Source organism: Salmonella enterica subsp. arizonae, assembly GCF_008692845.1.
GTDB lineage: Bacteria > Pseudomonadota > Gammaproteobacteria > Enterobacterales > Enterobacteriaceae > Salmonella > Salmonella arizonae.
Window position 1 is genome coordinate 345,805 of sequence record NZ_VXJW01000002.1, and the last position, 188,426, is coordinate 534,230.

General features: G+C 51.5%; 177 protein-coding genes, 1 other RNA gene, 9 pseudogenes and 1 other annotated feature (1 of these 188 running past the window's edge). Of the genes and pseudogenes, 73 read left to right on the forward strand and 114 right to left on the reverse strand.

Annotation, left to right across the window (positions count from 1 at the left end):
• From sfmF to fimA, 6 genes are all read right to left on the reverse strand, one after another.
• Positions 1-32 carry the start of a fimbria assembly protein gene (sfmF, locus tag F4V61_RS06275; protein ID WP_058819196.1) on the reverse strand. The gene continues 487 nt to the left of window position 1, outside the view, so only the first 32 of its 519 coding nucleotides appear in the window; it begins with the start codon at positions 30-32; its stop codon lies beyond the left edge, outside the window.
• A 9-nt stretch (positions 33-41) separates the two neighbouring features.
• Complete coding sequence (fimH, locus tag F4V61_RS06280) at positions 42-1,049, reverse strand: type 1 fimbria D-mannose specific adhesin FimH (RefSeq protein ID WP_079828103.1); 1,008 nt, start codon at positions 1,047-1,049, stop codon at positions 42-44.
• A 13-nt stretch (positions 1,050-1,062) separates the two neighbouring features.
• Positions 1,063-3,675 carry a fimbrial biogenesis usher protein gene (locus tag F4V61_RS06285; RefSeq protein WP_080152933.1) on the reverse strand — a complete coding sequence of 871 codons (2,613 nt, stop codon included), beginning with the start codon at positions 3,673-3,675 and terminating at the stop codon, positions 1,063-1,065.
• A gap of 30 nt (positions 3,676-3,705) precedes the next feature.
• The gene (gene fimC / locus F4V61_RS06290; protein ID WP_080161099.1) at positions 3,706-4,398 is read right to left on the reverse strand and encodes a type 1 fimbria chaperone FimC; all 693 of its coding nucleotides are present in this window, start codon (positions 4,396-4,398) and stop codon (positions 3,706-3,708) included.
• 43 nt (positions 4,399-4,441) lie between these two features.
• Complete coding sequence (fimI, locus tag F4V61_RS06295; RefSeq protein WP_079904211.1) at positions 4,442-4,975, reverse strand: type 1 fimbrial protein subunit FimI; 534 nt, start codon at positions 4,973-4,975, stop codon at positions 4,442-4,444.
• A gap of 74 nt (positions 4,976-5,049) precedes the next feature.
• Positions 5,050-5,613 carry a type 1 fimbrial major subunit FimA gene (gene fimA, locus F4V61_RS06300; protein ID WP_079904210.1) on the reverse strand — a complete coding sequence of 188 codons (564 nt, stop codon included), beginning with the start codon at positions 5,611-5,613 and terminating at the stop codon, positions 5,050-5,052.
• A 544-nt stretch (positions 5,614-6,157) separates the two neighbouring features.
• On the opposite strand from fimA, the gene folD reads away from it, so the two are divergent.
• Together folD and ybcJ are read left to right on the forward strand one after the other, a co-directional pair.
• On the forward strand, positions 6,158-7,024 hold the full coding sequence (folD, locus tag F4V61_RS06310; RefSeq protein ID WP_000729169.1) for a bifunctional methylenetetrahydrofolate dehydrogenase/methenyltetrahydrofolate cyclohydrolase FolD: 867 nt from the start codon (positions 6,158-6,160) through the stop codon (positions 7,022-7,024).
• Position 7,025: 1 nt separating this feature from the next.
• Entirely contained in the window at positions 7,026-7,238 is a 213-nt protein-coding gene (gene ybcJ, locus F4V61_RS06315; RefSeq protein ID WP_000190276.1) for a ribosome-associated protein YbcJ, read from the forward strand.
• Between the two features lie 110 nt (positions 7,239-7,348).
• On the opposite strand, the gene cysS is transcribed toward ybcJ, so the two are convergent.
• Entirely contained in the window at positions 7,349-8,734 is a 1,386-nt protein-coding gene (gene cysS / locus F4V61_RS06320; protein ID WP_000912370.1) for a cysteine--tRNA ligase, read from the reverse strand.
• A gap of 172 nt (positions 8,735-8,906) precedes the next feature.
• On the opposite strand from cysS, the gene ppiB reads away from it, so the two are divergent.
• The 5 genes from ppiB to mnmH all read left to right on the forward strand — a co-directional run bounded on the left by ppiB (position 8,907) and on the right by mnmH (position 12,998).
• Complete coding sequence (gene ppiB, locus F4V61_RS06325; RefSeq protein WP_058819190.1) at positions 8,907-9,401, forward strand: peptidylprolyl isomerase B; 495 nt, start codon at positions 8,907-8,909, stop codon at positions 9,399-9,401.
• A gap of 2 nt (positions 9,402-9,403) precedes the next feature.
• Positions 9,404-10,126: a UDP-2,3-diacylglucosamine diphosphatase gene (lpxH, locus tag F4V61_RS06330; RefSeq protein ID WP_079828099.1), complete on the forward strand. Its 723-nt coding sequence runs from the start codon at positions 9,404-9,406 to the stop codon at positions 10,124-10,126.
• 117 nt (positions 10,127-10,243) lie between these two features.
• Entirely contained in the window at positions 10,244-10,753 is a 510-nt protein-coding gene (purE, locus tag F4V61_RS06335; RefSeq protein WP_058819188.1) for a 5-(carboxyamino)imidazole ribonucleotide mutase, read from the forward strand.
• Complete coding sequence (gene purK / locus F4V61_RS06340) at positions 10,750-11,817, forward strand: 5-(carboxyamino)imidazole ribonucleotide synthase (protein WP_079828097.1); 1,068 nt, start codon at positions 10,750-10,752, stop codon at positions 11,815-11,817. Before purE ends, purK begins: the two co-directional genes overlap by 4 nt.
• A 95-nt stretch (positions 11,818-11,912) precedes the next feature.
• A complete protein-coding gene (mnmH, locus tag F4V61_RS06345; RefSeq protein WP_079828095.1) occupies positions 11,913-12,998 on the forward strand; it encodes a tRNA 2-selenouridine(34) synthase MnmH in 1,086 nt (361 codons plus the stop codon).
• Between the two features lie 38 nt (positions 12,999-13,036).
• Here the strand turns inward: mnmH and F4V61_RS06350 are convergent, their stop codons facing one another.
• The 6 genes and pseudogenes from F4V61_RS06350 to ybbA form a co-directional block, all read right to left on the reverse strand.
• Entirely contained in the window at positions 13,037-13,696 is a 660-nt protein-coding gene (locus F4V61_RS06350) for a methionine ABC transporter permease (protein ID WP_058819186.1), read from the reverse strand.
• Positions 13,689-14,705 carry a virulence-associated ABC transporter ATP-binding protein SfbB gene (gene sfbB, locus F4V61_RS06355; protein WP_080161098.1) on the reverse strand — a complete coding sequence of 339 codons (1,017 nt, stop codon included), beginning with the start codon at positions 14,703-14,705 and terminating at the stop codon, positions 13,689-13,691. Before sfbB ends, F4V61_RS06350 begins: the two co-directional genes overlap by 8 nt.
• 36 nt (positions 14,706-14,741) lie before the next feature.
• Complete coding sequence (locus F4V61_RS06360) at positions 14,742-15,572, reverse strand: MetQ/NlpA family ABC transporter substrate-binding protein (RefSeq protein ID WP_000522804.1); 831 nt, start codon at positions 15,570-15,572, stop codon at positions 14,742-14,744.
• 258 nt (positions 15,573-15,830) lie between these two features.
• A pseudogene (locus tag F4V61_RS06365) lies at positions 15,831-15,996 on the reverse strand (porin); the annotation flags it as partial.
• A gap of 104 nt (positions 15,997-16,100) precedes the next feature.
• Positions 16,101-18,515, reverse strand: coding sequence for a putative ABC transporter permease subunit YbbP (gene ybbP / locus F4V61_RS06370; RefSeq protein ID WP_079828093.1), 2,415 nt, complete (start codon positions 18,513-18,515; stop codon positions 16,101-16,103).
• Complete coding sequence (ybbA, locus tag F4V61_RS06375) at positions 18,512-19,198, reverse strand: putative ABC transporter ATP-binding protein YbbA (RefSeq protein WP_001110593.1); 687 nt, start codon at positions 19,196-19,198, stop codon at positions 18,512-18,514. Before ybbA ends, ybbP begins: the two co-directional genes overlap by 4 nt.
• Here ybbA and tesA point away from each other — a divergent pair.
• The 4 genes and pseudogenes from tesA to F4V61_RS22785 all read left to right on the forward strand — a co-directional run.
• On the forward strand, positions 19,169-19,783 hold the full coding sequence (gene tesA, locus F4V61_RS06380; RefSeq protein WP_038397814.1) for a multifunctional acyl-CoA thioesterase I/protease I/lysophospholipase L1: 615 nt from the start codon (positions 19,169-19,171) through the stop codon (positions 19,781-19,783). The genes ybbA and tesA overlap by 30 nt on opposite strands.
• A gap of 154 nt (positions 19,784-19,937) precedes the next feature.
• Positions 19,938-20,708: an SDR family oxidoreductase gene (locus F4V61_RS06385; RefSeq protein WP_058345680.1), complete on the forward strand. Its 771-nt coding sequence runs from the start codon at positions 19,938-19,940 to the stop codon at positions 20,706-20,708.
• 59 nt (positions 20,709-20,767) lie between these two features.
• A complete protein-coding gene (gene cnoX / locus F4V61_RS06390) occupies positions 20,768-21,622 on the forward strand; it encodes a chaperedoxin (protein ID WP_038396683.1) in 855 nt (284 codons plus the stop codon).
• 4 nt (positions 21,623-21,626) lie between these two features.
• A pseudogene (locus tag F4V61_RS22785) lies at positions 21,627-21,706 on the forward strand (hypothetical protein); the annotation flags it as partial.
• 2 nt (positions 21,707-21,708) lie between these two features.
• On the opposite strand, the gene fetB reads toward F4V61_RS22785, so the two are convergent.
• On the reverse strand, positions 21,709-22,488 hold the full coding sequence (gene fetB, locus F4V61_RS06395) for an iron efflux ABC transporter permease subunit FetB (protein ID WP_079828092.1): 780 nt from the start codon (positions 22,486-22,488) through the stop codon (positions 21,709-21,711).
• Positions 22,475-23,152 (reverse strand): iron efflux ABC transporter ATP-binding subunit FetA, encoded by a 678-nt coding sequence (fetA, locus tag F4V61_RS06400; protein WP_079828091.1) that lies wholly within the window; start codon positions 23,150-23,152, stop codon positions 22,475-22,477. Before fetA ends, fetB begins: the two co-directional genes overlap by 14 nt.
• 146 nt (positions 23,153-23,298) lie before the next feature.
• On the opposite strand from fetA, the gene F4V61_RS06405 reads away from it, so the two are divergent.
• On the forward strand, positions 23,299-24,216 hold the full coding sequence (locus F4V61_RS06405) for an SPFH domain-containing protein (protein ID WP_000906148.1): 918 nt from the start codon (positions 23,299-23,301) through the stop codon (positions 24,214-24,216).
• A complete protein-coding gene (locus F4V61_RS06410) occupies positions 24,213-24,674 on the forward strand; it encodes an NfeD family protein (protein WP_000561182.1) in 462 nt (153 codons plus the stop codon). The genes F4V61_RS06405 and F4V61_RS06410 overlap by 4 nt, the downstream gene beginning before the upstream one ends.
• Here the strand turns inward: F4V61_RS06410 and cueR are convergent.
• Positions 24,666-25,082: a Cu(I)-responsive transcriptional regulator gene (gene cueR / locus F4V61_RS06415; RefSeq protein WP_001026759.1), complete on the reverse strand. Its 417-nt coding sequence runs from the start codon at positions 25,080-25,082 to the stop codon at positions 24,666-24,668. The two genes, F4V61_RS06410 and cueR, sit on opposite strands and share 9 nt — an antisense overlap.
• 109 nt (positions 25,083-25,191) lie before the next feature.
• Between cueR and copA the strand changes: the two genes are divergently transcribed.
• The 3 genes from copA to ybaK all read left to right on the forward strand — a co-directional run bounded on the left by copA (position 25,192) and on the right by ybaK (position 29,315).
• Positions 25,192-27,693, forward strand: coding sequence for a copper-exporting P-type ATPase CopA (gene copA / locus F4V61_RS06420; RefSeq protein WP_080161097.1), 2,502 nt, complete (start codon positions 25,192-25,194; stop codon positions 27,691-27,693).
• 146 nt (positions 27,694-27,839) lie between these two features.
• On the forward strand, positions 27,840-28,634 hold the full coding sequence (locus tag F4V61_RS06425) for a TraB/GumN family protein (protein ID WP_000365141.1): 795 nt from the start codon (positions 27,840-27,842) through the stop codon (positions 28,632-28,634).
• Between the two features lie 201 nt (positions 28,635-28,835).
• Entirely contained in the window at positions 28,836-29,315 is a 480-nt protein-coding gene (gene ybaK, locus F4V61_RS06430; RefSeq protein WP_058345683.1) for a Cys-tRNA(Pro)/Cys-tRNA(Cys) deacylase YbaK, read from the forward strand.
• Positions 29,316-29,383: 68 nt separating this feature from the next.
• Here ybaK and ushA read toward each other — a convergent pair whose 3' ends face one another.
• Positions 29,384-31,036, reverse strand: a complete 1,653-nt coding sequence (gene ushA, locus F4V61_RS06435; RefSeq protein ID WP_058345684.1) for a bifunctional UDP-sugar hydrolase/5'-nucleotidase UshA — start codon at positions 31,034-31,036, stop codon at positions 29,384-29,386.
• A gap of 171 nt (positions 31,037-31,207) precedes the next feature.
• On the opposite strand from ushA, the gene F4V61_RS06440 reads away from it, so the two are divergent.
• Together F4V61_RS06440 and ybaL are read left to right on the forward strand one after the other, a co-directional pair.
• Positions 31,208-32,428, forward strand: a complete 1,221-nt coding sequence (locus F4V61_RS06440) for an MFS transporter (RefSeq protein WP_001251590.1) — start codon at positions 31,208-31,210, stop codon at positions 32,426-32,428.
• 214 nt (positions 32,429-32,642) lie between these two features.
• The gene (gene ybaL / locus F4V61_RS06445) at positions 32,643-34,319 is read left to right on the forward strand and encodes a YbaL family putative K(+) efflux transporter (RefSeq protein ID WP_058819182.1); all 1,677 of its coding nucleotides are present in this window, start codon (positions 32,643-32,645) and stop codon (positions 34,317-34,319) included.
• Positions 34,320-34,414: 95 nt separating this feature from the next.
• Here ybaL and F4V61_RS06450 read toward each other — a convergent pair whose 3' ends face one another.
• Positions 34,415-35,719: an inosine/guanosine kinase gene (locus F4V61_RS06450; protein ID WP_038397815.1), complete on the reverse strand. Its 1,305-nt coding sequence runs from the start codon at positions 35,717-35,719 to the stop codon at positions 34,415-34,417.
• Positions 35,720-35,871: 152 nt separating this feature from the next.
• Between F4V61_RS06450 and aes the strand changes: the two genes are divergently transcribed.
• Positions 35,872-36,843: an acetyl esterase gene (aes, locus tag F4V61_RS06455; protein WP_079828089.1), complete on the forward strand. Its 972-nt coding sequence runs from the start codon at positions 35,872-35,874 to the stop codon at positions 36,841-36,843.
• On the opposite strand, the gene hemH is transcribed toward aes, so the two are convergent.
• The 8 genes from hemH to F4V61_RS06495 all read right to left on the reverse strand — a co-directional run bounded on the left by hemH (position 36,840) and on the right by F4V61_RS06495 (position 44,892).
• The gene (hemH, locus tag F4V61_RS06460; RefSeq protein ID WP_001250085.1) at positions 36,840-37,802 is read right to left on the reverse strand and encodes a ferrochelatase; all 963 of its coding nucleotides are present in this window, start codon (positions 37,800-37,802) and stop codon (positions 36,840-36,842) included. The two genes, aes and hemH, sit on opposite strands and share 4 nt — an antisense overlap.
• A 126-nt stretch (positions 37,803-37,928) precedes the next feature.
• A complete protein-coding gene (gene adk, locus F4V61_RS06465) occupies positions 37,929-38,573 on the reverse strand; it encodes an adenylate kinase (protein WP_001220231.1) in 645 nt (214 codons plus the stop codon).
• A gap of 235 nt (positions 38,574-38,808) precedes the next feature.
• On the reverse strand, positions 38,809-40,683 hold the full coding sequence (gene htpG / locus F4V61_RS06470; protein WP_000678179.1) for a molecular chaperone HtpG: 1,875 nt from the start codon (positions 40,681-40,683) through the stop codon (positions 38,809-38,811).
• 110 nt (positions 40,684-40,793) lie between these two features.
• Positions 40,794-41,399, reverse strand: a complete 606-nt coding sequence (recR, locus tag F4V61_RS06475) for a recombination mediator RecR (protein WP_038396698.1) — start codon at positions 41,397-41,399, stop codon at positions 40,794-40,796.
• Positions 41,399-41,728, reverse strand: a complete 330-nt coding sequence (locus F4V61_RS06480) for a YbaB/EbfC family nucleoid-associated protein (RefSeq protein ID WP_000467098.1) — start codon at positions 41,726-41,728, stop codon at positions 41,399-41,401. Before F4V61_RS06480 ends, recR begins: the two co-directional genes overlap by 1 nt.
• A gap of 45 nt (positions 41,729-41,773) precedes the next feature.
• Positions 41,774-43,696, reverse strand: coding sequence for a DNA polymerase III subunit gamma/tau (gene dnaX / locus F4V61_RS06485; protein ID WP_000121960.1), 1,923 nt, complete (start codon positions 43,694-43,696; stop codon positions 41,774-41,776).
• Positions 42,377-42,441 (reverse strand) — a sequence feature (DnaX frameshifting element). (Overlaps the previous gene by 65 nt.)
• 114 nt (positions 43,697-43,810) lie before the next feature.
• Positions 43,811-44,362, reverse strand: coding sequence for an adenine phosphoribosyltransferase (gene apt, locus F4V61_RS06490; RefSeq protein WP_000127355.1), 552 nt, complete (start codon positions 44,360-44,362; stop codon positions 43,811-43,813).
• Between the two features lie 152 nt (positions 44,363-44,514).
• On the reverse strand, positions 44,515-44,892 hold the full coding sequence (locus F4V61_RS06495; RefSeq protein WP_001189864.1) for a DUF454 family protein: 378 nt from the start codon (positions 44,890-44,892) through the stop codon (positions 44,515-44,517).
• 68 nt (positions 44,893-44,960) lie between these two features.
• Between F4V61_RS06495 and priC the strand changes: the two genes are divergently transcribed.
• The 3 genes from priC (at position 44,961) to F4V61_RS06510 (ending at position 46,662) form a co-directional block, all read left to right on the forward strand.
• Positions 44,961-45,488, forward strand: coding sequence for a primosomal replication protein N'' (priC, locus tag F4V61_RS06500; RefSeq protein WP_170243772.1), 528 nt, complete (start codon positions 44,961-44,963; stop codon positions 45,486-45,488).
• Positions 45,489-45,501: 13 nt separating this feature from the next.
• A complete protein-coding gene (gene rsmS / locus F4V61_RS06505) occupies positions 45,502-45,669 on the forward strand; it encodes a pleiotropic regulatory protein RsmS (RefSeq protein WP_000051162.1) in 168 nt (55 codons plus the stop codon).
• Positions 45,670-45,738: 69 nt separating this feature from the next.
• Positions 45,739-46,662: an Rpn family recombination-promoting nuclease/putative transposase gene (locus F4V61_RS06510; protein ID WP_038396705.1), complete on the forward strand. Its 924-nt coding sequence runs from the start codon at positions 45,739-45,741 to the stop codon at positions 46,660-46,662.
• A gap of 41 nt (positions 46,663-46,703) precedes the next feature.
• Here F4V61_RS06510 and mscK read toward each other — a convergent pair whose 3' ends face one another.
• Entirely contained in the window at positions 46,704-50,066 is a 3,363-nt protein-coding gene (mscK, locus tag F4V61_RS06515; protein WP_079828084.1) for a mechanosensitive channel MscK, read from the reverse strand.
• Positions 50,067-50,184: 118 nt separating this feature from the next.
• Complete coding sequence (acrR, locus tag F4V61_RS06520) at positions 50,185-50,838, reverse strand: multidrug efflux transporter transcriptional repressor AcrR (protein WP_038396708.1); 654 nt, start codon at positions 50,836-50,838, stop codon at positions 50,185-50,187.
• Positions 50,839-50,979: 141 nt separating this feature from the next.
• On the opposite strand from acrR, the gene acrA reads away from it, so the two are divergent.
• From acrA to F4V61_RS06550, 6 genes are all read left to right on the forward strand, one after another.
• The gene (gene acrA, locus F4V61_RS06525; protein ID WP_001039197.1) at positions 50,980-52,173 is read left to right on the forward strand and encodes a multidrug efflux RND transporter periplasmic adaptor subunit AcrA; all 1,194 of its coding nucleotides are present in this window, start codon (positions 50,980-50,982) and stop codon (positions 52,171-52,173) included.
• Between the two features lie 22 nt (positions 52,174-52,195).
• Positions 52,196-55,345: an efflux RND transporter permease AcrB gene (gene acrB / locus F4V61_RS06530; protein ID WP_001132516.1), complete on the forward strand. Its 3,150-nt coding sequence runs from the start codon at positions 52,196-52,198 to the stop codon at positions 55,343-55,345.
• Between the two features lie 498 nt (positions 55,346-55,843).
• Positions 55,844-56,218, forward strand: coding sequence for an Hha toxicity modulator TomB (gene tomB / locus F4V61_RS06535; protein ID WP_000344793.1), 375 nt, complete (start codon positions 55,844-55,846; stop codon positions 56,216-56,218).
• A 27-nt stretch (positions 56,219-56,245) separates the two neighbouring features.
• Entirely contained in the window at positions 56,246-56,464 is a 219-nt protein-coding gene (locus F4V61_RS06540; protein ID WP_001280991.1) for an HHA domain-containing protein, read from the forward strand.
• Positions 56,465-56,642: 178 nt separating this feature from the next.
• Positions 56,643-57,194, forward strand: a complete 552-nt coding sequence (gene maa, locus F4V61_RS06545; RefSeq protein ID WP_080161096.1) for a maltose O-acetyltransferase — start codon at positions 56,643-56,645, stop codon at positions 57,192-57,194.
• Positions 57,195-57,311: 117 nt separating this feature from the next.
• A complete protein-coding gene (locus F4V61_RS06550; protein ID WP_000136186.1) occupies positions 57,312-57,782 on the forward strand; it encodes a YlaC family protein in 471 nt (156 codons plus the stop codon).
• Between the two features lie 55 nt (positions 57,783-57,837).
• On the opposite strand, the gene ykgO is transcribed toward F4V61_RS06550, so the two are convergent.
• Both ykgO and F4V61_RS06560 read right to left on the reverse strand, forming a co-directional pair.
• Positions 57,838-57,978 carry a type B 50S ribosomal protein L36 gene (gene ykgO, locus F4V61_RS06555; protein ID WP_001197749.1) on the reverse strand — a complete coding sequence of 47 codons (141 nt, stop codon included), beginning with the start codon at positions 57,976-57,978 and terminating at the stop codon, positions 57,838-57,840.
• Between the two features lie 5 nt (positions 57,979-57,983).
• Positions 57,984-58,244, reverse strand: coding sequence for a type B 50S ribosomal protein L31 (locus tag F4V61_RS06560; RefSeq protein ID WP_080152478.1), 261 nt, complete (start codon positions 58,242-58,244; stop codon positions 57,984-57,986).
• A gap of 224 nt (positions 58,245-58,468) precedes the next feature.
• Between F4V61_RS06560 and F4V61_RS06565 the strand changes: the two genes are divergently transcribed.
• The gene (locus tag F4V61_RS06565) at positions 58,469-60,019 is read left to right on the forward strand and encodes an EAL domain-containing protein (RefSeq protein WP_080161095.1); all 1,551 of its coding nucleotides are present in this window, start codon (positions 58,469-58,471) and stop codon (positions 60,017-60,019) included.
• Positions 60,020-60,241: 222 nt separating this feature from the next.
• On the opposite strand, the gene F4V61_RS06570 is transcribed toward F4V61_RS06565, so the two are convergent.
• Positions 60,242-60,964 carry a hypothetical protein gene (locus F4V61_RS06570; protein WP_021553403.1) on the reverse strand — a complete coding sequence of 241 codons (723 nt, stop codon included), beginning with the start codon at positions 60,962-60,964 and terminating at the stop codon, positions 60,242-60,244.
• Between the two features lie 941 nt (positions 60,965-61,905).
• Here F4V61_RS06570 and F4V61_RS22790 point away from each other — a divergent pair.
• The 4 genes from F4V61_RS22790 to F4V61_RS06590 all read left to right on the forward strand — a co-directional run bounded on the left by F4V61_RS22790 (position 61,906) and on the right by F4V61_RS06590 (position 63,752).
• On the forward strand, positions 61,906-62,268 hold the full coding sequence (locus tag F4V61_RS22790; RefSeq protein WP_071780668.1) for a helix-turn-helix domain-containing protein: 363 nt from the start codon (positions 61,906-61,908) through the stop codon (positions 62,266-62,268).
• Positions 62,269-62,364: 96 nt separating this feature from the next.
• Positions 62,365-62,856: a hypothetical protein gene (locus F4V61_RS06585; RefSeq protein WP_003847546.1), complete on the forward strand. Its 492-nt coding sequence runs from the start codon at positions 62,365-62,367 to the stop codon at positions 62,854-62,856.
• The gene (locus F4V61_RS22055) at positions 62,853-63,002 is read left to right on the forward strand and encodes a hypothetical protein (RefSeq protein ID WP_021553401.1); all 150 of its coding nucleotides are present in this window, start codon (positions 62,853-62,855) and stop codon (positions 63,000-63,002) included. The genes F4V61_RS06585 and F4V61_RS22055 overlap by 4 nt, the downstream gene beginning before the upstream one ends.
• A gap of 465 nt (positions 63,003-63,467) precedes the next feature.
• The gene (locus F4V61_RS06590; protein WP_003847548.1) at positions 63,468-63,752 is read left to right on the forward strand and encodes a hypothetical protein; all 285 of its coding nucleotides are present in this window, start codon (positions 63,468-63,470) and stop codon (positions 63,750-63,752) included.
• 69 nt (positions 63,753-63,821) lie between these two features.
• On the opposite strand, the gene F4V61_RS06595 is transcribed toward F4V61_RS06590, so the two are convergent.
• A complete protein-coding gene (locus tag F4V61_RS06595) occupies positions 63,822-64,385 on the reverse strand; it encodes a recombinase family protein (RefSeq protein WP_003847550.1) in 564 nt (187 codons plus the stop codon).
• A gap of 326 nt (positions 64,386-64,711) precedes the next feature.
• Positions 64,712-65,293: a hypothetical protein gene (locus F4V61_RS06600; protein ID WP_040236489.1), complete on the reverse strand. Its 582-nt coding sequence runs from the start codon at positions 65,291-65,293 to the stop codon at positions 64,712-64,714.
• A 352-nt stretch (positions 65,294-65,645) separates the two neighbouring features.
• Between F4V61_RS06600 and F4V61_RS06605 the strand changes: the two genes are divergently transcribed.
• The 3 genes from F4V61_RS06605 to F4V61_RS06615 are packed head-to-tail and all read left to right on the forward strand — an operon-like array spanning position 65,646 to position 68,270.
• A complete protein-coding gene (locus tag F4V61_RS06605) occupies positions 65,646-65,924 on the forward strand; it encodes a type II toxin-antitoxin system HigB family toxin (protein WP_040236487.1) in 279 nt (92 codons plus the stop codon).
• The gene (locus F4V61_RS06610; RefSeq protein WP_058819146.1) at positions 65,914-67,122 is read left to right on the forward strand and encodes an ImmA/IrrE family metallo-endopeptidase; all 1,209 of its coding nucleotides are present in this window, start codon (positions 65,914-65,916) and stop codon (positions 67,120-67,122) included. Before F4V61_RS06605 ends, F4V61_RS06610 begins: the two co-directional genes overlap by 11 nt.
• Before the next feature lie 20 nt (positions 67,123-67,142).
• Entirely contained in the window at positions 67,143-68,270 is a 1,128-nt protein-coding gene (locus tag F4V61_RS06615; protein WP_040236483.1) for a beta family protein, read from the forward strand.
• Between the two features lie 251 nt (positions 68,271-68,521).
• On the opposite strand, the gene F4V61_RS22335 is transcribed toward F4V61_RS06615, so the two are convergent.
• The 4 genes from F4V61_RS22335 to ffs all read right to left on the reverse strand — a co-directional run bounded on the left by F4V61_RS22335 (position 68,522) and on the right by ffs (position 70,952).
• A complete protein-coding gene (locus F4V61_RS22335; RefSeq protein WP_232081973.1) occupies positions 68,522-69,076 on the reverse strand; it encodes a hypothetical protein in 555 nt (184 codons plus the stop codon).
• Between the two features lie 72 nt (positions 69,077-69,148).
• A complete protein-coding gene (locus F4V61_RS22340) occupies positions 69,149-69,475 on the reverse strand; it encodes a hypothetical protein (RefSeq protein WP_232081972.1) in 327 nt (108 codons plus the stop codon).
• 183 nt (positions 69,476-69,658) lie between these two features.
• Positions 69,659-70,747: a site-specific integrase gene (locus F4V61_RS06625; RefSeq protein WP_080161094.1), complete on the reverse strand. Its 1,089-nt coding sequence runs from the start codon at positions 70,745-70,747 to the stop codon at positions 69,659-69,661.
• A 108-nt stretch (positions 70,748-70,855) separates the two neighbouring features.
• Positions 70,856-70,952, reverse strand: an RNA gene (gene ffs / locus F4V61_RS06630) — signal recognition particle sRNA small type.
• An 84-nt stretch (positions 70,953-71,036) separates the two neighbouring features.
• On the opposite strand from ffs, the gene F4V61_RS06635 reads away from it, so the two are divergent.
• Positions 71,037-71,426 (forward strand): MGMT family protein, encoded by a 390-nt coding sequence (locus F4V61_RS06635; protein ID WP_000961285.1) that lies wholly within the window; start codon positions 71,037-71,039, stop codon positions 71,424-71,426.
• A gap of 32 nt (positions 71,427-71,458) precedes the next feature.
• On the opposite strand, the gene F4V61_RS06640 is transcribed toward F4V61_RS06635, so the two are convergent.
• On the reverse strand, positions 71,459-72,028 hold the full coding sequence (locus F4V61_RS06640; protein ID WP_000779809.1) for a YbaY family lipoprotein: 570 nt from the start codon (positions 72,026-72,028) through the stop codon (positions 71,459-71,461).
• Positions 72,029-72,242: 214 nt separating this feature from the next.
• On the opposite strand from F4V61_RS06640, the gene tesB reads away from it, so the two are divergent.
• On the forward strand, positions 72,243-73,103 hold the full coding sequence (gene tesB, locus F4V61_RS06645; RefSeq protein WP_038396715.1) for an acyl-CoA thioesterase II: 861 nt from the start codon (positions 72,243-72,245) through the stop codon (positions 73,101-73,103).
• 51 nt (positions 73,104-73,154) lie between these two features.
• Here tesB and amtB read toward each other — a convergent pair whose 3' ends face one another.
• The 5 genes from amtB to decR all read right to left on the reverse strand — a co-directional run bounded on the left by amtB (position 73,155) and on the right by decR (position 79,067).
• Entirely contained in the window at positions 73,155-74,441 is a 1,287-nt protein-coding gene (amtB, locus tag F4V61_RS06650) for an ammonium transporter AmtB (RefSeq protein ID WP_080161093.1), read from the reverse strand.
• Between the two features lie 30 nt (positions 74,442-74,471).
• A complete protein-coding gene (glnK, locus tag F4V61_RS06655) occupies positions 74,472-74,810 on the reverse strand; it encodes a P-II family nitrogen regulator (RefSeq protein ID WP_000780346.1) in 339 nt (112 codons plus the stop codon).
• Positions 74,811-75,021: 211 nt separating this feature from the next.
• On the reverse strand, positions 75,022-76,803 hold the full coding sequence (locus F4V61_RS06660) for a SmdB family multidrug efflux ABC transporter permease/ATP-binding protein (RefSeq protein ID WP_079828078.1): 1,782 nt from the start codon (positions 76,801-76,803) through the stop codon (positions 75,022-75,024).
• Positions 76,796-78,568, reverse strand: coding sequence for a SmdA family multidrug ABC transporter permease/ATP-binding protein (locus tag F4V61_RS06665; RefSeq protein ID WP_079828075.1), 1,773 nt, complete (start codon positions 78,566-78,568; stop codon positions 76,796-76,798). Before F4V61_RS06665 ends, F4V61_RS06660 begins: the two co-directional genes overlap by 8 nt.
• 40 nt (positions 78,569-78,608) lie before the next feature.
• Complete coding sequence (gene decR, locus F4V61_RS06670) at positions 78,609-79,067, reverse strand: DNA-binding transcriptional regulator DecR (protein WP_000884597.1); 459 nt, start codon at positions 79,065-79,067, stop codon at positions 78,609-78,611.
• A gap of 112 nt (positions 79,068-79,179) precedes the next feature.
• On the opposite strand from decR, the gene cdsH reads away from it, so the two are divergent.
• Positions 79,180-80,235: a cysteine desulfhydrase gene (gene cdsH / locus F4V61_RS06675; RefSeq protein ID WP_072160241.1), complete on the forward strand. Its 1,056-nt coding sequence runs from the start codon at positions 79,180-79,182 to the stop codon at positions 80,233-80,235.
• A gap of 51 nt (positions 80,236-80,286) precedes the next feature.
• On the opposite strand, the gene cof is transcribed toward cdsH, so the two are convergent.
• The gene (cof, locus tag F4V61_RS06680; protein ID WP_079828073.1) at positions 80,287-81,105 is read right to left on the reverse strand and encodes an HMP-PP phosphatase; all 819 of its coding nucleotides are present in this window, start codon (positions 81,103-81,105) and stop codon (positions 80,287-80,289) included.
• A gap of 100 nt (positions 81,106-81,205) precedes the next feature.
• On the opposite strand from cof, the gene F4V61_RS06685 reads away from it, so the two are divergent.
• Both F4V61_RS06685 and queC read left to right on the forward strand, forming a co-directional pair.
• Entirely contained in the window at positions 81,206-82,906 is a 1,701-nt protein-coding gene (locus tag F4V61_RS06685) for an SgrR family transcriptional regulator (protein ID WP_038396726.1), read from the forward strand.
• Positions 82,907-82,970: 64 nt separating this feature from the next.
• Positions 82,971-83,666 (forward strand): 7-cyano-7-deazaguanine synthase QueC, encoded by a 696-nt coding sequence (gene queC, locus F4V61_RS06690; RefSeq protein ID WP_038396727.1) that lies wholly within the window; start codon positions 82,971-82,973, stop codon positions 83,664-83,666.
• Between the two features lie 108 nt (positions 83,667-83,774).
• Here the strand turns inward: queC and F4V61_RS06695 are convergent, their stop codons facing one another.
• From F4V61_RS06695 to bolA, 9 genes are all read right to left on the reverse strand, one after another.
• On the reverse strand, positions 83,775-84,173 hold the full coding sequence (locus tag F4V61_RS06695) for a YbgC/FadM family acyl-CoA thioesterase (protein WP_001194523.1): 399 nt from the start codon (positions 84,171-84,173) through the stop codon (positions 83,775-83,777).
• 104 nt (positions 84,174-84,277) lie between these two features.
• Positions 84,278-84,652: a helix-hairpin-helix domain-containing protein gene (locus F4V61_RS06700; RefSeq protein WP_000680326.1), complete on the reverse strand. Its 375-nt coding sequence runs from the start codon at positions 84,650-84,652 to the stop codon at positions 84,278-84,280.
• 149 nt (positions 84,653-84,801) lie between these two features.
• The gene (ppiD, locus tag F4V61_RS06705; protein WP_038396729.1) at positions 84,802-86,673 is read right to left on the reverse strand and encodes a peptidylprolyl isomerase; all 1,872 of its coding nucleotides are present in this window, start codon (positions 86,671-86,673) and stop codon (positions 84,802-84,804) included.
• 291 nt (positions 86,674-86,964) lie between these two features.
• A complete protein-coding gene (hupB, locus tag F4V61_RS06710; RefSeq protein ID WP_254888479.1) occupies positions 86,965-87,255 on the reverse strand; it encodes a nucleoid-associated protein HU-beta in 291 nt (96 codons plus the stop codon).
• A gap of 190 nt (positions 87,256-87,445) precedes the next feature.
• Positions 87,446-89,800: an endopeptidase La gene (gene lon, locus F4V61_RS06715; protein ID WP_080161092.1), complete on the reverse strand. Its 2,355-nt coding sequence runs from the start codon at positions 89,798-89,800 to the stop codon at positions 87,446-87,448.
• 185 nt (positions 89,801-89,985) lie between these two features.
• Positions 89,986-91,257 (reverse strand): ATP-dependent protease ATP-binding subunit ClpX, encoded by a 1,272-nt coding sequence (gene clpX / locus F4V61_RS06720; RefSeq protein WP_000130293.1) that lies wholly within the window; start codon positions 91,255-91,257, stop codon positions 89,986-89,988.
• Between the two features lie 126 nt (positions 91,258-91,383).
• Positions 91,384-92,007: an ATP-dependent Clp endopeptidase proteolytic subunit ClpP gene (clpP, locus tag F4V61_RS06725; RefSeq protein WP_000122251.1), complete on the reverse strand. Its 624-nt coding sequence runs from the start codon at positions 92,005-92,007 to the stop codon at positions 91,384-91,386.
• Positions 92,008-92,253: 246 nt separating this feature from the next.
• Positions 92,254-93,552, reverse strand: a complete 1,299-nt coding sequence (gene tig, locus F4V61_RS06730) for a trigger factor (protein ID WP_058345700.1) — start codon at positions 93,550-93,552, stop codon at positions 92,254-92,256.
• Positions 93,553-93,898: 346 nt separating this feature from the next.
• Complete coding sequence (gene bolA / locus F4V61_RS06735) at positions 93,899-94,216, reverse strand: transcriptional regulator BolA (RefSeq protein WP_000973433.1); 318 nt, start codon at positions 94,214-94,216, stop codon at positions 93,899-93,901.
• Between the two features lie 301 nt (positions 94,217-94,517).
• On the opposite strand from bolA, the gene F4V61_RS06740 reads away from it, so the two are divergent.
• From F4V61_RS06740 to F4V61_RS06780, 9 genes are all read left to right on the forward strand, one after another.
• Positions 94,518-95,096: a lipoprotein gene (locus tag F4V61_RS06740; RefSeq protein ID WP_024131985.1), complete on the forward strand. Its 579-nt coding sequence runs from the start codon at positions 94,518-94,520 to the stop codon at positions 95,094-95,096.
• A gap of 43 nt (positions 95,097-95,139) precedes the next feature.
• On the forward strand, positions 95,140-96,615 hold the full coding sequence (ampG, locus tag F4V61_RS06745; RefSeq protein ID WP_058345774.1) for a muropeptide MFS transporter AmpG: 1,476 nt from the start codon (positions 95,140-95,142) through the stop codon (positions 96,613-96,615).
• Positions 96,616-97,067: 452 nt separating this feature from the next.
• Positions 97,068-98,024, forward strand: a complete 957-nt coding sequence (gene cyoA, locus F4V61_RS06750; protein WP_012210433.1) for a cytochrome o ubiquinol oxidase subunit II — start codon at positions 97,068-97,070, stop codon at positions 98,022-98,024.
• A gap of 10 nt (positions 98,025-98,034) precedes the next feature.
• Positions 98,035-100,026, forward strand: coding sequence for a cytochrome o ubiquinol oxidase subunit I (cyoB, locus tag F4V61_RS06755; protein WP_000467161.1), 1,992 nt, complete (start codon positions 98,035-98,037; stop codon positions 100,024-100,026).
• On the forward strand, positions 100,016-100,630 hold the full coding sequence (locus F4V61_RS06760; protein WP_080161091.1) for a cytochrome o ubiquinol oxidase subunit III: 615 nt from the start codon (positions 100,016-100,018) through the stop codon (positions 100,628-100,630). The genes cyoB and F4V61_RS06760 overlap by 11 nt, the downstream gene beginning before the upstream one ends.
• Positions 100,630-100,959: a cytochrome o ubiquinol oxidase subunit IV gene (locus tag F4V61_RS06765; protein WP_000019878.1), complete on the forward strand. Its 330-nt coding sequence runs from the start codon at positions 100,630-100,632 to the stop codon at positions 100,957-100,959. The genes F4V61_RS06760 and F4V61_RS06765 overlap by 1 nt, the downstream gene beginning before the upstream one ends.
• Positions 100,960-100,970: 11 nt before the next feature.
• On the forward strand, positions 100,971-101,861 hold the full coding sequence (cyoE, locus tag F4V61_RS06770; protein WP_012210434.1) for a heme o synthase: 891 nt from the start codon (positions 100,971-100,973) through the stop codon (positions 101,859-101,861).
• 398 nt (positions 101,862-102,259) lie between these two features.
• Positions 102,260-103,318, forward strand: coding sequence for a hypothetical protein (locus tag F4V61_RS06775; RefSeq protein WP_170243773.1), 1,059 nt, complete (start codon positions 102,260-102,262; stop codon positions 103,316-103,318).
• A gap of 333 nt (positions 103,319-103,651) precedes the next feature.
• The gene (locus F4V61_RS06780; RefSeq protein ID WP_001000924.1) at positions 103,652-105,016 is read left to right on the forward strand and encodes an MFS transporter; all 1,365 of its coding nucleotides are present in this window, start codon (positions 103,652-103,654) and stop codon (positions 105,014-105,016) included.
• A 46-nt stretch (positions 105,017-105,062) separates the two neighbouring features.
• Here the strand turns inward: F4V61_RS06780 and F4V61_RS06785 are convergent, their stop codons facing one another.
• A complete protein-coding gene (locus F4V61_RS06785) occupies positions 105,063-105,554 on the reverse strand; it encodes a YajQ family cyclic di-GMP-binding protein (RefSeq protein WP_001138896.1) in 492 nt (163 codons plus the stop codon).
• 125 nt (positions 105,555-105,679) lie between these two features.
• Between F4V61_RS06785 and panE the strand changes: the two genes are divergently transcribed.
• Positions 105,680-106,591 carry a 2-dehydropantoate 2-reductase gene (gene panE, locus F4V61_RS06790; RefSeq protein WP_000705828.1) on the forward strand — a complete coding sequence of 304 codons (912 nt, stop codon included), beginning with the start codon at positions 105,680-105,682 and terminating at the stop codon, positions 106,589-106,591.
• The gene (gene yajL, locus F4V61_RS06795) at positions 106,554-107,144 is read left to right on the forward strand and encodes a protein deglycase YajL (RefSeq protein ID WP_079828071.1); all 591 of its coding nucleotides are present in this window, start codon (positions 106,554-106,556) and stop codon (positions 107,142-107,144) included. The genes panE and yajL overlap by 38 nt, the downstream gene beginning before the upstream one ends.
• 94 nt (positions 107,145-107,238) lie before the next feature.
• On the opposite strand, the gene thiI is transcribed toward yajL, so the two are convergent.
• Positions 107,239-108,687 carry a tRNA uracil 4-sulfurtransferase ThiI gene (gene thiI / locus F4V61_RS06800; protein ID WP_038396738.1) on the reverse strand — a complete coding sequence of 483 codons (1,449 nt, stop codon included), beginning with the start codon at positions 108,685-108,687 and terminating at the stop codon, positions 107,239-107,241.
• A gap of 211 nt (positions 108,688-108,898) precedes the next feature.
• Between thiI and xseB the strand changes: the two genes are divergently transcribed.
• The 4 genes and pseudogenes from xseB to F4V61_RS22345 all read left to right on the forward strand — a co-directional run.
• Positions 108,899-109,141, forward strand: a complete 243-nt coding sequence (xseB, locus tag F4V61_RS06805; protein WP_001124944.1) for an exodeoxyribonuclease VII small subunit — start codon at positions 108,899-108,901, stop codon at positions 109,139-109,141.
• Positions 109,142-110,041, forward strand: coding sequence for a (2E,6E)-farnesyl diphosphate synthase (ispA, locus tag F4V61_RS06810; RefSeq protein WP_058345703.1), 900 nt, complete (start codon positions 109,142-109,144; stop codon positions 110,039-110,041).
• Between the two features lie 23 nt (positions 110,042-110,064).
• Positions 110,065-111,927, forward strand: coding sequence for a 1-deoxy-D-xylulose-5-phosphate synthase (gene dxs / locus F4V61_RS06815; RefSeq protein WP_058819137.1), 1,863 nt, complete (start codon positions 110,065-110,067; stop codon positions 111,925-111,927).
• Positions 111,928-112,068: 141 nt separating this feature from the next.
• Positions 112,069-112,155 (forward strand): annotated as a pseudogene (locus F4V61_RS22345) (hypothetical protein); the annotation flags it as partial.
• 57 nt (positions 112,156-112,212) lie between these two features.
• On the opposite strand, the gene pgpA reads toward F4V61_RS22345, so the two are convergent.
• The 6 genes from pgpA to nrdR form a co-directional block, all read right to left on the reverse strand.
• Positions 112,213-112,728 (reverse strand): phosphatidylglycerophosphatase A, encoded by a 516-nt coding sequence (pgpA, locus tag F4V61_RS06825; RefSeq protein WP_000154058.1) that lies wholly within the window; start codon positions 112,726-112,728, stop codon positions 112,213-112,215.
• On the reverse strand, positions 112,706-113,683 hold the full coding sequence (gene thiL / locus F4V61_RS06830; protein ID WP_000752149.1) for a thiamine-phosphate kinase: 978 nt from the start codon (positions 113,681-113,683) through the stop codon (positions 112,706-112,708). Before thiL ends, pgpA begins: the two co-directional genes overlap by 23 nt.
• A 78-nt stretch (positions 113,684-113,761) precedes the next feature.
• On the reverse strand, positions 113,762-114,181 hold the full coding sequence (nusB, locus tag F4V61_RS06835) for a transcription antitermination factor NusB (protein WP_000801129.1): 420 nt from the start codon (positions 114,179-114,181) through the stop codon (positions 113,762-113,764).
• Positions 114,182-114,201: 20 nt separating this feature from the next.
• Positions 114,202-114,672 (reverse strand): 6,7-dimethyl-8-ribityllumazine synthase, encoded by a 471-nt coding sequence (gene ribH, locus F4V61_RS06840; protein WP_001021368.1) that lies wholly within the window; start codon positions 114,670-114,672, stop codon positions 114,202-114,204.
• Between the two features lie 88 nt (positions 114,673-114,760).
• Positions 114,761-115,864, reverse strand: coding sequence for a bifunctional diaminohydroxyphosphoribosylaminopyrimidine deaminase/5-amino-6-(5-phosphoribosylamino)uracil reductase RibD (ribD, locus tag F4V61_RS06845; protein ID WP_058345705.1), 1,104 nt, complete (start codon positions 115,862-115,864; stop codon positions 114,761-114,763).
• A gap of 3 nt (positions 115,865-115,867) precedes the next feature.
• Positions 115,868-116,317, reverse strand: coding sequence for a transcriptional regulator NrdR (gene nrdR / locus F4V61_RS06850; protein WP_000543531.1), 450 nt, complete (start codon positions 116,315-116,317; stop codon positions 115,868-115,870).
• Positions 116,318-116,468: 151 nt separating this feature from the next.
• Here nrdR and F4V61_RS06855 point away from each other — a divergent pair, with 151 nt between their 5' ends.
• Together F4V61_RS06855 and F4V61_RS06860 are read left to right on the forward strand one after the other, a co-directional pair.
• Positions 116,469-117,008 (forward strand): DUF3251 domain-containing protein, encoded by a 540-nt coding sequence (locus tag F4V61_RS06855; protein WP_000198490.1) that lies wholly within the window; start codon positions 116,469-116,471, stop codon positions 117,006-117,008.
• 299 nt (positions 117,009-117,307) lie between these two features.
• A complete protein-coding gene (locus tag F4V61_RS06860) occupies positions 117,308-118,171 on the forward strand; it encodes a nucleoside-specific channel-forming protein Tsx (protein ID WP_038396748.1) in 864 nt (287 codons plus the stop codon).
• Between the two features lie 78 nt (positions 118,172-118,249).
• Here the strand turns inward: F4V61_RS06860 and yajD are convergent, their stop codons facing one another.
• From yajD to queA, 6 genes are all read right to left on the reverse strand, one after another.
• A complete protein-coding gene (gene yajD, locus F4V61_RS06865) occupies positions 118,250-118,597 on the reverse strand; it encodes an HNH nuclease YajD (protein ID WP_079828875.1) in 348 nt (115 codons plus the stop codon).
• Positions 118,598-118,764: 167 nt separating this feature from the next.
• Positions 118,765-119,736, reverse strand: a complete 972-nt coding sequence (gene secF / locus F4V61_RS06870; protein ID WP_000046624.1) for a protein translocase subunit SecF — start codon at positions 119,734-119,736, stop codon at positions 118,765-118,767.
• 10 nt (positions 119,737-119,746) lie between these two features.
• Complete coding sequence (gene secD / locus F4V61_RS06875; protein ID WP_071820926.1) at positions 119,747-121,594, reverse strand: protein translocase subunit SecD; 1,848 nt, start codon at positions 121,592-121,594, stop codon at positions 119,747-119,749.
• A gap of 27 nt (positions 121,595-121,621) precedes the next feature.
• Positions 121,622-121,954, reverse strand: a complete 333-nt coding sequence (gene yajC, locus F4V61_RS06880; RefSeq protein ID WP_000007630.1) for a preprotein translocase subunit YajC — start codon at positions 121,952-121,954, stop codon at positions 121,622-121,624.
• 22 nt (positions 121,955-121,976) lie between these two features.
• Positions 121,977-123,104 carry a tRNA guanosine(34) transglycosylase Tgt gene (gene tgt / locus F4V61_RS06885; protein WP_038396750.1) on the reverse strand — a complete coding sequence of 376 codons (1,128 nt, stop codon included), beginning with the start codon at positions 123,102-123,104 and terminating at the stop codon, positions 121,977-121,979.
• A gap of 53 nt (positions 123,105-123,157) precedes the next feature.
• Positions 123,158-124,228 (reverse strand): tRNA preQ1(34) S-adenosylmethionine ribosyltransferase-isomerase QueA, encoded by a 1,071-nt coding sequence (queA, locus tag F4V61_RS06890; RefSeq protein ID WP_001266539.1) that lies wholly within the window; start codon positions 124,226-124,228, stop codon positions 123,158-123,160.
• A 93-nt stretch (positions 124,229-124,321) separates the two neighbouring features.
• On the opposite strand from queA, the gene acpH reads away from it, so the two are divergent.
• Both acpH and F4V61_RS06900 read left to right on the forward strand, forming a co-directional pair.
• Complete coding sequence (acpH, locus tag F4V61_RS06895; RefSeq protein ID WP_038396754.1) at positions 124,322-124,903, forward strand: ACP phosphodiesterase; 582 nt, start codon at positions 124,322-124,324, stop codon at positions 124,901-124,903.
• Positions 124,904-125,112: 209 nt separating this feature from the next.
• Positions 125,113-125,715: a peroxiredoxin gene (locus F4V61_RS06900; protein WP_000244728.1), complete on the forward strand. Its 603-nt coding sequence runs from the start codon at positions 125,113-125,115 to the stop codon at positions 125,713-125,715.
• Positions 125,716-125,786: 71 nt separating this feature from the next.
• On the opposite strand, the gene malZ is transcribed toward F4V61_RS06900, so the two are convergent.
• From malZ to phoB, 5 genes are all read right to left on the reverse strand, one after another.
• The gene (malZ, locus tag F4V61_RS06905) at positions 125,787-127,604 is read right to left on the reverse strand and encodes a maltodextrin glucosidase (protein WP_080152484.1); all 1,818 of its coding nucleotides are present in this window, start codon (positions 127,602-127,604) and stop codon (positions 125,787-125,789) included.
• A 162-nt stretch (positions 127,605-127,766) separates the two neighbouring features.
• Positions 127,767-129,137, reverse strand: a complete 1,371-nt coding sequence (proY, locus tag F4V61_RS06910) for a proline-specific permease ProY (RefSeq protein WP_038397817.1) — start codon at positions 129,135-129,137, stop codon at positions 127,767-127,769.
• A gap of 74 nt (positions 129,138-129,211) precedes the next feature.
• Positions 129,212-130,531: a branched-chain amino acid transporter carrier protein BrnQ gene (brnQ, locus tag F4V61_RS06915; protein ID WP_038396756.1), complete on the reverse strand. Its 1,320-nt coding sequence runs from the start codon at positions 130,529-130,531 to the stop codon at positions 129,212-129,214.
• A gap of 408 nt (positions 130,532-130,939) precedes the next feature.
• Entirely contained in the window at positions 130,940-132,235 is a 1,296-nt protein-coding gene (phoR, locus tag F4V61_RS06920; RefSeq protein ID WP_000893650.1) for a phosphate regulon sensor histidine kinase PhoR, read from the reverse strand.
• Between the two features lie 69 nt (positions 132,236-132,304).
• On the reverse strand, positions 132,305-132,994 hold the full coding sequence (gene phoB, locus F4V61_RS06925) for a phosphate response regulator transcription factor PhoB (RefSeq protein WP_000113922.1): 690 nt from the start codon (positions 132,992-132,994) through the stop codon (positions 132,305-132,307).
• Between the two features lie 212 nt (positions 132,995-133,206).
• Between phoB and sbcD the strand changes: the two genes are divergently transcribed.
• The 3 genes from sbcD to araJ all read left to right on the forward strand — a co-directional run bounded on the left by sbcD (position 133,207) and on the right by araJ (position 138,891).
• Entirely contained in the window at positions 133,207-134,409 is a 1,203-nt protein-coding gene (gene sbcD / locus F4V61_RS06930) for an exonuclease subunit SbcD (protein WP_001221241.1), read from the forward strand.
• Positions 134,406-137,546 carry an exonuclease subunit SbcC gene (gene sbcC, locus F4V61_RS06935; protein WP_080161089.1) on the forward strand — a complete coding sequence of 1,047 codons (3,141 nt, stop codon included), beginning with the start codon at positions 134,406-134,408 and terminating at the stop codon, positions 137,544-137,546. The genes sbcD and sbcC overlap by 4 nt, the downstream gene beginning before the upstream one ends.
• Positions 137,547-137,718: 172 nt before the next feature.
• Entirely contained in the window at positions 137,719-138,891 is a 1,173-nt protein-coding gene (gene araJ / locus F4V61_RS06940; protein WP_080161088.1) for an MFS transporter AraJ, read from the forward strand.
• A 21-nt stretch (positions 138,892-138,912) separates the two neighbouring features.
• On the opposite strand, the gene mak is transcribed toward araJ, so the two are convergent.
• Positions 138,913-139,821: a fructokinase gene (mak, locus tag F4V61_RS06945; RefSeq protein ID WP_038396760.1), complete on the reverse strand. Its 909-nt coding sequence runs from the start codon at positions 139,819-139,821 to the stop codon at positions 138,913-138,915.
• A gap of 125 nt (positions 139,822-139,946) precedes the next feature.
• On the opposite strand from mak, the gene rdgC reads away from it, so the two are divergent.
• Positions 139,947-140,858: a recombination-associated protein RdgC gene (gene rdgC / locus F4V61_RS06950; RefSeq protein ID WP_080161087.1), complete on the forward strand. Its 912-nt coding sequence runs from the start codon at positions 139,947-139,949 to the stop codon at positions 140,856-140,858.
• A gap of 37 nt (positions 140,859-140,895) precedes the next feature.
• On the opposite strand, the gene ppnP is transcribed toward rdgC, so the two are convergent.
• The 5 genes and pseudogenes from ppnP to F4V61_RS06975 all read right to left on the reverse strand — a co-directional run bounded on the left by ppnP (position 140,896) and on the right by F4V61_RS06975 (position 143,570).
• Complete coding sequence (ppnP, locus tag F4V61_RS06955) at positions 140,896-141,180, reverse strand: pyrimidine/purine nucleoside phosphorylase (protein ID WP_038396763.1); 285 nt, start codon at positions 141,178-141,180, stop codon at positions 140,896-140,898.
• Positions 141,181-141,250: 70 nt separating this feature from the next.
• Complete coding sequence (locus F4V61_RS06960; protein ID WP_001276439.1) at positions 141,251-141,928, reverse strand: AroM family protein; 678 nt, start codon at positions 141,926-141,928, stop codon at positions 141,251-141,253.
• Positions 141,929-142,179: 251 nt separating this feature from the next.
• On the reverse strand, positions 142,180-142,371 hold the full coding sequence (yaiA, locus tag F4V61_RS06965; RefSeq protein WP_001143160.1) for a protein YaiA: 192 nt from the start codon (positions 142,369-142,371) through the stop codon (positions 142,180-142,182).
• 26 nt (positions 142,372-142,397) lie between these two features.
• Entirely contained in the window at positions 142,398-142,943 is a 546-nt protein-coding gene (gene aroL, locus F4V61_RS06970; RefSeq protein ID WP_000983575.1) for a shikimate kinase AroL, read from the reverse strand.
• Between the two features lie 184 nt (positions 142,944-143,127).
• Positions 143,128-143,570: pseudogene (locus tag F4V61_RS06975) on the reverse strand (YaiI/YqxD family protein).
• 139 nt (positions 143,571-143,709) lie between these two features.
• On the opposite strand from F4V61_RS06975, the gene proC reads away from it, so the two are divergent.
• Positions 143,710-144,519 carry a pyrroline-5-carboxylate reductase gene (proC, locus tag F4V61_RS06980; protein ID WP_000412184.1) on the forward strand — a complete coding sequence of 270 codons (810 nt, stop codon included), beginning with the start codon at positions 143,710-143,712 and terminating at the stop codon, positions 144,517-144,519.
• A 14-nt stretch (positions 144,520-144,533) separates the two neighbouring features.
• Here the strand turns inward: proC and F4V61_RS22795 are convergent.
• The 6 genes and pseudogenes from F4V61_RS22795 to F4V61_RS07005 all read right to left on the reverse strand — a co-directional run bounded on the left by F4V61_RS22795 (position 144,534) and on the right by F4V61_RS07005 (position 149,061).
• Positions 144,534-145,024 (reverse strand): annotated as a pseudogene (locus F4V61_RS22795) (diguanylate cyclase).
• Positions 145,025-145,078: 54 nt separating this feature from the next.
• Entirely contained in the window at positions 145,079-145,435 is a 357-nt protein-coding gene (locus F4V61_RS22800; protein ID WP_432761907.1) for an MASE2 domain-containing protein, read from the reverse strand.
• Positions 145,436-145,735: 300 nt separating this feature from the next.
• A complete protein-coding gene (gene psiF / locus F4V61_RS06990) occupies positions 145,736-146,056 on the reverse strand; it encodes a phosphate starvation-inducible protein PsiF (RefSeq protein ID WP_038396770.1) in 321 nt (106 codons plus the stop codon).
• A gap of 354 nt (positions 146,057-146,410) precedes the next feature.
• The gene (gene iraP, locus F4V61_RS06995) at positions 146,411-146,671 is read right to left on the reverse strand and encodes an anti-adapter protein IraP (protein ID WP_000792983.1); all 261 of its coding nucleotides are present in this window, start codon (positions 146,669-146,671) and stop codon (positions 146,411-146,413) included.
• A 296-nt stretch (positions 146,672-146,967) separates the two neighbouring features.
• On the reverse strand, positions 146,968-148,179 hold the full coding sequence (locus F4V61_RS07000) for a multidrug efflux MFS transporter (protein ID WP_038397818.1): 1,212 nt from the start codon (positions 148,177-148,179) through the stop codon (positions 146,968-146,970).
• A gap of 168 nt (positions 148,180-148,347) precedes the next feature.
• A complete protein-coding gene (locus F4V61_RS07005) occupies positions 148,348-149,061 on the reverse strand; it encodes an extensin-like domain-containing protein (protein WP_058345709.1) in 714 nt (237 codons plus the stop codon).
• A 77-nt stretch (positions 149,062-149,138) separates the two neighbouring features.
• Between F4V61_RS07005 and ddlA the strand changes: the two genes are divergently transcribed.
• Positions 149,139-150,233 (forward strand): D-alanine--D-alanine ligase, encoded by a 1,095-nt coding sequence (ddlA, locus tag F4V61_RS07010; protein ID WP_001096583.1) that lies wholly within the window; start codon positions 149,139-149,141, stop codon positions 150,231-150,233.
• Between the two features lie 25 nt (positions 150,234-150,258).
• Here ddlA and F4V61_RS07015 read toward each other — a convergent pair whose 3' ends face one another.
• On the reverse strand, positions 150,259-150,474 hold the full coding sequence (locus F4V61_RS07015) for a DUF2754 family protein (protein ID WP_001239238.1): 216 nt from the start codon (positions 150,472-150,474) through the stop codon (positions 150,259-150,261).
• Between the two features lie 268 nt (positions 150,475-150,742).
• Between F4V61_RS07015 and F4V61_RS07020 the strand changes: the two genes are divergently transcribed.
• A complete protein-coding gene (locus tag F4V61_RS07020) occupies positions 150,743-151,051 on the forward strand; it encodes a YaiY family protein (protein WP_000763138.1) in 309 nt (102 codons plus the stop codon).
• Between the two features lie 37 nt (positions 151,052-151,088).
• Here F4V61_RS07020 and yaiW read toward each other — a convergent pair whose 3' ends face one another.
• Both yaiW and sbmA read right to left on the reverse strand, forming a co-directional pair.
• Entirely contained in the window at positions 151,089-152,183 is a 1,095-nt protein-coding gene (gene yaiW / locus F4V61_RS07025; RefSeq protein WP_079828048.1) for a surface-exposed outer membrane lipoprotein YaiW, read from the reverse strand.
• Between the two features lie 14 nt (positions 152,184-152,197).
• Positions 152,198-153,418 carry a peptide antibiotic transporter SbmA gene (sbmA, locus tag F4V61_RS07030; protein WP_079828046.1) on the reverse strand — a complete coding sequence of 407 codons (1,221 nt, stop codon included), beginning with the start codon at positions 153,416-153,418 and terminating at the stop codon, positions 152,198-152,200.
• 346 nt (positions 153,419-153,764) lie between these two features.
• Here sbmA and ampH point away from each other — a divergent pair, with 346 nt between their 5' ends.
• Positions 153,765-154,922 (forward strand): D-alanyl-D-alanine-carboxypeptidase/endopeptidase AmpH, encoded by a 1,158-nt coding sequence (ampH, locus tag F4V61_RS07035; protein WP_000830789.1) that lies wholly within the window; start codon positions 153,765-153,767, stop codon positions 154,920-154,922.
• A gap of 43 nt (positions 154,923-154,965) precedes the next feature.
• On the opposite strand, the pseudogene F4V61_RS07040 reads toward ampH, so the two are convergent.
• A pseudogene (locus F4V61_RS07040) lies at positions 154,966-155,499 on the reverse strand (helix-turn-helix domain-containing protein); the annotation flags it as partial.
• Positions 155,500-155,662: 163 nt separating this feature from the next.
• On the opposite strand from F4V61_RS07040, the gene hemB reads away from it, so the two are divergent.
• Entirely contained in the window at positions 155,663-156,637 is a 975-nt protein-coding gene (gene hemB / locus F4V61_RS07045) for a porphobilinogen synthase (RefSeq protein ID WP_000130720.1), read from the forward strand.
• Between the two features lie 126 nt (positions 156,638-156,763).
• Here hemB and prpE read toward each other — a convergent pair whose 3' ends face one another.
• The 4 genes from prpE to prpB all read right to left on the reverse strand — a co-directional run bounded on the left by prpE (position 156,764) and on the right by prpB (position 162,347).
• Positions 156,764-158,650, reverse strand: coding sequence for a propionate--CoA ligase (gene prpE / locus F4V61_RS07050; RefSeq protein WP_080152656.1), 1,887 nt, complete (start codon positions 158,648-158,650; stop codon positions 156,764-156,766).
• A 40-nt stretch (positions 158,651-158,690) separates the two neighbouring features.
• Positions 158,691-160,142, reverse strand: a complete 1,452-nt coding sequence (locus tag F4V61_RS07055; protein ID WP_080161085.1) for a bifunctional 2-methylcitrate dehydratase/aconitate hydratase — start codon at positions 160,140-160,142, stop codon at positions 158,691-158,693.
• 39 nt (positions 160,143-160,181) lie between these two features.
• Positions 160,182-161,351, reverse strand: a complete 1,170-nt coding sequence (gene prpC / locus F4V61_RS07060; protein WP_038396783.1) for a bifunctional 2-methylcitrate synthase/citrate synthase — start codon at positions 161,349-161,351, stop codon at positions 160,182-160,184.
• A 111-nt stretch (positions 161,352-161,462) separates the two neighbouring features.
• Complete coding sequence (gene prpB / locus F4V61_RS07065; RefSeq protein WP_038396785.1) at positions 161,463-162,347, reverse strand: methylisocitrate lyase; 885 nt, start codon at positions 162,345-162,347, stop codon at positions 161,463-161,465.
• Between the two features lie 265 nt (positions 162,348-162,612).
• On the opposite strand from prpB, the gene prpR reads away from it, so the two are divergent.
• Positions 162,613-164,238, forward strand: a complete 1,626-nt coding sequence (gene prpR, locus F4V61_RS07070) for a propionate catabolism operon regulatory protein PrpR (protein ID WP_058345716.1) — start codon at positions 162,613-162,615, stop codon at positions 164,236-164,238.
• 71 nt (positions 164,239-164,309) lie between these two features.
• Here the strand turns inward: prpR and yahO are convergent, their stop codons facing one another.
• On the reverse strand, positions 164,310-164,585 hold the full coding sequence (gene yahO, locus F4V61_RS07075; protein ID WP_000848028.1) for a DUF1471 family periplasmic protein YahO: 276 nt from the start codon (positions 164,583-164,585) through the stop codon (positions 164,310-164,312).
• Positions 164,586-164,815: 230 nt separating this feature from the next.
• Between yahO and F4V61_RS07080 the strand changes: the two genes are divergently transcribed.
• Positions 164,816-165,448, forward strand: a complete 633-nt coding sequence (locus F4V61_RS07080; protein ID WP_079828040.1) for a LysE family transporter — start codon at positions 164,816-164,818, stop codon at positions 165,446-165,448.
• 56 nt (positions 165,449-165,504) lie between these two features.
• On the opposite strand, the gene F4V61_RS07085 is transcribed toward F4V61_RS07080, so the two are convergent.
• From F4V61_RS07085 to F4V61_RS07130, 10 genes and pseudogenes are all read right to left on the reverse strand, one after another.
• The gene (locus F4V61_RS07085; RefSeq protein ID WP_012210450.1) at positions 165,505-165,636 is read right to left on the reverse strand and encodes a DUF2474 domain-containing protein; all 132 of its coding nucleotides are present in this window, start codon (positions 165,634-165,636) and stop codon (positions 165,505-165,507) included.
• Entirely contained in the window at positions 165,636-166,646 is a 1,011-nt protein-coding gene (cydB, locus tag F4V61_RS07090; protein WP_038396790.1) for a cytochrome d ubiquinol oxidase subunit II, read from the reverse strand. Before cydB ends, F4V61_RS07085 begins: the two co-directional genes overlap by 1 nt.
• The gene (locus tag F4V61_RS07095; RefSeq protein WP_000393702.1) at positions 166,643-168,046 is read right to left on the reverse strand and encodes a cytochrome ubiquinol oxidase subunit I; all 1,404 of its coding nucleotides are present in this window, start codon (positions 168,044-168,046) and stop codon (positions 166,643-166,645) included. Before F4V61_RS07095 ends, cydB begins: the two co-directional genes overlap by 4 nt.
• A gap of 116 nt (positions 168,047-168,162) precedes the next feature.
• Complete coding sequence (gene ssaA / locus F4V61_RS07100) at positions 168,163-168,264, reverse strand: small effector SsaA (protein ID WP_000933133.1); 102 nt, start codon at positions 168,262-168,264, stop codon at positions 168,163-168,165.
• Between the two features lie 276 nt (positions 168,265-168,540).
• Entirely contained in the window at positions 168,541-171,510 is a 2,970-nt protein-coding gene (locus F4V61_RS07105) for a type III restriction-modification system endonuclease (protein ID WP_058819931.1), read from the reverse strand.
• 12 nt (positions 171,511-171,522) lie between these two features.
• On the reverse strand, positions 171,523-173,481 hold the full coding sequence (locus F4V61_RS07110) for a site-specific DNA-methyltransferase (protein WP_079828038.1): 1,959 nt from the start codon (positions 173,479-173,481) through the stop codon (positions 171,523-171,525).
• A gap of 188 nt (positions 173,482-173,669) precedes the next feature.
• The gene (locus F4V61_RS07115) at positions 173,670-174,923 is read right to left on the reverse strand and encodes an MFS transporter (RefSeq protein ID WP_000288495.1); all 1,254 of its coding nucleotides are present in this window, start codon (positions 174,921-174,923) and stop codon (positions 173,670-173,672) included.
• Positions 174,924-175,222: 299 nt separating this feature from the next.
• The gene (locus tag F4V61_RS07120) at positions 175,223-175,372 is read right to left on the reverse strand and encodes a hypothetical protein (RefSeq protein ID WP_012210453.1); all 150 of its coding nucleotides are present in this window, start codon (positions 175,370-175,372) and stop codon (positions 175,223-175,225) included.
• 172 nt (positions 175,373-175,544) lie between these two features.
• Positions 175,545-175,836: pseudogene (locus tag F4V61_RS07125) on the reverse strand (MerR family DNA-binding transcriptional regulator); the annotation flags it as partial.
• The gene (locus tag F4V61_RS07130; RefSeq protein WP_349251639.1) at positions 175,823-176,107 is read right to left on the reverse strand and encodes a cation transporter; all 285 of its coding nucleotides are present in this window, start codon (positions 176,105-176,107) and stop codon (positions 175,823-175,825) included. The gene F4V61_RS07130 and the pseudogene F4V61_RS07125, both read right to left, overlap by 14 nt.
• A gap of 1,161 nt (positions 176,108-177,268) precedes the next feature.
• On the opposite strand from F4V61_RS07130, the gene F4V61_RS07135 reads away from it, so the two are divergent.
• Positions 177,269-178,162 (forward strand): LysR substrate-binding domain-containing protein, encoded by an 894-nt coding sequence (locus F4V61_RS07135; protein ID WP_000545338.1) that lies wholly within the window; start codon positions 177,269-177,271, stop codon positions 178,160-178,162.
• Between the two features lie 2 nt (positions 178,163-178,164).
• On the opposite strand, the gene F4V61_RS07140 is transcribed toward F4V61_RS07135, so the two are convergent.
• The 11 genes and pseudogenes from F4V61_RS07140 to F4V61_RS07195 form a co-directional block, all read right to left on the reverse strand.
• Entirely contained in the window at positions 178,165-179,850 is a 1,686-nt protein-coding gene (locus F4V61_RS07140) for an electron transfer flavoprotein-ubiquinone oxidoreductase (RefSeq protein ID WP_001000311.1), read from the reverse strand.
• A gap of 200 nt (positions 179,851-180,050) precedes the next feature.
• Positions 180,051-180,269, reverse strand: coding sequence for a CoA transferase (locus tag F4V61_RS07145; RefSeq protein WP_012210455.1), 219 nt, complete (start codon positions 180,267-180,269; stop codon positions 180,051-180,053).
• A gap of 23 nt (positions 180,270-180,292) precedes the next feature.
• Positions 180,293-181,456 carry an acyl-CoA dehydrogenase family protein gene (locus F4V61_RS07150; RefSeq protein ID WP_000835379.1) on the reverse strand — a complete coding sequence of 388 codons (1,164 nt, stop codon included), beginning with the start codon at positions 181,454-181,456 and terminating at the stop codon, positions 180,293-180,295.
• A gap of 9 nt (positions 181,457-181,465) precedes the next feature.
• Complete coding sequence (locus F4V61_RS07155; protein ID WP_134949317.1) at positions 181,466-182,311, reverse strand: FAS1-like dehydratase domain-containing protein; 846 nt, start codon at positions 182,309-182,311, stop codon at positions 181,466-181,468.
• A 32-nt stretch (positions 182,312-182,343) separates the two neighbouring features.
• Positions 182,344-183,285, reverse strand: a complete 942-nt coding sequence (locus F4V61_RS07160; protein ID WP_000157768.1) for an electron transfer flavoprotein subunit alpha/FixB family protein — start codon at positions 183,283-183,285, stop codon at positions 182,344-182,346.
• Positions 183,286-183,295: 10 nt separating this feature from the next.
• The gene (locus F4V61_RS07165) at positions 183,296-184,045 is read right to left on the reverse strand and encodes an electron transfer flavoprotein subunit beta/FixA family protein (RefSeq protein WP_000866756.1); all 750 of its coding nucleotides are present in this window, start codon (positions 184,043-184,045) and stop codon (positions 183,296-183,298) included.
• 36 nt (positions 184,046-184,081) lie between these two features.
• Positions 184,082-184,252, reverse strand: a complete 171-nt coding sequence (locus F4V61_RS22640) for a hypothetical protein (protein WP_176169250.1) — start codon at positions 184,250-184,252, stop codon at positions 184,082-184,084.
• Between the two features lie 623 nt (positions 184,253-184,875).
• Positions 184,876-184,965 carry a hypothetical protein gene (locus tag F4V61_RS22805; protein ID WP_134940432.1) on the reverse strand — a complete coding sequence of 30 codons (90 nt, stop codon included), beginning with the start codon at positions 184,963-184,965 and terminating at the stop codon, positions 184,876-184,878.
• A 106-nt stretch (positions 184,966-185,071) separates the two neighbouring features.
• Positions 185,072-186,243: pseudogene (locus F4V61_RS07185) on the reverse strand (IS3 family transposase).
• A 110-nt stretch (positions 186,244-186,353) separates the two neighbouring features.
• Positions 186,354-186,803: a type VI secretion system baseplate subunit TssE gene (gene tssE / locus F4V61_RS07190; RefSeq protein ID WP_000375391.1), complete on the reverse strand. Its 450-nt coding sequence runs from the start codon at positions 186,801-186,803 to the stop codon at positions 186,354-186,356.
• Between the two features lie 82 nt (positions 186,804-186,885).
• Complete coding sequence (locus tag F4V61_RS07195; RefSeq protein WP_000095318.1) at positions 186,886-187,179, reverse strand: bacteriocin immunity protein; 294 nt, start codon at positions 187,177-187,179, stop codon at positions 186,886-186,888.
• On the opposite strand from F4V61_RS07195, the pseudogene F4V61_RS07200 reads away from it, so the two are divergent.
• Positions 187,118-188,248 (forward strand): annotated as a pseudogene (locus F4V61_RS07200) (ISNCY family transposase); the annotation flags it as partial. The gene F4V61_RS07195 and the pseudogene F4V61_RS07200 sit on opposite strands and share 62 nt — an antisense overlap.
• Positions 188,249-188,426: the final 178 nt, after the last annotated feature.

The following is a 188,426-nucleotide window of genomic DNA, read 5'->3' on the forward strand; positions in this document are numbered from 1 at the left end:
CCGATAGTGATGAGAACACGCCGAAGGAACATAACGCCTCCTTAATCATAATCTACTCGTAGATAGCCGCGCGCAGTAAACGGCCCTTCGACCGGTTTATTCCCCGTCACGCTGATAGGCCATGCGCGGATACCTACGTGAGCAGCGGCGTTATCATCAAGACGAAACGGAATTTTACTTGACAAATTATTGGGCATAAGCGGCGTGCCGTTGCTATTAGCAACCACAAAGCCTACATCCGGATTATCAGACACCATCGCCTGCCCTGAGGCCTTTTCGGCTTCAAGCCGCATGGATAAATAGGCCTGCGCCGCGACGTTGGTACATTTGATGGCAATGGTTTTTGTTTGCGGCGTGACGCTTTGCGGACGATTACCCGCCCCCGCCTGACTAAATAACGACGCGCCAATATCGCCGAAGTCAAACTCCACTACCTGGCCGGCATTCACTTCACAGTTCTGCGGTACTTCCACTTTACCGCTGTAGCTAATGGTATATACCGGCGTACTCAACGCGTCGCCGGTAGAGGTCGTCACATAGACGGTAAACATCGTCTGGCGAGGGATCGTCACCATATTAATAAAAGGCCGTATCACTTTTAATTTAAAAACCAGCTTTGAGTCCTGCACGCCAAACGGCCTTTGCTGCGACACGTTATAGTCGACGCCCATACGAATATAGTTACGCGGCGGATAAAATACGCCAGAATAACTATCGGTGATGCTCATCGCGCCCAGAAGATAGTCATTCAGCTTGAGGTATTTAAAATTTCCTTCGGTGCTTTGTACCGGTACTTCTGATACATAGCTACGGTAGGTGTAATTCACCGTCGTCCCCGCTGGGCACGTCGCGTTTACGCCGACCCAGCCTGATTTTTCCGGCAGCGTAACCACCTGTCCCGGCCGATTATTGCCGCTGGTGAAAACATCTGACAGGTCGTAAAAGATATCGGTCGGCGTTCCGTTTGAATTGCGGCAAACTGTCGCCAGGGCGGGGTGGGTGAAAAAGAGCGCGGTCCCCGCCAGCAATAGCGCTGAGTATATTTTCATCTCTATTTTCCTTTTATGACGACGGACGAATACAGGTCGCGCTGGCTATCGTAATCGCCTGCTTCAGGCTATCTTCCGCCAGGGCGTAAGGGGCGAGACAACGCGCATTTTTCCCCTCTCCCCACTGGATCAGCAGTTCGCCTTTTAGCGGTAAGCCGCTCAGATAAATTTGCCCGTCATCGCCGACCATGCTGGTAACGCCGCTGGCGGTTTCTCGTACTATCGCGCCAAACGGTAGCGGACGTTCGTCAAGCCTCGCGGTAATGATTGCCCTTACGCCTATCCGCGTATCAAAAGCAGCCCGCACCAGCGCGCCCTGGGTCGGCACCACGCTGCTGACGTTATTCTCGACATCGGTATGGTTGTCCATCGTGTTGGTATCTAACGCGACGCGGTTATAGCGATATACCGTGGCGTAGGGCATTACCGCATAGCCCCGCCAGTCCGTTTTCACGCCGGTCTGGTTTTCGATGCGCACGCCTTTCGCTCCCGGCGCTTTAATCAAGACATTGGTATCGCCCAACGGTTGGCTAAACGTAATCCCATCCGCATGACCGACTACGCCGCCAGAAAGCTGCCAGTTATAGTCATGCTGATCGCGATCGTAGTTATACCCCACGCCCAGCGTACCGTAAGTTGCCTGCCAGTTAGCGCTGGCCCTGCCGCTGTAGCCATTGGTACTGCTACGCCCCTGCGTCACGCTGTAGCTCAGATTACGTCCCTCCAGGAGCGTACCGCCCACACCGGTTTGCCAGCTATTGTCGCCGTCGCGGTTGCGGTTGGCGTTAAACGTGGCATAAGTACGATCGAGAATGTTGTCGCGCGCATAGCGTCGTCCGGTCAGAACGCTAAACGGAACGGACATATTAAATGCCAGAATGCGGTCAGTGCCTGAGATCCCCACCGACTCGTTCCACGACCATGACAGCGAATAGCTAATACCTTGCCATCCGCTGGCGTATCCCAGTTGATACCAGGTATTGGTATCCGACATATTCCAGTAATTTTGCTGACTACCGGAAAGATACAGTGATCCGTAATCACCCAGATTTTGCGAAATGTTGACCTGAAAACGGTCTTTTTTGCTGTAGCTGAGATTGTGGTAGCTTTGCGCCACCAGCACGTTATGACGTCGTCCGTCGCTATCGTATTCGTAGTCGTAACCTTCCATGCTGCGGTATGCCACATCATCAAGGGTATAAAATCCGCGCGTGGAATAGCGGTAGCCCAGTAGTTGAAAATGGGTGCCGTAGTTATTCAGCGATTTGGCGTACAGAAAACGCAACGACTGCCCCTGATAGGTACTGTCATCTGCCAGTTGGCTGCGCGCATGCGTGACATCAATCGACACGGCGCCCCAGTCGCCCAAATTTCGCCCCGCCCCGACCACCACGGCACGGTAACGATCGGCAAGTTGCGTACCGCCGTAAGCCGTAATTCCCGCTGGCAGACCGGCAATTACCGTCCCCTGGAAAAAGAATGGCGAAGACTGCTGGCTATTGCCGCTGCGAAAATCCCCGGCCACCAGGTCATACTTCACCCTTCCCTCACGCTGCAATAGCGGAACGGTAGAGTAAGGCACCGTGTAACGTTGTTGGCTACCGTCTTTTTCATCTACCGTCACCTCAAGGTCGCCGCTGGAAGAGGTGGGATTGAGATCGGTAATCGCAAACGCGCCCGGCGACACATAGCTTTGGTAGATAACATATCCGTTCTGTCGTATCGTCAGCTTTGCCGCCGTCCGGGCGATCCCTCTGACCGTGGGCGCATAGCCCTGCAGGCTATCGGGATACATATTGTCAGAAGAGTACAGACGCGCTCCGCGAAAGCCGACGCTGTCGAAAACATCGTTCCCGGTATTGCTGTCCCCCATGACCAGCTCGCTTTTCAGCGGAATAATGGCGCGCTGTACCCAGGTGCCAATGTTGTTCCAGCGTTGCGAATGATAGCCGTCCCCTTTCGAATAGTTCCAGGCTCCGTTATTACGCAGCCGCCAGGGGCCATAGTTCAAACCGCTCAGCAGACTCAAAAAATAGCTATCGCTGTCTGTTCCGCGGCTACCGGTAAAACTGTAATTAATGAGCGCGGCGGGTATCCCTTCATCCCACTCTTCCGGCGGGATATATCCACGCGCGCTGTTGAGCATTGACGCCTGCGGCAAGCTAATATTTAAGCGCATCGACGCGAAATCGAACGCGACCTCCGCGCCCGGAATTTTCTCAGGAAGGTGAATACACGTGCTATCAACGCCTTTATCTGAGACCGGAAACGCCGCGGTATTCACGCCCAGCCGTTTCATCCACTCCGGTGTAAAACAAGGCATCAGGCCACCGGATTTATCGCCGGTGCCCACTGTGCCAGCCTCAAAACGAATATCCTGCGTCGCTACGAATTCGTCGTTACGCCAGATATCCACCCGGTAGATACCGGGCGGCTGATGATTACCTTTTTCAAAGCGAGATAAATCCGCCACGGACGCGGTATCCGCCGACAAAAACGCAGGGTTGAAATAACTTTCGCCGCGGCTCGTCAGCGGATACAGCGCCGCCAGTACCGACAGTGCCACGCCGCTCAACGGTGACACATAGCCGGGAAATCGTCCTGCAAACCAGGTTGTCTTCTTCATTGTTTTCTCATGTGGCTTCACGCGCCCTGCTTACCCGAGACTGGCCGTTGTAGCCGTCGTCAATGCGCCGTAATCATTGACGGTCTGAAATGTCACGTTCCCCTGCGTGCCAGCCGGTAAGGGAATTTGCACGTCGCTTTTTGGCGCGATCATCACGTTACCGATCTTTTTCGCGCTCACGCTGATATTGACCAGCGTGAGGTAATAAGCTGATGGGTTGGTTACTTTGAGATAATTACCGACATGGGAAAAATTCAGCAAGGCAGGCGCCTCTTCCGGCGTCTGCGGCAAATTCGCCGGACGCACGAACAGTTTGATGCGCGACAGAATCGCCAGTTGCAGAACGTTTTTTCCTTCAATATGACTTTTATCTACCGACGGGATGGCTTTCACGTTCATCCAGAATAACGACTCCCGATCCACAGGTAGCGGTTGCCCGGCGTAGATAATACGCAGCGTGTTTTCGCTTTTGGGTTCGCTGACGAATAAAGGCGGCGTAACGATAAACGTTTTTTCTTTCTGCCCGGCGCTATTTTCGATCCATGAATTGACGAGATAACGTTCTTTAGTATCGCTATTACTGATTGCCAGAGAAGTCTGTTTCGCCGCCGAGGGATAAATAACACGCGTGGCGCCTAATGCAATTCCCCCCGCCGCCTGTACATTCAGCGAGGTAAATAGCGTGAGAAGAACAATAAATCCTAATTTTATACTATTCAGCATGGTAAAAAATACCTTTTGCATTAAGTTATGTCGGCAAGAAAAATCACGGGTAAACCAGCGTAAACCACACTTCTGAATGAATTCGTCCCGGCGTCATATTTTCTGAAATTGCCCGATAACGGGCGGTAAAATGAAAAGTCATTTCTTGCGTTAAAATGGGCGCGTAATGAAGCGGTAACGAGTTAGGTATGATTTGCCGCTGCTGATCGTCAAATAACGCCAGGCCGATTCCGGCATTCCCGATACCTTCGCCTCTGGCCAGAAAAACATGGGGATCTTCCGCAGGCGTAACGCCGGCAAACGCAATACCAACATGACGCCAGACCTCCGCGCTACAGGAGATTAACCGTAACGAAAATGGCACGCTGACGGGAGCGAAGCTGCCAGGACCGGCAAAAGCATTGGTACGATACTGTCCCATCAGTACGCGCAAATCCTGACTTTCAGTAGCAACAACACAACCGCCGTTGACCAGTTGTCCGCGCAGGTGAATACGCCCGCTCTCCACCATTACCGGCTGCGCAATGACGGGCGACAGCCAAAGAAGCCCCACTAGCGCCGCGCCTTTCCTTATCATCTGCTATGTTCTCTTTCATCTCCGATGGCCTCTTCCATTGAGGCGTCTTCCTTCCCTGGCGTTCCCTGACGGGATTATTCGTATTTCATAATAAAGGTGGCGTCGGCATTAGCCTGGCCTGGCGTCGTGTCGGCGACGGTTGCCTTGTAGCGTGCGGTAAAACGTAGCGTATTGGTGCCTTCAATCAGCGCCTGCTTCGCCGAGAAAGTCGCGCCGTCCGGCTTCAACGGTGAGGAGGTATTATCAAGAATCTCAATCCCGACGCCGGTCGCGGTGGTGCTATTGTCCGCAGAGGAGACGGCCAGCAAATTATTGTTGGTTTTATCTGCCTGACCAGAGAATGCAACAGCAGCAGTGGCCGCCACTTTCGGATCGCAATCATTCAAAACGATGGTAAAGGGCACCAGTGCCGTCGTATCGCCAACCGTCGTAAAGCTGGCGGTACGGTATTGACCCAGAGTCACGGTTTGATCGGCTGACTTAGTGCTTACGGCGCAGGCCGCATTGACCAGTTTACCTTCGAAATGAATAGTACCGCCGCTCACGCTCACTGGAGTAGGAGTAGGATCAGCCGCAACCGCTGCGCCAGCGACAAATATCAGACTCGCAATAGTAGAGGTCATTAATTTATGTTTCATGGATTTCCCTTGAATTACACACATCCGGTTCCGGCATCCTGTCGGTTCCGTTTGAATTATTATTGACATAGCATGTCAGAAAAATTATCTCTTCATCCTGTAAAGATAGATATTGCAAAACCATTACTTTTCTGTTTCTCACCTGAGTATCAGAAGCAGTAATTAATTTGTGCAAATATGGCACTTCGTCACGATAATAAATTAAACATTTCGATAAATAAAAAATAGCCGCAAACTCTTTTAATGGCCTAAGTTAATTCTTATTAAGATATAAGAATGGTCCAATGTTATTTTGTATAAAGGGTGGCGTTATACCGCCTGGTACTATTAGCGACGGGGAATGACGTTAACAATGACCAGAGTGATGAATTGTTTTTTTTGGTTAATCCCGGCGCGTCCACTGGTCACGCATCACCTTCGTCAACGGAGGGGTAGACGAAGCGATCGCATCGGAAACACAAACGTTAACTGACAGCGAGGCCCGCTTCTGACAAAATAGCGTTATCCCCTTTGACTTGAAGTAACAGATGGAATCCTCTCTCTGATGGCAGCAAAGATTATTGACGGTAAAACGATTGCGCAGCAGGTGCGATCTGAGGTTGCTCAAAAAGTTCAGGCTCGCGTCGCAGCGGGTCTTCGCGCTCCCGGCCTGGCTGTGGTGCTGGTCGGCAGCAACCCGGCCTCACAGATTTATGTGGCAAGCAAACGCAAAGCGTGCGACGAAGTGGGGTTCGTCTCCCGCTCCTATGACCTGCCGGAAACCACCAGCGAAGCCGAACTGCTGGAGCTTATTGACACTCTGAATGCGGATAGCACGATCGACGGTATTCTGGTGCAGTTGCCTTTACCGGCAGGTATCGACAACGTAAAAGTGCTGGAGCGTATCGCGCCGGATAAAGACGTAGACGGTTTTCACCCTTATAACGTTGGCCGTCTGTGTCAACGTGCGCCGCGCCTGCGTCCCTGTACGCCTCGCGGTATTGTGACCCTGCTTGAGCGTTACAACATTGATACCTACGGCCTGAATGCGGTGGTCATTGGCGCGTCCAATATCGTTGGACGCCCGATGAGCATGGAGTTGCTGCTGGCTGGCTGTACGACTACCGTTACGCACCGCTTTACCAAAGATCTGCGTCATCATGTCGAACATGCTGATTTGCTCATTGTCGCCGTCGGTAAACCGGGGTTTATTCCCGGCGAATGGATTAAAGAAGGCGCGATTGTGATTGATGTCGGTATTAACCGTCTGGAAAATGGCAAAGTCGTTGGCGATGTCGTGTTTGAAGAGGCTGCGGCGCGCGCGTCATACATCACGCCAGTACCGGGCGGCGTCGGTCCGATGACGGTCGCCACGCTTATCGAAAACACGCTGCAGGCGTGCACTGAATATCACGATCCACAAGGAAAATAACATGGCGACATTCTCTTTAGGCAAGCACCCGCACGTCGAACTATGCGATCTGCTCAAGCTGGAAGGCTGGAGCGAAAGCGGCGCTCAGGCGAAAATCGCTATTGCCGACGGGTTGGTCAAGGTCGATGGCGCGGTTGAAACTCGTAAACGCTGCAAAATTGTCGCCGGGCAAACCGTCAGCTTTGAAGGTCAAAGCGTGAAAGTCACCGCCTGAGTTGCGGCGGTGAATGCGCCGGATGGCGGCTAACGCCTTATCCGGCCTACTATACGATGCACGGTAGGCCGGAATAAGATGACTTGCGTCGCCATCCGGCAATACGACAATTACTTACGTCGCCAGGTGGTTCCCTGCGGGCCGTCTTCCAGAATAATGCCCATTTCAGTGAGACGATCGCGCGCCGCGTCCGCCGCCGCCCAGTCTTTTGCTTTACGGGCATCCAGACGTTGTTGGATCAAGGCTTCGATTTCCGCGACTTCACCGTCATCCGCCTGCGCGCCGCTTTGCAGGAAGGCATCAGGCTCCTGCTCCAGCAGCCCCAGCACGCCGGAAATTTTTCGCAGATGAGACGCCATCGCATTCGCGGCCGTCATATCTTCGCTCTTGAGTCGGTTGACTTCACGCGCCATATCAAACAGGACGGAGTAGGCTTCCGGCGTATTGAAATCGTCGTTCATCGCCTCCACGAAACGCGCTTCGAACGCCTCGCCGCCCGCCGGAGCCGCTGATTTATCCGTTCCGCGCAACGCTGTGTATAACCGCTCCAGCGAGGCGCGCGCCTGCTTGAGGTTCTCTTCGCTGTAGTTCAGTTGACTACGGTAATGACCGGACATCAGGAAGTAGCGCACGGTTTCCGCATCGTAGTATTTCAGCACGTCGCGCACGGTAAAGAAATTACCCAGCGATTTGGACATCTTCTCGCGATCCACCATCACCATGCCGGAGTGCATCCAGTAGTTGACGTATTCGCCGTCATGCGCGCAGGTGGACTGGGCAATTTCGTTTTCATGATGCGGGAACATCAGATCGGAGCCGCCGCCGTGAATATCAAAATGGTTGCCCAACTGCTTGCAGTTCATGGCCGAACATTCAATGTGCCAGCCCGGACGCCCTTCGCCCCACGGCGACGGCCAGCTCGGCTCGCCCTCTTTCGACATCTTCCACAGCACGAAGTCCATCGGGTTACGCTTCACGTCAACCACATCAACGCGCGCCCCCGCCTGAAGCTGCTCAAGATCCTGACGAGAAAGCTGCCCATAAGTCGGATCGGTAGGTACATCAAACATCACATCGCCGTTATCCGCCACATAGGCATGTCCTTTCTCGATTAAGGTTCGGGTGATCTCGATAATTTCCTGAATATGGTGCGTTGCACGCGGCTCGCTGTCCGGACGCAGAATATTCAGCGCGTCGAAGTCCTGATGCATTTCCGCAATCATTCTGTCGACCAGCGCGACAAAACTTTCGCCATTTTCATTGGCGCGCTTAATGATTTTATCGTCGATATCGGTAATGTTACGCACGTACTTCAGCTTATAGCCGAGAAAACGCAAATAGCGCGCGACAACGTCAAAAGCGACAAACGTACGCCCGTGGCCAATGTGACAGAGATCATAAACGGTGATACCACACACGTACATACCGACTTCCCCGGCATGAATGGGTTTGAATTCCTCTTTTTGGCGCGTCAGTGTATTAAAAATTTTTAACATCGAAGATTCCGTATAGACGTGTGTGGGTAATAATCTCCGTATGATACATATTATTCATCATCGAAGCAGCACACTTTGCAAGGTGATCGCAGCTTACGGTTATGCTATAACAAACCCCTATATGGGCCCTATTGAGGGCTAAAGCACCACTCTATTGGAACAGGATGCAAAAATGGTTACTTTCCACACTAATCACGGCGATATCGTAATCAAAACCTTTGACGATAAAGCGCCTGAAACAGTTAAAAACTTCCTGGACTACTGCCGTGAAGGTTTTTATAACAACACCATTTTCCACCGTGTGATTAATGGTTTTATGATTCAGGGCGGCGGCTTTGAGCCAGGCATGAATCAGAAAGCTACCAAAGAAGCTATCAAAAACGAAGCCAACAACGGCCTGAAGAATACCCGTGGTACGCTGGCAATGGCGCGTACTCAGGCGCCACATTCCGCTACCGCGCAGTTCTTCATCAACGTGGCAGACAATGACTTTCTGAACTTCTCCGGCGAAAGTCTGCAAGGCTGGGGCTACTGCGTCTTTGCGGAAGTCGTAGAAGGTATGGACGTGGTAGATAAAATCAAAGGCGTCGCCACTGGTCGCAGCGGTATGCACCAGGACGTACCAAAAGAAGACGTCATCATTGAAAACGTGACCGTCAGCGAGTAAGCGTGGCGACACTGTTTATTGCAGATCTGCATCTGCAAACGGAAGAACCGGCGATCGTCGCCGGTTTTCTGCGTTTTTTAACTACAGAAGCCCGTCAGGCCGACGCGCTGTATATTCTTGGCGATCTCTTCGAGGCCTGGATTGGCGATGACTCCCCTGATCCGCTACATCGTGAGATAGCCGCCGCCATCAAAGCGGTGGTGGATTTTGGCGTTCCCTGCTTCTTTATTCATGGTAATCGCGACTTCCTGATTGGCAAGCGATTTGCTCGCGAAAGCGGAATGACGCTCCTGCCGCAAGAAAAGGTACTCGATCTGTATGGCCGCAAAGTGCTGATTATGCACGGCGATACGCTCTGTACCGATGATGCCGGTTATCAGGCGTTTCGCGCCAAAGTCCATAATCCGTGGGTCCAACGACTGTTCCTTACCCTGCCGCTGTTTATCCGCCGCCGTATCGCCGCCAGACTGCGCGCCGGCAGTAAATCCGCCAACAGCAGCAAATCGCTGGATATTATGGACGTCAATGCGCAGACCGTCGTCGCCGACATGGAGAAACACCACGTACAGTGGTTGATTCATGGTCATACCCACCGCCCGGCAGTGCATGAACTTTCAGCTAACGGTCAGCCCGCGTTCCGCGTGGTGTTAGGCGCATGGCACCATGAAGGTTCCATGGTAAAAGTCACGCCGGACGACGTTGAGTTAATCGCCTTTCCCTTTTAAATGATCGTCGAATCGTCTATTACGGCGAGCACGCAACCGTTTTCCTTGGCTGATTATCATGCTATTCTCTGACACCTCAAAAGCAGCGTGTCCCGCACCACAGGAGTTTTAAGACACATGTCTTCCCGCAATAATCCGGCGCGTGTCGCCATCGTGATGGGGTCCAAAAGCGACTGGACTACCATGCAATTCGCCGCCGAAATTTTTGAAATTCTGGATGTTCCGCACCATGTAGAAGTGGTTTCCGCCCATCGAACCCCTGATAAACTGTTCAGCTTCGCCGAAACGGCGGAAGAGAACGGATATCACGTGATTATTGCCGGCGCGGGCGGCGCGGCGCATCTGCCGGGAATGATTGCGGCAAAAACATTGGTGCCGGTACTCGGCGTTCCGGTACAAAGCGCAGCATTAAGCGGTGTGGATAGCCTTTACTCCATTGTTCAGATGCCGCGTGGCATTCCGGTGGGTACACTGGCTATCGGCAAAGCCGGGGCTGCGAACGCCGCGCTGCTGGCAGCGCAAATTTTGGCCACACACGATAATGCGCTGCACCAGCGCCTGAGCAACTGGCGCAAGGCGCAAACCGATGAAGTACTGGAAAATCCCAATCCACGGGGGACGCTATGAAGCAAGTTTGCGTTCTCGGCAACGGACAACTGGGTCGGATGCTGCGTCAGGCGGGCGAACCGCTGGGTATCTCCGTCTGGCCGGTTGGCCTGGATGCGGAGCCTACCGCCGTTCCGGTACAGCATAGCGTCATTACCGCAGAAATTGAGCGCTGGCCGGAAACCGCGCTTACCCGCGAGCTGGCGCGCCACCCGGCCTTCGTCAATCGCGATGTATTTCCGATCATCGCCGACCGTCTGACACAAAAGCAGCTTTTCGACAAACTGGGACTGGCGACCGCCCCCTGGGAACTGTTGTCAGATAAAGGCCAATGGTCTGGTCTGTTCGATAAACTGGGCGAACTGGCGATCGTTAAGCGTCGCGTTGGCGGCTATGACGGTCGCGGGCAGTGGCGTCTACGCGCGGACGAAACCGGGGAACTGCCGGATGACTGTTATGGCGAATGTATTGTTGAGCGTGGTATCCATTTTTCCGGCGAAGTGTCGTTAGTCGGCGCGCGCGCGCGCGATGGCAACACCGTCTTCTACCCGCTGACGCACAATTTGCATCAGGACGGCATCTTGCGGACCAGCGTCGCTTTCCCACAGGCGGACGCCGGGCAGCAGGAGCAGGCGGAATCAATGCTGTCAGCAATTATGCAGGCGCTGAACTACGTCGGCGTGATGGCGATGGAGTGTTTTATCACGCCGGAAGGTCTGTTAATCAACGAGCTGGCGCCGCGCGTGCATAACAGCGGACACTGGACGCAAAATGGTGCCAGCATCAGTCAGTTTGAATTGCATCTGCGCGCGATTACCGGTCTGCCGTTGCCCGCGCCGGTGGTTAACGCCCCGTCGGTGATGGTCAATCTGATCGGCAGTACGCTAAATTACGACTGGCTGAAACTGCCGCTGGTGCATCTGCACTGGTATGATAAAACGGTACATCCAGGGCGAAAAGTCGGCCATCTTAATCTGACCGACAACGATACGTCACGTCTTAGCGCTACTCTGGAAGCGCTTTCTCCGCTCTTGCCGCCAGAATACGCCAGCAGCATTATCTGGGCGCAAAGTAAGCTTAAATAACACATAAAATGCCGGGTGAATGATCTTCCCCTTTCCCGGCTCCTCCCTGAGCGCGTAAAATCTCGCTATTGCTGTTTTGTTTTTCGAGATTACACATGAACCATGAAACGAACTATCACGCGCTCCTCATTGCCGATACGCCTTTAATTGATGTACGCGCGCCGATTGAGTTTCAACAGGGCGCTATGCCGGGCGCTATCAACCTGCCATTAATGATGGACGACGAGCGAGCCGCCGTCGGCACCTGCTACAAACGTCAGGGCGCGGATGCGGCGTTAGCGCTGGGGCATCGGCTGGTTTGCGGCGACATTCGCCAGCAGCGGCTTGAGGCATGGAAAGCCGCGTATCAACGTTTCCCCAACGGGTATCTGTGCTGCGCGCGCGGCGGTCAGCGCTCGCATATCGTACAACGTTGGCTGCAAGAAACGGGGATTGACTGCCCGCTTATTGAAGGCGGCTATAAAGCGCTGCGCCAGACAGCAATTCAGGCGACCTGGCAACTGGTGCAAAAACCGATTCTTTTAATTGGCGGCTGCACTGGCAGCGGCAAAACGCAACTGGTGCGACAACAGCCCAACGGCGTGGATCTGGAAGGTCTCGCGCGTCATCGCGGCTCCTCTTTTGGCCGCACGCTAAAACCGCAGCTCAGCCAGGCCAGCTTTGAAAACAAACTTGCCGTTGAATTGCTGAAAATTAACGCGCGTCAGACGCTAAAAAGATGGGTACTGGAAGATGAAGGGCGAACGATCGGCGCCAACCATCTACCTGAATGTTTACGTGAAAGAATGGCGCAGGCGCCAATCACGGTAGTGGAAGATCCGTTTGCGCTTCGTCTGGAACGACTGCGTGAAGAATATTTCATCCGCATGCATCACGATTTCATCCACGCCTACGGCGATGAAGGCGGTTGGCAGGCGTATAGTGAATATCTTCATCATGGACTTTTCGCCATTCGCCGCCGTCTGGGGTTGCAACGCTTTGCCGAACTAACGAACACGCTGGATATGGCGCTGGCGGATCAATTATCCAACGGTAGCACCGACGGACATATGGCATGGCTGGTTCCGCTACTGAATGAATATTACGACCCAATGTATCGCTATCAACTGGAGAAAAAAGCCGCGAATATCGTTTTTCGCGGCACATGGCAAGAAGTTGCCAACTGGCTAAAAGCGCAATAGCTTATTTTTATTGTCGGATGACGCTACATTGATCCGGTTTAGTGTCTGTCGCGCTTGTCGGCGCGTTTTGCCAGCCAGTCGCCCAGCATCTGAACGACCTGAACCAGCACAATCAGCGCCACTACGGTAACGACCATCACTTCGGTTTCATAACGGTAGTAGCCATAGCGAATCGCCAGGTCGCCTACCCCGCCGCCGCCGACAATCCCGGCCATCGCCGAGTAGCCGATTAAGCTCACCAGCGTAATCGTCAGGCCGCGCAGCAGCCCTGCGCTGGCTTCCGGCAACAGTACGGTACAGATAATACGTATCGGACTGGCGCCGAATGCCAGTGCCGCCTCAATAATCCCTTTATCGACTTCGCGGAGCGCGCTATCCACCAGACGCGCATAAAACGCTATTGCGGCCACCGACAGCGGGACGGAGGCCGCAATCGGGCCAATCGTATTGCCCAGCAAAAGCTGCGTTAGCGGCAGTAACAGCACCAATAAAATCACAAATGGCACCGAGCGGATAATATTCACCAGAACCGAGGCGACGAGATAAATAAAACGGTTCTGCCAGAACAGATGACGATCGGTGACAAAAATCAGAAAACCGAGCGGTAGACCGCCAAGAATCGCCAGTACCGTTGAAATACTCAACATCTGGAACGTTTCATTGAACGCCAGCGTTAAATCCGGCAGTAAATCATCCACGGATCACCTCCACCTGTGCGGTACGTTGACGGATATGCTCCACGGCGGCCGCCACCGCCGTTGGATTATGCGGCGCGGTTAATTGCACCATCAGAATGCCCAACGCGCGTTCGCCGATATACTCAATCTTGCCATGCAGGATATTGACCGCGACGCCAAACTGGATCGCCACCTCCGACAGCACCGGCTGCTCCGCCGAATCGCCGATAAACAAAATTTTCAGCAACTGCCCGGGCAGGTGTTCCCGTAAACGTTCCGGCAGGGTCAAATTAAGGGTATGGGACACTAACTGCTGTATGAAAGCATGTTGCGGGTGGGCAAACACATCAAACACCTCGCCAGACTCCACAACCTTACCGCCCGACATCACCGCCACGCGATCGCAAATAGATTTGATCACGTTCATTTCATGGGTGATCAGCACAATAGTGATCCCGAGCTGTGCATTGATCTGTCTTAGCAGCGCCAGAATAGTGGCGGAGGTTTCCAGATCCAGAGCGGAAGTCGGTTCGTCACACAACAAAACATCCGGGTGGTTAGCGATGGCGCGGGCTATCCCCACCCGCTGTTTTTGCCCGCCGCTGAGCTGTATCGGAAAACGGTTCGCTTTATCGGCCAGGCCCACCAGCGTTAAAATTTCCGCCACCCGCGGCGCGATTTTGCTGCGCTCACAGCCAGCCGCTTTCAGACTAAACGCAACGTTTTGCGCCACTGTCCGGGTATGCATTAAGTTAAAATGCTGGAAAATCATACCAATACGCTGCCGCGCCTGGCGTAACGCTTTTCCGTCCAGCGCCGAAATTTCCACGCCGTTGACGTTGACGCGCCCCTGACTGGGACGCGTTAAGGCGTTCAGAGTTCGCAGCAGAGTGCTTTTTCCTGCGCCGCTGGTACCGACAATGCCAAAAATCTCGCCTGCGGCGATATGCAGGCTCACATTATCCACCGCGCGCGTGGGAGTACCGCGACCGGCGGTAAAATCGACGCAGACTTTTTCTATTTCAATCATATTCACCTCAGAAATTGGGGATGGCCGCCGCTGCAATCAGGGTGTCGCGGTCATCCATTCCGGTTTCTGGAAGGCGCTATAAATATTCTTTGGATCGTCGATGACCGCACGATAAGCCGGCGATTTCACCGCCTCGACAATATCTTTGGCAAACGGCTTATCGGCATCTTCACTGCGTACCGCAATGATATTTTTCAGATTCTCATCCAGGTGTTCCTGCTTAATCGCGCCAGAGAGATCCAGTCCTGCCGCCACAGCAAAGTTCCCGTTAACCAGCGCGCCGGTCACGCCATCCAGCGTGCGCGGTAGCTGTGCGGCCTCAAGCGGTTTAAAAACCAGTCCTTTTGGATTGCTGGCGATATCCCGTTCAGAGGCTTTGGTCGGATCGATATTGTCCTTAATCGTGATAAGCCCCAGCGATTGCAGGAAGCGAAGACCGCGCGCCAGGTTGGTCGGATCGTTAGAAAGGGTAATAATATCCCCTTTTTTAAGCTCATCCAGGTTTTTGATTTTACGTGAATAGAAGCCCATCCCGGCAGTTGGTACAACAATAAGTTTGCTGAGTTTCAGCCCCTTGTCAGCGGTGAATTTGTCAAAATAGAGGGTATGCTGAAAAAGGTTGGCATCAATGCTGCCGTTAGATAACGCCATATTGGGCTGGACATAGTCGCTAAACTCGCGCACCACGATCTTATAACCTTTTTCTTTTAATGTCGGCGCAATCGCCTGCTTAACCATGTCGCCATACGGCCCTGGCGCGACGCCAAATACGATCGTTTGCGGGGAGCCATCGGCATGGGCAAACTGTAATCCGCATGCCAGTAATAGCGTGCCGGCCGCAATGCGTAAACTCTGACCCAATCCCATAATTTCTCCATGTTAAATAGTGTGATGCAGTGCTGGACACCGTACATGCGGCGTCATCTGTTTTGGCCCAAACGAAAGGCTATTTCATAACATGACACAGATCACAGCCTGCTGTCCTTGAAATTATTTCATGATGTTTCCAGGTGTGTCGTTAAATGTGCGAGGCAGGCGCTTATGCGTTTTTCAGAATGGAATAGCGTAAAGGCAAAAATGCCGGATAAGATGTCTTAACGTCGGCATCCGGCACAGAAAAACGATTTAGAAATCGTAACGCAGGCGCACCAGGTTAGGTTGTCGGTACTGGAGTGAAAACATGTTCATAATCAACGCGGTCGCCCATAAAGTACGGTTGAATCGATTTCACGGCATACTGCCCCATCGGGAAAGCGTAACCAACAAAATATTCCAGCCCCCACGCATCACCTGTAATGATTTACGCTACTAAAAAAATGAATCACTTACCAATTTGTGCGACTAAACAAGTACGCGCCGCTTTAAAAACCGGCGCGAAATTATTCACATTATGAATTAACCGTTAAACTGGCGGAATAGCGCTTTACCTTTCAGCAAACGGACGCCAAGCCAGCCGCCGCATACGGAAAGCAGTAGCGCGCCGCAAAACGGCAGTGTCACCCATAAACGCCAGTCCGGCTCCCAGGGGAAATCAAAAACGTTAATTTGTAAGACCGCCAGCGCCGTTTCCGCGCCAATCGCGGCGACCAGCCCGGAAACCAACCCTAGCATGGCGAATTCGCACCAGAGTGTGGTACGCAACAGTTTCTTTCCCGCTCCTAACGTGCGCCACACCACCAGCTCCTGATGGCGCTGACGCATCCCGACCTGCACCTGGGCCAGTAATAGCAACATGCCGCAGAGGGTGACTAACACGACCATCACCTCCAGCGCCCGGCTGACCTGCTCCAGCACCTGCCCCACCTGTTTCAGGATCGCCCCGATATCTAACAGGCTGACGGTAGGAAACTCACGGTTAAGCTGCGTTAACATGCCGTTGCCATTCTCCCAGCGAAAACTGGTCAACCAGCTTTGCGGTTGCCCGTCCAGCGCCCCGGAAGGAAAAATGAAGAAAAAGTTGGGCCGCAGGCTTTCCCAGTCTACTTGACGCAGGCTGGTGACTTTGGCGCTAAACGCCTGTGTATCGCCCATAAAGGTTACGCTATCGCCGAGCCTGACGTTCAGCCGTTTCGCCAGTCCTTCCTCCATGGAGACTTCGCCCGGTTTTGGCGGCCAGTGGCCGGCGACCAGCGGATTATGGTCCGGGCGCGTATCCAGCCAGGTTAAATTCAGTTCGCGGTTGAGCGACTCATCCTGCCGGCCTTCCGTCGGACTACCGTTTATCTTCGTTAACCGTGCCCGCACAATCGGGTAAAACGTCTGCGGAATCACCTGATGTTCCGCCAAAAAGGCTTTCAGCGGCGCAACCTGTCCTGAAGCAATATTGATAAGGAAATAGTTCGGACTTTCCGGCGGGAGCTGCTGTTGCCAGCGTTCGAGGAGATCGCCGCGCAGCACCAGCAATAGCGCCAGCAGCATAAACGAAAGCGAAAACGCCGAAAGCTGACTCAACGTTGACCACGGCTGGCGCAGCAGGCGGCTGACGGCCAGACGCAGCGGTAGCGACGTCAACGTCATGCCGCGCAGCACGTTAAGCAGCATCCAGCCCACCAGGCCGCACAGCAGATCCAGTACCACGGCGCCCGCCAGAACCGCCCACAACAGCATACTTCCGCCCATCAATCCGGCGAGCAGCGCCACCACGACGGCACAGGCAACGGGAAGGTACATTTTTAACGGCCAGACGCGGGCGACGACATCGCGGCGCAGGACCCGTAGCGGCTGGGTCGCAAGCAACAACCGATAGGGCCGTAAACCAACCAGCAAAGAGATGACCGTCATCGCGCCCAGCGCCCACAGCCAGGGCCACAGGCTTGCGGACGGCAAATCGGCGGGCAATACCGGTTTTAGCAGCGCCAGCAATACTTTTTCAAACAGTAACCCAATCGCGCCCCCTGTGACGGCGGAAAGCCCCAGCACCATCAGCCACTGTCCGATGATAAGCTTACGCAACTGCGCCCGGCCCGCGCCCAGCGTTTTTAAAATCGCCACCAGATCGTAGCGGCTACGGCAGTAATGGCTCATCGCCACCGCGACGGCAGCCACCGCCAGCAGTAGCGTTAGTAGCGCCGAAAGCAGTAAAAACTGCTGCGAACGTTCAAGCGATTTCCCCAGCGCCCCGTCATCCTGATCCAGCCCATACCAGCGATGTTCAGGTTTAAGCTGCGGCAACAGCCAATTTTCATAGCCAGCAAGCTGTTGCGGCGTTCCGCCGAATTTATATCGCCACATCACGCGACTCCCTGGCTGTATTGCGCCGGTTTTTGCCACATCGGCCATATTCATCATCAGACGCGGCGCCATCTGAAAAGGGTTAACCCCGGAATCCGGTTCCTGTACCACTTCACCGGCAATACGTAAGGTGGCGTCGCCGACATCTATGGTATCGCCCGTTTTCAGATTAAGCAGCGCCATCAGACGCGGTGCCAGCAGTACGTTACCCGGCTGCGGTTTAACTCCGGCAGGACGGGTTTGCAATTCGCCGTACATCGGGTAAACGCCATCTACCGCCTTCACGCTAGCCAGTTGCGGCGTATCGCCGGCAAACGTCATTGTCGCAAAGGTTAACTGTTCGCCCACCTTAAGGCCGCGTTTACGCGCTTCCTCAATCCAGGCTTTCGGCGCCTCTCGCGAACTTTGCAGCGTCCGATCGCCCGCCATAAACTCGCGGCTTTGCTGACTTAACCCTTTTTCCATCCGGTCGCTGATACTGCCGAGCGCCAGTACACAGGCTACCGCCAGACTTAGCGCCAGCCAGACAATAATCAGCGAGGGCGATCGCCATTCACGCCAGAACCAGCGGGCTATCATGCCTCCTCCTGTAACTTACCGTTGACCAGCCGTAACCGCCGATCGCAGCGCGCCGCCAGCGCCAGATCATGCGTCACCAGAATCAGAGTGGTGCCGTGCTCGCGGTTCAGTGAAAATAGCAGGTCGGCGATTTTATCTCCGGTCTGACGGTCAAGATTACCCGTCGGTTCATCGGCAAACAGCACATCAGGACGCCCATTAAACGCGCGCGCCAGCGCTACGCGCTGCTGTTCGCCGCCGGAAAGCTGCGCCGGAAGGTGATCGCGCCGTTTTCCCAGCCCCAGTTGTTCGAGCAGCGCTTTCGCCCCCGCCTTGCTCTGAGCGTTATTTTCACCACGCAGCAGGGCTGGCAGTTCGACGTTTTCCAACGCGTTGAGCGTAGGAATCAGCATGAAGGATTGAAAAACAAAGCCGACATGCTGAGCGCGAAGCTGCGCCCGCGCCTCTTCGTCCATCTGGTGAAGCGGTTTCCCCACCAGACTGACCTCCCCGCTACTGCCGTCGTCCAGTCCGGCGAGAATCGCCAACAGCGTAGATTTCCCCGATCCTGATTCGCCAATCAGCGCAATGGTTTCGCCGCGTTTGACAACCAGTTCAACTCCAGTAAGGATGGAAAGCTCATGCTCACCCTGACCGACGGACTTCCTGAGACGATGAACTTCAACACTATTTTCCGCTGGCATTTGCCCTTCCTGTTTTTGTTCCTGTTAACCTTCCGCGTCGCCGCCGCAGACACCTTATTAGTTCTGGGCGATAGCCTTAGCGCCGGTTACCGTATGGCTGCCAGCGCGGCGTGGCCGTCGCTGCTTAATGATAAATGGCAAAACCAAACGCCGGTCGTTAATGCCAGTATAAGCGGTGATACCTCGCTGCAGGGGCTGACGCGTTTGCCTGCGCTGTTGCAACAGCACCAGCCACGCTGGGTACTGGTGGAGCTTGGCGGTAACGATGGCCTGCGTGGCTTTGCGCCTGCGCAAACCGAACAAACGCTACGTAAAATCATCCAGGCGGTGAAAGCCGCCAATGCCCAACCGCTATTGATGCAAATTCATCTGCCCGCTAACTATGGTCGCCGTTATAATGAATCCTTTAGCGCCATTTATCCTAAGCTCGCTAAAGAGTTCGATATTCCTCTGTTACCGTTTTTTATGGAAGAGGTGTATCTGAAACCCCAGTGGATGCAGGATGACGGTATTCATCCCAACCGCGACGCCCAGCCGTTTATTGCCGACTGGATGGCGAAGCAGTTGACCCCTTTTCTCTCCTGAATAATTCGAGTTGCATGAAGGCGGCACGTAAGAGAATTTCCAGGAGCATAGACACCTATGTGACTGGGGTAAACGAACGCACAGGCAACTTGAAGTATGACGGATATAGTTAACCACGACTCTTAAATCAACGGAGATCCTGACAGGTAAAGTTATGCAAAAATCGGTCTTAATAACAGGATGTTCCAGCGGAATCGGTCTGGATAGCGCGCTTGAACTTAAACGCCAGGGCTTTCAAATCCTGGCGGGCTGCCGCAAACCTGATGATGTCGCCCGGATGAACAGCATGGGATTTACCGGTGTGTTGATCGATCTCGACTCTCCTGAAAGCGTGGATCGTGCCGCCGACGACGTGATCGCTCTGACCGATAATCGTCTATACGGGATCTTTAACAATGCCGGCTACGGCGTTTATGGCCCCCTTTCCACCATCAGCCGTGAGCAGATGGAACAACAGTTTTCCAGTAATTTTTTCGGCGCGCATCAGCTTACCATGCGCTTACTTCCCGCCATGTTGCCGCATGGCGAAGGGCGCATTGTGATGACCTCATCGGTGATGGGGCTAATTTCTACTCCTGGGCGCGGCGCTTATGCCGCCAGCAAATACGCGCTGGAAGCCTGGTCTGACGCGCTGCGCATGGAACTACGGCACACAGGCGTTAAAGTGAGCCTGATAGAACCCGGGCCGATTCGTACCCGTTTTACGGATAACGTTAACCAGACGCAACGCGATAAACCGGTAGAAAATCCCAGCATCGCCGCACGTTTCACCCGCGATCCTGACGCGGTGGTAGCGAAAGTCCGCCATGCTTTTGAAAGCGATAAGCCTAAGCTGCGCTACCCCGTTACGCTGGTCACCTGGGCGGTGATAGCATTGAAACGCATATTGCCGGGCCGTATGCTGGATAAAATTTTACAAAGCTGAGTTGAAGCGCGCCTGTCAGCCCCCATGTAAACGTGACACAGACAAAAGAGAGCGACGCCATGTCCGTACAGAATATTGTCAATATTAATGAATCCAACCTGCAGCAGACCTTAGAACAGTCCAGGACCACGCCGGTACTGTTCTATTTCTGGTCTGAGCGCAGCCAACACTGTCTGCAGTTAACGCCGGTACTGGAAAGCTTGGTTGCCCAGTACAATGGTCAGTTTATTCTGGCAAAGCTGGACTGCGACGCCGAACAAATGATCGCCGCTCAGTTTGGTCTGCGCGCCATCCCGACGGTCTATCTGTTCCAGAATGGCCAACCGGTCGATGGTTTCCAGGGGCCGCAGCCGGAAGAGGCGATCCGCGCTCTGCTGGATAAAGTGCTACCGCGCGAAGAAGAGCTAAAAGCGCAGCAGGCGATGCAGTTAATGCAGGAAGGCAACTACATTGACGCGCTGCCGCTGCTGAAAGACGCCTGGCAGCTCTCTCATCAGAACAGTGAGATTGGCCTGTTACTGGCGGAAACACACATTGCTCTGAACCGTTCAGAAGAGGCCGAAGCGGTGTTAAAAACCATCCCGCTACAGGATCAGGATACCCGCTATCAGGGGCTGGTCGCGCAGATCGATCTGCTTAAACAGGCGGCAGACACGCCGGAAATTCAGCAGCTTCAGCAGCAGGTCGCGGAGAATCCGCAAGATGCGGCTTTGGCGACGCAACTGGCGTTGCAGTTGCACCAGGTCGGACGTAATGAAGAAGCGCTGGAATTGCTGTTCAGCCATCTGAGAAAAGATCTTGCCGCCGCCGAGGGGCAGACGCGAAAAACCTTCCAGGAGATCCTTGCCGCGCTCGGCACCGGCGACGCGCTGGCCTCGAAATACCGCCGCCAGTTGTACGCGCTACTGTATTAATTATCTCTTGCCTGATGGCGCTACGCTTATCAGGCCTCCCCATCCCCCAGGCCGGATGAGTCGTTCACGCCGCCATCCGGCAAGTATCATGATTTCTTGAGCTGCGTCGCCGCTAACTGGTGACGCGAATTATAGAACTTCCGATAGGTTAAATAGCAGGCAATGATGGTAGACAGGCTGGCAGTCGACAACAGCATAAACGTTACCATAATTTGATATTTAATCGCTTTTACCGGATCAATCCCGGCAAAAATCAGCCCGGACATCATCCCCGGTAGGCTCACCAGCCCAACAGTCTTTGCCGAGTCGATCGTCGGGATAAGCGATGCGCGAATACTGTCGCGGATAAGCCCGGCAGAGGCCATTTTCGGCGTTGCGCCCAGGCTTAATTTTTCCTGGATTTGCTGCTGCTCGCTGTGAAAACGTAGCCCCAGTTGGTTATAGCACAGTCCTACCGCCACCATCGCGTTGCCGGCGACCATGCCAGCGACCGGAATAACCTGCATCGGCGCAAATTCAATCGAACCGGTAAGCACCAGTACCGCCAGCGTTAGCCCGGCGCCGACGGTGATGGCGATAAACGACGAGAGAAATGCTTTATCAATATACTTACTGCGCTTTTGCGCGTTCCAGGCGGCGTTAAAACAGATGAATAGCACCATCCATAGCGTCAGAGCGGCATGATTAACGCCAAAGATGTATTTCAGTACATAGCCGACAATAATAAGCTGTATCACCGCCCGGCCTACGCTCCACAGAATATCTTTTTCCAGCGTCAGCTTTTCTTTATGACTGATGAGTATCGCTATCACCACCAGCAGCATCGATAACGCCAGCGAGGTATTAGTAATATTATGCTCGTTCATAACGCGCCTCCTGCATCTCTCCGGCTGATGGCGTTAACGTTATCACCTTATCCGCGTGTTGAATTTCATCTGTGTCATGCGTTACCCACAAGACGGCGATCTGCTTATCGCGAACATAGCGATGAATAATATCATTCACATTCCGTTTGTTATGTTCATCCAGCGCGCTGGTTATTTCGTCGAGTAACAGTATTTTCGGCAGAAACTGTAGGTTGCGGATTAACGCGACACGCTGTTTTTCCCCACCGGAAAGCGCGGTAATCGGTTTTTGCAGAATCGTCTCCGGCAGTTCAAAACGCGCCAGCGAGTCTGCGAAAGCTTTCGGTTGCGGGCGCTGATGGCGAATTTGCCAGGGAAAAATCAGATTATCGTAAACCGTATCGCCAAATAGCGCTGGCGTCTGAGCGCAATAAGAAACCTGCTGGCGATAGGTTTCCGGACTCAAGGTAGTAATATCCTGCCCCTCAAAGAGAATCACGCCGACATCAGGACTCACTAACGAGGCCACTATTTTCAGCAGCGTGCTTTTGCCACAACCAGAAGGTCCGGTAATGAGCTTAAATTCGCCGTGTTGTAGCGTAAAACTGATGTTATTCAATACCTTTGTCGTCTCGGTCTGATAACCGACCTGCTTTAACTCAAGCAACATATTACGTTCTTTCATTTATTGCGCATCCATTGTTCATATTTTTATAGCGATAGTGTATCCCTGTCATTAATAAGGGGGGAACATGCCTTACTGAATCAGGTATAATTCGCTTAATTCGTCAGCAAAATCGGTTTATGGACAACGCAACAGGAGGTTTAACTATGCTTATTCTTATCCCTATTCTCATTTTCGTCGCGCTGGTGATCGTCGGCGCGGGCGTCAAAATTGTTCCGCAGGGATACCAGTGGACGGTAGAGCGCTTTGGCCGTTACACCAAAACCCTGCAGCCAGGATTAAGCCTTGTTGTGCCGTTTATGGACAGAATTGGCCGCAAGATCAACATGATGGAGCAAGTACTGGATATTCCTTCGCAGGAGGTTATCTCAAAAGATAACGCCAACGTCACTATCGATGCTGTCTGTTTTATTCAGGTTATCGATGCGCCGCGCGCCGCATATGAAGTCAGTAACCTGGAACTGGCGATCATTAACCTTACCATGACCAACATCCGAACGGTGCTCGGTTCGATGGAGCTGGATGAGATGCTCTCCCAGCGCGACAGCATCAACACACGTCTGTTGCATATTGTCGATGAAGCCACCAATCCGTGGGGAATTAAAGTTACCCGTATCGAAATTCGCGATGTCCGTCCGCCTGCGGAATTGATCTCTTCGATGAATGCCCAGATGAAAGCGGAACGCACCAAACGCGCCTATATCCTTGAGGCCGAAGGGGTACGTCAGGCGGAGATCCTGAAAGCCGAAGGGGAAAAACAGTCGCAGATTCTGAAAGCCGAAGGCGAACGCCAGTCCGCTTTCCTGCAGGCGGAAGCGCGCGAACGTTCCGCCGAAGCGGAAGCACGCGCTACGCAGATGGTGTCTGAAGCCATCGCCGCCGGAGATATTCAGGCGGTAAACTACTTTGTGGCGCAGAAATACACCGAAGCGTTACAGCAAATCGGCTCGGCGAATAACAGCAAAGTGGTTATGATGCCTCTGGATGCCAGCAGTCTGATGGGCGCTATCGCCGGGATCAGCGAGCTGGTTAAGGACAGCGCCAGCGAACGGAAAAAACCATGATAGCGATGATTCTGGTACATCCGCATATCTTCTGGCTTAGCCTCGGCGGTCTGTTGTTAGCTGCGGAAATGCTCGGCGGTAACGGCTATATGCTGTGGAGCGGCGTGGCGGCAGCGATTACCGGCTTAACCGTCTGGCTCTTACCGCTCGGCTGGGAATGGCAGGGCGTCCTGTTTGCGGCCTTAACGTTACTGGCGGCCTGGCTTTGGTGGCGCTGGCTGGCGCGCCGCGTGCGGGAACAAAAGCCGACCGACAGACGACTTAACCAGCGCGGGCAACAGTTGGTAGGCCGCCGGTTTATGCTCAATGCCGCGTTAGTTAACGGGCGGGGACATATGCGTGTCGGCGACAGCTCGTGGCCAGTATGCGCTGACGAAGACATGTGCGCGGGTACGCATGTCGAAGTGATCGCCGTGGAGGGCATCACCCTACGCGTCCGCGCCGTTTCATCAACGTGACTTTTGCGCCTTGTGATGACAGCAGCCGGAAAGATTATCAATAATCGGACAGTCGGCGCTGTCATCGCCGGGACAACGCTCAGCCAGCGCCAGCAATTGATCGCGCATTGATTGCAGCTCACTGATGTGGCGCTCTATCTCCGCGACCTTTTCTAAAGTCCGCTTTTTTACATCAGCGCTATGACGTCGCGGATCGTTAAACAGATTGACCAGCTCGCCGCACTCTTCCAGATTAAAGCCCACCTGCCTCGCCTGTCGCAGCAACGTCAGCTCGTTTAAATGTTTCTGTGTATAGGTACGATAACCATTTTCACTACGTAATGGCGGCGTCACCAGCCCTTTCTCTTCATAAAACCGAATGGCCTTGCTGGTTAAACCGGTTTTTTTCGCCACATCGCTAATATTCATATTTTCCCCTTGACCTTAACCTTGCTGGAAGGTTTAACCTTTATCACAGTGAGTCACTACGATTACTAAGGTCAATGAATTGATGACCAATCATAAAGGAGTTTTTACTATGTCTCAAACTATCGACCTGACCCTGGACGGTTTGTCCTGCGGTCATTGCGTTAAACGCGTGAAAGAAAGTCTTGAACAACGTCCGGATGTTGAGCTGGCGGACGTCACTGTAACCGAAGCGCACGTCACCGGCACCGCCAGTGCGGACGCGTTAATTGAAACCATCAAACAGGCCGGGTATGGCGCGACGTTAAGCTACCCAAAGGCTAAACCGCTGACAGAGTCATCAATCCCGTCGGAAGCACTGGCAGCGGTTCCTCATGAGCTTCCGGTAGCGACGGCCGATGAAGAAAGCCAACAGTTGCTGTTAAGCGGCATGAGCTGCGCCAGTTGCGTTACCCGCGTACAACATGCGTTGCAAAGCGTACCGGGCGTCACACAGGCACGGGTAAACCTGGCGGAACGCACTGCGCTGGTGATGGGCAGCGCGTCCGCCGCTGATTTAGTACAGGCGGTGGAAAAAGCCGGCTACGGCGCAGAGGCGATTGAAGATGATATTAAACGCCGCGAGCGCCAGCAGGAAACCGCCATCGCCACCATGAAACGATTTCGCTGGCAGGCAATCGTCGCTCTGGCGGTCGGTATACCGGTCATGGTCTGGGGGATGATCGGCGATAACATGATGGTGACTGGCGACAACCGCAGCCTGTGGCTGGCGATTGGCGTAATCACGCTTGCGGTAATGGTCTTTGCGGGCGGTCACTTTTACCGTAACGCGTGGAAAAGCCTGCTGAACGGCACGGCGACAATGGATACCCTGGTGGCGCTGGGCACCGGGGTCGCCTGGCTCTACTCCATGAGCGTCAACCTGTGGCCGCAGTGGTTCCCGATGGAAGCGCGGCACCTCTATTACGAAGCCAGCGCGATGATTATCGGTCTGATTAATCTCGGACACATGCTGGAAGCGCGCGCCCGTCAGCGTTCCTCAAAAGCGCTGGAAAAATTACTCGATCTCACTCCGCCGACCGCGCGCGTAGTAACAGAAGAAGGCGAAAAAAGCGTCCCGCTGGCGGACGTTCAGCCAGGGATGCTGCTGCGGCTAACCACTGGCGATCGCGTACCGGTGGATGGCGAAATTACCCAGGGCGAAGCGTGGCTTGATGAAGCCATGCTGACCGGCGAGCCTATTCCGCAGCAAAAAGACGAAGGCGACAGTGTTCATGCCGGCACCGTCGTACAGGACGGCAGTGTCCTGTTCCGCGCCAGCGCGGTGGGCAGTCATACCACGCTGTCACGCATTATTCGAATGGTGCGCCAGGCACAAAGCAGTAAACCGGAAATAGGCCAACTGGCCGATAAAATCTCTGCGATATTTGTCCCCGTGGTGGTAGTCATTGCGCTGATCAGCGCCGCTATCTGGTATTTCTTCGGTCCGGCGCCGCAAATTGTGTATACGCTGGTCATCGCCACAACCGTACTGATTATCGCCTGCCCCTGCGCATTAGGCCTGGCGACGCCAATGTCGATTATTTCCGGCGTAGGCCGCGCTGCCGAATTTGGCGTGCTGGTACGCGACGCCGATGCCCTGCAACGCGCCAGTACGTTGGATACCCTCGTTTTTGACAAAACCGGGACGCTGACGGAAGGCAAGCCGCAAGTGGTAGCGGTGAAAACCTTCAATGGCGTTGACGAAGCTCAGGCGTTACGCCTGGCAGCCGCGCTCGAACAAGGGTCCAGCCACCCGCTGGCCCATGCGATTCTGGAGAAAGCCGGCGACAATAAACTGCCGCAGGTTAACGGTTTCAGAACGCTGCGCGGGTTGGGCGTTAGCGGCGAAGCGGAAGGCCATCAACTGCTTCTGGGGAACCAGGCGTTGCTGAATGAACAGCATGTCGCCTCGGATGACATGACGGCGGAAATCACCGCGCAGGCCTCGCAAGGCTCTACCCCGGTCCTGCTGGCGATTGACGGTAAAGCGGCGGCGTTGCTGGCGGTACGCGATCCGTTGCGTAACGATAGTATTGCCGCGCTTGAACGCCTGCATAACGCCGGATACCGTCTGGTAATGCTCACTGGGGATAACCCGACGACGGCTAACGCGATTGCCAAAGAAGCGGGCATTGATGAAGTCATTGCGGGCGTTCTGCCGGATGGCAAAGCCGATGCGATTAAACGTCTGCAAAGCCAGGGTCGTCAGGTAGCGATGGTCGGCGATGGTATCAATGATGCGCCCGCGCTGGCACAGGCGGACGTCGGTATCGCGATGGGCGGCGGCAGCGATGTGGCAATTGAAACTGCGGCGATTACGCTGATGCGCCATAGCCTGATGGGCGTGGCGGATGCGCTGGCCATTTCACGCGCGACGTTGCGCAATATGAAGCAAAACCTGCTTGGCGCGTTTATCTACAACAGTATTGGTATTCCGGTAGCCGCCGGTATTCTGTGGCCGTTTACCGGTACCTTGTTAAACCCGGTGGTGGCGGGAGCGGCGATGGCGCTGTCTTCCATTACCGTCGTGAGCAATGCCAACCGGTTATTGCGCTTTAAACCGAAAGCGTAAACCGTTGCCAACTTACCCAGTCTGGCAGAATTTAACCAGGCCGGGTAAGACGCTTTCGCGTTACTATCCGGCCTTTTCCCACCTCGCGAATTCATTGTATCTTCCAGGGCCACGCGCTAGCATGATGGTCTACTCAAGGAGGTCGTATGGATCTGTTGTACCGGGTAAAAACGCTGTGGGCCGCATTGCGCGGCAATCATTATACCTGGCCCGCCATCGATATCTTTTTGCCTGGCAACCGTGATTTTCACCTCGTCGGCAGTATCCATATGGGCACGCGCGATATGGCCCCCCTCCCCGCCAGACTGCTTAAAAAGCTTAAACGCGCCGATGCGCTGATTGTCGAAGCCGATGTCTCCGGTCATGACACCCCGTTTGCCAGTCTGCCGACGTGTGCTGCGCTGGAGGAGCGCATCAGCGAGGAGCAGTTGCACAGTCTGCGAAAAATCGTCGAAGAGCTGGGCATTTCCCTGTCGCTGTTTTCCACTCAGCCGCTATGGCAAATCGCCATGATTTTACAGGCAACTCAGGCGCAACAGTTAGGTTTACGCCCCGAATACGGAATCGATTATCAACTTTTACAGGCCGCGAAGCAGACGCAAAAACCGGTGATCGAACTGGAAGGCGTCGCCAGTCAGATTGCGCTTTTGTGTCAGTTACCGGATAACGGTCTGGCGCTGCTGGATGATACGCTGACGCACTGGCATACCAACGCCCGTCAGCTACAACAGATGATGAGTTGGTGGTTAAAAATGCCGCAGCAGCATGGCGATATCACCTTACCCAGAACGTTTAGCCAGTCACTGTATGATGTGCTGATGCATCAGCGTAATCTTGCCTGGCGGGATCGACTTAACGCTATGCCGCCAGGGCAATATGTGGTCGCCGTTGGCGCACTCCATCTTTATGGGGAAGGAAATCTGCCGGAATTGATGCGTTAAAAAAATGGCCAATATCGCTATTGGCCCGTCAAAGAGGAATTTCATCGTTATTATTATCCCGACGCTTTCGCTTCGGATCTTCAGATTGTCGCTCAAAGTTGCCGCAACTGCCAAGACCTAATGCACAAGATTACACTATTTTTTAGTCCGCTTTCGGGCGTATGCTGATGGCAAATCACGTCTGTAGTAAGAAGGAACGTTATGACACCCGCAGTTAAGTTACTCGAAAAGAACAAGGTTCCGTTTAACATTCACACCTACGATCACGATCCGAATGAAACTAACTTTGGCGATGAAGTGGTGCGTAAGCTCGGGCTAAACGCCGATCAGGTGTATAAAACGCTTTTGGTCGCCGTGAATGGCGATATGAAGCAACTGGCCGTCGCCGTGACGCCTGTAGCCGGGCAACTGGATTTGAAAAAAGTCGCCAAAGCTCTGGGCGCGAAAAAGGTCGATATGGCCGACCCGATGGTGGCGCAACGCACCACGGGATATCTGGTCGGCGGGATCAGTCCGCTGGGACAGAAGAAACGGCTGCCCACGCTGATTGACGCTCCAGCCCGCACGTTTGCCACTATATATGTTTCCGGTGGTAAACGCGGGCTGGATATTGAACTGGCGGCTGACGATTTGGCCGCCATACTGGGAGCCACATTTGCCGATATTGCGCGCCGGGATTAAGCCTGCGCGAAAAAGTTTTGCCGGATGGCAGCGCAAGTGCCATCCGGCAATGATAGCTATCACTAGCGCTACAGCCAGCTCACCTCGCCTTTTGGCGCAAAAGCCGCCGCATCCAACGGTGAATTTTGCTGAATAAACTCTTTCAGCACTTCCGCGTCAATAAACCCGGTATTCACGTATCCCGGTTTGTTATCAATGCGCGGATAACCATCGCCGCCCGTGGCGTTGAAACTCAGCGTCGCCATGCGGTAGGTTTTGGCCGGGTCAATGGGCTCGCCTTTGATTTTCAGGTCGGTAAGCTTGCCCTCTTTGGCGACAAAGCTCACATTAGCGAACTGTGGATAGGCGCCGGAGTCCGGTTTCATCTGCGCCACGGCGGTGAGATAATCAATCACCTCTTTGCCGCTCATATCGGCATACACCACAATGTTGCCGAACGGCTGCACTCTGAGCACGCTTTTATAGGTAATATCTCCCGACTCAATCGAGTCGCGAATACCGCCGCCGCTCATCACGCCAAAATCGGCGCCGGTGCGCGCGATCTGCGCGGCCAGAATCACTCGTCCCATATTGGTCTGGACAAATCTGACCTTGCTGCGATCGCCTTCAAGAAGGCCATTCACGCTACCGATTTTCACCTCCAGTTGCGCTTTACCTTTATTCTGGAACGGCGTTAATAACGAGAGCATTTGCGGATTTTCTGCGATTTCCGGCGTGTAAAGTACGCGCTCGCTTTTCCCGTTATCCCAGGTCACTTTTTTCTTGAGATTCACCGGAATGAGCTGGTAGTTGACCATTTTCATTTCGCCGTTACGGAATTCGAAATCCGCACGGCCTACATATTTACCCCACTCATGCGCCTGCACGATCCAGATACCGTTTTGCTTATCCGGCGCGCAGGGCGTTCCCGGTACGTAATTCACCTGTTTTTTATTTTCCGACGCCATGCATACCGGATCCTGTGAGTGACCGCCCACAATCATTGCCAGCGAACCGGCAGGCAAACTGCGCGCCATCTCTACATCGCCAGGCGCATTCGAACCGTGATCGCCGTTGTCATAATGCCCCATATGCGTGGCCGCGATAATCACGTCCGGTTTTTCATTCATATTAAGTTCCTGAATCACAACTTTTGCTTCTTCAGCAGGTTTACGAAACTCAATATCGGTAAAATATTCCGGGTTGCCTATTTTCGCCGTGTCATCGGTAGTTAAGCCGATCACCGCGATTTTTATATCCTGTCTTGTAAAAATAGCCCACGGTTTAAACAGACGCTCGCCGGTACTTTTTTGATAAATATTGGCGGAGAGAAAAGGAAACTTCGCCCACTTTTCCTGCTGGCGCAATACGGTGAGCGGGTTATCAAATTCATGATTACCGACGGCCATAGCGTCGTAGCCAATCAGATTCATCCCGCGGAAATCGGGCTCCGCATCCTGGAGATCGGACTCCGGCACACCAGTATTAATGTCGCCGCCGGATAACAACAGGACGCTTCCCCCCTCTTGCGCCACCTCTTTACGGATACTGTCTACCAGCGTTTTTTGCGCCGCCAGACCATATTCGCCATATTCGCTGCGCCAGAAGTGACCGTGGTGATCGTTGGTATGCAGGATAGTAATTTTATAGGTCTTATCCTTTTCATAAGCCTGTACAGACTGGCTCACCAGCGCGAACGCCGCCAGTAACGCCAGCGCCACACCCCGTTTCAAAAATTTCATGTTTCTCTCCCTGACTCAATATCAACCGCAGAAATTACCTTTCCTTGCAATAATAGACAAATATGTTTTCAGAATTGAGACTTCCTTCAAACACATTTCACAGGTATGTTAGTCTGGTAATAATTAACATCATGTTATATCCAACATCGCATAAAATTTAAGTGACTTTCTATGGCCATGAGTGAACCACCCCAGCCGTTAGCCAGCGCGCCCGTAACGGCCGCTAAAGCACGTACGTCGTTTGGTATTTTGGGCGCGATTAGTCTTTCCCATCTGCTGAACGATATGATCCAGTCGCTAATCTTAGCCATTTATCCCCTGTTACAGGCGGAGTTCTCGCTGAGCTTCGTTCAGATAGGCTTGATCACCCTGACGTTCCAGCTCGCCTCATCGCTGTTGCAACCGGTCGTCGGCTACTGGACGGATAAATATCCCATGCCGTGGTCGCTGCCTGTCGGCATGTGTTTTACCCTGAGCGGGCTGGTACTGCTGGCAATGGCGGGAAGTTTTGGCGGCGTATTGCTCGCTGCGGCGCTGGTGGGTACCGGCTCGTCCGTTTTTCACCCGGAATCGTCCCGCGTGGCGCGTATGGCCTCTGGCGGACGTCATGGTCTGGCGCAGTCTATCTTCCAGGTCGGCGGTAACTTCGGCAGTTCATTGGGTCCGCTGCTGGCTGCCGTGATTATCGCGCCCTATGGCAAAGGGAATGTCGCCTGGTTTGTGCTGGCCGCGCTGCTGGCGATCGTGGTGCTGGCGCAGATCAGCCGCTGGTATGCAGCCCAGCACCGGATAGCGAAAGGCAAGCCAAAAGCGATAATCGCTAACCCGCTGCCGCGCAATAAAGTCGTACTGGCCGTAAGCGTGTTATTGCTGCTCATTTTCTCGAAATATTTTTATATGGCGAGCATCAGTAGCTACTACACCTTTTATCTGATGCAAAAATTCGGATTATCAATACAAAACGCGCAGCTCCATCTGTTTGCCTTCCTGTTTGCGGTGGCTGCCGGGACGGTAATCGGCGGGCCGGTGGGCGATAAAATCGGCAGAAAATATGTGATTTGGGGCTCTATTCTCGGCGTCGCGCCATTTACCCTTGTTTTACCCTACGCCACGCTGTACTGGACGGGGATTTTAACGGTGATTATCGGCTTTATTCTCGCGTCGGCGTTTTCCGCCATTCTGGTGTATGCCCAGGAGCTGCTGCCAGGACGCATCGGTATGGTTTCCGGCCTGTTTTTCGGGTTTGCCTTCGGGATGGGAGGCCTGGGCGCAGCGGTGCTGGGGCTGATTGCCGACCATACCAGTATCTATTTAGTTTATAAAATCTGTGCTTTCCTGCCGCTTCTGGGGATACTAACCATATTCTTACCTGATAATCGACATAAAGCCTGATCTCATGGCGGTTAAAATTATGCTTTAGCCGCCTGTCTATCCCGATACCGTCACACTTTGCCTATCCCAGACTTGTTAGTTTTCCGATCCGTGCTCTTTTTACCGCTAAATCCCATTTTCCTATAAAACTCAACCATTTTTTATAAACATCGTGATTGAAATTGTCATAAACTATTACCCGGAGTTTTGGAATCCAGCAACCAAAGGAGACGGAATGCATCACGCCACCCCGCTTATCACCACCATTGTCGGCGGCCTTGTGCTCGCTTTTATTCTCGGCATGATTGCCAACAAATTGCGTATTTCTCCACTGGTGGGATATCTGTTAGCGGGCGTTCTGGCTGGGCCGTTTACACCGGGTTTTGTTGCGGATACCAAACTGGCGCCGGAACTGGCGGAGCTCGGCGTTATTCTATTGATGTTCGGCGTCGGTCTGCATTTTTCGCTGAAGGATTTGATGGCGGTAAAGTCTATCGCCATTCCCGGCGCCGTCGCCCAGATAGCCGTGGCGACGTTGCTGGGTATGGCGCTTTCCGCCGTGCTGGGATGGTCATTAATGACCGGCATCGTCTTTGGGCTCTGTCTGTCTACTGCCAGTACCGTCGTCCTGCTGCGCGCGCTTGAGGAGCGACAACTCCTTGATAGCCAGCGCGGACAAATCGCCATCGGCTGGCTGATTGTCGAAGATCTGGTGATGGTGCTGACGCTGGTCTTAATGCCCGCCGTCGCCGGCATGGTGGAAAAAGGCGATGTCGGCATAGCCTCGCTGGCGGTCGATATGGGCATGACTATTGGTAAAGTGGTGGCGTTTATCGCCATCATGATGTTGATCGGACGCCGCCTGGTGCCGTGGATTATGGCCCGCAGCGCCGCCACCGGCTCACGCGAATTATTTACCCTTTCCGTACTGGCGCTGGCGTTAGGCATTGCGTTTGGCGCGGTAGAACTGTTTGACGTCTCCTTTGCGTTGGGCGCATTCTTCGCTGGAATGGTGCTTAATGAGTCGGAGCTTAGTCACCGGGCGGCACACGATACGTTGCCGCTGCGCGACGCATTTGCCGTCCTGTTTTTTGTTTCCGTCGGCATGTTGTTCGATCCGTTAATTTTGATCCAACAACCGCTGGCAGTGCTGGCGACGCTTGCTATTATCATCTTTGGTAAATCGATCGCCGCATTTTTCCTGGTGCGTTTGTTCGGTCACTCGCCGCGAACCGCGCTGACCATTGCCGCCAGCCTGGCGCAAATCGGCGAGTTCGCCTTTATTCTCGCCGGACTCGGCATGGCGCTCAACCTGCTGCCGCAAGCGGGACAGAACCTGGTGCTGGCAGGCGCTATTTTGTCGATTATGCTTAATCCCGTAGTGTTTACCCTGCTGGAGAAGTATCTGGCGAAAACCGAAACGCTGGAGGAGCAGACGCTGGAAGAGGCTATCGAAGAAGAGAAGCAAATTCCGGTGGATATCTGTAATCATGCCCTGCTGGTAGGTTTTGGCCGTGTCGGCAGTCTGCTGGGGGAAAAATTACTGGCGGCGGGTATTCCGCTGGTGGTTATCGAAACGTCCCGTACCCGCGTGGATGAACTGCGCGAACGCGGAATTCGCGCCGTGCTGGGCAATGCCGCTAACGAAGAGATCATGAATCTGGCGCATCTGGACTGCGCTCGCTGGCTGCTGTTGACCATCCCCAACGGTTACGAAGCCGGTGAGATCGTCGCCTCGGCGCGGGAAAAATGTCCGGGGATTGAAATTATCGCCAGAGCGCATTACGACGATGAAGTCAATTACATCACCGAGCGTGGGGCGAATCAGGTGGTAATGGGCGAGCGAGAGATCGCCAGGGCGATGCTGGAACTTCTTGAAACGCCGCCAGCGGGTAATATGGCGCCGGGCTAATCCTGTCGCCGGATGGTGGAAAACGCATTATCTGGATTATATATTGCCGGGTTCTCCGTAGGCCCGATAACCACAGCGCCATCGGGCAACGCAGATTAGCGCTCCCAGTACGACTCTTCCAGACTATCCTCACGCTCCGGCAGCCCGCGCGTCAGACGCGGAGAGTGCTGGTTCAGCACCTGATAACTGACACGGTTAGCATATTTACACACCTGCGCCAGCGATGAGTAGGTCAGCCAAGTGAATTTGTGCTTACTGGAATTCGGCACGTTGGTACGATGGTAACTGTTCGCCGTAATATCGTGCAACAGCGCCGCCAGCGCGCCATCTCCCGCGCCGTTGGTGTTCATGATTTTTTCCGGCCCGCCCATATACGGCGCAATATGCGAATAAATGCGCAGCGGGTTCATACAATCTTTATGGCGCATCGCCCGGCTAAATTCATACTGGTTAAATTCAGCGATAGCCCCCGGCAGCAACGGATGCTGGGTTTTACGTTTTGCTTCCTCTTCGGTGAAGCCTGCCATATATAACCCTATCGGCCCGGCGGTGCATAACACCAGATCGACCCAGTCCAGCGCCTTATCCGCCGCCAGCAGCGGATCGTTTTCGCCGGTCAGCGCTTCCGCTTCTTCTTCATTCATTGCCAGAATCGAGACATTCTCTTTGAGAAACGCCTGCCACCACTGCGGATTATCGGCGATCACAAATTTGGTTCCCAGCGTCATGACAACCGGCACGTTATGCTTTTTCGCGTATTCGATCGCTTTCATCGTCGCGTCAGGCATCGGTTCGCCAGGCTTACAGCGCACCAGATATGAGGTCAACACCAGCGCGGAGGCGCCAGCGATCACCGCTTCCGGAATACTTTCCGCCCGTAGCTGATTCATGTGGCCGGGGCTGATAGCGAAAGTACGCTCGCCGGATTCGCCAATCAGCGTGAAACAGCGGCCAATCGGGCCATCTACCGCTTGCAGATAATTCAGGTCGGTACGGCTGGAAGTATTACACAGGTAGCGATAAGCGTAGCTGCCAATCTCAATATTGCTGCACATCACGCCCAGTAACACCGAACGGTCATCCGCCAGTACCGAGTAATTATGCATCGTATTGCCTATGGTGCCGCCAGCAAACTGATGGGTGATCAGATTTTCCCGCGTCAGTTCCTGATACAGCTTCTCCGCCACCTCGTCTTCTATCACCAGAGAATGCCCGGCGCTTAATCCATAGCGTGTAATAAAATCGTCATCCACTTTCGCCTCAATATCCACCAACGTCTGGTCGATACCGACGACCCAGGAGGCGTTGGTTTCCTGTTCTGGCTGAATTTGTTGTAACAACGGGTCACGCGCATTGACGGGAAAATAGTGTTTGGATTTACGTTTACCGGGAAATTTCATGATTGTGCTTACGGATGAATAACGGAGCGCAGCATGGTAGCACATTCCCCCTGCTGCGCGCGACGGACGATGGCGTTTCAATATCAGACGACGAGATCGCAGTTTCTCCAGCCGCGTTTTTTACAATGGTTCACTTTCACAAGGAGCGTTTTATGAAGCCGGAAAATAAAATTCCCGTACTTACCCGACTGTCAGACGAAATGAAAGCCGTCGTAAACTTCCAGCAACCAGGCCTTCCCCCCTGGCCTGCCGATGGCGATATTGAGATCCAGCGTCAGTATTATCTTCTTGAGCGCCGTTTCTGGAATGCCGATGCGCCGCCCATGCCCGCCCGCACCTGCGCCGTCCCTATGCCTTATGGCGACGTAACGACCCGAATCTACTCGCCGCAGCCGACCAGTCAGGCCACCTTATACTATCTGCACGGCGGCGGATTTATTCTCGGCAATCTGGATACGCATGACCGGATAATGCGTCTGCTGGCGCGTTATACCGGCTGCACCGTGATCGGTATTGATTATTCGCTGTCGCCGCAAGCGCGTTATCCGCAGGCCATTGAAGAAACCGTCGCGGTATGCCGCTACTTTTCTCAACATGCTAATGAATACTCGCTCAATGTGGAAAAAATCGGTTTCGCCGGAGATTCCGCAGGCGCCATGCTGTCGCTTGCCAGCGCGCTCTGGTTACGTGATAAGCAAATTAGCTGCGGTAACGTTATCGCTATTCTGTTGTGGTATGGGCTGTATGGATTACAGGATTCGGTAAGCCGCCGTCTGTTCGGCGGCGCGTGGGACGGCCTGACGCGAGAGGATCTGGAGATGTACGAAAAGGCCTATCTACGTAACGAAGAAGATCGGGAATCGCCCTGGTATTGCCTGTTTAATAACGATCTGACGCGCAATGTGCCGCCCTGTTTTATTGCCAGCGCGGAGTTTGATCCGCTCATTGATGACAGTCGTTTGCTGTATCAGACATTACAGGCGCATCGGCAGCCCTGTGAATACAAAATGTATCCCGGCACGTTGCACGCCTTTCTGCACTATTCGCGAATGATGAAAAGCGCCAACGATGCCTTGCAGGACGGCGCGCGCTTTTTTATAGCGAGGATTAAGATGCTGCGTTAACGGTACGGCGCCGTGAGTTTCAGCATCATATCAATGTGTTCCGGCGTCGCATTCAGCGCCGGAATGTACGCGTATTTTTTGCCGCCCGCTTCAAGGAAAATCTCGCGGTTCTGTTCCGCAATCTCTTCCAGCGTCTCCAGACAATCCGCCGCAAACCCCGGACACATGACCTGAATATGGCCCGTTCCCTTTTCGCCCAACATTTTTAACGTTTCGTCAGTATAGGGTGTCAGCCACGGTTCGCGGCCAAAGCGCGACTGGAATGTCATCATTACCTTTTCCGGCGGCAGCCCCAGCGCGGAAACCAGCTCACGCGTGGTATCACGACAGCGCTGCGGGTAGTCGTCGCCTTCATCCGCGTAACGTTGTGGAATACCGTGATAGGAGAGCAGGAGCAAATCCGGCTCGCCATGTCTGGCGAACGACTCACGCGCGCTTTTCGCCAGCGCATCAATATAAGCGCCGTCATCCGCGTAATCGCGAATAAATGAAATACCGGGAATTCGGCGTTTACGCGCCAGTATCCGTCCCAGTTCATCCCAGACTGCGCCCACCGTTGAGCAAGAGTATTGCGGGTACAACGGCAGAACGACGATATGGTCGACATCGCTTGCTAACAGTTCATCGACAGCGCTTTCCAGCGAGGGCGAACCGTAACTCATCCCCAGCGCGACGGGCGTATCCGGTAGCCGCGCGGCCAGCCCCTGTTGTTGTTCACGGCTATATACCATGAGCGGCGAACCGCCATCCATCCAGATGGATTGATAGAGTTTCGCGACGCGCGGCGAGCGCAGCGGTAAAATGACGCCGCGCAGTAGCGGCCACCACAGCGGACGAGGAGTATCCACCACGCGTCTGTCGCTTAAAAATTGTTTAAGGTAGCGCTTTACCGCTTCGGGGGTTGGGGCATCTGGCGTGCCAAGGTTAGCCAGCAGGATACCGGTTTTCGTCTGACGCATTGCCGCCTCTTATCTATTCAACTTATTGATAATTGTAGCGGAAATGCAAAAAAGAAAAACTAATTGCTGTGAGAGGCACAAAGCGATGTTGCCCGATGGCATTATGCTTATCGGGCAATTTACGGATTAACCGAGAATTTTTTCCAGGTCAGCACGCACGTCGGCAACGGCCTGCGTACCGTCAACTTTGGCGTATTTAGTGTTGCCCGCTTCCGCTTCTTTCTGGTAGTAGCCAATCAGCGGCGCGGTCATCTGATGATATTCCACCAGACGTTTGCGAACGGTCTCTTCCTGATCGTCTTTACGAGTTGTCAGATCTTCACCGGTGACGTCATCTTTGCCTTCTACTTTCGGCGGATTAAACTTAACGTGGTAAACGCGGCCAGACGCGGCGTGTACGCGACGACCGACAATACGGTCAACGATCAGTTCGTCCGGTACGTCAAATTCCAGCACGTAATCCACCACAATACCCGCGTCTTTCATCGCGTCAGCCTGCGGGATCGTGCGCGGAAAACCGTCCAGCAGAAAGCCGTTACGGCAGTCTTCCTGTGCGATGCGCTCTTTAACCAGCGCGATCACCAGTTCATCGGTCACCAGTTTACCGGCGTCCATGATATCTTTCGCCTGTTTGCCCAGCTCGGAGCCTGATTTCACTGCGGCGCGCAGCATATCGCCGGTGGAGATTTGCGGAATACCATATTTCTCCATGATGAACTGAGCCTGAGTTCCTTTACCCGCGCCCGGAGCGCCAAGCAGAATAATACGCATTACGAAAATCCCCTCAAAGGTTGTCGATATTTTTAAAAAAGCGCTAAACGATACCACCATCACGCATTTCGCTCAAGGAAGCAGCCCCGGGCTGAAACGGTTAACGATGGGAAAATTGAAAATAAGGCGAGAAAATGCCGGATGGCAGTGTAAACACCTTATCCGGCCTGGGATCAACGAGATGTTGTAGGCCGGATAAGACGCTTTAGCGTCGCCATCCGGCATCATAACGCTATCAGGACACCAGCAGTTGGTTCATGCGGCGGATAAACTGGTTCGGATCCTCCAGCGTGCCGCGTTCGGCAAACAGCGCCTGATCCAGCAGCAGCTCGACCCACTCTTTAAACTGCGCTTCATCCTGGGTATCGGCAGTGCGTTTGACCAGCACATGATCCGGGTTGAGCTCAAAGATATATTTCACTTCCGGCACGGACTGACCGGCCGCGGCGAACAGTTTCGCCATCTGGGTGCTCATTTCATCCGCATCAGTGGTAACAATCGCCGGCGTGTCGGTCAAACGGTGCGTCAGACGCACTTCTTTCACGCGATCGCCCAGCAAAGTTTTGACACGCTCCACGAACGGCTCAAGCGCCTTTTCCGCTTCTTTCGCATTTTCGTCTACTTCATCTGCCAGTTTTTCGATGGACTCATCGGCTTTAGCGACCGACTGGAATGCTTTACCGTCAAACTCGGTCAGGTAGTTCATCATCCACTCGTCGATGCGATCGGAGAGCAGCAGCACTTCGATGCCTTTCTTACGCAGCAGTTCCAGGTGCGGGCTGTTTTTCGCCGCCGCATAGCTGTCTGCGGTGATGTAGTAGATTTTTTCCTGCCCTTCTTTCATCCGGGAGACGTAATCTTCCAGCGACACGGTCTGGGCGGAAGAGTCGGTATGGGTGGAGGCAAAGCGCAACAGTTTGGCGATCGCTTCCTGGTTGGCGTGATCTTCCGCCGGGCCTTCTTTCAGCACCAGACCGAACTGTTTCCAGAAGGTTTGGTATTTTTCCGCGTCGTCTTTCGCCAGTTTTTCCAACATTTGCAGAACGCGTTTGGTCAGGGCGCTGCGCAGATTACGCGTTACCGTGCTGTCCTGCAGGATTTCACGGGAGACGTTCAACGGCAGGTCGTTAGAATCAATCAGGCCGCGCACGAAACGCAGATAGTTCGGCATGAACTGCTCGGCATCGTCCATAATGAACACGCGCTGTACGTACAGCTTCAGACCATGTTTGTGATCGCGGTTCCACAGATCCCACGGCGCCTGCGACGGGATATACAGCAGGCTGGTGTACTCCTGCTTACCTTCCACACGGTTGTGGCTCCAGGTCAGCGGATCGGTGAAATCATGCGCGATGTGCTTGTAAAACTCGTTGTACTCGTCGTCTTTAATTTCCGACTTGTTGCGGGTCCACAGCGCCTGGGCCTTGTTGATTTTCTCCCAGGAAATCACGGTTTCGCCGTCTTTTTCTTCCCGTTTTTCAATCTCTACCGGCAATGCGATGTGGTCGGAATATTTGCTGATAATCGAACGTACTCGCCAGTCATCGAGGAACTCGTCTTCCCCTTCACGCAGGTGTAAGGTGATTTCCGTACCACGGTCATTTTTGGTGATATCGGCAACGGTGTATTCGCCTTCGCCTGCCGATTCCCAGAACACGCCATTTTCCGGCTTGTCGCCTGCCGCACGAGTACGTACGGTCACTTTATCGGCCACAATAAACGCGGAGTAGAAGCCTACGCCAAACTGACCGATGAGCTGGCTATCTTTCGCCTGATCGGACCCCATTGATTCGAGGAAAGATTTGGTGCCGGACTTGGCAATGGTGCCTAAGTGGTCAATCACCTCATCACGATTCATCCCCACGCCGTTATCGGCAATGGTCAACGTACGCTTATCTTTATCGAAAGAGACGCGCACACGCAGCTCGCCATCTCCTTCATACAGGTCCGGGTTTGACAGAGCGCGGAAACGCAGCTTGTCCGCCGCATCTGAGGCGTTAGAGATGAGTTCACGCAGGAAGATTTCTTTATTGGAATAAAGAGAATGGATCATCAGGTGCAGAAGCTGTTTAACTTCTGACTGAAAACCACGCGTTTCTTGTCCTTTCATGTGGATAGACCTCAACAATGCCATTTTTAATGGTAAAAATACGTTGAGGGTGAGATGGGGACAAGCGGGTGTGATTTCAAGCGGAGGCCGCGAATGCCGCCTCCGTTTGTTCAGAAAATAATCTTATGGCGTCCCGCCAGAGAGTGGGACAGTGTCGTGCCGTCGACCATCTCCAGCTCGCCGCCAACCGGTACGCCGTGGGCGATACGACTGGCCTCGACGCCATACTGCGCGCACAGCTCAGCAATATAGTTCGCAGTAGCTTCCCCTTCAACCGTTGGGTTGGTCGCGAGGATCAGCTCGCTGATTTTTTCTGACGCCAGTCGCTGTTCCAGGCGATCGAGACCGATATCGTCCGGCCCGATGCCGTCCAGCGGCGACAGGTGCCCCATCAGCACGAAATACCGTCCGGAAAATTGCCCGGTCTGCTCAATGGCGTAGATGTCCGCAGGACTCTCCACCACGCAAATCTGGCCGTTTTCCTGACGCCGCGGGTTGGCGCAGATATTACAGACTTCCTGCTCGGTAAAGGTGCGACAGTCGGCGCAGTGGCCGATTTCCGCCATCGCCCTGGTCAGCGCCTGCGCCAGGCGCATTCCGCCGCTGCGATCGCGCTGCAACAGGGTAAACGCCATTCGTTGCGCCGACTTCGGGCCAACGCCCGGCAGGCAGCGCAGCGCTTCCATAAGCTGAGTTAACAGCGGACTGGTTTGCATCAGAACGGCATCTTAAAGCCTGGCGGCAGTTGCATACCGGAAGAGACGGAAGCCATCTTCTCTTTCTGCGTCTCTTCAATGCGGCGCGCCGCATCGTTAAAGGCCGCAGCAACCAGATCCTCCAGCATTTCTTTGTCATCTTCCAGCAGGCTTGGATCAATCTCTACACGACGGCAGTTATGCGCACCGTTGATGGTCACTTTCACCAGACCTGCGCCGGATTCGCCGGTCACTTCCAGTTGCGCAATCTCTTCCTGCATTTTCTGCATTTTTTCCTGCATCTGCTGGGCCTGTTTCATCAGATTGCCCAGACCGCCTTTTCCAAACATAAGCTCTCTCTCTTGATGGTTCACAATCGCAAGCCGGGCTTACGATCAAATGGGGCGGATACTCTCTTCATCCAGTTCTGCGTCGAAGAGTCGGCGCAGCGTCTGGATATTATTATCCGCGATAATAGACTCACGCGCCTGCGCGAGTTTCTCTTCATAAATGGCCTGACGCCATTCCAGCGGCGTGCGCACCGCTGGATTATCATCTTCAACGATGGTCAGTTCAACCGTTGAACCTGCCAGCGCGCTAAGCGCCTCAGCCAACTTTTGCTGCGCGCCGGTAGAATTCAGATGACGCTGGCTGGAGCGCAGATGCAGACAAACCACGTTGCCGCTCTGCTCCTTCCAGGCATTTAGCGCCACCTGCTCCACCAGCTTAGGCAAAGAAAGCTGGCTTACCTGCGCCGCCCACGGATCGCGCTCACTGGCTTCCGCCGCCAGTTTAGCCGCCAGCTCCGGCGTTTTTTCATGCTCCAAAGCTTTTTTCAGTGCTTTTGGCGTAGCCACCACTTCTTTGGTTTGCGCCACCGGCGTGGTGGCTTTCCAGCGATAAGCCTCTTTCTTCGCTGGCACCGTTTCCAGCGCAGACGGCACCGGACGCGCCTGTACGCGCTCAGAAACCGAAGCCAGTCGCTCCAGCGCAGAGTTATTCACCGGCCGCGCGCGAGATGCGGCTGCCGGTTCACTCTTTTTTGTTTTGGTTGCTCCCTGCGCGCGCTGTAGCTGATTACGCGCCGCCAGTACCTGACTGGTGGACGCTGGCAGAGGCGCTGTCGATGTCTGCGGCGCAGTCTGCTGCGGCACCTGCGGCGGCGTCATAACCGCCGTTGGGGCTATGGGAGCAAAAGACTGCCGCGGCGTTTCAGGCTCCGGCAAGGGCATACGCGGGTGAAACGCCAGCGCACGCAGTAACGTCATTTCAACGCCCATCCGCCGATCCGGCGCCCAAGGCAATTCTTTACGGCCAATCAACAACGTCTGATAATAGAGCTGGAGATCGCCGGGAGGCACCGTCCGGGCAAGTTCGCGCATCCGTTGCTCAATAGCCGCCATATCGCTGCCTAACGCGGCAGGCGAAAGTTGCACCATCGCAATACGGTGCAGCAGGCTAAGCATTTCGACCAGCAGCGCTTCCCATTCAATACCGCGCGCCGCCGCCTCGTTGATAAGCGACATGACGCGTTCGCCATTGGCATCAACCACTGCTTCCACCAATGACAAAGCCTGGTCGTCGTCCAGCGTGCCGAGCATCGCGCTTACCGCCTGCGTCGAGACCTGCCCGTCGCCGCTGGCGATCGCCTGGTCAGTCAGACTTAACGCATCGCGCAGGCTGCCGTCAGCCGCGCGTGATAACAACTGCAACGCGCGGGGTTCATGAGCGATATGTTCCTCATTAAGAATATGCTCAAGCTGATGGCGAATCTGTTCAACATCCAGCGCTTTGAGATGAAACTGTAGGCAGCGCGACAAAATGGTCACCGGTAGTTTCTGCGGATCGGTGGTGGCCAGTAAAAATTTCACATGCGCCGGCGGCTCTTCAAGCGTTTTAAGTAGCGCATTAAAGCTATGGCGCGACAGCATGTGGACTTCATCGATCAGATAGACCTTAAAGCGACCGCGCGCAGGCGCGTACTGGACGTTATCCAGCAGGTCTCGGGTGTCTTCGACTTTGGTACGCGACGCAGCGTCAATCTCAATGAGATCGACAAAACGCCCCTGCTCAATTTCCCGGCAGTTATCGCAAACGCCGCACGGGGTCGCGGTGATACCGGTTTCGCAGTTCAGCCCCTTCGCCAACAGTCGGGCAATAGAGGTTTTACCGACGCCGCGAGTGCCGGAAAAAAGATATGCGTGATGAATGCGCCCTAACGACAAGCCGTTCGCCAGTGCGGTCAGCACATGTTCCTGGCCGACAACGTCAGCAAAGGTTTGTGGGCGCCATTTTCGGGCTAAGACCTGATAACTCATTGGCAGGCTCTGAAACGCTGGAAGGTGGATTCATAGGAGGGTAATGCTAACACAACCTCGCCGATACAGCGAGGTTGTGTCTCTGGCTAAAGTATCAGATGCGGACAGCCTGAATCAATGCCCTGGAAACGGCACCAGGCTATAACAGGTAATACCCTGTTTTTCCAGACGCTGTTCGCCGCCCAGATCGAACAAATTGATGATGAACGCCGCATCGGTGACTTTTCCGCCCAAACGACGGATCAGTTTCACGGTCGCTTCAATGGTGCCCCCGGTTGCCAGCAAATCGTCCACCACCAGCACATTGTCGCCGGGTTTAATCGCGTCAACATGGATTTCCAACTGATCGGTGCCGTACTCTAATTCATAGGTCTCGGCAATGGTTTCACGCGGTAATTTGCGCGGTTTACGTACCGGAACAAAACCAACGCCCAGCCCAAGCGCAACCGGCGCGCCAAACAGGAAGCCACGCGCTTCGGTGCCGACCACTTTGGTGATACCCGCCTTTTTATAACGCTCAACCAACAGTTCAATACTGAGCGTATAGGCTTTCGGATCTTCCAGTAAGCTGGTGACATCACGGAAAAGAATGCCCGGTTTCGGGTAGTCCTGAATGCTTTTGATGCTGTTTTTGAGAAACTCAAGCTGCTGTGCAGTCGCGGTCATGGATATATGCCTGCTAAGTACGGTGTCACTCACGGCGCAATACTCTTCGGTCAGGGTTAACTCCCGGTTACTCTTTGACCGCCTGCGCCTGTGCTCGAAAACGGTCGAATTTACTGGCTGCGACCGACAATTGCAACAGCGATTCGTGTGCTTCAGCGCTTTTGTTGCTTTTCATCAATCACCGGTATCCGCCACATAAAAATCAGCAGGCAGGTCAGAATAACCAACAACAGCACCCGCACCCACATCATATTTACCAGCCACAGCGAAATACCGAAGGTCAGCAATATCAGCGCAATCGCTCGCGGTTTCGCTCCCGGCGGCATGGCCCGATAGCGCTGCCAGTGGCGCAGATAACCGCCAAACCATGAGCGGTATAACAGCCAGACATGGAAACGCGGCGACGAGCGAGCGAAACACCAGGCCGCCAGTAAAATGAACGGCGTAGTAGGCAACAGGGGCAAAACAACGCCTAACGTTCCTAATACTACCGCCAGCCAGCCAATGATGATTAAAATAGTACGTTGCATAATGCGAATCGTTATCAAACAGAAGGCTACTGTAGCACAGCCTGTCTTATTTTCATCGGGGTGTTGAATTGAAAACCGCTATGCTGTTACAGACGCTGGAAGAGAGGCTGGCGACGCTACGCCAGCACTGCGCGCCGCTGGCGCAACATGCGACGCTAAGCGCGCGATTTGACCGACATCTTTTCCGTACCCGCAGTACTCTGCTGCTGGGATACCTGGAAGAGGCAGACGCCAATCTCGCCGCGCTGCGTCAGGCGGTAAAACATGAGCAGCTACCGCAAGTCGCCTGGCTGGCCGAGCATCTGGCTTCGCAACTGGAAGCAATATCGCGTGAAACCGCCGCCTGGTCGCTGCGCCAGTGGGACGCCGCCGCGCCAGGGCTTGGCCGTTGGCAGCGCAGACGAATACAGCATCAGGAGTTTGAACGTCGACTGCTGGCGATGACGCAGGAGCGCAAAGTTCGCCTGGCGCAGGCGACCCGTCTTGTCGAACAGCAAACGCTGCAAAAGGAAGTCGAAATCTATGAAGGACGACTGGCGCGCTGTCGGCATGCGCTGGAGAAAATAGAAAACGTACTGGCACGTTTAACCCGTTAATCCAGGAGAAAGTATGTCGCTTGAAAACGCCCCGGATGAAGTCAAACTGGCCGTGGATTTAATCGTTCTGCTTGAAGAGAATCGTTTACCGGCGCGAACGGTGCTACGCGCGCTGGAAATTGTCATGCGCGATTATGAAAACAAGTTAAAAAGTACGGAAGACGGCTCGCAAACAGAGTAATTGCCCGCTGGTTTGTCCTCATTGTCGCTGACAGAGTGGTCGCCACAGTCAGGCAACAAGGAACGGGCCATGGAACGTCTACCCACCACGCCGCACGATGCGGTCTTTCGACAGATGCTGATGCAAAAAGAGGTCGCCCGCGACTTTCTGGTTATCCACTTGCCAGAAGCCTTTCTTGCAATCTGCGATCTGGATTCGCTGAAGCTGGAGTCTGGGAGTTTTGTTGAAGACAATTTACGCAGCCGCTATTCAGATATTCTCTACTCTCTGCATACCCAACACGGCCCCGGGTATGTTTACGCACTCATTGAACATCAGAGCAAATCAGACCGGCTGATGGCTTTTCGCCTGATGCGTTACGCCATTGCCGCAATGCAGCGTCATCTGGATGCCGGTCATGATACCTTGCCGCTGGTGGTGCCAATCCTTTTTTATCACGGTCCGGAAAGCCCGTGGCCCTATAGCCTTAACTGGCATAATATGTTTGTGAAACCGGATATGGCGAAGGCCTTATACAGCCATGAATTTGCGCTGGTCGACCTGACGATAATGCCGGATAATCAGCTTTTGCAGCATCGGCGGATAGCGATGTTAGAGCTCCTGCAAAAACATATTCGTCAACGCGATTTAAGCGAACTGCTCGACCCCCTTATCACGCTTTTAACGCAGGATCATTTGACGGACACGCAGCTTAGTGTGCTGGTCAACTATATGTTGAAAGCAGGAAACGCCGCAGAACCCGGGGCGCTGATTCGTCAACTGGCGCAGGGCGCGCCGCAGTATAAGGAGCAACTGATGACAATAGCGGAATGGCTGGAAGAAAAAGGCCGCACGGAAGGGTTGCAAAAAGGGCTTGAGCAAGGGTTAGCGCAAGGCCGTGAGGCCGAAGCGCGCGCTATTGCCCGCAAAATGCTTGCCAACGGGCTGGAACCCGGGCTCATCGCCAGCGTCACCGGCATTACGCCGGAAGAGCTTTCTACGCTTTCGCATTAGCGGCGCCGCGCGCACTAATAAAGCGCGCGGTCCGCAGCCTTTTAGCTTGCCGCCGGCGCCAGATCGCCGCCGTTGAGATCGCTTTTCACTTCAGTGACTTCGTCGCCCTTCGCGTTGTGCAGGTGCACCTCAAGCTGGTTAAAGGCGATATTGATATCATTTTCGCGGCACAGGCGATCGATAGCACGGTTAAGTTCATCCACCGTATGGCTACGATCGCGTAATTCACGCACGTACAGACGCAGTTCATGATCCAGCGTGCTGGCGCCAAAGGTGGTGAAGAATACGGCAGGTTCCGGATCGTGCATCACCTTCGGATGCTCCATCGCCGCCTGTAGCAGGACTTTTTTGACTTTCTCCAGATCCGAGCCATAGGCCACGCCAAGCCGGATCACCAGACGGGTTGTGGTATCGGACAGTGACCAGTTAATCAGCCGCTCCGTCACGAACGCTTTGTTCGGAATGATCACCTCTTTACGATCAAAATCGGTAATAGTGGTGGCGCGAATACGAATCTTACTGACCGTGCCGGAGTAGGTGCCGATCGTTACCGTATCGCCAATGCGTACCGGACGTTCGAAGAGGATGATTAACCCCGAGACAAAGTTACCGAAGATCTCCTGTAAACCAAAACCGAGACCCACCGACAACGCCGCCGCCAGCCACTGGAGTTTATCCCACGAGACGCCAAGCGATCCGAATACCGTCATCGCGCCAACGGCGATAATGATGTAGTTAAGGATCGTGGTGATCGCATACGAGGCGCCCTGGCGCATATTCAGGCGTGAAAGCACCAGCACTTCCAGCAGGCCGGGTAAGTTGCGAATGAGCGCCCAGGCCACCATCGCGGCGATAATGGCGAATAACAAACTGCCCATCGTTACGCTTTTCACCACCGCAGCGCCAGCTTCGGAGCCGTTGTAGTGCCACAGCGTGATGCTATCAAGATAGCTGAATACAGTGATCAGATCGGACCAAATCGCCCAGAACATAACGCCGAACAGGGCAATCATCAGCAGCATCGTGATACGTAACGTTTGCTGGTTAATTTGCTCCAGCGCGATGGTGGGTTCTTCCTGTGGTTCCGCGCCCTCCGCTCCCTCTTTAATCAGGTTTTGACGGCGAGCCAGAGCGCGGCGCCAGGCAATCCGACGCGCCGCTACGCTTAATCCACGCAGCACCGTTTGATAAAGCAGGTTCCAGATAATGACCAGATAAACGGTTTCAATCCAGCGCCCCGCCAGGCGCAGCGTGGTATAGAAATAGCCGGTCGCCGTTACTACCATTAACGCTACAGGAATGATAGAAAGAATCGTCACGGTCACCAGTCGAATGCCGTGAGATTCTTTATCACGCCAGCTTTCCCGACACAGCGGCCACACCAGCAACGTTATCACTAACAGGTTGAGGAAAATAACTGCCTGCCCCAGCACGTCATCCATCAGGTTCAGCGGCGACAATTCCGCCACCACAGACCAAAAATGCAGCGGCAGCAATGCGAGGCTAATGCGTACAATCTGGAGACGCCAGTGGCTGGTCAACTGCGTCGGCATACCAAAATGGCGTATCGCCACGCCCTCTTTTTCCAGTACCTTCCAGCACAGCCCAAAGACCAGCCAGAAAAGCGCGAGCTTCTTACTAAAGGCCCAGAGCAGATCGCTGATATTTAACTGCATGGTCAACAGGATCAGTCCAAGCGCGAGGATAATCAGGCACACCGGCAGCGCGCGGATTAGATCGATCAAAATAGCTTTCGGCGTGTTGAGTTGACTATCGTTACGCAACGACCCCACGGCGGCGGCCAGCTTCTGTTGATACGCTTTTAACCATTTCAGGCGCCAGCGGATTAAACTGGCGATAAGCAAGAGCGGCAACCCGGCCAAAAAAGCAATAAATACCGCGGGCCAGGCTTTTTGCCAATTCACGGTGATTTTCATTGCGCTGAACTGCTCTTTTAACGTTTGTGGGAACGCTTTAAGCCAGTCCCAGCCCATAGGGCGATTACTGTTCACCCAAAAAATCTGCTGCGTCAGAATGGACTTCAGATTTTTCGAGACGCTCATCAACTGCTGCTGGTTAATTTGCAGGTTAATCGCCATCATCAGTTGATTACCCAACTGTTTATTCAGTTGATCCAACAGTTCACGGCGCATCTCCACTACCTGTAGCAGCGCATCGTGAACCTCATCATTCACCTCGCTGGTATGCCCCTCTTCCAGTTTGTCGACGAATGCATTACTTTGGAATAAGGCATCACGCTGCTGGTTGATTTCAAACTGCTCCAGACGCAAATCCGCAATGCGGTTGGTCATATCTTCGAGTTCGTCGGCGGAAGGCAAGGTCTGCTGCTGTTGATAAAGAATACGCGACAGCAACAGACTACCTTTGAGTACGGCAATCTGTTCTTTGATATTTCTTTCCGACTGCAGCGCGCGATCGAGCCAGTTTTTCACTTTGATATTTTGCTGCATCAGCATATTGCCGTTTTTGGTCGCGACAATCAGGCGCTGGCTGAGTTGATGGTTAATATCCAGTTCCTGCTTTACCAGCGGGTTTGCCTGGATACGCGCCGTTTCATCCGGCGAAATAGCTTCCTGGGCCGTTTTTTCCGTTAGCGTAAGTCGTTTACTGTTGACCGCTTCCTGCAAAAGTTGAAGCTGATGCTCAAGGCGGTTACTGTTGGCCGTCACGTAATCCCGCTGTTTTTGCAGGGTATCCTGCAAAACGGTATTTCCTTCAAGACTCTTACGTTGCTGGTCGATCTGCGCATTAAGCAGCGCCTGCTGTGCCTGTAATAACACCTGTTGGCTAGGGCGAAGCGCGGCTTCGCCGACGTTATTGCCGTCCAGACGGTTACGGATTTGCTGTATTTGCTGTGAGGCGGTATACATGGCGTTTTGCACGCGCTCCGGCTGGGTCTGTAGCGAAACAAGCTGGCTGTTATAAGCAGCAAGATCGCTTTGCGAATTTTGCAAATCATCCAGTACCTGCGCCACACGTAACTCAAGCTGGCGTAACGAAAGCGTACTCAGCGTTTTTCGCATTTCATCATCACTATTGACATCGCTCAGAGCATTCAACGCGTCCGTCGCCTGGCGCATTTTTTCGGGCGCCTGCGCCACCTTCTGCCGCAGTTGTACGGTCTCATCTTTAACCCGTTCGATTTTCTCCAGCGTGGCTAACGTATCAATAAGGTCTTGTTGGACAAGCTTATCCTGGGCGGAGAGATCTTTTTGCTTATTCAGGGTATCCAGTTGGTTTTGCACATCGGCCTTTGACGGCAAGTCGCCATTCGTTTGCCCCCGGGCAAACGCCAGAGACTGACAGGACAGCATAATAATAAGGAAGCTAATTGTAATAAAAACAAGATGCTGTAAACGATTATAAAGCTGTAACATAGTCATGAGGATGAAGTGTCTGAACCGGCAAGCAGAGCGGAAATAATTAAGCCGCAAGAGTATCACGCCTGTAACAAACAGAATAGCGAGACAGAAAACGTCCAGGAGTTTTCCTGGAATAGTATCAGGGGGCGTCGTTGACCGTCGACGCTCGCAGGGTCGGACACAGTTGATACATCTCCAGCAGTATGGTGACGTAGGCGCGAGCTTCTTTTTTTAAATCAAACGATTGTGGAGCAAATAACCAGTTTTCCATAATCCCTGAAATAAAGCTGCGCATCAGTATCGCGGCACGACGGGTCAACAGATTTTCAGGCAGCATTTTAGCGTTAATACAATGTGTTAACGTTTGTTCTATCCGCTCGTAACTTTCCAGACAAAGGCTACGTTGCGCCTGTTGAACTACAACCATTTCTCCGACAAACTCACATTTATGGAATATAATCTCCATCAATAAGCGGCGTCGTTCTTCTGTTACAGTAGCTTCAAGAACATGGACTAAAATTTCTCTTAATACAGATAGTGGATCGTCGGGGAATTTTGCCTGATACTCAATCTCAAGCTCACCAATATTGGATTCTGATAGCTCCCAGATCTCACTGAATAAATCCGACTTATTTTTGAAATGCCAATAGATTGCGCCGCGCGTCACGCCAGCAGCGTTCGCAATCTCCGCCAGCGAGGTCGCGGATACGCCTTGCTGCGAGAACAAACGCAGGGCCACATCCAGGATGTGTTGTCGTGTCTCCAGCGCTTGTTCTTTGGTTTTTCGTGCCATATGTCGGTGAATTTACAGGCGTTAGATTTACATACATTTATGAATGTATGTACCATAGCATGACGATAATATAAACGCAGCAATGGGTTTAAGGACCTTTGACCATTGACCAATTTGAAATCGGACACTCGAGGTTTACATATGAACAAAAACAGAGGGTTAACGCCTCTGGCGGTCGTTCTGATGCTCTCAGGCAGCTTAGCGCTAACAGGATGTGACGACAAACAGGACCAGCAAGGTGGCCAGCAGATGCCAGAAGTTGGCGTTGTCACGCTAAAAACGGAACCACTGCAGATCACCACTGAACTTCCGGGTCGTACCGTTGCTTACCGTATCGCCGAAGTTCGCCCGCAGGTAAGCGGAATTATCCTGAAGCGTAATTTCGTTGAAGGAAGTGATATCGAAGCGGGAGTCTCTCTCTATCAGATTGATCCTGCGACATACCAGGCGACTTATGACAGCGCCAAAGGCGATTTAGCAAAAGCGCAGGCCGCCGCGAATATCGCTGAACTGACGGTGAAGCGTTATCAAAAACTGTTGGGTACGCAGTACATCAGTAAGCAAGAATACGATCAGGCACTGGCTGACGCGCAACAAGCAAATGCCGCCGTTGTCGCAGCAAAAGCCGCCGTTGAAACCGCACGTATTAACCTGGCATATACCAAAGTTACCTCACCGATTAGCGGTCGTATTGGTAAGTCGTCCGTAACAGAAGGAGCACTGGTACAAAACGGTCAGGCGTCGGCGCTGGCGACAGTACAACAGCTGGATCCTATTTATGTCGATGTGACCCAATCCAGTAATGACTTCCTGCGCCTGAAACAGGAGCTGGCAAACGGTTCGCTAAAACAGGAAAACGGCAAAGCGAAAGTCGACCTGGTGACCAGCGACGGTATCAAATTCCCGCAATCCGGTACGCTTGAATTCTCCGACGTTACCGTCGACCAAACGACTGGGTCTATCACTTTGCGTGCCATCTTCCCTAACCCGGATCACACCTTATTGCCAGGAATGTTCGTCCGCGCACGTTTGCAGGAAGGGACAAAACCGGCGGCATTACTGGTTCCGCAACAGGGCGTTACCCGCACGCCACGCGGCGATGCCACGGTGCTGGTGGTTGGCGCTGATAACAAAGTGGAAATCCGCCAAATCGTCGCCAGCCAGGCGATCGGCGATAAGTGGCTGGTGACTGACGGGTTGAAAGCGGGCGACCGCGTAGTCGTCAGCGGGCTGCAAAAAGTACGTCCTGGCGCACAGGTTAAAGTGCAGGAAATTACCGCGGATAACAAACAGCAAGCCGCAAGCGGTGATCAGCCTGCTCAGCCCAGGTCTTAACTTAAACAGGAGCCGTTAAGACATGCCTAATTTCTTTATCGATCGCCCTATATTTGCGTGGGTGATCGCCATCATCATCATGTTGGCAGGGGGGCTCGCGATCCTCAAATTGCCGGTAGCACAATATCCGACTATTGCGCCCCCAGCAGTGACGATCTCCGCGACCTATCCTGGCGCTGATGCGAAAACGGTACAGGATACCGTCACGCAGGTTATCGAGCAGAACATGAACGGTATCGATAACCTGATGTATATGTCTTCAAACAGTGACTCCACGGGGACCGTGCAGATTACTCTGACCTTTGAATCGGGTACCGATGCGGACATCGCACAGGTTCAGGTTCAGAACAAACTGCAACTGGCAATGCCGTTACTTCCCCAGGAAGTTCAGCAACAGGGCGTAAGCGTTGAGAAATCCTCAAGTAGCTTCCTGATGGTCGTGGGCGTCATTAACACTAATGGCACCATGACCCAAGAGGATATTTCGGATTACGTTGCCGCCAATATGAAAGATCCGATCAGCCGTACTTCTGGGGTGGGCGACGTTCAGCTGTTTGGTTCGCAGTACGCGATGCGTATCTGGATGAATCCGACAGAGCTAACCAAATACCAACTAACGCCAATTGACGTGATTAACGCTATCAAAGCGCAGAACGCCCAGGTCGCGGCAGGTCAGCTCGGCGGTACGCCACCGGTAAAAGGCCAGCAGCTTAACGCATCGATTATTGCCCAAACGCGTCTGACTTCGACGGATGAGTTCGGCAAAATCCTGCTGAAGGTGAACCAGGATGGCTCCCAGGTTCGTCTGCGTGATGTAGCGAAAATTGAGCTTGGCGGCGAAAATTACGACGTTATCGCGCAATTTAACGGTCAGCCGGCTTCAGGTCTTGGTATCAAACTGGCTACTGGCGCCAACGCGCTGGATACCGCTGCCGCTATCCGCGCCGAATTGAAAAAAATGGAGCCGTTTTTCCCGCCGGGGATGAAAATCGTCTACCCGTATGACACTACGCCATTCGTGAAGATCTCTATTCATGAAGTGGTAAAAACGCTGGTCGAAGCGATCATCCTCGTGTTCCTGGTCATGTACCTGTTCCTGCAGAACTTCCGCGCGACGTTGATTCCGACCATTGCGGTTCCGGTGGTATTGTTGGGAACCTTTGCCGTGCTTGCGGCCTTCGGCTTCTCAATAAACACACTGACGATGTTCGGGATGGTGCTCGCCATCGGCCTGCTGGTGGATGACGCCATCGTGGTGGTCGAGAACGTCGAACGTGTTATGACGGAAGAAGGTCTTCCGCCGAAGGAAGCGACGCGTAAATCAATGGGGCAGATTCAGGGCGCATTGGTGGGTATCGCGATGGTACTATCGGCGGTATTTATTCCGATGGCCTTCTTTGGCGGCTCAACCGGGGCGATTTATCGTCAGTTCTCTATCACCATCGTATCGGCGATGGCGCTGTCAGTGCTGGTGGCGCTGATCCTGACGCCAGCGCTGTGCGCCACGATGCTCAAACCCGTCGCTAAAGGCGATCACGGCGAAGAGAAAAAAGGCTTTTTCGGCTGGTTTAACCGCATGTTCGATAAGAGCACGCATCATTACACCGATAGCGTAGGCAATATTCTGCGCAGCACCGGTCGTTATCTGCTGCTCTACCTCATTATCGTCGTCGGCATGGCTTATCTGTTCGTTCGTCTGCCAAGTTCCTTCTTGCCGGATGAAGACCAGGGGGTATTCCTGACGATGGTTCAACTCCCTGCTGGCGCGACGCAAGAACGCACGCAAAAAGTGCTGGATGAGGTGACGGATTATTACCTGAACAAAGAGAAAGCCAACGTTGAATCGGTATTCGCCGTCAACGGCTTCGGTTTTGCAGGACGTGGTCAGAATACCGGTATTGCGTTCGTGTCGTTGAAAGATTGGGCTGATCGTCCTGGCGATGAAAACAAAGTTGAAGCGATTACCCAACGGGCAACCGCAGCGTTTTCACAAATTAAAGATGCGATGGTCTTCGCCTTTAACCTGCCAGCGATTGTTGAGCTGGGCACCGCGACCGGGTTTGACTTCGAGTTGATTGACCAGGCGGGTCTCGGTCATGAAAAACTCACCCAAGCACGTAATCAGTTGTTCGGCGAAGTGGCGAAATATCCTGATCTGTTGGTAGGCGTTCGACCTAACGGCCTGGAGGATACGCCGCAGTTCAAGATCGATATCGACCAGGAAAAAGCTCAGGCGCTGGGCGTATCTATTAGTGACATTAATACCACGCTGGGCGCAGCATGGGGCGGTAGTTATGTAAACGACTTTATCGATCGCGGCCGCGTGAAAAAGGTTTACGTGATGTCCGAAGCGAAATACCGCATGTTGCCGGATGATATTAATGACTGGTACGTCCGTGGCCGCGATGGTCAGATGGTGCCGTTCTCCGCATTCTCCTCTTCTCGCTGGGAATATGGCTCGCCGCGTCTGGAACGCTATAACGGTTTGCCTTCAATGGAAATTCTGGGCCAGGCGGCGCCAGGCAAGAGTACCGGTGAAGCGATGGCGATGATGGAAGAACTGGCCAGCAAGCTGCCAGCGGGCATTGGTTATGACTGGACCGGAATGTCCTACCAGGAGCGGTTGTCCGGCAACCAGGCCCCTGCCCTGTATGCTATCTCGCTCATCGTCGTCTTCCTGTGTCTGGCGGCATTGTATGAGAGCTGGTCTATACCGTTCTCCGTAATGCTGGTCGTGCCGCTTGGGGTTATCGGCGCGCTGCTGGCCGCTACCTTCCGCGGGCTGACTAACGACGTTTACTTCCAGGTGGGCCTGCTCACAACCATTGGGTTATCGGCGAAGAACGCGATACTTATCGTCGAATTCGCCAAGGACTTGATGGATAAAGAAGGGAAAGGTCTGGTAGAAGCGACGCTGGAGGCCGTGCGTATGCGTCTGCGCCCGATTCTGATGACCTCATTAGCGTTCATGCTGGGGGTTATGCCGCTGGTTATCAGTTCCGGCGCGGGCTCCGGCGCTCAAAATGCGGTAGGTACTGGCGTACTGGGCGGGATGGTAACGGCAACCGTATTGGCTATTTTCTTCGTGCCGGTCTTCTTTGTGGTGGTACGCCGCCGCTTTAGCCGTAAAAGCGAAGATATAGAGCACAGCCATTCTACACAACATCATTGATCTACTGATTGTTGATAAGGCCGCGCAAGCGGCCTTTTTTTGCGTAAAAGTCATAAAATACGCTTATTGTTAGATTGTATATTTTTTGCCATATTAATAAAACGTATAGCCCCTACCGCTTTAAAGGCTTTTCTTAGGAAACTCGGCCATTCCTTTAATTCACCTATTAATTAAGAAATATTAAGAATATTCCTGGCTATTTTCTTCTGCCAGCGGCTATTGTTTTAACCTGAAAAGCTGAAAAATGTTAACCCAATGATTACACAAACAATAAAAATGCTTTCTTTTTAAGCACCCAGCACTGACTGTTAAAACTCGAAAAAGTATGGCGACAAGCGGATTTGACGCAATTGTAATTTTTCGTAATATGACGATGAAAAGTTTTTTAGAGTAGATTATAGTTAAATCATAAGGTGACATGGGGAAGTACCAGGTTAGTCGGTTGTATCCATCCCGAAGGTGTTCGGTTAGTTCAAGCCACTAAAAAGGGGATGCATTATGGACGAATACTCACCCAAAAGACATGATATAGCACAGCTTAAATTTCTTTGCGAAACCCTGTATCATGACTGTCTTGCAAACCTTGAAGAAAGCAATCATGGTTTGGTTAATGACCCAACCTCAGCAGTCAATCTCCAGCTCAATGAGCTGATAGAGCATATTGCAACCTTCGCACTTAATTATAAGATTAAGTACAATGAAGACAATAAATTGATTGCGCAGATAGATGAATACCTGGACGACACCTTTATGTTGTTCAGCAGCTATGGTATTAATACGCAGGATTTGCAAAAATGGCGTCAATCGGGTAACCGACTGTTTCGCTGTTTCGTCAACGCCACAAGGGCCAACCCTGTTAGTTTGTCTTGTTAAAAATTATTACAATCATAGGTAGAATTTATGTCTGATAAACCATTAACTAAAACTGATTATTTGATGCGTTTACGGCGCTGTCAGACAATTGACACTCTGGAGCGCGTCATTGAGAAAAATAAATATGAACTGTCCGATAATGAGTTAGCTGTATTTTACTCAGCGGCGGATCACCGTCTTGCAGAATTGACGATGAACAAACTTTACGACAAGATCCCCTCTTCAGTATGGAAATTCATTCGTTAATCACTCTGTATTGCTTTTCAGGGAATAATAAGGTGTTATCTGACCCTTCGCTTTGGCTAGTAGCATATTGGACTATTATAGAACAGTGACAGAGATCACATACAAATAGCAGGGAACGTTCCCTCGAATAATATATCATTACTTATACTGCGATAATATCCACTAAGGGGAACGCGCGGTGAGTGACGAAAAACAAAAAATGATCGTTGGGGCGCTGTATTGCCCGACCGATAAAACTTTATGCCAGGATCGTCTGCGGGCACGCCAACTCATCCATAAATACAATCATACTACGCCTGATGAAATAAATAAGCGTCAGGCAATCTTACGCGATCTGTTGGGCCGAAGCGAAGACGCCTATATTGAACCCTCTTTTCGCTGCGATTATGGCTATAATATTTTTCTTGGTCACTCCTTTTACGCTAACTTCGACTGCGTCATGCTCGATGTTTGCCCAATTAATATCGGCGATAACTGCATGCTTGCGCCAGGGGTACATATCTATACTGCCACGCACCCGCTGGACGCCGTCGAACGCAATAGCGGCAGAGAGCTAGGCAAACCTGTTACTATCGGAAATAACGTCTGGATAGGCGGACGAGCCGTCATTAATCCGGGCGTAACCATTGGCGATAACGCCGTCGTCGCCTCAGGCGCGGTAGTGATAAAAAACGTACCGCCAAACGTTGTGGTAGGCGGAAATCCGGCGCAACCAATTAAAAAATTGTAGTGAAAATGATAACTGTTATGCTTATTCGTGGTTAATCTGTTACTTTTTTTCACGCTGTGACTGCATTTAAAATAGGCTTTTATTACCCGTATGTCGCACAAATCATGAAGGCAAAAGATGACAGAGATACAGCGCTTGCTTAGCGAAACTATTGATGACTTAAACGTCCGTGAAAAACGCGATAACAGACCGCGTCTTAGCATCAGTTTTATCCGCAAACATCCTGGGTTATTTATCGCGATGTATGCCGCCTGGTTTGCGACGCTGGCAGTCATGCTGCAGTCAGAAACGCTGGTAGGGTCAGTGTGGCTGTTAGTGGTACTGTTTATTGTATTTAATGGCTTTTTCTTTTTCGACATCGCCCCGCGTTATCACTATGACGACATCGATGTGCTGGATCTCCGGGTCTGTTACAACGGCGAATGGTACAATACCCGTTTTGTTCCCCCCGCGCTCATTGAGACGATTCTTCGGTCTCCCCAAGTGGATAATGAGCATAAAGTCCAACTGCAAAAAATGGTGGCCCGTAAAGGCGAACTTTCCTTCTACGATATTTTTACGCTGGCCCGCGCAGAAGCAAGCCGGTAATAAAAAAGTGCGCACCCTCCCTGGTACGCACTGCTTTCCCTGAACTGTTGGTTTTTTAACGTCTTTTTTTACGCCCCTGAACCGCCTTAAAACGCGGATTTGTTTTACAAATCACGTATAAGCGTCCTTTGCGTTTGACTATCTGGCAATCCGGATGCCGTTGTTTTGCATTGCGAAGTGAGTTTAACACCTGCATTTCATTTACCCCCTTTTAGCGCCGATAAAATGGCCAAAACGTTTCTGGAAGCGTGCGGCGCTACTTTCGCTATCAAACGTTTTCTGTTTACCGGTATAAAAAGGATGCGATTTTGATGACACATCAATAGTGACATACGGATATGTCACGCCGTCCAGTTCGATTTCACGTTTAGTTTTGATAGTTGATCTCACTTTCACATATTCATTTGCACTGGTATCGTGAAAGACGACGGTGCGGTATACAGGATGAATATCAGGTTTCATTGCGCCCTCTCGATTATGTTATAACATAACAATAAAATACTCCATTAACGATCTTTTTTCAACCAGCAAACACTCACGGCCTTTTCCCACCGCCGAAAGCAACGTAGCGTAACGCGTTAGTTTGGCTCCGGCATCTGTAAAATCGATAAAATAGCTTTATCATTCGAGGGCGCAATTTACTATCGGATATACTTTCTCTACGCTGTGTTTATAAGGACATCACTGTGACAACACGACATCTGGTCAGTCTGGTAACGGGAGTACTTATCTTGTCTGTCCTTTTCCCGGTAGGATTGAGCCTGTGGCTGGCGCACCGTCAGGCTGAAAAAAAGTTTAATGAAGAGCTCAATATCTTCTCGTCCCGGGTTGCGCTACGTACAGAAAGGGTCAGTGACCAGGCAAAAGCCGCATTAACGTATATCGCCTCCTTTAAAGGCGAGCCCTGCAGCAGTGCCCATTTACTCGCCATGCGCCGCGTGTCTTATAGCTTTCGGTATGTCCAGGAAGTTCTGTACCTTAAAAACAGGATTCCTGTTTGCTCCTCACTTGAAAAAGAGAGCCATATTCCCGCGTTCCCTCCGCCCATGAAAATCACTCAGGACGGTTATCGCGCCTGGTTTACGGCGCAAAACGATCTGGGTATAAAACGCTATATGGCGGCACTCGGGAGCGATAACTATATCGTGATGATCGACCCGGCATCCTTTATTGATGTAATTCCGTTCGGAGCATGGCCGATTGACGTCGCCATTATTGGCCAGGAACACAATACTGTGGTCGCCAGCAGCGGTAAACCTGACCCCGCAATCCTTCCGCTAATTCAGCATGAGACACCCCTGCGACTGGAAAACCGAGGCATTCAGTACGCTATTCACCCTTTTCCGGAAATGGATATCACTATCGTAAGCTGGGCATCCACCGCCCCGCTGGAAAAGAGCTGGTATCGCCAGGCGTTTATCTGGCTACCGGCGGGCATAATAACGGGTCTGCTGGCCGCGGCGTTTATTCTGCGTATTTTGCGTCGGCTACAGTCGCCCCGACACCGTCTCCAGGATGCGATAGACAATCGCGAAATCAACTTACACTATCAGCCTATTGTCTCCCTGAGCAGCGGAAAAATTGTCGGCGCCGAGGCCTTAGCTCGCTGGCAACAGGCGGACGGCACCTTCCTTTCACCGGAAATTTTTATCGCGCTGGCTGAACAAACCGGGCTTACGGAGCCGCTAACCCGGTTAATCATCGAAACCGTTTTTGAAGACATGGGGAGTTGGTTAAGGGCCCATCCAGAACAACATATTTCAATCAATCTTGAGGCATCCGATCTGGCGTCGGAAACGCTCCCGGCGCTGTTAAGCACGCTGCTGAACCGTAGCCAAATTTCTCCGTCGCAAATCGCGCTTGAGTTAACGGAGCGCGAGTTCGCCGATCCGAAAACCAGCGCGCCAATTGTCGCCAGATACCGTAACGCGGGACATTCCATTTATATTGATGACTTTGGCACCGGCTATTCCAGCCTCAGCTACTTACAAAATCTGGATGTGGATGTCCTTAAAATTGATAAATCTTTTGTCGATGCGCTGGAATATAAAAACGTCACGCCGCATATTATTGAAATGGCGAAAACGCTCAAACTTAAGATGGTCGCAGAAGGCATCGAAACGATCAGGCAAGCGCAGTGGCTACGCCAGCATGGCGTGCATTATGGTCAGGGCTGGTTATACAGTAAGCCGCTACCCGGCGCGGCATTTATTCTTTGGGCGGAACAGCGGCTATAACGTCGCACAGCAGAAAAGAACAGTGTGGAGAGGCACAAATGGGTGGGGGCCCTGCCAGCTAAGCTTTTTCTAACAAAACCTATGTATTTCAATGCACTAAAAAGCGGTGAGGCAATGATTTTGTATCACCAAAAGTATACACTGGCAAGCCGTTTTCTCATGCGACAGACACAAAAAAACCGGGGCTGACCCGGCTTTGTATGGCTTTTGACCAAACTCCATCTAAGCTACATTTTCCACTACAATGTAGGATCGCCCAACCTCATCAATCAGTGGTTGGAGGTTCGTATTACTGCCTTTGACTGTAAATAGGTCTTCTGGCTGTTCATCTTTTACGGCTTTTTTAACATAACCATAATACGGACGACTAACCGCAGTCCTTAAAGATACCTCCGTACAAGAAGATAAAGCGACCACATTTTCCCCTGTATACTTGAACACTGGCGGCTCATAGTTTTTGATCACGCTCCGGCAAGAGTTCACAAATTGTGTGAACGCTTCAATTTTACCTGCTAGAGCCAAACGACGGGCATGTTCTATCTCATCTACCGTGAGATCGGGAGCGGAAATCTGGACCACCTCGTCTTCACGCGACAATCCGTTACACAATTTCAAATGATGATACAGTGCCCTGGAAGCACATCTTAGAACCCTTGTCATGCGTTCCGTGTTCCGTTTGGATGGCTCAGTATTTTTACCTTGAGAAATATTATAATCCCACATCTGCCGATGTACTGTTGGCGTATCGATATGATCCAGTTGTTCTAAGATTGCAAGAATTCGCTCTCCTTTGAACCTTCTTGTCTCTTCTTCCTGCCCCAATGCACCGCAGATACAATCTTCCACAATGCGTGGCAACTCCCCCAAGGAGCCATACCCTCGTAAGAAAATGCGTACAGCTGTATTATCAACCCCTTTTGCTACAGCACCCTTAGTTCTCGCCATATTGTTCTCCTTTTTAAATAGACATAAGTAATCCTCCGCTATCGCTGGTAGCGATCAGGATATGTGGCCTTCCTTTGTGGATGGCATTTGGTTTTAAAGTACCGTGTTTACGGTAGCTTGATATGTCTCGCTGTGCGCCAGACGACGTTAACGCTTATACGATAAGAATGACCAACATACGATTGCAGTCGCGCTGACCACCATTCTCGTACAGAGCGATCTAAATCGCTTTTCCACACACATGCTGGCACAGCCAATGATGTAAACATCAGCAAGGAATTTCAGTACCATGATGTAAACACATAGCGGGGTATCAGCTAGGTTACCTGAGTCCACGATTGGAACAGACCACACAGAGACAGGCTATCAGCCTGTTGATGTTGTGGGATGTAACAGAGTGGTAAACGAAGGTTATGGTATGGACAGATAAGTCTGTTCACGTCTGGGCAGACCATTACCATTATATCTTCTAAAGTGGCGTAGCCGAGTTGTCACGGAGTGACGTAAGTAAATAACTAAACAACCATCCAGATGACACCAGTCATCCTGCTGTTGGTTTTCACTCTTTTGCTTTTGTTTCGACGAGATTATGAGTGTTAGTGTGTATATATGTCGAAACGAGATACAAGGAGACCGAAGCCCGTATGGGTGATGTTACGTGAGTTTTCATTCCTGGAGAAGGAAGGAAAAGACAGAGTAACGAAGTCTCTTATATTATTGTGGCGTTTTATTCCTATCACCCAGTATGGGCGAAAAGGAATGAAGGAATACTATATTGTGGCGTTTTATGGCACATCTTCGCTACCTGATGTGTGCGAACGCCCCTCAAGCCACTCCGAACTTCAACCCGCCATTATCCACTTTCTGAAATCATTGTCAAGCAAAATGCATGCCACTAGTATATATTTTTACGTTTATATGATAAAATACTCATGTGATGAATGACTTACAGAGAGATTATTTTGTGCTTTGCCTTTAGACCACCAGCATTTTTTCTGCCATCGGTAGAAGAACGTAAGGAGCTGGTCAGAACCCTGAATGATTTCGGGCTAACGCTGACAACTTCAAGAATCCATCTTCTTCACCACATGAAGCAAACCCAGATCCCGCTTACGGCTTCAGACTTGTCAAAACAGATAGAACTCCCGCTATCAACAACACACAGGAATCTTTCGATGTTCGCTGACTGCGGACTAGTCGATTTCATTGTTGATCGCGCAAGCGTCTGTCGTTGGTATTTTCTTTTCGCAGACCGCCCTAACTTCTGCCCAACGTGCAATCAGACTTACAACGCCGCTCGCTGATACAACCAAATGACCGCATAAAGCGGCTGAGACTGACGCATACAAACAGCGCCAGCGAGCAACCACGCCCCTTTACTACCGATACGGAGTTCCAACATGACTACAAAAAAGAAATCACAGGCCCAGATTTCCCCGGAATTGAAAACTTATCTCGACAACATCGCAGCGAAGTACAAACCAGATCCGGGGGCCCTAAAGCGTCAAATTGATAATGCGGAAGCTCGCTACAGCCGAACACAACAGTTTTCTGACATTCCAGCGCGGCTGGTGGTTAAACTCCAGAGCCTGATCCTAGACGGCTGGCGGTTTTGCCCTTCAGCTAATTCTTCAGTGCTTTCCAATGCTGCGATGATTTCTGTTAAGTTGCAGAAACCGGAGGCCTTGATCGAAGAGGAGTTGAAGACGCTACGCTCCAGAGTCTCCAACGCTTACCACGATCAACTTTTTAAAGCGATGGAGCGTGAGATTGACGAACTGATACATGAAGCAGCACAGGACGCACAACAGAAAGCAGTTCAGCAAGCAGCTGCCGAAGAAGCTGCAATGCGTGACCAGTTGAGGGCTGCCCTCGGTATGGTGAAAGCATGACAGCGCAATCCAGCCAGACCAAGGGGCAAGAGAGCCCCGTTACCGTCATCGACGAAGATGCATTGAAGCGAGCCATTCAGAAAGCAAAGGAGATTGCAGACGCTACCCCGGAAAAATACCGTCGGGTACATCCAACTTTACAATAACGTTACAAAAGCTATGATCGCAAAATCCTTCATATAACACTCTCTACGCTCTCGAAAATAATAGGCAGATAATTATTATCGACACCACAAAACGCGCTCACAATGGCGCTCATTGCGTTTAACAGGGCTTTACCTTCACACTTAAGGTTTAACTTTTAAATATAGCGTATCATTCTCATCTCTGCGAGAAAATATTCAATCCATTCAGTCCACGGCCTCTGAGGCTGGTTTTCGATTTTCCCGGATCAAATAGCTGAAATGCAGACATAAAAGCCCCGCACATCGCGAAGCTCACGTTCTCACATATTGAGAGAACTTTTCCCGCAAGCATCACAAACCATGATTTATTAAATTCATTCACTTGGTGCAAGGAGATACTATCGGGTCGGTGGGTATACTCCGATCCGAAGAAGTAGCCCGTAAAAGAACATATCGTCTACTTGAAGTTGTTACTCAGGAGGTTTTATGGCACTTTTAAACAGAAGCGACCTTCAATTTCAATACGCATGGTCAGCCTTATCTCCCGATGACCCGCGTATAACGGGAAAACCGGATAGTACATTGCTTAACCGCCATGAAGGGTATGAGGTTCTTTCGTTCCTTAACCGCTTAGCTCATGCAAGTAAGTGGGATACCAAATCGCCAGCACTCAAAGCAGAAAGGCTGATCAAGAACCATCTGCCCGGTGACGTGCGTAGTCACAAGAATGTCTGGCAATGGCTCGTGGATAACTGGAACAGATATCAGTAATTGGCCCCCATGTGACAATTATACAACCGACGCAGCAATGCTGCGTTCGGTTTTTCGTCGAAGAAAATATCACAACGGCGCTTCAGCTAGTTCCTTTTTGATGCGGAAAAACGTAGCCCGCCCACATCCCACCAGCTTATAAATCTCTTCGTTAGAGTATGTCCCCTTAGCCAAATACTCAGCGACCTTCCTGCGAGTCTCGTCGTCTTTTTGTCGCCCTTTGAATACTCCTTTCGCCTGCGCGATCTTGATGCCTTCATTCTGGCGCTGACGAATAAAAGAGCGCTCCAGTTCACCGACGGCTCCGAGCATTGTGATCATAAATTTGCTGGTGGGCGAATCATCAAACACCATGTGATTATCGATAAACTCAACTCTCACACCATTTGTGGTCAGTTCCTCCAGAATTTCCAGCAGATCGCGGGTATTACGCGCCAGACGGTCAACGCTTTTAACTCGAACTGTGTCGCCAGGGCGAACTTTACTCATTAGCTCTTTTAGAGCTGGCCTGTCTGCATCCTTACCGCTAGCTTTATCGATCAAAATTTCGTCAGCCTTCGTCGCCAGCACTTCAACTTGACGCGCCTCATTCTGATCTTTGCTACTTACCCGCACATACCCGAAAGTTTTCATGTCCACCGCCCAGTCTCTTATTAATGGCTTAAACGATACAGTATCATATGAGTTATAACAACGGTGTTTAGATACTAACATTGAGCATGGAGAGTAAGTATCAATTGTGTCTACTCAAACGAGACAGTAACCACCAGCAATAACCCCTACGGATATTTACCAAATATCTAACGTGTCTATTACGAGCGGAGAAAACCCGTTAGGCCGTGCTGAGAATGCAACTGTGATATTTTTCTTCTGTGTGCAATTTCGGGAGGGGGGTACTTCTGGAATCTTCGCGGCGCGGGAGTGGGTAGGATTTGGGGGAATTTCTTCCCCCTGGTCTGTCAATCAAGCAGGTTACTCAATGGTGCCAGCGTGACATAAATATAATCGTCGTCACGTTCCACGATGGTGATCGGCATGTCCACCCCGTTCGATAACACCGCTTTTGCCCGGTAATGCTTATTTGAAACTTTCTTTACGTCCTCTACGGCAAGGCATTGAACATCACTATTTTTGTCTTTGAATATCGAAGTGGTGATCTCGCAGGCCGATGTCTTCAGGGCTTCGTTATCATCGATGGTTGTGCTGATAAAAATACAGCCCAGCGTAATCGCGATGAAAGCTAACAGCCAGAGCCATTTTTTCATCCCTGCGTCTCTGGCGCGAGCGTATACATAGATGGGGGGCAAAATAACAATCCTCAGCGCAGATCCCACGATATGAGTTTCGGACTCAACTCCAGAGCGCACCAACGCCCGTTGGTCAAAAACAGCACAGAACAACAAAACCGCATACAACGCAGCATAGGCCACCTTTTCATGCATCGTGAAGTAAAAGGTTATAGGGAACACCACCGGCGCTGCCATGTAGAGATAGAAGTACAGATTATTGTCTTTCAGTTGGTTAGTGGTCAAAGCTGTCATCCTTTCATACTGTGAAGTGAAAATTTCAGGCACCCACTTTAACCAGTTTTATGAATTATTTCGATCTTATCGATAATTTTTATCGATCGATAAGATTAGATTATTTTCATAGGGACACTCAACAATGAGTCGGCAGTGAGAACAACGAGGAGATGTGTGTAGGAGCATAATGTGGTGTTCACAGTTTTCTCTTGCGTCCGTAGGTAGCTCTTTACATTGATGAATTTTTATTCTCAGTATGGTATATGTGGGTATTGAGATGAAGAAATGTCATCATGTTCCATTTTTGGGAACATAGGTTGACAGTGTCGATTATGAACATTATGATGTTCCCAGATTAGGAACAAAGTGCATGGCTATGCGGCTACTCGGAAGAGATAAGTTGGAAGAACTTAAGCGCTATGAGCCTTCCAGTAAAAACTGGATTGATGCGTGGTCAACAGAGCTAAGTTTAAGCAATTGGAAATCAAAGGAAGAAGTGAAAAAGCACTTTCCCAAAGTAGAAAATATTGGTGATCAAACCTTTGTTTTTAAGGTGGATTGCTGTGCTTCTTATGTTGAAACGATCATTGATTTCAATCGGTTGTTGGTTTTTGTTACCTCTGTGAAGGGTAATGATAATGGATATTAGAGTAATTAGAACAGATAGGCAGCATCAGGAGTATTTGGAACGTATACATTCGTTATTAGTTATGATGCCGTCTCCTGGAACTGATGAAAATGAGGAGTTAGAGTTACTTATCACACTTGTAGAAGCATACGAGAACTCTAAATATCCTATAGAGCCACCAGATCCAATCGATGCTATTACGTTCCGTATGCACGAGAAAGGGTTAAAACAAGTTGATCTTGTACCCTATTTGGGAACAAGAAGTAGAGTTTCTGAAATTTTGTCAAGGAAAAGACCTTTGACTGTTCCGATGATAAAAGCACTTTCAATCGGACTTGGCATTTCTACTGATACGTTGATAGGTATAAATGCTGATCAGAACAAAACAGGTGATGATAATGTTGACTGGTCTAAGTTTCCGATTAAAGAAATGATTGGGAGAGGATGGATTTCTGAAGCCAGTGATACGATAAAAAAATCCACAGAAGAACTAATTAAAGGATTTATTAATCAAATTGGCTGGCAAACAGGTAATGTCGCATTTAAGAGAACCCTTTCTGGGGATGCGTATTCTCCTTCGACAAAATATGCACTTTATGCATGGGTTAGTAGGGTTGTGCAGCGAGCGCGTGAACGTAAAAATCTGCTTGGGAACTTTGACCCAGCAATTTTTTCTACAAGCTTCTTGAGGGATTTGGCACAACTAAGCTGGTTCGAAACAGGTCCCTTACTTGCTCTTGAATTTCTTGAAAAACATGGAATAGCCGTTGTTATCGAACGAAGCTTAAAAGGCACTCGCATAGACGGAGCAGCATTAAAGGATATTGACGGCATGCCGATTGTTGGTTTGACATTGAGACATGACCGTCTCGATAATTTTTGGTTCACACTACTCCATGAAGTTGCTCATATATGGAAACACGTTCATTCTGAAGAGACATTTTTAGATGATATTGATGCTACTTCTGACGATAGGCAGGAATCTGAAGCAAACCGGCTTGCTAGGGAAGCATTTATACCTAGGGCAGTCTGGAAGAGAAGTGATGCATACTCTTCTCCGTCTAAAGAAACCATCGATTGTCTTTCTAGGGAACTGAAGATTAATCCGGCAATCATTGCTGGAAGAATAAGACGTGAAAGTGGTAACTACCGCCTGTTTGCTGATCTCATAGGGCAAGGCGAAGTAAGTAGAATATTAAACGCTTCAAACATGAATTGAAACCTCAGGAGAACTGAACCATGTACCCTACATACGTGCCGATCCTAAGAGCAAAAGCTGGTGAGTTTGAAGCATTGAAAAGACTGAAACCTGTTTACTCGCAAAAAATTTGGCCATTTTTTGAAATTCCCCAATTAACTGAGAACGATAAGAAATCTAAGGCCTTAAGCGGCTCATCTCAGATGAAAAAGGATTTTCTTACTAAAATTGCGGATGGAATCAATAACGCGAATTCATCATCATCAATATTTTTCGACTTTTTTGATTGGAAAGCAGATAGCTACATTGAAACAGGTGAGCATGTTTTGAGCTACATGTACAGAGCATTAGCCTCAAGTGGATCACTTGTACATCCAGTTATAGGATTCGACCGTTGGGATATCCTAGACTATCAAAATGCCTTGAAAGGATTAGTTGTACCCGAAGGGACAATGTACTGTTTACGTATTGATTCTACATCTATAGATGATGCTTACGACGTAGATTATTTTACAGATACGATTCATGAGATTCTGGATTCGCTTGGGCTTTCCGGTGCTGAAGTGATGGTAATGTTTGATTTTGGAGATGTTACTCATAAGTCTATTGTATCAATGCATGCCGATATGCAGCATCTCATTACCGCCGTTGATGAGTTTGGCTTTGCTAGTATCATGATAGCGGGTTGCTCGTTCCCAATTATCATAAATGATGCAGTAAAGGAAGTGGATTCAACAGACCTCGTTGAACGTAAGGAAATGCATGTTTGGAAGGCAATTTATTCTGATATGAAATCACCATTTCTTTTTGCTGATTATGGTATTCGGAATCCCAAAGGTGCTGATGGTGTAAAAGCAATTCATGCTAACGGGAAAATTAGGTATACCATTGAAAATAAATATTTTGTTGCAAGGGGTCACTCTAAGCAAAAAGGTAATAAAGGGGCGCAAATGTATGACTTGGCAAGAGTCATTGTCAAATCTCCTTACTATTTAGGGGCTGGCTTTAGTTGGGGGGATGAGAGAATTGAGGCTTGCAGCAGAGAAGAAATTAAGGGTGGCCCGACCCAGTGGATTAGCTACGATACCAACCATCATATGAGTTTTGTTGTTGAGGAAGTCTCAGAGTTTCAACGCAGTCGTATTACGCCAAGAATTGTTACCGCATAAATCATCTTAAAATTATGGTAGCGTACTGTAAATAGAATGGCTGGGCTTTGTCCCGGCCTTTCTTTTGTCTGTTAACCTGCTTTATCTGTCACACAAAGTGAGATACAGTCTGCGACACAAGACAAATCCAGCGCCGCAGATGCCTGACGTATGGTTGAACGAAGCCGCCTTATCGGTCAACTTTACACATAAAAAAACCCTGCTTCAGCAGGGCTTATAATCTTGTCGATTTCATCACAACCAATCGAAAATTAATGATTGTCCTTACGAGATGACGCATAATCACTGATTAAAAAATCATCATATTTTGCAGGCAAAAGTGCCACCTCCCCCCACCCTAGCTGGGGTGTCATATAACCCATGCCGACCTCATCTACTCGACTATAAAAAACAGTTATCCTCCCACGATTTTTATCATTAAAAAATCCTCTCCCTTCAGCGGTATCATTAGTGATACGTACTCTGAAATCCCTAAATGATGTTCCTTGGTTGATCTTTAACCAGACATTACTATGGCCTGTAAACGTCTCAATTTTCCAAAACGTACCAAAAAAGAATGCTGGATCAGGAGAACCCTCAGTTATGTCATTGATTTCTTTTAGTGAGTCACAAAATCTGTAGCGCTTTGCTTTACCATCTGCGCCAACAAGGTAAATCTCACGGTAATAATTATGATCGAAATTAACGCATAAAGACTGAACACTAGTTACTTGGCTCGGAACCTTGAAAGACTCACCATGATGGCGGGAAATAGGCAATGAAACCTCTTTGCCATTTTTTCTCTCAAAATGAGAATCGACAGGCACCTCACTGCCCTCAGAATCGATCCTTGGATTGTTATCAGGACGAGACTCGAGAAAACCGCTTATGACTATAAGCTATTCATCTTCAACGGCTTTTTTTGCATCCTCTTGAGATGCATATTTTTTGTACTGAATGGGGCCACATCTCAAACTACAGAAAGGCGCATTATCATCTTTAAGGTGTTTGTAATAGGCCGGAACTTCATTCGTAGTCATGCCCTTGTCAGGATCGGCAGGCACTCGAGTTATATGTTCATAGCAAGAAGGACAAAAAATATATCCTTTCATAGACAGTGAATAAGCAAGCGGCTCGACAGTATTCCTTTTGAGGGCGAGAAGCGTATGCTCGCCTTTAATCCAATCAGGATCGTAGTATGCATAAGCGATTCTACGAGTTGGCATAATTATCCTACCCCCATCAATAGTGCATTAGCATGATTTCCAGACTATCACTTTTGGAAACCTCGCTAAAACAACACAGATCACAAAACCTCTATATTTAAAGGGGTTATGATTGGCACTCAAGATTTTCGAAGCGTATTTATCCCCTTTGGAACCATCGTGAATTTGCTTATCCAGATAACTTTAGAGTACCTCAATTAACTCGACGAGCGTCCTAACAGCAATCCCCTTCCCGTATCGGTTGTACGTGATCGTTGCGTTCGAGTGTCCGAGCACCTGCGAAGCGAACTGTTCAGGGAAGCCATTCTGTTTAAATGTTGTGGCGGCATAGTGGCGCAGTGAATGATATTCAGGCAGGCTATGCTTGCCTCTGAACCTCGTAAACCAACGGCTGAAATAGTGACCATAGCTCCCAAGATGCAATGTTAGCTCAGGGAACAGATGTCCTTTTCTTTCTTTGATAAAATCAAGTAGACCAAGTGTCAGCAGTTGCGAATTGATCGGAACGAATCGGCGCGAACTGTCCGTTTTAAGCGTCTGATTCGGATTCAAGTTATCAACACGGAAGCACCAAACTCCGTCAACTTTCATCACGTCATTGTGGTAAAGCTGGCAGATCTCATTCTGCCTCATCCCCGAATAGCGACCAATCAGAATGATCCACCGTTTCCAATCCTTCACGCCATGTAAAGCAATGTGCAATCGTTTCAGATCGTTGAGCGTGTATGCTGGACGGCGATCCATTGGTGCGGTTATTTCCTTAACACCCATCCCCTCAAATGGGTTTCGAATCTCATCATCCGTGCGAGTTGCAAGCCATTTGAAAAACGCCGAGTTCTTTTTGATGTAACGGTTTCTGGTGGATGCTGAACCTTCAAGGCCATCAACAAACGCCGCCGCGCTTCGTTTGCTGAAAGGCTCTTTTGTAGAATTCAGATATGCATTTACGCACCTATTGATCGTCAGTATTTCCCGTTCACCAACCTCTCCTGTTTTAGCCCTAGTGTACTTATCAAGCTCGCTCTTCAGGCTCTTGAAAGGCTTTTTCTGTTGTGGTTGTTGGAAGGAAGCAGACGGGGTTGCAGTGTGTGCCGGGATGGACTGCGGAACGCAGTGGAAAGGTTGTGAGGTGAGATATTTCTCCACACGGAGCAAATCTTCACGCTTGGAACGTGTGCGAAGAGAAATACGAATTTCACGGCGTTTCCGAGGTGTCAGGTAGACCCTACGGTAGTACCAGATCCCGTGACGGGAAAGCATCAGATGCGACATTGATTAGCGTCCTAAGTGATACACGAAAGTTGTATCACCGCCGTTTCAATGCACGAAAACAGAGGGTTACATGATGGATATCATGCACTTAGCAGAAATGGGTGGGGGCCCTGCCAGCTACATCCCGGCACACGCGTCATCTGCCTTGGCTGCTTCCTTCCGGACCTGACCTGGTAAACAGAGTAGCGTTGCGGGAGAACCAACAGAGCCCCCATTGAGAGCGTTGTGAACCAACGCGCAGGCGCATTATCACTGCTATATCGTGCAATTGCAACCCATCAGGCATCGGATGCTGGTTTCTTGCGCATCCGGGCTTTCCTCCCCCCTTATTCCAGATTATCCTGAAGCATTAACGCAGGATTCTATTATGGATATTCAGGACACATTTCCTCAACGCGTCTGGCAAATCGTCGCCTCGATCCCGGAAGGGTTTGTCACGACCTACGGCGATGTCGCCCGGCTTGCCGGTTCGCCTCGGGCGGCGCGTCAGGTCGGCGGAGTTTTAAAACGTCTGCCGGAAGGCAGCACTTTACCATGGCATCGGGTGGTGAACCGCCACGGCGCTATATCTCTTACCGGGCCGGATCTACAACGGCAGCGTCAGGCATTACTGGCGGAAGGCGTGGTGGTGTCAGGAAGTGGGCAAATCGATTTACAGCGCTATCGCTGGGTGTATTAACCCTCTCCATTACGGAGAGGGTTGGCGCAGGATTAATACTGGGTAGGCGCAGGAACAGCAGAAGACGGATTAACCTGGGTTGGCGAGGTCGATGGAACCGTCGTCGTGGCACCACCGCTGGCCTGAACAGGCACCGCCGTTTGCTGTACCGGGACCAACGTCAGATCCGCTTTGGTGCCGCCATTATTAATCACCGGTTTCACGCTCTCAGTAATAAATACCAGCTTGTTGTCAACGGTGATTGCCGCGCTCAGGAGAATACGCGCATTAGGTTGAATATCTGATGGGGTAAACGGCAGCACAAAACTGAAAGGCGCCTGTTTACCTTCGGTCCGTACCGCTTTTTGCGACAGCACCTTAGACGGCGTATCTGCCAGAGAAGCATCAGAAAGCGTCACGGTCAGTACCGCATCTGGCGGCAACGCCACCTTCTGGCGGATCCAGACGGTACCGGAAACATTGGGTTGCTGAATAGTAGACTGGTTAGCTGTAATCGACATGTTAGGGTTTGGCGCAGGCGTCTGGATATCAGCGCTTTTATCAGCGCAGGCCGCCAGAGATATCGCAACCGCTAAACCACTTACGATGTGCACGAGTTTCATTCAATTCTCCTTATCATCAATGCACCAGCAGGCCTTTCCCCCCGCCGGAAGAGTGGTTAACAGAAACATAACGTGATTAAGTGTGGCACATGTCACTTATTTTTGCCTGGAATTGGTCTGTTATTCAGACTTTTGTACCCATCGGACCACTTGCAAAATTGCGTTATACTCTGCCCTACCTCGCTTCGGCATCGTTGTCACCTGGAGAGCATGTATGAGTCAGACGCTAAATAATTTGCTGACATTGTTGAATCTGGAAAAAATTGAAGAAGGACTCTTTCGGGGCCAAAGTGAAGACTTAGGGCTGCGTCAGGTATTTGGCGGTCAGGTGGTGGGCCAGGCGTTATATGCCGCCAAAGAAACGGTGCCGGAAGAGCGACTGGTGCATTCATTCCACAGTTATTTTCTGCGGCCGGGCGATAGCCAAAAACCCATTATCTATGACGTAGAAGTGCTGCGCGATGGGAATAGCTTCAGCGCCCGCCGCGTTGCCGCTATTCAGAACGGGAAACCCATCTTTTACATGACCGCCTCATTCCAGGCGCCGGAACCGGGTTTTGAACATCAAAAAACCATGCCGACGGCAGTCGGGCCGGAAGGACTACCGTCAGAAACGGAAATCGCGCAATCGCTGGCGCATTTACTGCCGCCGATTCTGAAAGAAAAGTTTCTCTGCGATCGCCCGCTGGAAATTCGTCCCGTCGAATTTCACAATCCGTTGAAAGGTCACGTCGCCGCGCCTGTGCGTCAGGTATGGATTCGCGCCAACGGCACCGTTCCGGATGACATTCGCGTCCATCAATATTTACTGGGATATGCCTCTGACCTGAATTTCCTTCCCGTCGCGCTTCAGCCTCACGGCATCGGTTTTCTGGAAAAGGGCATTCAGATCGCCACTATCGATCACTCTATGTGGTTCCATCGCCCGTTCAATCTTAATGAATGGCTACTTTATAGCGTGGAGAGCACTTCCGCCTCCAGCGCCCGGGGCTTTGTTCGCGGCGAGTTTTATACTCAGGATGGCGCGCTGGTCGCCTCGACCGTGCAGGAAGGGGTGATGCGTAATTACAATTAAAAACCATGCCGGATAAAACGCTTTCGCGTCGCCATCCGGCATGGTGCGCAATCACGCGTTATACGCGTTCTCACCGTGGCTGTTCACATCCAGCCCCTCCCGCTCCTGCTCTTCCGGCACACGTAGTCCAACAAGGATATCCGCCAGTTTGTAGCCAACAAACGCGACAACGCCAGACCAGACTACCGTAATAGTAATACTTTCCAGTTGTATCATAACCTGATGCCCCATCGTGACGCCGTCGGCAAAGCCAACACCGCCCAGCGAACTGGCGGCAAAAATGCCAGTCAGGATACAGCCGACTATCCCGCAAACGCCGTGAACGCCAAATACGTCGCACGGATCATCTACCCGTAACAGACGTTTAAGCATGGTGACTCCCCACAATCCCGCCAGACCCGCAATAACGCCGATAACCAGCGCGCCGCCAACGCCAACATAGCCACAGGCTGGCGTCACGCCGACCAGACCGGCAATCGCGCCGGAACACGCCCCCAGCAGGGAAGGCTTACCGCGTAGCGTCCACTCGCCGATAATCCACCCCAGAATCGCGGCGGCGGTCGCCACCACGGTGTTCACAAAGGCCAGCGCGGCTATCTCGTTTGCGCTACCCGCAGAACCTGCGTTAAATCCAAACCAGCCGATATACAGAATCGCAGTACCGGTAAAGACCATCGGCAGGTTATGGGGTTTAAATGCTTCTTTCCCAAAGCCGACGCGTTTGCCAATTAAATAAGCCCCCACCAGCCCGGCGATAGCGGCGTTAATATGCACCACCGTACCACCGGCAAAATCCAGCGCGCCGTGAGCAGCCAGCAGGCCGCCACCCCACACCATGTGCGAAATTGGAATATAAGAGAGCGTGAACCACACCACGACAAAAATCAGTACTGCCGAAAAACGAATACGCTCCGCCAGCGCGCCGACAATCAGCCCGACAGTAATACAGGCGAAAGTTCCCTGAAACGCGACATGAATATACTGATAAATCGTGCCCATTACCGCCGTCAGCGCAATGTTCTTCAACATCGCCCCGTCGATATTGCCGAAGAAATGATTCCCTTCGCCAAAAGCCAGCGAATAGCCGTATACCACCCATAAAATACAGACCAGCGCAAAGGTGACGGTCACTTGCGTTAAAATCGACAGCACGTTTTTAGCGCGGATTAATCCGCCATAAAACAGCGCGATACCCGGTATCGTCATAAACAACACCAGCGCGGCGCAAATCATCATAAAAGCATTATCAGCTTTATCGGCAACCGCCGGCGCGGCTATCGTTAGCCCAGGCAGCAGCGCCAGTGAAGCCAGTGTGGTTTTTATCATCGCTATCTTCATTTTTCATTTCCTGTTGCTGTGTGCCGGGTCTTACAGCGCCGCTTCGTCGGCTTCGCCGGTACGAATCCGGATAACGCGCGTGAGTTCCGCGACAAAAATTTTGCCGTCGCCAACTTTTCCGGTATAGGCCGCTTTATTGATGATATCGATCACCTCTTCCAGTTGGTCGTCGGCGATAGCCACATCAATTTTGACTTTCGGCAGGAAATTCACGCTGTACTCCGCGCCGCGATAAAGCTCGGCGTGTCCTTTCTGACGACCAAATCCTTTCACTTCGGTGACGGTCAGCCCCTGAATGCCAATGGAAGAAAGCGCTTCCCGCACGTCCTCCAGCTTGAACGGTTTGATAACTACGGTAACCAGCTTCATAAACCCCCTCCACTAAGAATTAGGTAAGGCAGTAGCGCATACAGACTATTCAGAATGGACTTTGCAAAGGGTGTGCCAGAAATGAGTGAGTGGTGAAGGGCGCGGTTAGCGGGACATCGCTATATTGACGCGCCCCAAAATCGGAGCAGGAAAAGAAAAATGCACCATGACGGTGCATGATGGATGAGATTTCGCCCCGTCGCGTAAAACGCTACGTCGCGGGGCCGGACTCCTCGTGTACGCTGGCGGCTAACTCCTCACCAACTAACTGCAATTGATACATTTGCCAGTAGCGCCCTTGCGCCGCCAGCAATTGTTGATGCGTCCCACGCTCCACTGCCTGGCCGCGATGGAGCACCAGAATGGTGTCAGCCTCTACGATAGTCGATAGCCGATGGGCGATAACCACCAGCGTGGTGCGCTCGCGAATCGCCGCCAGCGCCTGCTGTATCGCCTGTTCAGTGCCGGAATCGATGCTGGCCGTCGCTTCATCAAGAATTAATATTTGCGGGGCGTCAACCAGTACGCGCGCCAGCGCCAGCAGTTGTTTTTGCCCGACGGACAGCGTATTTCCCTGCTCACCAAGACGCGTATACAGCCCGTCGCTCAGGCTGCGCGCCAGTTCTGCCAGTTGTACTGTTTCCAGCGCCTGCCAGACCTGCGTATCTGAGACATCGCGCCCCAGCGTCACATTGGCCAGAAAGGTGTCCGCCATCACTACCGGGTCCTGTTGAACCATCGCCACGCCCTGACGTAAAACGCGATGATTAAGGGAAGAGATTTCTCGCCCATCCAGCCGAATCTCTCCCTGCGTCAGCGGGTAGTACCCCATCAACAAGCTGGCGAGCGTGCTCTTCCCGCTGCCGGTGTGTCCAACCAGCGCCACAAAGCTACGGGATGGCACTGATAGCGTAATGTCCTGTAAAACAAGATTATCGTCGCGGTAAGCAAACGACAGATGATCAATATCAATCGCGCCGCTTTGCAACGGCGTATCGTCACTGCCATAGCGCTGGCGTGGGCGATCCATCAGTTCAAAAACACGCTCTCCCGCTACAACTGCCTGCTGTAGCATGGATTGCTGGGTGGTCAGTTCAATGAGCGGCTCGTTCAGGCGCGACAAATAGCTAATGAACGCATACAGCACCCCGACCTCAATCGTGCCGACAGACGTAAAACTGAAGAGCATCAACAGGCCGCACATGATGAGCGCAGAAAACAGGCTAAGGAGCGGACGCAATAAAAAGCCGTCTAAGCGTAGCGTCTGCATCCGCGCCAGGTAGTGCGAACGGCTGGCCTCTCCCATTCGTTCACCAAAGCGCGCCTGCTGGCGAAACTGCTGGATGACGCTCATCCCGTTGATAATTTCGTTAAAGCCGTCGTTAATATCCGCCAGATATGCCCGCATGCGGCGTACAACTGGCGTACTGTAGCGCTGATAAATGATCATCACGGTCAATACCGCAGGAAAAATCAAAATCGCTACCAGCGCCATCCGCCAGTCAAGGCTGAACATCGCGACCAGCATGGCGCCAATCAGCGCCGCGCTACGTAACACCGTCGCAACGACCGTGACGTACAAATCGCGGATGACTTCCGTGTCGTTTGTCACGCGCGAAATTAATTGTCCGACAGGCTGCGTGTCGAAGGCGCTTAACGGCTGGCGCAAGGCGGCATCCATTACGTTAGTACGCAACGTTTGAACCACGCCAACGGCTGCCTGATTAAATAGTAAAGACTGGGCATAATGCAGGCCCGCCGCCAGAAACTGCAGTCCCACATAGGCAGCCGCCAGCCCCACAACCTTACCCAGCGGTAAAAGGTGTTGGGCCACCATATTATCAATGAAATAGCTGATCAGCAGCGGACCGCTAACCTCCGCCGCCGCCGCAATCCACAGCATAATCACCGCGACAGAGAGCGGTTTTCGCCAGGGCGAGCCATACGCCAGCAACCGTTTAAGCGTCGGCCATAGCTGTCCAAAACTACGCATTCGCCGCCTCCTCGCCGCTTTCCGGCGCGTCATCCAGCGCGGCCTCCAGTTGCTGATAGCGATACATATCGCGATACCAACCAGGCTGCTGCGCCAGTTGATCGTGATCGCCGCGCTGAACAACGTGACCATGTTGCATCACCATAATTTCATTGGCATCGGTCAACGCAGATAAACGATGCGCGCTTATGATGACCGTGCGCCCTTCGCCCCACTGGCGCAAATTATGCAAAATCTGATGCTCCGTGCGACCATCTACCGCCGAGAGCGCATCATCAAGAAGCAGAATTTCCGCATTCAACAGTAGCGCTCTGGCAATTGAGATACGCTGTTTTTGCCCTCCCGATAACATTACGCCGCGTTCGCCTACCTGCGTGTCGTAGCCCTGAGGAAGACGGAGAATATCCTCATGTACGCTGGCTAAACGCGCCACCTGTTCAATCTCTTCCTGGGTCGCCTCCGGGCGTCCGAGCGCAATATTATTGGCAATAGAGTCCGAGAACAAAAACGGCGTCTGACTGACCACCGCCAGTCGGCTACGCCAGCTATCAAGCTGCAGATGCGTCAACGGCATGTCATGGAAACGGATTTCTCCCTGCGTCACATCAAAATGGCGCTGGATAAGCGACAATATTGTGCTTTTCCCCGCGCCGGTCGGACCGCATATCCCCAGTATCTGACCCGGTTTAAGACGAAAGTTCACATTCTCCAGCGCCGGATGCGTCGTTTGCGGATAGCGAAACTCACGAATGGCCGCCGTCAATTCGCCGCGCCCCGCCGGGACCGGCTCTTCGCCATCATTAACCACCGGGGCTTCCGCCAGCATCGCTCGGATGCGGCTGTAAGCGGCGCTACCCCGCTCCACAATATTAAACATCCAGGCCAGCGCCAGCATGGGCCAAATCATCAACCCCAGATACATCATAAAGCTGGTGAGTTCGCCCAGCGTCAGGCTGCCGTTAACCACCATCCAGCTTCCACCGCTAATCGCGAGCAGGTTCGCCATGCCAATGGCGATGTAAATCGTCGGATCAAAACGCGCGTCGATACGCGCCACTCGCATATTTTTCTTGCCGGTATCTTCGGCATCCGCCGCAAACAGCGAGGACTGACGGTCCTCCAGACCAAACGCTTTGATCATGCGGATGCTGGTCAGACTCTCCTGCGTGCGGTCGTTCAGGCTGGAGAAGGCGGCCTGCGCCCCTTTGAAGTAATCATGCAGCCGATCGCCGTAACGTTTGATCATCAGCGCCATAATCGGCATCGGCAACAACGCTAATAGCGTTAGCTGCCAGCTAATTTGCGTCGACATGACAATCAGTACCGCGCAGCCCATTACCAACGAGTCAACCAGCGTCAGAACGCCCTCGCCTGCCGCAAATACCACGCGATCCACATCATTCGTCGCGCGGGCGATAAGATCGCCCGTCCGATGGCGCTGATAAAATTCAGGATGCTGCCGACTAAGCTGGCGATAATAATCTTCACGCAGTTCAACGGCTAATTGATAAGAGGCGCCAAATAGCAGCACACGCCAGACATAGCGCAACAAATAGACCACCACGGCGATCAGGGCAATGGCGCTAATCCACATCGCTATCCGGCCAGAAGTAAAATGCTGTGCGGTTACGCCATCCACGACAATCCCCACAACTTTAGGCGGGATCAGCTGAAGAATCGAAATAAGCATAAGCAGGGCCACCGCGCCAAGATAGCGACGCCATTCCCGGCGAAAGTACCAGCTTAATTGAGCAAATAATCGCACGCGTTATTTCCTGATATGATTTCCGGCAATACCGGGAGAATTATTCAATGGGCAGAGAAGTGGTATACTTAATCTGTTCCATTGCAAAACTGGAGGTGACGTCTGACAGTCCTGGAACGCTATTGACCAGACGTTTATAGAAATCGTCATACCGCTTCATGTCGGCTACCTGAACTCGCATCAGATAATCGTATTCCCCCGCCATTCGCCAGAAGCCAAGCACTTCCGGCATCTCAGTGACAACAGTCACGAACCGACAGTACCATTCACTGCTGTGGTGCTGCGTTTTTATCAACACAAAAGCTGTTAATCCCAGACCCAGTTTTTCCGGGTCCAGCAGCGCGACCCTGCCAAGAAGGATACCGTCGTCTTCCAGGCGCTTAAGCCGCTTCCAGCAAGGCGTTGTCGTCAAATTAACGGCATCCGCCAGCGCCTGCAAAGAGAGGGTACAGTCCTGCTGCAATAAGGAAAGCAGCTTACGGTCAATTTTATCTAACATACCCACCCCGTAGAGAATATTTTTCTCCTTCCATTGTAATTTAAAGGTCAAATAGCAACAATTTTTTCCGTGCTTTTCGCTAATCTGGGCACAAAATGATAAACGGATATTAATGATGAGTAGCAATTGGGTTAAAAATGCCATTAATGAAATTAACGCTGACCACCAGCGCTCAGCGGATACGCATCTTATTCGTCTGCCCCTGTCGGCATTTCCAGGTATTCAGCTTTATCTGAAAGATGAAAGCACGCATCCCACCGGTAGCCTCAAGCATCGCCTGGCGCGCTCGCTGTTCCTTTATGGGTTGTGCAATGGCTGGATTAAAGAAGGCACCCCGATTATTGAAGCGTCATCAGGCTCAACGGCGATTTCGGAAGCCTGGTTCGCGCGTTTATTGGGACTGCCGTTCATCGCCGTCATGCCCGCCTGTACCGCAAAACGTAAAATCGAGCAGATTGAATTTTACGGCGGTCACTGTCATTTTGTGGAACGCGCATGCGAAATTTATGCCGCATCCGAGCAACTGGCGCATGAACTGAACGGTCATTATATGGATCAGTTTACCTACGCAGAACGTGCTACCGACTGGCGGGGTAACAATAATATTGCCGACAGTATTTTTCGCCAGATGCGCAGCGAACCCCATCCAGTGCCTCGATTTATAGTCATGAGCGCCGGAACGGGCGGAACCTCTGCGACGATCGGACGCTATATTCGCTGCCAGGGCTATGATACTCAGCTAATGGTGGTTGATCCGGAGAACTCCGTCTTTTTACCTTACTGGCAAGATCGCGACGCTTCATTACGCAGCCCGGTGGGCAGTAAAATTGAGGGAATTGGTCGCCCGCGCGTAGAGCCTTCTTTTATTCCGGATGTCGTGGATGAGATGCTGCGCGTACCGGACGCCGCCAGTATTGCCGCCGCCCACTGGCTGGAAACGCAGCTAGGCCGTAAAGTCGGCGCCTCTACTGGCACGAATATGTGGGGAGCGTTACAGCTTGCGGCCCGGATGCGCGAGGCCGGAGAAACCGGCGCTATTGTGACGTTATTGTGCGATAGCGGCGAGCGCTACCTGGATACCTATTACCATCCGGCATGGGTTAGCGAACATATCGGCGATTTAACGCCGTGGTCAGCGGCCATCGCAGCATTACTTACTGCGGGCTAAAAACCAATAAAAAAAGCCAGACTGAACGTCTGGCTTGCTGGAAGAGATCTCTCATTCGGGGGAATAAGGTAGATGCGGGTTGTCCAGCCAATGTGTCAAAAAGTGAGATACCGCCTGATGACCACAATGTCCGATGACTGACAGATGTGGTAGCGCGGCGATAAGTTGCGGCATGGCGTTGCCCATAATTAGCCCCTGCCCGACGCTGCCCAGCATTTCCCGATCGTTCATCGCATCGCCAAACGCCATGCAGTCTGCCAGTGAAAGCCCCAAATGGTCGCTCAATACCGCCAGCGCAGAGCCTTTATTACATCCCAGAGGTAAAACTTCCAGGCAGTCGACAGCAGAGAAACAGAGGTGCGCGCGCTCTTCCAGCGTCTCATTAAGTTGAATGCGCAAGCGGATCAAAGAGTCATGATCGCCGCAAAAACAGATCTTCATCACCTGATGGGCTGGGATGCTTTTTATATCGATAACCTGATAACGAAAACCGCTGTAAACGTGCGCCTGGAGTAATGCGGGGCTCTCCTGACCTGTAAACCAGCCGTTGTCATTAAAGACATGCATACTGGCCCCGGTATCCCAGGCATGGTGCATCACCGTATCGGCAACCTGAGGTTCGAGATCCTGACGATACAGCACATCGCCTTCCAGCGAGTGAATTCGCGTCCCGTTACCGGTGATAAGATAAGCATCCAGTGAAAGCGTCCCCAGAATATGCCGCATTTCCAGAACATGACGACCCGTAGCGAATGTCAGGGTGATATCTCGTTCGCGCAGACGCGACAGCGTGGCGATCGTTTCTCTACCCAACTGGTGATCGGGCATTAATAACGTGCCATCCATATCAAATGCTGCCAGGCGGGCCATCTCTTTCTCCACACTGTGACGCGGTTAACTTTTCGTTCAGTATGACCTGAGATATACGGAAGTAATAGTGAACAGATAAAAGGAAGTGTTCCGGGTTTCTATGAGGCTACTGAATCGACTTAACCAATATCAACGCCTCTGGCAGCCTTCCGCCGGGGAAATGCAATACGTCACCGTTAGCGAACTAGCCGAACGCTGTTTTTGTAGTGAGCGACATCTGCGAACGTTGCTGCGCCAGGCTCAGCAGGCAGGTTGGCTAAAATGGGAGGCGCAGTCCGGGCGCGGAAAGCGCGGACGGCTACAGTTTCTGGTCACACCGGAATCGCTCCGTACTGCCATGATGGAGCAGGCGCTGGAAAAAGGGCAGCAGCTCAACGTGCTGGAGCTGGCGCAACTGGCGCCTGGCGAGCTACGGGCGATGCTCCAGCCCTTTATGGGCGGTCAATGGCAAAACGACACACCGACATTACGTATTCCCTACTATCGTCCGCTTGACCCGCTGCATCCGGGTTTCCTGCCAGGCCGCGCGGAACAGCATCTCGCAGGGCAAGTTTTTTCCGGGTTAACGCGCTTCGACCGCGACAGCCAGTATCCCTGCGGGGATTTGGCGCATCACTGGGATGTTTCCGTCGACGGTTTACGCTGGGATTTTTATATTCGCTCCACGCTGCACTGGCATAATGGCGATACGGTGGACACCTCGCAGCTACATGAACGTCTTGAAAGGCTGCTTAATCTCCCCGCGCTAAATAAATTGTTTATTAGCGTCGCACGTATCACCATAACGCATCCGCAGTGCCTGACCTTTTTCCTTCATCGGCCTGATTACTGGCTGGCACATCGTCTGGCGAGCTATTGTAGCGCTCTGGCGCATCCTGACCAGCCTCTTATCGGCACTGGTCCTTTTCGCCTGGCGTTGTTCACGCCGGAGCTGGTACGTCTGGAAAGTCACGACTATTATCACCTCAGCCATCCGCTACTTAAAGCGATTGAATTCTGGATCACCCCGCAACTGTTTGCCCAGGATCTGGGCACCAGTTGCCGTCATCCGGTGCAGATCGCCATCGGCAAACCGGAAGAGCTGGCGACGCTGAGTCAGGTAAGTAGCGGCATCAGTCTGGGCTTTTGCTATTTAACCATTAGGAAGGGCTCACGGCTCAACGTACAGCAGGCGCGGCGTCTGGTGCATATTATCCATCACAGTTCTCTGCTGAAAACATTGCCGGTAGATGAGAATTTGATTACGCCAAGTCAGGGGCTGCTACCCGGCTGGACAATCCCGCAATGGCAGGACGTTGATGAAACGCCATTGCCGAAAAAACTTACCCTGGCGTATCACCTTCCCATAGAACTTCATACGATGGCGGAGCAGCTTCGATACTACCTTGCGACACTCGGCTGTGAGTTAACGTTGATTTTTCATAATGCAAAAAACTGGGATAACTGCCCTGCTCTGGCGCAAGCGGATCTAATGATGGGCGACAGGCTGATCGGCGAAGCGCCGGAATATACGCTGGAGCAGTGGCTACGTTGCGATCAGATCTGGCCACATGTTCTGGACGCGCCAGCGTTTTCACATTTGCAGGCGACGCTTGACGCCCTGCAAATTCAGCCAAATGAAAAGGATCGCCGTGCCGCGCTGCACCGGGTTTTTGCCGACCTGATGGATGATGCCACGCTGACGCCGCTGTTTAATTACCACTATCGCATCAGCGCCCCGCCGGGCGTTAATGGCGTTCGGCTCACCCCCCGCGGCTGGTTTGAATTTAGCGAAGCCTGGCTTCCGCCGCCTTCGCAGTGAAGAAGCTGGTCGGTATTATCCGCACGCGTTACCATATTGGCTTTCGTCATTTATCAGGATAACTATGAAACGCGCCGTTGTTGTATTTAGTGGAGGTCAGGACTCCACCACTTGTCTGGCGCAAGCGCTACATCAGTATGATGAAGTGCATTGTGTCACGTTTGATTATGGTCAGCGCCACCGCGCAGAGATTGATGTCGCACGTTCTCTGGCGTTAAAACTTGGCGCACGCGCGCATAAAATGCTGGATGTCACTTTGCTGAACGAACTGGCGGTAAGTAGCCTGACGCGGGATAGCATTCCGGTGCCGGATTATGAACCAAACGCCGACGGCATCCCCAACACTTTTGTACCCGGACGCAATATTCTCTTTCTGACGCTGGCGGCGATTTACGCTTATCAGGTCAAAGCCGAAGCGGTGATCACCGGCGTTTGCGAGACCGATTTTTCCGGCTATCCGGACTGTCGCGATGAGTTCGTCAAGGCGCTGAATCGCGCCGTGAATTTGGGCATGGCGAAAGATATCCGCTTCGAAACGCCCTTAATGTGGCTTGATAAAGCTGAAACCTGGGCGCTGGCTGATTATTGGGGCAAGCTGAATTTGGTTCGCGAAGAGACGCTGACCTGTTATAACGGCATCAAAGGCGACGGCTGCGGTCATTGCGCGGCCTGTAATCTACGCGCCAACGGCCTGAATCATTATCTGGCGGATAAAGCGGCAGTAGTGACGGCGATGAAGCAGAAAACGGGTCTACAGTAAGATAATCCGCTTACGTTGCCGGATAGCGACGCTGATGCGTCTTATCCGGCCTACAAAACCGAAGCATTTGTAGGCCTGATAAACGTAGCGCCGTCAGGCAACGAGGCGTTATTGTGCCATCTGCTCCAGCTTTTCACGCAATTCGCCTTCCAGCGGCAGCGCTTTTTGCGTTTTTAAATCAATGCAGACAAACGTGATAAGCGCATCCACTACCACCTGCCCTTCAGGCTCCAGCGTGATCGTCTGACTTAATACGCCGCTTTTACCGTTAAGCTGTTGTACCTGGCTGGTAACGGTCAGTAGATCGCTCAATACCGCCGGTCGACGGTAATTTATATTGATGTTTACCACCACGAACGCAATATTGCGGGCCGTCATCCACTGAAAGCCGTCGCTGTTTTCCAGCCCATCCCAGCGGGCTTCTTCCAGAAACTCCAGATAGCGGGCATTATTAACATGCTGATAAACATCAAGATGATAACCGCGAACTTTAATCTGTGTTTGCATAGCGCAATAACCTTATGTTGTTGTTATAAGTAAACGACAAGTACAGAGGCCATAACTGGTATGACCTCTCTTAGTCTGGCAAATTTTTGCCACTACGCAAGTTATTACAATGTTAAAACGGTCAGGTTACGCTCCACCAGCGAACTGCCCATTCCCGGCACCTGCTTTAAGTCATCCACCGTTTTAAAGGGCCCATACTCCTCCCGGTAGCTTACAATCGCCTGCGCTTTCTTCAGACCGACGCCGTTCATCACTCGCGCCAGATCCTCTGCTGACGCGGTATTAATGCTTACCCTGGTACCGTCATCATCGCTGGCTTTTGCAGGTTGCGTGGCTTTGCTTTGCGCATTCGTTGGGGTATCCGCTTTGGTTTGAGTCGCCTGACTTTTGGCGGTAGGTTCTGCAGCCAATGCGCTTTGAGCCATGCCTGCACAGGTTAAAGAAAGCGTAATAAGCAGGGCTTTAATTCCGTGTTTCATACTGTTTTCTCCTTGTTTGTTAACAGTGAAGCCACGATAGCGGGACGGAGAAAAATGAACAAACGGCAATTCTCAGAAATGGAAAAGGCCGCGAAAGCGGCCTTTGTGGGATACAACTTTTTGCAATTTTTTGCGAAGCGCCTCGACGATTACTGCTGCTCCAGAGCGTCGCCGATTTTGATTTTCGCCTCTTTACGCAGATTACTCATCAGCGCCTCAAAGACAATTTGCGCATTGTTCTGCGTAATGCCCTGCATCATCGCTTTTTTCTGGGCTTCCGGCATGGAGCCCGCTTTCACCTCGTCAAGCGCCAGCAGAACGATGTTACCCTGCATATCGTTCGCCACGCCATAGACTGGCTTATCTTTCGTCGGGAGGCTTAACGCAAAGGCCGCCTGACTCACAGGATCCTGACTAGTACGGCTTAACGTTTTAGGTTCGCCAAAGCTGAGACCCGCTGCTTTCATCGCTTCCGCGCCTTTGCCCGCTTTCAGCTCAACCAGCAGTTTTTCAGCATCCAGTTTTGCCTGTTGTTCAGCTTTATTATGCTTCACCAGGGCAATGACCTGTTCTTTCACCGCTGCTAACGGCTTCACGGCTTCAGGTTTATGCCCGCTCACGCGCACGACAAAAGCCCGGTCGCCATCCACGGTGATAATGTCGGAATTCGGCCCCGGCGTGCCATTTTCGCCCACCAGACCACCATTAAAGATAGCATCGGCTACCGGTTTGAAGTTCAGCTCTTCCGGTAAGTTGTCATGGCTAAACCAGCCGGTTTCAACCGCTTTTACGCCAGCGACCTGTTCAGCGCCTGCTAACGACTCATTGTCGTTACTTGCTGCATCGCTCACTTTCTGCTGCAAAGCATAATAAGCGTCCAGCGCTTTTTCCTGTTTCACTTTCGCGGCAATGTCGTCGCGAACCTCGCTCAGCGGTTTCACTTTGGCAGGCTGAACATCATCCAGACGCGCCACCAGAAAACCGACAGACGACTTGATCACGCCAGATATCTGGCCTTTCTCTTTCAAACCCGCGTTTTTCAGTTCCGGCACCGTGGCAGACTCTTCCAGCCAGCCCATATCGCCGCCATTACGCGCAGAGATGATGTCGGTAGATTTCTCTTTCGCCAGCGTGGCGAAATCTTCGCCCTTGTTCAACGCATCCAGTACAGCTTTCGCGTCATCTTCCGTTTTGGTCTGAATAATGCTGTAACGATGACGCTCCGGCTGAGTAAACTGATCCAAATGTTGGTCATAATAGGCCTGAATATCCGCATCGCTGACCGGCGCTTGCATCGTCGCCGCATCCAGCTTGATGTAGCTTACGCGGAACTGTTCCGGCGTCATAAAGCGGGTTTTATTCTGATCGTAGTAGCTGGACACTTCCTGATCGGTCGCCTGCTGCTTCGCCGCCAGCGCGTTGACATCAATAGTGGCTTCACGCACTACGCGCTGTTGAGAGACTAATGCCGCCAGCTCGTCGGTTTCCCCTTTTAGCATAAAATCAGTACCGGCCACGCCGTTGATCAGTTGCTGAGTGGTAAGCTGGTTACGCAGCGCCTGAGCATACTGATCGGCCGTCATTCCCATCTGATTCACAATCGCGTTATAGCGGTTGTTGTCAAACCGACCGTCCACCTGAAAAGCGGGAGTGGCGAAAATCGCCTGCTTTACCTGCTCATCGCTGATGCCCAGTTTCAGTTCGCGGGAATATTGATCCAACAGAGCTTCATCTATCAGACGATTCAGCACCTGCTGGCGCAGACTTTTCATATAACCTTCGTTGGCCGCCAGTTCAGAATACCTGTCGCCCAACTGCTGCTGCATACGGTTACGTTCGTTGTTAAACGCATTCTCAAACTGTGCCCGGCTGATTTCCTGGCCATTCACTTTTGCGGCGTAGTTATTGCTTCCGCCAATCAGGTAACCACTAACGCCGGTCAAAATGAACGACACGATAATGATAACGAAAATAATCTTGAGCACGAGACTGTTTGCAGCCGTGCGTAAGCTGTCCATCATGGTGTAACCACACTCCGCTGTAGGTGACTTTACACTTTATCCTTCAGGCGGCTTCTCTGCTGGCTACCGAGTGACTCGCTCAGTTGCCGCGTCGACGCGACTTGAATGATTTGCGTATATATACTTCACGCGGCATCGCGTTTTCTGAACGCGGCGCGCGAAAGCCTATTGTGACAAGAAACGAGGGCAATTGTCAGCCCGCAACGCACAGAAAGTCCCGAATCGCCAATAAAAAAGGCACATCAATTGATGCGCCCTTGTACTTTGTCACATCCCCCGAGGGGATCACGTTTAGTTTACCGCGTCTTTCAGCGCTTTACCTGCACGGAAACTCGGCACTTTGGCAGCGGCGATGGTGATCTCTTTACCTGTTTGCGGGTTGCGACCAGTACGGGCAGCACGCTCTTTAACAGCAAAAGTACCAAAGCCTACCAGTGCAACGTCATCCCCTTCTTTCAGAGATTCGGTAACAGAAGCAATAATCGCATCTAACGCACGTCCAGCCGCAGCCTTAGAGATATCAGCCCCTGCAGCAATTTTTTCGATCAGTTGAGATTTATTCACTCTTCTCTTCCTCTTTATAATTTATATCGCACCTGAATCCTTCGAAGTACGACCGCGCAGCAGTTATATCAGGCCTGCCACGCCCTTACAACACCCGTTAATAGTGGCAGACCCAATCAATGATCTAAATTAGCTATACAAAAAAAGGCTGGCAAGTCCGAAATAGCCTGCCAGCCCTGTTTTTATTAGCGCTATTTGCGCGAGGTCACTATTTTGCGGTTACAACCTGCATTCCAGACGGTTCGTTTTGCAGAGCAAACGTCAGAACTTCCTCAATACGCTTCACCGGATGAATATCCAGATCGGCAATCACGTTATCCGGAATCTCTTCCAGATCGCGTTTATTTTCGAATGGAATTAAGACCGTTTTAATCCCGCCGCGATGCGCCGCCAACAGTTTTTCTTTCAGGCCGCCGATCGGCAACACCTGACCACGCAGCGTAATCTCACCGGTCATTGCCACATCTGCGCGCACCGGGTTACCAGTTAGGCAGGAAACCAGCGCGGTACACATAGCGATACCGGCGCTTGGACCGTCTTTCGGCGTTGCGCCTTCCGGCACATGAACGTGGATGTCGCGTTTTTCGTAAAAGTCCGGATTAATACCCAGTTTTTCCGCACGCGCGCGCACCACAGTCAACGCCGCCTGAATGGACTCCTGCATCACCTCTCCGAGCGAGCCTGTATAGGTCAGCTTGCCTTTGCCCGGTACGCAGGCGGTTTCGATGGTCAGCAGATCGCCGCCTACTTCCGTCCACGCCAGTCCCGTCACCTGGCCTACGCGGTTTTCGCTATCCGCACGACCATAATCAAAACGCTGTACACCGAGGTAATCGTGCAGATTATCGCCATTGATAACAATGTTTTTCAACGATTTATCCAGGAGCAGTTGCTTAACGGCCTTGCGACACAGTTTAGAGATTTCGCGCTCCAGACTACGCACGCCCGCTTCACGCGTGTAATAACGGATAATGCCGATAATCGCGCTATCGTCGACCGTCAGTTCGCCTTTCTTCAGCGCATTACGCTCGATCTGCTTGGGCAGCAGGTGGCGTTTAGCAATATTCAGCTTTTCGTCTTCGGTATAACCAGACAGACGGATCACTTCCATTCTATCCAGCAACGGCGCCGGAATGTTCATGGAGTTGGAAGTAGCGACGAACATCACATTGCTGAGATCGTAGTCCACTTCCAGGTAGTGATCGCTGAAAGCCACGTTCTGCTCTGGATCCAGTACCTCGAGCAGGGCAGACGCCGGATCGCCACGCATGTCCGAGGACATTTTGTCGATCTCATCGAGCAGGAACAGCGGGTTTTTAACCCCCACTTTAGCCATTTTTTGAATCAATTTACCCGGCATAGAACCAATGTAAGTCCGGCGATGACCGCGGATTTCCGCTTCATCACGTACGCCGCCCAGCGCCATACGGATGTATTTACGCCCTGTCGCTTTGGCGATGGACTGGCCCAACGAGGTTTTACCTACCCCCGGCGGCCCTACCAGGCACAGAATCGGCCCTTTCAGCTTGTTCACACGGCTTTGCACCGCGAGATACTCAAGGATACGGTCTTTAACGCGCTCCAGACCATAATGGTCGGTATCAAGGATTTCCTGCGCCTGACGCAGGTCTTTTTTGACCTTGCTCCGCGCATTCCACGGCACCTGAACCATCCAGTCGATGTAACCGCGCACCACCGTCGCTTCCGCCGACATCGGAGACATCATTTTCAGCTTCTGCAGTTCTGCTTCCGCTTTCTCTTTTGCCTCTTTCGGCATTTTCGCCGCGTCGATCTTGCGCTTCAGCGCTTCGTTTTCATCCGGCGCGTCGTCCATTTCGCCGAGTTCTTTCTGAATCGCTTTCATTTGCTCGTTCAGATAGTACTCGCGCTGGGATTTCTCCATCTGCTTTTTCACGCGGTTGCGAATGCGTTTCTCAACCTGCAGCAGATCGATTTCAGACTCCATCATCGCCATCAGATATTCCAGACGTTCATTAACATCGGACATTTCCAGTACGGACTGTTTATCCGCCAGTTTCAGCGGCATATGCGCGGCGATGGTGTCAGCCAGACGTGCAGGGTCGTCAATGCTATTGAGCGACGTCAACACTTCCGGCGGGATTTTTTTGTTCAGCTTGATGTAGCCTTCGAACTGGCTGATGGCGGTACGCACCAACACTTCTTGTTCACGCTCATCAATGGCTGGCGAATCAAGGTACTCCGCCTTCGCGGAGAAATGTTCGCCGTTATCAGACAGCGCGGAAATGCGCGCGCGCTGTAACCCCTCGACCAGCACTTTTACGGTGCCGTCAGGCAGTTTCAGCATCTGCAAAATAGAGGCCACGGTCCCGACGGTGAAAAGATCGTTTACACCCGGCTCATCCGTTGATGCTTCCTTCTGGGCGACCAGCATGATTTTTTTATCATGGTCCATAGCCGCTTCCAGACAACGGATAGATTTTTCCCGCCCTACAAATAAGGGTATGACCATGTGCGGATAAACCACCACATCGCGCAATGGCAATACGGGGATTTCAATGCGTTCAGAACGCTCAGGATTCATAGAGCTCTCTCTTAGTTTAGTGTCCGCCAGGTAATCAGATAGTATAGCTGTGCTCCATACCACCTATAACATGTACGTCAGTATATGGGGATGTTTCCCACACATTCAACGGCGTGTTTACAGGAAAAACGAAAGGGGAGATAAAATCCCCCCTTTTTTGGCTAACTGATTGTATGAATGTTTAATTATTCGCCAGAAGCCTGCGCTTCCGGTTTGCCGTAAATCAGCAACGGCTTACTCTGACCGTCAATGACGGACTCGTCGATCACCACTTTTTCGACGTCTTCCATAGATGGCAGATCGTACATGGTATCCAGCAGCGCCGCTTCGACGATAGAGCGTAGACCACGGGCACCGGTTTTACGCGCCATTGCTTTCCTGGCGATAGCGTCCAGCGCTTCGTCACGGAATTCCAGATCGACGCCTTCCAGGTTAAACAGCGCCTGATACTGCTTAGTCAGGGCGTTTTTCGGCTCTTTCAGGATTTGAATCAGCGCTTCTTCGCTGAGTTCGTTCAGCGTCGCCACAACTGGCAGACGACCGATAAACTCAGGAATCAGACCAAATTTGATCAAATCTTCCGGTTCAACCTGCGACAACAGCTCGCCTTCGCTGGCTTTGTCGGACTTCGCTTTCACCGTCGCGCCAAAACCAATGCCGGAGCCGGTTTCAACACGATTGGCGATCACTTTATCCAGACCAGCAAACGCGCCGCCGCAAATAAACAGAATTTTAGAGGTATCAACCTGTAAGAACTCCTGCTGCGGATGTTTGCGACCGCCCTGCGGCGGAACTGCGGCGACGGTGCCTTCGATCAGTTTCAGCAACGCCTGCTGTACGCCTTCGCCGGAAACATCGCGGGTAATCGACGGATTGTCTGATTTACGCGAGATCTTGTCGATTTCATCAATATAGACAATCCCACGCTGCGCTTTTTGCACGTCGTAGTCGCATTTCTGCAACAGTTTCTGAATGATATTCTCAACGTCTTCACCCACGTAACCCGCTTCGGTCAGCGTGGTAGCATCCGCCATAGTGAACGGCACATCAAGCAAGCGCGCCAGCGTTTCCGCCAGCAGCGTTTTACCGGAACCGGTTGGTCCAATCAGCAAAATGTTGCTTTTGCCCAACTCGACGCCATTGCTGGTGTCGCCGTTGCGCAGACGTTTGTAATGGTTGTATACCGCGACCGCCAGCACTTTTTTCGCCTGCTCCTGACCGATAACGTAATCGTCCAGATGGATGCGAATTTCATGCGGCGTCGGCAGCGCACTGCGTTCACGGTGCGGAGCAACTTCTTTAATTTCTTCGCGAATAATGTCGTTACATAAATCGACGCATTCGTCGCAGATATACACGGATGGACCGGCAATCAGCTTGCGCACTTCATGCTGGCTTTTGCCGCAAAAAGAGCAGTACAACAATTTGCCCGAGCCATCTTTGCGTTTATCTGTCATGAGTCAAAACCTCTTCTTTGTTCTTTGTGCCGCACACGACGACGCAAATGCCATTCTCAGGCGCAAGCCGCTATTCAGCGTTGTGCCGCTTTTATCTATTATAGCGGCACACTTGCGTCCAGGGCATCAATTACGATGGGTCAAAATTGAGTCAACCAAACCGTACTCTACCGCTTCAGGCGCGGAAAGGAAGCGATCGCGCTCAGTATCACGCTCAATCTGCTCAAGAGATTGACCCGTATGGTGCGCCATAAGTTCATTCATGCGCCCTTTTACTTTCAGAATTTCACGGGCGTGAATTTCAATATCCGTCGCCTGGCCCTGGTAACCACCCAGCGGCTGGTGGATCATGACGCGAGAGTTCGGCAAGCAGAAACGTTTGCCTTTCGCCCCGGCAGTCAGCAGAAACGCCCCCATGGAGGCCGCCTGTCCCATACAAATGGTGCTGACGTCTGGCTTAATAAACTGCATGGTGTCATAGATGGACATCCCCGCTGTAATTACGCCGCCAGGAGAATTAATGTACAGATAGATATCTTTTTCCGGGTTTTCCGCTTCCAGGAACAGCATCTGCGCCACAATCAAGTTAGCCATATGGTCTTCGACCTGACCGGTCAGAAATATGACGCGTTCCTTTAGTAGACGAGAATAGATATCAAAAGAGCGCTCACCGCGTGAGGTCTGTTCAATGACCATCGGCACCAGCGCCATATGAGGGGCAAAATTATCTCGTTCTCCGCTGTATGACATTTCCGTCTCCTGGATAAAAATTGAAAAAACCTGCTGTACTGATTGTAACCTGATGGACGGATTATCAGCCAGTCCCTCTGTAATGGGTACGGCATCGCCATAATTCAAGCATAACAATCTTTTGCTCTAACGCTAACACTGAAACTCGGTTTTCGCACCCTTACCATGCAAAATGCGTGACAAAAAAACCCGTCACTGGAAGGTGACGGGTTCTTGTGCGAATTTCGTACTTAATTATACGACGAATCAGGCCTGCTGGTTCATCAGCTCATTGAAGGAAGTAGCTTTTTCAGACACTTTCGCTTTCGCCAGAACCGCTTCAATGGCCTGTTCTTCCAGCGCGACGTTACGCATGTTGTCCATCAGCTCTTTATTTTTGCTGTAGAACTCAATCACTTCTTTTGGATCTTCGTAAGCTGAAGCCATCTCTTCGATCAGGCCTTTCACGCGAACTTCGTCCGCTTTCAGCTCATTGGTGCGAATTACTTCACCCAACAGTAAACCAACAACTACGCGACGCTTAGCCTGTTCTTCGAACAGTTCGCGCGGCAGTTCCAGAGCCTGTTTCTCGTTGCCACCGAAACGCTGAGCAGCCTGACGGCGCAGAACGTCGATTTCGCTATCAATCAGCGCAGACGGAACATCAATGTCATTCGCTTTTACCAGACCTTCGATCGCCTGCGACTTAACACGGTTACGCACAGCGCCCTTCAGCTCGCGTTCCATGTTTTTACGCACTTCAGCGCGCAGCCCCGCTACGGAACCATCTTCTACACCGAAACGTTTGATGAACTCTTCGGTCAGCTCAGGCAGTTCGCGCTCTTCAACTTTCTTAAGGTTGATGGCGAATTTAGCGGCTTTACCTTTCAGGTTTTCAGCGTGGTACTCTTCCGGGAAGGTCACGTCAATGGTGAACTCTTCGCCTACTTTGTGACCTTTAACGCCGTCTTCGAAGCCCGGAATCATACGACCCTGGCCCATTGCCAGAACGAAATCGGTCGCTTTACCGCCTTCGAACTCTTCGCCATCGACAGTGCCGATGAAGTCGAGGGTCACGCGGTCTTCCGCATCAGCGGCGCCGTCTTTTTCTTTCCAGGTCGCCTGCTGCTTACGCAGGGTGTCCAGCATCACATCAACGTCAGCGTCGGTGACTTCAACGACCGGTTTTTCAACTTCGATGGACTCCAGACCGGTCAGCTCAACTTCCGGATAGACTTCAAACTCGACGGAGTAGGTGAAATCTTCACCCACTTTGTATTCACCTGGAACATAGTTCGGCGCGCCTGCCGGATTAATTTTTTCTTTGATGATCGCGTCAACGAAATTGCGGCTCATCAGATCGCCCAACACGTCCTGGCGAACAGAAGCGCCATAACGCTGAGCCACGATATTCATCGGTACTTTGCCTTTACGGAAACCGTCAATACGTACTTTTTTCGCTACGTTGACCAGCTCGCTTTTTACAGCGGTCTCGATGCTGTCAGCAGCGATTGTAATCGTTACACGGCGGCCAAGGCCCTGAGTGGTTTCAACTGAAACTTGCATCTTGTTACCTCAAAAAATCACTGTGCTCGGTCAACTCTACTCCGCAAGCACATGCTATTTGCTTCGCGGAACCGGGATGTTCTCATAATTAATCACATTCCCTGTCGTCAGAATCATCCCGAAGACGTTCATATATAAGACGGCGCATTATAGCGGCATCACTTTTGTGAGTCGAGAACGGTGATTGCGCGATGCTGCGGCGTTTTTCACAATTCCCGGCTAATTTTTGTCTAAATACTGTACGATTCGCTCAAAATTCAGACAAAACAAAACGGCCCGCAGGCCGTTTTCACATAATTCTGTAGCAACATACTGGAAAAGCGGAGGTAGTTGCAAATCCGTTTTGCTACGCGATGCTTCCCGCGCCGCGACAAGGAGGCGACGCGAAGATAGTATCCTGCAACCCTTCCCATTCTTTGAGGGTATAAGTATGCAGTGCCAGCGCATGTACGGTTGTGGAGAGTTCCGCCGTTAACGTACCGTAAATCATCCGATGACGATTAAGAAAACGTTCTCCTGTAAATCGATCGCTTACCAACACGACCTTAAAATGGCTTTCCGATCCTGCAGGAACATTGTGACGATAGCTTTCATCCACAACTTCGAGAAACACGGGGTCGAACGCTGTCCTTAATTTTTCTTCTATTTGCTCACGTATCATCATGAAATCTCCTCCGACAACGCTGTGATGTCACCCATCCCTTTAAATACTAGCCGCTTTTACCGTTTCCATTACAGCATGACAACAAAAATTTAGCTTTCGTCTGATTATTTCAACCAAACGTATGAAGCTTACTGACTTAATCATTCGTTTAGCGGTCAAAATCCCGCTCGCGCCGTTATCAATAACAAATCGTACATTGCGACGAATTTACCTGCGTTGACCACTTCCCCTCGCCGTTAGCGGTGTTATGATGGCGGGAATTTTTATCTATCACGTTTTAAGCGTCATTGAGAGCCCGAATATGTTAAAAAAACTTCTCTTTCCGTTAGTCGCTCTGATTATGCTGGCAGGATGCGCCACACCACCGACGACCATTGACGTCGCGCCGAAGATCACCTTACCGCAGCAAGACCCGAGCCTGATGGGCGTTACCGTTAGCATTAACGGCGCGGACCAACGCCAGGATCAGGCGTTAGCTAAAGTCACGCGTAACAACCAACTGGTGACGTTAACCGCCTCCCGCGATTTACGCTTCCTGTTACAAGAAGTGCTGGAAAAACAGATGACGGCGCGGGGTTATATGATCGGGCCAGGCGGCGCGGTTAATCTGCAAATTATCGTTAACCAGCTATATGCTGATGTTTCCCAGGGCAGCCTGCGCTATAACATCGCCACCAAAGCGGATATCGCGATTATTGCGACTGCGGCAAATGGCAACAAGATGACCAAAAACTATCGCGCCAGTTATTCTGTTGAAGGGCCGTTCCAGGCCTCCAACCAGAATATTGCTGACGCGGTGAACAGTGTTCTGACCGATACCATCGCTGATATGTCTCAGGACACCAGCATTCACGATTTTATCAAGCAAAACGCCCGTTAATTGCAACGGTAAAGCCCGGCGGAAGTCGGGCCTGTAGATGCCTATGCCAAATCATTACTTACGCATTTTCCAGCAACCGCGCTCAGCAATTCTGCTGATCTTAGGCTTTGCCTCCGGTCTCCCGCTGGCGCTCACCTCCGGTACGCTACAAGCGTGGATGACCGTCGAGAATATCGATCTTAAAACGATTGGCTTTTTCTCGCTGGTCGGTCAGGCCTATGTCTTTAAGTTTCTTTGGTCCCCGCTGATGGACCGCTACACGCCGCCTTTTTTAGGCCGTCGTCGCGGTTGGCTGCTCGCCACACAATTGTTATTACTGGCGTCAATTGCAGCAATGGGCTTTCTTGAACCCGGCACGCAGCTACGCTGGATGGCGGCGCTGGCGGTAGTGATTGCTTTTTGCTCCGCCTCGCAGGATATCGTGTTCGACGCCTGGAAAACCGATGTTTTACCCGCAGAAGAACGCGGCGCCGGCGCGGCAATCAGCGTTCTTGGCTACCGATTGGGGATGCTGGTTTCCGGCGGCCTGGCGCTATGGCTGGCCGATCGCTGGCTCGGCTGGCAGGGTATGTACTGGCTGATGGCGGCGTTGCTCATTCCCTGTATTATCGCCACCTTACTGGCGCCGGAGCCGACCGATACCATCCCGGCCCCGAAATCACTGGAACAGGCGGTCGTCGCGCCGCTACGCGATTTTTTTGGCCGCAATAACGCCTGGCTGATTTTACTGCTCATTGTGCTTTATAAATTAGGCGACGCCTTCGCCATGAGCCTGACCACCACCTTTTTGATTCGCGGCGTCGGGTTTGACGCAGGCGAAGTCGGCGTGGTCAATAAAACGCTGGGCCTGCTGGCGACGATCGTCGGCGCGTTATACGGCGGCATGTTAATGCAGCGTCTTTCGCTGTTCCGCGCGCTGCTGATTTTCGGCATTTTACAAGGCGCGTCCAACGCCGGTTACTGGTTGCTCTCCATTACCGATAAAAACATGTTCAGCATGGGCGCTGCGGTCTTTTTCGAAAATCTGTGCGGCGGGATGGGAACTGCCGCTTTTGTCGCCTTATTAATGACGTTATGTAATAAGTCGTTTTCCGCGACGCAGTTCGCCCTACTGTCGGCTCTCTCCGCGGTAGGCCGCGTTTACGTTGGCCCCGTAGCGGGTTGGTTCGTTGAAGCGTATGGCTGGCCGACATTTTACCTCTTCTCGGTTGTCGCCGCCGCTCCCGGACTCTTGCTGTTGCTGGTCTGTCGGCAAACGCTGGAATATAGCTGGCAGAGCGAACGTTTCATTCCCCGCACGGCATACCGTAGCGCCTACAATCTCGCGCTTTTAATCCTGCTCGCGGGCGTCGTTTTGCTGGCAGTATGGATCCTCCTGCTGACCATGAATGCGATGAACTACACCCACTTCTCATTCCTGCCAGGATTGCTTGAGACTGCGGTTGCGGTTGCTGTATGCGGCATTGTCTTTGGTGGATTGCTGGACTACCTGGCGTTACGAAAAACACGTCTGACCTAAAACGTTATTAGCCGTTGTAATAACGACCCGGAATTATAACGGCTAAATAAACATCAATTGATAAAAAATATATTTGTCTTTTTGTGCGCAACAGAATTTTGGAAATTATTGGTAATTTCTACAATACCTATTTTCTTTACACGATTCAGCCAACGAATTTTAAATTTTCGACGCCGATTGTCTTTTTGTTGATAATAAATTGTTAAGTAATTGTTTTATTTTTACATTGGTTATACCAATTACCCTTCAACATTTCACTTACAGACATCATCCGTTATAACGCAAAGTTTCAACAGTGTCTTAAAGTTATTTAGACACACTTGGCAACATATGTGACAAGTACGGCAGAACTTGGTAACACAGCCCCAATCATGTTTACAGTAATGTAACCTTACCGTAAAATGCCCCTACACTTTAAACGCCACCAGGTCCCGTGGAATTGAGGTCGTTAAATGAGACTCAGGAAATACAATAAAAGTTTGGGATGGTTGTCATTAATTGCAGGCGCTGCATTACTCAGTGGCTGTAATTCTGCGCTACTGGATCCCAAAGGACAGATTGGACTGGAACAACGTTCACTGATACTGACGGCATTTGGCCTGATGTTGATTGTCGTTATTCCCGCCATCTTGATGGCTGTTGGTTTCGCCTGGAAGTATCGTGCGAGTAATAAGGATGCGAAGTATAGCCCGAACTGGTCACACTCCAATAAAGTGGAAGCAGTGGTCTGGACGGTGCCTATCTTAATCATCATTTTCCTTGCTGTACTGACCTGGAAAACCACGCACGCGCTTGAACCAAGCAAGCCGCTGGCGCATGACGAGAAACCTATCACCATCGAAGTGGTTTCCATGGACTGGAAATGGTTCTTCATCTATCCGGAGCAGGGTATCGCAACCGTTAACGAGATCGCCTTCCCGGCGAACACGCCGGTTTATTTCAAAGTGACCTCCAACTCCGTGATGAACTCCTTCTTTATCCCGCGTCTGGGTAGCCAGATTTATGCCATGGCCGGTATGCAAACGCGTTTGCATCTGATCGCCAACGAACCCGGAACCTACGATGGTATCTCCGCCAGTTATAGCGGGCCGGGCTTCTCTGGTATGAAGTTTAAAGCTATAGCCACCAAAGACCGCGCAGAATTCGACCAATGGGTCGCAAAAGCGAAGCAGTCTCCGAACACCATGAATGATATGGCGGCGTTCGAGAAAGTGGCTATGCCAAGCGAGTACAACAGGGTGGAATATTTCTCCAGCGTGAAACAGGATTTGTTCAAGGATGTTATTAACAAATTCATGAGCCACGGTAAGAGCATGGACATGACCCAACCTGAAGGCGAGCACAGCTCACATGAAGGGATGGAAGGCATGGACATGAGCCACGCGGAATCCGCCAACTCCAAGGGTTGAGGAAGATAAGATGTTCGGAAAATTATCACTGGATGCAGTACCGTTCCATGAACCTATCGTCATGGTAACGATCGCTGCAATTATCGTCGGGGGACTGGCGATACTGGCAGCGATTACTTACTTCGGTAAGTGGACCTACCTATGGAAAGAGTGGTTAACGTCGGTTGACCATAAACGCCTCGGCATCATGTATATCATCGTCGCGATTGTGATGCTGTTACGTGGTTTTGCCGATGCCATTATGATGCGTAGCCAGCAGGCGCTTGCCTCCGCAGGCGAAGCGGGTTTTCTACCGCCGCACCACTACGATCAGATCTTTACCGCTCACGGCGTGATCATGATCTTCTTTGTGGCGATGCCCTTCGTTATCGGTCTGATGAACCTGGTGGTTCCGCTGCAGATCGGCGCGCGCGACGTTGCTTTCCCGTTCCTGAACAACCTGAGCTTCTGGTTCACCGTTGTCGGCGTTATCCTGGTTAACCTTTCACTGGGCGTGGGTGAGTTCGCGCAGACGGGATGGCTGGCTTATCCGCCGTTATCGGGAATAGAGTATAGTCCCAGTGTCGGGGTCGATTACTGGATATGGGCGTTGCAACTCTCAGGTATTGGTACGACGTTAACCGGTATCAACTTCTTCGTGACGATCCTGAAGATGCGTGCGCCGGGAATGACGATGTTCAAGATGCCGGTCTTTACCTGGGCCTCTTTGTGCGCCAACGTACTGATCATCGCCTCTTTCCCGATTCTGACGGTTACCGTCGCGTTGCTGACCCTGGATCGCTATCTGGGCACCCATTTTTTTACCAACGATATGGGCGGCAACATGATGATGTACATCAACCTGATTTGGGCCTGGGGCCATCCGGAAGTGTACATTCTGATTCTGCCGGTCTTCGGGGTATTCTCCGAAATCGCAGCGACCTTCTCGCGTAAACGTCTGTTCGGCTATACCTCGCTGGTCTGGGCGACCGTGTGTATTACCGTGCTGTCGTTTATCGTTTGGCTGCACCACTTCTTCACCATGGGTGCGGGCGCGAACGTTAACGCCTTCTTCGGTATCACCACCATGATTATCGCCATTCCGACCGGGGTGAAGATCTTCAACTGGCTGTTCACCATGTATCAGGGCCGTATCGTCTTCCACTCCGCAATGATGTGGACCATCGGTTTTATCGTGACCTTCTCGGTCGGCGGGATGACCGGCGTTCTGCTGGCAGTACCGGGCGCGGACTTCGTCCTGCACAACAGTCTGTTTCTGATTGCGCACTTCCATAACGTGATCATCGGCGGTGTGGTGTTTGGCTGCTTCGCAGGTATGACGTACTGGTGGCCGAAGGCGTTTGGCTTCAAGCTGAACGAAACCTGGGGCAAACGCGCCTTCTGGTTCTGGATTATCGGCTTCTTTGTAGCCTTTATGCCGCTGTACGTACTGGGCTTCATGGGTATGACCCGCCGCCTCAGTCAGCAAATTGATCCGCAGTTCCATACAATGCTGATGGTTGCAGCCGCCGGCGCCGCGCTGATTGCGCTGGGTATCCTGTGCCAGTTGATTCAGATCTTCGTTTCCATTCGCGACCGCGAGCAGAACCGCGATCTGACCGGCGATCCGTGGGGCGGTCGTACCCTGGAGTGGTCAACTTCTTCTCCACCGCCATTTTATAACTTTGCCGTTGTGCCGCACGTTCACGAACGTGACGCCTTCTGGGAAATGAAAGAAAAAGGCGAAGCGTACCAACAGCCTGGACATTATGAAGAGATTCATATGCCGAAAAATAGCGGTGCCGGTATTGTTATCGCCGCCTTCGCGACGGTATTTGGCTTCGCCATGATCTGGCATATCTGGTGGCTGGCGATAGTCGGTTTCGCAGGCATGATAATTAGCTGGATTGTGAAAAGCTTTGATGAAGATGTGGATTATTACGTGCCGGTTCGCGACGTCGAAAAACTGGAAAACCAGCATTTCGATGAGATTACTAAGGCAGGGCTGAAAAATGGCAACTGATACTTTAACGCACGCGACTGCCCACGCGCACGAACACGGGCACCATGACGCAGGCCAGACCAAAGTTTTCGGATTTTGGATCTACCTGATGAGCGACTGCATTCTGTTCTCTATTCTGTTTGCTACCTATGCCGTTCTGGTGAACGGCACCGCAGGCGGCCCGACAGGTAAGGGCATTTTTGAACTGCCGTTCGTCCTGGTTGAAACCTTCCTGCTGCTGTTCAGCTCCATCACCTACGGTATGGCGGCGATCGCCATGCACAAGAATAACCAGAGCCAGGTTATCTCCTGGCTGGCGTTGACCTTCTTGTTTGGCGCCGGATTCATCGGGATGGAAATTTATGAATTCCATCATCTGATTGTCGAAGGTATGGGTCCGGATCGCAGTGGTTTCTTGTCGGCCTTCTTCGCACTGGTCGGCACACATGGTCTGCACGTCACTTCCGGTTTGATCTGGATGGCGGTGCTGATGGTGCAAGTCGCCCGTCGCGGCCTGACCAGCACTAACCGTACCCGCATCATGTGCCTGAGCCTGTTCTGGCACTTCCTGGATGTGATTTGGATTTGCGTGTTCACTGTTGTTTATTTGATGGGGGCGATGTAATGAGTCATTCTACCGAGAGCGGCGGCGCATCCCACGGCAGCGTAAAAACGTACATGACCGGCTTTATCCTGTCGGTCATCCTGACGGTTATCCCATTCTGGATGGTGATGACCGGCGCTGCTTCTCCAGCCGTTATTCTGGGATCTATCCTGGCAATGGCAGTGGTACAGATTCTGGTGCATCTGGTGTGTTTCCTGCACATGAACACCAAATCGGATGAAGGCTGGAACATGACAGCCTTTATCTTTACCGTGTTGATCATCGCCATCCTGGTTGTAGGCTCCATCTGGATTATGTGGAACCTCAACTACAACATGATGATGCACTAAGAGCGGCGAGTATGATGTTTAAGCAATACCTGCAAGTAACGAAACCAGGCATCATCTTTGGCAACCTGATCTCGGTGATCGGGGGATTTCTGCTGGCCTCAAAGGGCAGCATCGACTATCCCCTGTTTATCTACACGCTGGTCGGGGTGTCACTGGTTGTGGCGTCGGGTTGTGTATTTAACAACTTCATCGACAGGGATATCGACAGGAAGATGGAAAGGACCAAGAATCGGGTGCTGGTCAAAGGCCTGATTTCTCCTGGCGTCTCGCTGGTATACGCCACCCTGCTGGGTATTGCTGGCTTTATGCTGCTGTGGTTTGGCGCAAATCCTCTGGCCTGCTGGCTGGGGGTGATGGGCTTCGTGGTCTACGTTGGCATATACAGCTTGTATATGAAACGCCACTCTGTCTACGGAACACTGATTGGTTCTCTCTCCGGCGCGGCGCCGCCGGTGATTGGCTACTGCGCCGTAACGGGCGACTTCGACAGCGGCGCGGCAATCCTGTTGGCAATTTTCAGCCTCTGGCAGATGCCGCACTCTTACGCCATCGCCATTTTCCGCTTAAAGGATTATCAGGCGGCCAATATCCCGGTTCTGCCGGTGGTAAAAGGGATATCAGTCGCTAAAAACCATATCACGCTGTATATCATCGCGTTTGCGGTTGCTACGCTAATGCTGACGCTGGGCGGCTACGCAGGTTACAAATACCTGGTGGTCGCCGCGGCGGTCAGCGTCTGGTGGCTCGGCATGGCGCTACGTGGTTACAAAGTGGAGGATGATAAAGTCTGGGCGCGCAAGCTGTTCGGTTTCTCTATCATTGCTATTACCGCCTTGAGCATCATGATGTCCGTTGACTTTATGGTGCCGAACTCACAGAGTCTGCTGACTTACGTCTGGTAAAACCCTGTCACTCAACGTTATTTAAGCTCCACGTGATATAAAAATAACAGGATCATCGAGAGATGAATCCTGTTATTTTACTGTCTCAATAACAACATCCTAAAGTTAGGTCCATCACTTTCACTATCTGACAACATCATTTGCACTGCTCAGCACCAGCGCGTTAGAACATACTCTAACCTATCCTATTGATTTTCAATCATAAAAATTATTTATCGACATTTTTAATATAAAAACAATATTTATAATGATAAATAAAAAACAATTGCACTATTTTTTTGGTTAAATGATTCCTGTTAATAAAATATTCATAAGTATAGTTATGGCACGGCATGAGAATAATATCCTGCCGATACATACAATTATTTATATTCAATATCAAACAACAGGATTATATTATGAACGAACAAGATGTTTATCTGATCAGCAATGAATCTGGCGCCGATAAGTGCCCGGAAGGCAAACTGGCACTATATACTAATGTACGATTCAACACAGGTGAAATGGGAGACATCCTTATTATTTCGCCTAATGTTCAGCTTAATAAAGCACAACTGGAAAGTTATGGTTTTATCGTTGGTGCGCATGACGGTGTTTCTTCTGTTGTTAATAATATGGGCCAGGATGCCACGCTCGTCTCTGGTTTATATTTAGATGGACAAACATTAACGGTTAAACCAGGAACAAATATCCCTACTCTTATTGAGTGTCCTTTAGGTAGTGGAAACTGGAATGACGCGGTTAACTCAGTGGTTTCAGCCGATATTGAAACTGTTGATTTAACCATAAGTATTGAGAGTGAGATTATTCTGGAGGAAGAGGAAGGATATTCAGCACTACTGCAAATTCACAACAATAGCAGTGAGTCCGTAGACAACGTAACTGTTACGGCCAGCTCCAGTAATTCAGCCGTTTTTTCTGTCGAAACGGGCACCCAGACCACCAGTATCGCCGGAAATGAAACAACGAACGTACGTATTCCTTTGCTGGGCAAAGGTCAGGGCTCAGCGACCTTAACCTGTCAACTTACAATGCCATTCGGCATCGTTAATAATGGAAATAATATGACGCAAACTGCCGTAACCGTAAGCGACGTTCGTCCGTTACATGTAACACAAAGCTTTGCTGGTGACTGGCAAGATACATGGCCCAGCACCAAATATATTTATAGCTATAAACTGATTCTCAGCTCTGCTGAAACTGAAGTTGATAAGTGGGAATTATCATTTGCACTTCCTGATGGAGCAGAGGTTTATCCTAAGTGGCTGGAGAGCGAAAGTAGCTGGGTTAAACTTAATACAGAGAAATCGGTTAATGGTAACGTGTATCTGGATAGCGAACCTGGCCATGTTATCGCACCGGACAAGAATATCGAACTGGATATTCAAATCCTGTATCCTAACCAATCATCTGATTACCAGACCCTAAAAAATCTGCGTCTCATGCAACTGGCATAATCGCAGTATTGTTGCTATAAATAGCCACCTTCACCCAGACCGGGTGAAGGTGTTCTCAATACTGCAATAATCACTTATCTATTTTCATCACTACTGCAGAATATAATTTAATCGCCAACTTACTATTACTGACGTCTGTCCCCCATAACCTGCACCAGATAGCAGTACCTGAGTAGCGTTTCTCCCTCATCAGATCTCGCTGACAATGAGTAATCAGCTTATGTCTCTTTGCCGCGCAAATGAGTCAATAATGTAATATTTGTTAATTAAGCCTCTATTTACCCTGCCCGCTCTCCGCACTACACTACTCCCGGCTAATATATTGAGGTGGCAATGAACGATTACAAAATGACGCCGGGCGAGCTGCGCGCCACCTGGGGTTTGGGAACGGTATTTTCGCTGCGTATGCTTGGCATGTTTATGGTTCTGCCCGTGCTGACTACATACGGTATGGCGCTTCAGGGCGCCAGCGAAGCGCTCATCGGGATAGCTATCGGCATTTATGGCCTGGCGCAGGCGATTTTTCAAATTCCTTTCGGATTGCTTTCTGACCGCATTGGTCGTAAGCCGCTGATTGTCGGCGGACTGGCTGTATTTGTCGCGGGCAGCGTCATTGCCGCCCTCTCCCACTCAATCTGGGGCATTATTCTGGGACGCGCGCTACAGGGGTCCGGCGCTATTGCCGCCGCCGTCATGGCGCTACTGTCGGACTTAACCAGGGAGCAAAACCGCACCAAAGCGATGGCATTTATCGGCGTCAGCTTTGGCATCACCTTCGCCATTGCCATGGTATTAGGGCCGATCGTTACCCATATTCTGGGATTGAACGCGCTGTTCTGGATGATCGCCGCCCTCGCTACCCTGGGCATTATTCTGACGCTCTGGGTGGTTCCCAACAGTACAAACCATGTGCTGAATCGCGAATCCGGCATGGTCAAAGGTAGCTTCAATAAGGTGCTGGCGGAGCCGAGGCTGCTCAAGCTCAACTTCGGCATCATGTGCCTGCATATTTTATTAATGTCCACCTTTGTCGCCCTGCCCGGCCAGCTTGCCGATGCCGGTTTCCCTGCCGCCGAACACTGGAAGGTATATCTGGCGACCATGGTGATCGCCTTTGCCGCCGTCGTGCCTTTTATTATCTACGCTGAAGTCAAGCGGCGGATGAAGCAGGTATTTCTGTTCTGCGTGGGACTTATTATCGTCGCAGAAATCTTGTTGTGGGAAGCGGGCCAGCATTTCTGGGAGCTGGTGATTGGCGTACAACTCTTTTTCCTCGCCTTTAATTTGATGGAAGCGCTGCTGCCTTCCCTTATCAGCAAAGAGTCGCCTGCAGGGTATAAAGGAACGGCGATGGGCGTCTATTCTACCAGCCAGTTTCTTGGCGTGGCGCTTGGCGGCTCGCTGGGCGGCTGGATAGACGGCACGTTTGACGGACAAACCGTCTTCCTTGCCGGGGCCGTACTGGCGATAGTATGGCTGGCGGTGGCAAGTACGATGAAAGAGCCGCCCTATGTCAGCAGCCTGCGTGTGGAAATTCCAGCGGATATCGTTGCTGACGACAGGCTAAAACAACGGCTGTTGTCAATGAAAGGCGTAAGCGAAGCGCTCATCGTGGCGGAAGAACATTCTGCTTACGTCAAAATCGACAGCAAAGTGACCAATCGCTTTGAAGTTGAACAGCTTATCAGCAAAGGATGAATGCAGAATTGCCGGATGGCGACGAGGCCTTATCCGGCATAACAGCTTAATCGCGGAAGTTTTTGAACTGGAACGGCTGGCCTAAATCGCCGCCGCGAACCAGCGCCATTACCGATTGTAGATCGTCACGTGATTTTCCCGTCACGCGAATCTCTTCCCCCTGAATTTGCGCCTGCACCTTCAGTTTGCTGTCTTTAATCAGCTTGACGATTTTCTTCTGCACGGCGCTTTCAATGCCCTGCTTCAACTTCGCTTCCACAAACCAGGTTTTACCGCTGTGTACGAACTCGGCCGGTACATCCAGCGAAGCGCCTTCAATGCCGCGTTTAAGCAACTTGGCGCGCAGAATGTCGAGCAACTGATTGACCTGGAAATCGGACTCGCTCAACACCTTGATGGTTTTATTGGCATCGTTCAGCTCAATAGTCGCCTCTACGCCACGAAAGTCAAAACGTGACTCAACCTCGCGGACCGCGTTATCCACGCCGTTACGCGCTTCATGCAGATCAACTTCAGAAACAATATCGAAAGATGGCATCTTTTCTTCTCCCTTCATTTTCGTTGCGTTGCATAATACCTGCAACGAGGCTTAACGAGAAGCTTAGCTGATGACGCTATAATTAGCGCCATAACACCTGGCGCTGTTGCAGGTGAGGAGGAGGAATGAAAATTACTGTACTGGGATGCGGAGCCTTAGGACAACTTTGGCTTACGGCTCTGTGCAAACACGGACATGACGTACAGGGCTGGCTACGCGTGCCACAACCTTATTGCAGCGTAAATCTGATCGACACCGATGGTTCCTTTTTCAATGAATCGCTGACGGCAAACGATCCGGATTTTTTAGCGAAGAGCGAACTATTGTTAGTCACGCTGAAAGCCTGGCAGGTTTCCGACGCAGTACGAACTCTGGCGTCAACTCTACCGGTGACGTCGCCTATTCTGCTCATTCATAATGGAATGGGTACTATAGAAGAACTGCAAAATATCCAGCAGCCGATGTTGATGGGGACTATCACCCATGCTGCGCGCCGCGACGGTAATATCATTATTCACGTTGCCAACGGTACTACGCATATTGGCCCGGCGCGCGAGCAAGACGGCGATTACAGTTATCTCGCTGAGATCCTGCAGGGGGTACTGCCCGATGTCGCCTGGCATAACAACATCCGCGCAGAGATGTGGCGCAAACTGGCGGTTAACTGTGTTATCAACCCGCTCACCGCATTATGGAACTGCCCGAACGGCGCGCTGCGCCATCATCCTGATGAAATTAACGCGCTTTGCGAAGAGGTCGCCGCCGTGATTGAACGTGAAGGTTACCACACATCGGCAGACAATTTACGCTATTATGTTGAGCAAGTGATTGACAGTACGGCAGAAAATATCTCATCCATGCTGCAGGACGTGCGCGCCATGCGACATACCGAGATTGACTATATCACCGGTTATTTACTCAAGCGCGCCCGTGTGCATGGTCTCGCCGTTCCGGAAAATAGCCGCCTGTTTGAAATGGTAAAGCGAAAGGAGAGTGAGTATGAGCGCTCAGGCACTGGTATGCCTCGCCCCTGGTAGTGAAGAGACCGAAGCGGTTACTACTATCGATCTGCTGGTTCGCGGCGGAATTAACGTCACCACCGCCAGCGTCGCCAGTGATGGCTCCCTGACTATCGTCTGCTCGCGCGGCGTGAAACTACTGGCGGATGCGCCGCTGGTTGAAGTCGCCGACGGCAATTATGACATCATCGTGTTGCCCGGCGGTATTAAGGGCGCCGAATGCTTTCGCGACAGCACATTGCTGGTCGAAACGGTGAAACAATTTCATCGTTCCGGGCGCATTGTCGCGGCCATTTGCGCCGCTGCCGCTACGGTTCTCGTGCCGCATGACATATTCCCCATCGGCAATATGACCGGTTTTCCGGCGCTGAAAGATAAGATTCCCGCCGAGCAGTGGCAGGATAAGCGCGTGGTGTGGGATGCGCGGGTAAAATTATTAACCAGCCAGGGGCCGGGCACTGCTATCGATTTTGGGTTAAAAATCATCGATCTGCTGGTTGGTCGTGAAAAAGCGCATGAAGTGGCTTCGCAACTAGTGATGGCCGCAGGGATTTATAATTATTACGAGTGATTCGCTTGCCGGATGGCACCGCGCATATCCGGCCTACAAGATCCTATAATCTGTAGATCGGATAAGGCAATTATGCCGCCATCCGGCAAAAGGGTTACGGACGATAGACCTTCACATTGGCAAAGCCCTGCTCGCGCAGATAGAGCGCCTGTAACCGACTCATCACGCCGCGTTCGCACCACAGCAACCAGGTTTTGCTCTGATCGAGGTCGCCAAATTTGGTGCTCAGCTTGTAGAACGGCAGAGAAACAACGTCAATCCCTTCCACTTTTAGCGGCTTGTCATCCTGTTCATCGATAGAACGGATATCCAGAATCACATCATTGGCGCCAAAACCGCTAACGGTTTCTACCTCCACGACCTCCTGCTGGGCCTGCTGGGCGATTTCACGAATGTCAACGTTGTTCGCTTCTTCTACCACCTTATCGAGAATACTGAAGTCGAAATTTTCTTCTTCGGCTTCAATTTTCGCTTTAATGGCTTTTACCGTCGGACTTTTTGAAATCACGCCACAGTATTCCGGCATCGTACGGGCAAAATCTTCCGTACCAATCTGGCGCGCCAGGTTGATAATATGCTCTTTATCGTAAGAGATTAGCGGGCGCAGGATTAGCGTATCAGACACATTATCGATCAGGCGCAGGTTAGTCAGCGTCTGGCTGGAAACCTGCCCCAGCGCTTCGCCGGTCACTAGCGCCTGCACGCCGTAACGTTCCGCCACTTTCGACGCCGCGCGCACCATCATGCGCTTGAGTACGACGCCCATCTGACCGTCATCGACTTTCTCCAGAATCTCGCCGACGACTGGCTCGAAGTTAATCGCCACAAAACGCACCCGATGGGAACTGCCAAAGCGGTTCCACAAATAATGCGCCACCTGGCGAACGCCGATTTCATGTGCCGCGCCGCCAAGATTAAAGAAGCAGTAGTGTACGCGGCAGCCGCGACGCATCAACATATAGCTGGAGACGCCGGAGTCAAAACCGCCGGAAATCAGCGACAATACATCTTCCTGGGTGCCAATCGGGAAACCGCCAATACCTTCATAACGCCCTTTGATCAGGAACAGACGGTCATCTTCCACTTCCAGATGTACCGTCACATCCGGGTTAGCGAGCTTCACGCGCGCCGATTCAATATGCTGATTTAATCCGCCGCCAACATAGCGCTCCACTTCAATGGAACTAAACTCATGCTTACCGCGACGTTTTACGCGCACACAGAAGGTTTTACCCTCAAGTTGCTCGCGATACTGCGCCAACGCTTTCTCGAAAATGTCGTGCATATCGGTGAACGGCACATCTTCGACTTCAAGAATATGGTGAATCCCCGGAATGCGGGTCAGCGCATCGCGAATCGCCAGACGCTGGTTTTCATCTTTGGCGCGAACTTCAATGTTATCCCAGTGACGGACAACCGCGAGGGTCTCATCGTAGTGCTTTAAAACGTTACGGATGTTCCCGGCTAAAATTTTTATAAAGCGCAAACGCACAGATTGGCTTTTGATAGTGATTTCCGGGAACAATTTAATGATAAACTTCATGGCGGCAATGGTTCTTTAGCAAGCTATCTAAGGCTTGTCGTGGAAAAAAATAGTACAGCAGCCCACACCTACGGCTGCATCCAGGCGCGGAAGTATATCACTATCACGGACATCTTGCGCATTTCCCCTTACCATTGCACGTTATTTGCTTATCAGTGCGAGTCCGTTACCATAGACTTGTGCTGCCATTACAGAGAGTCAAACAGTCATCATGCCGAAGAAAAATGAGGCGCCCGCCAGCTTTGAAACCGCGCTGAGCGAGCTGGAACATATCGTTACCCGCCTGGAAAGCGGCGATTTGCCGCTTGAAGATGCGCTAAATGAATTTGAGCGCGGCGTACAACTGGCGCGTCAGGGGCAGGCAAAACTGCAGCAGGCGGAACAGCGTGTGCAAATTTTGCTGTCTGATAATGAAGAAGCTTCACCTGAGCCTTTTATCGCGGATAATGAGTAAATGGACTTTATGCAGCAGCTCCAGGCTTGCGTATCGCAAGCGAATCAGGCGCTGAGCCGTTTTATCGCGCCACTGCCCTTTCAGAACACTCCCGTAGTCGAAGCCATGCAATATGGCGCATTATTAGGCGGTAAGCGCCTGCGGCCATTTCTGGTTTACGCCACCGGTCAGATGCTTGGCGTCAGCACGGCGACGCTGGATGTGCCAGCCGCTGCGGTTGAATGCATCCATGCATATTCGCTGATCCATGACGATCTGCCGGCGATGGACGATGATGATTTGCGCCGCGGCCTGCCGACTTGCCATATTAAATTCGGCGAAGCCAATGCGATTCTGGCGGGAGACGCGCTGCAAACGCTGGCGTTTGCCATTATCAGCGACGCGCCGATGCCAGAAGTCGCCGATCGCGATCGTATCGCAATGATTGCCGAACTGGCGAACGCCAGCGGTATCGCCGGAATGTGCGGCGGTCAGGCATTGGATCTGGCGGCAGAAGGCCAGCAAATAAGCCTGGACGCGCTGGAACGCATTCATCGCCATAAGACTGGCGCGCTCATTCGCGCCGCCGTTCGGCTTGGCGCATTGAGCGCTGGCGATAAGGGGCGGAATACTTTGCCGATACTTGATCGCTACGCGGAGAGTATCGGCCTTGCCTTCCAGGTTCAGGATGACATTCTGGATGTGGTGGGCGATACTGCAACGTTAGGTAAACGTCAGGGCGCAGACCAGCAGCTTGGCAAAAGTACCTATCCTGCACTTCTGGGTCTTGAGCAAGCCCGGAATAAAGCCTGGGACCTGATAGAGGACGCCCGTCAGTCGTTACATCAACTGGCCGCACAATCACTGGACACCTCGGCACTGGAAGCGCTAGCGAACTACATAATCCAGCGTGATAAATAAACCCCATATCCTATGAGCTTGCGATGAGTTTTGATATAGCCAAATACCCTACCCTGGCATTGGTCGACTCCACCCAGGAGCTACGACTGTTACCGAAAGAGAGTCTGCCGAAACTCTGCGACGAGCTACGCCGCTATTTACTCGACAGCGTAAGCCGTTCCAGCGGGCACTTCGCTTCCGGGCTGGGCACGGTGGAACTGACCGTGGCGCTGCATTATGTCTATAACACCCCGTTTGACCAACTGATCTGGGATGTCGGTCACCAGGCTTATCCGCATAAAATCCTTACCGGTCGTCGCGACAAAATCGGCACCATTCGTCAGAAAGGCGGCCTGCACCCCTTCCCGTGGCGCGGCGAAAGCGAATACGACGTGCTGAGCGTCGGGCATTCCTCCACCTCCATCAGCGCCGGTATCGGTATTGCCGTGGCGGCGGAGAAAGAAGGTAAAGATCGCCGCACCGTCTGCGTGATTGGCGACGGCGCAATCACCGCCGGTATGGCATTTGAAGCGATGAACCACGCAGGCGATATCCGGCCCGACATGCTGGTCATTCTTAACGACAATGAAATGTCGATTTCGGAAAACGTCGGCGCGCTCAACAACCATCTGGCGCAGCTACTTTCCGGCAAGCTTTACTCTTCCCTGCGCGAAGGCGGAAAAAAGGTCTTCTCCGGCGTACCGCCGATTAAAGAACTGCTCAAGCGTACCGAAGAACATATTAAAGGCATGGTTGTGCCGGGGACATTGTTCGAAGAGCTGGGCTTTAACTACATCGGGCCGGTAGATGGTCATGATGTGATGGGACTTATCAGCACGTTGAAGAATATGCGCGACCTGAAAGGCCCGCAGTTCCTGCATATCATGACCAAAAAAGGCCGCGGCTATGAGCCCGCAGAAAAAGATCCGATCACTTTCCATGCGGTGCCTAAATTCGATCCTTCCAGCGGATGTTTGCCGAAAAGCAGCGGCAGTCTGCCAGCTTATTCAAAAATCTTCGGCGACTGGCTGTGTGAAACTGCCGCCAAAGACAGCAAGCTGATGGCGATCACTCCGGCAATGCGCGAAGGTTCCGGCATGGTGGAATTTTCACGTAAATTCCCGGATCGCTATTTTGACGTGGCAATCGCCGAGCAGCATGCCGTCACTTTCGCCGCAGGTCTGGCGATTGGCGGCTATAAGCCCGTCGTTGCGATCTACTCGACTTTCCTGCAGCGCGCTTACGACCAGGTCATTCACGACATCGCGATCCAGAAACTGCCGGTCATGTTTGCCATCGATCGCGCCGGCATCGTTGGCGCGGATGGACAAACGCACCAGGGCGCGTTCGATCTCTCTTATCTGCGCTGTATTCCGGATATGGTGATCATGACGCCAAGCGACGAGAATGAGTGTCGCCAGATGCTATTTACCGGCTATCACTATAACGACGGCCCGACGGCAGTACGTTATCCACGCGGCAATGCGCAGGGCGTGGCGCTAACCCCGCTGGAAAAACTGCCTATTGGTAAAGGCATTGTGAAGCGTCATGGCGAAAAACTCGCGATTCTGAACTTTGGCACATTAATGCCAGAGGCGGCGAAAGTCGCCGAAGCGTTGAACGCCACGCTGGTCGACATGCGCTTTGTTAAACCGCTGGACGAAACGTTAATTCTGGAAATGGCCGCGCGGCATGAAGCGCTGGCGACGCTGGAAGAAAACGCCATTATGGGCGGCGCAGGAAGCGGTGTAAACGAGGTGTTGATGGCGCATCGTAAACCCGTACCGGTACTGAATATCGGTCTTCCGGATTTCTTTATCCCGCAAGGGACGCAAGAAGAAGCCCGCGCGGAACTGGGGCTCGACGCCGCAGGCATTGAAGCGAAAATCAAGGCCTGGCTGGCATAATCCCCTCCTCGCTCCTGCTATGCTTGAAGAGTGACGGGTATAACAGGAGCGGAGTAATGCAATACAACACCTTAGGAAATACGGATCTTCAGGTTTCCCGCCTTTGTCTGGGCTGCATGACATTCGGCGAGCCGAGTCGCGAATGCCGTTGATTTAACGCTGAAACCGGAGCAGATTGCCGAACTGGAAACGCCGTACAAGCAGCATCCGGTGGTCGGATTTAAATAACGGTCGGCACCCGATAGCGCTACGCTTATCGGACCTACAATAGACTCCAGGAAAGAGTTAAATTACACCGATCGGCCAGTGGTGACCGATAAAATACAGTATTCCGGCGGATATCACACCAGCGACGATATCATCGATCATGATCCCCATGCCGCCATGCACGTTGCGATCAAACCAACGGATCGGCCAGGGCTTCCACATATCCAGAATGCGGAAAATAATAAACCCGGCCGCTACCCACTGCCAGGCAGTCGTCGGCAACGCCATCAGTGTTATCCACATGCCGATAAATTCGTCCCAGACAATACTGCCGTGATCGTGTACGCCCATATCTTTCGCTGTCTGATGGCAAAGATAAACGCCAATGCAGATGCCAAACATTACGACCAGCGAATAAAGCTGCCACGGCAGAAACGTCATCAGATACCAGAAAGGGATCGCCGCCAGCGAGCCCATCGTGCCTGGCACCACGGGACTCAGCCCGCTACCAAACCCGGTGGCGAGCAGATGCCACGGATTGCGCAAATTCAGGCGGCTTTTCGCAACATCTTTATGGCGTGGCAAAATGGTCATATCCTTTCCAGTCAAAGGTAACAGGCATTCCGTCACGTACAAAACTCAGCCCTTCAACATCCGCGCTCATTTGGCCAATGCAGGTAAAGGGGACGCCCAGTTGACCGATAGCGACATCCAGCGCGCCGCGGTTCAGTTCCGGCACCGTAAAGCACAGCTCGTAGTCTTCGCCGCCGGAAAGCGTCCAGCGCAGCGCCTGCCCGGCATCAACATGCCGCATCATCGCGGCGGATTTGGGCAGCGCATCAACATCCACCTTTGCTCCACAGCCGCTGGCCTTGACGATATGCCCCAGATCGGAAATCAGGCCGTCGGAAATATCGATAGCCGCGCTGGCAATATCACGTAGCGCCTGGCCGTGTAAAATACGCGGCGTGGGGCGTAAATGACGTTTAATAAAATAGTGGGCGTCTGTCTCCTCCGACACCAGGAGCCGGTTTTGCAAAACCGCCAGCCCGGCAGCGCTGTCGCCTGGCGTACCGGTGATATAAATCCAGTCGCCCGGCTTCGCACCAGCGCGCTTGAGCGCGCGCCCTGCCGGAATATAACCGTGGATACCCAACGTCATCGACAACGGTCCACGCGTGGTGTCGCCGCCGATGAGCTGCATATCATAGTAATTTAATAACTCAAACAGGCTGTCGCTAAAGGCCTCCAGCCACGGCTCATCCACTTCCGGTAACGTTATCGCCAGCGTTAACCACGCCGGATCTGCCCCCATCGCGGCCAGATCGCTTAAATTCACCGCCAGAGCTTTATAAGCCAGATCGGCAGGATCGATATCAGGGAGGAAGTGGTTGCCCGCCACCAGAGTATCGGTACTGATCGCCAGCGTCTGTTTTTCAGGAATATTCAGGAGCGCGCAATCGTCGCCAATACCGGTTTCAACATCAAGACGAGTGCTTCTTACACGGTCAAAATAACGGGCAATCAGGGAAAATTCGCCACATGCCATACGTTATGCCTCAGCAGAAAAAAAGAAAAGGCCGGAGACGACGGGTATCGTTCGCCCGCTACCTTTCCGGCCTGTGAATCACTTTTTGTTGGGACGAATCACTGGAGCTGCTTTATCCAGTACGCCATTGACGAATTTATGGCTGTCTTCAGCGCCAAAGGTTTTCGCCAGTTCAATCGCTTCGTTGATGGCCACTTTATAAGGCACATCGCTGCGTTTTGACAGCTCAAACAGCGCAATACGCAACACGGCTTTTTCAACCTGCCCCAGCTCTTCAAGCAGACGGGACAGATAAGGTTTCATTAAACCATCCAGGTACGCGCTGTTAGTCGCCACCCCGGACAGCAGTTCACGGAAATAGAGAACGTCGACGTCTTTTACGTCCTGTTCCGCCAGGAACTGGTATTCAACATCAGCGATGTCGTTCTGGGACAACTGCCAGGAGTAAAGCGCCTGGACGGCACACTCACGGGCGCGGCGACGAGCAGCAGGTTTCACGGAATTCCCCTTACAAAAAATCAGGCCTTAATGGCTTTCAATACATTAATCATTTCAAGCGCGGTCAGCGCAGCTTCTGCGCCTTTATTACCGGCTTTTGTACCAGCACGTTCGATGGCTTGTTCAATACTCTCGGTGGTCAGTACACCAAAGGCTACCGGCACGCCGCTGTCCTGGGCAACGTTTGCCAGTCCATTGCTGGCGCCGCCTGCCACATATTCAAAGTGCGCAGTACCTCCGCGAATCACGGTTCCCAGCGCAATCACGGCGTCATATTTACCGCTTTTCGCCAGCGCATCGGTTGCCAGCGGCAATTCATAAGCGCCTGGCACCCACACTACGGTAATATTATCATCTTTTACCTGACCAATACGCGTCAGGGCATCAACAGCGCCATCCAGCAGGCTGTCGTTGATAAACTGATTGAAACGCGCAATAGTGATGGCGACACGAGCGTCAGGGGCGGCAACGTTAGCTTTAATAATGTTCATATTCTCTCTTCCAGGGTTCATTTGGCCCCGCAGGGGGGCGGATTTTATCATAATAATTTAATCGCTGCTCCCCTTTCGACGGGAGATCTCATGCGCTCACCATGTGCAGGCAAACATCCGGGCCGACATGACGTATTTCGCTGAAGGTAAATTGCGGCGCATCGGCGAGCTTCTCAAGCCCCGGCAATTCGCATAATCCCCGCGCCTGTGTTCCCAACAATTTAGGCGCGACATAGACAATCAGTTCATCAACCAGCCCGGCTTGCAGCAACGCGCCCGCCAGCCCCGGTCCGGCTTCAACCCAAATGCTATTAATCTGCTGCCTGCCTAATTGCATCATCAGCACAACCAGATCTAAATGTCCGTTGTGCGCCGGCACGCTGATAGTACGAACCGAATCGGGCCACGCGCGGCTATCTTCCTGGATACGGGCAATCCACGTTTCGCCAGGCTGTTGCACAATACGATGCGCAGGCGTTACCCGGTTTTGGCTGTCGATAACAATTCGCACCGGCTGGCGCAGATTTTCCTGCGGGTAAGAAGCCTGCGTAGATGCGTCTAACTCCGCCCAACGCACCGTCAAGGCCGGATCGTCAGCCAATACCGTCGCGCTACTGGTTAAGATAGCGTGGCTTTGCGCACGCAAGCGCTGAACGTCGCGCCGGGCCTGCGGCGAGGTGATCCACTGGCTTTCGCCGCTGGCCATCGCCGTCCGTCCGTCCACGGAGGCGCCCAGCTTAAGCTGAAGATAAGGGAACCCGGTACGCATTCGCTTGAGGAAGCCTTTATTGAGCGCCTCCGCTTCACTCATCATTAACCCGTGGCTGACCGCAATTCCCGCCTGTTGCAGACGATACAGCCCGCGTCCGGCGACCTGTGGGTTCGGGTCCTGCATCGCGGCGACAACGCGCGCGACGCCAGCCGCAATCAGCGCATCGCAACATGGCGGCGTTCGCCCGTGATGGCTACAGGGTTCAAGCGTGACATAGGCGGTTGCGCCTTTGGCTTTTGCGCCCGCCATCCGTAGCGCGTGTACCTCGGCGTGCGGCTCTCCGGCGCGCTGGTGATAACCTTCGCCGACGATTTCTCCATTATTAACAATGACGCAGCCGACATTAGGGTTCGGGTGAGTGGTGAAACGTCCACGCTGCGCCAGTTTTAGCGCTCGCGCCATATAAAACTCATCCTGCATGGCTTAGTCCTGTAGGCGAGCGATTTCTTCGCCAAAATCTTTGATATCTTCGAAACTGCGATAGACGGAGGCAAAGCGAATATACGCGACTTTATCGAGTTTTTTCAGTTGCTCCATGACCAGATTGCCAATCATCTTACTGGGAACTTCACGCTCCCCAGTGGCACGTAATTTTGACTTAATATGATTCAATGCCATTTCAACATCGTCCGCGCTGACAGGCCTTTTTTCCAGCGCTCTCAACATACCGCTGCGCAGCTTATCCTCATTAAAGGGTTCGCGCACATCGTTGCTTTTTATCACGCGCGGCATCACCAGTTCAGCCACTTCAAATGTCGTAAAGCGCTCATTACAAACCAGGCACTGCCGACGGCGGCGTACGGACGAGCCCTCGCCTACAAGACGAGAGTCAATGACTTTGGTATCTACGGCGAAACAAAATGGGCAATGCATACGGCATCCTGAACAGATGGTTTAGAAAACGTTATTTTACCCTGAACTGGCGCGACAACAAAGGCAGAGCGCTTTTGAGACAAAGGATCGATGCCTTTGTTCGTTTAGAAAGCTACCATTACGCTATCGGACCATGAAGGAAATAATTGACATGACAAGACGTTACCTAAGAGTCATCCTGGCAGGAAGTCTCTTAAGCCTGACCGCCTGCGCGCCGCAAAGCGAAGTTCGCCAGATGCATCAAAGTATTAGCACTCTGAATAAAGAGATGAATCAACTGAATCAGGAAACGGTAAAAATTACCCAACAAAATAAGCTGAATGTGGATTCAACTCGCGGCGTCTATCTGTTGCCTGGCGCAAATACGCCTGCCCGTCTGAAGAGTCAGATCGGTACGCTACGTATGACGTTGCTGGATATTGCGCCTGTCGCTGACGGCACCCACGCCATGTTACGTATTCAGGGCGAGTCCCGCGATCCGCTGCCGGCATTCAGCGCTACCGTAGAGTATGGTCAGATTCAGGGCACTACGGAGAACTATCAGGAGGTGGATGTGCAGCGCCTTCTGGTAAACGCGCCGGCCAGTTTGCTGGCACCCAGTGATGTCAATATTCCGTTACAGTTAAAGAGCATTACGCCTGAGCGGTTAGGTTTTATTCGCATCCACGATATCCAGCCTGTTAATCAATGAACGTTCTGGCGGGGCGTTTTGTGCGCTCCGTAACATACCCTGCGCTACTTTTGTTGCCCTCTTGACATTTTCGTCATTTCTGGCATGGATTGGCAATATTCATGAAAGCCAGTACAATCGCCATGCCTAAAATACGCAAACGTGAACGCAATCGATTACGTAAATGATAGATATGTGAAACAACACATATTTTTGTGAGCAATGATTTTTATAATAGGCTCCGCAGAAACACGAAATATTTAGAAACGCAAATTGCGTTTTTTTCACTCCCGCAAGGGATTTCAAACAGTGGCATACATATGAAAAAAACTTTAATCGCAGTCAGCGCAGCGCTTGCGCTCACCTCATCTTTTACTGTTAACGCAGCAGAAAATGATCAGCCGCAGTATCTGTCCGACTGGTGGCACCAGAGCGTAAACGTGGTAGGAAGCTACCATACCCGTTTCTCTCCGAAACTGAACAACGACGTCTATCTGGAATATGAAGCCTTTGCCAAGAAAGATTGGTTTGATTTCTATGGCTACATCGACATTCCCAAAACCTTCGGTTGGGGTAACGGCAACGATAAAGGCGCATGGGATGACGGCTCCCCGATGTTTATGGAAATCGAACCGCGTTTCTCAATTGATAAACTGACCGGCGTGAATCTGGGATTCGGCCCATTTAAAGAGTGGTACTTCGCCAACAACTATATCTACGATATGGGCGATAATAAAGCCAGCCGCCAGAGCACCTGGTACATGGGTCTGGGGACAGATATCGACACCGGTCTGCCGATGGGGCTGTCGCTGAACGTGTATGCGAAATACCAGTGGCAAAACTACGGCGCGTCCAATGAAAACGAGTGGGACGGCTACCGTTTCAAAGTGAAATACTTCGTCCCCATCACCGATCTGTGGGGCGGTAAACTGAGCTATATCGGCTTTACCAACTTTGACTGGGGATCTGATTTAGGCGATGATCCGAACCGTACCAGCAACTCAATCGCTTCCAGCCATATCCTGGCGCTGAACTATGATCACTGGCACTACTCGGTCGTTGCGCGTTACTTCCATAACGGCGGACAGTGGCAGAATGGCGCAAAACTGAACTGGGGCGACGGCGATTTCAGCGCGAAATCTACCGGCTGGGGCGGCTACCTGGTCGTGGGCTACAACTTCTGATTCGCGTAATACGCCGGGAATCTCCGGCGTATTCACGATAAAATGCCGGGCAGAGACTGCGCTCCGGCATCTTTGCTCTCACTTCTTCTTATTCATCATCGCCTTCAGATCGGCAAACGGGTTATAGGTCGCCTCGCCGACATCTTTTTGCGCGTCTTCCCCGGCAATGACCGTCGAACCGTACTGATCGGCTTCGGTATATTTGGAATGTTCATGATCGTGACAGTAGAGGCACAGTAGCTCCCAGTTGCTGCCGTCTTCCGGATTATTGGTATGGTCGTGATCGATATGATGCACCGTTAATTCACGCAGATTTGAATACTCAAACTCACGGGAACAGCGTCCACACACCCATGGGAATAGTTTCAGCGCCTTTTCACGATAGCCGCTTTCCAGCCGCGCATAATTTTTAGGGATAATCGCCATGTCAGATACCTGGATAATAGAAGGGGTGATGCGCAAGTGTCCCGCGAAGTCGGGTTTTTGGCAATCCTCAAAAAGAAGAGTCTGTTACGCCATCTTTTCGCGTTGGATGGCGCATGGAAAAATCCCGGTCAGATGGCCGGGATGTAGAGTGTTATATCAACGCCTGTTTACGGCAGAATAGACGGTTGATCCGCCCCTTCTTTCTCGACTTTCTGCTGCAGCATATGCTCGCGCTTCATACCAAGTTTCAGCGCCAGCGCCGATGCGACATAGATAGAAGATGCCGTACCGATAGAGACGCCGATCAGCATCGTCAGTGAGAAGCCTTCCAGTACCGGACCGCCGAAGAGGTACAACATCAGAATCACCACTAACGTCGTACCGGAGGTAATCAACGTACGGTGTAGCGTCTGGGTCAGCGACACGTTAAATATTTCGTAAGGCGTCCCGCGACGAATTTTGCGGAAGTTTTCACGAATACGGTCAGAGACCACGATACTGTCGTTTAGCGAGTAACCGATCACCGACATCAGCGATGCCACGATGGTCAGGTCAATCTCAATATGGAAAAGCGACAGTATCCCCAGCGTAATGATCACGTCGTGCGCCAGCGCGATGACCACTCCTGCCGCCAGCCGCCACTCAAAGCGGAAACCAACGTAAACGAGGATAGAGATTAACGCCACCAGCAGCGCCATAGCGCCGGTTTGCGCCAGATCGGCGCCCACGCTTGGCCCCACGAATTCAATACGCTTTACGGCCGCATTCTGGTTGGTGGCTTCATTAATGATCGTCACTACTTTACTGCCCAGTACCTGACCGCCGGTTTCGCCTTCGGTTGGCGGCATACGCACCATAATGTCGTGGCTGCTGCCAAAGTTCTGCAACTGCGGCTCTTCGAAGCCCGCCTTTTGCAGAGCTTCGCGCATCACGTCCATTTCAGCCGGTTTTTCCAGCGTGATTTCAATCACCGTGCCACCGGTGAAATCCAGCCCCCAGTTAAACCCGCGTACGCCCATAATAACAATGGCCGCGATCAGCAACAGCCCGGAGATGCCGAATGCCCAGAAGTCCCAGCGCATAAAATCATAGACTTTACGGCCGTGGTTTAGTTGTTCAACAGTGTATTCCTGTGCCACATCGCACTCCTCAAATTGACAGCTTAGTGACGCGCTTGCCGCCATATAGCAGGTTTACGATAGCACGCGTACCGATAATCGCGGTGAACATCGACGTCGCCACACCGATACCGGTCGTAATCGCGAACCCTTTAATCGCTCCGGTACCGACGGCATACAGGATGATGACTTTAATCAGCGTCGTGATGTTAGCATCAAAGATGGAACTGAACGCGCCGGCATAGCCTTCGTTGATCGCCTGCTGTACCGTGCGGCCATTGCTCAACTCTTCTTTGATACGTTCGTTAATCAGAACGTTGGCGTCGACCGCGACCGCAAGGGTTAAGACGATACCTGCAATACCCGGCATACTGAGTGTTGCCCCCGGCAACAGCGACATAATACCGACAATCAACACCAGGTTAGCGACCAGGGCGCTGGTGGCAATCAGACCAAACTTCTTATAGAAGAAGATCATGAACAGGATGGAGACCACCAGACCAGCCAGACACGCTTCCAGACCCTGCTTAATGTTTTGCATCCCCAAGGTCGGGCCGATGGTGCGTTCTTCTACGATCTGAATTGGCGCAATCAGAGCGCCCGCGCGCAGCAACAGCGAGAGCTGGCGCGCTTCGTTTGGATTGCTAATGCCGGTGATACGGAAGCTGTTCCCCAGGCGAGACTGGATGTTGGCGATGTTAATCACCTCTTCCTGTTTCACCAGTACGGCGCGACCGTTAGCATCTTTCTTACCGCTGTCTTTATACTCCACAAACAGGGTCGCCATCGGTTTGCCGATGTTGTCCTTAGTGAAGTTAGACATGATGTTGCCGCCCGCGCTATCCAGCGAGATGTTAACCTGCGGCTGGTTGTACTCATCCTGGCTTGACGTAGAGTCGGTGATATGGTCGCCAGTGAGTATCACGCGTTTGTACAATACAACCGGCTGACCTTCACGGGTCTGCTTCACTTCGGAATCCCCCGGCACGCGCCCGGCGGCGGCGGCGGCCTGGTCAACGTTAGTATTCACCAGACGGAATTCCAGCGTTGCTGTCGCGCCCAGAATTTCTTTCGCGCGTGCAGTATCCTGAATGCCCGGCAGCTCAACCACAATACGGTCGGCGCCCTGGCGTTGTACGACAGGCTCGGCGACGCCTAGTTGGTTAACACGGTTACGCAGAATGTTAATGTTCTGCTGAACGGCGTACTCGCGCGCTTCACTCAGGCGCGCATCGGTCATTACCGCGCGAAGCGCGTTGCCGCCCTGGCTGGAAATCACAAGGTCACGATGACGCGGCGTCAGATACGTGATCGCCTCATCACGCGCTTTGCTGTCACGGAACGTGATGCTCAGCCCATAATTATCTTCTTTACGAACGGTCGTATAAGGAATGCCTTCTTCACGCAGATCGCTGCGCAGGCTATCGATATTCTGTTCCTGGAGTTTACCCAACGCGGTATCCATATCCACTTCCATCAAGAAGTGAACGCCGCCGCGCAGGTCAAGACCGAGCTTCATCGGATCGGCGTGAATAGCCGCCAACCAGCGCGGCGTCGCCGGCGCAAGGTTAAGCGCGACGACATATTTATCCCCCAGCACGCTCACCAGAGCTTCGCGAGCGCGCAACTGAGTATCGGTGGAGTCGAAGCGCGCAAGAATAGCGCCCTCTTCCAGTGCCACAGACTTAGCGGGAATTTTTTCTTCTTGTAACGTTTTCTGGACCTGGATCAGCGTTTGCTCACTGGCGGCGACGCCGCGCACGCCAGTGATTTGAACAGCCGGATCCTCACCATACAGGTTGGGAAGTGCGTAAAGCAGGCCGACGATAATCACGACGACCAGCATGATGTACTTCCACAAAGGATAACGGTTTAACACGGCAGTTCCCTTTGGGAAAACGAAATATTACAGCGCCTTCATGGTGCCTTTCGGCAGAACGGCAGCTACGAAGTCACGTTTGATAACCACTTCCGTGGTGTCATTCAGCGCGATGGCAATGTAGCCAGATTCCGCTACTTTGGTCACTCGACCGACCAGACCGCCATTCGTCAGAACTTCATCACCTTTCGCAATGGAGTCCATCAGCTTTTTGTGCTCTTTGGTGCGCTTCTGCTGCGGACGCAGGATCATAAAATAGAAAATCAGACCAAACACCACCAGCATTAAAATCAGAGACATCGGGCTGCCCTGCGCTGGAGCACCTGTTGCCGCTACCGCATCAGAAATAAAAAAGCTCATTCAAATTCCCTCATTATTAAAATTAATCAACATTCAAAGGTGGAACGGGTCGCCCCTGACGTTGGTAAAACTCGGTTACGAAGCTCTCTAATTTACCCTCTTCAATAGCCTTGCGTAAACCCGCCATCAAACGCTGGTAGTAACGCAAGTTATGAATGGTATTGAGACGCGCGCCTAATATTTCGTTGCAACGGTCAAGATGATGCAAGTAAGCGCGTGAATAATTGCGACAGGTGTAGCAATCGCATTCGGCGTCAAGCGGGCTGGTGTCGCTTTTATGCTTCGCGTTACGAATCTTCACCACGCCATCGGTCACAAACAGATGACCATTACGGGCATTTCGCGTTGGCATGACACAGTCAAACATATCAATACCGCGACGTACGCCTTCCACCAGATCTTCCGGTTTACCCACGCCCATCAGGTAACGCGGTTTGTCAGCCGGGATCTGCGGGCAGACGTGCTCCAGAATACGGTGCATATCCGCTTTCGGCTCACCGACAGCCAAACCGCCGACAGCGTAGCCATCAAAGCCAATCTCTACCAGACCTTTCACCGAGATATCGCGTAAATCTTCGTAAACGCTGCCCTGAATGATGCCAAAAAGCGCATTTTTGTTGCCCAGGCCGTCGAAACGGTCGCGGCTACGTTTCGCCCAACGCAACGACATCTCCATCGAGCGTTTCGCATAGTCCCAGTCTGCCGGGTACGGCGTACATTCATCAAAGATCATCACGATATCGGAACCGAGATCGTACTGGATCTCCATCGACTTTTCCGGATCGAGGAAAATCGGATCGCCGTTGATCGGATTGCGGAAGTGTACGCCCTGCTCGGTGATCTTACGGATATCGCCGAGGCTAAAGACCTGGAAGCCCCCGGAATCGGTCAAAATGGGCCCTTTCCACTGCATAAAATCATGCAGATCGCCATGCAGCTTCATGATTTCCTGCCCCGGACGCAGCCACAGGTGGAAAGTATTACCGAGAATGATTTGCGCGCCGGTCGCTTCAACTTCCTCCGGCGTCATGCCTTTTACAGTACCGTAGGTGCCAACGGGCATAAATGCGGGTGTTTCAACTACGCCGCGTTCAAACACGAGACGGCCGCGACGCGCGCGACCATCGGTGGTATCTAACTCAAATTTCATTATCACTCCTGCGTCAGAAAAACAGTCTGACGTTAAATACGCGCATCGCGGACTTATTCCCCGACCCGTTCAAAAATAGCCTGCGGATTGTACGTGATAAACATCGCGTCCCCGTAGCTAAAAAAGCGATATTTTTGTTCCACCGCAGCCTTATAAGCATTCATGGTGTGCTCATAACCGGCAAACGCGGAAACCAGCATAATCAACGTAGATTCCGGCAGGTGGAAGTTGGTGACCAACGCATCAATCACTTTGTATTGATAACCCGGATAAATAAAGATTTGCGTATCGCCGAAAAACGGCTCTATCAAATCGCTTTTTGCCGCCTGCGCCGCGCTCTCCAGTGAGCGTACCGAGGTCGTGCCCACGGCGATAACACGATTACCGCGCGCTTTCGCCGCCAGCACCGCGTCAACCACCTCTTGCGGCACTTCCGCGTATTCGGAATGCATAATGTGATCTTCAATAGTATCGACACGCACCGGCTGGAAAGTGCCCGCTCCTACGTGTAGCGTGACAAACGCCATTTCGATACCTTTTTCCCGAAGCGCCGCCAGAAGCGGCTTATCAAAGTGCAGCCCGGCAGTCGGCGCGGCGACGGCGCCCGGTTTTTCACTGTAGACCGTCTGGTACAGTTCGCGGTCGGCGTCTTCGTCCGGACGGTCGATATACGGCGGCAGCGGCATATGTCCGATGGCGTTGAGAATATCCAGCACCGGACGTTCGTCATTAAATTCAACTTCAAACAGCGCGCCGTGACGCGCAGTCATGGTTGCGTGAATGTTTTCGTCATCGCCCAGTAGCAGTTCCGTACCCGGTTTTGGCGCTTTAGAGGCGCGAATATGCGCCAGGATGCGTTTATCATCCAGCATACGCTCGACCAGCACCTCAATCTTGCCGCCGCTGGCTTTACGGCCAAAAAGACGCGCCGGGATCACGCGGGTATTGTTAAAGACCAGCACATCGCCAGGGTTGAGCTTATCGAGCAGATCGGTGAAAGTACCGTGCGTCAGCGCGCCCGTCGGCCCCTCTAATGACAGCAAACGGCAGCGACTGCGCTCCGGCTGTGGGTAGTGGGCAATCAGGGATTCGGGTAGTTCAAAGGAAAAATCGGTAACGCGCATGACTCTGACTCAGACTAAAATAAGAGGCGGGTAGTCTAGTGCCGGGGCGTTCCCGCTGCAACCGTTACCCGCGTTTTGGACAGAGAATCAATAATGAATTTTCTTGCTCACCTGCATCTGGCGCACCTTGCCGACAGCTCGCTTTCCGGTAATCTTCTGGCCGATTTTGTCCGGGGAAACCCGGCAACGCATTATCCTCCTGACGTCGTAGAGGGTATTTATATGCATCGGCGTATTGACGTCATGACCGACAACCTGCCGGAAGTCCGTGAGGCGCGAGAGTGGTTCCGCCATGAAACGCGGCGCGTGGCGCCCATTACGCTGGACGTAATGTGGGATCATTTTTTATCACGCCACTGGACGCAAATTTCCCCCGATTTTCCACTTCAGTCGTTTATCGGCTATGCTCATGCGCAGGTCGCGACTATTTTGCCCGATTCCCCGCCGCGCTTTGTCAACCTGAATGATTATCTTTGGTCAGAAAAATGGTTAGAACGTTATCGCGATATGGATTTCATTCAAAACGTGCTGAATGGCATGGCGAATCGTCGTCCCCGGCTGGATGCCCTGCGTGATTCCTGGTACGATCTGGATGCGCACTACGACGCGTTAGAAGAACGCTTCTGGCATTTTTATCCGCGTATGATGGCACAGGCCGCCCGCAAAGCGCTTTGACTGCCAGATAGCAAGGGCGATGCGTCAAATACTCGTTGGCAAAAAAATCTCCCGCTGTCATAAAGGGGTCATCATTACGATTTATAATGATCCGATCGATAGGCAAAAGCTGTCTTATTGATTGTCAAGACCGCATTGTTTTGTCGCTTCGCCCTTCCTATACTGCCCGCGTTGCGTTCTAAAACCTTTAATATTGCAGGAGAATTATTATGGTACTGGTTACTCGTCAGGCCCCGGATTTCACCGCTGCAGCGGTACTGGGTAACGGTGAAATTGTTGATAAGTTCAACTTCAAACAGCACACCAATGGTAAAACGACCGTTCTGTTCTTCTGGCCGATGGACTTCACTTTTGTTTGCCCGTCTGAGCTGATTGCATTTGATAAACGTTATGAAGAATTCCAGAAGCGCGGCGTTGAAGTGGTCGGCGTTTCTTTCGACTCTGAATTCGTCCACAACGCATGGCGTAACACCCCTGTCGATAAAGGCGGCATTGGCCCGGTGAAATACGCGATGGTCGCTGACGTGAAGCGTGAAATACAGAAAGCTTACGGTATCGAACATCCGGACGAAGGCGTTGCGCTGCGCGGCTCTTTCCTGATTGACGCTAACGGTATTGTTCGCCACCAGGTCGTAAACGATCTGCCGCTGGGGCGTAATATCGACGAAATGCTGCGTATGGTCGACGCGCTGCAGTTCCACGAAGAGCACGGCGATGTCTGCCCGGCACAGTGGGAAAAAGGAAAAGAAGGCATGAACGCCTCTCCGGACGGCGTGGCTAAATACCTGGCTGAGAACATTTCCAGCCTGTAAGCCAGTATATTGACGAAAGGCTCGCGATAGCGAGCCTTTTTTACGCGTGCTGTTTTACGAGCCACAGCGTCTCAACAATTCATCCATACCGTCGCGGAAATTACGGGCAGAGTAAGTATCCCTTCGCTAATGTTCCCCCTTCCCGTTTTACATTGCCATCCGGCCACGTTAAGCAACGGCGAAGCTTCCAGCGCCACCTCACAGGCCTCGCCCCGATTAATCGCTACCAGTGCCCGCTGCTGCTGATAAACCCGCACGAACACCACTACGTCACCTTCGGCATACAGCGCCTGACATCCGCCGCGACGCAGCGCCAGACTGCGCTGGCGCAGTTTCGTCATACGCTGATACAGCGCCAGCAAGTTACCGTCCTGCTTACTTTCATCCCACGGGAACGGTTTGCGACACATCGGGTCATTCGCGCCGTCTACGCCCACTTCATCTCCGTAATAGATACACGGCACGCCGGGCCAGGTAAACAGCCAAACCACTGCCAATGGCAAACGTGCCACATCTTTCCCCAGCAGGGTTTTAAAACGCGCGGTATCATGACTGTCGAGTTGATTAAACATGCGCAGTTGTTGCTGGTGCGATAATCCGGCGCGGTAGTTATCCATCCACGCCATACAGATCCGGGCATCAATATGCTGCGGCTCGTAAGCGATATCGGTATTGGCGAGGAATCCCCACAGCGGGAAGGTGAAGCCGCGATAATTCATGGCGGCATCTTCCGCATCGGCCTGTAGCCACTGCCGCGCATCGCCAAAATGCTCTCCTACAATATAGGCTTCGGGCTGCGCCTCTTTTGCCGCCTGGGTAATACCGACGACGTGCTGCAAGTTTTTGCGCGCGCCGCCCGCCTCGCCCAGCATATGCACGACATCCAGGCGCCAGCCGTCCATATTCCACGGCGCGTTTAGCCAGTGACGAACAATACTGTCCTCACCGCGATAGATCTCCTCCACCAGCGTTTCTGATTGATAATCGAGTTTCGGCAGGCTCGGATAACCCAGCCAGTCCAGCGCCACGCCTTCTGGTGAAAAGGAGTACCAGTCGCGCCACGGCGAGTCCGGATGATGACACGCGCCGCCAGTGCTGCATTTATGTCTGTCAAACCATGCATGCGAGTCGCCGCTATGGTTAAATACGCCGTCCAGCACCAGCCGCATTCCCTGCGCTTGCGTTTCACGCCGCAGACGTAACAGTGCTTGATCGCCGCCAAATTGCGGATCGACATGACGATAATCTTCCGTATCGTACTTATGGACGCTTGGCGCGGTAAATACCGGATTCAGATACAGCGCCGTCACGCCCAGTTTTTTCAGATACGGCAGCTTCTCGCAAATGCCGTTCAGACAGCCGCCATAGAACGTAGAACCGCCTGCCTGTGTGGTTAAGGGATCATTCCAGTCGCGCAGGACAATTTCCCGGCCAGCGGCATGATGGTAATATACTCTGTCCTGCTCTGCTTCACGCGTCTCGCTGCGGGCAAAGCGATCCGGGAAGATCTGATAAAAAATTTGATCGGCAACCCACTGTGGTCCGCTATCCGGCACATCAACCGCAAACTGTTCCAGACGCGCAGGCGGAAAACGGCTAAATCCCTGCGGCGTAAACCACTGCTGGCGGTCATGCCAAAGCAATTTAAAGCTGTAGCGACGACGGGGCTGTCCTGATGCGATACCGAGCGTGGCTCGCCACGCCGTCACGCCCGGCTGCGGTTGACGGCGTTGTTTGCGCATCGCCAGTGAGATTTCTTCATTATCGAATTCTGAGCGCAACGTCACGCGAGAAGGCAGATTTTCTCCGCTCAGCCACAACGTAATGGTCAATTTATCGTTGTGTTGCTTAACAAACGGAGCAACCGGTAGGTGCCAGGCGTTTAACATCACGTATCCCCTCTGCTGAAAAAAAGCCACCTTGCCACAGGGATTTAAAGGATAACTCATCATTCGATGGTTTATTAGGGGGAGGAGACGCGAGGAGGAGGTTGCCGGATGGCGCTACGCTTATCCGGCCTACGGTAGGCCGGATAAGGCTGCAAAAAATGACTACGCCTGCGCCAACCGACGGTCGCGACGGCGTTTAAACGTCCAGCCAATCAGCAGCAGAACAATCCAGGCGAACCCCACATATAGCGAGATGCGGGTATCAGGATGGTAGCCGATAAGCGCAATAATGAAGACCAGGAAAATCAAACCAGCTATCGTCGTGGCGACGCCGCCAGGCACCTTAAATTTTAGCGCTTTTACCTCTTCCAACGGTAAGCGGCGACGGAAGGCAATTTGCGACAGCAGGATCATAATCCACACCCATACCGTCGCGAACGTCGCCAGCGAAGCAATCACCAGGAAAACGTTTTCCGGCATAATGTAGTTCAGATAAACCGCAAACAGCAGCGCAATGGTCATCACCAGCACAGTAACCCACGGAATACCGCGGCGTGAAGTTTTGGCAAAGATTTTCGGCGCGCTCCCCTGCTCCGCCATACCATGCAGCATTCGGCCTACGCCAAACACATCGGAGTTGATAGCGGAAAGCGAGGCAGTCAATACCACAAAGTTCAGAATGCTGGCGGCAAACGTAATCCCCATATGCTGGAACGTCAGAACAAACGGGCTACCGTCCGTGCCGACCTGATTCCACGGATAGATAGACATAATGACGAACAGCGTACCGACATAGAATACCAGGATACGCATCGGTACCGAGTTAATGGCTCGCGGAATAGATTTCTCCGGGTCTTTCGCTTCCCCGGCGGTGATACCGATAATTTCAATCCCGCCATAAGCGAACATCACCATTTGCAGCGACATGATCATTCCCAGCCAGCCATTGCTGAAGAACCCGCCATTGCTCCACAGGTTATGAATGCCGGTGGGCTGCCCGCCATTGCCAATTCCCCAGACAATGATGCCGATGCCCGCGGCAATCATGATAATAATGGTGGCGACTTTGAAGAAGGAGAACCAGAACTCCAGCTCGCCAAATATCTTGACGCTCATCAGGTTGATGGCGCAAATGATCAGCACCACGCTAAGAACCCAAACCCAGTGCGGCACGGCGGGGAACCAGACGCCCATGTAAATACCGAACGCGGTCACGTCGGCAATGGCGACGATCAGGATCTCAAAACAGTAGGTCCAGCCGGTAATATAGCCCGCCAGCGGGCCGAGGTTTTCCTGCGCATAGCGTGAAAATGAACTGGCGGCTGGGTTGTGAACGGACATTTCCCCCAATGCGCGCATAATGATATATGCCGCGACCCCGCCAATAATATAGGCCAATAGCACGCTCGGCCCCGCCATTTTGATGGCGTCCGCCGAGCCGTAAAACAGGCCGGTGCCAATTGCCGAACCCAATGCCATAAAGCGAATGTGCCGGGTGCTCAGCCCACGCTTTAGCTTATTATTGCTTTCCATCAATTTCAGACCTATCAACACAATAAAAAACCACGGGGCGTTAAGCCCCGTGGTGTACACATATGTCAGCGATTTTAGTGAGCGCTGGAAGTCACCTGTCGACCCGCCGAGCGATCCCAGATAATCGCCAGGATCACCATCACTACCGTTGGCATCAACCACGCCAGTCCCTGTTCCGCCAGCGGTAAACTCTGACTCCAGGCTGGCAGCACATCGCCAAAGGCAGATGCTTTGATGCCGTCAAGAATACCAAAAAGCAGACTGATAAACATTGCCGGTGCGATGACGCGAGTGGAATTATGCCACCATGAGCGGGTGAAACTTAATACCACCAGTGCGATACACGGCGGATAAATAGCCGTCAGCACAGGAATAGATATTTGAATCAGATGGCTCAGCCCCAGATTTGACACCACCATAGAGAAGCCGCCGAGGATGAAGACCAGCGTCCGGTAAGACAGCGGAATATACTGCGCGAAGAATTCCGCGCAGGCGCAGGTCAGCCCCACCGCCGTCACCAGACAAGCGATAAAGATCAGCGCCGCCAGCAGGAAGCTTCCCGCGCCGCCAAAGGTATGCTGAACGTAGGCATGAAGAATCGCCGCGCCGTTCGCTGACTGATCGACCAGCGTCGCGCTGTCAGATCCTAAGCGGAACAAGGCAAGGTAAAGCAGCGTCAGCCCTACGCCCGCCATCAGGCCGGCCCAGACCGTGTAACGCGTCAACAGGCGCGCTTCGGTAACGCCACGAGAACGCGCCGCGTTCACAATCACGATACCAAACACCATCGCGCCCAGCGTATCCATTGTCAGATAGCCGTTCACAAATCCGTTAGAAAAAGCCGTATTCTGATAAGCATCCAGGGAATTGCTGATTGGGCCGGCAGGCCAGACGATAGCCGCGACGGAAAGAATGACCAGCGCAATAATTTTTAACGGCGCCAGAAAATTCCCTACCGTATCCAGCAGTTTACCCGGATAGAGGGAAACCAGAATAACGATAGCGAAATAAACCAGGCTGTAAATCAGCAACGGCATTGCAGAACCGCCAGTCAACGGGGCGATACCGACCTCAAACGACACCGTCGCGGTACGCGGCGTCGCAAATAACGGCCCGACAGCCAGATAACAAACGGTCGCCAGCAGGATGCCCGCCACTTTACCAATCGGCGTACTCAGGCTGTCTACACCGCCGCCGACTTTCGCCAGCGCTACAACGGTAAGAACCGGTAGACCAACGGCGGTAATCAGAAAGCCAATAGCCGCTGTCCAGACGTGTTCACCCGCCTGCAAACCGACCATTGGAGGAAAGATAATATTGCCTGCGCCAACGAACAGCGCAAATGTCATAAAGCCCAGAGCGATGATATCGCGCGATTTTAACTGATGGGTCATAAAGTCTTACTGCCTGTGGATGGTGATGTTGTAAACATTAAAATTTTTGCCTTTCCCGAAGGATTATAAAACGGCGTTTTTTATCAATTTCAGCGGGAAAAACTCCCGGACCGATGCGGCGAAGAATTGTTTTTCGATTGACCGCGCAAATGCAGTCGTAATGACAGCACCTGGAGCGCAATTTAAACGCTTATAACGTTTTAAAGCAAGGTGGGATCTAAAAACCAGATGAATATAGCGATATGAAATTTACAACCAGAATAAAACACCATTCTCATGAAAAAGTTATGGCTAATCATGCGAACAAAAAACCACCAGACGTTGAAAGTTTCAGCGAGCCCGTAATAACTGCAAAGAAAATAAGCCAGCATCCGCTGACTTATGGAAAGTTATACTTACGAAAGGCAATTAATCGCTATTTTTGGCAATTAAACGTTCCGGCAGTACGAAGCTAAATCGCGTTCCTTTACCAGGCGAACTGTCGACTTCCAGGCGGCTTTCATGATGATTCAGAGCATGTTTCACAATCGCCAACCCCAGGCCGCTGCCGCCCGTTTGCCGCGAACGCGCTTTATCGACACGGTAGAAGCGTTCAGTCAGACGAGGAATATGCTCAGCGGCAATCCCGGGGCCGTTATCTTGCACACAAAACTCGGCGCCATGCACGACATGTCGCCAGCTCACCGTAATATGCGTTCCCGCCGGCGTATGGTTTACCGCGTTATACACCAGGTTTGAAATCGCGCTGCGCAACTGCTCTTCGTTGCCCAGAACGTTAAGACTATCGTCGACCTCAAACGTAAAGGTATGCTTATTCTGGCTTAGCGTCTGCGCTTCACGCTCCACGACGCGCAGCATCATCGGCACATCCACCTTTTCATTTAATAACAGCACCGGGGCCGCCTCAATTTTAGACAGCGTAAGTAATTGTTTTACAAGTCCTTCCATACGATACGTTTGCTCGCGCATCGTATGCAGCGCTTTCTCTCGCGTCGCCCCCTCCAGCGTCTGTTCCTGCATCATTTCCAGATAGCCTTGCAATACCGTCAATGGCGTGCGCAGCTCATGGCTCACGTTGGCGAAAAAGTTACGCCTGGCGCCTTCAAGCTGATGCATTTGCGTAACATCGCGCGCCACCATCAGGAGCTGCTTATCGGTATAAGGCATGACACGGATCTCCAGATGTCGCCCGGTATTCAGCACCAGATGGAGCGGACGGCTTAAATCACGCGCTTTTAAATACTGGGTAAACTCCGGGTAGCGCAGCAGGTTGAGAATATTCTGTCCGTTGTCATCCGGCCAGCGTAGCCCCAGTAGCTGTTGCGCCAAACCGTTACACCAAAAAATACCGCCTTCTTCTGTAGTCAGTACCACCGCATCGGGCAGCGACTCCGCGCCGCTACGAAAGCGCTTAATCAGGTTCCCCAGCTCGCGGCGGCGCTTTTTATTTCGCAACTGCATCTGGTGTAAACCGTATAACAGCGGCTCCCAACTTCCCCGTCCGGGCGGCGGCGTCATACTTCTGTCGACCCAAAGCCACCAGGAGAGACGTAATAAATTCCAGAAATGCCAGGCAAGCAGTCCCGTCACCGCCGCCAGTAAAAACCACGGCAGATAACCTAAAAAAGCGCTAAGGATAAGCGCGGGGATGCAGCAGAGCACTAGCTCCAGCACCAGCCTTTTCCATGACAGCCGTTCCAGCACGCGTCATACTCCCTCAAGAATGGAAAGCCTTCTCCGCCATAATCCTCTGATCTGCTGGCGGAAAAGGCATTAAAAGCGGGTCGAAAAACGATACCCTGTCCCGCGTACCGTTTGCACCATCCGGTCGTGGCCGCTGTGCTCCAGCGCCTTACGCAAACGGCGAATATGCACGTCGACCGTCCGGTCTTCAACGTACACATTGGTGCCCCAGACATGGTTGAGCAGTTGTTCACGACTGTAAACCCGTTCCGGATGTGTCATAAAGAAATGGAGTAATTTAAATTCGGTCGGCCCCATATCCAGCGGATTGTCGCCGGTCATCACGCGATGAGAGCCAGGATCAAGACTCAGTCCCTGCATCTCAATCACCTCTTCAACCGCCATCGGCGAGATGCGCCGCATAACGGCCTTGATGCGCGCCACCAACTCTTTGGGGGAAAACGGCTTGGTAATATAATCATCGGCGCCGGTTTCCAGCCCGCGCACCCGATCTTCTTCTTCACCTCTCGCCGTCAGCATAACCACAGGAATATCCCGGGTCATGGATTCACGTTTGAGATGTTTAATAAACTGTAACCCTGACCCGCCAGGTAACATCCAGTCAAGGAGGATGAGATCCGGCCAGGGTTCATTAAGTTTATTCACTGCACTGTCATAATCTTCGGCTTCTACGGGCTGAAAGCCATTTTGTTCGAGCACGAAGCACACCATTTCACGGATCGGCGCCTCATCTTCTACGACCAGAATACGTCTCGCCATAATTTGCCCTGTTAGTCGTTAGTTATCAATGCCGCGCCATTATGCGTCAGATTTATGACAGATTTATGAAAAAAGGGGCGGCATTGACAGCATGTTGATGATTTATGACACAGTTGAAACATTCCTTTACCGTGTTCCAGCGGTAAATTGCACCCAAAAAGGAAGGAGATGACGTGTATAATCCCGTTCACGCTTTTTTGCATGGAACTATTATGCGCATCCTCCACACCTCTGACTGGCATCTGGGACAAAATTTCTACAGCAAAAGCCGCGCCGCGGAGCATCAGGCTTTTCTCGACTGGCTGCTGGATACCGCACAGTCACAGCAGGTGGATGCCATTATTGTCGCGGGCGATATTTTTGATACCGGTTCCCCGCCAAGCTATGCACGAGAACTTTATAACCGTTTTGTCGTTAATTTACAGCAAACAGGCTGCCAGCTGGTGGTGCTGGCCGGTAATCATGACTCCGTCGCCACGCTAAATGAGTCGCGCGAAATTCTGGCGTTTCTCAATACAACCGTGATCGCCAGCGCGGGCTACGCGCCGCAACTGCTTCATCGCCGCGATGGTTCTCCCGGCGCCGTGCTGTGCCCCATTCCCTTTTTGCGCCCGCGCGACATTATTACCAGTCAGGCGGGGCTGTCCGGCAGCGAGAAACAACAGCAGCTTCTTCATGCGATTGCCGATTATTATCAACAACAGTACCAGGAAGCGTGCCTGCTACGCGGCGAACGGAACTTGCCGGTTATCGCGACAGGGCACTTAACTACTGTCGGCGCCAGCAAAAGCGATGCGGTACGCGACATTTATATCGGTACGCTGGATGCCTTTCCGGCGCAGCATTTCCCACCAGCGGATTATATCGCACTAGGACACATCCACCGCGCGCAATGTGTCGGCGGCACAGAACATATCCGCTATTGCGGCTCCCCCATCGCACTCAGCTTTGATGAATGCGGCAAAAGCAAATGCGTGCATCTGGTGACGTTCGAACAGGGGAAATGGCAAAGTACCGAAAGTCTCCCCATTCCCGTTAGCCAACCACTGGCGGTTTTAAAAGGCGATCTGGCGTCAATTACTGAACAGCTTGAGCAGTGGCGCGGCGTTAAGCAATCGCCCCCCGTCTGGCTGGATATTGAAATCACCACTGATGATTATCTGCATGATATACAAAGAAAAATAAAAACATTAACGGAGTCGTTGCCCGTAGAAGTGTTACTGGTGCGTCGTAGCCGCGAACAGCGTGAGCGCTCGCTGGCGAACGAACGGCGGGAAACGCTAAGCGAACTTAGCGTGGAAGAGGTTTTTGCACGGCGTCTGGCGCTGGAAGCATTAGACGCTCTACAGCGCGAGCGCCTAAATCAGCTCTTTTCCAGCACGCTCTACGCGTTGAATGAGGAGCATGAAGCATGAAAATTCTCAGTCTGCGGCTGAAAAACCTGAACTCGCTGAAAGGAGAATGGAAGGTCGACTTTACCGCCGAACCGTTTGCCAGTAATGGGTTATTCGCCATTACCGGCCCAACCGGCGCAGGGAAAACCACCTTGCTTGATGCCATCTGTCTGGCGCTGTACCACGAAACGCCGCGTCTGAATACGGTATCTCAGTCGCAAAACGATTTGATGACGCGCGATACGGCGGAATGTCTGGCCGAAGTGGAGTTTGAGGTAAAAGGCGAAGCCTGGCGCGCCTTCTGGAGCCAGAATCGCGCACGAAATCAGCCTGACGGTAATCTCCAGGCCCCACGCGTAGAGCTGGCGCGATGTGCCGACGGAAAAATCGTTGCCGATAAGGTAAAAGATAAACTGGAGATGATCGCCACCCTGACCGGGCTGGACTACGGGCGTTTTACCCGTTCGATGTTGTTATCACAGGGGCAGTTCGCCGCCTTTCTTAACGCCAAAGCGAAAGAGCGCGCAGAGCTTCTGGAGGAGCTCACCGGCACGGAGATTTACGGGCAGATCTCCGCGCAGGTATTTGAAAAACATAAAACGGCCCGTCTCGAACTGGAAAAGTTACAGGCGCAGGTAAGCGGCGTCGCGCTGCTGGCAGAAGAACAGTTACAGCAACTCGTAGCCAGTTTGCAGGCGCTTACTGATGAAGAGAAACGTCTGCTGGCCAGCCAACATACGCAGCAGCAGCATCTTCACTGGCTGACACGAAAAAACGAACTCCACGCTGAGTTACGCGCCCGGCAACAGTCACTATACGAAGCGCAAGAGGCGCGAGAAAAAGCGCAGCCGCAGCTCGCGGCGCTGACTCTGGCGCAACCTGCTCGCCAGTTGCGCCCGCATTGGGAGCGTATTCAGGAACAAACTACCGCCGTTGAGCGGGTTCGCCAACAAATTAATGAAGTGAACGCTCGCTTACAAAGCGCGTATCGCCTGCGCCTGCGTATCCGCGCCTGCGCGTATCGGCAATTCACGCAACTGGACGCCACACGGCAGCGGCTGAAAACATGGCTGACGGAACACGACGGCATCCGCGTGTGGCGTAGCGAACTGGCTGGCTGGCGAGCATTATTAACACAACAATCCAACGAACGGGCGCAATTAAGCCAATGGCAACGGCAACTGATGTCCGATACGCGTCAGCTCGACGCGCTACCGCCGCTTGCGCTCGACCTCACGCCACAAGCGCTGGCGGAAGCCAGGGCGTTACATACCCAGCAGCGTCCGCTACGCCAGCGTCTCGCCGCGCTTCAGGGGCAAATTACCCCGAAACAAAAGCGTCAGGCGCAGCTACAGGCGGCTATCACGCGCCATCAACAGGAACAGACGCAATACACTCAACGCCTGGCGGATAAACGCCTGAGTTATAAAGCCAAAGCGCAGGAACTTGCGGACGTTCGCACCATTTGCGAGCAGGAAGCACGCATCAAAGATCTGGAAGGCCAGCGGGCGCGCTTACAGCCCGGTCAGCCGTGTCCGCTTTGCGGCTCAACGACGCACCCCGCTATTGACGCCTATCAGGCTCTGGAAGTGAGCGCGAATCAAGCACGACGCGACGCGCTGGAAAAAGAGGTCAACACACTGGCGGAAGAAGGCGCGGCGCTGCGAGGCCAGTTAGATGCTTTAACGCAACAAGTACAACGGGATGAAAGCGAGGCGCGGTCGCTTTTGCTGGAGGAGCAAGCGCTTACTGAGGAATGGCAAACGTTATGCGCCGCCCTGAGCGTTCAGCTTCAGCCGCAGGAGGACCTCTCTGGCTGGCTGACCGGGGCGGAAGAACATGAGCAGCAGTTGGATCAGCTAAGCCAGCGTCATGCTCTACAAACGCAAATCGCCGCGCATACCGAACAGGTAGCGCGGTTTACCGCGCAGATTGCGCAGCGTCAGGCATCGCTGACGGCCGACTTAGCGCTGTATAAGCTTTCCCTTCCTGCGCCAGAAGATGAGGCTACGTGGCTGAGTGACCGCGCTGACGAAGCGAAAATGTGGCAACAGCGTCAAACTGAGCTCGCGGATTTGCAAACGCAGCTCGATCGGCTTGCCCCATTGCTGGAGACGCTACCGCAGATGGGCACCGTTGATATCGACGACGACGTGCCGCTGGATAACTGGCGGCAGGCGCATGATGAGTGCGTATCGTTACAAAGCCAGTTGCAAACCTTACAGCAGCAGGCGACGCAAGAGCAGCAGCGCGCGACCGAGGCGACCGTGCATTTTGACGCAGCGTTAAAAAATAGTCCCTTTGACAGCCAGACCGCGTTCCTGGCTGCGTTGCTGGATGAAGAGACCTTAACCTGCCTGGAAAAACAACAACAGGCGCTGGAAAGCCAGCTACAGCAAGCGAAGGCGTTAAGCGTACAGTCTGCGCAAACGCTGGCTGACCATCAGCAACAGTCACCCGCTGGGCTGAACCCAACCTGCACGGCGGAACAACTTTCGCAGAAGCTGACACAACTGGCGCAACAACTGCGTGAAAACACGACACGCCAGGGGGAAATCCGCCAGCAAATTAAGCAGGATGCCGATAATCGGCAGCACCAACGGGCGTTGATGGCGGAAATTGCAAAGGCTTCCCTGGAGGTTGAAGACTGGGGTTACCTCAATGCGCTAATCGGCTCTAAAGAGGGCGATAAGTTCCGCAAATTCGCCCAAGGGCTGACGCTGGATAATCTGGTCTGGCTGGCGAATCATCAGCTCACCCGTCTGCATGGTCGTTATTTATTGCAACGCAAAGCCAGCGACGCGCTGGAGCTGGAGGTCGTGGATACCTGGCTGGCCGACGCAGTGCGCGATACGCGAACCTTATCAGGCGGCGAAAGTTTCCTGGTTAGCCTGGCGCTGGCGCTGGCGTTATCAGATTTGGTCAGCCATAAAACGCGCATTGACTCTTTGTTCCTCGACGAAGGCTTCGGCACGCTCGATAGCGAAACGCTGGACGCCGCGCTGGATGCGCTCGATGCGCTGAATGCCAGCGGTAAGACCATCGGCGTTATTAGCCACGTGGAAGCGATGAAAGAACGTATCCCTGTGCAGATAAAAGTGAAAAAAATCAACGGACTTGGTTATAGCAAACTGGACAAAATGTTTGCCGTGGAATAACGCGGCCGCCATCCTGCGCGCAACAGAATGTCATGACGTAGCATAATAATGAATATACAAAGACGGATAAAGAATGGTATTACCTCGCGCTTATCCGCAAGCTATACGTTGTCAGGCTGCGACGGTTCACAGCCACGGCGCGTAACATGCGCTTTCATTTTCGGCAGGTGGTATGAAAAAAGTCATTTTTTCTTTGGCGCTGGGTACGTTCGGACTGGGGATGGCCGAGTTTGGCATTATGGGCGTGCTGACGGAGCTGGCGCGCGATGTCGGAATAGCGATTCCCGCCGCCGGGTATATGATCTCGTTTTACGCTTTTGGCGTAGTGCTGGGCGCTCCCATAATGGCGCTTTTTTCCAACCGTTTTTCGCTAAAACACATTCTGCTGTTTCTGGTCACTCTGTGCGTGATTGGCAACGCCATGTTTACCCTTTCATCATCCTATTTGATGCTCGCTATCGGCAGGCTAGTTTCCGGCTTTCCACACGGCGCCTTTTTTGGCGTCGGCGCCATTGTCTTGTCAAAGATTATCCGTCCAGGGAAAGTCACCGCCGCCGTCGCGGGTATGGTTTCGGGGATGACGGTGGCGAATCTGGTGGGTATTCCATTCGGCACTTACCTGAGCCAGGAATTTAGCTGGCGCTACACCTTTTTATTGATCGCGGTTTTTAATATCGTCGTGCTCACCGCGATTTTCTTCTGGATGCCGGATATTCGCGACGAAACCAAAAGCAGCCTGCGCGAGCAGTTCCATTTCCTGCGTAGCCCCGCGCCGTGGCTTATTTTCGCCGCCACGATGTTCGGCAATGCGGGCGTCTTTGCCTGGTTTAGCTATATCAAGCCATTTATGATGTACATCTCCGGTTTTTCGGAGACGAGCATGACGTTTATTATGATGCTGGTCGGGCTGGGGATGGTGTTAGGCAATCTGTTAAGCGGCAAACTCTCCGGCAGATATACTCCGCTGCGCATCGCGGTAGTGACTGACCTCGTTATCGTATGCTCTCTCGCGGCGCTCTTTTTCTTCGGCGGATACAAAACGGCATCGCTGACTTTCGCGTTTATCTGCTGCGCTGGTCTGTTTGCGCTCTCTGCGCCGCTGCAAATCTTGCTGCTACAAAACGCCAAAGGCGGCGAACTTCTGGGCGCGGCGGGAGGGCAAATCGCGTTTAATCTCGGTAGCGCGATTGGCGCCTGGTGCGGCGGGCTGATGCTGACGCTAGATTTTGCGTACCACTACGTGGCGCTTCCCGCCGCCCTGCTATCGTTTTCCGCCATGTCGTCGTTGCTGGTATACGGACGTCTAAAACACAAGCTGCCATCGGTCACGCCTGTTGCCGGATGACGCGCCATCCGGCCCAAAACGTTATGCCAACGGCCACAGCCAGGCCGCGCCGCGCACGCCGCTCGAATCGCCATGCCGCGCCTTACGTACCGGCGTCTCGCATTCGCCGCCAAAAACAAACGATTTCATCAGCGACGGAACCGTCTTGTACAGGCGCTCAACATTGCTCATACCGCCGCCCAGCACAATGACATCCGGATCCAGAATATTCACGACGTGAGCTAACGCTTTCGCCAGCCGTAGCTCATAACGACTTAACGCCAGCTCCGCCACTGCGTCCTGCGTTTCGACCAGATGAATAATCTCATCGCCTTTTAGCAGCTTACCGCTCAGACGCTGGTAATCCGTGGCAAATCCCGTACCGGAAATAAAGGTTTCGATACAGCCTTGTTTACCGCAATAACAGGGAATTTCTTCACGGTAACGCAACTCATCGTCATCCATCCACGGCAACGGATTGTGGCCCCATTCGCCTGCCGTACCGTTGCCGCCGATGTGCGCCCGGCCATTTAGCGCTACGCCCGCGCCGCACCCGGTACCGATAATCACCGCAAATACCGTTTGCGCCCCCGCCGCCGCGCCATCTACCGCCTCTGATACCGCCAGGCAATTGGCATCGTTAGCTAACCGCACTTCACGCTTCAGACGACGGCTTACATCGTTATCGAATGGCTGGCCGTTAAGCCACGTAGAGTTAGCATTTTTCACGACGCCGGTGTAAGGCGAGATAGAACCAGGAATGCCAATGCCGACGCTGCCGGTCTGGCTGGTCGCCTGTTCCGCCATGTCGACCAGCGCAGCGATGGTTTCTATCGTTTGTTGATAATCGTCCCGCGGCGTAGGCAGACGATGGCGAAACCGCTGTTCTCCTGCATCGTCAAGCGCAATGACTTCCGTTTTTGTGCCTCCTAAATCGATACCAATACGCACATACCGCTCCTCATTTTTTGGGAATATCAATAGGGTAGAACCCACCGTTCTGATTGGCAATGCAAGCCTGCCGACAATTCGTTACTATACCGCCTGGATTTAACGACAAGGCCGTGGAAATTATCATGCTGTGGTTCAAAAATTTAATGGTTTATCGTCTTAGCCGCGATATCGCATTGCGCGCCGAAGAGATGGAGAAACAGCTCGCCTCAATGACGTTTACCCCATGCGGTAGCCAGGATATGGCCAAAATGGGCTGGGTTCCGCCGATGGGCTCTCACAGCGATGCGTTAACGCACACCGCCAATGGCCAAATTATTATTTGCGCGCGCAAAGAAGAGAAAATTCTGCCATCGCCGGTAATTAAACAGGCGCTGGAAGCGAAAATCCAGAAACTGGAAGCCGATCAGGGACGCAAGCTGAAGAAGACGGAAAAAGACTCCCTGAAGGATGAAGTACTGCACTCGTTGCTGCCGCGCGCGTTTAGCCGCTTCAGCCAGACGATGATGTGGATTGATACCGTTAACGGCCTGATTATGGTTGACTGCTCCAGCGCGAAAAAAGCGGAAGATACGCTGGCGCTGCTGCGTAAAAGTCTCGGCTCGCTACCGGTCGTCCCGCTGGCGCTGGAAAACCCGATTGAATTGACGCTCACAGAGTGGGTGCGTTCCGGTACGGTCGCCCAGGGCTTCCAGTTGCTGGATGAAGCCGAATTGAAAGCGATGCTGGAAGATGGCGGCGTGATCCGGGCGAAAAAGCAGGATCTGGTCAGCGACGAGATCGCCGTTCATATTGAAGCGGGTAAAGTGGTAACGAAGCTGGCGCTCGACTGGCAACAGCGCATTCAGTTCGTGATGTGCGACGACGGCTCTATTAAGCGTCTGAAATTCTGCGATGAACTGCGCGATCAGAATGAAGATATCGACCGGGAAGACTTTGCCCTGCGTTTTGACGCGGACTTTATCCTGATGACCGGCGAGCTAGCGGCGCTGGTTCAAAGCCTGGTGGAAGGATTAGGCGGCGAAGCGCAACGCTAATAAGAGAGCCCCTCTCTGTCGAAGAGGGGACTCATCCTTACAAATAGCGACACAGATACGAGGTGGGCTCAGCAATCTGTAGATGAAACTCGCTGTGACCAGGCACGTTAAACACATCACCTGCCGTATACACTTTCCATTCGACAGTCCCCGGCAGCAGTACCTTTAACGCACCGCTCACAACCGTCATCTCTTCTGGTTCGGCGGTGCCAAAGGTATACTCCCCTTCCGCCATCACGCCGACGCTGGCCCGACCGGTGCTACTGCTGGTAAATCCAATAGACTTCACTTTCCCGGAAAAGTATTCATTGCTTTGTAGCATAAACAGGCCCCGTCTCGTTATGAAATTAACAACTAATATAGAGTCCTGATGTTCGGCCTGTCACGTGAAATTAAACAAGCAGTTCTGAAGCCAACCGCGCAATCAAAACATTAGAGAGTAAAACCGGCACATCCAACGCCTGCTGTAAGATATCCCGATGACGCTGATGAAAGCCCAGACAATCAAGCATAATAACATCCGCGCCTTGATCCAGTAGCGCCTGCCCGGCATCAATTAACTGTTGCTCAGAACCGTGAACCGGATTCGCCAGTGAATAAACCGGCGGTTTTTGTAATACCTGCCATTTTTTTTCCTGCGCCGCCAGAAGCTCTGCAACTGGCACAATAACGCCGACCTGATGCCCATCCACAATAGAGGCGACAAGCGGTGGAATTATACGCAACGGTTCAAGCAAAATAGTATTGCGGGCAGCCATGCTTTTAATCACGGCGGTGCTCATCAGTATAATGACATCATAACCCTGGTTATCCAGCACCTCGACAACGCTTTGCAAGTCTCGCTCTACTTTCTGGCGGGAAACATGAGCTATCTGGTTATCATTCAACAATGTCAGAAGCGGATCGTCGCCAGGCTCTACGGCGTAATCCGCCATAACGTCTTCCCGGCTCATTTTTCCCAGCAGGCTGTGATGGGTGATGTGTTGTTCGTCGATGTATTCCGTCAGAAGCGGTAACACTTCGCTCATTGGCACAACGCCGATTGTGAGGATTGCCAACGACGCACTCATTTTTACTCCACCTTCTTAACTTCGTCGTAATTCCCAGGCAAATATTTACACGACCACCGCGCTACCTGCCCTACAAATCTCAAAAAGCGTAGCAGCAGATGAGCAACGTATTGTGTAAAGATTCCAAATAATTCCAGTACTATATTGTTATCGCTTAATTTACGGTTTTAGTTGTTAGTATAAATGTTTCAAAAATGTGATGGAGATACAATTTAAGGGTACTCAGAATCCCTTCCGAGTCATTCATGCGGCTATGATTTATCCGGATCTTCATAACGTTTTTTCGCATCCATCGCTTCTTCTGCGGTCGGATGCTCGCTAATAAGCGAATCAGGTTTCGGATGGTCAGCCCGTAGCTGATACCACGTCACCGTCTGGCCCGGCGCGCCTTTTTCAATGGTGACGATATAAGCTTCCCGCGGATAAGGTGGTCTGGTTGGCATAGCGTTTCCTTTATTCTGGGTGAGCGTTAAGTATAGACATCTCCCTGTAACCGTTGCGTCGACGTCGGTAGCGCCGCCATAATTTCAGAAACGACCTGGGTCGGCGCTTTCGTCGCGTCAATAATGTAATGCGCCGTTTCGCGATACAGCGCGTCACGCTGGTCAAGCACTTCCCGAACCTCTTCGTTCAACGGCTTCCCGGTTAGGGTCGGACGCAACTCCACTTCAGGTTCAGCCTCAAGCCGATTAACCAACGTTGCTACCGGCGCACAAAGATAAATCACTACGCCAACACGGCGCATATAACGTCTATTATATTCCGTGAGAATAATACCGCCCCCTGTCGCAACGACTGTCGAAGGCGCGCTTACCGCTTCCAGGGCTGTCGTTTCCCGGACGCGGAATCCTTCCCAGCCCTCTTTTTCAACGATATCAGCAACACTCATCTGCGCATACGATTGCAGCCAGCGATCGGTATCCGTAAATCGGAAACCGGTTGCCTGCGCCAGCGCCATACCGATGGTGGTTTTCCCACAACCTCGCGGGCCAACAAGATAAAGAGGTTGCATCATAGCAAGCGTTCCCCCGGGAGCTGCGCATACGCAGGATTTGATATCAGCAATGTTGTAATCATATCACCAAACTAGTACAACGCGGATACGTAAATAATAATTTACATAAAGATACTAACTTCACGATATTAGTACTATAACAAGAATTACGAATGAATGAAGTGTAAAATTTTCATTACAAGATTTATTTTTTACGCTGAATTTCCAGCCACCACTTATCCAACTCAGCGGCAAAATGTTGACGATCACGCGGCGAGAGACTGTTTGGTCCCCCCGTTTGTACGCCGCTGGCGCGTAGCGTGTCCATAAAGTCACGCATCGTCAGACGTTCGCGAATCGTGGCTTCGCTATAGCGTTCTCCACGAGGATTAAGCGCCGCGGCGCCTCTTTCCAGTACTTCAGCCGCCAAAGGGATATCCGCAGTAATAACCAGATCGCCCGTTTCGCATTGACGCACGATTTCATTATCAGCCACGTCGAATCCGGCGGCTACGCGAAGCGTGCGGATAAAACGCGAAGGCGGCACGCGCAAAGCCTGATTTGCAACCAGAATAAGCGGTAGCTGCATCCGCTCGGCGGCACGATACAAAAATTCGGACACGCATCCGCATCCACCCAGATAGTCATAATGTCTCCCTTACGGTATACAATCGTTTATTGTCTCGCGCTTTTGTCTTTCGTCAAAGTGCTGTTTCTCCTTCTGCCCGTTTTCAATCCGCGTTAAGCTACTCCTTCCCCATAACACACAAACATAGGGAGTGACGAGATGGAGAAGAAAATCGGTTTTATTGGCTGCGGTAATATGGGCAAAGCTATTCTTGGCGGGCTCATTGCCAGCGGTCAGGTGCTTCCCGGTCAAATCTGGGTCTACACCCCCTCCCCCGATAAAGTTGCCGCCCTGCATGACCAGTACGGCATTAATGCGGCACAAAACGCGCAGGAAGTCGCTCAGATCGCGGATATCGTTTTCGGCGCGGTAAAACCGGGCATTATGGTAAAAGTGCTGAGTGAAATTTCCTCCAGCCTGAACAAAGACTCTCTGGTGGTCTCTATTGCCGCAGGCGTAACGCTTGATCAGCTTGCGCGTGCGCTGGGGCACGACCGTAAAATTATTCGCGCCATGCCGAATACGCCATCGCTGGTCAACGCCGGGATGACCTCCGTCACACCCAATGCGCTGGTAACGCCGGAAGATACAGCTGATGTACTGAATATTTTCCGCTGTTTTGGCGAGGCGGAAGTGATTGCTGAGCCAATGATCCATCCGGTGGTTGGCGTGAGCGGCTCTTCTCCAGCCTATGTCTTTATGTTTATCGAGGCGATGGCGGACGCCGCTGTTCTGGGCGGTATGCCTCGCGCTCAGGCTTATAAATTCGCCGCGCAGGCCGTCATGGGAACGGCAAAAATGGTACTCGAAACCGGAAAACATCCCGGCGAACTGAAAGATATGGTATGTTCGCCTGGCGGAACGACGATTGAAGCAGTACGCGTTCTGGAAGAACGTGGGTTCCGCGCCGCGGTAATAGAAGCGATGACGAAGTGTATGGAGAAATCAGAGGCGCTCAGTAAATCCTGAGGCCCGGCTGGACGTCATGCCGCCACTTCGGTGCGGTTACGTCCGGCATTCTTTGCTTTATAAAGCGCCATATCTGCAGACTTTAGCCATCCCCGATAATAACCGATTTGTGGCGTTAACGGCGCCACGCCTACGCTGATACGTAGCATTACCTGTGGAGCGCCCGGCAAGCGTAATGTATTCAACCGCTCATGCACGCGCGACAGGGCAGTAATCGCGCTATTTGCCGACGTTCCGCACATAATCACCGCAAACTCGTCGCCACCGAAGCGCCCAATAATATCTCTCCCACGTAACGTTATCTGTAATTGACGCGTCAGGGCGATAATAGTCTCATCCCCAATACCATGCCCCAGGTATCGTTAATGCTCTTAAAATGATCGATATCGATAATCAGCAATGTCGCCTCCTGATAGTGGCGTCGGCAGTGATCGGATTCATTACGTAATAAAATTTCCCTATGCCGTCGGTTATAGACGCCGGTCATGCCATCCCGCGAGCTCATATCCTGCAATCGTCGCTTATGCTCCGCTAATTTAATGGCTGTCTGATAACTTGCTCAAGCAAACAGGAGCGGATACAGCACAATAACAGGCAAAGAGAGCGTGACTTCCAGCGACGAGCTTCGCATAGCGATGGGTAGCCCGGTAAGCTGTAACGTCGCCAGACATGACGCCAGAAAAAGCCCCCTTCCGGCAAAGAATAACCGCAGCCCGCCAGCGCCTATCAGATTCATGCTCATCATCCTAAACAGCGCAGCGGCAGGCAACATATTTACGCCTATCAGCGCGATCCACATGCCAGTGAGGATCACATCCGCTTTCAGGTTATAAATTTCCTGCTGTAGCGGATCGGGTGCTTTCGTCGCCCACTGCCAGGCCAGCTGCGGCCAGACAAAAGACCAGCCGACCAGCAATAACCACCAACCTCCGGAGACGTGTTACGACACTAACACTGCGGCCACGGGTAAAAACATTCCCCCTAACCCCACGGCGCGCGGTAGCCTGATGCGCCGTGCAAAGCGCAACCCGGAACGCTGATGATCATCAGGAGGGTCTGCTGGCGCTACCGCCTCTTCAAGCGCTTTTCGGTAAAAATTTTCATCATTCATTATTTTTGGGAATATTTAGAAACATTTTCCCAAATTATAAGAACAGAGCGCATGGAGGGAGTATGAGATTTCGGGTGAGCGTTTGTCGAGGCTCACCCGATAGCACTACGCCGCTTTTTTCAGGCAAGCGCTCATAAACTTGCTGCGGTCGTCGCCTTTCAGCGATTGTTCCGTCGCCTGGACATTGCATTCACGCATTTTCTGCTGTTGCGGCGTCAGGCTTTTCTCACCAGGAGCTGATTTACTGTTTTTCAGACAGTCGCTAAGGTAAGTTTTACGCGCATCGCCTTTCAACGCCTTCGCTGTCGCCTGCTGATTACAGGTGGTCATGCGCTGCTGTTGCGGCGTTAACGGTTTCTCGGCAGCGCCGACTGTAGTTAAAAAGACCAGGCCAAAAAGTAAAGTTACCAGTAAAGTTATTTTCATAGCACCATCCTTTTGTCAGAGTACACCCTATACATTGCCCCTTTGAGGAATATCCCAGGGACTTTATATAAGTCTGGCTGCTACTGGCAAAAATACCACCCGACAATAAAAGTATTACTTACCTTTCTCAATGTATATTTTATTGATTGACAAACCGTAGGCTCATGTGCAATTCGATTATTCATAGCCGTACCAGCATGATAGAGAAGAACAACGCACAGCATTACACTGTTATTACCATAGCCGCTTCGTTTTTATTTTCTTCTGTTTAATACAGAGCAAAATAAAAACGAAGCGGCTATGGTTATTTCATAAAAGTAACGTTATAACAACCATGTTTTTTTTTAATTACGATTAGTGCCGGGGATGTCTCAGCAACTTTTTTACATACTGGCGCAGCAATTCCGTATCGTGATCAGGAACGCTGGCATCCGGCTTTACGCCTTCAAGCGCCCCCTCTACCTGACGTATCAACATCTGTTGCTCGCTTTGCGCCATATTACGTAACATTGCTGTAACGATAATCTCTAACGCTTCTACCTGAGCAACCAATTCTTTCGACTCTTCTTCTTTTTGGGCTAGCTTAAGCAACAACTCTGCTATGAGATTTTTCATGACCATATTTCCTTATTAGTTCCAGGGTGACGTTATCACTATGAAGAACCACTGCCTAGAGGCTGAAAGTACTATTTTTATGATACAGGAAGAAATTTACACAAATAATTGTCACCATCGCCGCAGCGAAACGTTTCTCAAGCCGTAAACGAGACGATAATAAACCATCAAAAACAAATAATCACGCTATCTCATAATTTAAAGTTATACTATCTATAGAAAAATTTCACTGCTGAAGAATATATCTTTTAATTTAAACCATATCGTAACGGCTGGAGCACCGTTACGATACAAATCTATTGGGCTTTCGCTTTTTGCGCGTTACGCCGCCGACGTAACGCCAGGGTCAGTTGCCCAATGTTGATCAGCACGATCGCCGCAGTGACGATAAAAACCCAACGGAAACCCGCCATCGCCGATACCGTCGCACCCATCAACGGTCCTACCACGTTACCCAGGTACATAAATGACTGGTTGTAGCCAAAAATACGTCCGGTAATTTGGTCACTGGAGTATTTCACCAACAATGTTTGTACGGCGGGTAACATCGCGCCATCGGCAAAGCCCAGCAAGAAACGTAGCAACCCCAACTGGAACGGCGTGGTTACCCAGGACATAGCGAAGAAAAGCAGTACCGCACAGATAAGCGTGCTCATCAGAATTCTTTCCGTGCCGATTCTGTCGCCAAGTTTTCCCAGACGAGGCGCGGAGATAAGCGCGGAGATACCGGGCACAGAGGCAATTAATCCGCTAAGAAAGGCTAAGTTATTACTGTCCGGCATCATTGATTTGATAAACAGCGCCAGGATTGGACTGATGGAGCCATTACAGAGTTGAATGACCATTGTGGTAAAAAACAAACTGATCACTAGCGCAGGATAAGGTAACGACGCAAAAACGGCTTTACCGCTCAGACGTTCGCTTTTCTTGATGACCGGGCGCACGCCTTCTTTAATTAAAAACAGAGTGACCAGAAAGCTCACTACCATCAGCATGGCGGTAATCAAAAAGACCGCTCGCAGACCAATATGATCCGCGACGAAACCGCCCATTAACGGCCCGCCGATGACGCCGCTAATCTGCGCGGTAGAAAGCGTACTGAGCGCCCAGCCGCTACGTTCGCGCGGGACCTGAGAGGCCACCAGCGCCATAGCATTGGGGATATAGCCTGACGTTAAGCCCATGATTCCGCGCAGCAGGAAGAGTTGCCAGACATGGGTCGCGAATGCCTGGAGAAAAATAGCTATCGCCATCCCAAGCGACGCGCGCAACAGCATAAGTTTACGCCCTTTACGATCGGCCAGGCTGCCCCACATTGGCGATACAATGGCGGAAATAAGAAACGTGATGCTAAACGTTAACCCGGACCACATTGATAATGCCTCATGGGAAAAAACGCCAAGCTGGGAAATATAAAGGGGTAAAAATGGCAGGATTTGACTGATTGCCAGCCCGGTAAAAAAACAGCCAAACCAGACGGAAATTAGATTAACTCTCCAGGATTCCATAAGACTCGTAACGATAAGTAGCTGAAAATACGCGCTAGCTTAGCAAGCTATCTTTTTTCTGGTGGTTCCAGAGGTGCGGTATGTCACATTTTGCTATTTTGTCTTCCTGTTCATCATTTTTGTGAAATATCTCATATTATATAGGCGCATAGTCCAGACGTTTATACTTTAACGACACACGCCGTAGCCACGCATCCCAAGATGAAAATGGTTAGCATGAGCAGCGTTATAGTCAGGTCCGAGCCCATTACCATAATAATGGCAACTGGCGTTTAACATAGCGCGCAGCCAGGGCCCCGTCTCTTCACGCTTCCAGCCTCGCAGGACGGTGATTTTCCGGCCATCCGACAGTTGAAATCCGCTGACATCCAGCGCTTCTGCGCCTGCATGTTCGCTACGGCGCGCATCCGAACGGTGATAAATATTACGGCAGGCATAGCTGCCCAGATGTTCGATCCGGATCAGGCGGCGCTTCATCCAGGTTTCTGTTAAGGATTTTGCCTGCTGTTCGACAAACAGCGCGGAACTCAGCGCCAATGGGCAGGAGGCTAAAAAACTACTGCTCAATTTTACCTGACCAAAATCTCTGACGCGCACTACATGGGTTAAGGGACATTCGCCAGCGCTATCCGCCACAGGTTGTGATGAAATTAATCCCTGTTGATTGGCCGCCGTCAAAAGTTGCCGGCACTGCGGCGGCGTAAGGCGCTGTAGTTTGAATGTAGTGATCCAGCCTGGCGGATCGGAAAGTTGTAGCGGAGAAAAAGGATTATAATAAGAAGGAAGGCAACAATATCCCAGCCCGCCAATGCCGCCCAACAGCACAATAATCAGAAACCCCTTACCTTTCACGCGGCCTCCGTTCTCACATCCCTTAAAGATTATGGCAGAAGCCCGCGAAACCCGCGTTTTGTCGTGGTAATGTATACGCTTTGCATTCGATGGAATGGGTTTTTAAGATGGCGAAATTGCGGGTAGGAATAGTATTTGGCGGCAAATCGGCGGAACATGAAGTGTCTTTGCAATCAGCGAAAAATATCGTTGATGCGATCGATAAAACCCGCTTCGACGTCGTGCTGTTAGGGATAGATAAGGCGGGGCAATGGCATGTTAACGATGCGGAAAATTATTTGCAGAATGCAGACGATCCGGCACATATCGCGCTACGTCCTTCGGCAATCAGTCTGGCACAGGTGCCTGGCAAACACGAACAGCAATTGATTAACGCCCAGAACGGGCAGCCGCTACCGACGATAGATGTAATTTTTCCTATCGTCCACGGTACGCTGGGTGAAGACGGCTCATTGCAAGGGATGCTGCGCGTCGCAAACTTACCGTTTGTCGGTTCAGACGTTTTGAGCTCTGCGGCCTGCATGGATAAAGACGTTGCCAAACGGCTGCTGCGCGATGCAGGACTAAATATCGCCCCGTTTATTACTCTCACCCGAGCGAACCGCCACGCGTTTAGCTTTGCCGAGATGGAATCCCGCCTGGGACTGCCGCTGTTTGTTAAGCCCGCCAATCAGGGCTCTTCGGTCGGCGTAAGTAAAGTCGCTAACGAAGCGCAATACCTGCAGGCGGTCGCGCTGGCCTTTGAATTCGATCATAAAGTAGTCGTGGAACAAGGGATCAAAGGGCGCGAGATCGAATGCGCCGTATTAGGTAACGATAGCCCGCAGGCCAGTACCTGCGGCGAAATCGTACTGAATAGCGAATTTTACGCCTACGATACCAAGTATATTGATGATAATGGCGCACAAGTTGTCGTGCCTGCGCAGATCCCTTCCGGGGTGAATGACAAGATCCGCGCAATCGCGATTCAGGCCTATCAGACGCTGGGTTGCGCGGGCATGGCTCGTGTCGATGTCTTTTTAACGCCAGAGAATGAGGTAGTGATTAACGAGATTAATACGCTGCCAGGTTTTACCAATATCAGTATGTATCCAAAACTCTGGCAGGCGAGTGGCCTGGGCTATACCGATTTGATCAGCCGCCTGATTGAGCTGGCGCTGGAACGCCATGCGGCGGATAACGCCTTAAAAACCACGATGTAATAACGCACGCCCGGTAGCGCTACGTTTATCGGGCGTCTTTTGCCTTATCATCTTCGCGCCGACGAATGATAAGCCCCGCCAGCCAGAAGCTGATAATCCATGTTATCAGCCCAACGCCATAGGTTTGCCATCCTTTCGCCTCAAACCCCAGCAATCCCACTACGCCGTTCAAAATAAAGATAAGGCCAATAGCAAAGGCATAGTAGTGCCAGTCACGACGAATTTTTACAGGCAAACGCATAACGACTCCGACATGTTAACAATAACAAAAACATATTTTTACATACTTCTTGCGGGCGAGTCTGTGGGGGATACGGAATTTCTTAAAATGTTAATTTATTTTTATTAAAGTTGCAGTTTTGTGACAAATAACAAAAATTTACGCGGTGTATACATTCCAGATGTGAAATTACCATGATTCTGATATTGACAAACGCAATGACCTGTCAGACTTCACAGTAAGCCGATGGCATAACGCCAGATCGTAGCCGATCATCCTGGAGGTCTTTATGGCTGATTTCACTCTCTCAAAATCGCTGTTCAGCGGGAAACATCGAGAAACCTCCTCTGCGCCAGGAAATATTGCTTACGCCGTATTTGTACTGTTTTGCTTCTGGGCCGGGGCGCAGCTTTTAAACCTGCTGGTTCATGCGCCGGGCATCTATGAGCATTTGATGCAGGTACAGGATACAGGTCGACCACGGGTAGAGATTGGGCTGGGCGTCGGGACGATTTTTGGCCTGGTGCCCTTCCTCACGGGCTGCCTCATTTTTGCCGTTATCGCCGCGTTTTTGCGCTGGCGTCACCGTCACCAGTAAACCTTAGCGCGCTGGCGAAAATATCCCAGCGCAAAATTTATCGCCCCATACACCGCACCCGCCGTTCATCAACTCGCTTAGCAAACCAGGCGGTCGTCAGCTTGCGCGTGATCTTCGGGCTTTCCAGTTGAATACCGGGCAACATTTCCCGCGCAAGTGTCCTGCCCGTTTTGGCCTCGGCCAGTTTATAGACGTTCTTGTAGAGCGCCGTTTTTTCAAACGCCAGGCTATCGCCCTTCTCCAGTTGACTGCGAATTTCACGCTCACTCATTCCCAACTGATCTGCCAGTTTACGAGCCGCTAATTCTGTTTTGCCTGGCTCCTTGCTGTTATAACGAATCAGATCGCCATCCAGCGCCAGTTTTACGCCGCTGGCTTTACTGACGGCATTCTGGAACGCGGCATTACGGCTGGCATACCACCCTGCGTTGAAGTCGGCGAAGCGGAAAACAGGCGCGCTGTAGTTCGCCGGGTAATTCAGCAAATGGTATGTCCCAAACCACAGTCCGCCACGACGCGTAAAGACCTCCTGACGTACCGTGCCCGCCATCTTCCAGGGATAGCCTTTAGCATGCTGTTCGGCAAAGGCGATACTGACCTGCATAGGGCCGCCAGTATGCACCGGGTTATATGAGCCAAATAGCGTCTGCCCCATAGGGACCATATTGATAAAATCGTCAAAAATAGCGCTAAGTTGTTTTTCGGTTCTTACCGTGTCCAGACGTTCGCTATAGCTTTTTCCGTTGGGGGAGTTAATTTTCAGCGTGGTATGCACCAGAAACAGCGGAATGTGCAGCCGTTCAGCACGGCGATCAATCTCCTGCCAGGCTATTTTACTTAGCCCCGGCACGACAGGATCCGCCTGATAACCGGACTCCTGCTGTGCGACAGCCAGCACCGAACAGATATTTTCCACCGTCGGCGCCAGACCCTGGCTCTTGAACGTTATCGCGATATCTTTTGCCCAAGCCTCTCTGTCTTTGACGCTGGCCGGCATTTTCTGGCGTACAACGTTTGCAACGTCGACAGGCTTCTCGCCCTTGTTGACAGACTTCCCGGATTGACTACTACAGCCAGCCAGCATTGCGACAGCCAGAAAAGGCAGAAAATAAAGACGGGACACCGTCGACATAACGTTTCCTTCTGTTAGCTAAAAGAGTGAGTCACTTCCTGAACTGGCTGACCATCCAGTTGGCGTTCAAAACTACGCAAACGCTTATAGATAGACATCAGTTCCACCAGCGTCGTCCAGGAGTTAATCAGATACTGGAACGAACCCCGTACCTGGCCAAACACATTGGTGATTTGCGTCATCAGACCCAACGTAATCGTACCGGCGACAATGGAAGGAAACAGCAGGAGCAGACCGAAAACGTTATCAACCTGCAAATAGAGAATGCGCGCAATGTTGAAATACATATAGTGAAAGTAGAGACGGAAGTAGTTATGGCGCACCGCGCTAAATAGTTCACGGACGGTCGGCGGCGTGGCGCGACTGGTGTCATCTTCGCCGTAGACCAGCTCCTTACGATAAGCCGCTTCTACTCGCTGGTTTTTAAATTCCAGCCCCGGCAATTTGATCCCGACGACCGCCAGCAGACCCGTTCCCATCAATGACCAGACTATGGCGGCAATGACCAGGCCGTAAGGAATATGTCCCACGACGGGTAAATCCGGCACGTGCGCTGACAGGGTAACTAACACCGGCAGAAAGGCGATAAGCGTCATAATGGCATTGATAAAACTCACGCCCATGTTCTCCAGAGTAGAGGCAAAACGCATGGTATCTTCCTGCACACGCTGAGCGGCCCCTTCGATATGACGCAGATACTGCCAGTGCGCCATATAATGCTCATTCATTGCGGTACGCCAGCGAAATACATAGTGGCTGACAAAGAAATTGTTCAATACGCCGACCACTACTGCGATAAGCGCAATACCGAGAAAAACCCCCACCTCATGATAGAATTGACCAATCGTCACCTTGTGCGGCGAGCTGAGCGCCGTTTGAATCAAATCATAGAACGGCGCGTACCAGGCGTTAACCGCGACGCCAACCTCCACCAAAAACCAGGTGACAAAAATAATAAGCGAGGTGCCAAGTATCGACCAGTATTGCCAGCGGTGCGGGCTATAGATGAACCAGAACGTCGCAAATAAACCAATGCAAATCAGGTAATAAGCATAAAAAATCAGATAATCCAGCGACCAGAATCGCGCTGCGCTGATGGGCACCTTATCGGATGCGCCCACAAGCCTCGCAACCCAATCACCGCCTCCAGCCTGCCAGAAAATGACGGCGACCAGCGCCCAAACAAACGCCGAAATGAAAAACGGCCCTGGCTTTGGGAAAAAAGATTTAAACATCATGCTCTCCTGCTAACTTCTTATCTTTATTACGACTGCTGTGACGACGGCAATATCAAGCCATGCCCAGGCAAAAGAAAGGGCTAAATCAGGCATTGTGACCTACGCTGTGACGCTTAGTTCGCACTTCTGCCCAACAGAATTGTTTCGACGAGTTTCCAACCAGACACACAGGCTGACGCTATCAGATTACCACAAGCGCTATATCACAAAAGTAAACATTCTCCATCACGAAAACCCGCCGTTACGTTTTCTCACCCATTTTTTTCTCTTTAACACTTTGCAATGTGCTGCCGGGTAGTATAAATACGCATAACCTCTGTTACTTCATTTATGGACATCACCGTTGAAACGTAGTCTGCTTTTTACTGCCACGCTTTTTGCAACATCAGTTACTTCTGTCCAGGCGGCCCAGCCGATTGCCGATCCGGTTTTTGCCTCTGATATTGTTGATCGTTACGCCGAGCATATCTTTTATGGTAGCGGCGCCACGGGTATGGCGCTGGTGGTGATCGACGGCAACCAACGCGTGTTTCGTAGTTTCGGTGAAACCAGACCGGGCAATAATGTTCGTCCACAGCTTGATTCGGTCATTCGTATCGCGTCGCTCACCAAGCTAATGACCAGTGAAATGTTGGTGAAATTGCTCGATCAGGGAACGGTAAAATTAAACGATCCCCTCAGCAAATATGCTCCTCCCGGCGCGCGTGTCCCGACGTATAAAGGTACGCCGATTACGCTGGTCAATTTAGCTACCCATACCAGCGCGCTCCCTCGAGAACAGCCCGGCGGGGCGGCGCATCGTCCGGTATTTGTCTGGCCAACCCGCGAACAGCGCTGGAACTGGATCTCCACTGCAACCTTAAAAGTGTCACCCGGCTCGCAGGCGGCCTATTCCAATCTGGCGTTCGACCTGTTAGCCGACGCGCTGGCGAACGCATCCGGCAAACCTTATACGCAACTGTTTGAAGAGAAGATTACCCGCCCGCTGGGAATGAAAGACACTACATTTACCCCGTCTCCCGATCAGTGTAAGCGCCTGATGGTAGCAGAGAAAGGCGCAAGCCCCTGTAATAATACACTGGCAGCCATCGGCAGCGGCGGAGTCTATTCTACGCCGGGAGATATGATGCGCTGGATGCAACAGTATCTGTCGTCAGATTTTTATCACCGTAGCCATCAGGCCGATCGTATGCAAACGTTGATTTTTCAGCGCACGCAGCTAAAAAAAATGATCGGGATGGACGTACCGGGTAAAGCCGATGCGCTCGGTCTGGGCTGGGTCTATATGGCGCCAAAAGACGGACGTCCGGGCATTATCCAGAAAACGGGAGGTGGCGGCGGTTTTATTACCTATATGGCGATGATCCCACAATATAATATTGGCGCTTTTGTGGTCGTAACCCGTTCCCCCCTCACTCGATTTACCAATATGAGCGACGGTATTAACGATTTGGTTACTGAGTTAAGCAGTAATAAACCGATTGTTATTCCTGCATCCTGAGTTGTCGCGCCTCACCGCATATCAGATGAGGCGCGACATTTTGTTAATATTCGGAGAGCAAACGATTAATACCGATCAGTTTGCCTTTCTTCATTTCAATATAATTACCCTTACGCAGGGCTGCGAGTACTTCTGCCACCACCGATCGTGATACGCGCGTTCGGTGATGAATATAATTCACGTCACCAATACGTGCGCGAAAATCTTCATCCCATTCAATCATTGTTATTAACGTCGCCCGCATCAGGTCGTAAGAATTATTGACAATGAGCTGCTTGTCACGAAATGGCGGTACCTGACTTTTCCATGCTAACCAGTAGAAGGCTTCACGCTATAGTAGGTTCTGCTCAATGGTGGCGAGAGTTTGTGATGACGAAAGGCGATAACCGATGCAACCGCTTTCCGTAATTGATTTATATTGTGCCGCTTTTTTCGCCACACCATCGGGTAAGCCGAAAATAAAGGGGGTCTGCACAATACCAATAACAACCTTTTTACCCTAAATTAACGAAACAATACCCTCTAAAATAACAAATGTATAGGTATTACTTTCATCAGGCGAGCGGATACCTTCCTGAAAATACATTACAACTTCAAATATTAATTTTCAGTATATAAAACAGTGCTATTTTCTCCCGGCGCTGGCGTCGCGCCCGCTGAGTTAAGGACCGTTTTCGTAAAACATCTGCCTGTAGATTCAGGTATACTAGGCCTTCGATTCCACAAACATCAGGCAGACCATGACAGACCTTATCCATCGCCCTCGCCGCCTGCGCAAATCCGCTGCGTTGCGCGCCATGTTTGAAGAGACAACACTCAGCCTGAATGACCTGGTGTTGCCGATCTTTGTTGAAGAAGAACTCGACGATTACAAAGCTATTGATGCCATGCCCGGCGTGATGCGCATCCCGGAAAAGCAGCTAGCGCGAGAGATTGAGCGTATCGCTAATGCTGGTATTCGTTCCGTTATGACCTTCGGCATTTCTCACCATACTGATGACACCGGCAGCGATGCCTGGAAAGAAGACGGTCTGGTGGCAAGAATGTCCCGCATCTGTAAGCAAACCGTACCGGAAATGATAGTCATGTCCGATACCTGCTTCTGCGAATACACCTCGCACGGACACTGTGGCGTGTTGTGCGAACACGGTGTGGATAACGATGCGACACTGGCTAACCTCGGCAAGCAGGCCGTTGTCGCGGCGGCGGCTGGGGCCGATTTTATTGCGCCCTCTGCGGCAATGGATGGACAAGTCCAGGCCATCCGCCAGGCGCTGGACGCCGCCGGTTTTACCGACACGGCAATAATGTCCTACTCAACCAAGTTCGCCTCTTCTTTCTACGGTCCCTTCCGTGAAGCAGCAGGTACCGCGTTAAAAGGCGATCGCAAAACGTATCAAATGAACCCGATGAACCGCCGTGAAGCGATTCGCGAATCCCTGCTCGACGAAGCCCAGGGCGCGGATTGCTTAATGGTGAAACCGGCCGGCGCATATCTGGACGTGCTGCGTGAAATCCGCGAGCGCACAGAGTTGCCGCTTGGCGCTTACCAGGTGAGCGGCGAATATGCCATGATTAAATTTGCTGCTATGGCTGGCGCCATTGATGAAGAAAAAGTCGTGCTGGAAAGTCTGGGCTCGATTAAACGCGCTGGCGCCGATTTGATCTTCAGTTACTTCGCGCTGGATCTGGCGGAGAAAAACATTCTGCGTTAATTCTGTCACAGGGCGGCGCTCTGCCGCTCTTTCTCGACTTTACAGTATGTATCTCCCCCAATATTCAGTCGTTGGCGCTGACCTGTTGCCGGGTAGCGCCGCTAATACGGCTTATCCGGCATACGGTTACTCCTCTATCGCCTGGCGAATTTGCTGCAACGACGCGGGATCATCAATGGTCGTCAGGTCGCCAGGATCGCGTCCTTCGCAGATCGCCTGAATCGTGCGTCGAAGCATCTTTCCGGAGCGCGTTTTGGGAAGCTGCGAGACAAACCAGACATGAGCCGGACGACCAAAGTTACCGATCTGGCTATCCACCAGCGCTATAATCGCTTTTTCCTCGTCGCGCGCCGCCTCGCGATCCTCCAGCGTGTCGCCCTGTTTAGGTATGACGAACGCCACCGCCACCTGCCCTTTCAAAGCGTCTTTTATCCCCACCACCGCAACTTCCGCCACGTTCGGGTAACTGGAGATACTTTCTTCTATTTCTCGCGTCCCTAGCCGGTGACCGGCAATATTAATCACATCATCGGTACGGCCAAGAATAAAGTAATAACCTTCGTCGTCGCGAATCCCCCAGTCAAAGGTGGCATAAACCTGGCGGTTAAACAGTGACCAGTAAGTCTTCACAAAACGCGCATCGTCGCCCCAAATTGTCTGAATACAGCCCGGCGGCAGCGGCCCTTCGATCACCAGCATTCCCTTTTCGTTTATGCCGCAGGGTTCGCCAGTGACTTCGTTGAGTAGCTGGACGTTATAACCGTACATCGGCACGCCCGGGCTTCCCAGACGCGACGGCCTGTCGTCCAGATCGCGCGCCAGCGCCATGATCGGCCAGCCGGACTCCGTCTGCCAGTAGTTGTCGATGACCGGCACGCCCAACGTCTCCGTCACCCAGGCGGCTGTCGGCTCGTCCAGCGGCTCACCGGCCAGATAAAGCACCTCCAGCGAGGAGAGATCGTGATTACGAATTTGCGCCGTCGGGAATTTCTTCAACACGCGAATCGCGGTCGGCGCGGAGAACATACGGTTGACCTGATATTTCTCAACAATCTTCCACCACACGCCGCAATCCGGCCAGGTTGGCAACCCTTCGTAAACGATGGTCGCCATCCCCGCCAGCAGCGGGGCGTAAACAATGTAAGAGTGTCCCACTACCCAGCCGATATCCGACGCGCAAAAGAACACGCCGCCCGCTTTGCCGCCGAAGATAGTGTCCATTGAAGTTGCCAGCGCCACCGCATAGCCGCCGACGTCGCGTTGGACGCCTTTCGGTTTGCCGGTGGTCCCGGAGGTATAAAGAATGCACGAGGTTTCATTGGATTCCAGCCATACCACCGGCACGCGCGCGCCGAGATGTTGCTGGCGCAACGTGGCAAAATCCAGATCTCGCCCGTCCACCCGCGCCATTTTCGCCAGTCCTCTGTCCACCAGCAGAACGTGTTTCGGCTGATGCTGCGCCTGCGCAATAGCGTCATCAAGCAGCTTTTTATATGGCAGGATTTTACCGCCGCGCGACCCAGCATCCGCCGACACAATCAGCGCCGGTCTGGCATCGTCAATGCGCGCCGCCACGCTGTGCGAGGCAAAACCGCCAAAGACCACCGAATGGATCGCGCCAATGCGCGCGCAGGCCAGCAGGGTTATCTGCGCTTCGGCAATCATCGGCATATAGACCAATACGCGATCGCCACGCTGCACGCCAAGCGACAGCAACATGGCGGCCACAGCGTTGACTTCATCATGCAACTGGCTGAAGGTAAACGTGCGCTCTTCATCGGTCTCTGATGAGATGGCAATCAGCGCCAGCGCCTCCGGCTGTTTATCCAGCCAGCGGTCAATGGCGTTATGGCATAAATTAGTGGTGCCGCCGCAAAACCAGCGGGCAAACGGTGGACGGCTATGATCCAGCGTCTGCGTAAACGGCTGTCGCCAGTCGATACGCCGGGCCTGCTCGGCCCAGAACGCCTCCGGTTCGTTAATGGAACGCTGATAAAATTCGCTAAAAGACATCACGCTCTCCTGTTGAACTTACGCCTTACTGCTGGCTGGCTCAGATGACATATAAGTCGAGGTACTCGTTAACCGGCATCTGCTCCAGGCGGGTTCGGTCCAGGGAGACATCCAGAATGCGTTGCTGCTGGCGAGTCGGGAACTGACGCGCCAGATTGATTTTAAATTTTTCGATAAGTTTCGGAATACCGTCGGCGCGGCGACGCGCATGACCAATCGGATACTCCACGACAACCTCTTCAAAGCGTGAGCCATCAGTAAATTCCAGGGTGATCGCATTGCCGATAGCTCGTTTTTCCGGGTCGTGATAGTCGGCGGTAAAAGCCGGGTCCTCATAACACACGATCTTCTCGCGCAGGGCGTCAATACGCTTGTCCTGCGCCAGCTCGTCTTCATAGTCCGCCGCGGTTAAACGTCCGAACAGCAATGGCACGGCGACCATATACTGGATACAGTGATCGCGGTCAGCCGGATTATTGAGCGGGCCTTTTTTGTCGATAATGCGGATACAGGCTTCGTGGGTGCGGATGGTCACTTTCTCGATATCCACTGCCGTTTTGCCCGCCGCCTGCATCTGATCATACAGCGTCATCGCCGCTTCAACGGCGGTTTGCGAGTGGAATTCTGCCGGGAAGGAAATTTTGAACAACACATTTTCCATCACGTAGGCGCCGTAAGGCCGCTGGAAACGGAACGCTTCACCTTTGAATGAGACGTCGTAGAAGCCCCAGGTTTTCGCCGTTAGCGCCGATGGATAGCCCATCTCACCGGTTTTCGCCATCAGCGCCAGGCGCACCGCGCGTGAGGTGGCATCGCCTGCCGCCCAGGATTTACGCGTACCGGTATTCGGCGCATGACGATAAGTGCGCAACGACTGCCCATCCACCCACGCCAGCGATACCGCGTTGAGGATCTCATCGCGCGTCAGCCCCAGCATTTCAGCAACTACCGCGGTCGAGGCCACTTTTACAAGCAGCACATGGTCAAGACCAACGCGATTAAACGCGTTTTCCAGCGCGATACATCCCTGAATTTCATGGGCTTTGATCATCCCGGTCAGTACCTGTTTCATGGTCAGCGGCGTTTTGCCTGCGGCGACAGCGTTACGTGACAGCCAGTCCGCAATCGCCAGAATGCCGCCGAGGTTGTCGGAAGGATGGCCCCATTCGGCGGCAAGCCAGGTATCGTTAAAATCGAGCCAGCGAATCATCGCGCCAATGTTAAAAGCCGCCTGTATCGGGTCGAGCTGGAACTGGGTGCCCGGCACGCGCGCGCCGTTGGGCACAACAGTACCTGGTACGATCGGCCCAAGCAATTTTTTACAGGCTGGGTATTCCAGCGCTTCCAGACCACAGCCGAGCGTGTCGAGCAGACAATAATGCGCAGTGTCATACGCAACTTTCGAGGTGATTTCGTAATTCATGACGTAATCAACGATATCCACGATTTCATGGTCGAATTGCGGGCGGATGTTCAGTTGTTGGGTAGACATAGGGTACGTTTCCTGCGTTTTATTTTTGATAAGAGTGAATTAGCAACGTTCGTCGATTGCGACAAACGGGCGATTGTCCGGTCCGGTATAGTTGGCAGATGGGCGAATAATTTTATTGTCCTTGCGCTGTTCAATAATGTGCGCCGCCCAGCCGGTAACGCGGGCGATGACAAACAGCGGGGTGAACATTTCGGTAGGGACGCCCATCATGTTGTAGGAGACCGCCGAAAACCAGTCGAGATTCGGGAACATCTTTTTGGTCTCCCACATCACGGTTTCCAGACGGTCGGCGATGTGGTACATCTTCAGCGAGCCGCCTTCTTCTGAAAGCTGTTTCGCTACCCGTTTGATCACCTGATGACGCGGGTCGGCGATGGTGTAAACCGGATGGCCAAAACCTATCACCACCTCTTTGTTTTCCACGCGCTTACGGATATCCGCTTCCGCCTCATCCGGCGTTTCATAACGCTGTTGAATCTCCAGCGACACCTCATTCGCCCCACCGTGTTTCGGGCCGCGCAGCGCGCCAATCGCGCCGATAATCGCGGAGTAGACGTCCGAGCCGGTACCGGCAATCACCCGGCTGGTAAACGTCGAGGCGTTGAACTCATGCTCGGCGTACAGCACCAACGAAATATGCATCGCCTTTTCCCAGCTTTGGGTTGGCTTTTCACCATGCAGCAGATGCAAGAAATGACCGCCGATAGAATTGTCGTCGGTTTCTGGCTGAATACGTTCGCCGTTGTGGCTATAGTGATACCAGTAAAGAAGGATGGAGCTGAGCGAGGCCAACAGCTTATCGGCAATATCCCGTGCGCCGGAGACGGTATGTCCCTCTTTTTCCGGCAAGGTACAGCCCAGCGCGGAAACGCCGGTACGCATCACGTCCATCGGGTGCGATGCCGCCGGTAAGGCTTCCAGTACGGTACGGACATTGGCGGGTAATCCGCGCAGCGCTTTTAATTTGCTTTTATAAGCGCTCAACTCGTCGCGGGTCGGCAATTTTCCGTGGATCAGTAAATGCGCGACTTCTTCAAATTCGCAGTGCTCCGCCAGATCGAGAATGTCGTAACCGCGATAGTGCAGATCGTTACCGCTTTTTCCCACGGTACACAAAGCGGTGTTCCCGGCAGGTACGCCAGACAAGGCGACGGATTTTTTGGGCTTAATGACATGGTTATTATTTTGCTGGATCGTGGTGTCGCTCATAGTGTCCTCGTCATTTTTGTAATGTGTAGGGTGTTGAGGGTATGCCTCGCGTCGGCCTGATAAGGCGAAAACGCCCCCAGGCAATGCCGGATGGCACTACGTTTATCCGGCCTACGATTTTTTGGTGTACAACGCGTCGAGCTTCTCTTCGTACTGGTAATAGTTAATGCTTTCGTATAGCTCGTTGCGGGTCTGCATGATGTCGATCACGCGCTTTTGCGTCCCTTCCTGGCGCAGCACGGTATAGACTTTTTCCGCGGCGCGGTTCATGGCGCGAAACGCCGACAGCGGATAGAGCGCCATCGCCACGTTTGCGCTGCGCAACTCGTCGGTAGTAAACAGCGGCGTCGCGCCAAACTCAGTGATGTTGGCAAGGATCGGCACCTGCGCCACATCGGCGAACTGGCGGTACATCGACAGTTCGGTGATCGCCTCCGGAAACAGCATGTCAGCCCCCGCTTCCACGTAAGCCTGCGCGCGATCGAGAGCCGCCTCTAGTCCTTCCACCGCCAGCGCATCGGTACGCGCCATGATCACAAAGTTCGGATCGGTGCGCGCATCCACCGCCGCCCGAATCCTGTCCACCATCTCCTCTTTCGAGACGATCGCTTTATTTGGACGGTGTCCACAGCGCTTAGCGCCGACCTGATCCTCAATATGCAGTGCGCCAGCGCCCGCTTTAGTAATGGCCTTTACCGTCCGCGCGACGTTGAAGGCGGAGGAGCCAAAGCCGATATCCGCATCCACCAATAGCGGCAGCGGGCAAACATCCGTGATACGCCGGATATCGGTCAACACATCGTCCAGCGTCGAAATCCCCAGATCCGGCAGTCCGAGCGAGCCAGCCGCTACGCCGCCGCCGGAAAGATAGATAGCCTGATACCCGGCCCGTTGGGCTAACAGAGCATGATTGGCATTGATAGCGCCAACGATTTGCAATGGATTTTCTTTGGTGAGCGCGGCGCGAAATGCCTGCCCCGGCGAATGTAAAGACATATCTCGTCCTCATGCTATTAAATTGTTAATCTAGATATGTTAACTAAAGCAAGGGCTATGCCAGACAAAGAGGTCGAGAAAAAATTAAGTAAAATAAAATTTAAAAACAGATAATTACAGTGACTTCGTTTATAAAAAAGTGTGATTAAGGAAGAAGAAAAGCGTGTCAGTTAACGTTTCATGAAACGAATTATTCTGTTTCATTGCAACATTTATGAAACACGTTTAAAACAACAACTCGGCCCTTAAACATGAACCTACTGCGATGGCGACTACCCACGGCGCTCCGCGCGATAATACCGATAAACCGGTGATCTGGACGGTCTCCGTAACGCGTTTGTTCGAATTGTTTCGGGATATCAGCCTGGAGTTCGATCATCTGGCGGCCATTACGCCTATTCAGCTCGGCTTTGAAAAGGCGGTGACCTACATTCGTAAAAAACTAGCGACTGAGCGCTGCGACGCGATTATCGCGGCGGGTTCTAACGGCGCCTATTTAAAAAGTCGCCTGTCGATACCAGTGATCCTCATCAAGCCCAGCGGATTCGATGTATTACAGGCGCTGGCGAAAGCGGGAAAACTCACCTCGTCTATCGGCATCGTGACCTATCAGGAGACCATTCCGGCTTTACTTGCCTTTCAGAAAACGTTTCACCTCTGTCTTGAACAGCGAAGCTATGTCACCGAAGAGGACGCGCGCGGGCAAATTAACGAACTTAAGGCCAACGGCATTGAGGCCGTCGTCGGCGCGGGATTGATTACCGATCTGGCGGAAGAAGCGGGAATGACCGCTATCTTTATTTATTCCGCGGCGACCGTTCGTCAGGCTTTCCATGATGCGCTGGATATGACCCGTCTGACACGTCGACAGCGCGTGGATTACCCATCCGGCAAGGGATTACAAACCCGGTATGAACTGGGCGATATACGCGGCCATTCGCCGCAAATGGAGCAGGTCCGCCAGACGATTACACTCTATGCCCGCTCCAGTGCGGCAGTGCTGATTCAGGGGGAGACGGGGACCGGAAAAGAGCTGGCGGCGCAGGCGATTCACCAGACGTTTTTTCACCGCCAGCCTCACCGTCAGAATAAGCCATCCCCTCCCTTTGTCGCCGTCAATTGCGGCGCGATTACCGAGTCATTGCTGGAAGCGGAACTGTTTGGTTATGAAGAGGGCGCGTTTACCGGTTCACGACGAGGAGGCCGTGCGGGCCTGTTTGAAATCGCACACGGCGGCACGCTGTTTCTTGATGAAATCGGCGAAATGCCCTTGCCGTTACAAACCCGACTTTTGCGCGTACTGGAGGAAAAAGCCGTCACTCGCGTCGGCGGACACCAGCCGATCCCGGTGGATGTCCGGGTGATCAGCGCTACGCATTGCGATCTGGATCGGGAGATAATGCAAGGACGTTTTCGCCCCGATCTCTTTTACCGCCTGAGTATTCTGCGCCTGACGCTTCCCCCTTTGCGCGAGCGGCAGGCTGATATTTTGCCGCTCGCGGAAAGCTTTTTAAAACAGTCGCTGGCGGCGTTGGAAATTCCGTTTACCGAATCGGTACGTCATGGATTGTCGCAATGTCAGCCGCTTTTGCTGGCGTATCATTGGCCCGGTAATATTCGCGAACTGCGTAATATGATGGAGCGACTGGCGCTTTTTTTAAGCGTCGATCCCGCGCCAATGCTGGACAAGCAATTTATACGGCAACGATTACCTGAACTTATGGAAAATACAGCAGAACTGACGCCTCCAATCGTAGAGGCGCTCACGTTGCAGGATGTGCTGGCGCGCTTTAATGGCGATAAGACCGCCACGGCGCGTTATCTGGGGATTAGCCGTACCACGCTTTGGCGTCGTTTAAAAAGATGCGCTAAAAAACCGTCGGGTAATTAAGGCGGATACCGGTTGCCAATAAAAAAATACCCGCCGGAAATCCAGACGGGTATTTTTATGATCCAATGCTTTTATTTCTTTTTATAAATATCAGCCGTACCATGAATTTTATTTTCTGTCTGCCCGGACGTCAGCACGACCACATCCGCCCCTTTCTCATCCGCCTTCTTAATTAAATCTTCTCTGGCATCCAGCGGTGACATTTCCCCAGTGGTGGAAATCGTGCCAATTTTCGTGTACTGCGAAGCGACTTTATCAAACTCCGTTTTTTTCATCATTTCTGCGGCATAGGCATTTGTCACGGCAAACGCTAATACGCCAAGCATAACCTTGTAGCCCGTTTTCATAGTAAACCCCTCGTTTATTATTACGCTATCATCGCTTTATCAGAACAAAAATACCGTTCGGACTGATTAAATAAGTAGCGTAGATTGCAGGAAAAATCCAGTCAGCCCCCGTTCTGTCGGCGTAACAACGCGGATTAAAAAGCCCCTGCTTTGTGATCTCACTCGCAATCGTCTGGTTTGACTATTCATAAGATGAACGTTATTTCTTGAGGCTATGGGAAGAGTTGTCTATGGAGCCGTTTCATGCCGTTGTACTTACCGTCAGTCTGTTTGTGTTAACTTTTTTTAATCCCGGCGCGAATCTGTTTGTGGTGGTGCAAACCAGCCTCGCATCAGGTCGACGGGCGGGGGTAATCACCGGCCTGGGCGTCGCCACGGGAGACGCCTTTTATTCCGGACTAGGGCTTTTCGGTTTGGCGACGCTCATTACGCAATGTGAAGCGGTATTTTCTCTTATCAAAATTGTCGGCGGCGCCTATTTATTATGGTTCGCCTGGAGCAGTATTCACCACCAGGCGACGCCGCAAATGAGCACGCTCCAGGCGCCGATTGCCGCCCCGTGGACGATTTTCTTTCGCCGGGGATTAATGACAGATTTATCCAATCCGCAAACCGTACTGTTTTTTATCAGTATTTTTTCCGTAACGCTGAGCGCAGAAACGCCCACATGGGCGAGGTTAATGGCCTGGGGCGGGATTGTGCTGTCATCCGTTATCTGGAGAATTTTCCTCAGCCAGGCCTTTTCACTCCCAGCAGTGCGCCGCGCTTATGGGCGGATACAGTGCATTGCCAGTCGTGTTATCGGCGCTATTATCGGGATATTTGCGCTCAGACTTCTCTATGAAGGCGTGACGCGACGATAGCGCATTGGCAAAGGCGCGCTTCCGCCAGAGACGAAAGCGCACCAGGGAAGTATCAGTCAGGAGCGAAATCCTGCGGAGGTCATAAGTAGTCTAAACAACATCCCGACGCCCGCCAGCAGAAGTACGCTGGCGCACCATATCGCTACCATCCAGACTACTCGCCGCGACCATTTTTTCACTTGCGCCATCAGTGATATCCCTCTCCATGTCGTACTTTTCCACGGAAGACGTAGTAGCTCCAGAAGGTATAAGCCAGAATGACCGGGATGATTACCAACGCCCCAACCAGCATAAAGCCCTGGCTTTGCGGCGGCGCTGAAGCGGCATACAACGAAATATCCGGTGGAATAATGTTCGGCCAGATACTGATGCCTAATCCGCTGAAACCCAGAAAAATCAACCCCAGCGTGAGAATAAACGGACGCGCATGGGATTCTGGTTTTTTCACGCTGCGCCATAGCCAAAAGCTAAAGGCCAACACCAACACAGGCACCGGCAGGAAGTAGTACAAGTTAGGCAGCGTGAACCAGCGCTCGGCGATGTCATCATGGGTCAGAGGCGTCCACGCGCTAACGCCGCCCATCACCAGTAACAAGACGATCAACAACGGGCGCGACAGCTCACACATCCGGCTGTGCAGCGGGTCTTCGCTTTTCATAATCAACCAGGTGGCACCCAGCAACGCGTATGTCACCACCAGCCCCACACCGCAGAACAGGTTAAACGGCGTTAGCCAGCCAAGCTGCGAACCGCTGAAGGTTCGCCCTTCCACCTGAAAACCGCTCACTACCGCGCCAACCACAACGCCCTGGGCAAAGGTCGCCAGAATTGACCCAGCGATAAAGGATTTATCCCAGAAGGCGCGATGCGATTCGGTGGCTTTAAAACGGAATTCAAAGGCGACGCCACGGAAGATCAGGCCAAGCAGCATAATCACCAGCGGGATAGTCAGCGCATCGGCGATGACGGCATAAGCCAGCGGGAATGCGCCGAAAAGCCCGGCGCCGCCCAGCACCAGCCAGGTTTCGTTACCGTCCCATACCGGCGCGACCGAGTTCACCATCACATCGCGATCGTGTTTATCACGAATAAACGGAAACAGGATACCGACGCCCAGATCGAAACCATCCATCACGATATACATCAGCGTGGCGAACACGATAATAGCAAACCAGATAACTGGAAGATCGATGGTCATTCGCGTTTCTCCTGCTCAAGCGATTCCCCTACGGCAGAAATAGGGCGTGCGGGTCTGCCATCGGTTTCAGCAGTCGGTATTTCCGCCGGCTGCGGCCCTTTCTGGATAAGGCGAATCATATAAATATACCCAACCCCAAAGACCAGGGAATAGACCACAAAGAAGGCCAGAAAACTGATGCTCATTTGTAAGGTGCTGTGCGCGGAGACCGCATCACGCGTACGCAGTAGGCCATAGACCACCCACGGCTGACGCCCTACTTCAGTAGTCACCCATCCGGCAAGGATAGCGATAAGACCGGACGGCCCCATCCATAACGCAAAGTGCATAAAGGGCCGCGAATGATACAGTCGATGTCGGTATCGTAGCCACAGGCTGGCCAGCCCCAGCAGGATCATCAGCACGCCCATGCCCACCATAATGCGGAATGACCAGAACACCACGGTAGAGTTGGGGCGATCCTCTTTAGGATAATCTTTAAGCGCAGGCACCTGTTTATCCAGGCTATGAGTCAGGATCAGACTACCCAGCGCCGGGATCTCAAGCGCATAGCGGGTCCGTTCCGCCTTCATATCCGGCCAGCCCACCAGCGTAAGCGGCGTTGGTTCGCCGGGCGTATTTTCCCAGTGTCCCTCAATCGCGGCAATTTTGACCGGCTGATGCTTTAGGGTATTAAGGCCGTGCATATCGCCAATCAATGCCTGAACGGGCGCAACCACAACCGCCATCCACAACGCCATTGAGAACATTCGGCGGATAGCCGGCGTATCGTTACCTTTCAATAAATGCCAGGCGGCGGACGCGCCGACAAACATCGCGCTACTTAAAAACGCCGCGACGGACATATGCAACAAGCGATACGGGAACGACGGGTTGAAGATCACCGCAAACCAGTCCGCCGGGACCACCTGACCATCATGAATTTCAAATCCCTGCGGGGTATGCATCCAACTGTTAGACGCCAGAATCCAGAACGTGGATATTAACGTGCCCAACGCCACCATACAGGTAGATAAGAAATGCAGGCCCGGCCCGACTTTGTTCCAGCCAAAAAGCATCACGCCTAAAAATCCCGCTTCAAGGAAGAATGCGGTGAGGACTTCATAGGTTAACAAAGGCCCGGTGATACTCCCGGCGAACTGGGAAAAGCCGCTCCAGTTCGTCCCGAACTGATAAGCCATAACCAGCCCGGAGACCACGCCCATCCCAAAGTTGACGGCAAAAATTTTGAGCCAGAATTGATAGAGCGAGCGCCAGACAGGATTACGTGTTTTTAGCCATAAACCTTCCAGTACCACCAGGTAACTGGCTAAGCCAATGGTAATCGCAGGGAAAATAATGTGAAAAGAGACGGTAAAGGCGAACTGGAGTCTCGCTAAAAAGAATGCATCAAACTCCATGATCCCTCCCGTTTATATACAGTCACTTTGTGTAAAATATTCACTGTTCGCAACCAGGTTGAAACGAAACGGTTATTTTCCCCAAACGTGAAAATGCCGGGGAATATCCAGATAAATTACGATTTTTTTTGCGGTTGGCTATCAGGTTTATCACCCGACTCTGGCGCTTCGGAGGGATCGTCTTTTTCGACAGCGAAACGGTAGTATTTATTTAGCATAACATGTCTCCCTTAGTTACATTCAATTGGCAATATCTACCCTGCCATTATGAAAAATAACGGCAAAACAAAACACAGCGTTCTCAAGACTATTCGCAATTTCAGCAAAATACTCTTAGCTGAAAGTTAAGAATAGACGTAAAACGATAACCTTCAAGTCAACGCTGTTTAAGAGACGGATGATAAGCGAAGTGAGAATGACCGGAGCGCTCGCTGCGTTGCGGTCATTTTATAATGTCTATCAAAAAGATAGCCGTAAAGGTCCATCTAAATTCGTTAGTTCCACTTCCCTTCAATCAAGCCATTGATCGTAGAAAATACCGTCGGCGCGCTGGTCGCTTCCACATACTCGACATTGATATTTTGCCGACGCAGCATATCGAAGAACTTACGTTGCGCATCAAGAATAACGTGATCGCCTACGCGCATATTTTCTGCTTTAGTTTCAACCAGTAAATAAACGCTGTCGGCGTGCTGACGCTCAATACGGTAGACAAAATCCGGCGTAGTAGAGCCCCCCGTGTATTTAGGGATCTGAATGGCCCGCCTGGGGAGTTTGCCAAACACGGAAACCTGTTGCGGATAATGGTATTTTAATAGCGGCAATTCTGGGTCGACGCTGTCATAACGCAACGGCGGTATTTGATAGAGAGAACGGGGATCATCTATTGCATTTTCATCCACATTTTTGCCCAGCATTTCAGCGTTAATCTCCTGCCTGAACTGCCGTACTGTAGGATCAAACACCGACGTTGAAGCCTGCAAATCAAGAGGCAGATAATCGTGGCGCTGCGCAAAATGCGCATTAATCCGCGCCTGTAACGCGCGGGTCATATTGTCCAGCGAGATCTCGCTTAAATAGCGCGAATCTCCCTGCAAAACATCGCGCAGCATCGCCATTAACACCGGGTGCAGAACGTTAACCGACAGACTGGTACGTAACGCCAGTTGCTTAAGGAAGTGGCCATATTTCATTCCCGCCATGAATTCGCTGGCGGCTAATTCGCCTTCCCGCTGCGCCACTTCAAAACGACCATTATCCTCATTCGACACCAGCCGTTGTTGCATCTGGCTTGGCTTCTGGCGAACGTATAACGTCGGGTCGCGCAGCACCCCAGCGGCAATCTGTTCCAGTGAAGAACCGCTACGCTCGAATTGCAGCATATAACGACGGGAAAACTGTTCCCAGATACCGCTAAGTTGCTCCCAATTCTCTTTACGTAACCTGACCCGCAGTCGGGAGGCGGGCTTATTATCACGAATGCGATCCGCGCGCACGCGCGCCTGCGTCAGCTCAGGGTAGAACTCCAGTAGCCACGCAAAACCACTTTTGGTTTCCCCGTTAAACGTGACGCTGGGTTTAAACTCATTACTCCGGTTGATAAGCTTTTTATCGTCCAGATCTTCCAGCAAACGAAGCTCCGTAAACGTTGGATCGACTTTTTGCCGCTCGGTGACGATGAGTGTGATCATCGCCTCATCCAGTTTCTGCTCATTGAGCTGAACCTTGCTGTCGCGATTAATCTCATCAACCAGCATACTGGCGAACGTTTTTTCATCATAACCAATCAGAAACGCCAGTCGGGACGGCCACTCTTCCTGCTGAACGCGATGGCCGTTTTCGTCCACCGGTAGCCGCAGACCGCGCCCTACTTCCTGAATTTTGCTCGACTCGCTACCGGAAGAACGTAATTTAGCAATGACAAAAACATTCGGGTTATCCCAGCCTTCGCGAAGCGTCCATTTTGAAAACAGAAAGCGGCGCGTTTCCCAGTTGCCGTGATGGTCTGAAAAACTGAGCAACTTCTCTTTATTTTTCAGAATATCATCTACTTCAGCCTGGATCGCCTCATCGCCGCTTCCCCGGTCTTCGCCAAAATAGCCAGCGTGGACGTTTTGGTTATCCGAGTGCAGGCTGGCGAGCGTGGCCTGAAGAAACGACAGATACTCCACTTCCCGCGGCAAGGTCTTGCGCTGATAATCGTCAATGAGTTGTGTCAGCTTCTTTTTCAGCAAGCGCTCAAAAGTGACTTTCAACCAGCCTTCGTCATCGCGATAGCTTTTAATGCTGTCAATAAAGAAAAGGCTTAATGTTTTAATACGCGGAGCATTATTTTCTTGCTCATTACTGCGCAAGAAATTTGCCTGCTCGATGTCAAAATGCTTATCAATAGCGTTCTGAATAATCAGTTCCTGGTAGCTCGCGCCAAAGGTTCCTGGCACCAGCGCCATCCCGGCCTCCAGCTCCAGGTCGTTCGACAACATTTTACTGCCGGCATATTCAATACTGCCTTCAAATCCTGCATCGACATCGGCGAGATTTTCGCCCACGCCAACCTCGGCAATTTTGCTCCCCCGTCGGAGGATTAATTTCTTTGCCGTGACGCTGTCAACGATATAACGATTATTGGCCTGCTCTTCGGGGAGATTCGGGTAATAAATATCAATACCTTTCACCAAACCATCGTTAAAACTGTCCACCGCGTTGAGATCAAACTGCGGTTTCCGGCGATAGTAATCTTTACGTACACATTTATTTTTACCCTTACCTTCGACAATATCCGGGAAGGTAGCGCCAAAGCGTACGATCATTTGCGGCTGAATAGCCTGAATCGCTCGATAAAATTTGTTATCTCGCGCAAAACGATGCGGTTCATCAATAATGACCACCGGTCGCGTCATTTGCAGCCCTTTAACTGGCGACGTCAGCCCGCCCAGTAGCGTTTGATCGTAATCGTCTCGCGTCATACTGGCAGAATTGAGCATTTGCGCATTGATCAGCAAAACCTGAATCGTATGGCTATCACGACGGCTGGCATCAGTAAAACTTAATAGCTGGGCCGGAAAATTTTTACGCCCCGACTTTACTTTAAAATCACCGGCGTTGATGGTGCAAAGTTCCATCCGCGTATTTTCGTAGAACTGTGAAAAATGCTGTCTGGCGTAATCGCTGGTGATAAAGTTCCGCGCCCCTTCTTTAATGGCTGGCGTCGGCACCACCAGTACAAACTTGAAGAGACCGTATTTCTGGTGCAGTTCATACATCAACCGGGTATAGACATAGGTTTTACCCGTCCCGGTCTCCATTTTAACGTCAATATTGGCCTTATCGTCGTAGCGTCCGTTAATCAGCGGATTAGCATAGTGATTATGATCGACCTGCGCGTGATCGATACCGGTGAAACTCGCCAGAATCGCCGCTAACGCCTGTTCCTGATGGGGAAGTTCTTCCAGTAAAATATTCATCGTCATCCCCGCTTAATAACGCTTCACCAGGTTCACTTTTTGATCGAGCTGTTTTAAGCCGATTTCCAGTTCACGAATGGATTCAAGGTCGAAAGAGTAGCCGTAAATGACAATAGTCTGAACCGGAAGCTGGTGCGTACCCATGCGGTTGAGTAGATCGCGGGTCTGCTCTGTTCCCCATCGTTCATCAATCAGATACAGGCGCGTATTATCAACATACATGGCGCGATAGCCGGAAAAATCAATGGTCTGTACGTCAATATCCATTTTATAGCCATCGGTGACCAGCCATGTTGTTAATATAGTCGCTTCGCCGCTTGCGCCGCCCGGCACGCCCAATCCTCTGGCGGAAAAAGGATTGATCATGTCGGTAAATCCCGATTCGGTGAAAGCGACCAGTTGACCGCTGGAATTGATAAAATGACCGGTAGCAATATCGAAGCTATCCAGATCGTCCAGCGTTTGCTGTGTTGGGGTGGCAAAACGATAATGTTTAAAACCGAGATCGCCATTCGTCGCAGGATTGGTGGCACGGATCTTCGCCGCAACGCGTTTAATTCGATCGCGGCTGATTTCATCAATGGTGTTGTAACCCGCTTTTTTGGCGATAGTGTTATGGTTTAGTGTCTGATCGAGAGTACAAAGAATAAACGCGCGCTGCCCTCCATCTTCTTCATTCAGCGCCATCACTGCATGAGCCGTGGTGCCGGACCCGGCAAAAAAGTCCAGAACGATGCCGTTTTTATCGATAGCGAGCTTGATGATTTTCTTCAATAACGCGGTAGGCTTCGGCGTATCAAAAACGTTGTCGCCGAAGAGATCCAGAATCTCCTTTTTCCCCTCTTTATTCGACGCTACGTTATCCCAGTAATTGGTGGTTGGCTGCCCTTTACTGTGATGCGCGTACATGACTCGCTGGGGAATACCGCCGTTATCTTTGCCAAAATAGACCAAATTATCGGCCACCAGTTTTTGGTAACTGGCTTCAGGATAAGCCCATAACCTTTTGTGTACCGTACCATTCGGCGTGGTAATTTTATAGGTATAGCCGCCGCCGCTCAGCCCTTTTGACACCGTTAACGGCACCGGTCGCCATTTTCCATCTGGAAACTGTTCGGTCGGTTCTTTATAGGATTTCTGAATATACTCTTTAGAAAGCGGTTCTAAACGTAAGGCGCCCTGGCCGGTTTTGGCATAAACAAGAATGTATTCCCCCTGGGTGGAAACGTTATCAGAGTCGTTAGAAATCTCTTTTTTGCGCTTCCACATCACATTGGTGACAAATCCGCCTTCGCCAAAAATCTCATCCATCATTAATTTAAGATTGGCGTGCTCATTATCGTCGATAGAGATAAAAATAAATCCGGTATCTTTAAGAAGTTTCCTGGCCAGGAAAAGACGCGGATACATGAAAGATAACCACGCGGAGTGCGTCGATTTTCCCTGAATGGATTTTAAGCGCGCCAGTTCAGTATCATTAAGACCGAACATATCCTGCAACGCCCGATCGCTATATTCAAAATGATCGGGATAGACAAACCCGTCCGACCCGGTGTTATAAGGTGGATCGATATAGATCATATCGACGGTATCAGCGTAATTATTTTGCAGATGGCGTAAAACATCCAGATTATCCCCGGTCAGAAAAAGATTATGACTGTTTTTGTTTACAGCCAGAGTATTATGTTCCACGTCAGGGACGATAACGGTAACGGATTTTTCACCCGCTTGTTTTTTTGCATAATCTTTGCCAATAAAATCAATCTGATAACCGCTAGTCAGCTCATTGATATTACGTTCTTTCAGCGCGCGCTCAAATCTGGCGAGATCAAATCCGCCTTTCGCGATCAGTTCGCCCTGCTCGTCATAGCGATCGGCAATAAAAAATTCCGGTAATGCACGTTGTAACTCAGACAGAAAGGCGCTATTCGGGGCAACAGACTCGTTGTGTTTTTGGTTATCTTTCAACATGATATCTTCGCTCCGTTGATAATTTTAAGGTCCAACAATCAATTTCTTATAAAGAAAAAAGTAAGCGATGATTGTAATGGTCACGAAAGGCAGATGCCATCATTAACCTTGGTTGTTCATTGAAAGGACGTGAAAACGACGGGAGGAAGGAGCGCTCCCGGCGACAGTATGCGCCAGGAGCGTACTTTTTACGTGCGATGACCGACGGCCGACTCCGGAAGTGAGTCGCTATCTGTACCGGAGATGACGACTCCCCGGGTCTCGCGACCAAATGCCACAAATACACAGATTAAAATAGCCACCGCGCCAGCCACGATCGCCATTGCCAATCCGTAATTTCCACCATGCGTTTCCGCGATGCGGGCCTGTAACGTCGCATTAACCGACGCCAGTAAATTACCGAGTTGGTAAACAAACCCTGGCAGCACGGCGCGCGCATTCGCCGGAACCAGCTCGTTCAGCCAGGTCGGCACGACTCCCCAGGCGCCCTGCACCATAAACTGCATCAGGAACGCGCCCAGGCCAATCGTGAATGATCCGCTGGAAAATGCCCATAGCGGGAGTACCGGAAGCGCAAGAAAAGCGGCGATCATGATCGCTTTTTTACGCCCAATACGTTCCGATAGCGTACCGTAGAAAATGCCGCCGAGCATCGCGGCAATGTTATAAAAAATCGCAATGATACTGATCAGATGCGGATCAAAACCATGCTGCATCTTCAGGAAGGTAGGATAGAGATCCTGCGTCCCGTGACTGAAAAAGTTAAAGAAAGCCATGACCAGCACCAGATACAGACACAACTTCCACTGCTTGCGCAGAACAGGAAGCAGCGCGGTATTCTCTTTACGCGCTCTGGCCGCCAGCCAGACGGGTGATTCCGGCACTTTAAACCAGATATAAGGCAGCAACACAATGGGCAGGGCGCCAATCAGGAACATACCGCGCCAGCCAACCATACTGTAGAAGAGGCCAAAAATAACCGAGGCGAACAGATAGCCGCAGGGATAGCCCGCCTGAAAAATGCCCGACATCAGGCCACGCGAACGATCGGGAATGGTTTCCATCGCCAGTGATGACGCGACGCCCCATATCCCGCCCATCGCCACGCCGTACATGACCCGAAAAATCAGAAATGCCATGAAGGTGGGCGACCAGGCGGAAAGCAGTTCAAACACCGTAAAGAACAGAATATTGAGCATCAGTATCGGTCGACGTCCGTACTTTTCCGCCATTCGGCCAAATAGCAGCGCGCCAATGGGACGCACCGCCAGGGTCAGCATAATCGCAATGGAAACGTCCGATACGGAAGCGTGAAACCATTCGGCGAGATCGCTAAGTACAAAGACAAGGATAAAAAAATCAAACGCATCCAGCATCCAACTGGTAAAGCTGGCAAACGCCACATGCCGTTGTGTCATCGTCCAGTTCAGGGGAGTGTACATAGGTAATGTCCTGCATCAAAAATAACATCAAGCTTTGACGCGGCGAGGCGAAGAGAAACTCTCCCATCGTCAAAGCGACGTAACAAGGTAGCGTTGCGCTACTTATTTGTTATGTTTTTGTATATAGCAGGTAAAACATTGGCAAAAATAGACAAATTATTACATATTATTAACAAAACTTACTGCCACATGATTTGTCACAGTTTTTATAGGGATTCTGTCCTGTAAAGAAAAGCGAGGCGTGATTATCGTATCGTGGTCGGCCTGTTACCAGACCGATCGCAACTGGCTATTGACTATTACAGATCGTTCGGCAGGAAACCGGTCTTTTGCAGGGCTATGGCCATCTGTTCTCCGGATAGCGACGTTTCCACCTCAACCAAACGCGTCACCGGGTCAGTTCTCACCGTCGCATTAGCATCGAGAGCCAGAATCATCTTTTTTACCATACTGGCGCAGCCGCCTCAGGTTATGTTATCAATATGGAACCACATGATGAACCCCTTTTGTGTGGGAACTGTTGCCAGTCTGGGCCTGGCCAGTGTTGGAAGGCCAAGCGTAATTTCAGGTCTTACAGACGCGGCAGTGAATCATCGCCTTAAAGATTTGCGCAATGTGCTACATATTCTGGATGCGCCTGACCAGCTCATCGATAGGTGTCTGCGCCAGGCGTTTGACGTCAACACTTTGCCGCGACTGGTTATTCCCAAAATTCAGTAGGCCTCTGATTTAATTGGCTAAAAAGCCAAGAGCATGCGCAGCGTATAAAATGTAACTGGCTAACGTCAGCCTGGATATAAGCCCAATAGCCAGAATCCGTCCGACTTGCCGCGGGAACCAGACTAATCTATTCATAGTAGCGAATCATGCTGGCTGAAACTTTCGATGCTTTAGCTGCTTTACCGATGTTTATGACGCTTCTCCTCATGTCGTGGTTGTGTAGGATAGGATTGCCATCGCCGACAAACGTCATCTGCCCATACGCTGCTTTCTGGCGCCGCGATTACTGCCTCCGCCGATGCCGTCCCTCGGACGGTGGCGCGTTCCGTCGCCAGATTCTCCCTGGCGTCCGTTACACCAGGTACAGCCTTAATACCTTTTTCAGCGCGAGCGGCATACGACACGCAAGTCATACCTTCAATAAGTAAGCTTATCGCGTCGTGACAATTTTCTGGCTGACTCATGACGAATTTCCCATCGTGACTATTCGGTATCAGAAAGCCTAAAGCTTGTCATTGTGGGCAGGTTAAGCTTATTCAGGCTGAACAGTTCGGTGAGAATGAGAGATGACTCACAAAAGAGGGATGATGCGAAACATTCACTGCACGATGCTGACAAACGCCCCGTAAAAAACCCGTCAGGAACGCTTGACCTTTCCTTCGTTGTAACGGCTGAACTTTACCAAAAATTCTGCGGTAGTGCTTCGGAATGTCCAGAAGGCTGCGGCTGAGGAATCCCGGTTCCTATGGCCAGTTGTACCAGTGCTGGATCCTCCCACAGCGCCAGCCCACTTCACTATTATCAGGGGATTCACCGCTCTGCTCACTCATGACCGAACGGAGCTCCTCCAGGCTTTTTAACAGGCGTTCTGCCTAGGTGAGATTCAGTATCGGATCGGTGTTTTTCAATTTTCAGCTCCTTAGTAGGCTAATTTGGAGTCACGCTGATAATCACACTCAGATTGATATATTTAGTAAATCTCCATTAAACATATCTCTCGTCGGTTTCCCGTCGCGCAGATCCGGTTTCTGGCGTTCCCGGATCAGCTATTCAGGTTGGAACAAAAACTTAACAGACATACAGACCGTAGCACTGGCCTGGAAAAACAGCGTGATGATACTCTGCTGGAGGTTATGTGTGAGAAAGAGACTGTGCGGCCCTGCGTGGCGAAACTGATCTTTGTGTGCGCTTTATTGACCTATGGAGGCGTATCATCGTTTGTGATGGTGTTTGTAGTCTATCTGTGTGTTGCTGAAAGAGAGCAGGTATCGGCATCCACGTTACAGACGACCCCGACAGTATGTCTGACGTGCTCCCCTGTCAGCGGTCATCAGCATCCCACCAGATCTGCCCTGAATCATGGATGACTGTGGCGGGTCTGACTGGTTAACCCCATTGGTATAATGGGGTACAAATAAGGTAACGGGGCATCCAGGGAAAATAATTCTTTTCCTGAGCAAGGATATCACGCATTTTTCGGGACATAGTCGTACGGTAACACCGTCAGTCTGCGTTTTATAGTGATCTCGACGTGACAGAAATTCGGGTAGGCCGAAATACTCAGTCTGACTGAGACTATAAAAAATTCAGCCTACTATATTATACATTAATTATGAGTTACAACGATGCACTTTGATATAAAAGATTTAAAATTATTCCTTGCTATCAGTGAAGAAGGGAGCTTAACTCGTGGATCGGAAAAAACATACATGTCTGCCGCATCTGGTTGCGTACGTATACGTAATCTTGAACAGAGTATCAATCTGAGATTGCTGTATCGCAGTAGCAAGGGGGTAACGTTATCCCCAGCAGGTGAAACATTTAAACACCACGCCAGTCTTATTGTGAATCAAATGGAAATGTTACGTAGCGATATGCAGGAACATGTTAAAGGTATCAAAGGACATGTCAAAATATTTTCCAGTATAACTGCTATTGCAGAGTATCTCCCCCCATTGTTGGGCCATTTTCTTACACTATATAATGATGTGAATATTGATCTCAGGGAGTATCCAAGTCCGGAAATTGTACGTTCTGTCATTGAGGGAAGAACAGATCTCGGAATTGTTGCTGGTAATATTACAACAGATAATCTTGAAATACTGCCGTTCCGTACTGATAGGCTAGTGCTTATCACCGCGACAGACCATCCATTCGCTGACAGAAAAAGCGTAACCTTTCTGGAATTAATGGAATATGAACAAATCAGCCTGCCTGAAGGAACTGGAATGTTTGAATTTATCCGAAAAAAGGCAGAACTAGTACAATCTAAACTAAAAATTAGAATACAGGTCGGCAATTTTGAAACATTTTGCCGTATGGTTGAAGCAAAAGTGGGCATTGGTATTATGCCTCACTCTGCTGCATCCCGTTTGCGTCAGTTGCATGAGTTTGCTATTATTGATCTTGATGACCCTTGGTCATTAAGAAAATTACAGCTCTGCGCCAGAAGCTTTAACAAATTACCCGGTTACACACAAAAGCTGGTTGCTATGCTCATACCTCAGACAGAGCGATAGTGTTACATCCCCGTATAATTTGGTCCGCTGCCACCTTCAGGAGTAGTCCAGGTTATATTTTGTTTAGGATCTTTAATGTCACAGGTTTTACAGTGAATACAGTTCTGCGAATTTATTTGTAGACGAATATTTTGTGTTTCACCATCCTGTAAAAATTCATATACTCCGGCAGGGCAATATCGTGCTTCGGGGCCACCATAAATATTCAGATTAATTGATATAGGGATATTCTGATCACTAATTTTCAAATGTACTGGCTGGTCTTCATCATGGCAGGTGTTGCTGAGATAGACGGATGACAAAATATCAAACGTCAGTTTACCGTCAGGTTTATCATACACTTTTCTCTGGCTTGTGCTGGCAGGTCGCAAAGTAACATTGTCCGGTTGGTTATTTTTTACACGCCAGGGGATTTTTTTTATACCCAGCCGGGGAAGCAGCCAATGCTCAATACCAGCCATGATAAATCCCACCATATGCCCTTTTTTGAACCAGGGTTTGAAATTACTGCCATTTTCCAGTTCCTGCCAAAGCCAGCTCTGTTGCAGCAATGTTTGATATTCTGTCAGTAAGTCGTTTTTTCTATTGTCCAACAAAGCATTAAATATAGCGTCAGCCGCTATCATGCCACTTTTGATAGCTGTATGTATGCCTTTGATTCTACTTGCATTGAGTGTACCGGCATTACAACCAATTAGTAGACCACCGGGTAAACAGGGATCAGGCATAGACGGAATCCCGCCGTTATTGATCGCTCTTGCGCCATAACCAATACGCCTACCCTGGTCAATATATTTACGTATAGAAGGGTGTGTCTTCAGGCGCTGCATTTCCTGAAAAGGATTTAACCAAGGGTTTGAATAATCAAGCCCCACAACCAGACCTAGTGCAATTTTATTATCATTAAGATGATAGAGAAATCCTCCCCCGAATGACTCTTTATCCAGAGGCCAACCTGTAGTGTGTATTACAAGCCCCGGGCGGGACTGGTCTGATGGAACCTCCCACAATTCTTTTATGCCGATGCTAAAACTCGGGGGGGCTTTACCTGTATCAAGATGAAATTTTTTGATCAGCTCTTTAGCCAGATGTCCGCGGGCCCCTTCGGCAAAAACAGTATACTTTGCCAGAATTTCCATTCCACTCTGGAAACCCTCTTTCATGCTACCATCCCGATGACGTCCCATATCACCAGTTGCCACACCGATAATGTTAGCATCCTGATCATACAATATCTCAGCCGCCGAAAATCCTGCATAAATATCCACGCCTGCCGTTTCTGCCTGATCAGCGAGCCATTTTATGAGATTACCGAGACTTATTATAAAATTTCCATGGTTGCGAAAATTGTCAGGAATGAGTGCATCCGGGATATTAATACTTTTTTCATTCATCAGTAAAAGTAATTTATCCTGAGTAACCGGTTGTTTAATTGGTGCACCTCTTTCTTGCCAATCAGGAATTAGTTCATTCAGCGCTCGGGGATCCATGACTGCCCCACTGAGAATATGAGAGCCAGGTTCAGATCCCTTATCAAGGACGATAATAGACAGTTCTTTTCCTGCGTCATTTGCCTGTAATTTAAGTCTGAGAGCGGCAGATAATCCGGCAGGTCCTGCTCCCACAATAAGAACATCACATTCTATCGTCTCACGTGATTGCCGGGTATTAGAAAGTGTATCGTTCATTATTAACCCCTAAATTTCATCGCCATAGGAATAGCTATATTATGTAAATCAACTAGTATTGATACTGTAACCAGTGAAATAAATCCCATACTAATAAAACAGTTGGAATGTATAGCAATGCTCCCCAGAAAAAGGTGTCCATAAGGCTATATAGCCGATTGTCACATATTAAAAACAAACGTCGACGATGATAAAACACCTCAAAAGATGTATATTTGGCTTTCTTTTCCAGATAAAAAAGATATATGCGAATTATCTATAATCTTCTTTTCACAATTGCGGGCAAAATCCCCACCTTCTGGGTGTTCTATTTTAATTACCCATGTACCATAATCAGCCAACTGTCGGGTACAGAATGGAGAGGCAATGGCATGTTCAATCAAGACTATAATGACTTCGGGCAGCGGTAACTGTTTCATGATATTTTCCAACTTATGTGGGATCAGAATGAACGTGGCATCTCCAGTACATGCTCAGCGATATAACTCAGAATCAGGTTGGTAGATATGGGAGCAACCTGATATAAACGTGTTTCTCTAAACTTACGTTCGATATCATACTCACAAGCAAAACCATAACCACCATGAAATTGCAAGCAGGCATTGGCTGCTTCCCAACTGGCTTTCGCAGCAAGATATTTCGCCATATTAGCCTGTGCTCCACAGCTAAGTTTCTGATCAAAAAGCTCGCAGGCTTTAAAACGCATCAGATTAGCCGCTTCTACTCCAATAAATGCTTCTGCAATAGGAAACTGCACCCCCTGATTCTGACCAATGGGACGTCCAAAAACCTCACGCTCGCAGGTATAGCGGGTAACACGATCAATAAACCAATATCCATCCCCTATACATTCTGCCGCAATCAAGGTACGCTCTGCGTTTAAGCCATCAAGTATGTAGTGAAAACCCATACCCTCTTCACCAATGAGGTTCTCTTCGGGAATTTCCAGGTTGTCAAAGAAGAGTTCATTGGTTTCATGATTGACCATGTTGGGAATAGGTTGTACCGTCATTCCATTTTTCATAGCCTCTTTAATATCAACCATGAAAATAGACATCCCTTCGGATTTACGTTTTACATCTCCAAGCGGAGTAGTTCGAACCAGAAGAATCATCCAGTCTGAATGTTGAACACGTGAAATCCAGACTTTTTGTCCGTTTATTACATATCGGTCTCCTTTTTTTACAGCTGTAGTTTTTATTCTGGTGGTATCTGTACCTGTTGTAGGTTCTGTGACGCCCATCGACTGCAGGCGCCATTCACCAGAAGCTATCCGTGGCAGCCAAAATTGTTTCTGTTTATCGGAGCCATGGCGTAACAAAGTATTCATGTTATACATTTGACCATGACAGGCTCCAGAATTTCCACCCGATCTATTGATCTCTTCCATGATAATAGATGCTTCAGTTAAACCAAGTCCTGATCCTCCAAATTCCTCCGGGATGAGCGCAGCCAGCCAACCTGCTTTGGTTAGTGTATTAACAAACTCTTCAGGATAACTTTTTGTTTCATCTATCCTACGATGATATTTATCATCAAATTCACTACACAATGAACGAACCGCATCACGAATATCTTGATTTTTATCCTTTTCGATACTTTTCATAATTTTTCCTCAATAAACCAGCACCGTGGCTTTCATTGATATATAGTTGTCCGGCCCTGCGGCCCATAATGTCGCAACATCACCATCAACACGTCCACATAACCGTATTGGATCAGGACTGAACAAGGGGGATATAGCACGGAATTGCAGATTGCGGATTGTCACGTCAGGGCGGTTGTTCTTTAACAGGTCGACCAGCAGGGTTGCTGTCAGTGGACCCTGGACGACCAGCCCAGGATACCCTTCTTCATTCCTGACATAATCAAGATCATAGTGAATGCGATGAGTATTAAATGTTAATGCTGAATAACGAAACAGCAGCGGTGGATCTGGCTTAATTTTGTGAGAAAACTGTTCTTGTGGAACATCATACGAGGCTTTCTTCTTGTGCTTCTTGTGAGATGTAACAGCTTCACAATAGACAATAGTGTGAACTTCGGTCATAATATCTCGTTCGTTGGATCTATATAGATGTTCAACATTAACGAACACCAGTTTCCCGCTAGAGCCCCTTTTCTCAAGAATCTCTTTGACTCGCGACGTTTTTTCAACTTTTTCACCCAGAAGGAATGAAGTATTCCAGGTCATTTGACTCGATGCCCACATTCTTCTTGGTAAATCAACGGGGGGTAGAAAATGACCTTTTATCGGATGACCATCAACGGATAGATCTGACTGGCGGTCGGCAGGAAGAAAATAGAGCCAGTGCCATAATTCTGGCAGAATGGCCCCTTCTTTAAAGTTTTCGATATCTTTATCCAGAGTGGCGGCCAGCAGCTTAGCGGGACCGGGGTTAAGATAATCGGTGTTGCGCAGAATGCCAGGCCGCCAAATTTGAATATCTGTATCTTGCATAAAAGTCACCTTTAATCAGGAAAATATATGATTTATAATTTATCTATAAGCTCAGGTACAGCTTTGAATATATCTGCTACCAGACCATAATCCGCAATAGAAAATATAGGCGCGTCAGGATCCTTATTAATAGCGACAATGATGCCTGATTCTTTCATTCCAGCAAGATGTTGTATGGCACCAGAAATTCCCAAAGCAATATAAAGTTGAGGCGCAACGATTTTGCCGGTCTGACCAACCTGATAATCATTTGGGGCATAACCAGCATCTACCGCAGCCCGGCTTGCACCGACGGCAGCCCCTAATTTATCTGCCAGATTTTCAACAAGCTCTTTGAACGCCTGCGCACTTCCTACTCCTCGTCCACCTGATACTACAACTCGGGCGGATTGTAAGTCTGGACGGTTACTTTTATTAACATCTTGACTAATAAATTTTACCTGATCTGAACCAGTAACAACCTCTGTAGATGCAATGGGGGCTTTTCCCCCCTCTTCCGCAGCCGCAAATGCGGTAGGACGAACAGTTATCACTTTATATTCATCATCACTGTGCACTGTGGCAATAGCACTACCCGCATAGATTGGACGTTCAAAGGTATGTTGATCAATGACACGCGTAATATCACTAATCTGAGATACATCAAGTTTTGCGGCTAAGCGTGGCGCACAGTTTTTTCCAAAAGAGCTTGCAGGGAAAAGAATTGACTGATAATGATTTTTGTCTCTGTTCAAAAAATAGCAGATCTGTTTTTCCACATTCTCTGCCAGAATGTGTTCGAATAGTGCACCGTCAGCAACAAATACAGTGGATACCCCCTGAATATGACTGGCTTTAACTGCAATATTTTCTATACCATACCCTAACATAAGTATATCTATATCACTATCAATGGCTTTCGCCGCAGTGATTGTACTGAGTGTTGAAGGTAAAAGAATGTTGCCATTATGTTCAGCAATAACTAAAGAAGCCATGTTTGTCTCCTTAAATTATTTTTTCTTCGTTTTTTAGTTTATTTAGCAACGTGCTAATATCCGGAACAATTATGCCGGCCTCCCTTGTTGCTGGCTCATCGACTTTGATAGTAGTCAATTTGGATGACGGGCTGATACCAAGTGAATCGAAATTTATCTCCTCAACAGTTTTTTTCTTGGCTTTAATAAAATTCGGCAAGCTGATATTTCTCGGTGTATTCAGTCGGAGATCTGTTGTGAGTACTGCTGGCAGAGATAAACTCAATGTTTCTGCTCCTCCATCAATCTCACGAACAGCAGTTAATAAATTATCAGAAACAGTAACTTTACTAATATTAGTGGCCTGAGGAAGATCGAGTAATGCTGCCAGCATTTGACCTACCTGATTACAATCATCATCAATAGCTTGCTTGCCTAATAATATAATATCGGGTTTTTCATTCTTAGTAATAGCTGTGATAGTTTTGGCTACAATCAGTGGATCAAGAGACTTTTCTGTTAATATATGTATTGCCCTGTCAGCCCCGTATGCCAGTGCTGTACGCAATACGTCTCCTACACCTTTATATCCTATAGACACTGCAACAATCTCGCTGATTACCCCCCGTTCTTTTAAACGTACTGCTTCTTCAACTGCTATTTCATCAAATGGATTGATACTGAGTTTACAGTCAGAAATATCAACATCAGAATGATCTTGCTTTATTCTAATTCTAACGTTATGATCGACAACTTGTTTTACACAGACTAAAACTTTCATTAGTGACTCCTTCATATATTTACTAAATACTACGAGTCAAAATTCCCTTTGCTTTTTTCGGCAACTTCTCTGGAAATTATTTTTCTCAGATGTCACCGTATCTTCTAAATCAATGATTACGCCATCAGCACATGTGTTATTTGCTTTTTCAAATCGTTCAGGACAATTCTCAGGAACGAAAAAAAAAGACTGTTCTAAAATTTGCATTCTCGTCTCCCGTTTAAATGGGGTACCTGATAATTCAATGTATCTTAAAAAAAGATTTTGCTGAATTAGCTTTTATCTAATCCCCCGTTAAAATTGATTCAGGTTCTCTGGTAACAGAAAGCAAAATGTAAATTATTGTTACAACAACAAAGATAAAAATAAAATTTAATGCTTTGATATCAGTAACGTTTCAGAATAGTAGACGGTCGACATTACGCACCTGTTCAGGAGTAAATTCGCCTATACCGTTCCTCGAGAACATCACTGATTGTCTGCTGAACCGGATTTAGTCTTGTCACCTTTGGCGGAGAACAGGCTGACGATACAGGAGAGCATTAAAAATCCCGGGACAGTCATCTACAGGGGTTAGAATGACCAACATCGTTTCATAACAACACCCGTGACTTGGGCATGAAGCTCCACTTAATCAAAATCGCTGTTTGTGGAGTAAATCCCATGGCCTGCCGTCGGCTAAGAATCACTGCTGATACGTCACTGGCCGCACTTCACTTCATTTTCCAGATTGTGTAGGGCTGGAGTGATGATTACCTCCATCAGTTTCATATTTACGGCAAATATTACTGTCTCTCTTACGACGGTAACATCGCTTTGATGATTCAACCTTAAGGTCGAAGATTCTGGTCATAGTCATACTTAACCAGTGCGTCTTCGGAAAAGTAATCGTTAGGGTCGGATTGTTTTGGTACGCTCACCTTTCAGCTTGGCATATCACCGAGCATGCGAGCAAAATCGACGCAATTATAAATCGCAATGGCACAAATAAGGCACAAGGGGAGAAGGTGGTTTACTTTGTAGTGGTCAACTAAAACTGGCCACCGCGTTAGAGTTTTTCCAGTATCGATTTTCCGATTCGTTTGGGGGTAACCCACCGTTATATTCGTGCGGTCTTAGTGCGCGTAATATCCAACGATATAGTCCGTTATGGCGTGAGCTGCCTCGCTGAAGCTTACGTAACCCACCACCGGCATCCATTCGTTCTTCAGACTCCTGAAGAAGCGTTCCATTGGGCTATTATCCCGGCAGTTTCCGCACCGGCTCATGCTCTGCCTGATCCGGTATCGCCACAGTAACTGCCGGAACTGCCTGCTCGTATAATGACTGCCCTGGACGCTGTGGAACATCACCCCGGCTGGTTTGCCACGCGTTTCCCACGCCATTTCCAGCGCTTTGATGGTCAGTCTGCTGTCCAGTGAGAACGACATTGCCCGGCCCACCGGTTTCCTGGCGAACAGGTCGAGAACAACAGCAAGGTATGCCCAGCGTTTACCTGTCCAGATATACGTCACGTTGCCGCACCACACCTGATTTGGCTCTGTCACTGCGAACTGCCGCTCAGGGTGATTCGGGATAGCAATGTGTTCATGGCCACCACGTTTATACCGGTGAGCAGGTTGCTGACAACTGACCAGCCCCGGCTCTTTCATGAGCCTGCCGGCAAGCCAACGTCCTGTACGGAAGCCTCTCAGCGTTGCCATGGTTGCGATACTTCTTGCGCCGGCAGAGCCATGGCTGATGTTATGCAGCTCCAGAACCTGGCTGCGTAATACAGCCCGCCTGCCGTCTGGCTTTTCTTTTCAGGGCGGTTTTCCCGGTATTTGTAGCTGCTGCGATGAACCCCGAACACGTGGCAGAGTGTGGCCACCGGATAATGCGCTCTGAGTTTCCTGATTATCGGGAACCGTTCAGAGAGTCTGACATCAAGAGCGCGGTAGTCTTTTTTAGTATTTCGTTATCCATTTCAATACGTTGTGTTTTTTTCTTAGCTCATGTATTTCAATTTGTTCCGGAGTAATGGGAGAGGCTTCAGGCGTTTTTCCCTGCCGCGCATCACGCAACTGCTTCACCCATCGCGTCATTGTGGAAAGGCCGGCATCCATAGCGCTGGCTGCATCTGCCACGGTGTAGTTCTGATCAACAACCAGCTGAGCGGATTCACGTTTGAATTCCGCGCTGAAATTTCTTTTTTTCATTAAGGCACCTGTGTTGTTCTGAGGTGAGCATATCACCTCTTTTCAGGTGGCCAAATTCAGTGTGCCACTTCAATCCGTATCGAATGAGGGTAAGAGTTGATAAGAGTTGATTAGATAAACTTATGGTTTTCCAGATGCTGTTGTTGTTTCAAGTGCCTGATCATCACTTTACCCTCAGACATAAACTCGGTCCCATACCGTACAAGCCCGATACCTCTTAGTTCCGCATCGATGGCGTAGCGCAACTCCCCGGGCACTTGCTGTTCGAGTAAGGTTACATTAAGGGACTGCAAACGGGGTTCATACTTGAGCAGAACACCGGCCAGCGTATCGATCAGCTCGTGGGCGGTCCCGGGCATGCCTTGCAGGATTTTGGTCATATCCGGCAAACCATAATCTTGGAGATGGGATTGGGTCCCGGCCCGGGCGTTCAAAATACTCTGGATGTTATCCAGCACGGATAAAATGACCGGGTCTTCTTCGTTTACAGCTTCAAGGGGAAGGTCCCCTGTAAAGTTGCCAGTAAGAATTTCATATAAAGATGGGGATTTACGGTCCATAACAATAACCTAATTTGCATTGCCATCATGTTAAAGTCTAACTTAAGGCTGCTATACAGCAGTCATGATGTTATTCTATGACCTAGGAGTCCTTAAATAATGGAAGCCCTTGAGATTTCCTCCATTCTTTGACGATTTCAATTACCCTATGAGGTTCCCCGTCTTCGTCTTTTTCAGGGTAAACAATTAAGTCGCTGCCTTTAGGGTGTGCCGTTACTTGAATAAAGTTATCCATTAATTTATCAAGATACTCATCCAGCTTACTTCCCTTTAAATCTTTAGCCTGCCTTGTGCTTTTCCTAAATTCTTTAAGAATGGCTAAAAACTCTTGCTCTGTATACTCTTCAATTTTGTTCTTTAAAACTATTGAGCTCATAATTTCACCTAACTCCATATATCTACATCGCCGCGATGCAGCGTCACAGCTTGGCATCTCAGAACGTCAGGCGCAACGGCTTATCAATCGTTACCGGGTTTCTGGTGCTGAAGGACTTGTCAGCCGTAAACGCGGCCAGCCCAGCAATCGCCGGTTGACCGAATCGCTTAAACTGCGCGTACTCACGCTGATACGTGAAAACTACAGTGACTTTGGGCCCACGCTGGCCGCTGAAAAACTCAGGGAACGCCATGATATCCGACTTTCAATCGAGACCGTCCGCAACTGGATGACGTCTGACGGACTCTGGGTCCCGCATGCTCGTCGCAAGTCACGGGTTTATCAGCCCCGACATCGTCGTGATTGTCTGGGTGAACTGATCCAGATCGACGGCTCCCATCATGACTGGTTTGAAGGTCGTGCGCCAAAATGCTGCCTGCTTGTATTTATCGATGATGCCACCGGCCGCCTGATGCATTTGCGGTTCAGCGAGTCAGAAACAGCCTTTGATTACATGCTGGCAACCCGGGAATACATTGAGCAGCATGGGAAGCCGGTATCGCTGTACAGTGACAAACACGCAATATTTCGCGTCAGTGGTCCGGAGAACCGCAATACCACCGTTACCCAGTTCGGACGTGTACTCTTTGACCTGGCAATCGAGCTTATTTGTGCCAACAGCTCTGAAGCTAAAGGCCGCGTGGAACGTGCGAATCAGACTCTTCAGGATCGGCTAATCAAAGAAATGCGTCTGGAAGGTGTTACCGGCATTGAGGCCGCGAATGCCTGGCTTGCCACTTTCATTGCAGACTTTAACCGCCGATTCTCACGTCCGGCCAGGTTCCCGAAAGATTTGCATCGTCCGGTGCAGGAAAGCCCCGATGAATTAAGAGACATCTTTGCCTGGCATGATGTCCGTACCGTGTCGAAATCACTGACTTTCCAGTACGATAAGATCCTTTATCTCATGGACCCAACAGAAGAAAACAGCCGTCTTGCCGGTGAGAAAATTAAAGTGCTGGATTATCCCGATGGCACCCTCGCCTTCCACTACGGACACCGGAGCCTTTGACCCTGGCCCAAATTCAGTACAGTGCTAAATCAGAGATCTTCGTCTTTCTGACCCTGGCCCAAATTCAGTACAGTGCTAAATCAGAGATCTTCGTCTTTCCGGAGACTTCGGATAAATTCAGCCGGAGTCATGTCATTTAATGATGAATGCGTTCTCTCATGATTGTATTCCCTGC

Bases quoted from the DNA above. Each gene is read 5' to 3' on its own strand.
- fimH (WP_079828103.1), bottom strand. From the start codon at position 1,049: ATGAAAATATACTCAGCGCTATTGCTGGCGGGGACCGCGCTCTTTTTC.
- F4V61_RS06285 (WP_080152933.1), bottom strand. From the start codon at position 3,675: ATGAAGAAGACAACCTGGTTTGCAGGACGATTTCCCGGCTATGTGTCA.
- fimC (WP_080161099.1), bottom strand. From the start codon at position 4,398: ATGCTGAATAGTATAAAATTAGGATTTATTGTTCTTCTCACGCTATTT.
- fimI (WP_079904211.1), bottom strand. From the start codon at position 4,975: ATGATAAGGAAAGGCGCGGCGCTAGTGGGGCTTCTTTGGCTGTCGCCC.
- fimA (WP_079904210.1), bottom strand. From the start codon at position 5,613: ATGAAACATAAATTAATGACCTCTACTATTGCGAGTCTGATATTTGTC.
- folD (WP_000729169.1), top strand. From the start codon at position 6,158: ATGGCAGCAAAGATTATTGACGGTAAAACGATTGCGCAGCAGGTGCGA.
- ybcJ (WP_000190276.1), top strand. From the start codon at position 7,026: ATGGCGACATTCTCTTTAGGCAAGCACCCGCACGTCGAACTATGCGAT.
- cysS (WP_000912370.1), bottom strand. From the start codon at position 8,734: ATGTTAAAAATTTTTAATACACTGACGCGCCAAAAAGAGGAATTCAAA.
- ppiB (WP_058819190.1), top strand. From the start codon at position 8,907: ATGGTTACTTTCCACACTAATCACGGCGATATCGTAATCAAAACCTTT.
- purE (WP_058819188.1), top strand. From the start codon at position 10,244: ATGTCTTCCCGCAATAATCCGGCGCGTGTCGCCATCGTGATGGGGTCC.
- purK (WP_079828097.1), top strand. From the start codon at position 10,750: ATGAAGCAAGTTTGCGTTCTCGGCAACGGACAACTGGGTCGGATGCTG.
- mnmH (WP_079828095.1), top strand. From the start codon at position 11,913: ATGAACCATGAAACGAACTATCACGCGCTCCTCATTGCCGATACGCCT.
- sfbB (WP_080161098.1), bottom strand. From the start codon at position 14,705: ATGATTGAAATAGAAAAAGTCTGCGTCGATTTTACCGCCGGTCGCGGT.
- F4V61_RS06360 (WP_000522804.1), bottom strand. From the start codon at position 15,572: ATGGGATTGGGTCAGAGTTTACGCATTGCGGCCGGCACGCTATTACTG.
- ybbP (WP_079828093.1), bottom strand. From the start codon at position 18,515: ATGATAGCCCGCTGGTTCTGGCGTGAATGGCGATCGCCCTCGCTGATT.
- tesA (WP_038397814.1), top strand. From the start codon at position 19,169: ATGAACTTCAACACTATTTTCCGCTGGCATTTGCCCTTCCTGTTTTTG.
- ybbA (WP_001110593.1), bottom strand. From the start codon at position 19,198: ATGCCAGCGGAAAATAGTGTTGAAGTTCATCGTCTCAGGAAGTCCGTC.
- F4V61_RS06385 (WP_058345680.1), top strand. From the start codon at position 19,938: ATGCAAAAATCGGTCTTAATAACAGGATGTTCCAGCGGAATCGGTCTG.
- cnoX (WP_038396683.1), top strand. From the start codon at position 20,768: ATGTCCGTACAGAATATTGTCAATATTAATGAATCCAACCTGCAGCAG.
- fetB (WP_079828092.1), bottom strand. From the start codon at position 22,488: ATGAACGAGCATAATATTACTAATACCTCGCTGGCGTTATCGATGCTG.
- fetA (WP_079828091.1), bottom strand. From the start codon at position 23,152: ATGAAAGAACGTAATATGTTGCTTGAGTTAAAGCAGGTCGGTTATCAG.
- F4V61_RS06405 (WP_000906148.1), top strand. From the start codon at position 23,299: ATGCTTATTCTTATCCCTATTCTCATTTTCGTCGCGCTGGTGATCGTC.
- F4V61_RS06410 (WP_000561182.1), top strand. From the start codon at position 24,213: ATGATAGCGATGATTCTGGTACATCCGCATATCTTCTGGCTTAGCCTC.
- cueR (WP_001026759.1), bottom strand. From the start codon at position 25,082: ATGAATATTAGCGATGTGGCGAAAAAAACCGGTTTAACCAGCAAGGCC.
- copA (WP_080161097.1), top strand. From the start codon at position 25,192: ATGTCTCAAACTATCGACCTGACCCTGGACGGTTTGTCCTGCGGTCAT.
- F4V61_RS06425 (WP_000365141.1), top strand. From the start codon at position 27,840: ATGGATCTGTTGTACCGGGTAAAAACGCTGTGGGCCGCATTGCGCGGC.
- ybaK (WP_058345683.1), top strand. From the start codon at position 28,836: ATGACACCCGCAGTTAAGTTACTCGAAAAGAACAAGGTTCCGTTTAAC.
- ushA (WP_058345684.1), bottom strand. From the start codon at position 31,036: ATGAAATTTTTGAAACGGGGTGTGGCGCTGGCGTTACTGGCGGCGTTC.
- F4V61_RS06440 (WP_001251590.1), top strand. From the start codon at position 31,208: ATGGCCATGAGTGAACCACCCCAGCCGTTAGCCAGCGCGCCCGTAACG.
- ybaL (WP_058819182.1), top strand. From the start codon at position 32,643: ATGCATCACGCCACCCCGCTTATCACCACCATTGTCGGCGGCCTTGTG.
- F4V61_RS06450 (WP_038397815.1), bottom strand. From the start codon at position 35,719: ATGAAATTTCCCGGTAAACGTAAATCCAAACACTATTTTCCCGTCAAT.
- aes (WP_079828089.1), top strand. From the start codon at position 35,872: ATGAAGCCGGAAAATAAAATTCCCGTACTTACCCGACTGTCAGACGAA.
- hemH (WP_001250085.1), bottom strand. From the start codon at position 37,802: ATGCGTCAGACGAAAACCGGTATCCTGCTGGCTAACCTTGGCACGCCA.
- adk (WP_001220231.1), bottom strand. From the start codon at position 38,573: ATGCGTATTATTCTGCTTGGCGCTCCGGGCGCGGGTAAAGGAACTCAG.
- htpG (WP_000678179.1), bottom strand. From the start codon at position 40,683: ATGAAAGGACAAGAAACGCGTGGTTTTCAGTCAGAAGTTAAACAGCTT.
- recR (WP_038396698.1), bottom strand. From the start codon at position 41,399: ATGCAAACCAGTCCGCTGTTAACTCAGCTTATGGAAGCGCTGCGCTGC.
- F4V61_RS06480 (WP_000467098.1), bottom strand. From the start codon at position 41,728: ATGTTTGGAAAAGGCGGTCTGGGCAATCTGATGAAACAGGCCCAGCAG.
- dnaX (WP_000121960.1), bottom strand. From the start codon at position 43,696: ATGAGTTATCAGGTCTTAGCCCGAAAATGGCGCCCACAAACCTTTGCT.
- apt (WP_000127355.1), bottom strand. From the start codon at position 44,362: ATGACCGCGACTGCACAGCAGCTTGAGTTTCTCAAAAACAGCATCAAA.
- F4V61_RS06495 (WP_001189864.1), bottom strand. From the start codon at position 44,892: ATGCAACGTACTATTTTAATCATCATTGGCTGGCTGGCGGTAGTATTA.
- rsmS (WP_000051162.1), top strand. From the start codon at position 45,502: ATGTCGCTTGAAAACGCCCCGGATGAAGTCAAACTGGCCGTGGATTTA.
- F4V61_RS06510 (WP_038396705.1), top strand. From the start codon at position 45,739: ATGGAACGTCTACCCACCACGCCGCACGATGCGGTCTTTCGACAGATG.
- mscK (WP_079828084.1), bottom strand. From the start codon at position 50,066: ATGACTATGTTACAGCTTTATAATCGTTTACAGCATCTTGTTTTTATT.
- acrR (WP_038396708.1), bottom strand. From the start codon at position 50,838: ATGGCACGAAAAACCAAAGAACAAGCGCTGGAGACACGACAACACATC.
- acrA (WP_001039197.1), top strand. From the start codon at position 50,980: ATGAACAAAAACAGAGGGTTAACGCCTCTGGCGGTCGTTCTGATGCTC.
- acrB (WP_001132516.1), top strand. From the start codon at position 52,196: ATGCCTAATTTCTTTATCGATCGCCCTATATTTGCGTGGGTGATCGCC.
- tomB (WP_000344793.1), top strand. From the start codon at position 55,844: ATGGACGAATACTCACCCAAAAGACATGATATAGCACAGCTTAAATTT.
- F4V61_RS06540 (WP_001280991.1), top strand. From the start codon at position 56,246: ATGTCTGATAAACCATTAACTAAAACTGATTATTTGATGCGTTTACGG.
- F4V61_RS06550 (WP_000136186.1), top strand. From the start codon at position 57,312: ATGACAGAGATACAGCGCTTGCTTAGCGAAACTATTGATGACTTAAAC.
- ykgO (WP_001197749.1), bottom strand. From the start codon at position 57,978: ATGCAGGTGTTAAACTCACTTCGCAATGCAAAACAACGGCATCCGGAT.
- F4V61_RS06560 (WP_080152478.1), bottom strand. From the start codon at position 58,244: ATGAAACCTGATATTCATCCTGTATACCGCACCGTCGTCTTTCACGAT.
- F4V61_RS06570 (WP_021553403.1), bottom strand. From the start codon at position 60,964: ATGGCGAGAACTAAGGGTGCTGTAGCAAAAGGGGTTGATAATACAGCT.
- F4V61_RS22790 (WP_071780668.1), top strand. From the start codon at position 61,906: ATGACTTACAGAGAGATTATTTTGTGCTTTGCCTTTAGACCACCAGCA.
- F4V61_RS06585 (WP_003847546.1), top strand. From the start codon at position 62,365: ATGACTACAAAAAAGAAATCACAGGCCCAGATTTCCCCGGAATTGAAA.
- F4V61_RS22055 (WP_021553401.1), top strand. From the start codon at position 62,853: ATGACAGCGCAATCCAGCCAGACCAAGGGGCAAGAGAGCCCCGTTACC.
- F4V61_RS06590 (WP_003847548.1), top strand. From the start codon at position 63,468: ATGGCACTTTTAAACAGAAGCGACCTTCAATTTCAATACGCATGGTCA.
- F4V61_RS06595 (WP_003847550.1), bottom strand. From the start codon at position 64,385: ATGAAAACTTTCGGGTATGTGCGGGTAAGTAGCAAAGATCAGAATGAG.
- F4V61_RS06600 (WP_040236489.1), bottom strand. From the start codon at position 65,293: ATGACAGCTTTGACCACTAACCAACTGAAAGACAATAATCTGTACTTC.
- F4V61_RS06605 (WP_040236487.1), top strand. From the start codon at position 65,646: ATGGCTATGCGGCTACTCGGAAGAGATAAGTTGGAAGAACTTAAGCGC.
- F4V61_RS06610 (WP_058819146.1), top strand. From the start codon at position 65,914: ATGGATATTAGAGTAATTAGAACAGATAGGCAGCATCAGGAGTATTTG.
- F4V61_RS06615 (WP_040236483.1), top strand. From the start codon at position 67,143: ATGTACCCTACATACGTGCCGATCCTAAGAGCAAAAGCTGGTGAGTTT.
- F4V61_RS22340 (WP_232081972.1), bottom strand. From the start codon at position 69,475: ATGCCAACTCGTAGAATCGCTTATGCATACTACGATCCTGATTGGATT.
- F4V61_RS06625 (WP_080161094.1), bottom strand. From the start codon at position 70,747: ATGTCGCATCTGATGCTTTCCCGTCACGGGATCTGGTACTACCGTAGG.
- F4V61_RS06635 (WP_000961285.1), top strand. From the start codon at position 71,037: ATGCTGGTTTCTTGCGCATCCGGGCTTTCCTCCCCCCTTATTCCAGAT.
- F4V61_RS06640 (WP_000779809.1), bottom strand. From the start codon at position 72,028: ATGAAACTCGTGCACATCGTAAGTGGTTTAGCGGTTGCGATATCTCTG.
- tesB (WP_038396715.1), top strand. From the start codon at position 72,243: ATGAGTCAGACGCTAAATAATTTGCTGACATTGTTGAATCTGGAAAAA.
- amtB (WP_080161093.1), bottom strand. From the start codon at position 74,441: ATGAAGATAGCGATGATAAAAACCACACTGGCTTCACTGGCGCTGCTG.
- glnK (WP_000780346.1), bottom strand. From the start codon at position 74,810: ATGAAGCTGGTTACCGTAGTTATCAAACCGTTCAAGCTGGAGGACGTG.
- F4V61_RS06660 (WP_079828078.1), bottom strand. From the start codon at position 76,803: ATGCGTAGTTTTGGACAGCTATGGCCGACGCTTAAACGGTTGCTGGCG.
- decR (WP_000884597.1), bottom strand. From the start codon at position 79,067: ATGTTAGATAAAATTGACCGTAAGCTGCTTTCCTTATTGCAGCAGGAC.
- cdsH (WP_072160241.1), top strand. From the start codon at position 79,180: ATGATGAGTAGCAATTGGGTTAAAAATGCCATTAATGAAATTAACGCT.
- cof (WP_079828073.1), bottom strand. From the start codon at position 81,105: ATGGCCCGCCTGGCAGCATTTGATATGGATGGCACGTTATTAATGCCC.
- F4V61_RS06685 (WP_038396726.1), top strand. From the start codon at position 81,206: ATGAGGCTACTGAATCGACTTAACCAATATCAACGCCTCTGGCAGCCT.
- queC (WP_038396727.1), top strand. From the start codon at position 82,971: ATGAAACGCGCCGTTGTTGTATTTAGTGGAGGTCAGGACTCCACCACT.
- F4V61_RS06695 (WP_001194523.1), bottom strand. From the start codon at position 84,173: ATGCAAACACAGATTAAAGTTCGCGGTTATCATCTTGATGTTTATCAG.
- F4V61_RS06700 (WP_000680326.1), bottom strand. From the start codon at position 84,652: ATGAAACACGGAATTAAAGCCCTGCTTATTACGCTTTCTTTAACCTGT.
- ppiD (WP_038396729.1), bottom strand. From the start codon at position 86,673: ATGATGGACAGCTTACGCACGGCTGCAAACAGTCTCGTGCTCAAGATT.
- lon (WP_080161092.1), bottom strand. From the start codon at position 89,800: ATGAATCCTGAGCGTTCTGAACGCATTGAAATCCCCGTATTGCCATTG.
- clpX (WP_000130293.1), bottom strand. From the start codon at position 91,257: ATGACAGATAAACGCAAAGATGGCTCGGGCAAATTGTTGTACTGCTCT.
- clpP (WP_000122251.1), bottom strand. From the start codon at position 92,007: ATGTCATACAGCGGAGAACGAGATAATTTTGCCCCTCATATGGCGCTG.
- tig (WP_058345700.1), bottom strand. From the start codon at position 93,552: ATGCAAGTTTCAGTTGAAACCACTCAGGGCCTTGGCCGCCGTGTAACG.
- bolA (WP_000973433.1), bottom strand. From the start codon at position 94,216: ATGATGATACGTGAGCAAATAGAAGAAAAATTAAGGACAGCGTTCGAC.
- F4V61_RS06740 (WP_024131985.1), top strand. From the start codon at position 94,518: ATGTTAAAAAAACTTCTCTTTCCGTTAGTCGCTCTGATTATGCTGGCA.
- ampG (WP_058345774.1), top strand. From the start codon at position 95,140: ATGCCAAATCATTACTTACGCATTTTCCAGCAACCGCGCTCAGCAATT.
- cyoA (WP_012210433.1), top strand. From the start codon at position 97,068: ATGAGACTCAGGAAATACAATAAAAGTTTGGGATGGTTGTCATTAATT.
- cyoB (WP_000467161.1), top strand. From the start codon at position 98,035: ATGTTCGGAAAATTATCACTGGATGCAGTACCGTTCCATGAACCTATC.
- F4V61_RS06760 (WP_080161091.1), top strand. From the start codon at position 100,016: ATGGCAACTGATACTTTAACGCACGCGACTGCCCACGCGCACGAACAC.
- F4V61_RS06765 (WP_000019878.1), top strand. From the start codon at position 100,630: ATGAGTCATTCTACCGAGAGCGGCGGCGCATCCCACGGCAGCGTAAAA.
- cyoE (WP_012210434.1), top strand. From the start codon at position 100,971: ATGATGTTTAAGCAATACCTGCAAGTAACGAAACCAGGCATCATCTTT.
- F4V61_RS06775 (WP_170243773.1), top strand. From the start codon at position 102,260: ATGAACGAACAAGATGTTTATCTGATCAGCAATGAATCTGGCGCCGAT.
- F4V61_RS06780 (WP_001000924.1), top strand. From the start codon at position 103,652: ATGAACGATTACAAAATGACGCCGGGCGAGCTGCGCGCCACCTGGGGT.
- F4V61_RS06785 (WP_001138896.1), bottom strand. From the start codon at position 105,554: ATGCCATCTTTCGATATTGTTTCTGAAGTTGATCTGCATGAAGCGCGT.
- panE (WP_000705828.1), top strand. From the start codon at position 105,680: ATGAAAATTACTGTACTGGGATGCGGAGCCTTAGGACAACTTTGGCTT.
- yajL (WP_079828071.1), top strand. From the start codon at position 106,554: ATGAGCGCTCAGGCACTGGTATGCCTCGCCCCTGGTAGTGAAGAGACC.
- thiI (WP_038396738.1), bottom strand. From the start codon at position 108,687: ATGAAGTTTATCATTAAATTGTTCCCGGAAATCACTATCAAAAGCCAA.
- xseB (WP_001124944.1), top strand. From the start codon at position 108,899: ATGCCGAAGAAAAATGAGGCGCCCGCCAGCTTTGAAACCGCGCTGAGC.
- ispA (WP_058345703.1), top strand. From the start codon at position 109,142: ATGGACTTTATGCAGCAGCTCCAGGCTTGCGTATCGCAAGCGAATCAG.
- dxs (WP_058819137.1), top strand. From the start codon at position 110,065: ATGAGTTTTGATATAGCCAAATACCCTACCCTGGCATTGGTCGACTCC.
- pgpA (WP_000154058.1), bottom strand. From the start codon at position 112,728: ATGACCATTTTGCCACGCCATAAAGATGTTGCGAAAAGCCGCCTGAAT.
- thiL (WP_000752149.1), bottom strand. From the start codon at position 113,683: ATGGCATGTGGCGAATTTTCCCTGATTGCCCGTTATTTTGACCGTGTA.
- ribH (WP_001021368.1), bottom strand. From the start codon at position 114,672: ATGAACATTATTAAAGCTAACGTTGCCGCCCCTGACGCTCGTGTCGCC.
- ribD (WP_058345705.1), bottom strand. From the start codon at position 115,864: ATGCAGGATGAGTTTTATATGGCGCGAGCGCTAAAACTGGCGCAGCGT.
- nrdR (WP_000543531.1), bottom strand. From the start codon at position 116,317: ATGCATTGCCCATTTTGTTTCGCCGTAGATACCAAAGTCATTGACTCT.
- F4V61_RS06855 (WP_000198490.1), top strand. From the start codon at position 116,469: ATGACAAGACGTTACCTAAGAGTCATCCTGGCAGGAAGTCTCTTAAGC.
- F4V61_RS06860 (WP_038396748.1), top strand. From the start codon at position 117,308: ATGAAAAAAACTTTAATCGCAGTCAGCGCAGCGCTTGCGCTCACCTCA.
- yajD (WP_079828875.1), bottom strand. From the start codon at position 118,597: ATGGCGATTATCCCTAAAAATTATGCGCGGCTGGAAAGCGGCTATCGT.
- yajC (WP_000007630.1), bottom strand. From the start codon at position 121,954: ATGAGCTTTTTTATTTCTGATGCGGTAGCGGCAACAGGTGCTCCAGCG.
- tgt (WP_038396750.1), bottom strand. From the start codon at position 123,104: ATGAAATTTGAGTTAGATACCACCGATGGTCGCGCGCGTCGCGGCCGT.
- queA (WP_001266539.1), bottom strand. From the start codon at position 124,228: ATGCGCGTTACCGATTTTTCCTTTGAACTACCCGAATCCCTGATTGCC.
- acpH (WP_038396754.1), top strand. From the start codon at position 124,322: ATGAATTTTCTTGCTCACCTGCATCTGGCGCACCTTGCCGACAGCTCG.
- F4V61_RS06900 (WP_000244728.1), top strand. From the start codon at position 125,113: ATGGTACTGGTTACTCGTCAGGCCCCGGATTTCACCGCTGCAGCGGTA.
- malZ (WP_080152484.1), bottom strand. From the start codon at position 127,604: ATGTTAAACGCCTGGCACCTACCGGTTGCTCCGTTTGTTAAGCAACAC.
- proY (WP_038397817.1), bottom strand. From the start codon at position 129,137: ATGGAAAGCAATAATAAGCTAAAGCGTGGGCTGAGCACCCGGCACATT.
- brnQ (WP_038396756.1), bottom strand. From the start codon at position 130,531: ATGACCCATCAGTTAAAATCGCGCGATATCATCGCTCTGGGCTTTATG.
- phoB (WP_000113922.1), bottom strand. From the start codon at position 132,994: ATGGCGAGACGTATTCTGGTCGTAGAAGATGAGGCGCCGATCCGTGAA.
- sbcD (WP_001221241.1), top strand. From the start codon at position 133,207: ATGCGCATCCTCCACACCTCTGACTGGCATCTGGGACAAAATTTCTAC.
- sbcC (WP_080161089.1), top strand. From the start codon at position 134,406: ATGAAAATTCTCAGTCTGCGGCTGAAAAACCTGAACTCGCTGAAAGGA.
- araJ (WP_080161088.1), top strand. From the start codon at position 137,719: ATGAAAAAAGTCATTTTTTCTTTGGCGCTGGGTACGTTCGGACTGGGG.
- rdgC (WP_080161087.1), top strand. From the start codon at position 139,947: ATGCTGTGGTTCAAAAATTTAATGGTTTATCGTCTTAGCCGCGATATC.
- ppnP (WP_038396763.1), bottom strand. From the start codon at position 141,180: ATGCTACAAAGCAATGAATACTTTTCCGGGAAAGTGAAGTCTATTGGA.
- F4V61_RS06960 (WP_001276439.1), bottom strand. From the start codon at position 141,928: ATGAGTGCGTCGTTGGCAATCCTCACAATCGGCGTTGTGCCAATGAGC.
- yaiA (WP_001143160.1), bottom strand. From the start codon at position 142,371: ATGCCAACCAGACCACCTTATCCGCGGGAAGCTTATATCGTCACCATT.
- aroL (WP_000983575.1), bottom strand. From the start codon at position 142,943: ATGATGCAACCTCTTTATCTTGTTGGCCCGCGAGGTTGTGGGAAAACC.
- proC (WP_000412184.1), top strand. From the start codon at position 143,710: ATGGAGAAGAAAATCGGTTTTATTGGCTGCGGTAATATGGGCAAAGCT.
- psiF (WP_038396770.1), bottom strand. From the start codon at position 146,056: ATGAAAATAACTTTACTGGTAACTTTACTTTTTGGCCTGGTCTTTTTA.
- iraP (WP_000792983.1), bottom strand. From the start codon at position 146,671: ATGAAAAATCTCATAGCAGAGTTGTTGCTTAAGCTAGCCCAAAAAGAA.
- F4V61_RS07000 (WP_038397818.1), bottom strand. From the start codon at position 148,179: ATGGAATCCTGGAGAGTTAATCTAATTTCCGTCTGGTTTGGCTGTTTT.
- ddlA (WP_001096583.1), top strand. From the start codon at position 149,139: ATGGCGAAATTGCGGGTAGGAATAGTATTTGGCGGCAAATCGGCGGAA.
- F4V61_RS07015 (WP_001239238.1), bottom strand. From the start codon at position 150,474: ATGCGTTTGCCTGTAAAAATTCGTCGTGACTGGCACTACTATGCCTTT.
- F4V61_RS07020 (WP_000763138.1), top strand. From the start codon at position 150,743: ATGGCTGATTTCACTCTCTCAAAATCGCTGTTCAGCGGGAAACATCGA.
- yaiW (WP_079828048.1), bottom strand. From the start codon at position 152,183: ATGTCGACGGTGTCCCGTCTTTATTTTCTGCCTTTTCTGGCTGTCGCA.
- sbmA (WP_079828046.1), bottom strand. From the start codon at position 153,418: ATGTTTAAATCTTTTTTCCCAAAGCCAGGGCCGTTTTTCATTTCGGCG.
- hemB (WP_000130720.1), top strand. From the start codon at position 155,663: ATGACAGACCTTATCCATCGCCCTCGCCGCCTGCGCAAATCCGCTGCG.
- prpE (WP_080152656.1), bottom strand. From the start codon at position 158,650: ATGTCTTTTAGCGAATTTTATCAGCGTTCCATTAACGAACCGGAGGCG.
- F4V61_RS07055 (WP_080161085.1), bottom strand. From the start codon at position 160,142: ATGTCTACCCAACAACTGAACATCCGCCCGCAATTCGACCATGAAATC.
- prpC (WP_038396783.1), bottom strand. From the start codon at position 161,351: ATGAGCGACACCACGATCCAGCAAAATAATAACCATGTCATTAAGCCC.
- prpB (WP_038396785.1), bottom strand. From the start codon at position 162,347: ATGTCTTTACATTCGCCGGGGCAGGCATTTCGCGCCGCGCTCACCAAA.
- prpR (WP_058345716.1), top strand. From the start codon at position 162,613: ATGGCGACTACCCACGGCGCTCCGCGCGATAATACCGATAAACCGGTG.
- yahO (WP_000848028.1), bottom strand. From the start codon at position 164,585: ATGAAAACGGGCTACAAGGTTATGCTTGGCGTATTAGCGTTTGCCGTG.
- F4V61_RS07080 (WP_079828040.1), top strand. From the start codon at position 164,816: ATGGAGCCGTTTCATGCCGTTGTACTTACCGTCAGTCTGTTTGTGTTA.
- F4V61_RS07085 (WP_012210450.1), bottom strand. From the start codon at position 165,636: ATGGCGCAAGTGAAAAAATGGTCGCGGCGAGTAGTCTGGATGGTAGCG.
- cydB (WP_038396790.1), bottom strand. From the start codon at position 166,646: ATGACCATCGATCTTCCAGTTATCTGGTTTGCTATTATCGTGTTCGCC.
- F4V61_RS07095 (WP_000393702.1), bottom strand. From the start codon at position 168,046: ATGGAGTTTGATGCATTCTTTTTAGCGAGACTCCAGTTCGCCTTTACC.
- ssaA (WP_000933133.1), bottom strand. From the start codon at position 168,264: ATGCTAAATAAATACTACCGTTTCGCTGTCGAAAAAGACGATCCCTCC.
- F4V61_RS07105 (WP_058819931.1), bottom strand. From the start codon at position 171,510: ATGAATATTTTACTGGAAGAACTTCCCCATCAGGAACAGGCGTTAGCG.
- F4V61_RS07110 (WP_079828038.1), bottom strand. From the start codon at position 173,481: ATGTTGAAAGATAACCAAAAACACAACGAGTCTGTTGCCCCGAATAGC.
- F4V61_RS07115 (WP_000288495.1), bottom strand. From the start codon at position 174,923: ATGTACACTCCCCTGAACTGGACGATGACACAACGGCATGTGGCGTTT.
- F4V61_RS07120 (WP_012210453.1), bottom strand. From the start codon at position 175,372: ATGGTAAAAAAGATGATTCTGGCTCTCGATGCTAATGCGACGGTGAGA.
- F4V61_RS07130 (WP_349251639.1), bottom strand. From the start codon at position 176,107: ATGAGTCAGCCAGAAAATTGTCACGACGCGATAAGCTTACTTATTGAA.
- F4V61_RS07135 (WP_000545338.1), top strand. From the start codon at position 177,269: ATGCACTTTGATATAAAAGATTTAAAATTATTCCTTGCTATCAGTGAA.
- F4V61_RS07140 (WP_001000311.1), bottom strand. From the start codon at position 179,850: ATGAACGATACACTTTCTAATACCCGGCAATCACGTGAGACGATAGAA.
- F4V61_RS07145 (WP_012210455.1), bottom strand. From the start codon at position 180,269: ATGAAACAGTTACCGCTGCCCGAAGTCATTATAGTCTTGATTGAACAT.
- F4V61_RS07150 (WP_000835379.1), bottom strand. From the start codon at position 181,456: ATGAAAAGTATCGAAAAGGATAAAAATCAAGATATTCGTGATGCGGTT.
- F4V61_RS07155 (WP_134949317.1), bottom strand. From the start codon at position 182,311: ATGCAAGATACAGATATTCAAATTTGGCGGCCTGGCATTCTGCGCAAC.
- F4V61_RS07160 (WP_000157768.1), bottom strand. From the start codon at position 183,285: ATGGCTTCTTTAGTTATTGCTGAACATAATGGCAACATTCTTTTACCT.
- F4V61_RS07165 (WP_000866756.1), bottom strand. From the start codon at position 184,045: ATGAAAGTTTTAGTCTGTGTAAAACAAGTTGTCGATCATAACGTTAGA.
- F4V61_RS22640 (WP_176169250.1), bottom strand. From the start codon at position 184,252: ATGCAAATTTTAGAACAGTCTTTTTTTTTCGTTCCTGAGAATTGTCCT.
- tssE (WP_000375391.1), bottom strand. From the start codon at position 186,803: ATGGACCGTAAATCCCCATCTTTATATGAAATTCTTACTGGCAACTTT.
- F4V61_RS07195 (WP_000095318.1), bottom strand. From the start codon at position 187,179: ATGAGCTCAATAGTTTTAAAGAACAAAATTGAAGAGTATACAGAGCAA.